The sequence below is a fragment of the Novosphingobium sp. BL-S-21 genome, from assembly GCF_055521655.1.
On the sequence record NZ_JBVFVP010000003.1, the window covers coordinates 173,014 to 403,699 of the forward strand.

A 230,686-nucleotide genomic window follows, 5' to 3' on the forward strand; every position below is an offset into this window, starting at 1 on the left:
CCGTCCGGACGGGACCGGCTTTGCGAAAGTTTCCGCGCGCAAGGAGTGGTGCCAGGGATCGCCCACCTGGTCGCCCGACGGCAAGCGCATCGCCTTCTACGAACTCTCCACCGAGGCGACTTGGGGCGCGCGCCGTCCCGAATGGATCGGCCGCGTGACCTCGCAGATCGTCTCGGTCGACGTCGAGACGGGCGAGAGGATCGAGCACACCGATTCACCGGGGCTGAAGGTCTCGCCGCACTGGATCGACGCCGACGAGATCGGCTATGTCGTGAAGGGCGGCCCGGACGAGGGCATCGCCTATACTTCCGGTCGGCTCGGCTTCAAGAGACAGGGCCTGCGGGCGCCGTTCTGGACGGCGGACGGCAAATCGGTGATCTACGAGGTGCAGGCGTTCCGCCCGGTGCGCAAGCTCGACAAGCCTCTGTTCAGCTGGGACCCGGACTACGACTACCGTTTCATGGACGTGTTCCCGATCCTCTCGCGCCAGGGCATGATGGCCTTCACCGAGAAGCAGACCGGCTCGTCTTCCATCATCACTTGCCGGCCGAACGGCACCGAGCGGCGCGTGGTGTTCGACAATACAAAATCCGGGCTCGATCCGGAGATGGTCAGGAAGGGGCTGGCCGGGGCGTTCCAGCCCTGCTGGTCGCCCGATGGCGAATGGCTCGCGTTCGGCGTCGGCACCTGGTTCGGTGAGCGGTCCCACTCGAAGGCCGTGGTGGTGCGGGTGCGCAAGGACGGCACGGGACTGGAAACTCTGACCGACGGGAGCGTTCATTCGGGCTTCCCCAGCTTCTCGGCAGATGGCAAGGAACTCGTCTTCCGGGTTTGGGGCCAGGACGGAGAGCGTGGCCTCCGTATCCTGAACCTGGAAACGCAGCAGGTCCGGGTCCTCACGCGCGAGCTGGACAACCTGCCGGGCTGGTCGCCCGATGGCGAACGCATTGTTTTCACACGCAAGGTCGACGGCACGACGTTCCAGGTCGCAACTATCCGGCCGGATGGCAGCGACTACAAGGAACTAACCACTGGCAAGCAGAGCGATGGCCACGCCGTCTGGGCGCCGGATGGCCGCGTCATGTGGTCGGGGTCCGAGCACGGGTTCCGCGACGAGGCGGCACTCTACGACAACACCTTCCAGCAATATGGTCAGATCTACGTGATGGATGCCGATGGCCGCAACAAGCGCCTGCTGACCGACAGCAAATGGGAGGATTCGATGCCGCTCTATATCGACAAATCCTTGCTCTGACCCGCTCTCTCCCCTGATGGGACAACCTTCGGGGAAGATGCCGCCTCGGCATCCTCCCCGTTTTTCGTCAAGCAAGGGTCTGGTTCAGCCAGCTTGTCGAAGCAGCGGCGGCGGCGCGCAGACGTGCGTGCGGATCACCTCGATGAAGGCGGATTGCACCGGTGTCGGCATCCACTCCGCGCGCGTCGTGATGCCGATGGCGGGAACCGGCTCAATCGGTCCGCAGTGCAGGGTTCGCAGGCCTTCCTCGAAGCTGATCTCGTAGGAGGTCATCAGCGTCAGGCGATCACTCCCTTTGAGCAGGTGGCGGATGACGGGCAGGGCGCAAGTGGCAACGTGAGTCTGCGGTCCTTTGGTACCCTCGAAAATCCGGTCGAAGCAGGCACGGCGGCTGGAGCCTGCAGTGCCGGTGATCCAGTCGTAGGCCATGAGCTCCTCCACCGTGACCTTGCCCGCGCGGGTGAGCGGATGGCCTTGCCTGGCGACGACGGCATAAGGCGTTTCGATCAGCGGCTCGCAAACAAGTTCGGGCGGGGTTTCCGCCGGCAGCAGGCCGACAACGAAGTCCACTTCGCCGCCGCGCAGGCACTTGGTCATCTCCACCGCGCTTTCGTTCATGATGCGGATGTCGGCGCTGGGGTGGCGTTCGAGAAAGCGATCGAGCACCGAGGCCAACAGCACGCTGCCACCAAAGGGCATGGCGCCGATCACCACCGGCGTCGCGGTGCCGTCCAGCGCGGAGTCGATCTCCCGCACGCCCCATTCGATCTCTTGTAGCGCCAGCTTGACCATCAGGCCCAGCTTCATGCCTTGCGGGCTGACCAGCATGCCTGCTGCCGTGCGGTAGAACAGAGAGACCCGCAAGTTGCCCTGCAAGTCGCGCGCGGCGCGCTGGAGCGATGCGGCGGAAATGTCGAAGCACTCGCTCGCCTGCTCGAAAGAGCCGTGCTCCATCACGCCCACCAAAGTGCGCAGTTGCGAGCGGGTGAGGCGGTTGACGATGGCGCGGGCGCCGTCGGCATTCACGGCGGCGCCGATCTCGATCACGGCGCGCTCGGTCTGTTCGAAGAAACGCTTCACGCGGGCATGAAACACCATGCCGAATTCGTTGAGGTAGCTGCCGCTGGCGCGCCGGTCGACCAGCGTGGCGCCAAGCTGCGCTTCCATCTTGGCAAGGGCTTGGGTGACGGCAGGCTGCGACAGGCTGCATGCTTCCGATGCGCGGCGCACGGACTTGAGATCGCCGATGGCCTCGAACAGGCGAAGCTGGCGAAAGCTCAGGCTCTGGGCGCGTTCGTGGCCCGAGGTCTTGTGACTCGTTTGCGTCATGTTTTGATCCTCTCTCCACTGCGGACCTAGCGCGAAATTTATCAGGGCTGCAATGGGTGCAGCTATCACCCCGGCCTTCGCGGTTGCGACAGAAGAGGAGGGGTGGCTCACGTCCGAACGCCGGATATACTGACAAGAAGTGTTGCAAAACAGCCTCTTGCGTTGCGGATCATTTGGATGATGGTGGAGTCCGCACCGCATCATCCTGCGACAGTCCTGTCAGCGAACCTATTACGCCCGGCGCTGGATTTATATGCCGGGCGGCGCAAATTCTATCACATGGCCCCGGTGCCAAGAGGTTAGCCTCTATAAATTGTGTGCTCGCGCCGACCGGTTCGGGATGGTGCCGCGTTGACTTGGAACCGGGCTGGGCGCTTTTCGGGGGGCAACCGGCATCGGACGTTGCAGCAAACGCCGATAGCCGTCTTTACTCATTCCCGAGGAGAGCGACCTTGAGCCAGAAAGTCCGCCTGAAGTTGGCGATTGCCGACCATCCGCACACTGCCGCGATCCGCGACGGCAGCATTGATATCGAGGGCGTGGACGCCGAATTCGTGACGGTGAAGCCGCAGATCGGCGCCTTCCGCCGCATGGTCCGCGATGTCGAATTCGACGTGTGCGAACTGGCACCCACCACCTACATCATTGCCCGCGCTTATGGCGCGCCCTTCGTCGGCCTGCCGATCTTCGTGGTGCGCCGCTTCCACCACGGCGGCATGCTCGTGAAGCCGGATTCGGGCATCCGCCACCCGAAGGATCTGGAAGGCAAGAAAGTCGGCGTGCGCGCCTATTCCGTGACCACCGGCGTGTGGATCCGCCAGGTCTTCATCGACGAATACGGCATGGATAACGACAAGGTCACCTGGATCGTCGATGACGAGGAGCACGTGACCCAGCTCCAGCTCCCCGCCAACGTGCAGCACACCCCCGAAGGCGTGTCGCTGGCGGACATGATGGCCAGCGACCAGATCCAGGCCGGCGTCGAGGCTGCCGCCGGCATCGGCCGCACCGGTGCGCCGACCGGCGGCTGGCAGGAAGTCGACACCAGCATGTATGTCGACCTGATCCCGGATGCGGCCGAGGCCGAGGCGGAATACTATGCCCGCACCGGCGTCTATCCGATGCACGGTACCATCGTCGTCAAGGACGAGATCCTTGCGGAGCACCCGTGGATCGCGCGTTCGCTGAACGACGCCTTCACCCGCGCCAAGGACGAATGGCTGGCCAAGCTTAACTCGGGCGAGGCGACCGGCAAGGGTGCGGACAAGTACCGCGCGCTTCAGGAGATCGTCGGCGCCGATCCGCTGCCCTATGGCATCGAGGAAAACCGCGCGACGATCGAAGCGCTTGAGCAGACCGCCTTCAAGCAGGGCCTGACGCCGCGCCGGATGACGATGGAAGAACTGTTCGTCGATCCCGCCAAGGCGCCGGTGCGCGTTTGAGTCCGACGCTGAAATAGCACCCTCGTCGTCCCTGCGCAGGCGGGGACCCCGCTTGTTCTTCCGGCGTTGCGCCGGGATACAAACAGGAAGCGGGAACCCGGCTTCGCGCGGGCGACCGGGTGAGGTTGGCGAGCGAACTTGCTTAATTTCGACTGACCCTGTCCGTCAGCCATAAAATTCCACGGAGAATCCCATGATTATCGACTGTCACGGTCACTTCACGACGGTCCCCAAGCATTTCCGCGAATGGCGCAGCGCGCAAGTCGCGGCGGCGGACGATGTGGCGAACGCGCCGCTCGTCGCCGATGCGCATGTCAGCGACGACCAGATCCGCGAAGGGATCGAGGGCGGCCAGCTCAAGCTCCAGCAGGAGCGCGGCAGCGACCTCACCCTGTTCTCGCCGATCGCCGGCCTAATGAGCCATCACCTCGGCAACGAGCGCACCAGCCTTGAGTGGGCGAGCGTCTCCAACGACCTCGTCTACCGCGTTACCGAGATGTATCCGGATAACTTCGTGCCGGTGGCCATGCTGCCGCAGAGCCCCGGTGCGCCGCCGAAGAACTCGATTCCCGAGCTTCGCCGCGTGGTGGAGGAACTGGGCTTCGTGGGCGTGAACGTGAACCCGGATACCACCGGCGGCTATTGGACCGGCAAGCCTTTCACCGACAAGGAATGGTATCCGCTGTTCGAGGCCATGTGCGATCTGGACGTGCCAGGCATGGTCCACGTGGCCGCGTCGTGTAATCCGAACTTCCACGGCACCGGCGCGCATTACCTGAACGCCGATACCTCGGTGTTCATGCAGATCCTGCAGAGCGATCTGTTCAAGGACTTTCCGACGCTGCGCCTGGTCATCCCGCATGGCGGCGGCGCGGTTCCCTACCACTGGGGCCGGTATCGCGGGATGTCGCTGGAGATGATGGACCGCCCGCTGGAAGGGTTGCTGGACAACATCTACTTCGACACTTGCGTCTATCACCATCTCGGCGTGGAGCTGCTGACCAAGGTGGTGCCGACGTCGAACGTGCTGTTCGGCTCGGAAATGATCGGCGCGGTGCGTGGCACCGATCCGAACACCGGGCATTACTTCGACGACACCAAGCGCTACGTCGTTGCTTGTGACGCGCTGTCGGATAATGACCGTTTCGCGATCTACGAAGGCAATGCCCGCAAGGTCTATCCGCGCCTCGACGCGCGGCTGAAGGCCAAGGGGCTTTAAGGGCTCCGACCCGGCCGCTGCCCTTGCTACCATAAATTCCGTCATCCCCGCGCACGTGGGGATCCCGCTTGTTCTTCGGGCCTCGCGCTGTGGGCAGACGAAAGCGGGGCCCCGCCTGCGCGGGAGGCGACGGAGTGGTTTAGGATAGGTCGGTCTTGCACTCTACGACAGCGGCGGAAGTTATGCCTCGCGGCTGACAATCAACTCCCGCCGCCGCCGCCCACCCCGCAAATTGACAGCAACCAGAACAGAGGCCCGGCAGCGAAGGACCGCTTCCGGCAGCGGAGACAGGTGCATGACGTCCAAGTTTGTCGATATCCATCCCCACGTCATTTCCGACGACGAAGGCGCTTATCCGCCCGCGCCGCTGTTCGGAAAGCGGTCCGACTGGTCGCAGGAGCGGCCGAGCACGGTGGAAACGCTGATCGCCTCCATGGATGAGGCGGGCGTGGCAAAGGCCGCCGTCGTCCATTCCTCCACCACGTATGGCTTCGACAACAGCTACGTGGTGGATGCCTGCAACCGCTATGCGGATCGCCTGATCGCGGTGGGTTCGGTGGACGTGCTGGCGCCCGATGCCGTCGATACGATCCGTTCGTGGGTGGACCGGGGCCTCAAGGGTCTGCGCGTGTTCACCGGCGGATCGACCAAGGAATTCGATCCCAGCGAACTCGACGATCCGCGCGCCTATGCGGCGTGGGAACTGCTGGGCGAGCTGGGCCTGACCATGTGCATCCAGACCGGCCCGGTCGGCCTTGCCGCCGTGACCGCGCTGGCCAAGCGTTTTCCGAATGTGCCGATCATCCTCGATCACCTCGGCCGTCCGGATGTGACCGACGGCGCGCCTTATGCGAATGCGCAGAGCCTGTTCGATCTCGCGCCGATCGAGAGCATCTATCTGAAGCTCACCCCGCGCATCATGGGCGATTCGAAGAAGGGCGAGGCCACGCCGGAGACGCTGTTCCCTAAGCTGGTCGACGTGTTCGGCGCTCATCGGATGGCCTGGGGCTCGAATTACCCGACTTCGCCCGGCACGCTGGCGGAGATCAAGGCGACAGCAGAGGCCCGCCTGGCTTGTCTGACCGACGCCGACCGCGAATGGATCTTCGCGAAGACGGCGCAGAAACTCTACCCCGCTCTGGACGACTAAGCGCCAGACGCGACAATAGGTGACATAAAGTGGAGAGAGACGAGATGGACAAGGCACTGGAACGGGGCGGGGCAAGCAGGGGGGCGAGTACCGCCGCACCCGCAAGCGCGGCCGCCTGGGCGGTGCTACTGCTGCTGGCGCTGGGCGTGATGATCGCCTTCGTCGACCGCACCAGCATCTCGTCGGCTCTCGCCGATGGGCCGTTCATCCAGCACTTCGGCATGACCGACATCGACCGGGGCTGGGTGAACGCAGCGTTCTTCTGGTCCTACGGCTTGATCCAGATTCCCGCCGGATGGATCGTCGATCGCTATGGCGTGAAGACGCCCTACACGGTGTGCTTCGTGCTCTGGTGTCTGGCGACGGCAGTGACCGGTCTAATCTCGACCATGTTCGCTCTGATCCTAATGCGCTTCATCGTCGGCGCGGCGGAAGCGGTGGTGATGCCGGCCAGCTATCGCTGGATCCGCAACAACTTCAAGGAAGGGCAGAGCGGCACCGCCGTCGGCCTGTTCGCGATGGGCAACAAGTTCGGGCCTGCCATCGGCGCACCGATCGCGGCCTGGCTGATCACCGCCTATGACTGGCGCGTAATGTTCATCGCCACCGGCGCGGTCGGGCTGGTCTGGCTGTTGCCGTGGATCTTCCTGGTGAAGAACGACCTGCCCCGCCGTGAAGACATGGCTGCAATCAGGCGCAAGGCGTCTTCCGTCACGTTCGCAAGCATCCTCTCCAGCCCGCTGGTCTGGGGCACCCTCGTGGTGAACTTCTGCTATGGCTACTTCACGTTCTTCTGCATGACCTGGATGCCCAGCTATCTAGTGGAAGAGCGCGGGCTGAGCCTCGAAAAGTCTGGCCTGTTCACGTTCTTCAGCTTTGCGGGCATTGCCATCGTCGCGCTGATTGCCGGGTGGACGGCCGACAAACTGATCGCACGCGGCGGCGATCCGGTGTTCGTGCGCAAGGCCTTCGTCATTGCTGGCTTCATCGGGGCCTGCACCGTGCTACTGGGCGCCAAGGCGGAATCCCTGAACGCGGCGCTGTTCTGGAACGTCTTCTCGCTATCGTTCCTGGGGCTTGCCACGGCTAACAACCTCGCGCTCTGCCGCCTGACCCTCATCCCGGCGCCCGCCGTGGGTCTGGTCACCGGCGTACAGCAGGTGGCGACCAGCCTTGCAGGCGGTGTCGCCGCGAGCCTTTCGGGCTGGCTGCTCCACATCTCCGGCAGTTACGACCTGCCGATGCTGGTGATCTTCGTCTTCCTGGTGATCGGTGCGCTGACGACGTGGCTGGTGCTGCGTCCCGAATGGGCACCGAAGATTTCCCTCGCAGCAGACGAGTGACGCTGCGCACCGGGCGGAAGCACCCCGTGGGGCGGGTTGCAATCGCCTGGAGCGTAGATTGGATTGGTCGGCCCGACGGGGGCGGCCTAGATCTGCGACACGCTCGCAACAGATGATTGAAAGAGGATGTAATGGCGCAGATCGTATTCGGCATGGCCGTTCCGCACAGCGGAATGCTGGGTCAAGCCCCTGAGGACTGGCTGACCAATGGCGATCGCGACCGCAAGAACCCGGAGCTCTGGTATCAGGGTCGCACCTGGACCTATCCGGAACTGGAAGCCGAGCGCGGCGCCGCTTTCGCTCCGTTCCTGACGCTGGAAGAACGTACCGAACGGGCCGGCCGCTGCCGGGCCGCGCTGGACGAGATGGCCGAGGCTTACAAGCGCGCCAAGGTCGATGTTGCCATCGTACTGGGAAAGGACCAGAAGGAAATCTGGCCCGGCCAGTCGCCCTCGATCACCATCTACACCGGTGAAGACGTCCACAATGGCCCGCCGCAGCGCCCGGTCTATGCGCCCGACCACCATGTGGTGCATCAGGCCTATCCGGACTTCGCGACGTATCTGATCAAGACCTTCCAGGACCACAACTTCGATCTGAACGACCTGCAAAAGTGGCCGCAAAACACCTGGATGGAATCGCGGCAGGGTTATGCGCCGGACTACCCTGTGGTCCCGCATGCCTACAGCTTCGTCTACCATCAGATCATGGGCGACGACGTGCCGCGCCACGTGCCGGTGCTGTTCAACCTGTTCTATCCGCCGACGCAGCCCTCCATGGCGCGCTGCATCGAATTCGGCCGCGTGCTGCGCGATGCAATCGAGGCCTGGCCGGAAGACGTGCGCGTAGCAGTGATCGCTTCGGGCGGTCTGTCGCACTTCGTCAATGACGAGGAGTTCGACCGCGACGTGATGGAAAAGCTGGCGAGCTACGATTACGAAGGCCTCGCCGCGATCCCTGACGGTTACTACCAGTCGGGCACGAGCGAGGTGAAGATCTACTCGATCGTGATGATGGCTCTCCAGCACACCGGCGCGAAGATGACCTTGGTGGACTACGTGCCTTGCTGGCGTACCGAAGCCGGAACCGGCGAGGGCATGGGCTTCATGTACTGGCAGCCTGAAGAGTGAGTTGCGAACCGGCCCGTCTTTCCTGAAGGCGGGCCGGTTTTCGATGGCGGCGGTCGCCGGATCAATCGGGTGCGACCGTCCGGGAAGAGGTACGGGCAGAGCAAGCCCGAAAGGAAAGATCCAAGCAATGACCCAGACGCGCCTCAACGGCATCATCCGTGCTCTCGAAGCCGGCAAGCCCGTTTTCACCTGCTTCTCGAAGGTCGACAAGCTGACCGCGCAGGAACTGACCGATGCCCCCTATGACGGCATCGTCTTCGAGATGGAGCACAACCCCTACGACGTCGCCGCGCTGGGCGATGCGCTCCAGTATATGCTCAATCGCAAGAAGATCGCCGAGAGCGGCTCGGTTGCGCCTGCGGTCACGCCAATCGCCCGCATCCCGGCGAACGGCGGCGAGATGAACCAGTTCCAAGCCAAGCAAGTGCTGGATCGCGGCGTCTACGGCGTGATCACTCCGCACGTTTCGACCGTGGAGCAGGCTTACAACATGGTCGCCTCCGCCCGCTATGCGAAGCCGACCGGCGCCGCGCTCTATGAGCCCAAGGGCATTCGCGGCGACGGTCCGGCCACTGCCGCGCGCTACTGGGGTCTCTCGCAGCCTGATTACTACGCCAAGGCCGACGTCTGGCCGCTGGCACCGCATGGCGAACTCCTGGTCGGCATGATGTGCGAGAGCCCCGAGGCGATCGAGAACCTGAACGACATTCTCGCCAATGTCCCCGGCATCGGCCTGGTGCTGATCGGCGAGGGCGATCTGTCGCAGGCCCTCGGCTACCCGCGCCAGTACGACCATCCCGAAGTGGTAAGCGCGATGAACAGGATCGTCGAGGTCTGCAAGAAGCACAACGTCGTCGTCGGGAACCCGCACACCAATGCCAAGAACGTCGAGCGCCTGATCGGTGAGGGCTATCGCTTCCTGATGTCCGCGCCGACGCGTAGCTACGGCGTCGTCGGGCAGGGCCGCGAACTGGCGGGGTACTGATCATGGCCAACGGTGCAGAAACCCTCGTCAACACGCTGGTCGACAACGGTGTGGAGGTTTGCTTCGCGAACCCCGGCACTTCGGAAATGCACTTCCTGGCGGCGCTCGACAATCCGCGCATGAAGTCGGTGCTGTGCCTTTACGAAGGCGTCTGCACCGGCGCGGCGGATGGCTGGTACCGGATGAAGGACGTGCCGGCATCCACGCTGCTGCACTTGGGCCCGGGTCTCGCCAACGGCCTGTCCAACATCCACAACGCCAAGCGCGCCTCGTCCGGCATGGTCAACGTCGTCGGCGAACATTCGGCGTCGCACCTGAAGTACGATCCGCCGCTGACGTCGGACATCGAAGGCCTTGCTCGCCCGCTCAGCCACTGGGTGCGCCGTGCCGAGTCCGCGACGACGATTGCTTGGGACACCGCCACCGCCTGCGCCAAGGCCAGCGAACATCCCGGCCAGATCGCCACGTTGATCCTGCCGGGTGACACTGCATGGAAGGACGCCGGAATGCCGGTCGTGCCGCAGGGCCTGACCCGCGCTCGCTCAGCACCGGATCAGGCGCGCGTGGATGAAGTGGCGCGCGTGCTGCGCTCGGGCGAACCGACGCTGCTGATCCTTGGCAACAAGGCCACGCGCGGCCGCGCGCTGGACCTCGCCGGCGCGGTTGCAGCCGGCACCGGCTGCCGCCTCGGCTCGCAGTTCTTCACCGCGCGGATCGAGCGCGGCGCGGGCCGCACGCCGCTGGAACGCATTCCCTACGCGGTGCCGCTGGGGCAGGCCTTTCTCAAGGACTTCAAGCACATCGTGACTTTGGAGACCAAGGAACCGGTGGCGTTCTTCGCCTATCCTGACAAGCCCAGCCTGCTGAAGGCGCCGGGCACCGTGGTCCACTCGCTAGTCGCGGATGACGAGGACAGTGCGCTCGGCCTGGAAATGCTGATCGACGCGCTGGGCCTGAAGGGCGCCGCGCCGCTGGTGCAGGAACGGATCGAGGCGGGCGTGCCCAGCGGCGCGCTCAACCCCGAAAGCATCGCCCAGGCCCTTTCGGCAGCGCTGCCGGAGAACGCGATCCTCGTCGACGAGTCGCTCACCACTGGCCGCCAGACCATGGGCCTGACAATGGGCGCGCGTCCGCACGACCTCATCAACAACATGGGCGGATCGATCGGCTACGGCACCCCCGTCGCCACCGGCGCGTCGATGGCCTGCCCGGACCGGCGGACCTTCTGCATGGTGGGTGATGGCAGCGCCATGTACACGATCCAGTCGCTCTGGACGCAGGCGCGCGAAGGGCTGCCGATCACCACGATCATCTTCGCGAACAATCAGTACGCGATCCTCAAGGCCGAATACACGAATATGGGGGCGGGCCAGCAGCCCGGCCCTCAGGCCATGGCGATGATCGATATCGACCGTCCGACCATCGACTGGGTGGCCATGGCAAAGTCCATGGGCGTGCCCGGTGTGCAGGTCGACAATGCCGAAGACTTCCACAAGGCGATGGCACGCTCCACCGAGATGGACGGCCCCTGCCTGATCGAAGTCAAACTTTACTGATCGGGAGAAGGATCACCATGACCACCACCGACGTCCTGACACTCAGGGCAAACGTACAGGATTATCCGCAGACCAAGGCGCTAAAGGACGGGCGGGTTTCGTCCGATATCGTCAGCCTCGATTTCTGCGGACCGGAAAAGGCGCACAACGGCTTCAAGGCCATGCTGCGCGAGAATGCCTTCGATTGCGGCGAACTGGCCATCGTCACCTGCCTGCAGGCGAAGATCTACGGCAAGCCTTTCGTGCTGCTGCCGGTGCCGATCTCGGGCCGTTTCCAGCACCACTGCGCGGGCTTCAACCGTGACCTCGGCCATCTCGACCCCAAGGATATCGAGGGCAAGCAGGTCGGCGTGCGGACCTATGCGCAGACCACCGGCCTGTGGGTGCGCGGCGTGCTCCAGCATGAATATGGCGTCGATCTCGACAAGGTGACGTGGATGACCGTGGGTGACGGTCACCTGCTGGAATACACCGATCCAGCCAACTGCGTGCGCCTGCCCAAGGGTTCGGACATCGGCCAGATGATGCTCGACGGCGAACTGGCGGCGACGCTGCAGGGCGTCGATCTGCCCAAGGACCCGCGCGTGGAACGGCTGATCCCCGATCCCTTCAACGCTGCCAAGGACTGGTTCGCGCGGGAAGGCGTGGTGCCGATCAACCACATGTTCGTGGTGCATCAGGACCTGACCAGGAGCCGCCCCGATGTTGTGCGGGAACTTTACCGTATGGTGGTGGAGAGCCGCGACCTGACCGAAGGCGGTCTGCCCGATCCGTTCCCGCCGGTGGGGCTGGAAGCCAATCGCAAGGGGATCGAACTGGCCATCGACTGGGCTTTCGAGCAGAAGATCATCCCCCGTAAGATCACTGTCGACGAGCTGTTCGATGATGTGACGGCAAGCCTGGGGGCCTGACGCCGAAGGACCTGACGAAAAGGGGGCCGGGCAGATTGCTCGGCCCCTTTTTGCGTTTAGCTGACGGGCGCGCGTGCCGGTTCGTGATCGAAGCTGTCGGCGTTGCGTAGGGCTGGGAACCACCGCGGCCAGAGCGCGACCACTGCCAGTGTGCCCACTCCGCCCAGCACTACCGCCGTGACTGGGCCGACCGCGGCGGCGAGGAAGCCGCTCTCCGCCTCTCCTAGTTCGTTCGAGGCCGAAACGAACAGCGAGGAGATAGCCCCGACCCTTCCGCGCATCTCGTCCGGCGTGGCGATCTGCATCAGCGACTGGCGCACAGAGACCGAGATCATGTCGGCCGCGCCGAGGATCGCCATGCAAACGAGCGAGAGCAGCAGTGATCGGGACAGGCCGAAGATGATCGTTGCGATGCCGAATATCGCGACTGAAGCAAGCATCTTGATGCCCACTTGTCCCTGAAGCGGCCGCCACGAAAGCCAGAGACCTGAGGCCAACGCTCCGATGGCAGGCGCCGCCCGCAAATTCCCGAGGCCCGCCGGGCCGACATGGAGAATGTCGCGCGCATAGACGGGGAGCAACGCGGTTGCGCCGCCCAGCAACACGGCAATGAGGTCGAGGCTTATCGCGCCGAGCACTAACTTGTGGCGGATGACGAACGTGAGCCCGTCCATCATCTGTCGCAGCGGATGACGATTGCGGTCGAACGGTTGTCGTTCCATCCCCCGAATGGCGAAGAGAGCGCAGGACGACAGCAGCAAGAGCGCTGCGCTCAGCGCGAAAGCCAGATAAGGAGCAACGGCATAGGCATAGCCGCCCAGTACCGGCCCGAGGATGGCGCCGATGCGTCCTGCTACTGCATTCGCGGCGACTGCGCGAGGCAGTAATGCGCGGGGCACCGTATTAGGCGCGAGCGCAGTGATGGCGGGGCGATAGACGGCGCGGGTAACCCCGGTAAGCGTGGCGATCAGGAAGTAGACTATCAGGGTTCCCCTGCCGTCATGGACCAGCCATGCCAGGAGAGCCGCTCCGGCGAGCTGCGCCACGCAGGACCAGCCGGCCATGAGCCTTCGGTCATAGCGGTCCGCCATCCAGCCGGTCAGCGGCGTGAGCACGAACATCGGCACGAACTGAACGAGCCCGATCAGCCCGAGCTGGAGAGCAGCTTCCCGCACGTCCATGGACCGCCGCGCGACATCGTAAACGAGCCAGCCCAGCGCGATCACCAGGCTGCTCTGCGATAGCATGGAGGCCATACGCGCGATCCAGAACAGGCGAAAGTTGCGATAGGAAAAGGCGCTGCGCCCGAGATGCATGTTGCTCATGAAATCATCCAGTCCGTCTTCGGCCGATCGTGTCCACCGTGATTTTTGGCCGCGACTGCGGTCCCTATGGCAAGCGATCTAGGTAGCCCTATCGAAGGCGTGGAGCGGGCGATAGGTTTACGATGCACGCGAGCAGTTGCGGCGATTGTGCTCATTGGCAGAAACAATCCGATTACCGAATTGAATTAAATAAATCTACGTTTAATTGCAGAAATCTGGCGTATTCATCCGGGTGGCGCCAGTCGGCTACGATATATTATGAATAAATTATCGGGAGGAAGTGTCGGACTGCAAATGCTCGCAGATGCCGGACAGATCGACGAACCTGTCATTCGATCGCAGCAGATGGCCTGCGAGCACGTGCCGTTCCACGTTGAAGCTGTAAAACAGCGCCTCCTGCGATATCGTCGACTTGCCCGACATCGACCTGTGTCCGTCCTGATAGAACAGTGAATCAAACACGCAGGCTACTTCAAGCCAGAGTTTTTCAATATTATCTCTCATTTGTGGCCGTTCATCGTGGCTGGCCTTTAGATGATCGAATGGCCGCTTCGCAGAAGCTCACAGGAGGTGTTGAATGACGGCTTTGTCGGCGAAGGCTGAGCTACGACAGGCGGCGGCCAGCAGGCCGCGACCTAATCCTCGCCGTTCCGAGTTGGCTTCCTGATTGTCCGCCTCGCGCCTTTCGGAGTGGATCCGTCGTGGACTGGCTTACGTTTTGCAGAATCAGTTCATTCCGGCGTATCTAATCGTTCCTGCTAGCCTCCCCGTTATGTGGATGTGCGATAAGCTCGGATATCAAACAGGAAGCGATTGGCAGTCGCTGAGGCTCGTTCGGCCTCTTCTGCCGGGATGTCGATCACGTGCGCGGCCTTGTTGAGACTGCTGACGATGCCGATGAAATCTTTCGTGGAGGGCAGATCGCGCACCCCTTCGTTTAGACGCACCATTTCGCTTAATACTAGTGGACGGTCGCTTTCGACGCCGTCGCCCTCGATCAGAGCGCGCAGTTCGCGCCCTATATCGATGCGGAGCTTGACGAGCGTCATCATTGGAAATTCTCGGGCCAGGTCTTCGGCGGTTGGCAGCGCAGCCTGAAGGGGGGCAGGGAGGGCCGCCGACAGCTTGTAATCCGCAACTCCCATCGGTTTAATGGAATCCCGCAACGCATATTCTACTACGGCGGCGTTCTTGCCTTGGCATAAAATGATACCAATTGTTGGTGCGTCGTCGGCATGCCGCAGAAGGTCATCTACTGCCGAGAGGTAGAAGTTCATTTTGCCTGCAAACTCAGGCTTGAACTCTTCAATTTTCAGCTCGACCACCACGAAGCATCGCAGCTGCAAATCGTAGAAGAGGAGATCAAGGTAATAATCCTGTTCTGCAACCTCGAGATGGTATTGGCTCCCTACGAATGCGAAGCCTTTGCCGAGTTCGAGAAAGAGCGACCGCAGGTGATCGAGCAGGCTGCGATCCAGTTCTTGCTCGGAGATGTTCGCGCCAAGACCTAGGAATTCAAAACTGTAGGGATCCTACATGAGCGCCTGTGCCAAATCCGACTGTGGAGCTGGTAGCGTTCTTGCAAAGTTAGTGATGGCCTTGCCCTGCCGAGCGAAAAGATCGCTGCGGATCTGGTGGGCGAGGACGTTTCGGCTCCAGCCGTTTTCCCGCGCTTGCTTGGCATACCAGATACGCTGATCGGATACCTTGATAGCCTCCATGAGCGTGATCGCATGGCCCCATGGCAATTGTGCAATGACCTGTTGCACGATTTCGGTATCGGGAACGCCTCGGCCAATGCGCGCATATATTTAAGGTTGTGAGGCGAGAAGCCGGTCATTTCCGGAAAGTCGCGCTTCAGGTCCACCGACAGACGATCGACGATCTTTGCGCCCCAACCGGAAACTCCCTGACGCTCGAATATATCGCGGCCGATCCCCCAATAGAGCAAGATCAGCTCCTCGTTGACAGCAACCGCTGCCCGCAGCCGTGCGGTGCGGATCCGAAGCTTCATTTGGGAAGGAGCCTCCAGGCGCAGCCGCTTGCCGCAATGCAAAGCAAGGCATTCACCACTTCGCGCATGTCCGTGGTGCGACGCCGACCTCCGCGCGTGGCTGGCGGGATAAACGGCGCGGCCAATTCCCACTCCCTGGCCGTCATATCGCTGGAATAGCGCAACCCTTTCCGGCTATGCTCCTGCTGGGCAATACCAGTCCATGCCATCGATCACTCCATCTCTCGCAGGACGGCGTGAATCACAACATGCTGGCATTGCTTAACAAATTTCGGGATGGCTCTTACAGTTAACAGAGACGCCCAGACGCGGCGAAACGTTCTTAATTCGGCTTAAGCGGACATTGAAGATGCCGGATGGCACACCATCTCACGACCGCGAAATAAAAGGCCAAGGACGCTGATAAGAAGTTGAGCTATTCGAAGGGCGTGTGCTGATACGCACAGAATCGGAACCGAAACGGCGGCGTGCGTTCATAGGCGAAGAAGCGGTGCACGAAACCGGAGAGATAAAGGTGCGGCGGGATAATGCTAGGTGGTGATGTGAAGCACGAAAGGGTTAAGCGTTCCAGTCGCTGGGATATGAAGCCTGCTATATTGATTGTCGACGACGCCCCGTTCGTAGCTCTCGATCTGGAAGACGCCGCAGTGGCTGCCGGTTTCAGGGTCATTGGGCCGTGCGGATCTGTTTCTGCAACGTTAGGGGAAGTCAATCGCTGGACGCCTGCTTGCGCCATTCTGGATGTGCAACTTGCCGACGGCCCGGTCTTCCCTGTCGCGGATTTTCTACAAGACGCGGGGGTTCCTCTCATATTTCACTCTGGCACTTCGGCCGGCGATGAGCTGTTGGACCGCTATCCCGGCGCGCGGTTTTGCGCCAAACCCAGTCAGCCCGCGGATTTGATGAATTTCGTGCGACAAGCTGTCGATTTATGACCGGGTGCAAGTCTCATAACGCTCGGAGCAACGGCGCGCTCGGTGGTTCGGCGCTCCGTCATGAGGAGCAGGCGACCGGTGGCTTGGCCGTTTGTTCTTGCTACAGGTATCTACCCCGATGTCGTGCGTGAGCCTCAGGCGGCATGCAGCTCGCCTGTGAATAAGCGCAGGCGTGGGCATGGTTCGCCCCTTAACGGCGGACGGCCCGGCGCGGTCATTATCTCTCGCTCGAAACAGCCTATCAAAGAGATCGGATACCGACGCGCCCCGAAATCCGGAGCGGAACGCTCGTGTAACCGTGGAAAGCGCAAATCTTGCGGGATCCTTGTCTCAGCCCGGCGGCGTATGCTGAACATACCTGTCCGCGATTAATGAGCTCTTTGCAGTGTTCCTGCAACGCCTTCATCGCCGAAATCAGTCTCTTGCGCGCCGGCCCCCAACGAGGAAGTGCAAGCGGTAGTTGTCCATCTAACCTCATTGAGTCGCGCCCTCAGGTAACAAACCAGTCACCGCTCGAGGCATTCGCTTTGAGTCAGGCTAGATCGTGTCCCAGGACGTGGTGTAGCTGAAGGCTGAGGTGGTCACCGTGATTTCGGGTAGGTTTGGGTTGCGAAGCTCCAACCTGACGAAAGGAATCACGATGATGTCGCCAGGCTATTTCATCAAGGCGTTTAGCAGCACAGTGGGCATAGCGCCTTATGCCTGGTTGATTGAGCAGAGGCTTGCCATGGCATGTTCCTTGATCGACAGTTCCGTTTTCCCACTGGCGCAAATCGCGCTCGATTGTGGGTTTTTCCGACCAAAGCCACTTAACGCGAACATTCGTGAAGCGACGGGGGATGACGCCGGCGCGTTGGCGACAATGGCGGCGAGAGGAGCAGTTAGCTCTTTCGGATCGGTGATCTTGCGCGCGCAAATTGAGGCGTACAACTAAATGGGCGCCCGTCGCATGCATCCATGTCATCGCCTTGGCGGAACACCCACTACCGCTGCCCCGAACACTCTGGCCGCCAGCGTATGTTGTAGGCTGGTGCAGGCATTTGAAGATACTCGGTTTATCCGCATTGGAGGCGCTGATGTGAGGTGTGGAGCGGCAGCTATGTCGGCTGAGCAGGGCAGGGGGTATCGGCAGGTCGCGACCCTTTGCGGACTCTCGCCACCTCGTTTCACCTCCCTGGGTGCGGACGGTCCGCTATCCCGGCAGGTGCCGACCAGGCCCGGTCGTTCTTCGCTCGCCGGAGGAACGGCGAGATTCACTGCTAGCGGTCATTCGCCCGCCGATGATTGATGGGGTCAGTCAACGTCCAGTTCCAGGCGAGTGATCTCCGCTCCGGAAAGGCCGACATGGGTGGATTGCGGACCTAGCCCTACAGGACTTTGCCCTGTCGGTAAGCAACCTTTGCGTTGCCTTGCGCCTTGGTTCCGCGTTCCGTGATCGACACAGCCGGTATATGGTCGAGGCGCGTCATGAGAATGCCGATGAAGCCGGAAACAGCTCGCTGGACGCCACTGGTTTCGACGTGAATTGCAAGAGCATTAGGATCGGTGCCGTAATTTCGCACGACAGCGTCCTCTCCGAAAATGCGTCGTGCGGCCTCGCGAATGAAGGAAGCCTGCTCTTGGGTAAGTTCACATGGCATCTGTGGCGGCATTGGTGGTTTAGCGGGAGGCATAACCACTTCTTAGTGCCCCGCAGCAATGTCCGCAAAGGGCGCTTGGCCGCCATTCCCACCGAGTGCACGTAGGGGCCATTCAGCGCCCGACCTTTGTCGGTCGTTCGGCCGGTGATTTCCGATTCCAAGTGCAGCCCGCCCGGTTTGCGGGTCTCGCTTGATAGAACTCAGGCGCTACGATTCGAAATTTTGACCTCATCTACGAGCGAGTAGCCAGCGCTGCGTCCACCGGCGGAATCCTTCTGCAGAATGCCTCTTCGAACCAGATCATTGATGTCGCGAAGAGCCGTGTCGGAGGATGTCTTGGTCATCGCTGCCCACTTGGCATTGGTCAGTTTGCCCTCGAAACCGTTTAGGACACGATTGAGAACCTTTTGCTGTCGGTCATTGAGAGACTGGCCCACCATTGAATCCCAAAACCTCGCCTTGCGCATGACGTTGGCCAAAATCGACTCAGCCCTATCGAAAGCACGATCGAGGCAGTCAATGAACCAGAGCAGCCACCCCGTAATGTCCAGCCCGCCTCTCTGCGTCGTTTCCAGCATGTCATAATACGTCTTCCGCTCAGCACGGATCTGAGCCGACATGCTATAGAAGCGTTGCGCCGTTCCTTCCGCACGCGCTAGCGCAAGATCAGCAATCGCGCGCGCGATGCGTCCGTTCCCATCATCAAACGGATGGATCGTTACGAACCACAAGTGCGCAACGCCGGCCTTCAAAACGGGATCGAGCCTGGCAGTCTCGAACCACGCAAGGAAGCGGGACATCTCCCGATCCATCAAATCCGATGATGGAGCTTGGTAGTGTATGCGCTCACGGCCAATCGGCCCGGAGACGACCTGCATCGCGCCACCTTCAATACCTCGCCAGGCACCTACCGTAATGCGGCTCATCCCGCTTCGTCCCGTAGGGAATAGGGCCGCATGCCAGTCGAAAAGGCGCTCAGCGGTCAGAGGTTGAGCATAATTCTGGGTCGCATCCAGCATCATTTCCACGACGCCGTCGACATCACGATCCACTTCGACCAGTCCGCCGATCTCCATTCCGAGCCGGCGGGCGATAGAGGAGCGCACTTGCTCCCTGTCAAGAATCTCTCCTTCAATCTCGCTGGATTTGAGGACATCCTCGGTAAGCGCATGAAGCACAGCTTCTTCACGCAGAGGAAAGCCCAATGCCTCCATATGCCCGATCAATCGCCCTTGCCGGTGACGCACGGCAGCAAGTGGTTGAAAGAGTTCTGGCTCGTTCCAGATTAGGTTCGGCCAGTCTGTCAGTTCATGGATATAGGGCACAAACACCGCTCCTTATGCGGTGAATATATTCATCATTCACTGCATAGCGCAACGATATTCGCCGCGAAATATGCGGCGAACATAGGATCAATCACCGCATCCGAGAGCGCAGATTGAATGGTTGCACATCGTTCACGAACGGCGAACTCACCGTCCTGCCGGCGGAAGCCGTCGAGGTGCCAGCAGTCCCGTCGTCACCCAACAGCGGCATTCTCAGCCTGACGCTTCCCGGAACGTCGGACGTACTGAGCGGGAAGGGAAGCTCGTCGATTGCTTTTGTCGGTATCACACCCGAAGGCTCGAACGAGCTTGCTAACGGTCACCTAAACTTTGAGGGCGACATCATCCAGGCCAGCAGCAACTTCAAAACTTTGGAATCGAACAAATCCCCATGTTTGTGGACTGGGCTGCTGCCAAGTCTTCCATTCGAGATAGGTCGTCCTATCCACTCACCGAGGTTTCGGAGCGGCACGCTCCCGTGCAAACAAGCCACTGACTGAGGTTCTGTACTCTCGATGGATTGGGCGGCACGGGCGGCTCCTCCCATAAGGTCGTGACTGATTGAGGCTATGCATGAAGTGCATGCATCGAAGTTTGCAGGTTCCAGTAGCGGCTCACGAATATGGCCGCTAATCCCACGTCCGGCTCAGGTCCATCAACAAATTGGTGAACCGACGGCAGCTATCAGGGAGCCGAGATGACGTGGTCTATGTCGGCTTCGTCGGCGGGACCTGAAAGTTCGCGTTTCTGGAGGAGTTATCGCCCGGCAATGACGCGAGCCCCTCCGCCGACCTAGGCAGCCGTTATGCGCTATGCGCGTTTGAGGTGGGATGGACCTGCGTGATTCTGATGACGAGAAACGAGCTGCAGCTCAGGCGGCGGTGGGCGAAGTCGCTGACGGGATGATGGTCGGGCTTGGCACGGGTAGCACCGTCGCCTTTGCGATCGCGGCGTTGGCGCGGCGCTGCCGGGAAGGGCTTTCGGTTCGGGTAGTCGCGACCTCGCTGCGCACCGAGCACGCTGCCAAGGCTTCAGGCATCGAGGTACTGGATTTCAGCACGGTGTCGCATGTCGACCTTGCCATAGACGGTGTGGATCAGATTGACCCACGCCTGTGTGCGATCAAGGGTGCGGGCGGTGCGATGCTGCGCGAGAAGATCGTGGCGCAAGCCGCCGCCCGCATGATTGCAATCTGCGATGCCAGCAAGCATGTGTCCCGCTTGCCGCCGGGGCCATTGCCTGTCGAGATTCTACCGTTCGCCCAGGCTTTCGTAACGAACCAGATCGAATGCTTGGGTGCCACAGCAAACCTGCGCGGGATCGAGGCAGGCAAACCCTACCGGACCGACCAGGATAATCTCGTGCTCGACTGCACTGCGCCCGCTGGCTTCGATCTCGAGGCCTTCGCGATCCACTTGCAGGCCATCCCCGGGATCATGGGGCACGGTTTCTTCGCAAACGAAATAGACGCCGTCTACCTGGCCGAGGGTGATCGCGTGCGACTTTTGGAAAGGCCGGCACCTGCATGGCCCGGGACATAAAAATCGCGCCCTCCGTGCTCGCCGCCGATTTCACGCGGCTGGGCGAGGAAGTACGGGCTGTCGACCGCGCGGGCGCGGACTGGATACACGTGGACATCATGGATGGCCTTTTCGTGCCGGAAATCTCGATCGAGCCGACAGTCGTCGAAGCGATCAGGTGCTCCACCCAAAAGCCGCTCAACGTGCACCTGATGGTGGTGGAGCCTGAGCGTACGATCGAGCGCTACGCCAAGGCCGGCGCTGACCATATTCTCATCCAGTCGGAGCCGGGCTCGACCGTTCACCTCCACCGGGTCTTGAGTCAGGTTCGCGAACTGGGCAGTCAGCCCGGCGTTGTCGTAGACCCGGCGACACCGATCGCCTGGATCGAGCAAGTACTGCACCTCGTCGGCGTGGTCCTGGTGATGACGGTTAACCCCGGATTCGGCGGCCAACGGTTCCTGCCCGAGATGCTTCCTAAGATCGCCGACCTGAGCCGCCTTTGCCGGGAACGCGGCCTTGATCCGCACATCGAGGTAGATGGCGGGCAGGACCCGCTGACCGTGCGCAAAACGATCGAGGCCGGCGCGGATGTCATCGTCGCCGTCACGGCGATCTTCGGTGCCGATGACTACGGGCAGGCCGTCGCTTCCCTCAGGCTCGCCGCCGCCGGTTAAGGCCCGGAATCCTTTTCTGAAGCGTTTTAGACATTCCAGAAACAATAGGCGCCCGCTGCCGTTATGGAGGTGCATCACGGAGTCCACGATGGCCACCGAACCCGGATCGGACGCAAGACCCGCCCTCCCGTCACGAGAGATGACTCGGCCACATAGGGCGAGCCCTTGAAAACCTTGTCATGGTTATCGCATCGCTGGCGGCCGGACATAAGTTCTGTTCCGCCCGCGGCGAGGGCTGCCCGGCGCAGCCACTGCCCATGTGCGGGAGCGCGCCGGACGGTGCTGCATTAGCGATACGTAATTGCTCTGAAATAGCTGACAGGAGAGCCTCATGGCCAGCCTAGACACGCGCACTCTCGCCTCGGATGCCGACGCCAGACGGCAGGCGATCGATACGATCCGCACTCTGGCGATGGACGCAGTCCAGAAAGCGAACTCCGGCCATCCGGGTACGCCCATGGCCATGGCGCCGGTCGGCTATACCCTATGGCGCGACTTTCTGCGGTATGATCCGGCCGCGCCCGATTGGCCCAACCGCGACCGTTTCGTGCTTTCGATCGGCCATGCCTCGATGCTGCTCTACGCCCTGCTCCACCTCGCTGGGGTTGAGGAGATCGACGCAGATGGGCGCAAGACCGGCCAGCTGGCGGTCAGCCTCGACGATATCCGGCAGTTCCGCCAGCTGGGCTCCAAGACGCCGGGCCATCCCGAATACCGCATGACCACCGGTATCGAGACGACGACAGGCCCGCTGGGCCAGGGCGTCGCCAACGCGGTAGGCATGGCGATCGCTGAGCGCGCGCTTGCCGCGCGCTTCAATCGGCCCGGCTTCACGCTGTTCGACCACGACGTCTACGCGATGTGCGGCGACGGTGACATGATGGAAGGTATCTCGGCCGAAGCGGCCTCGCTCGCCGGGCACTTGCGCCTGTCGAACCTATGCTGGATCTACGATGACAACAGCATCTCGATCGAGGGGTCGACCCAGATCGCCTTCACCGAAGACGTCGGCAAGCGCTTCGCCGCTTATGGCTGGGCCGTCCTCGAAGTGGCGGATGCTAACGACACCGCCGCCGTCGCCAGTGCGCTCGAGACCTTCCGCGCAACCGACGACCGCCCCACGCTTATCATCGTGCGGTCCGTGATCGGCTGGGGTTCGCCCCGGGCCGGCAGCGAGAAGGCGCACGGAGAGGCGCTCGGCGAAGAGAACGTACGCCTCACCAAGAAGGCCTATGGCTGGCCTGAGGATTCCTCGTTCCTGGTGCCCGACGGTGTCTCCGATACCTTCCGCGCCGCCCTTGACGCTAACGGGGGCAAGGCGCGACGGGAGTGGGACGCCCTGTTCGATCGCTATCGCGACCAGTTCCCTGAACTCGCGGGCGAACTCGACGACTTGCGTTCCGGCAAGGCGGCAGGGGGTTGGGACAAGGATATCCCCGTGTTCGAAACCGACGCCAAGGGCATCGCCTCGCGCGATAGTGGCGGCAAGGTGCTCAACGCCATCGCCCCGCACATCCCGCTGCTGATAGGGGGCGCCGCCGACCTCGCCCCTTCCACCAAGACCAACCTGACGTTCCAGGGCGCGGGCACTTTCGAGGCCGACACGCCGGGCGGACGCAATATGCACTTCGGGGTGCGCGAACACGCCATGGGCGCGATCGCGAACGGCATGGCCCTGTCCTACCTGCGCTCCTACACGGCGACGTTCCTCGTCTTCGCCGACTACATGCGCACGCCGATCCGGCTGGCGGCGATCATGGAATTGCCGACCATCTTCGTCTTCACCCACGACTCGATCGGCGTCGGAGAGGATGGCCCCACCCACCAGCCGATCGAGCATCTTGCCACCTTGCGGGCGATACCGGGCCTCAACACGATCCGCCCTGGCGACGCCAACGAAGTGGCCGAAGCGTGGAAGGTGGCAGTGGAATCCACGCACGAACCGACGGTGCTTGTCCTCTCCCGCCAGGCCTTGCCCACGCTCGACCGCTCGCGCCTCGCCGGTGCCGACGGACTGCGGCGCGGGGCCTATGTGTTGGCGGACGCGGCTGACGGCGATCCCGAGGTCATCCTCATCGCCACCGGCAGCGAAGTTTCGCTGGCACTGGACGCGCATGATCGGCTGGCGGCGGACGGGGTGCGCTCGCGAGTGGTCTCGATGCCGAGCTGGCATGCGTTCGAGAAGCAGGACGATGCCTACCGGGTCAGCGTATTCCCACGCTCGGTGCGGGCACGGCTCGCGATCGAACAGGCCGGCTCGCTGGGCTGGGACCGCTATGTCGGGTTCGACGGGGCGACCATCACCATGTCGACCTTCGGTGCTTCCGCGCCGCTCGCCAAACTTCAGGCCAAGTACGGGTTCACGGTCGACAACGCCGTGAAAATGGCTCGTGAACTCATCGGAAAGACCGCGTCATGACTAGTCGTCTCGCAGAACTGAACGCCGCCGGGCAAGCAGTCTGGCTCGATTTCATCGAACGAGACTTCATAGCCAGCGGTGGCCTTGCCAAGCTGATCGACGAGGACGCCCTGACCGGAGTCACCTCCAACCCTTCGATCTTCGAAAAGGCACTGGCCGGCCGCGCCGTCGACGATGGGGACTGTAGCACCAGCGCCATCTACGAAAGCGAGGCGATCCCCGACATCCGCAGCGCGGCGGATCTGCTCAGACCGGTCTATGATCGTCTCGACACGCGCGACGGCTTCGTGAGCCTCGAAGTCTCGCCTTACGCGGCGAACAACACGGAAGTCACGATTTCAGAGGCGCGGCGGCTCTGGGACGTGGTCGCCCGGCCGAACCTGATGGTCAAGGTTCCGGGCACGCCCGCCGGGGTTCCCGCGATCCGGCAGCTGATCGAGGACGGCATCAACGTCAACGTGACGCTGCTGTTCTCGATCGACGCTTACGAGCAGGTGGCCGAGGCCTATCTCACCGGCCTCGAAGCGCGCGTCGCCAAGGGTGAGCCGATAGATCGCATCGCCAGTGTCGCCAGCTTCTTCGTGAGCCGCATCGACACGCAGATCGACAAGGCCATCGACGAGCGGATCGGCAACAACGATGCCGAAAGCGATCGGCTCGAGGCGCTGCGCGGCAAAGTGGCGATCGCCAATGCCAAGCTGGCCTACCAGAGCTTTATCGCCACCTCTATCTCCCCGCGGTGGCAGGCGCTGGCGGCCAAGGGCGCGAAGCCGCAGCGGCTGCTCTGGGCCTCGACCGGGACCAAGGACGCGGCCTACCCAGACACGCTCTACATCGATAGCCTGATCGGGCCCGATACGGTCAACACCATGCCGCCCAAGACGATGGATGGCTTCCGCGACCACGGCACCACCGCGCAGACGCTCACCGCCGATGTCGATGCCGCAAAGCAAGTGCTGGCCGACGCCGACGCGCTCGGGCTGGACCTGCCGGGCGTCACCGAAATTCTGCTCACCGAAGGGTTGGCGTCATTCGCCGACTCGTTCGACAAAATACTCGGCAGCGTGGCGTCCGGGCGCACCAAATGGTTCGGCGACAAGCTGAACGCGATGACCGAGCGGCTGCCCGATACACTCGCCAGCGCCGTGGAGGCGCGTCTGGAGACGGCGCGCGAGGCAGGGTGGTCGCGCGGGCTATGGGCAGGCGATGCGTCGATCTGGACCGGGGGCGACGAGGGCAAATGGCTCGGCTGGCTGGCTGCGGGCGAAGGCAAGCAGGTGGACTTCGCGCAGCTGTCGGACCTTGCCGAGGCCGCGCGCGGCTTCAAGGACGCCGTACTGCTGGGCATGGGTGGATCGAGCCTGGGGCCAGAAGTGCTCTCGCGCGTGCTCGGCTCGGCGCCGGGATATCCCCGGCTCCACGTCCTCGACACCACCGACCCGGAGCAGATCGGCGCAGTCGCCGCGCAGATCGATCCGAAGGAGACGCTGTTCATCGTCTCGTCCAAGTCCGGCTCGACGATGGAGCCCGAACTGCTGCGCGCTTACTTCTTCGCCGCCTCGGGCGAGCAGGCCGATCACTTCGTCGCCGTCACCGATCCCGGTTCCAAGCTGGAGGCACTGGCGGGCGAAGCTGGGTTCCGCCAAGTGTTCCACGGCGATCCGGCGATCGGTGGGCGCTATTCGGTCCTCTCGGTGTTCGGCATGGCTCCGGCGGCCGCGACCGGTATCGACGTGAAAGCGCTGTTCGCCGCGACCCGGCCGATGGTCCTGGCCTGCGGCGAGGACGTGCCGCCCGCCGCCAATCCTGGGCTGCGTCTCGGCGCGATCCTGGGCGAAGCGGCGCTGGCGGGCAGGGACAAGCTGACCATCGTGCCCTCGGCCGGGCTGGAGCCGTTCGGCTCGTGGCTGGAGCAGTTGATTGCCGAATCCACCGGCAAGCAGGGCAGGGGCATCGTGCCCGTGGACCTGGAGCCGCTGGGCCCACCCGAAGTCTACGGCACCGACCGCATGTTCGCGCACCTGCACCTCGCGGGCGACCAGGATCCCGATCTCGAGGCCAGGCTCGATGCGCTTGCGGCGGCCGGGCACCCGGTCATCGCGATTACCGTGCCTGATCGCCTGCAGATGGCGCAGGAGTTCTTCCGCTGGGAGATCGCCACCGCCGTCGCCGGGGCAGTAATCGGCATCGATCCCTTCGACCAGCCGGATGTCGAGGACGCCAAGATCGCAACCCGCAAGCTGGTCGACGCCTACGAGCAATCGGGCGCGCTCGAACCCGAGACGCCCGTATGGGAGGACGACACCGTCGCTGTATTCGCACCTGCCGGTACCACCTTTGACGAGACAAGCCTTGCCGGTGTCCTTGCAGGCCATCTGGCGCAGCTCAAAGTCGGCAGCTACCTCGGCATCCTCGCCTATATCGAGCGGGACGCCGACAACGAGGCGGCGCTTGGCCGGATGCGCACGGCGGTGCGTGATGCCAGGAGGGTCGCCACGGTCAGCGGCTTCGGGCCGCGGTTCCTGCACTCGACCGGGCAAGCCTACAAGGGCGGCCCGGCCACCGGGACGTTCATCGAAGTCACCCGAATGCCCAGCCGCGACCTTGCCGTGCCGGGGCGGAAGGCCAGCTTCGGCACCGTGCAACTGGCGCAGGCGCGCGGTGATTTCGACGTGCTCGTTGAGCGCGGACAGCGGGCGCTGCGCGTTCATCTCAAGACCGGAGACGTGTCGGCGCTGGACGCCGCGCTGGTCTCGGCCGCGACTCTCTAGGAAGGATCACCAAGTATGCGTATCGCCATGATCGGCCTGGGCCGAATGGGAGCCAACATCGCCCGCCGCCTGATGCGCGGAGGCCACGAGATCGTCGCCTTCGACCGCAACGAACCCGCCGTCGCCGAACTGGCGGGAGAGGGGGCGATAGCCGCCAGCTCGGTGTCCGACATCATCGGCAAGTTCGACGGCGGCCCCCGCATCTTCTGGATCATGCTCCCCGCGGGCGCGCCGACCGAAGACACGATCACCCAGCTGATGGATCTTGCCTCGCCGGGTGACATCCTCATCGACGGCGGCAACAGCTTCTACAAGGACGACATCCGCCGCGCCAAGGCCTGCCGCGAGAAGGACCTGCACTACGTCGACGTTGGCACCTCGGGCGGCGTCTGGGGGCTCGAGCGCGGGTACTGCATGATGATCGGCGGCGACAAGGAGACGGTCGACCTGCTCGATCCGATCTTCGACACCATGGCGCCCGGCTACGGCACGATCCCATGCACCGACGGGCGTGATGCGACCGACGACCGCGCCGAGCGGGGCTATATCCATGCAGGGCCAGCGGGAGCGGGCCACTTCGTCAAAATGGTTCACAACGGCATCGAATACGGCCTCATGCAGGCCTATGCCGAGGGGTTTGACGTGCTCAAGGGCCGCGCTTCCAACAAACTGCCCGAGGATGAGCGGTTCGACATAAGCCTCCCCGACGTCGCGGAGGTCTGGCGGCGGGGCAGCGTCATCTCGTCCTGGCTGCTCGACCTCACCGCCATCGGTCTTGCCAAGGATCCCATGCTTGAGCAGTTCACCGGCCGCGTCGCGGATTCCGGCGAAGGCCATTGGACGATCGATGCCGCGATGGAGGAGGCGGTGCCAGTCTACGTGCTGTCTGCCGCGCTGTTCGCGCGCTACCGTAGCCGCGTCGACACGACCTTCGGCGACAAGCTGCTGTCAGCCATGCGCTTCGGCTTCGGCGGCCACGTCGAGATGCCGCAGTGACGGACGGCAAGGGGCCGGCGGTGGCACCGGCGGCCACGCTCGTCATCTTCGGCGCGATGGGCGACCTCGCCCGGCGCCTGCTCGTGCCCTCTATTTTCAACCTCGTGCGCGATGGCTTGATCCCCGAAGATTTCGCAGTCTTGGGCGTGAGCCACCACGATGCCGACGACGAGAAGCTGCGCGGCGAGCTGGAGTCCTTCATCCCGGAGGAGGAGCGCGGCGGTGATGCCTGGCAATCGCTCCGGCGCCGGATCGGCTACCTGCAGGGAGACTTCGAACAGGACACGACTTATGCCGAGTTGGCGAAGCGGGTGAGCGGCAACGCGGTGTTCTATCTCGCCACCGCGCCGCAGTTCTTCGGTCCCGCGGTGGAGAAACTGGCGGCAGCCAAGGTGCTGGACGAGGACGAAGGCTTCCGCAGGGTCCTGGTGGAAAAGCCGTTCGGCCGTGATCTTGCTTCTGCGCGGGATCTCAATGCCAGGTTGCTTGCCTGCATTCCCGAGGGCCAGATCTACCGGGTCGATCATTTCCTGGGCAAGGAGACGGTCCAGAACATCATGGTCGCGCGTTTCGGCAATCACCTGTTCGAAGCGATCTGGAACAACCGCTATATCGACCATGTCCAGATCACTGCGGCCGAGACCGTCTCGATCGACACGCGCGGCAAGTTCTACGACGCCACCGGCGCCCTGCGCGACATGGTGCCCAACCACCTGTTCCAGCTCCTTGCGATGGTGGCGATGGAGCCGCCCAACTCGTTTGATGCCGAAGCGGTGCGCAACGAAAAGGGGAAAGTCCTGGCGGCGGTGCGCGGTCCGCGCGCCGCCGAGGTGGAGACCTATGCCGTGCGGGGCCGGTACGTGGCGGGGCGCGCAGGCGACAAGGATGTGCCGGACTACCTGAACGAAGCCGATGTCGCCTCCGGCAGCTGCACCGAGACTTATGCGGCGGTGAAAGTGGAGATCGATTCCTGGCGCTGGGTCGGGGTGCCGTTCTACCTGCGCACCGGCAAGGCGATGACGGCGCGTGACACCGAGATCGTCCTGCAGTTCAAGCCGGTGGCGTTCGCCCTTTTCCGCGACACCGACGTCGGCCAGCTACCGCCCAATCGGCTGGTCCTGCAGATCCAGCCGCAGGAGGGCATGTCGCTCCGCTTCCTTGCCAAGAAGCCCGGACCGCTGGTCGATACCGCCGAAGTCAGCATGGACTTCGCCTATGCCGATGCCTTCTCCATGGGTCATCGCACCGGATACGAGACGCTGCTCTACGATGCCTTCATCGGCGACCAGACGCTGTTCCAACGGGCGGACATGATCGAGGCAGGCTGGGCTGCGATGGAGCCGGTGCTCGAAAGCTGGCAGACAGCCGGACAGCCCGAGGATTACGAAGCGGGCAGCGATGGGCCTGCCGGCGCCGAAACCTTGCTGGCGCGCGACGGCCGGCACTGGAACTCCCTGGGATGAGCATATGATCCGCCTCCTCGTTTCCGACATCGACGGCACACTCGTCCGCACCGACAAGTCACTGGCACCAGCCACCGTTGCTGCGGCGCGCAAGTTGGTTGCGGCGGGGGTGCCGATGAGTCTCATCAGCGCCCGTCCGCCGTCTGGCATCGGGTGGATCGCGGAGGAAATCGGCCTCCCGGGACCGTTCGGTGCATTCAACGGCGGCACCGTGTTCATGCGCGACGGTACGGTCGTCGAGCGCCATGGCCTGGAGCCCGAAGTCGCGCGCCGGGTCATCGAACTGGTGCGCAAAGCCGGGATCACCTGCTGGGTCTTTGCCGATGGATTGTGGTATTCGAACAGGGCGGACGACCCCTACAACCTGCGCGAGGTCAAGGCGGCCAACGTCCAGCCGGTCATCACGCAGGATTTCACCGCGCTGCTTGGCCGCGTCGACAAGATCGTCGGTGTCAGCCCCGACGATCATTGTCTGACGGCGCTGGCCGAAGCTGCCAGGGAGTTCGCAGGCGTCCGCGCCACCATCGCTCGCTCGCAGACCTATTACCTCGACGTAACCGCCCCGCAGGCGAACAAGGGCGACGGCGTCAGCCGCATCGCCGCGGCTTTTGGGGTGCCACCCGAAGATGTGGCGGTGCTCGGCGATCAGGCCAACGACCTGCCGATGTTCTCGCGCGCCGGTCTTTCCATCGCCATGGGGCAAGCCACCGACGAGGTGAAGGCCCATGCCGACCACGTGACGGCGAGCAGCGACGATGATGGCGTCGCCCAAGCGATCGAAGCGCTGCTGAATGGAGACTACGCCGCTCGCGGCGCAGCGTCACTGGAACGTCGCGCTCCAGGATAGCACGGGCCTATCCGAACTTTGTCGCCGCTGCCGCGTTCGTTTCGCGAGGCGCGGCATGTCGTTGCCATGGGAGACACGGGCATGGAAGCTGCGCAGGTATTCACCAAGCTCGACCTGGAACTCAGGCCCGATCCCTCCCGAACGGTGGTCCGGCCGTTCTCCTTTAATTATCCGCCAGCCTTCGCCGAAGGCCGCCCGCCCCGCCCGCACGTCGTCGTTCAACGCATCCTCTCATTGGATGACGGCGTGCGCGAGCGGATGTTCGACTTCATCGCGGGTCCCATGCGCGAACGCCACCGCAACGTCGAGGGCACGTTCCTGCGCCACTTGGAGGCCCTTGGTGACGAACTGGGCGACCTGAGCGGCGTCAGCGAACGCGATCGCCTGCTCATCGGCGCCTATTTCAGCCAGGAATACGCCTTCGAATCCGCCGCACTCTTCAACCCGAGCATCGTGCGTATGCCCGGAAAAAACGAGGTTGGAGGCAGCGGCATTCGGTTCCTGCTCTCGCTGCGGGGCATCGGCGAAGGGCATATATCCTCGGTTACGTTTCGTACCGGCACTTGGGAGGGCGGTGAGGCCCTGACCATCGATCCACCCAGCGAATACAGCGTCCCGCCCCGGATCGAGAGCGACCACGAAGGCTGGGTCCGCCTCTTGTGCGACGACAGCCAGGATATCTCGGAAACCGTCATCTTCCCCGTCCTGCCATCCCAACGCCAGGGCGTGGAGGACCTGCGGATGGTCAATTTCACCGACGATGACGGCAGCGAACTCGTGATCGGCACCTATACCGCCTATGACGGGCTCAACGCCTGGCAGGAAATGATGCGCGGCGTCGATCTTCGCACCTTCGAGATGCGCCCCCTGGCCGGCGCCATGACGGGCTATAAGGGCATGGCGCTGTTCCCGCGCCGGATCGACGGCCAGTTTGTGATGCTCGGCCGGCAGGACAGCGAAAACATCTGGCTCCTGCGCTCCGACGACCTGTACGTCTGGAAAGAGGGCTCCATCATCATGGCTCCGCAGTTCCCGTGGGAGTTCGTGCAGCTAGGGAACTGCGGATCGCCGATCGAGATCGAGGAAGGCTGGCTCGTCTTCACCCATGGGGTCGGCATGGTGCGCGGTTACTGCATAGGTGCGTGCCTGCTCGACAAGGCAGATCCCTCTCGTGTGCTGGCCCGCACCAGCGCGCCCCTCATTTTCCCTAGCGCCGAGCAGCACGGCGGCTACGTTCCCAACGTAACATACAGCTGCGGGGCACTGGTACACGAAAGACGAGTGCTTTTACCCTATGGCGTCGGCGATGAGTCCACATGTTTTGCCGTCGCAGATCTCGATGATTTGCTGGGCGCAATGGTCCAAATCTAACGTCGTATGCGCAGCTCGCGCGCAGTCGTAGATGCACGCGGCTGCTCCGGGAAGAGCCATGGGCGAAATTGACCGCGCTCAGTGTCTCGGCCTTCCACCGGCACTTCAAAGCCTTGGCAGCGCTCAGCGCGCTTTAATATACCAGAAGCAGTTACGCTTCGCGTTTGACCGCCGACAAGCGGCCAGTCCGAAAAGCCCCCTTTCTGCCATCATACGATGCCGGTCAGGCAAACGATGAATGGTCAGCCCGTGTCAAAAAGCTGCTGCGCTATCGCTCAAAACGGTAGAGATGTCGCATCTACAGGCGATGATCGGCCGGCCGAAATCGGAAACCTGATTTTAGCTTGGGAATGACCGTTATGAGGGCGCACATCGCGGGCTGGGGAGGGCGGTAGTGGCAGGTCGCGACCAGCTCAAGACATTCAGTGTGCGGGTGCGAACGGTCTAATTTGACAAAAGCCGCCTTTCGCTCCTCTGACAGCAGCCAGTCGGTGAGGGCCCTTATTGTCGTCATCCGGAACATGAGCAGGCCCCAATACTGGACGTCGCTGCCTGCCGCATGAGATAAACCTCAAAACCACGATGGCCACGATTTCTCGCGCGTCCGCGCAAACTGGGTGCTTGGGGCAATCCCAATTTAAAAATTAAGCGAACCATGGTCATCTCGCTAGAGGTGTACCACCGCAAAGCTCATGAATTATTCCACGAAGCCAGCGATGGGCGGCATCGTTCTCGAAACGAGGATGCCAGGCCTGACGCAATGTCACTGGGGGCAAGTCGAGCGGGATGGGAAATGCACGCATTCCTGTGGGTAGGTGCTGGTCGCCCAGCAGATAGAGATCGGGTAGTGGCAGCAGCAATTCGCTTCCTGGCAGCAGCAGCAGTGCCGTCGAGAAGGTCGGGGCGGTCAGCGCGATCCTGCGGCGCAGATTGAGAGCTGCGAGCGACGCATCGATCGGGCCGCTCAACCTGCCGCGACGCGAGACGACGATCTGATCGACCGCCGCGAAACGTTCCGCCGTTATTTCGTTGGCAAAGATCGCATGTCCTTCCCGCGCGATTGCGACGATTGCCGTCTTTAGCAGTGCCTGAACCCGCACTTCCGGATCGAGCGCATTGGTCGCACCGATGAACAGATCAATATGGCCTTCGCGCAAGGCATCATCGTCATCGCCGACCTCCGGCGCAAAACGAACAGTCACACCGGGTGCCGTTTCTCTCAGACGCAGGGCGAGTTGCGCACCGAAAGCGACGATGAAGCTATCGTTGGCGCGGATGGTAAAACAGCGGCGGAGAGTTGCTATCGCGCGTTCGCCCGCCGGCTGCATGAACCCAAGCGCCTGGTTCACCAGACTGTGGATCGGATCGCGTAGCTCCAGCGCGCGAGGGGTCGGCACCATTTTTCGCCCCGCGAGAACGAGGATCGGATCGCCGAGTACCACGCGTATGCGGGCTAGTGTGCGGCTCATTGCCGGCGCACTCAGGTTCATGCGCCGCGCTGCGCCGACGACACTCTCCTCCATAAGCAGGGCGTCGAGAGCAATCAGCAGGTTGAGATCGGGATATTCCACGTCAGGCCGTCCAGTCATGACGCCTGACGCAATGCCGAGCGCTATTGTTGAATGTTCCTGCCCGGAATTCGCGTAATCGACGAGAGGCAATTTCTGCTTCCTTCCAAAAATGCCAAGACGGACAAGTATCCGATTTTGCAGGGTTTCGCGCTCTCGACCAGTGCGTCTGGTGCATTCATGAAGTGCAGCGCAGTCGATTTCTGAGCAGCATTTGCAGCGGTATCGAACTCGCCACCGTTCGAAGACGTGCGAGACTTGCCATGCCAATTGACCGATTTCTCGTTTTGCGCAGCGTATCGTGACAACGATCGCCGCAGCTCCATTGACCCAGGTTCCCGTCTCTACGGCACCACCAGCGGCCGCTTTGCCAGTGTTCGGGCGGCGCCTCGCGACGGGACTGGTCGGCGTACTCCTCGTGTCCCTTACCGCTGGCCTGAACGAACAGGTCACCAAGGTTGCGCTGGTCGACGTGCGTGGAGTCTTGGGCATCGGCCATGACGAAGGGACCTGGCTCACCGCTCTCTATGGCGCAACCAACGTCGCCGCCATGGCCTTCGCGCCCTGGTTCTCGGTGACTCTCTCGCTGCGGCGCTTCACCATTGGCGCGGTTCTCGCGTTTGCGCTGCTGGGGCTGCTGTGTCCGTTTGCACCGAATGTCGGCGCTTTCTATGTATTGCGCGCCTTGCAGGGTCTGGCGGGCGGGTGCCTGCCGCCGATGCTGATGACTGTGGCGCTGCGGTACCTTCCTGCCAATATCAAGATCTACGGACTGGCCGGTTACGCGCTGACGGCGACTTTCGGCCCCGGCCTCGGTACCCCGCTGGCCGCGCTCTGGACCGATTTCGTCGGTTGGCAGATGGTGTTCTGGCAGGTCGTGCCGCTGTGCCTGCTGGGCGCGCTGGCCATAGCCTGGGGTATTCCGCAGGACCCGCTCCGACTGGAACGGTTCAAGACGTTCGACGGGATCGGCCTCGTCACCGGCTTTACCGCTATCGCCCTGCTCGTGATCGCGCTGGAGCAGGGCGACCGGCTCGGCTGGCTGCAATCGCCCCTGATCTGCGCCCTGTTCGGCGGCGGCGGACTGCTCCTGCTGCTTTTCCTCGTCAACGAGTGGAGTCACCCCCTGCCGTTCTTCAAGCTCCAAATGCTGGGACGGCGCAATTTCTCGCATGCGCTTATCACTCTGGCAGGCGTGCTGGTGATTTTCCTCGGCGTAATCGTAATACCCGGCGGTTATCTGGCCGAAACGCGCGGCTATCGCCCGCTGGAAACCACACCGCTGGCGCTGATCGTGGCGCTGCCGCAGCTCGTCGCCCTGCCGCTCACGGCGGCCATCCTCAACCTCCAGCGTGTCGACTGCCGCTGGGTTCTGGCCATCGGGCTCGGGATGGTCGCGAGTTCCTGCGCGCTCGGCAGTTTCGTCACCGCCGACTGGGTGCGGGAGAACTTCTACCTGCTACAGGCGCTCCAGATCATGGGCCAGCCGATGGCCGTCATCCCGCTGCTGATGCTGGCGACGACCGGCCTTCCTCCCGTCGAGGGGCCGTGGGCCTCGGCCATGTTCAACACGGTCAAGGGCTTCGCTGCTGCCCTTGGCACTGGCCTTGTCGAGGGGCTCGGCACGGTACGCGAACATTACCATTCGGAGATGCTGGTCGACCGGCTGGGCGGCCAGCTAGGCGGCATGACGGGCAGCTGCGACCCCGCCGCACTTTCCGAACTGGCCGAGCGCATCCGCACCCAGGCGGCAGTGCTGATGTCCGCCGACCTCTACATGGTGATGGCCGGTATCGCCTGCGGCCTGATCCTGCTCATCCCGATCATGCCAACCCGCATCTATCCGCCCCGCGCCGCCGCCCCGGCCAAGACCCAATGAAAGCGACGAACATGGCCTATCGCCCTTCCAGCAAGCATGTCCTCCTCACCACTTCCGTACTGGTCATCGCCGGTATGGCGCTGGGCGGCGCCCGGCTCGCCGCGCCCGCCGGGCAGCAATCGACCGACGACGCCTATGTCCGTGCGGACGCCACTATCGCGGCACCGCGCGTGCCCGGACAGATCGCCGAACTGCTGGTCGACGACAATCAGCAGGTGAAAGCCGGCCAGCTTCTGGCGAAGATCGACGATCGTGACTTCCGCGCAGCGCTGGCCAGCGCCGAGGCGGACGTTGCCGTCGCCCAGGCAGACATCGCCAATTTCGATGCCGAGATTGCCCGCCATCCCGCAATAGTCGCGCAGGCGGAAGCGACACTGCGCGCGGACCGGGCAGCCGCCTCTTTTGCGCAGGCCAATGCCGTACGCTATCGCCACCTTTCGGCAGGCGGCGCGGGCACGACGCAGGAAAAGCAGCAGGCCGACAGCACGCTCGCCGAGCGGTTGGCTACCAGCGACCATGACCGTTCGGCGCTCACCGCCGCGCAGCAGCAATTGGGCGTTCTGCAAGCAGGACGTTCCAAGGCGGTCGGCGCGCTCGGCCGCGCGCAGGCGGTGCTCGACCAGGCGCGGCTCAACCTTTCCTACACCGAGATCCGCGCGCCGATCGACGGCCTGGTTGGCCAACGCACCATCCGGGTCGGCGCGATCGTCGAGGCAGGCACGCCGCTGCTCGCCGTTGTCCCGCTGACAAAAGTCTATGTCCTGGCCAATTTCCGGGAAAACCAGCTCGCCAACATGCGGATCGGACAGCCCGCAACGATCAGCGTCGACAGCCTGCCTGGAGTCAGGCTCAAGGCGCATGTCGATAGTCTTGCGCCGGTTACCGGACTTGCGCTTGCCCCCATCGCGCCGGACAACGCCACCGGCAATTTCACCAAGGTGGTGCAACGCCTGCCGGTCAAGCTCACCCTCGATCCGGGGCAGGTCGATGCCGCGCGCCTGCATGTAGGGCTCTCGGTCGTGCCGACGGTGGACGTGACCGCCCCCGGCGATGCGCCCGTTTCGGGAGCGGCACAGCGGTGAACATCGCTTCTTCCTTGCGAGCGTTGATGGCGCTCGGCTTGACCAGTCCGCTTCTCACCGGATGCATGGTCGGCCCGAACTTTACGCGACCCGAAGTCGCCGTGCCTGTCGCTTATGGCCGGCTGAACAGCGCCGTGGCCCCGAGCCGCCCCGTAGAGGTGCCGGTCGTCGCCGAATGGTGGACCCTGTTCGACGATCCAACCCTCACCTCCCTCGAAGCCCGTCTGGCAGACGCCAATCTCGACGTGAAGGCCGCGGCCGCGCGGTTGCTCCAGAGCCGGGCGCAGCGCCGGGTTGCAGGCGCGCGGGAATACCCCAGCCTTGGCGCCGCCGGGTCCTATTATCGCGAGCGGGCCAGTCCGAACGGCATTCTTTCGCTGATGGGCTCCGGGGCGGCGGCAACGCAGCAGCAGTCGGCTGCAGGGGCTGCGCCGTTCGGGGTATCCAGCCTGCCCGGCTCGGACGGCTCACCACCCTATGACCTATGGCAGGCGGGCGTGGACACATCCTGGGAGCTGGACCTCTGGGGCAGCGTGCGCCGGAGCGTCGAAGCCGCCAATGCCGCCTTGCAGGAATCGCTGGAAGACCGGCGTGCCATCCTGCTGTCTGCACAGACCGAACTGGCCCGCGATTATATCGACCTGCGGACAAACCAGGCCTTGCTTGCCATCACACGGCATAATCTCGATGTGGCCCGTGACAGCGTCAGGCTTACCCGGTTGCGGTTCGATCAGGGGGTCGTCACCAACCTCGATGTGGCCGATGCGCAAGCCCAGGTCGCAACCATCGAGGCGCGTATTCCTGCGCTCGAAACACGCCGCGATGCCCTGATCAACGCGCTCTCGCTGCTATTGGCGCTGCAGCCCGGCGCATTGGCTGGGGAGTTGGCCGGGAAGCTGGCAAGCGAGCGCGAAATTCCCGTCCTGCCTGCCGCGGTGCCGGTCGGCCTGCCGTCCGAACTCGCGCGGCGGCGGCCGGATATCCGGCGCGCCGAAGCCGAGCTTCACCGCGCGACCGCTGCGATCGGTATCGCCAAGGCGGACTTCTATCCCAGCATTTCGCTCACCGGCAGCCTCGGCACGCAGGCGCTGGCGCTTTCCAATCTCGGAAGTTGGGCATCGCATCAGTTCGTTGCGGGTCCGTCGATCTCGCTGCCCTTCTTCCAGGGCGGCCGCCTCAAGGGCACGCTTGCGCTGCGCAAGGCGGAGCAGCAGGAAGCCGCGATCCGGTTCCAGCAGACCGTGCTCAAGGCCTGGCACGAGATCGACGATGCCCTCTCCGCTTACGATGCGCAGCAGCGGCGGCGCGATCGGCTGGCCGAGGCGGTGCGCCATAACAGGGCAGCGCTGGACGTCGCGCAGCGACGTTACCGCGAAGGCGCGATCGACTTTCTCAACGTGCTCTCGGTCCAGCGCGCGCTGCTCGATGCGGAAAGCGATCTTGCCGCAAGCAACGGACAGGCGGCGAGCGATCTCGTCGTTCTGTTCAAGACGCTCGGTGGGGGCTGGGAGACCGCCTTCCCCGAGGCCTCCCCATCTTCCGAGTCTATACCACTACCGCTCTCAACAAACGACAGCAAAGGAGCAGCGTCGTGACCGAATTTACCGGCGCGCGTCATTTCAGAATTCACGATATCTCGCAGTTTCCCGTCGTGCGGGCCCGCGCCAGCACCGTGCACCCGGGCTACGGGCCGGACTGGATACGCGAGATGGAAGACCTCCTTTCCGCCGCGACACCGTTCGTATTGCTCTACTGCGAAACCCTGCCCGAAGAGGACCACGAAGATTTCAAGCTCCGTGGCATCTGGATGAAGGTCAATAGGGAGCGGTTGGCGGCGCACTGCAAGGCGGTGATACGGGTCGAACCGGACGCGAAGAGACGGACAAAGGTCTTGCAGCAATCCACCGGGACACAACGGGCTTTCGGCGTTCCCACCGAAGTCGCGTCCACGATCGAGGAGGCCCTGATCCGGGCCGGTACGCTTTGCGCGGGACACTATGACCCAGGCGACATAGCCGGGGCGGATAGGACCGGCCATGTTTCATAGAATCCTGGTAGGGATCGATGGATCGCGCCGCACGGAAGTCATCGTCAACGCAGCCGCCAGCCTCGCGTTGGCGGCCGGCGCTTCTGTGCATATTCTCTGCGCGGTGGATCCGGCTTATTTTCTCGAGGAGGCGAATGGCATCCGCCCGAGCCGCACCGACGAATTAGATTATCCTGCAGCCGCGAGCGAGCGAGAGAGAGCCGACAATTTGGTCCGGCAAGTTGTCGCAGAGCTTGTGACTAAAGGCTTAGAGGCTTCTGGCATGGTAGTTGGCGGTGAGCCGGTCCAGGCGACCTTAACAACAGCATTCCAGCTCAAATGCGATGCCATTGTGCTCGGGCATCGTCATTTAACGTGGCTGGGACGGATGACGGATCGGTCAGTTTGCCACGATCTGCTCGAGCAGTCGTCGATACCGGTATTGGTAATTCCTACTAGCTAGGCAAGTTGCTTCCAGGATGACGATAAGGTGCCGCCACGGACAGTGGTGGCATCATCTCAGGCGCTACTGGGTCGTGGTAGCTTGCTGGCCATGGAAGTGCCTGTTCCAAGGCGATTACCGCGTAACCGCAAACGTCCGCTTCAACCCAAACATGCCGCTCCCAGTATGGTTGCGAATCTCGGGTTTGTCCCAGGCCCGGCCCATCACAGCGGACCCCTTGCTCCCGTTCAGCCGCCCATTTCTCTTTCCCAGTTTCGGCCAGTCCGGTTTTCTCTCAGCGACGGCCAAACGGCCAGACGGTTTGCCACCCTAGGCGACAAACCATCCGGCCCCTAGGGCTTGGTGATTAAATCTGCACCTGGCCGCCATCTACAAAGAGTTCGACACCGTTGACGAAGCTCGTATCGTCGGAGGCGAGGAACAGCACGGCCTTGGCGATTTCCTCGGGCTGACCGATCCGGCCCGCGGGGATCAGGCTGGCGAGATAGTCCTTGGTGTCCGCCGCCTGCTCGCTGCCGCCGAAAAGATGGTCGAGCCCGGCGGTCTCGGTTACGCCGGGGCTGACGGCGTTGACGCGGATGCGGCGATCCTTGAGGTCGAGGATCCAGTTGCGCGCGAAGTTGCGCACTGCCGCCTTGGTCGCCGAATAGACGCTGAAGGCAGGCGTGCCTGAGATGCTCGTTGTCGAACTCGTGAGGATTACTGAGGCTCCGTCCTTGAGCAGCGGTAGCGCCTTCTGGACGGTGAACAGCACGCCCTTCACGTTGGTGTCGAAAGTGCTCTGGTAGTGCTCCTCGGTGATCGCGCCGAGCGGCATCATCTCGCCGCCGCCGGCATTGGCGAAGACCACGTCGATCTGCGCATGCTGCTGCTGGACCGCGTCGTAGAGCCGGTCGATGTCGGTGAGCTTGGCCATGTTGCCCTGGACGCCGGTTACGCGCCCGCCGATTGCCTTCACCGCGGCATCGAGCGTTTCCTGCCGCCGCCCGGTGATGAACACCGATGCGCCCTCGTCCGCGAAGGCCTTGGCCGTCGCGAGACCGATCCCGCTGGTGCCACCGGTCACCACCACCACCTTGCCATTGAATTTATTCGTCATTGTCTTTCTCCTTCGTGTTTCGGCGAACCGCCGTTGCCCGAATGAGATGGCATCAGAACGATGATGCGTGTAGACAGCAGATATGGCACTTAGCGTTCCACTGGAGGAACGATGATGCGGATCGACCTGAACGACTATGCCTATTTTGCCGAAGTGGTGGCGCACGGCGGCTTTGCCGCAGCGGGGCGCGCGCTCCGGGAGCCCAAGTCCAAGTTGAGCCGCCGCATCGCCGGGCTGGAGGAGCGCCTCGGCCTACGCCTTATCGAACGATCCAGTCGGCGCTTCCGTGTGACCGACACCGGCCTTGCCTTCTACGAGCGGTGCCGAGCCATCCTCGCCGAGGCCGAGCAGGCCGAGGCGCTGGTACTCGAGGCACAGACCGAACCCCATGGCCGCATCCGCTTCAGCTGTCCCACCGGCATGGTCGAGCCCATCTCGGGGCTGATATCCGCGTTCCTCGCCCGCTATCCAAAGGTGCGCCTGCAGCTCGTCGCGACAGACCGCCCGGTGGACCTGATCGAGGAGCGGATCGATCTTGCCTTGCGCGTGCGCGCCGCGCTGACCAGCGATGCCGCGCTCACCATGCGCTCGCTAGGCAGATCGACGCGCATCCTCGTCGCCTGCCCCGAACTGGCAAGCCAGATCAAGCAGGTGGAGCAGCTCGCAAACCTGCCGACGCTCGCCACCGATGACGCCGCGGACGATCTCGAATGGCACCTTGAGACCGAGGATGGCCGCAAACATGCCATCCGCACCGCTCCGCGCATGGGCTGCACCGACATGGTCGCGGTACGCAACGCCGCCATCGACGGCCTCGGCATCGCGATACTGCCCGACCACGTTTGCCGCGAGGCGCTGATCGCCGGCAAGCTGGCCCACGTGCTGCCCGACTGGCGCGGGCTCCAAGGCATTGTACACCTTGTCTTCACCACCCGCCGGGGCCTGCCGCCATCCGTGCGAGCGTTGATCGATCATCTCGCGGTAGGGTTTCCCCGCGAGGTCGTAGAGCTGATACCCTGAGTTAGAGTTCAGGCAGACCGCAAGAGTATGGCCGACCCTTGCCGGCGCTCAGCGGCTGAATTTCGTTCTCGCGGTGCAGACCGTCCGGTCTCCCCGCAGGTGTCGACCAAATTAGCCCGTTCGTCAGATGAGGGCATGACTGCTAATCTCGAAAACCCGAGCGGAAGCTTTTTAGGCAGGCGCCAAGGACGTTTGCCGAACTCACATAATCTACGGGGCAAAATCGCCGGCACGTGCAGCGATTGGCCGGGCCTCGGTCACCAGCGTCGTCAGCAGTTTGCCCGGCTCCTCGCTGGTGATGTGATGGCCCGATCGCTCAAACCAGATCAAACGTTTCGACGGCGCGCGCACCCTCGCGAACCACTCGGCTGCCACCTCGCTCGACACATTCATGTCGTGCCGGCCAAGCAGGAGCACTAGCGGCACATCCAATCGCCGTATCGTCGAGAGGTCGGTTGCCAAAACCTTGGGAAGCAGCGCCTGGGTGACCGGTTCCTGACCCTTGAACGCGTTGCGGACATCCTCGTCGCTGTATTCCGGAGCCAGCTTGAACGCGGCTGCCTCGAAATCGCCGCCCGCCCGGCGCCAGGCCGCGCCGCCGTAATAGTTCAGCCACTTGCGCTGCGTCAGGATAGCGGCAACCGTGAGCTGACGGCCAGGGGCACCATAGGGGGCGATTGCTTCCATTTCGTGCACGGCCTGCGCGTTACCGTCGGCCCGCGCCTTAGAAATTGTCCATTGCCAACCGCGCCGCTCGCTCTCCAGTCCGTCCGTCAGCTGGCCCATCCCGATATAGGCATGGAGCCATTCAGGATGCGCTGCCGCAAGCTTCAGTCCTAACATGCTGCCCCAGCTGTGCCCGAGCACGAACACCTTGCGCTTGCCGAACCGCTTGCGTGCCCACTGCACCAACTCTTCGGCATCGGCCTGGAATTGCTCCGGCGTTAGCGTGGCAGGATCGCTCGCGCCGCTCAATGTATACGTCTTGCCAGCGTTGCGCTGGTCCCAATGGATGACAGTGAAATACTCGTCCCACCCGCGGTCCCACCACCAGTCGAGAGGCATCTCGACAAACCCGGGACCGCCATGGAAGTAGATCAGCACAGGGTTTTGCAAATCCTGGCTGCGGATTGATACGGCTTGGGAAATGCCGCCGATCGGCACCGTCTCAATCGCCTGCAAACCCTGCGGGCTGACGATTTCCCGCAGATCGGCAATGATTTTGACAGCTTCCGCCCTGTTGTGCGGCCCCACGGAACCTTGCTGGTGTGGTTGGGCGGCTGCAGGAAGAGCGGCGACAATCGCGGCTAGTGCAACGAGCTTTTTCATACACTGTCCAATCGGCTTGGTATCGGACTGTCAGCTTGCCAAATTTCGTGACCGCCCGTCCATCATCGATTGGGCCAACATGACCCACGAAATTCCGGCATCGGCCGATTAGGTCAGGTCGTTCCGCTAGTAATGATAAAGGATCGCGGTCAGCAAAACCCGGACCTTCCCATGCGCCAATTAGCGGCGATCGCACCTCAGAAGAAAAGGCGATCGAATATCACGGCGGCGGCGCCGAGTGCGGCGAAAATGGTGGCGCACGACGCATTTCTCTCCGTCCTCGCGATCGCTCTTGACGAAGAGCGTTTCGATCTGGCCGCGCGACAGCTCGACCGCTCCTGGCTCCTGAAACCATCAAACAATGGTCGACGTTCATCGACAACGGACTTCACAGCCTTTCGTGAGCACCTGAAGTCGCTCGAACATCGCAACCAACGGCTGGACCTGAGACGCATCAGTGTTCATGCAGATCTTATCAAAGACGCGCACAATCACGGTGCACTTCCAAATTTCGAAAGCATCATGCAAGCAGATCTCGTCTGCTACATCAGAGGCCAGAGCCTCGGCGAATACTACGGCTGGTATCCGGAAACGCTTGTCTACGCTTCGGATCGATGGACTCCCTTTGCGGTGTTTGCCCGTTCCGAATCGGCTGAATACCTCGGCCTCCTCCTACCGGTTCTCGGCGCGAGCGACCTTGCCGCATTTCAGAACCTGATCACGCGAACCGACAGCAGTCAGCGCAACTCAAGCCTGTTCAATCGCGAAGGCTTGCCCATGCGATACGTTGCAAATTTGGAGCATCTCGGGACGAAACCCTAGGGGTAGCCCCGGAGGCCTCGTTGCACCTGTGCAGCCGTTCGAGCAACCCGCGAACGTCCACTTTTTGGGCGGTAGCGCTCCAAACCGGACCGAGCGCAAAGTAACATTCCCGGCCGTTCATCGTGGCTGGTCTCTCCGTGAACGAATGACCGCTTCGGAGATGCTCTTAGGAGGCGCTGAATGGCGGCTCTGTCGGCGGCTTCAGATGGGGGGCAGGTTAGGGCTTTGGCGGCTAGCCCCGAAGACCGGCAGGACCTCGCCGATGAGGATGCCCTCGAGCATAGCGTAATCGTAAGGAAGCAGCCATGACATCGGGATCCGTGCAATGTCGTTCCTGGAAAGCTGGGTATCACGGAAAAGCTCGCTGAACGCTGTCCAGACCGGCAGCTTCTCGTCCACGAGACTGCGTTCACCCATAAATCCGAACATGCCTGACCTGCCCGGTGCACACCAGAGCAATGCCGGATCTGATTACCGGCATACAATCCCTTTGGTCCGTTGCCTAATCCTGGGACCAGTCCATAGTGGCCCTCTTCAGTGAAGGGACAGGGGCTGGGAGGTGCGACCCGACTCAGCAAAGGCGCCGGCGTTAGAGACCCTCGGCCTGTCGCCGCCCCTATCTTTGCAGCAGTATCGCTTCCGGCAGACGCATGGCGGAACCAGGTCTTTGGCCTACCTTGCCCTGCAGACGAATTGCGCCATGAGGCTCTGATGCACAATTCGGCGCGATCGGCCGCTTCACCTTCCAGATCGTGGAGACCCGGTATCAGATCCTAACATTTTGCCTGCTGGCCGCAGGCCTGGAATGGTCGATCTCAACGAGGAACCCCACCCCGGCCATCTGCTACAATCCTTGAGGCTCACATGGCTATCTCTGCGGCAGACTGGATAGCTTTCAATTTTAGCGAAGCGCTTATTGAAAGGAGCCGGTGTGTACATATTTTAATGGGCCTTTGCGCAGAAGCATGTGACATACTTCCCGGGATTGTGGCGGCAGTCGATGTTCAACACGACGGAACCAACCAGCCGTACACAATCCATGCAGCAGCGCCCGTCGTTCCTGCATCGTCGTGGCCGGTGAATTGGGACCTGTCCGGGTGGCTGAGGCGAATGTCCAGGTCAACACGACTAAAGGTCTCGGCCCATGGCTCAAGCCATTGGTAACTCCCTCACGCCCGGGCTTCTTCGTAGAAACGCCTTCTTGCTTTGTCGGCGTTCATCCGTAAGCTTTAGTTGCGCCGATATTCGGCGTGAAGGTGAGCCAACCGCCTTTTCAGGAAAAATCGCTCGGTGCTTGCATCCGGGCCGCTGGCGCGAATGTCCAGGCCTTCGGGCTAAAGGCGCCGGTAATCGATTCCAAGTGGTTGGCCCGCTCGGCTTTGGCTGGGCGGTCTCCGTCCGGAGAGCTGCCCGTGATCCTGGGCAAAATGAGCGCGCCTGGAGTGCGCGTAATTCGTCAGGCTGCAGGCGGGGTACCGCCATGCGCCTGAAGATTGATGCCGTTCGTTCGGCAGAACGTGGTCTTGACGAAGGTGATCCCTTGCCCCCGGACGACCGTGTCCGAAGCAGCAAGGGCGATTGGCTGGACCGCCTGTACAGATCGCAGCGCGACAAGCTGGTACGCTTTGCGATGCGGCACATTCAGCCGGAGCATGCCTCCGATGTCGTGCAGCAGCTGTTCGCTCGCCTTGCCGTCAGGGGCAGGGGCAATCCGCTGGAGGTCGAGGCTCCGGACGCTTATCTGCGGCAGGCGACGATCAACCTGATCCGTAGCGAGGCACGGTATGGCCGCCGCCGCTGCGCCAACCTTCATGTCTGCGCCGACGACGTTCCGATCGCGGGAGGCGATCTTGTCGCGGCGACCGAGGCGCGCGACATGCTTGCGAGGTTGGAGGAGATCATGGCAGAGCTTGCGCCGCGAACCCGCGAAATCTTTCTGGCTCATCGCTTCGATGGCTATACTTACACGGAGATTGCCGCGCGGACAGGCCTCAGTGTCAAGACGGTCGAAAAGCATATGACCCGCGCGATCGGCCATTTGACGCGGCGTCTGGAACAATGACGAGAGACAGGAAGGTCGTGAGCAGCGAATGAGCCTCGAGCAGGATGCCGACAATTGGTTCGTCCGGATGCGCGGACCTGACGCTGCCGCCGCGCAGGCGCAGTTCGACGCATGGTATGCCGTGCCTGCGCATGCCGAAGCCTATGCGCAAAGGGCCAGATCTTTCGACACCATCATGTTCCTGGCCCGCACCGCAACCGTCAGGAACAGGGACCTCGAGGCGGCACAACCCTGGCTGCTGCGGACCTCGTTCAGGAGATACGCCGCAGCGGCGATCGGCGTGATGCTGGCAGGGGCACTGGTGCTGCTCGTAATGCAGCGCAGCTGGGGATCGGCCCAGGTGCTTTCGCGAATGGAAGTGGCTTCCCTGGACGATGCGCCCCGACGCGTTGCCCTTCCCGACGGCTCTGCGGTGATCCTCGACCGTGGATCCCGTATGCAGATCTCGTTCGATAAACGTGGGCGCCGGCTGCGCCTGCTGGCGGGAAGAGCGCGTTTTGCGGTTGCCCATGAGAGTGCGCGACCTTTCGTTGTCGAGGCCGGTGCGGGAAGAGTGATCGCTCATGGTACGCTGTTCGATGTCGAACTGATGCAGAATTCGGTGAGCGTGGCCCTGTTGCAGGGCGCGGTGGAAGTACGCGACGTTGGTGCGGGGCACGGCCGCAAGAGGCTTGAGCTGTCGGCGGGCGAGGGGACTGCGATCGCGGGTGGATCGGTCGGAAAGCCTTTTCGGATCGATGCCGGCCAAAGCAAATGGCCCGACGACATGCTCGTTCTCGACGGGGCGGAAATCCATGACGCTGTCGCGATCTTCAATCGGACCGCACCGAGACTTGTTCTCGTCGAGCTGAAGTCGGCTCGGGCGATGAAAGTCACCGGCGTGTTCCGACGATCGGATCCCGAAGGCTTCGCACGGCAACTGGCAGCAACCTTCGGGCTCGGCCTGGAAGAGCACGACGATGGCAGCCTGGCACTTGTTGACGGTCCGTCCTCACACAGATGAACCCTACTGCCCGGGGCCGCCGCGTCGCCAGCATGAGGTCTCGCGCAATGAAGTGTTGTCCCTTGTTCGAACTTGTCTAGAATCAGAGGATTATGAAGTCCGATCTTGATCACCTTCCCGAAGAAAAGCGTGCCGACCTGAAGCGGGTGGTCGAGATTATTTTCGCAGAGTTCGAGGATGTCCTCGCGCTCTCGATGCAGGGTTGGAAGAAGCAGGGACGGATCATGAAAGTGATCCTTTACGGCTCGCATGCACGCGGCGACTGGGTCGCGGATCCGGTCGGCGGCTATTTCTCGGACTACGACATCCTCGTCGTGGTCAACGACGAACGTCTGGCTGACGAGGCGGAGTATTGGGGCAAGGCCAAGGACCATCTCAACCGCGCGTACGACATTACCCATGTTATCTCGGCGCCCGTCGGACTGACGGTGCATTCCATGGCAGACGCGAATTTTCAGCTGGCGCGAGGGCGACCGTTCTTTCTCGATGTCGTGCGCGAAGGCGTGGTGCTCTACGAACTTGAAGCCCAGCAGTTCGCGCTGCCAAGGCCGCTGGATACTGGGTTGGCTCATGTCGAGGCGGAGAAGCATTTCAAAAAGTGGTTTGCAACTGCCAGCCGTCATTTGGCCGGTGCGAAATTCTATATCTCCCAAGGCTGGAGCAACGAAGCGTCATTCTTGCTTCACCAGTCGACCGAGAATTTTTACCACACTGTGCTTCTGGTGTTGAAGCTCTACAGCCCCAAATCCCATAACCTGAAATTCCTGCGGGGGCGCGCGGAAGACATTTCGCGCGATCTGATCCCGATCTGGCCTCGCGACACCAAATTCGCAAACCGCTGCTGGGAGTTGCTGTATCAGGCCTACGTGAAGGGCCGCTACTCCCCGCACTATGTCATTCGAGATATCGAACTCGAATGGCTGGTCGAGCGGATCGAACTACTCGAGACGGAAGTGCAGGCAATTTGCGAAAGTCACCTGAGTAAGTCGGGCGGCAAGTAGCAGGCCCTCATAAGGCAGGTGCCCGAACGGACAGGCTCGCTGTCGCGACGGTGAATAACGCGGATTTGTGCCCTGTTTGGCAGTCAGGAAAAATATTTGCGCACAGCGTAGGGTGTTTTCCAATCGCCGTCGATCCGCCGCTGAAGGGTTCTGCTGAGAGCAGGCCTCGGGGATGGAGGTTCACAAGTGCGTTACCAACTACTGGCGTGCTGCAGCATGGCTGCGGCCGCGACGATGATCTGTGCGCCTGCTTCGGCCAAGGCCGATACGAGAATTGAAGTGCACCTGCCGGCCCAGCCGCTTTCCGCGTCGCTACGGGATATCGGGCGTATCTTCGGGCGCAATGTGGTCGCGGATGACGCGGTGGTCCGGGATCGGATGGCATCGCCTGTCGATGGCAAGCTGACGTTCGAGGAAGCAGTCGCCGCCTCGCTGTCCGGCACCGGATTGAAATTCAGCCCTTCCGGTGGTGGGGTCGTCGTCGGCAAGCTGGCGGAGGGTGATGGGGATGAGGGCGGCATCGTCGTGACCGGCTCGCGCATTCGAGGGGCACCGGTCGCCTCGACCCGGCTCACCTATGACCGCGAAGAGATGCGCAACGCGGGACAAGCGAGTGCGGCCGATGTCATCCGCGCAATCCCGCAGAACTTCTCTGGGGGACAGAATCCGGGCGTCGGGGCCAATGTCACAGGCGGCAAGAGCGTCGATATGGGAGGCGGCTCGTCGATCAACTTGCGCGGGCTGGGTAGCGACGCCACACTCACGCTGCTCGACGGCCGCCGCCTTAGTTTCGACGCGGCTATTCAGAGCGTCGACGTTTCCGCCATTCCCTTCGGTGCGATCGAGCGGATCGATGTCGTTCCCGACGGCTCCTCGGCCCTGTTCGGCTCCGATGCCGTAGCGGGCGTCGCCAATATCGTACTGCGCCGCAAATTTGACGGACTTGAGACGACGGAACGGATCGGCAGCTCGACCGACGGCGGGTATTTCCAGCAGCAGTACGGCGCGACAATTGGTAAGGTGTGGTCATCCGGCAGTGCTGTGGTTTCTGCCGAATATGGAAGCAATTCCGGTATCTGGTCGAGCCAGCGCTCCTATCTCGAGGAGCGCACGCCGGGCGTCGAGGTCTACCCCTCCATGCGCCATCACAACGCTGCGGTTACCTTACGGCAGGAGCTGGTGCCTGGCCTGACACTCGATCTCGATGGCATCTACAACAAGCGTCGGCGTGAACAGACACTGCCGCTCAATGCCGCCGGCGATCTTTCGGTAAGCCGGTACGATTCGTTCCAGCGAACCGAATCCTGGGCGGTCGCACCATCGCTAACCCTCGAGCTGCCCGCCGAGTGGCAGGTTTCTCTGGCCGGCAGCTATGGCTGGAACAAGGTCTATTACAGCGTTGACACCACGTACGGCACGGTTGCGACGAATGCCGGCTACGGCTTCTACCGCAACGAGACCGCAAACGTGGAACTGAGCGGCAACGGCAAGCTTATCGACCTGCCGGCCGGTGCGGCCAAGATCGCCGTCGGCGCCGGATTTCGCCGCGACATGTTCAATCGGCAGACCTACCGGGGCCTTACGGAATTTGTCGATCGGATGAGGGACAGCCTCTACGCCTTCGGCGAGCTCAGCGTGCCGGTGATCTCACCGGACCAGGGATCGCCGCTCGGCAAGAGCCTCGATCTGAGCATGGCTGCGCGGTACGAACACTATTCGAATGTGGGGTCGGTGACGACGCCCAAGCTCGGGCTCATCTACGCGCCGGTTTCCGATGTCACGCTCAAGGCAAGCTGGGGGAAGTCGTTCCGCGCGCCGACTTTCTACGAACAGTACATGCCGATGCCTGGCTATCTCTACAACGCGACTACGTTCGGCGGCACGACGGGTACTGTCATCTACGTCGTCGGCGGCAATCCGGAGTTGAAGCCTGAGCGATCGACCAACTGGTCAGCGACGATGGCATTCCATCCGGCGGCGCTCCCAGGCGCCGAACTCGAGATCAGCTATTTCAACATCCGCTACCGGGACCGCATCGTCACGCCGATGGCCTATCCTCGCCAAGCACTGACCAATTCGGCCTACGCGGACTACGTCACTCTCGATCCCGACGCAGCCACCCAGAATTCGGTCATCGATCGGATGGTGTCGTTCACCAATCTGACGACCACCGCCTACGATCCCGGCACCGTGGTCGCGATCATCGACAACTCGAACATCAACGCCGGGCGCCAGAACATCTACGGCATCGACGTGCTTGGCCGTTACAGCTTCGACCTTGCAAACGGACGTCTGAGCGCCGCGCTTAACGGCAGCTATCTCCACAGCGAGCAGCAACTGCAATCGGGGCAGGCATTCACGCAGCTTGCCGGTACACTGTTCAATCCGCCTCATTTCCGCGGTCGGGGAGAACTCGGCTGGGGCAAGGGCGGCGTGACCCTCACCGCCGCAATGAACTACATCGGTTCGATCGAGGACAAGCGCACGGCGGTCCCGGTGAAAGTCGGCAGCATGATGCCGGTCGATTTCACGGTGCGGTACCGTACCGGTGAGGAAGGCGGCCCGCTTGGCGGCATCGATGTGATTTTCTCGCTGCAGAACGCCTTCAACGACAAGCCGGATACGATCGCCACGACGGCGTTCACTGACACGGCCTACGACAGTACCAACTACACGCCGTTCGGCCGCGTCGTCAGCCTTTCGGTGACTAAGAAATGGTAAGGACGATAGCCAGCCTGCTCGCGATTGTGGCCGCAAGCATAGGAGCGGAAACTGCCCTCGCTGTCTGTGACGACGTGGTGCCAAAGCAGGGAATTGTGGCGGCGCAGGAGCGCCGCGATATATCGCCTGCGGATTTGGTGCGACTTCGGGATATCGGATTTCCAGAGGTCGTATCCAGCAAGGTCAGTCCTTCCGCGCTTTCACCGGACGGACGCAGCATTGCCTTCGTGGTCACACGCGCAGAGCCTACCGACAATACGATCTGTAGCGCGCTTGTAGTCGTGCCGCTGGATGGCGACATCGCCGGGGGAAACGCACGGCCGCGTGTCCTGGATATCGGCGGCGCTCTTCCCTTCTCGAGAGGCGTCTATCGCGGTCTTTTCATCAAATCCGGTGTTCCCGCGCTGATAACACCGGTCTGGTCGCCCGACGGCAAGAGCATCGCTTATCGCAAGACGGTCAGCGGCATAGTGCAGGTCACCCAAGTCAACGTGGACGGCAGCGGAGCTGCCGCCGTCACACGTTCCGAGACGGATATCGAAGATTTCTCCTGGTCGCCCGACGGGTCGCAATTCACTTACCTCGCTAGGCCAGGAGAGCTCGAGTCTAGGCGCAGGACGGAAGCGGCTGGTCGCTCCGGATGGCTCTATGACTCGAGCGTTCTCCCCAACGAGTCCCTGGACCCGCGTCCCTGGGCAAAGGACATTCCTCTCAACGCGTTCACCGTCGATCTGTCGACGGGAGCAGCGCGGGCGGCAACCGAGGATGAGCGCCTGCGCGTCATCCCGGCGCCTCCGACCGGGACGTCCTACGAAATGGAAGCGCGTGCTGGTAATGGAGCAACAGCGTGGACGCAGCGATTGGGGGGCGGCCCGGAAAGTGAGCAGAGGCTTTGGGCCACGCTGCCGGGCAGGGAGAAGCAGGCTTGCGCGCACGCCGAATGTTCGGGACGGATCGTTCAGACCTGGTGGGATAGTGCCGGCACCTCTGTCGTGTTCCTCCGCCGACAGGGATGGAACAGGGAGGTCTGGGCGCTCTACCGCTGGTCGCCGGGGACGAATGGGCTGGCTCTGATTACCAAGACCCGAGATGCGCTGACAGGGTGCTTGCCGGCGGACAAGGAGCTGATCTGCGGCCGGGAAAACGCCGTCATGCCGAGACGGGTAGTCGCAATCGATCTTCGCTCGGGCAAGAGCCGTATGGTGTTCGATCCCAATCCGGAATTCGCCCAATTTCGGTTGGGAAAGGTCCAGAGACTGCGCTGGATCAACGAACGCGGTCTTTCGGCCTGGGGAGACCTCGTGCTTCCGCCGGGATACGATGGAAAGTCGCGTCTGCCTCTGGTCATCACGCAGTACCATAGTAAGGGCTTCTTGCGGGGCGGGACGGGCGACGACTATCCGGTCTTTCCGCTCGCCGCCAAAGGCTTCGCTGTCCTGAGCTTCGAGCGTCCACCGACTGTTTCATCGATCACTCCGGGCGTGACCGATTGGGACGAAGCCCTCAGGGTGCAGTTCAAGGATTGGGCCGAACGGCGGAGCATTTTCTCTTCGCTCGATCGCGGTATCGACAAGGCCGTCGCGACGGGCTTCGTCGATCCTGGCCGCATTGGCATAACCGGGCTCAGCGACGGTGCCTCGACGATCGAGTTCGCGCTCGTCAATTCCCGGCGCTTTGCGGCGGCAGCCATGAGCACCTGCTGCGACGACATGCTCAGCTCCATGGTGCTCGGCGGCTTCGCGTGGGGCGAGCACAATATCAAGATCGGGCTGCCGCCTTCGGTCGATAACGATCGCGACTATTGGCGTCCGGTCTCGCTTTCGGTGAACGCGCGCAAGATCGACACCCCCATCCTCATGCAGCTCGCCGATCGCGAAACCCTCCTTGCTCTGCCTGCGTTCGGGGCGCTCCGGGAAGCTGGCAAGCCGGCCGAGATGTTCGTCTATCCCGACGAGTACCATGACAAGTGGCAGCCGGCGCATCGACTGGCGGTCTATCAGCGCGGCATCGACTGGTTTTTGTATTGGCTTCGGGGGACACGCGATCCTGATCCGGCGAAGCAGGACCAATATGCCCGGTGGGATGGGCTTCGCACGCTGCGAGACAAGGCGCGCGCTGTCAATTCTCCATGATTCCCCGTGCCCAGGTTTCTGCGTCCAGCAGATACAGAATCCTGCCGTAGGTCGTTCCCGTGAGGCGCTCTGTGTCCCTGAGCGCCCTGGCGAGCGCGGTCGTGTCGATCACGCCCGCGCTCGCCAGAATGCCGTCCAGGAGATAATCGGTGATGGCGGCTCTGTTTCGCTCGAGCAGTGAAAACAGGAAGCTTTCGGGATTACCCTTGCTCCGGCGCCAGGCGATTTCCGGCGGCAGGAGAGTTTCGAATGCCGTCCTTGCCGCGGCGCGATTGTTGCCGCGCCCAAACCAGTGCCAGCTGGGAATTGCTAGGCACAGCTCGATCAGGGGCTGGTTAACCAAGGGAGCGATACAGTTCTGCTTCGTGCCATGCGGACCATCCTCCACATAGCCTTGCGCCGCGATGAGGATCGCGATGTGCGCACCGCGTCCGGGCAGTGCGAACTCTGGGGGTGCCAACCATGGGTGAACCGCGCCTTTGTCGGCGAGGGTCTGCGCATCCCGCGCGAGAAGGCGGCTGTCACCTTGCAGCTTGTATGGTCGTACGCCTTGCCATGCGCGCCGCCGCGCTTTCCAGCTTACCCGCCATCTCGCCGCGCCGGCGAGCTGGGCGATGTCGTCGCGCACTTGCCGAAAATGATGGATGCCATCGGGATCGATGAGGCAGTCGGCAGCGAATGCGGCGGAGCGCAGCGAGCAGAACACATTGTCGCCGCCGCCGCCATCGACGACGCCATCGCAGCCCAATTCTCCTGCGACCTGAGATGCCATCTCGAAAACCAGCTGCTGGTAACCTCTGGCTACGGGCCGGGGCGTGCGAACGGCGCCGATGCGCGCAAAATCGTATTCCGCGACCGCCATCCTCCGCTCTTCGAGCGGACGCTTGACGTGCTGCGCGACCCGGCGTGCAAACTCCCTCTCGTCGCCTGCATGGTCCCGGGTCGCCAGATTGAGGCACGAGAAGGTGCGGTCATCGGCGGCCAGGCTTGCCGCAAGGATTGAGGAATCGAGCCCACCGGACAGCATCAGCAGTGGGTTAGAAAGGTCAGAGGTTCTGGCCGCGACCGAGGCTATGCATTGCTGGCGTAGCCGGCGAACCGCATCATCTGCATTGTCGATGGATTTCCCGGCCGCGACGGAAGACCAGGGCGACCACACGTTCTCAAGGCGCATCCCGGCCGGCTCGACGAGCAGCCGCGATCCGCCCCGGAGCTCCTCGATCCCGGAGAGCGAAGTCGTCACAAGGCGCATGTCGCCAAGGGCCAACTGTCGCGTGATCTCTTCGAAATCGAGGATAAACGGGGTGCCGCTCGCAGACCGGAGGAGGTCGATATCCGACGCGGCAATGGTCCCGGGACCCTTGCGCTGAAACAGGCAAGGCAGACGGCCAAAGGGGGCTCGTACCAGCGACGCGCCATTCGGGGTGCGCAGGATACCGACATAGGCGCCCCAGAATGCCTCGAATAACCGGGTTCCAGCGGATTTAAGGATCGCCCGGCGGGTGTCGTCGGATAGCGCTGTCAGGCGCTGATGGTTGCCGGACTGATAAACCGGTCCGATGACGAGGCCATCGTCATCTAAATGAAGGTTCGCGGCTGGATCGTTGCACGCGACGACCACCTCCGGCGTTTCGAATGCGGCCGTGAGCTCGTTCTGACGTGCTGCAGCAAGCAGCTGCGCGCGGTCGGCTTCGGGAAGGAGGATCCCGGCGATAAACCGATCATGTTTCATACGACGAGGATCGGCGTGAACACGTCCGTCCTTTCTTTATATTCGTTGATCAGGGTTCCGCCGACCTGCACCCAGGCATGGGCAGCGAACGGTGTGAGCCGTACTCCGAGGATCATCAGCGGGTCGATCCCCAGCGATAGCAGCCGATGCGCGATGGCAAGCGACCAAGGCAGGCATCGACCATGCGTATCGATGATCCTGGAGACCGCCGCAAACGACCCGGCGACGCGAATGAGGTCCCGCTCCGGAGCAGTGGGAACAGCCGGCATCGCGTGCAGCCTTCGGATAGACGCCTTTCGATCGACCAGATGCTGGATCGTTGCCGCAAGCCCGCGTAGTCTGAGCTCGGTCCGGCTTCTCAAAATCCAGCCGACAGCGGCGAGGCCATCCAGCGCAGCCAAGCTCCTTGGCTCGCCGCAGAGTTCGCCGGTGACCTCAGGCATGATGCACGGCGTAATGTCGTTCGCCCTTGCGTCGGCGATCAGCAGTTTGCCGGATTGCAGCCCGCTCGAAGCCGATCCGCCTGGTGATCGCCCCTCGATGAGGTCGCGGAAATCGGCCTCGATTTGCGGTGAAAGGCAGAAATACCGATCCGAAGGTAGGTCGAGAAACACGAGCCTGTCCCCGGCGACGCAGAAGGACAGGCCGCCGCGCAGTGCATAGGCCATGGCAATATTCCGACAAAGGAGGGCGACAAAAGGGATGCGCGACCCTATCGCGCATCCCCCCTTGCTCAGTCGTCGGAGAGGCCGGCGACATCCTGGCCGATGCCCACGTCGGGGTTCTGGCCGCCGAGGCCCTGGGTTTCGACGCTGGCAGTGCCCAGCTCGATCACGTCATCATTCCGTTCCATGACAGTTTCCTCGTTACTCGCCGCGACATTGCGGCAACGAGGATTTTATGACGTCGATGCGGTCATTTGAATTTTATATTGAACATATAGCGCGAATGTTATTTCGGTTATCTGCTGTTCTGAAAGATTTCGTTTATTAATTTAGGAACGATCGTCAATCTCGCCCTGTGATACTCTTGTACGAGCATTTTAGTCGATCTTGGGCTTTGCTCTAGCGAAACAGCAATAGTCCGAATCTCGTCGACGGCGTTCTCGATGAAAGCCGATTCGATTTGGCGGATGTAGGCAAGTCTGGCGTTGGCCGAAGCAACCTGCATGACGATCTCGGCGCTGCGGGAACGCGCGGCGATGAACGAGAAGAGGTCGGCGGCGTCCATCGGTTCGGTTTGGTTATCGGTGGGGATGTGTAGTCCCCGGCTTATGCGCAGGGCCGTACGCACGAGTTCGTCGTTCCAGCGGTAGAGATCGCGCAGACCGATCTCGTTGACGGCAGGCACATGAAACCCATCGCTTGAGCGCGTCTCGACAAGACGCTCTCCTGCGAGGCGATGCAGGGCGTCGCGGATCGGCGTTGCGCTGCTGGCATATTCCTGGGCCAGCCTCGCGGGCTCGAGCCGCGCGCCTGGCGTGAAAGTGCCGTTGGCGAGGGCCCGCTTCAGCCTGTCGTAGACTCGTACCGCAGTGGTGCCCGCGTTCATGGAAACAGGCTCCGGCTGACCGGGGTGGCGGTGCTCGCTAAACAGGGGATGTCCGCGATACCTAAGTCTGCGGCCTGCCAAGGATCGGGGCTTTTCAACGGCACTCCTGCGGAATGGGGCGTAAGGTTATGGTCGATTGCGGTGACTGCCTTTGCCGGGACCGCGCCGCGCACCGCGCAGTATCCGATTTCCCTTAGTTCCGCCGAAATCCGGCTCGCCTTGAGCAGGAAAGGCTTAGTGAACATGTGCGGCCTCCCCACGCGGTTCCCGCGCCGGGGCAGGCGCGCAGATGCCCCCGCGTTCGAGTAGGGTTGGCGTATCCTCGTCGATCTCGATGAGCATGGCGCCCAGAGTCTTTCCGTCCACCACTTTGGGCACGCCAAGCGGGCGGCATCTCCAGCCGAATGTCAGGATCTGGCGCAGCCACGATAGGTCGGCCACGCCTGTGTAACGCTCGATGCCGTTGGCGAGCGCGAAGGCGACGAGCGCATGGACGAGCTCGTTCCTAGACTCGCGTCTTTCGCCCGCCGACGATTTGCGCTCCAGGCAGAACCGGGTGATTTCCATAGTGGTCGGGCCGCACGGAACCGCCTCGTCGCATAGCGTGGGGAAGAGCGTGTCGAGGATATGCGGCTGCGTCGTCGGTAAGAGGCGCGCCGATGCGCGGTGGGCGCCGTCCTTGTCGGACAGCACGATGTACATGGCCGCCTCGTTGTCGAACTGGTCGAGCTCGAACCGGCCGGCGAGGGCCGGCAGGTCCCAGCGCAGAAGATCGATGAACACGCGCTTGCGCGCCTCGAACATGTTTCGAAGAACAGAATGCTCGGTTGCAGCGGGGGCGTTGGACAGGCAGTGGATCATTGCGAACCTCCTTTGAAAAGGTTCGCAAATTTCCCTCGGAAATAGCCCTCGGGCTATTCACGGTTCCGTGTATAGGAGCCTGCTGGCACTTCAGGGAAACTGATCACTCCGTTCCGACACGCGAGGAAAGCCAGCAATGGTCTGTTCAGCGCTCCCAGCTTTTTGCAAGCGTCGTTGACATGGCGCCGGACCGTCGCTTCGCTGATCCCGAGGATTTGCCCGGTGTCCCAATCGCTCTTGCCGGCCATCATCCAGATCAGGCATTCGCGCTGGCGTTTGGTGAGCAGCGCAGAATCGATACATTCCATGACTTCCGCAAGGCCGACCAGCCGGCGCGCTGCCGCAAAGACTTCCGGCGCGACGAGCCTGGCGAGAATGAGGCCGTCCTCGTCGAGCGGCCGGCCGGGTGCGGTAGCGAAAGTACACGATCCGAGGAATTCTCCAGGGACGTTCGAGGGTATCGTGAATCCGTCGTGCAGTCCGTGCTGCCTGGCCAGTTCGAGGAAGCGCTCGTCGTACGCACTGTATTCCACGAGTTCGTGTGCTTCCCGCCAAAGGAAAGGGTTCTGGGTTCTTCCGGATGCGCGGTGCACGAAATCGCGGCCGACAAAACCGTTTCGGTCGTAGAAGTCGATCCAGGGTTCCGGGTAGTTGAGCAGGCGGAACGCTTGCGGTTTGCCGGTACCCCGATCGATGTGGTGACCTATCGCATAGTAGTTGCAGCCGACCGCCTGAGTGATCTGGTTGAGGGCAAGATCAAGCTCGGCGAGATCTTTGGTTGCCCGAACAAGGTCCCTGAATTTTTGATATGCAGTTTTGACGCCCATACGCTGTCACGGCTCTTCGCGGCGTCTCAAGCCGCCAGGACGCGTCGAGCCGTCCTTTCCGCTTGCGGGCGAAATCGCTTCGGGCCCTCATTCCCTCGTCGATCCGCGTTTCTACATAGTCCGCATACTACCCAGGGATCGCAACACTGCGATGTGATCTCTGTCACGCAGCCGTCACACATCGTCCGGTCGCCGGATCTCGCATGACCGATGGAAAAACGGCGATAGACTGGCGCAATTCGGCCAATTACCGGGAACTTGCGCGCCTCGACCGCGCAGCCCTGATGTGGGAATGGCTCCGCCGCAGTGCCGGTTATGCAGAATGGTATGCTCAGGCGAGCGAAGCCACGCGAGGGGGATGGGACGGGGAGGCAGCCCTAAAATGGGGACTGCACTTTCGCCGAGAACCCCGCAGTCGGCGCCTGTGGGGCAAATCTCATCTGGAGCTCTGAGTTCGATCCCGGGGCGCTCGAAGTCGACGCATGTGCGGCAGGCCCTGGCGATCCGGACGCCATCGATCCGGCCCGGTTCGGCCCTTGGCTGAAACTTGTCGAAGGGCCAGGCAGGCATGAGTACGCCGTGCTTGCCGATGGGCGCCGGCGAATTCGCCTCGATGTTCTGGCCGGATCGCTGAGGAGAGGGCCGGTCGTGCTTCACTACCGTCTGGCAGGGACGCAATCCGCACAGCCCAGAATGCTGCCGCTTCGCCGGTTACTGGCGTTCTGCAGCCACAAGCGATTCATCGCTTCGCTGTTTCCGCCGGATCCGAGGATGGTACGCTGGGTCGAGGCGCTTAGAGTGCACGATGCGCTTATGGGCGGCGTCAGTATAACAACCATCACGGAGGAACTGTTCGGTGCCGAATTCCTCGATCTCGATACCAGACGCGGTTCGACTTCCCTGAAATCCAGGACCCGCCGCCTGATCCGCGAAGCCCGGTCGATGGCGGCGGGCGGATATCGTTCGCTTTTGCGCAAGGGACATTCCTGAGTCTGGCAATTCAAAGGCCGCGATTTCAGCCCGTTTTGATGCCCAGCTTGCGCTAGGTTTTCGTAGCAGTTGTGGAGCCTTCTTTTCTTCAGTCACGGCCGTCCCATTCCCGGCAGTGTCTGTTCCCTTGACTGACCTCTTCCGCCCGCCAGTGCTACCGAGCCCGAACTGGAAAGCCATTTCCGAGTGCTTTGCGGCATACTCGGGAAAGACCATCGGATACTCGATCGGCAGTTTCCAGCGTGCACGGTATTCCTCTGGCGAAAGATTGTGCTGGATCCGGGACGCACACACGCTGCCTATGCAATCCCAGCTCCTGCGCAGCTTCTTGCAGACCATAGCAACACGAGCCCACCTGCCGGATAGGGGACGTTTCCGTCTGTTACGGGCTCGGCTCGACCCCGAGCAGGCACTTCACCTATCTAGTAGTTGACATCAAACGCTTGGTACCGGCCCGAGAAACGGCAGAAAACGACCAATCTGGTGGTTTCACTCCGCAGCGAGGAACGTCGAGTCACGCTGAAAACGGCCGATAGTGCTGGTCGAAGTGGCGGGTTTGCAAGGCGCTAGCTCGGCGCCGGACGCACCAGTTTGATGCGGATGGTGCCGATCCGATCCGTGGGGATTACGCTGAGTCGTTCGTCGCCATTTATAACGCGCCTGGCCAGCCAACTTTTGGCATTGAAATGACCTTCTTCGACCCGGTCGACTTCCGCCAACTTCGACCCGATAGCAAAGTCTGCGGTGAACCCTTTCCCGACGATAAGGAACGTGTCGTTCCCTTCGTCGATGATCAGGCCGAAGGCTCGGCCGTCGCCAGGCGCCGGGCGGGCGGTCGGACCTTCAGTTTCGCTTGCAAGCGGCGGCGGCGCGGGCGGCGGCTGCAAGCCGACATCAAGAAGCATCTGCTTGAGCAGTGCCATCGTTTCCTGAACCGTGATCGTGTAATCGCCGAGCTTGATAACCGCAGGCTTGCCATCGTCGAGCAGAACGCCGGCGATACGCCCCTCCGCCTGCGCCTGTGCGATCATGCCATCCATTCCGGAGAGTGCAGAGAACGCCTGCGCGAGTTGTCCGTCGATCCTTCCGTCCTCGATCCCGAAGACGGAGTAGCCGATGGTACGGTGCTGGCCGAGCGCCCAAAAGATATCGCCGGTTCGGAACTGTGCTTCCGGTACGAACAGTGGGTTGCTGGCATGATCGTAATCCGCCAGCACCTCCTTGACGTTGGGCGCGTAGATATCGGGCGAGAGCATATCGAGCGACGGTGCCGCTGCGCGCCAAACATCAAGAACCCGCTTGGCCGGGCCACCGCTGGGGTACTGACCTGCCATGGGCTGGCCTTCCTGCGGTCCGAGCCAACCGTTGACGTACATGGGCAGCGCCAGTTCGTGCTTACCCGCTGCCGCGAGCGCTTCCATGTAGCGCGCGAAATGCCAGGCCATGAACACTTCCTCGGCCTGCCAGTCTGAGCCGAAGACCTCAGCCCAACTCCCTGAGGATCGGCGGCCCTTACGGCTCCAGGTTTCCTCCAGTTCCGGTTTCAAGGTTGAGCGATGTGTGGAGAGGTACTTCAGAAGCTGCGTCGGCACAGGTGCCTTCCATGCGGCTTCGGCCAAGGCGGAACGATCGCGGCTGTCCCGGAGCAGGCCGGTCTCGTTGTTCACCTGCACCATGATCACGCGGTGATTCGTATCGACTTCGGCCAAGTGCTTGATCATCGCCACGAAAGCCGCTCGGTCCGCCTTCAGCAGTTCGGGCGAGAACACCGAGAGAACCGGCTTCGGCATTGCGCCCTTGTAGGTAAAGGCCTCTGTCATCGCGCCTTGGACGACAGCTCGGGGAAAACGCCGGGTATCACCGCGCACCCAACTCGGCGCGTAAGTCGAGGCCGCGTTCTTGAAGGCACCGAACCAGATCAGAACGAGACGCATATCGCGCTTGCGGGCCTCCGCGATCTGCGCGTCAACCGCACGGAAATCGAACTGACCTTCCTTCGGCTCAAAATCCTCCCAGCTCACCGTCCCGATCACAGTCTGGACATGCATGGCTTGGAGCTTGTCCCAGATCGGCAACATGTAGTCGGGACTGGAGGCGCTCGAATTGTGCAACTCCCCGCCGAGGGCGAGGTAGGGCTTGCCGTCCACCAGGAGTTGGCGGTCTCGGATCACGGGAAGCTGCTGTGCCTCGGCGACGGGACTCATCGCCGCAAAGGCGGCCACAGACATAGCCAACCGGCACAGCACATCTTTCACAGCATTCTCCCTGGCGAACATTCTTCTGACGTCAGATTAGAATTATCATTCTTAATATGCAACCAGCAATGGGGGAGTGCTTTGAGGCAGCTAGATCGCGGGGCAGCAAACGACCAATCTCGCGCATTCGTGGAGACGATCATCAGTGCTTCAGGAATGGCATGTGTTGGATGGGGACCTGCCGTTCCCGGCGCTGGCAGCGAATGGCGGCTCTGTCCCACGAGCTTCCGGCAGTAGCCGACCAACTTACGTCGTTCCGAGGCGAATGCGGGAATGGCGGCTGTTGTCACGATCCGCCGCGTGGCTTACGTAAACATGCCTGGCCGCGATCGCGATATGCCATCCAGATATTTGGGTTAACGCAAGTCAGATGCTATTGGCCCTTGCATACTGTCCTAAGTACGAAGCGCTGGGCTTAGGAGTACGAACGAAGGTCTGACGATCTACTGAGACCAAACCGAAATGAGCTGTGTACGCTCGGTTCCATTCGAAGTTGTCGAGAAGCGACCAATGGATGTAACCGCGTACGTCCGTGCCGTCGTAGATGGCTCTCCCAAGCCCAGCCAGCGCGCGTTCGATATACGCCACGCGTCGCTTGTCGTCCGAAATAGCGACGCCGTTTTCGGTCACGATAATAGGCTTGCCTGTTGCTTTGGCGGTCCACTTAACGGTCGCTTCTAGCGCTTCGGGGTAAAACTCGATACCGCTCTCTGTCACCTCGCTGCCGGGCGGCGGAGGAAGATCAAGTTCAGGACCAACGACGGCGCGTCCGTAGGTTTGCACACCTACGAAATCATCCTTCGAGGCAACCTCGAACCAGGGCGTGTAGACCTCATCAATCTTGCGCTTGAGCGCGTTAGGTCCGGGCGCCGCCTGCTCATCTGAGATAGCGATGCTGAGCCCGAGAAGGAGATCGGGACGGGTCGCTTTGATGGCGTCGCGCGCTCGCTGATGCGCCACCAATTGATTTTGCCGCGCGCTTGGAATGTCAAAAGTGGGTGTCGACGAAAACCGGTCCGACCCGACCATCCTCGCCGCTGCCTTGTTAGCCATCGAGAAGAACCGCATGGTCTTGTTAAACTCTGGCTGCCACGAAAGCTGCGCGGCCAGGTTGGGTTCGTTGAAAGTGATGGCATGCGTGTAATTCGGACCAAGGGCCTTAGCAGCGGTTTCGCAAAAGCGGACAAAATGATCGACGTTGCTGGCCACCTCCCAGCCGCCAGCCCCCGCGAACCAGCGCGGAACGCTGAAATGCGAATAGGTGACGAAGGGCTTGATCCCCAGCTCGACGCAATAATCAATCATTCGACGGTAAAGGCTAAGGGCGGCCTGCGAGTACTGGCCTTGTTCTGGCTCGATTCGCGACCATTCGATGCCGAAACGATAAGTGTTCAGTCCGATCCGCTTGACCAAATCGATGTCTTCATTCCAGCGGTTAAGACTATCGCAGGCATCGCCTGACGGCTCTGCGAAGGAACTGGGCTTGAGATGCTCCATCACCCAAACGTCGGAATTGACGTTGTTGCCCTCGACCTGATGGCCCGCTGTGGCAGCGCCCCATAAGAAGTCTTGGCGCAGCTTACGGCGGGTCGCACCCAATAGCGGCGATGCAGCGGTGGCAGCAATGAGGCCCGCCCCGGCGGTTTGAAGAAAGTGTCGGCGGTTTAGCGGATCGAACACGCTGGTCTCCTTAGAACCGGAACTGCACGTTCGCACCGATGGTGCGCACCGAGTCGAAGCCGAATTGCTGCTGGTAGCTGGCAATGCCTTGCGTTGCGTCGCCGGCATCAAGGCCGATAAAGTTCGGATTGTATTCGTTTGTGCAGTTCTTGCAGAAGACGGAGATCCGGATCCCATTGTCGAGCTTGATGCCGGCACTGGCGCCGATCAGATCGACGATCGGAACGCGTGCCCCCGGCGCGCGATTTACGAGATAGTTGATGGAGGAACGGTGATACCAGTTCGCCTCGATGAACGGATGGACGCTTCCTCCAGTGTCGAACTCGTAGATAGCCTGGAAAGATGACGTGAAGGTCGGCGCGGTTGGTGTCTGGTTGCCGCGAGCGTTGAAGGATCCGGTTGTTGCGCAGCTCGGATCGGTTTGCCCTGGATAACACTGTGCGCCGGCGAAATCGCCGAACTTCGAGTCCAATACGGTGCCAGACGCATTGATCGAAAGGCCGCGCAGCGGATTTGCGTTCAGGGTAACTTCCACCCCTTTGCTTTTGACCGAAGCCGCATTCTGCACCACAAAAGCCTGAAGCGCGGTATCGAGAGACTGGGTTTGATAATTATCGAACTTGGTGTGGAAGGCGGATACGTTGAAGACCAACCTGCGATTGAACCAGCTCGTCTTGAAACCGATTTCTGCCGTGTTCGACTTCTCGCCGCGTACCAGAAGGTCAGAAGTCGCCGTTGCGGCTGTATCGTTGAAGCCCGGCCCCTTGTACCCGCGACCATAGGATCCATAGATCATGGCGTCCGGTGTCAGCTGGAACTGTCCGCCGGCACGCCAACTAAAATCGGTGTGACCATAGGATTGCGCAAACGTCCCCGGAACTGCCAGGGGTACGAAGTAAGAATCTTGATTCTGATCGAGATCGATCGAGATCTCGTCACGCGTTACGCGGCCGCCTGCGAAGATTTTGAACGCATCGCTCACCGAGAACGTCAGTTGTCCGAAAGCCGCATAACTGTCAGTCTTCATGCGGTAATCGTAGTCGCGTCCGAGGAAAAAGTTGTTGCTGACGGAACAGGTGCCCGGAGGTGCGCCCGGCGTGGCGGTGGCACCGACGCAAAACGGATATCCTGGCAGCAGGAATGACGGCAGGAAATTGTTGCCGGCGATCTGACCCTGTTGATCTATAGTCGAATGGAAATAATAGAGGCCAGCTTGGCCCGTCAGTCGATTTTCTGCGGGAAGAGCGACGCGGAACTCGTTCGAAAACTGATCGTATCGACCATCAGTGTAGTTTCGATTGGCGCCGTTGAGATTGGTGAAATCAACGTCGAGCTGCGAATTTATGCTGTAAAATTTCCACGCAGCGACGTTGCTTACGACAAGCCCGTTCGGGCTCGTCCATGAAAGCGATGCCTGGGCTCCGCCCAGCTTGAGATCGCGCCAATATCCACCGTCTCCGGCAAACGTGTAATTCTCGTCTCCCGGTGTGATAGCGGAAGACGCCAGCGCGGCCGCATTAGTGCTATTTGGTCCCAATGATCGATAGGTTCGGTCGCTTACCCCAGCGACGCCATGCGCCTCTGCGTACTCGCCGATGATGTACAGTTCGAGCGACGGTGTTATTTCCTGAAGGTATTTCGCCCTTACCCCGTATTGTTCGCGATCGAGATCGTTGCGCACGTTGTTGAGACCGACGAAATTAGTTCCCGGTTCCTCATACGAGTACGTACCGTTGATCCGCAGCGCCCCGCTTTCTCCCACGGGAATATTGATCGTCTCTCGTCCGATCATAGACCACGATTTAACCTTGCTGCCCGGCGTGGACCGATTTGAAAACTCCATATCGGTGACGCTCTCGAACGTGCCGAGCTTCGGCCGAGTAGACACGACGTTCAGTAGGCCCGCCGAAGCGTTCTTTCCGAAAAGCAACCCTTGAGGGCCGTTGAGCACTTCAACACGCTCGACGTCGTTGAACAGCCCCTGAGCCAGGAACGGCCGGCCTAGATTAACGTCATCCAAAGCGGTGGCTACGCTGGAGTCGATGGTGGTCGCGAAAGCTTGGGTACCGACCCCGCGCACGGCGAATGTGTTGTCGCTGCCCACCTGCAAACTAGGCGCTGCGAGCGCAACCTGAGTGAGGTCATTTACGTTTCGATTGCGCAGCGTGTCGGCCCCGAGGGCGGTCACGCTTACCGGAACATCTTGAAGCCGCTCCGCTCGGCGTTGCGCAGTAACGACGATTTCGCTCACGCCTTCACCCGTCGCTTCGACCTGCGCCCAAGCCGGGCTGGCCACTGCAGACAGACCCACCGTTGCAAGAAGAATTGCCCTATTCATCCCCTACCTCCCGAACCTGCGACCCGATTGACGGTCGCTTGGGGCATAGATAAAACTGAAACATACATGTGTGCAAGCATGAATGTTTATTATGGCAACCTATCGACGCGGTAGCTAGAACTAGGATCGGACGAAAGAATGAGTGCAGATGGAACCGGGACGCCGACGAAGGTCCGCAGGACTCAGGAGCAGCGCACAGCCCAAACGCGACGCGCGCTGATCGAAGGAGCCATCACGGTGATTTATGAGGTGGGCTACGGCGGAGCTACCATCGAACTTATCTCAGCGAAGGCAGGCGTCTCGCGAGGCCCTGTTCTCCATCACTTTGGAACGCGTGCGGCTTTGATGGCCGAGGTTGTTAAGCACGTCGCCGATGAAGACATGATTGGCTACGAGGAATCCCGCCGAACGACAGGCATCGGGAACAACCTGTATGACTGGCCTCACGTGCTTTGGGGAGTGCTTAACAAGCCGTCCGGCATCGCTGTTCTGGAAATCCTTCAAGCTACTCGCAGTGATCCCGATCTGGCCGCATATGTCTTACCGATGCAGGAAATCGTTGAGGAAAATGCTCTGAAAGCGATGCGCAGAGCATTCGGAGGTGATCGAGAACTGGCATTGACCGTGATGCGCCTCATGGTTTGGGCCGCGCGAGGCTTATCAATCGCCGATCGCCATCTTCCTCATGTAGACATGAACAAGTCTGCCATAGATTTGCTTTCCAACCTTTTGCGAATGGCAGCCCCAGACGGAATGTTGCGCCCCTTGGCCACTCTCCAGGCATCGGGAGATTTGGGAGGATAGATCAGCGGCTGGCGACTTATGGAACGCTCGCGCCAACATAAAGCAGGGGGGCTAAGTGCTTTCGCGATATCAGCTCTTCGCCCGGGAGCAGCCGTTGGTTGCTAGGCGGCGTGGACAAATTTGAGCCCATATCTGGCGACGACGAATTGCATAATGCCAAGGAATCTGCTGGCCAATTGCTCCTATTCGTCTGCCCCCAATGAGTAGGGGCGGGTCGCTCATACCCAAACTTCCGCTTCCCACCCCTTCCGGTCAGTCGGCTTGACGCCGGCGAGGTCAGGGGCGGGCGCCGCCGTCAGCTTCGAAACCGATCGATCGCGCGCTTCCATTCCCGCTCATCTGGCATTGGCAGGCGCACGGTCGGCTCTTCGCGGCAGGTCTCGAATTTCACCGGCGCCAGCTTCCGAAATTTTGTTCGCCAGCATTCGCTGCAGTAGAAACGGCCCTGCGCCTTTGTGAAGGTGGAATCCCAACCCTTGCGCTCAAAGAGATACCACAGCGCATGGGGATCGAAGACGGCCGACCGCCCGCACGCGCACGTCACCTTAATCTGGTAATGCCAGGCTGCGGCTTCGAACAGCCGGGTCGGGATCCTCAGTCCGTCAGAGTAGCGCACTTCATCAGCTGCGCGCCGACTGCTTCGCGAGAACAGCGGCGCAGGCGAGGGCGCCCGTCATGTAAGGCCCGTCGTCCTGTTCGCCTGATCTTATCTGTCGCAGGAACTCCCGATTATCGAGGCCGCGCGTCTCCAGCGCTGTCGCCACCGCGTGGCGGATTTCCTTTATATGTTCCATCTTTTGATCCTCCGGGGTGCTCTGCACACATCGACTCATGGTGAGAACATATAGAGAACATGCTAGAGTCGCGCTACCGATTCGACAGCGAGGATTGCCATGGAACAGCTGCCCACCACATCGACACTCGACGACTTGCGCCGCGAAGTCAGCAGAATAGCCGGAGGCGGTGGCTCGTTTCAGGATATCAGCAAAGGCCCCGATTTTCGGGCTTTCGTGCCCGCAGCCCCCGACCCGCGTCTTCGCCCCGCCGGGCGAACGGCTGCGCCTGCCGAGCGCGGAGCATTTGGCCGCTGGCTACTCACGCAGACCGGGCGCGGTGGTCTGGTCGGCGAACTGGCGAAGTGCGCCGTGGCGGATCGCGGCTTTCCGAAGGACGGCGATCCCGAGGCGGTACGGCAGCGGCTTCGCGTCGGCCAGGCAGAAGGCGACATGTTCGAGGCGGTCGATGAGGCCGAACTCGACTGGCTGAGCTATTGAGGCCGGGCCGTAATTTTAATCCGGCGCGGATCTCTCCCGCATTGCATCCGGCTTTTCCGTCTAGGATCATTCGTTGATGCTGAAGCAGGCCGAGATGATCATAGTAGCGTTGCTGATGGCGGTGGCGTTTTTGGCGCAGGTGGTGGGCTGGTCCGCTTGAACCATGGCTCGCTCGTGCGATCAACGATCAGCGGCGCGTCATAGACGCGGCAGAGCGCGAAGGCTTCGTCAGGATCGCCGTTGGTCCAGCGGTCCCAATGCTCCTGGACAAGGACCGTCGGCATGCGATCGTGGACGTCGGCCATCTGCTCGCACCCGTTTACCATGACCATCGAGTAACAGTCGCCCCACTCAGCCGTCGGCCGCCAGACACCTGCGACCGCGAACACGCCCTGATCGGGGAGGGAGTACCATGTGCGTGTCATGGCGCCCTTGGCGCCCTCGGCTTCCGCCCAGGCTGTGACGGGGATCAGGCACCGCCGTTTGCGGAAGCTGTCCACCCAGAAGCCGGTGTGCATCTTGTCCTCCCGCGTGTTGTTGACGGGCTTGGGCTTGAGCGGCGCGCCGGTCTTCTTGCTCTTGAGGACGAGGGGAAAGCCCCAGTTCATCGCGCGGACCGCGCCGTCTGCGACCACGAGGCCGGGATAGCCGGGGTAGATCTCGGCCGCGAAGTTTGGCGCGGCGTTCGATGTCGCTCGGAACAACCCTGCGACGGCGGCGGCGGGCGCTGTCATCCGATAGAGATTGCACATGCGCTGATCCTGCGCCTCGCCTGTCGCGCGGTCAATCCGATGGGAGAGGGGGCGTCTTGTCAATCGACTAACAATATTGCGTGACCGCGACACGACGCGGCACCCTTTCAGACCGCTCTTGATCCTCCGCCTTGCCCGCCCACTTTTCGTCTTGGTCTCGATGCACATCGGCGGCACCGGATATATGGCTGGCTTCCTAGGTTCGGTTGGGATGACGGACCGTATCGCCGGTTGGGCCCCCTGATTATGCCGTCATTAGTGATTTCCGCTTCGCAATTTCCGCACCTGTCGCTCATGTAGCCCCCTGATCTTTCGATTAAGGGTTATGTCGCGGGTGGCGGCGGCATGCAGAGAGGGCGCTCCTTGTTCTATATGTGATCCATTCTCTTTGGATAAAAGGGATCCACCTTCAGCACCTATCGCATGCCATCTTGAGGGCGCCTGCCTGGGCGCGTGTCGGCATGACCATGCGTGACGAGCGGATGCGACCAAAAGCCGCTGCAGAACTTGCGCTATAGATCATCGAGCGGCTTGCCGACTATTCGCCATTCCGGACCCGATCAGTGGACGCTCTTCCCCTGTGCGTCTCCGTTTTCGGTCCGGGCGGCGAATGGAAGATATTTGCGATACCCTTTGGGATTGGCGATCAGGCGGCGCGCGCGGAAACCGATGCCTGTACGTCCAGACCTTTGCGACGCGGCGTCCAAATTTTCTCCGGACCTATAGGGTCTCCAGCGCCCGATCGCATTGTCATCATCCGCGAAGAGTCAAGGGACGCCCGCTCAATCCAGTGCTCGTTCCTACCGTCTGAACGGCGATACCTGGGAGGTCCTTCTGGTGACGTCTCAGTGCAAGGGGAGATGGATCCTTCCAGAGTGCCAGATAGAGCCGGGCGAAACAGCCTCGCAGCGTGCCGCAACCGAGACCTTCGAGGAACCCGGCGTCCGTGGGACCGTGTCGAGCCAGCCGCTTGCGACTTCTGCCCTGATGTATCCCAGCCGCGCCAAGGTCTATGCCTTGATAGTGAAGGCGGAGTGGGACAGCTGGCCGGAAATGAACGTGCGCGAGCGGGCGTGGCTTTCCCTGTACAAAGCGCACACTTTCTTCGAGACAAAGGCCTCCAACGGGCTCTGAAGGCATTCGCGGGGCAGCGCAACTGGGCGAAGGTTCAGCAAGACAGGGGTTCGTTGCGCCTCCGGTGTAACGCTATTTTCCGACACAGACCGGGGCGGCAAACACTGCCGGGGCGCCTCACGCCGACTGCGTGACCGCGCTCTATGCCAACGCGCTGAAGGGCTGATCGCCCTCGTTTCCGCGCGCAGGGCACCGAGCCCCTCGCAAGCTTGAGGGTCTCGGCCTTCGGTTTCGATCGCTGGCGCAAGGGGAAGTGGCGGTCGGCGGGGCATACCCCGCCTCGATGTTGACGCGCGCAGGCTGCGCCCGCGCGCGGCATCAGTTGTGAGCCTCTCCCGATCAAAGTCGGGGTGCGGGCTCGACAACCGTCTGGGCCCGCCATCGGCCCCTGCAAGCCGCTCCTTCGTCGCGGCTCCTCCACATCCGTTCCGGCCTTTCAGGTGCAGGCGCCGCTTGATGCGGGCCCTGTCGGTCGTCCGGGCCGCCCACCCCCCGCCTTTTCGGGGGAGGCCCATGATGGGTTTTGCGGGCAGTGCAGGAGGTAAGACATGCGCAGCAATCCCAAGGTCCCGCAATGCGCGAGGCCCCAATCGGATCAGGACGGGAAGGCCAATGCATCAGGCAGGGCCTCGCTCTACGACGAGGTCACGGCCCGGATCATGGCCGAGCTTGAAGCGGGGCGGGTGCCATGGGTGCAGCCGTGGAGCAATGAAGTCGCCGGAGGAAGTCCTCCCGTCGCGGGACTTCCCGTCAATGCGCTGACCCGGCGTGCCTATTCCGGAATTAACGTGCTTATTCTTTGGGGATCGGTGATCGCGGGCGGCTGGGCCTCTCAAAGTTGGCTGACCTTCAAGCAGGCGCTGGCCGCTGGTGGCAATGTCCGCAAAGGCGAGCATGGGACGCAAGTGGTCTATGCCGACCGCTTCACGCCTGAGGCGGAAAAGGTACGGGCGAGGGAAAGCGGCACTGATGCCCGTTCAATTGCATTCCTCAAACGCTTCACGGTTTTCAATGTGGCCCAGTGCGAAGGCCTGCCGGACGATTTTCTTGGTTCGCCGATTGCCTTGCCCGAGCGCGAAATCGTGCCGGTGGCAGAAGCCGTCATTGCCGCAAGCGGAATCGAATTTCGCGTCGGCGGGACGAAAGCGTTCTATTCGCCCGGTCAGGACTTCATCCAAGTTCCGCCGCAGCAGGCGTTCCACGATCAGGTGAACTTCTATCGGACGGCGCTGCACGAACTGACCCACGGAGCCGGCCATAGTTCCCGTCTCAATCGTAATCTGACAGGTGCCTTCGGTTCAAAGGACTACGCCCGTGAGGAAATGGTCGCTGAGATGGGTTCGGCTTTCCTGTGCGCTTCGCTCGGGATCGTACCAACGGTTCGCCATGCAGACTATATCGGGGCATGGCTCGAGGTGCTGCGTGAGGACAACCGCGCCATCTTCCGCGCGGCCAGCATGGCGAGCAAAGCGGCGGAATGGCTCCTTACCCGCTACGAGGCATCGCTTCCCGATAGGGGGCGGATTCCCTTTGGCGAGGAAATGGACAGCGCCGACCTGCCTGCAAAAGAGGGGAGGGCCGAGGCATGACCACCCTCATCCGCGCCGCGACACGCGCCATGCTCAGTGCCAACTTCGAGCATTGCATGGCCAATCCGAAGTTCGATCCGCTCCCGCTGGTGCGCCTGTTCAATCCGATGGGCCGGGCGGTCTGGCTGATTACCGAACTCTATGCCGACAACGATACCCTTTATGGACTGGCCGACCTTGGCTTTGGCAGTCCGGAATTGGGCATCTGCTCGCTTCGCGAAATCGAGGCGATCCGCTTGCCCATGGGGCTCGCCATCGAGCGCGATACCGGCTTCTCCACCCGGCACCGCTTGTCGGTCTGGGCCGAGGCATCGCGCCTTGCGGGATCGATCCGGGATGCCGCTCTGTTGCTGGACCGACTCACGCGTGAGGACCCGGCTGCCATCAGGCTTTCGCCCCGCTGAGGGGGAAGACGCTGGCGGGCGTCTCCCGCCGATCTAAGCCGGTCCGCCCGACCATTCCACCTGAAGGACGGACCGGCACTCACATATGGAGTGCCACCATGAGACTCGAGTTTATTGCACTTGGCAACCTTGCCGTCAGCAAATCCAACATGCGCTACGCGCGCAAGGCCCCAGACGTGTCCGACATCCTGCCGACCGTGAGGGCGCGCGGCGTCCTGCAGCCCGTTCTCGTTCGGCCGGGCTGTGAAGCCGGCCATTACGAGATCGTCGCCGGATGCCGCCGGTTTCATGCCGCGCAGCTAGTCGCAGCCGAAAGGCTCGCGGCCTGCGCTGCGGCCGGGGAGCCGGAGCACGAGGCGAGGCTGCTGCCCTGTGCGATTTTGGACGATGCCGACGATGCGAGCGCGGTCGAGGCCTCGCTGATCGAGAACATCGCCCGGCTAGATCCCGATGAAGTCTCACGCTGGACCTGCTTCACGCGGTTGGTGAGGGAAGGGCGCAGCATTGCGGAGATCGGCCAGACCTTCGGCCTCCCCGATCTGGCGGTGAAGCGCATTCTCGCACTCGGCAATCTCCTCCCGCGTATTCGGGAGATGTACCGCGCCGAGGAAATCGACGCAGCGACCGTGCGTCACCTCACGTTGGCTTCGAAGGCGCAGCAGAAGACATGGCTTGCCATCGCCGACGATCCCGATGCCTATGCTCCTCGCGGCTTCCAGCTGAAAGCATTCCTCTTCGGGGACGATGCCTATTTCGTTGATACAGGAGCATTCTGGGACCTCCAGAACGCCGCCATCGAAGCGAAGCGGCTGGCCTACCTCGAGGCTGGCTGGGCAGATGCTGTGGTGCTTCCTCCCGAAAGCCACTTCCATTCGTGGGAGTATGAGAAGACCGCCAAGCGCAGGGGCGGGCGGGTCTATCTCGACGTGCGCGCCAATGGCGAAGTCGTGATTCATGAGGGGTATCTCTCGCGCAAGGAGGCCGTGCGGCTTGCCAAGGCCAGCTTGGAAAATGGAGGCGCCGGGAATGACGAAGGTGCGGCTGCCACGGCGGCGCGTCCCGAACTGACTTCGATCACCCAGACTTATATCGACCTGCACCGCCACGCCGCCGTGCGCGCCGAACTGCTGGGCCGTCCGGGCCTTGCCCTCCGCCTCATGGTCGCCCACGCCATCGCCGGATCGCCGCTTTGGCGGATCGTTTCTGAACCGCAGGCGGTGAAAAGCGACGCGGTCAGGGAAAGCGTTGAGACCTCGCGGGCAGAAGCGGTGTTCGATACCGCGCGCCGCAGCGTCCTCGCCTTGCTGAACCTGCCCGACGACGAGCCGACTGTAATTGGCGGGGGTGTGACCGGTGGAACCTGCTACGGCATGCGCGGATCGCCGCGGGATTTGTGCCGCCTGTTTGCACGGCTCATCGAGCTTCCCGACGAGATGGTCATGGAAATCCTGACCGTGGTCATGGGCGAAAGCCTTGCGGCGGGAAGTGCGGCGGTGGAAGTGGTCGGCATGGAGATGACTGTCCCGATGGCGGGGTGGTGGCAGGTGGATGCGGCCTTCCTCGATACGCTGCGCGACCGTGAAGTCCTGCTCGCGATGGTGGGAGAAGTTGCGGGCGAAGTTGTTGCGAGCGCGAACGGCAGGGAGAAGGGCAAGACCTTGAAAGGCATCATCCGCGACCACCTTGCAGGCACAGACGGACGCGTGACGCGCGAAGGCTGGGTGCCGCGCTGGATGGCGTTTCCGCCCTCTCAATACACCGAGCGGGGCGGCGTTGGCACGGTGGACGCGCATCGCCGGGCGTTCGAGGTGTCCGACCCAGATTTCGGCGAGGATGAATTTCATTCGGGCGAGCACGGCTCCGGCATTGCCGATAGCAATGAGCGTGACGGGGAGAGGGAGGGCGATGGCTCCCGGCTAGCTGCCTGACGAAATGGGCCAGAGGCGGACCGTTCCGCCTCCGGCCGATCTTGTTCCGGCCATGGAAAATTTCGGCGGCGAGGCCGCGCCCTGGCAGGCGCGGCCTCGCCGCTGATAGCAAAAGTTCATTGCCGTCGGGCCCCGCCGATGGCACCCATGGAAAGCAATGACCGAAGTTAAAACAAGCGCACTTCAAGCCATCGAAAAACTGGTTTCGCGTCTCGCTCCGGAGCCTGTCTGCAATGATTGTATCGCCCAGACGCTGGGTCTGTCGCCGCTCGATCATGTGGAACAGGTGGCCCGCGAACTGGTCGGAGCCAATCGCTTCGAGCGCAGTAAAGGCGCGTGCAGCCTCTGCGGCGAAACGCGCCTCGTCACCCGCCGGCACTGACGCAAGGCAACAGGCGCTCGGTCTGGGCAGCGATGCGAAAAGCGGATCGCCCCGTCAGGCCAACAGTTGATCGAAAGCCTGTTTTGCCGGAGCCGCAGCGTGGCTAGCGGCGCGGATGCGATCGGGGCCTCCTTTTTGCCCGGATCGCGACAAACCGTAAGGGGGACCGCCCCAATGCCCCCCGGGGCGGTCTTTCCTGTAATGGCAGCGCTCGCCGGTCTCGCGTATCAGGCCGTTTGAAAACGCATTGATGTCGGTTTCTCGCCCGGGTTCGATCCATGCTGGATGGTGCAAAGCCTGCGAGTTCCCTGCCACAGTTCGGCTGCACGCCCGGCCCTCACATCGCTCGCCTTCCGGTGGGCGGTTACCAGCGCTTCGGCGGCGTCTTCGGCATCGAAGTCGAGACGCAAGGCGCCCGCATTCCCGTCGCCCGGGAACTTCAAGGTATAGATGTCCACTTCAGGCTCCTCCAGCCGCTTGCGTCGTGTTTCCCGACCTGGTCGCGCCCGCGCCGAATAGCATTGTTCTGTGTCAACTTCGCTATACCCAATTCGGGTGAGGCTGGCGGGCTCTGCTTCGCGTCCTGCGTTGCTCCAACCTGGCGCCGTCTTGCCGTCGCTTGTCGCGCTCCACGCTGCGGCGTCATGAAGCCGCAGGCCGCGGGCGCCCCCTTCACCTCTCCCGAATGAACCGGCCCGGCATTGCGGATGGATGCCCGACCGAAACCGCAGGGACTGGCTATCAGTCGGCCGGATCCCGACCTGGCTGCTCCGCAGGCCCCGTCGTCCTCGCCCGGTTCGCGTGCCCTGAAGACGGGCTGCGCGCGGGGAGCGTAATTCGCGTCCGCCACGAGGCTGAGCGACAGGCAGCTGTGTCCTGGTGCTATCCCGTGGGCGCAATCACCCGCCGCCGACCTCGACGCTGCCCGAACGAATACGATAGGTCCGTGCCCCGCCAGGCCTTGCGCGGGTTGAAGATAATTGATCGCCGCAAAATCGCCGGCCGCAAGCCGGCCGAAGCTGACTGGCCGCGCGCAAGAGATTTATCCGATTGCCGGCATCCTTTGGTGCTCCCGAGCCCGGGCGCCCGCACCCATTCCCGGATCCGAAAGGCAATGACCTGGAAGCGGTCGCGGTCCCGTCGAAACCATCGCCCGGCAACTTATTTCCCCGACCGCGGTGCGGTCTCCTCGCGGCCGCTTCGCTCGCAAATAAGCCGCCGGCTCCGGTCCTTCGCTGCGCTTCGCCCCAAGGGTTCGCGGGCCCTGGCGAGCCGTTCCTCTCGGTCTGCCATCGTCCGGGAAATCGGTCCGGGACGACCCAGTCAGGAGACGAACAATGCCAGCAATCGGATATGTCACGCGCGACGGCCACAGCTTCAAGGGCCAGCTTCGCACCCTCTCGATCCGCGCCGAGATCGAGATCAGCCCCAACCCGCGCAAGACCAGCGACGCCCAGCCCGACTACCGGGTTTCCTCAGGCGGGGTCGAGGTCGGGGCCGGGTGGCTGCGCCGCAGCGAAAGCTCAGGCAACGACTACGTGTCGCTAAGCCTGGCGGCCCCGGAATTCGGTCCCCGACGGCTCTACGCCAATCTCGGGCGAGCCGCAGGCCGGGACGACGAGGACACCTTCGCGATCATCTGGAATCCGGCCGACTGATAGGCCAGTCCCCGCGCCGATCCGGCGCGGGGATTTCTTCCCTTCGGGCCCAACACAAGTGTTGTTCTCTCCCAGAACTCGTCTAGAATCAGGTGATTATGAAGACGGATCTAGGCCATCTCCCGGAAGCAAAGCGCGCAGACCTGAAGCGTGTGGTGGAGATCGTCTTCCATGAATTCGAGGACGTACTCGCACTGGCGACCCAAGGCTGGAAGAAGCAGGGTCGGATCACGAAAGTGATCCTCTACGGTTCGTACGCGCGAGGCGATTGGGTCGCAGATCCAGTCGGCCGGTATTATTCCGATTACGACATTCTCGTCGTGGTCAGCGACGAGCGCCTCGCCGATGAAGCCGAGTATTGGGGCAAGACCAAGGACCACCTCAATCGCGCATACGACATTACCAAAGTGATCTCCGCACCTGTCGGGCTCACCGTCCATTCGATGGCGGACGCTAACTTCCAGCTCGCGCGCGGACGGCCGTTCTTCGTCGACATCGTGCGCGAGGGCATCGTGCTGTACGAACTGGAAGCCCAGCAGTTCGAAATGCCCAAGCCCCTTGATACAGGTCTTGCCCATATCGAGGCGGAGAATCACTTCAAGAAGTGGTTCATAAGTGCGAGCGACTTTCTTACGACATCAAAGTTTTCGATTTCGAAAGGGATGAATAATCAGGCTGCATTTTTGCTCCACCAAGCAACAGAAAACTTCTACCATACCGTTCTGTTAGTCCTGAAACTCTACAGTCCTAAGTCGCATAACTTGAAGTTTCTGCGCGGCCGCGCCGAAGACATTGCCCGCGATCTCATCCCGGTCTGGCCGCGTGATACCAAGTTCGGTAACCGCTGCTGGGAACTGCTCTATCAAGCCTACGTGAAAGGCCGATACTCCGAGCACTACGTCATTCGCGACGTCGAACTCGAGTGGTTGGTCGAGCGCATCGATCTGCTCGAAGCCGAGGTCAGGTCGATCTGTGAGAAGCACCTGGGCAAAGCGCTGGACTGAAAGGAGTTGTCTCCTGCGTAGGGTATTCATCGGTGACTGGAGTCTCCCACCGAACGCTCTGACGCGAGGTGATTATGAAGACGGATCTTGGCCACTTACCCGGACAGAAGCGAAACGACCTCGACCGGATAGTCCAGATCATCTTCGCGGAATTCGAGGACATCATCGCCCGCGGGACACAGCCCTGGAAAAGGCGGGGCCGGATCCTGAGTGTCATTCTCTATGGTGCTTATGCGGGTGCCGACTGGGATTCCCGCCCAATGGCCGGGCATGCATGGGATTATGATATCCTGGTCATTGTCAATCACGAGCGGCTAGCCGACGAAGTCGATCATTGGAGCAAGGCGAAGGACGCACTCGCGCGTGAGTATTCGATTGCCAAGCGCCTATCGGCCCACCCAAACCTGATCGTTCACTCGCTGGAAGAATTCAACCGGCAACTCGGACACGGACGCCCGTTTTTTGTCGACGTATTGCGGAGGGGAATTGCTCTCTACCAATGCGGCTCGATGCAGTTCCCAACGCCCCGAAAGATCGGTCGCGATGAACTTCGCCTGCAAACCCAGCAGCTTTATCATCAGTGGTTCGACAGTGCCAGGATCTTCCTCGATATGGCGGATTTCGCCCTGTCGCGGAGAGCGAACAACCATGCGGCGTTCCAGCTTCATCAGGCTGCCGAGCAATCCTATCAGGCTATCCTGGCGCTCAAGACGCTTCATTGCCCGCTGTCGCACCATCTCAAATTCCTGCGCGGTCGTGCCGAGAACGTTGCGCGCGATCTGATCCCGATCTGGCCGCGCGAGGACAAGTTTGGCCGTCGCTGTTTCGAACTTCTGCACCTGGCCTACATCAAAGGCCGTTACTCGCCCCACTACGCGATCAACGATGCCGAACTGGATTGGACTTTCGATCGGGTGCAGGCGCTTCAAGCAGCAGTTCAAGCCATCGCGGAAAAGCGATTTTCTGAACTCTGATTTGGTTCCTAGCATCTTTTCTGCGATTGGCCGGTGTGCCGGATTGTTACACGACCCCGCGTCGCGCGCGCCACCGGGTTGACGCAAAAGACCATCTGGAAAACCATGCTCCCGTAATAGGGGGCATGCATGCCAAAAGGCAGGGTAGCGACATTCAATGCTCGAAACGGCTATGGTTTCATCACGCCTGACGATGGCGGCGCCGATTGCTTCGTCCATTTGTCAGCGGTCGAGACGTCGGGATTGACGAAACTGACGGCCGGCCAGCGCATTTTCTATGAAGTCCTTGTCGCGCGAAACGGAAAGGTGTCCGCGATCAATCTGGTGGAGGACTGAGCGCCGCTGAGCACTCGGGAGTCGAATTTGCCTATAGCCGTTTTCGACTCTGCCTGACCGGCGGATTGTCCTTCATTTGAGTGTCCCTGACGGGCGGCTCGGTGTCGCCCGATGCATGGAAGGGACACCATGAAAGATTCTGACGAGATCGATCGGGCGCAGCGCGCAAAGCGCGGCTCCCCGTTCCTCAACACGCCCCAAGCTGCCAACTATCTCGGAATATCCATCCGCCTTCTGCTCCGGCTCAGGCGGTGCGGCGGCGGCCCGATCTACCGCCGACATTGCCGGTTCATCCAGTACCACATCGACGATCTAGATGCCTGGAGCGAAGCCAACTCCGGCCGGGCATTCCGCCGGTGAGCGGGCTGGTGACCCCTCGCAGCGAGGCAGCGCTGAAGCCGCTGGGAACGCAGGAACGCGCCGAGAAGCGCCGCTTTCGGAGGCGCCTGATCTTAGCCGTGCTGGCCGGCTTCTGGGTAGGAGCTCTCGGCGGATCGGCGTCGTTGCCACCGGCACCGCTATTGGTCTGGAATGCCAGCCCAAGCGCCCCAATGGGGCTCTATTGGGTAAATCGCAAACGGGATGTCCAGCTTGGGGAGACGGTCATTGCGCGCATGCCTTATGCCTGGCGGGAATTTGCCGCAACCCGTCGCTATCTGCCCAGCAACGTTCCCTTGGTAAAGCGTGTCGCCGCTTCGGAGGGCCACGAAGTCTGCGCGGTGGGGCGCCTGATTTTCATCGATGGAGTGCCGACTGTCGAGCGCCGGCTGCGCGACGGACAGGGACGTCCGATGCCTTGGTGGGAAGGATGTTGGCGGCTGCGTCACGGTCAGTATTTCCTGCTGATGAAGGATAGTCCGGACTCCTTCGACGGTCGGTATTTCGGCATTACGGGCAGCGCGGACATCATCGGACCTGCGAGGCGCATATGGGCGCGCTAAAAGGCCTGATCGCCCTCGCAGCGATCGTTGCGGCAAGTGCCGCCTGCCCCGCGGGCGCCGCGGGCGCCGAGGAAATCGCGCGCTGGGCTCCCCACATCGCCGAGGCGTCCACGCGGTTCGGGGTGCCATCCAGCTGGATCGCGCAGGTCATGCGTGCCGAAAGCCGGGGGCGCACACAGCTGGGAGGCCGTCCGATCCGCAGCGTCAAAGGCGCTATGGGACTGATGCAGCTGATGCCCGGGACCTGGGCGGAGATGCGCGCCCGTCTCGGGCTCGGAAACGATCCCGACGACCCGCGCGACAATATTCTGGCAGGCACGTTCTACCTACGCCTGCTATACGATCGCTTCGGCTATCCCGGCCTGTTTGCAGCCTACAATGCCGGGCCGTCACGTTACGAAAAGTACCTCGCAGGCGTGCAGTCGCTTCCCGCAGAGACGGGCAGCTATCTTGCGCAAGTAGCGGCGGGCGTGAACGGCGCCGCGATCGATCCGGGCCGCCCTTTTGACGCTTCTGCCCAGCATACGATGTTCATCGCCATCGGCAAAGGTGGTTCGGACGGGAGGGTGGCACCGGACGAAACCAGGTCGGACGTCGATCCGATGTTTGCGGTCCGCGCAGTGCCCTGATCGCTACGTGATGGAAGGCCGCCGGTGTTTTCTGACAGAGCTTGTCTGCAATCGTGCGCGAGGCGGAGAGGTCAACACCTCTCTCGGACTTACCAGCGTGACGGTCTGTGCGACGGCTGTAAAGGCCGGCGGCCCCTCCAATTTTGCTGCAGAGAATGAGCGCGCTTCGCGCGCGAGTTTGTTTGTTTTCCTGCAACAAAATCGGTTCCTCCGCCGCCGCTTCGCGGCGCACCGGCAAGCCGGCGCGGCCCTGACAGCCGCCGCGCCAACCGTCGTCCGGGAAGGGTCCTCGAACGGCGGGGATGCTTAGGCGAAGGAGACTATCATGGTTGCTTACGTGAACATCTCGGCTGCGGCGGATCAGGTCATGGCGAAGCTGGTGGCAGGGCTCGAAATCGAGTTCGGGCGCGGTGCGGCAGGCGCATTAGCGGCGCGGTTTCTGGAAGCGGAGGAGAGCGATTTTGTATGGGATGCGCGGGTGTGCGAGCGTTGGTTAGGCGCTTGGGAATACGGCGAGGAGGAGGATGGCGAGCTCGATCGGGTGGCCGTGCTGGGGCGGCTCGATGGGCGCTGGTTCGCAGCGGTGAGCATTGTGGATGGCGGGGGGCGAGCGCAGGGGCTCGTTGCGCGGCGCAATTGCGCAAGCGAGGGTGAAGCGCACGCGGCCTACGCATCCTTGCGATGAGGGCAGCGCGAGAAGTTGCAGCCGGGACGTGGGTGATCCGGTACCAGCGTCCCGGCCATTGTCTGCGTTCAGGGCGGCGTTCCCTGTACCGGAGTCAGAAGGCGGCCCAAGTGGGGATATGGGCTTGATGGCGGGTAAGTGGCGGAGGTCGGCGGTACAACAAGATAGAAGGCGTGTCTCGCGGCACGCTTAACTCTCTGTCTGCACATCATTTTATCGCGAGACAGTCGGATCGTTGGCGAGACTGCCGCGAGACGGTAGCTGGAGGAGGCCTTTCATGGACTTCGACGATGATTCCGAGCCGCGCCTGGGTCGGCAAGGTAACGCCGGTAGCAAGAAGGCGGGAAAGCAGGCTATGCGGTATGCGAGCCGCGTGGCGATCGCCGCCGGACTGATCGGCGGTGCCAAGGGAGGCCGCGAGTTTGTTGGCAGCAGGATCGGGCGAGGGGCCGCTGTCGGCAGGGCCCTGTCAAGCCGGGACCGGCTTGCCGGGTATCGAGCCCGGCGCGTGGTCGTAAAGACAAGGCTGGTCAAAGTGCGCGGCGGTAGCGCGCGGGCGCTGAAGGCACACCTGCGCTATATTCAGCGTGATGGGGTCACGAACGAGGGTGCGCGCGGAGAGCTTTACGGCCCGGAAAACGATCGCGCCCACGGCAGCGAATTTCTGGAACGCTCGAAGGATGATCGCCACCAGTTCCGCTTCATCGTCTCGGCCGAGGACGGCGATCAGTACGGCGATCTCAAACCGTTCGTTCGCCGGCTGATGAACCAGGTCCAGGAAGACCTCGGAACGAAGCTCGAGTGGGTCGCAGTAGATCACCACAACACAGGCCATCCGCACACGCATATCGTGCTGCGCGGGATCGACGATCAGGGCAAAGACCTGGTGATTGCGCGGGATTACATTTCGCATGGGTTTCGCGAGCGCGCGGTCGAACTGATGTCGCTCGACCTCGGGCCGCGAACCACACATGAAATCGAGGCCCGCCTGCGCCAGGAAATGCAGCAGGAGCGCTTCACCGGGCTGGATCGGCGTCTTGTCGGCCGGATGGATCTCGATCGATGCGTATCGCCCCATGACCGCGACCCGCTTTTCCAGGCATTGGAAACCGGGCGTCTTCAGACGCTGAAGCGGATGGATCTGGCTGAGGACCTCGGCGATGGCCGCTGGCGACTGGCCGGCGAGATGGAGGATACGCTGCGCGCGATGGGAGAGCGCGGCGACATCATCCGCTTGATGCAACGTGAGGTTACGCGCGCGAAGCTCGAGCGCAGCGAGCAGCGCATCTATTCGCCCGATGCTGGGCCAATTGTGGGAAAGGTGATCTGCCGAGGGCTGGCGGATGAACACCGCGATCGCCACTATCTGCTTGTCGACGGTGTCGACGGACGCTCGCACTATGTCGATATCGGCACCGCGAATGCGGTCGAGCAGTTGCCGCGACAGGCGATCATTCGTGTGACTCCGCGACTGGCCGGCGTGCGTGATATCGATCGGACCGTGCTGGAGGTCTCGCGGGCAAATGACGGCCGATACTCGCCTGCCTTGCACCAACGCCAGGATCGCAGCGCAAGTCCTGCATTCGCAGAAACCCACGTACGCAGGCTTGAAGCGATGCGGCGGGCAGGGCTCGAGGTCCGCCGCGAACTGGATGGATCATGGCGCATTTCGCCCGACCATCTGGCGGTTGCCGAGCGCTTCGAAGGGCGGGATGTGAGGGGGCGGCCCGTCGCTATCGAAGTGCTGGGCGCTGGCGATATCGGGAGAATGGCGGGAACAGAAGGGGCGACCTGGCTCGACCGGGAACTTGCCGCGCCATCCGGTCTGCCGCTCAGGGACGCGGGGTTTGGGCGCGAGGTCCGCGCGGCGATGGATCAGCGCCGGCAATGGCTGGTCGAGCAGGATCTGGCCGACGTTTCGCCAACAAGTGTCCGGCTAAGGCAGAACACGCTTGCCCTGCTGCAGAGACGCGAATTGCTCCGTATTGCGGCGCGCCTGTCGGACGAACTTGGCAAGGAGTTTTCGGAAACGAGGTCGGGAGACCGGATCGCGGGGAAAGTGAGCCGGCGGATCGACGGCGTGTCCGGTCGCTTCGCCCTCATCGAGCGCAGTCACGAATTTACCCTGGTTCCGTGGCGGCCCGTGCTCGAGAAGCATCTCGGGCAGCAAGCGGGCGGGATCATGCGCGAAGCCGGCATCACCTGGCAGTTCGGCCGCGGCCGATCGGGACCGGAAATTTCGTGATCCGCGGGTAGCTGGAATCCGATGGTGGAAACGATTGGGGCGCCCATCCAGCAATGGATGGCCGCCCCTTCGATGTTTCAGGCCGGCAACCGAATGCCGGCATGGATTGGTCTTCGGGCCTCAAGTGTCTGCAGTGCTTGCCCCTGCCGACACAGCGGGTGCGGTCGTTGAGGGCGTAGCAGCCGCCTTCTCGACCTCAGGCACCTTGATCCCGAGCTTCGCGCGGCCTTTCTTCGGAGCCGCCGACTTCGCCTTGGCGGCCGCCGCAGCCGTCGGGCTTACCGAGGCGGGCTTTACCGAGGCGGGCTTTGCTGTCTTGGCGGCAGCCGGCGTGCTGGACGCCGGGGCGGTCACGGCGGGTTCGATTGCTGCGATAGTTGCAGTGGCTTCAGCGAGCGTGCTTGCGCCCTTCTTGTCGGCCTTCGCGCCGCGCGGCTTCGCGGGTGCCTTGGCAGAGGCTGCAGCCTTCGCCGGGCTGGCGTCCTTGCCGGCGGCCTTCGGCGCCGTGCCGGCAGGCGTGCGCGCCATACGGCGAGCAGGCTTATCGGTAGCCTTTACCGAGGTTGCCGCCTCGCTCTTCGCTTCGCCGGCCTTCTCAGCTCCCGCCTTTACGTACTGCGAGGCGGCAAGGTTAGCGGCGGCTTTGGGGGCCGGCTTGGCAGCGGGCTTCGCAGCAGTCTTCGGCTTCGAAGTCGGGGCTTTGGCAGGAGCCTTGACGGTCGGGGCCGCTACCGCAGGTGCAACTGCCGATGCTGCGGCCGCCTTGCCGGACGATTTGCCGGATGATTTGCTCGCGGGCTTCGCGGCAGTCTTGGCGACCGGTGCCGCCTTCGATGGTGCCGCCTTGTTGGCGGCGGGCTTTCCAGCTTTCGGAGCTGCCTGAGCAGGGGTTTCCGAGGCTTTGGCCGCAGCTGGAGCCTTGCTTGCAGCAGCACTGTTGCCACCCAGTCCAGATGCCTTGGCAAAGGCCCGGCGCTGTTCTGAATAGCTTGGCGAAACCATCGGATAGCTCGCCGGAAGGTTGTACCGCGCACGGTACTCTTCCGGAGTAAGGCCGTTGTTGGCCAGATGCCGCTTCAGTGCCCGGTAGGGCTTGCCGTCGATCAGGCTCAGAATGTGATCGCGCGAGGCAAGGCTTTCCTCGACCGAGACGGCCGGCTTGTATTCCGGCGTTTCAACCGGCGCGGTGCTCTTTCCGGCCAGCGCTGCGCGCGTGGTCTCGATCAGACCAGCCAGATCTTCGCTGGCAACAGCGTTTTTGGAGACAAAGGCGCTCAGCAGTTCGACTGTGAGGCGGGCGAGTTCGGACTGCTCGTTCTCGGGCATGGAAGGTCCCTCTTTTGGACTTTTCGGAAGGGTTGCCCTTGTCTTCCCAATTTTTAGCCAAGTAAAGCGGATTGTCGCAGGCCATTTGGTCCATTTTCGCCACCGTTACACTGAAGACGGCGGTTCGGCCTCGAGTAATCATACGATCGCGCGCTTCTTCAAGCTGTCCTTCATGGTCTCGATTTCGGAAGAGACGCTGGAACCGCGATAGGCAAGCGAGGTTTCGTGCCGGACGAAACTCCCTTCTCTGGCGGCGCTAAGCCAGTTGAACGAGCCGACGCAATAGACGTTGTTGTCGGCCATCACGATCTTGCTGTGCACGTCCTTCACTTCGATGACTGTCGCACCGGCGACTTCCAGGTACTGCTTGGCGTTGGCAAAGCTGGCCAGCGCACTCTTGTCTTGTTTGCCGCGCCACTCGTTCAGTGCGCGATCGGTGTAGACCGTGACCGCAATCCCTGAGTTCGCTGCCGCTTCGACGAGGGGCACGATCCGTGCGCCCTGCAGGCCGCGGTCGGTCAGCCAGGGCGTGACGATGTGAATGTCCTTGCGGCATTCTTCGAGCACGTCGCGCAGGAAGCCGTCGTGTGCGTCGAGATCGGTGAGATGTACGAGCCCGGCCTCGCCTGACAGATCGGGCCGGGCAGGCGCATCGAAAAACAGGCGGTTACCATCGTGGGCGAGGAGCCGGTGCCTCAGCAGGCCGCGCGGGCTTCCCGGCGCTGCCGACGAGAAGCAATCCATGTCGCCGAACACCAGGAAGCTGTTCTTGGCCCGGGATACCGCGACGTTCAGCATGCTGGCCTTGCCGTCGATGAAATTGCCGTCGGCATGCTTGGAATATGTCGGCGAAAACAGGATCACTGGTCGCTGGCCACCCTGGAAGGTATTGATCGTTCCGATCGTAAGGTTGACGCCGGTGAGGCCTTCCTGGCGCCCCAGCGCCGATGTGATTGCCCGAGCTTGTCCTGCAAACGGCGTTACGATGCCGACGATCTCGTCGAGGCGCTTGCCCGGGTAGGACGCGCGCAGTTCCGTTTGCCGCTCGGCCAGCCAGCGGGCGATCGTCTCCGCCTCAAGCACATTACGCCGGCTACCGCCGGGAATGGCATCGCAGCGTCCGTCGATATGCAGGTAACCCATCGCGGGCAGGCCGTCGTTTGCGCGCGCTTCTGATTTCAGCCCGCGCTTGGGCTGCAGTTTTCCGCGGTAGCAGACGTCGTTGCAGTAGCCGATGATCTCGTCGAAACATCGCCGGTGCTCGTAGAGCATCAACCCGCGTTCGAGGTCCTCATCCTGGTGATAGCGCGACGTGTGCTGGGCGATCCGCATCACGCTGCCGGAAGAGGCGGCGCGGCCGGTGTCGAGGAACTCCCCAACATCCGGTCCGTTGTCATCGGTGCCGATGAGCCCGACCTGGCGCAAGTTGCCGACGTCGATCCGGCTTGGCACGCTCCAGATCGGCTCGATCTGCGCAGTTTCGCCGATGATGAGGGCGCGCTTGGCCAGGGCCAACGACGCCCCGGCAATTTCGGGAGTGACCTGACCCGCTTCATCCACGATCAGCAGATCGATCTGACCGTAGAGGTAGTCGGGCAGAAAATCGCCGTCCTGGAAGCGGCTTGCGCAGAGCAGCCGCGGCAGCATGTAGAACGTCGAGACGGCGCAGGGCGTCAGCTTCATGCGGCGCGCCCACCGCGCGGTCATGGGGATCCTGCCGGTCTTCTTCTGCTTTGCCGGAATGTCCGGATCGGCGGCCATGTCGAGCAACCAGCGCCCTTCCCAATAGTGCGTCGTGGTCAGGAAGATCGGGAACCGGAGCAGGCGGTCCGCTGCCTCGTCGGCATCGGCGAGCGTCATGCTCGCTGCGGCATCTGCCGTGACGTCCAGCACGGCGAGGGCATCGGCCCAGAATCCCAGTGCTGAGGTTTCGTCTTCGATCAGCGCGTCCGCGTGGCTTAGCGATGTCACGATGTCGCTTACCGCAGACTGCGCTTCAGCGACTTGCTCCATCACCGATGCCGTGATCTCGCTCAGATTTTGCCATTCCGGCAGTAGGCCGGGCCAGGTTGGTCCCAGAGCCGCTCTGGCTCCGGCGAGCCTGCGTTTTGCGATTGCGGGAAGCCAGCCCAGCAGGGCATGGAGCATGGACTCGGATGCCTGATGCTGATCCCACAGGCTCGAGAGGGCTTCGACCCTGTGCAACTCGCTTTCCGCGCCTTCGAGAGCGATGGCGCGGTCGGCGCGCGTTTGCCGGGGGTCGGGTCCCAGTTCCGCATGCAGTGTGGCTCGCTTCTCGACGAGATCTTGCCAAGCCTGCTCGATCCTACTCAGCATGCCGGCCTGCTCGACCAGGCGCTGGTGCAGTGCCGCCACCGCGGCGCCGACAGTCATGTGTTCGAGGTGAGGGAATGCCTTCGCTGCCGCGTCGAGGTAGGAAAGGCGGCACTGCTCGACCTGATCGCCTTCCTCCAGGCGGTCGAAGAAGGCTGCGGTCTGATAGGTCCTAGCGGCCTCTGCCTCGCGCAGCTTGGAGGGGAAGTAACTTCCGAAGCTGCGGAGCCCCGGCAGCCACCGGCCGGCGAAGGGCCCTTTGCCCCTTGCATAGTCGGCGCCGAAAGCATCGAGGATGTTGGTCACAGCCTGATTGTTGGTCGAGGTTGCGACGATCAGCGGCGCATCGCCCTGTTCGAGCGCGGCTTTTGCCCAGAGCGTGGCGATGACCGAGAGCAACATCGTCGTCTTGCCGGTGCCGGGCGGGCCGTTGACGGCGAGAACTTCACCGTCCTGCGATACCGTCAGATGGGCGAGCGCGTCGCGCTGCGCCGGCGCCAATGCATAGGTATCGCTGGAGTGTCCGAGCCGGTCGGCAAAGCGCGCGTTTTCCGGAAGGCATGGCTCGGTCTGCTGGTACTTCTGCCCGGCAAAAGTGGCAAGAAGCGGCCCGTGCGCACCGTCGCGCTCGATCTGGTCATAGAGCGCCAGGACATTGGCCGATATGCTGCCGTGTCCGTTCGACTCCTGGACATATCCGTGCGGGAGCAGCTCAAAGCGCGGATCCTCCTCCAGCGCTGACGCCACGGTTTCCATCAGCGCTTCGCAATGCGCGGCATAGTCCTGCCATTCGCAATCGTCGGAGAGCGGGTTCGTCGTGATGAACGTGTCGAGCGCGTCGACCGTCCCGACCGTAAAGGCCATGCGATGCAGCGGTTCGAGAATGTCTCGCGGGACCACGCTGCTGACGGGGCGAATGAGCCGGCCGTCGCGGGTGACGGTCATGCGCGTTGCGATCGGCGTCACGACTTCGGGAAGGCTGCCGCGCTTCTGGCCCCGTTCCGTACGCGAGGCAAAGACGAATGGACGCAGGATAATGGCGCGCGTGTCGTCGGGGCCGCCATCGCGTGAAAACAGGGCTGCAGCGAGCTCATGAGGCAGGCGGCCGGTATTGAGGCTGTCGTGATCGACGGTTCGAAACTTGTTCAGATCATCCAGATGGAAGGTGCCGCGGCCCAGTTCTCCATCCGCCAGCGAGTTGCGCCAGTACTTCGTAACCTTCTCAGTATCGCTCGTCATGATGTGCCGCATGCCTTTGGAGGGCGGCATTGTCATGATTAAAATCGAGTAATCAATCGCTCGTCCAACGAATCGTCCGATGTGGTTTGAGTTTGGCCGTCTTCATCGCTCGTTTAGTCGGTAACAGGAGCGCGAAAGTCTTGCTCTCCAATTTGAAATGCACCCAATAGACATCTCGGTGCACCAGACAGGGTCTGTGAACCGGCGCCCTTTTTCGAGAGTCTTCGCCGAGCGCCCGAGGATGCGTCCCGGGGCGGGCGGAGACCTTCATGACACCGACCAAACTCCTCATCGGACAGATGGCGATCGTGTTTGCGATCGTCCTCGCCGGTGTCTGGCTGGCAACGCAGTGGGCGGCGGCCGAGCTTGCCTACCAGCCTGAACTGGGTGACCCGTGGTGCGAAGTCGCGGGCCTTCGCGTTTACGCGCCCTGGGCGATCTTCGTCTGGTGGTTCGAATTCGACGCCTATGCGCCGATCGTCTTCGACAAGGCCGGTGGTATCGCGGCGTCCAGCGGCCTCGTCGGCTGCGGCGCGGCAATCGCCGGTTCAGTCTGGCGCGCGCGTCAGCGCAGCAATGTTACCACATATGGCTCTGCCCGTTGGGCAACGCGTCAGGATGTTCGCAAAGCCGGCCTCCTGGCGGAGCAGGGCGTATTCCTCGGCCGGTTCGGAGACGACTACCTGCGCCATGACGGGCCCGAGCATATCATGGCATTCGCGCCGACACGTTCGGGCAAGGGCGTGGGTCTGGTCGTTCCGACGCTGCTGGGCTGGTCCGGCTCTGCGGTCATTCACGACATCAAGGGCGAGAACTGGCAACTGACGGCCGGTTGGCGCGCGCGCTTCTCGCATTGCCTGCTTTTCAACCCGAACGATGCGCGGTCGGCGCGCTACAATCCGCTCCTCGAAGTGCGGCGTGGCGTTCATGAAGTCCGCGACGTTCAGAATATCGCCGACATCCTTGTCGATCCCGAAGGCGCGCTTGAGCGGCGCAGCCATTGGGAAAAGACCAGCCATTCGCTGCTGGTCGGCGCGATCCTGCACATCCTCTATGCCGAAGAAGAAAAGACGCTCGCCCGGGTCGCGACGTTTCTGTCCGATCCGGCGCGCAGCTTTGCCAACACGCTCCATGCCATGATGTCGACGAACCACCTCGGCACGATGGAAGCACCGCTGGTTCATCCGGTCGTGGCTTCGGCAGCGCGCGAAGTCCTCAACAAGTCCGTCAACGAGCGATCGGGCGTACTCTCCACGGCCATGTCGTTCCTCGGCCTCTACCGGGACCCCACCGTCTCCGCCGTAACGTCTGCATCGGACTGGCGGATCGCTGATCTGGTTGACGGAAAACACCCGGCATCGCTTTACCTGGTCGTGCCGCCCTCAGACATCAACCGCACCAAGCCGCTGATCCGCCTGATCCTCAATCAGATCGGTCGGCGCCTCACCGAGGAACTGCGTTTCGAGGACGGCACCGGGCATGCGGGTGCAAGTCGCCACCGTTTGCTGATGATGCTCGACGAGTTTCCCGCGCTCGGCCGGCTCGACTTCTTCGAGACCAGCCTCGCATTCCTCGCCGGCTACGGTGTTCGTGCTTTCCTCATCGCCCAAAGCCTCAACCAGATCGAGAAGGCGTACGGCGAGCACAACTCGATCCTCGACAATTGCCACGTGCGTGTGGCGTTTGCTACCAACGACGAGCGGACCGCCAAGCGGCTCTCCGATGCTCTGGGCACGGCGACCGAGCAGCGCACCATGCGCAACTATGCAGGGCACCGCCTTGCGCCCTGGCTGTCGCACGTCATGGTCAGCCGGCAGGAAACAGCCCGCGCCTTGCTGACGCCGGGCGAAGTCATGCAGCTCAATCCCGGCGAAGAACTGGTGCTCGCATCCGGTGCACCGCCGATCAGGGCGACGAAGCTGCGCTATTTCGAAGAACCGGTCTTTGCCGAGCGAGCAATCGAGCCGCCAATGCTCAGCACCAAGGGCTATGCTGACGTGCCGCCCCAGCGGACCAGCGACTGGTCTGGTCAGGTTCGCGGGGTCGACGACAGACTGGCGCCTCCGGCCAGCGATCTTGAGGCCGAGGACGGCGAAACGGCGGGTAAGCCGGTCGCTACCGGCGGAATGGATCAGGCGCCCGCCGTCGAGGCCGGCGTCCAGGGCGAGGTCCCCGATCAGGAGCCGCAGGTCGCCACCGATCCGCTCGGACTGGTCGCCGATGTCGACGATCCGGCGGCGGACAAACGCGTCATCGACCAGGCCGCGCAGCAGCGGCTCGTGCGCGTCACATATGCCTTCGGTTCGGTGCAGCGCGCCGACCAGTTCGATCTGGAGCTCTGATCATGACGGACAAGGTTCGCTATCAGCTATTCCTGCCGCAATCGCTCAGCGCGCGCCTCCTTGAAGAGGCAAGCCGGCCCGGTGTCACCAAATCCGACATCCTCGTGCAGGCGCTGACGGTCTGGCTCGATAAACGCGGCAAAGGCGAACTCGAGGACCGTTTCGCGCGGCGCCTCGATCGGATCGCCGAACTGCTCGACCGGCTCCTGCGCGACAGCCATATCGAGCTTGAGACGCTGGCGCTTTTCATCCGCTACGAACTGGCGATCAATCCGCCGCTTGCCGATAATGATGCCGCCGGCCGGGCCGCTGCTGCGGCGCGCTTCGAAGCCTTCCTCTCTCAGGTCGCGCGTCAGCTGGCGCTCGGCAAGCGCACGCTCGACAAGGACAGCGTGCTGTGAGCGGCCATGCACACGGCGCAGAAGCCGCCGCCCGCAAGCATGCGATGCTGCGCACCGCACTGGGGCCGGCGATCGAGGCGGCACTCGGCGATCCCCGCGTCATCGAGATCATGGTCAATCCCGACGGCAAGCTCCGTGTCGATATCCTGGGCGGGGGTCGGGTCGACACTGAGATCCGCATGCCTGCCGATCAGGTCGAGCGGATTGTCCGGCTCGTGGCCAGTCACACCCGCGCCGAAGTCCATGGCGACCGGCCGATAGTCTCGGCTGAACTTCCTGCGCATGAAGGCGGCGGCGGCGAACGCTTTGAGGGTGTGCTTCCCCCGGTGGCGCATGCCCCATGCTTTGCGATCCGCAAGCCTGCTGCGCGCATTCATACGCTCGCCGACTATGTCGCCGACGGCATCATGGATGAGGGCGCCGCGAGGCTGCTGCGCGGCGCGGTCTTGGGCAGGCTCAACCTGCTGGTGGTCGGCGGAACTTCGTCCGGCAAGACCACGCTTGCCAATGCGCTCCTCGCCGAGATGGCCGAGCTCGACGAACGCGTGGTGTTGATCGAGGACACGCGTGAACTCCAGAGCCCGGTACCCGATACCGTCGCGCTGCGCACGCGGGCGGGGCACGTGACGATCGGCGATCTCGTGCGCTCGACGCTGCGTCTGCGGCCCGATCGGATCATCGTGGGCGAAGTCCGCGGGCCCGAAGCGCTCGATATGCTCAAAGCCTGGAATACCGGCCATCCCGGCGGGATCGCCACGATCCACGCCAATGGGGCGGCGGCAGCGCTGCACCGTCTCGAGAGCCTGATCCAGGAGGCGGTCGTTACCGTCCCACACCGGCTGATCGGCGAGTCGATCAATCTCATCGTCTTCATTTCCGGGCGCGGCCTTGCCCGCCGCATTGCCGAGATCGCCCGCGTCGAAGGCTTCGATGCCGCCTCGGGCGAATATCGGCTCACCCAGCTTCTTGCCCCCTCACTGCCAGAAGGAGAATGACGCCATGAAGTCGTTTCAGATCAGCCGATTTCCGAAGGATACGCCGCTCGTCGCCGCGGTGTTGGTCGCTGCCTCGCTCTCGGTCAACACATCGGCCTGGGCCTCGGGATCGGGCATGCCATGGGAGCAGCCGCTCGAGCAGGTGCTGGAGTCGGTGCAGGGGCCCGTCGCCAAGATCGTGGCGGTCATCATCATCATCGTCACCGGCCTCACCCTGGCATTTGGCGAGACCGCCGGCGGGTTCCGGCGGCTTATCCAGATCGTCTTCGGTCTTTCGATCGCCTTTGCCGCCTCGAGCTTCTTCCTCTCGTTCTTCAGCTTCGGCGGCGGAGCCCTGATCGCATGACCATATCGATGATGGGCGCCGGCCAGCCCATCGAGGGCTTCGAGGTCCCGATCCATGCCAGCCTCGGCGCGCCGATCCTGCTCGGCGGCGCGCCGCGCGGGATCGCCATCGTCAACGGCACGCTCGCCATGGCGGTCGGTCTCGGGCTCCAGCAATGGCTGGCCGGCCTTGTCATCTGGGCGGCGGGGCACAGCCTCGCCGTCCTTGCAGCCCGGCGCGATCCCGATTTCGCGCCCGTGCTCCTGCGCCATCTGCGCCAGCGGGGATACCTTTCATGCTGAACCTTTCCGAGTACCGCAGCCGGGCAGGGCGCCTGGCCGACCATCTGCCCTGGGCCGCGCTCGTCGCTCCTGGCATCATGCTCAACAAGGACGGCAGTTTCCTGCGGGTGCTGGCCTTCCGCGGACCCGATCTCGAATCCTCGACCGAAGCCGGGCTCGTTTCGATCGCAGCACGCGCGAACAATGTGCTGCGCCGCTTCGGATCGGGCTGGGCGCTGTTCTTCGAAGCAGAGCGCCGCGAGGCGCTGGCCTACCCCGACGATACATTTCCGGATCCCGCCTCCTGGCTAGTCGATCGCGAGCGCCGAGCCGCCTTCCTGGCCGAGGGGCTGCATTTCGAGAGCGCCTTTTACCTGACTCTCACCTGGATGCCGCCTGCTGACAGCCAGGACGCAGCAGGGCGGCGGCTGGTCGACCGCGCCGACGAGGCCAAGGGGCGCGACTGGCGCGAGGCCCTCGGCGGTTTCATCGCCGAGACCGACCGCGCACTCGACCTTTTTGCCGGCTTCATGCCTGAAGTCCGCGCTCTGGACTCCGGTGAGTTGCTGAGCTTCCTCCACGCCACGATCTCGGATCGCCGGCATCCGGTGCGCGTACCCGAAACGCCGATGTACCTCGACGGCCTAATCCTCGACACGCCGCTAACGGGTGGGCTCGAGCCAATGCTCGGCGACAGTCACTTGCGCACGATCTCGGTGCTGGGCTTTCCCCCGCTCAGCCGCCCGGGGCTGCTCGATGCCCTCAATCAGCAGAACTTTCCCTACCGCTGGGTCAGCCGCTTCATCGCCATGGACAAGGCTGAGGCGACCAAGGTCCTGACCTCGCTGCGCCGGCAATGGTTCAACAAGCGCAAGTCGCTGACGGCCATGCTGCGCGAGGTGCTTTACAACAGCCCGGCCCAGCTCCTCGACAGTGATGCCGACAATAAGGTCGTCGATGCCGATCTCGCGCTTCAGGCGCTGGGCGGCGATCATGTCGCCTTCGGCTACCTGACGACAACGATCACGGTCAGCGACGAGCGGCGCGATGTGGTCGAAAGCCGCATGCGGCAGATCGAACGCATTCTCGGCGGCCTCGGCTTCACCACCATCCGCGAGCGGGTCAATGCGGTCGAGGCCTGGCTCTCGTCGCTGCCGGGGCAGGTCTACGCCAATGTCCGTCAGCCGCTCGTCCATACGCTCAATCTCGCCCATCTGATGCCGCTCTCGTCGGTCTGGGCAGGACCGACGGAGAACGCCCATCTGCGTGGCAGCCCGCTGCTCCATGCACGGACATCGGGCTCCACCCCGTTCCGGCTGTCGACCCATGTCGGCGATGTCGGCCACATGTTCGTCGCCGGGCCGACCGGCGCCGGCAAATCGGTACTGCTGGCGCTGATGATCCTCCAGTTTCGGCGCTATGCCGGTTCGCAGGTCTACATCTTCGACAAGGGGCTGTCGGCCCGCGCGGCGGTGCTGGCCTGCGGCGGCGCGCACCATGCACTTGGGCTTGGTACCGACGCCGGGCAAGGCCTCGCTTTCCAGCCGCTGCGCGAGATCGACGACGTTGCGAAGCGCGCATGGGCGGCTGAATGGGTCGCCGCGCTGCTCGCACAGGAAAACGTGACCGTCACGCCTGACATCAAGGACCAGGTCTGGTCCGCACTCACCAGTCTTTCGACAGCGCCGGCCTGTGAGCGGACGATCACCGGCCTCGTCCTGCTGCTGCAATCCAATGCGCTGCGCACGGCACTTTCGCCCTATACGATCGAGGGGCCATACGGCCGCCTGCTCGATGCCTCGGAAAGCGCGCTCCATTTCGCCGACGTCCAGTGCTTCGAGACCGAGGCTTTGATGGGCCATTCCGGTGTCGTCGCTCCGGTGCTGACCTACCTGTTCCATCGGCTTGAGGAGCGTTTCGACGGCCGGCCGACACTTCTGGTGCTCGACGAGGCCTGGATCTTCCTCGACCATCCACTGTTCGCGGCGCGCATCCGGGAATGGCTCAAGGTCCTGCGCAAGCGCAACGTTTCGGTGCTTTTCGCAACTCAGAGCTTGTCCGACATCGCCAATTCCCCGATCGCGCCGGCCATCCTCGAAAGCAGCCCGCAGAGGATACTGCTGCCCAACGACCGTGCGATCGAGCCGCAAAGCCGAGAGATCTACGAGCGTTTCGGTCTCAATGCCCGGCAGGTCGAGCTGATCAGCCGCGCGACGCCCAAGCGCGATTACTACCTGCAATCCGCGCGTGGAAACCGGCTGTTTGAGCTTGGCCTGGGCCCGCTTGCCTTGGCTCTGTGCGGATCGTCCGATCCTACGGCCCAGAAGCGGATCGACGCGATCCTGGCCGAGCATGGACCGGACGATTTCCTCGCCCGCTTCCTGGCCGGCACGCCGGCCGGATGGGCGACCGATTTCATCAGCTCATTCCCGGGCGCTGAAGCACAGCTCGCCGTCTGAATATCCCTCTCAAACTGAGGAGAAGCACCATGAAGGAGAAGTTTCGTAAATCCATGCCCGGCCTGGCAGCGTTTGCCGTCCTGGCTGCTGGCGGGATCGCTGCAGACCTGACGCTCGGCAGCCAGCCGGCGCAGGCCCTCATCGTCTATGATCCCTCGAACTATGCGCAGAACGTGCTGACGGCGGCGAGGGCGCTCCAGCAGATCAACAACCAGATCCAGTCGCTGCAGAACCAGGCGACCAGCTTGGCTAACCAGGCGAAGAACCTCACGAAAGTGAGCTTTCCCGAGCTTCAGGCGCTGACCCAGACGCTCCAGAAGATCGACGTCCTGATGGGGCAGGCACAAGGCATCCAGTTCAAGGTCTCGAGCGCAAGCCAGCAGTACGCAGCGCTCTACCCCGACGCCTTCAGCCAGTCGCTCAAGCTCAACGAGCAGGTTACCGCTGCGCGCACGCGGCTCGATACCGAGGTTTCTTCCTACCAGCATACCGTGACGATGCAGGCGCAGATCGCCGAGAACGTAGAGGCGGACATGACGACGCTGAATGCGCTCGTCGAGCGCAGCCAGGGCGCCGAGGGATCGCTCCAGGCCCAGCAGGCAACCAACCAGCTCCTGGCGCTGACGGCCAAGCAACAGTTCCAGATCCAGCAGCTGATGGCCGCACAGTACCGCGCGCAGGCGATCACCGAGGCCAATCGTGCGCAGGCTGCCGCCGAAGCACAGGCGGCAACCGCCAAGTTCCTTGGCACCGGAACGGCCTACACGCCGAATTAGCTTCACTCGATCGCTTCCGCCTCGGGTTCTGTCTCTTCGAGGCGGCTTGCGGCGGCGGACTGGTCACCCGGCCGCCGCGCCGCGGGGCACGTGCTCCATCCCCGGCCGTGCCCCGCGGCACCCTGACGCGCGCCTGTTTTCGAGGAACCCGTACATGAGTGACCTCAACATCATCGATCAGTTCATGACTGCCTTCATCCGCTACATCGACAGCGGCTTTGGCCTGTTGGGCGGCGATGTGCGCTTCCTGACTGCAACGCTAATCGCGATCGATGTGACCCTGGCGGCGCTGTTCTGGACCTTGGCAGGCGAGGACAATGTGCTCGGCCGCTTCATCCGCAAGATCCTCTACGTCGGTGCCTTCACCTTCATCATCAACAGCTTCCAGACGCTCGCCGACATCATCTACCGATCGTTTGCGCAGGCTGGCCTTACCGCCGGGGGCGGGGTCCTCACGGCCGACGATCTCCTGAAGCCCGGACGTCTGGCCGGTACCGGTTTCTCGGCAGCCTGGCCGCTGCTCGAACAGGCGGGCAAGCTGCTTACGGTCACCAGCTTCTTCCAGAACGCCCTGCAGATCACGGTGCTGCTGATCGCCTGGCTGCTGGTGATTCTCGCGTTCTTCATCCTCGCCGTGCAGATGTTCGTCTGCATCATCGAGTTCAAGCTCGTCAGCCTTGCTGGTTTCATCCTCGTGCCCTTTGCGCTGTGGAACCGAACCAGTTTCCTTGCCGAGCGTGTGTTGGGCCATGTCGTGAGCTCAGGCATCAAGGTCATGGTGCTGGCAGTCATTGTCGGCATCGGATCGAATTTCTTCGACCAGTTCATCGCCGCGCTTCAGGGCCAGGAACCCGATGTCGGGCAGGCCATGAGCCTGGTGCTGGCCAGCCTCGCGCTGCTCGGGCTCGGCATCTTTGCGCCTTCGGTCGCCAGCGGCCTTGGGTCGGGCGCGCCGCAGCTCGGCGCCGGCGCGGCGGTGGGAACTGTAGTTGGCGCCGGCGGCGCCGCCATGCTTGTCGGCGGCGCTGCCGTCGGCGGTGCGCGGCTTGCCGGAACTGCGCTTGGCAGTGTGCGTGCCGGAAGCTCGATGGGTGGCGGAGCCTCGGCTGCCGAAGGTCTTGGCGGTCACGGTGGCCATCCATCTCCCGGAAGCGGCGGCAGCAGCAGCGGCGGGCAGGGCGGTTCAGGCGGAGCCGGTGCGGCTCCCCATACCGATCATGCCTCGCACCCATCCAGCGGGGGGACGAACCATGCGCGGGCTACTCACGAGGCCACCCCCGAAACACAATCGGCTCACGGCGGCGAAAGTAGCGACGGCGACGGACCACCGGCTTGGGCCAAAGCCCTACGCGCTGAGCAGACCGCCCGCCATCGCCAGCAACTTGCGATCCATGCCGTCCAGCAAGGCGACCGCGGTGGCAGCGGCGCTTCCCCCGACATTAGCGAAAGGAACGACTGACCCATGCGATTTAAACGCAGCGTCCAGGCTTACGGGCGCACACCCGAACCCGAAACCCCCTTCCAGCGGGCAGGGCAGCTCTGGGACGATCGGATCGGCTCCGCCCGTGTCCAGGCGCGCAACTGGCGGATCATGGCCTTCGGCTGCCTTGGCCTCGCCGGCGCGATGGCGAGCGGTCTCCTATGGCAATCGCTCCAGAGCCGTGTCGTCCCTTATGTCGTGGCGGTCGACAAGCTTGGCGAGCCGCGGGCGCTCAGCGAAGCGGAAACGAGCTATCGGCCAACAGATCCGCAGATTGCCTGGGCGCTCTCCAAATTCATCGGCCATGTCCGCGGGGTCTCGCTCGACCCCGTGGTGATGCGGGAAGGCTGGCTCGAGGCTTATGACTTCACGACGAAGCGCGGCTCGCGCTTCCTCAGCGAATATGCGCGGGCCTCGGGTGCTCTCAGCCAGATCGGCGAGCGTACCGTCTCGGTTCAAGTGACAAGCGTGGTGCGCGCTTCGGACACCAGCTTCCAGGTCAAATGGATCGAGAACGCCTTCGAGCGCGGCAGCGCGGTGGGCACCACGCAGTGGACCGCGATGGTGACGCTTGTCGAAAAGGCACCGCGGGACGCCGACACGCTGCGGAAAAACCCGCTCGGCATCTACGTCGACGCCATCGACTGGAGCCGAGAGCTTGAGCCTCAGGACCAGTCGTTAACTCGCCCGCCTTCAGCGGCGCAGCCTGGGCTGCGCGCAACCGCGCCGACGCCGGCCAGCGCGCCCGCTGTCGCGAGCGCTGCGAACGTACCGCTTTCCGATCCACTCGCATCCAAGGAGGTCTTGCCATGAACTCGCTGCTCCTGACTGCCGCGGCTTTTGCCGTCGGCGCCCATCCGATCCTGCCGGCGGTGCATGCCGTGCGGCCCGGCCCGAGCGCTTCGCCGGCCCAGCGCGGCTCGGTCGAGCCGTCGCCCTCAGCCTGGGTCAATGCCCGGCAGGTCTTCCTGTGGTCGGACGGGGCGATCTATCACGTCTACACGCAGCCCGGCATGATCACCGACATTGCCCTGCAGCCGGGCGAAGCGCTGATCGCCGTCGCGGCCGGCGACACCGCGCGGTGGGTGATCGGCGATACCACGAGCGGCAGCGGTGACGACAAGCGCACGCATGTGCTGGTGAAACCGTTCAGCGCCGGGCTTTCCACCAATATCGTGATCACCACCGACAAGCGGACGTATCATCTCCAGTTGTCTAGCGGACCGACTGGCGGAATGGCGGCGCTGGCCTGGAACTATCCGCTCGATGAGCTGGTCGCGGCAAAGCCCGTCGCTGCCGGTCTCGGCATCGAGCAGATGTACTTCGGCTATCAGATCAGTGGCGACGGGCCCACTTGGCGGCCGCTGCGGGCGTTCGACGACGGTCGCCAGACCTTCATCGAGTTTCCGGCGACGATCGGCGTCGACGAGGCGCCGCCGTTGTTCCTGATCGGTACCGACGGAGCGGCGGAACTGGTCAACTACCGTATGCGCGGGCGGTTCTACGTCGTCGATCGCATCTTCGATGTGGCCGAACTGCGGCTCGGCACCAAGAAACAGCAGGTCGTGCGCATCACACGTGGAAGCAGCAAGAGGAGGGGGCGCTCGTGAGCGAGGAGATCGAGCAAGTCGCGCGAGCCGAACCCCTGCGGCAGCGGAACCCGGATGAACAAGCGGCGAACCGGCCGACAGCGGAAGCTCCCGCGCGTCCTTCCGAGAAAGTCGACCCGGAAACGCTCGCCATTCGCGCCAGGCCTCCGCGCGCGACACGTTTCAGAAAAGAGGTAATTATCGGCGGCACGGCCGTCGCTACCTTCGCCCTTCTTGGCATCGCGTGGTTTGCGCTGTCCCCGCGGCTGACGGGGCAAACGGTGCGCCCAAGCGATCTAGCCCAGCCTGGCAAACAGGCCGCCAACGATGCGCTGAACGCTTTGCCGAAGGGATACGGCGATGTGCCCAAGCTCGGGCCTCCACTGCCCGGCGATCTCGGGCGCCCGATCCTGCGGGCACAGGAGCGGGATCTGGGAACAAATCTGGCGGTCGAAAGTCAGCATTCGACCGCAATCGATCAGGAACGACAGAAGCGTGCCGACGACCTCAAAAATGCGCGCCAGTCGGCATTGCTTGCCCAAGGGGTTCGGCCTGGCTCGGCGGCATCGACTGCGGGCGAAGTCTCTCAAGCGGCGCTAGGCGCAGCCGGCAGCGGCAGTACGACCACACCGGACCCGTCGGCGACGGATCGCAAGATCCAGTTTGCTGAAAAGCTGGACGGGAAGGGGGACATCAATCCCCACAGCGTGAGCCGGTCGCCCTCGCCGAATGTCCTGATGGCCGGGAGCGTCATTGCCGCCAGCCTGATCACCGGGCTCAATTCCGACGTTCCCGGTATGGTCGTTGCTCAGGTCACGCAGAGCGTGTTTGACAGCGCGACGGGACAGGTGCTGCTGATACCACAGGGCGCGCGCCTGATCGGGAACTACGATAGCGTCGTTGCCTATGGACGGAGCCGGGCGCTGGTTGTGTGGCAGCGACTGGTAATGCCCGACGGTTCGTCGCTGCGTCTCGATAACATGCCGGCGGCTGACCCGTCGGGCTATGCGGGTCTTGTCGACAAGGTCGATTATCACACCGGCCGACTGCTGAGAGGCGTTGCGATCGCGACATTGTTGGGCGTGGGCACGGAGCTGTCCATCAACGGTGAGAGCGATCTGGTGCAGGCAATCCGGGATTCCGCGCAGACGAACGTGTCTCGGGCCGGGGATCAGGTCACGCAGCGCAATCTCGACATCCAGCCGACGATCACGGTGCGCCCCGGCGCACCGGTCAGGCTGCTGGTCCGGCAGGATCTGGTTTTGGAACCCTGGAAAGGAGGTAATCCGCGATGACCACTATCAAGCTGGCAAAACTGCCCGACAGGACCCCGATCAAGCTCACGGTCACGGTGACCCCGGATCTTCATCAGAGCCTGCAGGACTATGCCCGGCTGTACGCAGCCTCGTATGGCACGCAAGTGTCCGCCGCAGAGCTGGTGCCCGCAATCCTGGCTGCCTTTCTCGACGGGGATCGCGGATTTCAGCAGCAACGGAAGGGTAAGTCATGATCGAGCAAGAGTATGACGCGCGAGGGCCGTCTGCGGGGATGGAGCAGATTAGCGTTCGCATGTCCGACGCGGTGCGGCTGACCGGGCTCAGCCGCACTAAAATCTATCAACTCATTGCTCATGGTGATCTGGAGGTCGCAAAGATAGGTCGATCGACGGTCGTGCTCGCATCCAGCTTGCGGGAACTTGTCGGTTCAATACGGACGCGTCGCTGATAGGCACAATGATGGGTGGGGCAACTTCGAGGACTTGCGCCCTACAGGACGTCGCACATCGATTTGGCTGATATGTCGGACAGTCCGGAAGGGCAGCTTTAAAGACGCGAAAACCGGATAGCGGACATTCCAACGCTTCTGTCTGGGCTTCCGGCGCCGACCCTTTGTGATCGTTCAGCAGCTTGTCTTGCGCCCCCAGGGTGTGAATGGTCCGGTATTCCATCCACCGCGCTATTCATATAATCCCGACCTATGAATCTGAACTCGGTGGCGGCCATCGTCGCAGGCAGGTTTCTGAGCCCAGTGACACCTTCTTCGTAGGCGTTCGGTGAAGACCCTTCAGGTTTAGCCCAAGCCTCGCTGATGGCGGGACAGGCTACTTGGGCATCGGTGTAAAGGTTGGTTTGACGCGCTTCCCAGTTCCACGGCAGGAGTTTGTGCAAGCGGGTCTGCGGATGACCAAGGCGCCGCCGGCCATCGCCCTGGAGTCGGACGCAACACCTCGCGCCCGACTCCAACCTACTAATATGTATCAGATCACTTCAGCAGACTCGCGAGCGCCGTTACGCCCTTGCTCCGAGTATCGTTGGGCATCCGGTTGCCAAGAATGTCTCCGATCGTGCCGCGAAGCGCGTCGATATTGCCCGTCTGCACGGCAGTTCGCCCTTGCACGACAAGCTGGTCGTGCCTGGACTTATCCAGCGCCAGATGGCGCTCGTTCTCCAGGTCGGAGAACATAGCTGCGAGGAAGCTCGGCTGCTGGGCGAGTTCTCGATAGAACACGTTGGCAGCCTGGTCCAAGGCCTGGCGCGCGCTCGCCCAGTTGCTGATGCCCATCTGCTCCCGGGCGGTATGCAGCAGTCCGCTCACCCGCTCCACGATCTGAGGGTCAAGGGCATCGACATGATCGGCCACTGCCTCACTGAGACTTTCGATTTCATGCGACAAGGCTGCGTGGCGATGACCGTCGCTGTTTTCGAGGCGGCTCAGTTCCTGGCGGATCAGCAAGGCTTCCTCGGTGACGGCACGACGCACTTCCGAATCCTGCGAGTGGGAAAGGAGGTCCCGCTGGCGAGCAATCCGCCTTTCCAGCTGATCGAGGTCGAAAGCTGCCGCTCCATCCAAGGCAGAACGGGCGTCGTCAACAGCGGAGGCTGCATCGGAAAGCTTGTCGAGAGCAAGGCGCTGGCCCTCCTCCCCGGTGAAGGCGGCATGTCCGATCGTCGAGGCGTAGAAGTTATGGTGATTCCAGCTCAAGCCCAGGTCGGGAACCGCAATTGCGCACTTGAAAAGACCGTTGTCATCCATGTTCCAGTGAAGCTCGACGGTCGATCCGGCGGGCAGGCGCTGGCCCGGGTTGAGGTCAGTACCGTGAATGCGGATGGCGCCGATGAACAGGTTTAGCAGGGGGGCGTCTACCCCCTCGGCCTGGTTGAACAGCTCTGCCTCGAAAAACGCCGGATCGCCGCTGACGAGCCCCTCGCGCAGACTGAACGTGTCCATTCCCGATGCGGGCAGCGGCGTGCCCTTCTTCACCAGGACGGAGAGCGTATTGGTTCGCTCGGATGCCCGGCCCCTGGCCACTTTGACAGAGACGGTCTGCGTGGCAGGAATAGCCGCGGCAGACGCCGCAGTACGAACTATCGTGATCTCCTGAGCCGGACAGACCTGCGCACCATTGTCATCGCATACATCGATCCAGAAGCGGTGCTGGCCAGGCTCCGCGAGAGACACTTCGAACGTATCGGTCCCGGTAAACTCCGCGAAGCCATCGGAGCCGCCCTGCGCATCGCGCACGCGGCGGCGAAGCCGGCGTTCGGGGGCGTCGGTGATCAGGCGGATCGTCGCCGTCTCCTCGGAGGAGCGGGCCGTGAAGCGCAGCGACACCTCGACCTGGCCGGAAGCGGAAGCACGGCCGACTTCGCTCTTGCGCTGTCCCGCGGCGTCATCCCACACGCGGCTTTCGGCAAAGATCGCAGCGCCCCTCGCTACAGCCGTCATGGGATCGGTTCGGTGGTCCGCGGCAATGCCGAGTTCGCGGCTGACCATTTCGCGAACCAGCGGCATCTTCGATGGGCCACCGATGAAGACGACGCGATCGATATCCTCATGATTCAAGCTGTTATCGTTCAGAACCTTGCGACATAGGGATACCGAATCCGAAATCTTATCCCGTATGAGCTGTCCCAGCTTCGCCCGTTCAAGCCGCACATCAACATAGATCGGCTCGCCGGCCTGATCGTCGGTTCTCGCTTCTTCCTCGGCGAGGACGATATGCGTTTCCTCCCTGGTCGAAAGTTCGACTTTCGCCGTTTCCGCCTTCATCCGCGCCAGCGTGAAGAGACGGCGATATTCCGGGCGCACAGTGGCATCTGCCGGCAGGCTGAAGGTCGCATGCAGCCAGGGCCGGATGACGGAATCGACGATCATGCGATCGAAATCCCGGCCCCCCAGCATGTTGATACCCTCATGGGCGATCACATTGACCGCGCCTCCGCTCGCTTCCACCAAGGCTACGTCCAGAGTGCCGCCGCCAAGGTCGTAGACGAGAAAGCGGCCATCGCGCTGCGTGGCGCCTTCCAGAGACGCCATTGCCGCAGCGATGGGTTCCTGCAGGAGCCCGACCCGCTCGAGGCCGGCGGCATGGGCGGCCCGGATGGTCGCTTCGGACTGCATCTGGTTGAACGCAGCAGGAATGGTGACAACGGCGCCGGTGACCGCCGTCGCTCCAATTTCCAGTTCGACCTGACGAAGCAACTGGCGGATGATCTCCGCGCTGGCATCTTCCGGCAACAGCGTCAGCCCGGCGCCCTTCAGCTCGATCGTGCTGGACGTGCCCATAAGGCGCTTGAACCCCTGAGCCGCATTCTCGGGCGTGAGTTCCGCCTGCGCCTGCGCCTTGACGCCCACGGCCATGCGGCCGCGTCGATCGTAATGGAGGACGCTGGGCAGCACGTCGCGGCCGTCTTCGGTCTTGAAAAGGCGAAGGCCTTCGTCCGAATGGCCGACTACGGCTGAATTCGAAGTTCCCAGATCAATTCCCAGATACATGTTCAGCCCCCTTGGCAATGACCCGTGCCATTTGCACAACCACACCTTCAGCAATGATCGCCGGTTCGAGCGTCGTTTCGACTTCCAGCGCGTCGTATTCCGAGAGCTCCTCGGCATTGACGACGACGATCGGCAAATCGGTGCCGACCGCCATGCCGTCGAAGGAGACAAGTTTCATGCCCATCGTTTCGAGGTGCCTCGTCAACCGGTCGGAAGCGTATCGCGTCTGCGCTTCCGCGCGCGCCGTCCGCTCCGGCGGTAGCGCCGCCGCCAGTGCTTCGTAAGAGCGCAGGAGTTTCCAGAAGTCGGTGCTCATAGCCGCCACCGCGGCCGGATCGCAGGTCGTCATCAATAGCCATTTCCTTGATAGCCGGTATCGGCGTAGTCATCGTTTTCTGACGTGGCGCTCGACGAGCCATAGCTATCGGCACCTCCGTAAGCGTCAGCCCCCGGTAATGTCGTGATGGGAGGGGCCACGGGCGCGCCTTGCCGGATCAGAGCCCGGCCTTCTTCCCGCAGCCGATAGTCCTGCGCCATAACTTCGAGGTTCACCGCGCTCATGTCGCGTTGGTCATAGCGAAACTGTCCGCAAAGTCCGTTGTAGTCGTTGATCAGACCATTGAAGGCGGATTGCTGCGCATATCCCGAAACCGCTTCGCGCGCGCCGTCGAGCCGTTTGCCCTGCATCATGCAATAACGAAGCTCCTGCCGGGAAAGGCTTCGCTCACCCCCACCTGCGGTGGGCATGGCCTCACCGCTGTCATCGACCACTTCCTCCGGCAGGGTCTCGACAGCATCGTATGCGGGTTCGACTTGCTCGGCGGCGTAAGGCGCTTCGCTCGCTGTCTCGGCGGTGGCGTAGTCAGAAACCGTCGAGCCGGAATGGGATGAATTCGCCATCGCGAGCAGAATCGGAACGCCGATTATCGCACCCCAAATTGCAGCCTTTGTGCGCCGGCAGTTCGTTTGCCGCCTTTCAGCAATGGAACGCTGGAGGTTGGCGAGATTCCGGTACTCTTCTCCGCTTGCCTTGACGATCAAAGCATCGCTCAGCTTTTCGGCATCTGTCCAACGGCGGGCTTGCAGCGCCTCGCCCAGAAGCTTCCAGTTGCGTGCCCTCCAGAAAGTTTCCAGATCGGTCCGGATCGTCTCCTGCGCCTCTGCTGTCGCCGAGGCAGCAATACCTTCGAGGAACTTGGTGACGACGAGTGCGGCATCCGGGTTGTTGAGGTCGTTATAAAGGTCGATGGCAAGATTGCGGGCTTCCGTGACAGCCTGTGCAACGACGTCAGGACCGGGATTGCCCTCGGCCACGGCCGTCAGCGCTGCGAATAGCGCGGTGAACGCATTCGCAGGGGCATAGCCATTGCGATGCTTTGTCATTCTGGCGCGGGATTGAGCGATCGCGACGCGCAGTTGGGCGAGACGTGGGGCGATGCTCCGGCGCTCGACTATTTCCTGAAGGGCAGCGTTGTCCGTTCTGAGCAGTTCCGAAAACTGCGGCATCCTTTCGCAGACACCGAGCGCTGCTGTGCTGATCTCAAGTGCCTCATCGTCACGATTGGCCCTGTTGAGTTCTAGCGTGGTCTTTCGGATCTGTTGGAGCAGCTTCAGCGAACTGGGATCGTCGAGGCCATCCTGCGCGTCCCGTTCCTGCAAAGGCCGCACGAACGAAAACCACTGGTTCAAAAGAGCTCGAAGGGCGGTCACGCGCGAAGTGGCGGTCTGGCCCGCGCGCACATCGTCGAGAATAGTCTCCACCTGCGCGGCCAGACCTTCGATCTTGTCTGCAATTTCAAGGGCGTAGGCATGGAACAGGTCGCTCAGCAGCCGGCGCCTTTCAACCGAGCCATCACCGGCTTCCCACGCAAGCAGTTCGAGAGATGAGGCGGTCGTTTCGATGGGCCCGGCTAAGAGGAGGCTTACGTGCTTCGCCCGGAGCCTGGCCAAACCGTTGTCGAGATCGGTGTCGGATACTGCCCCGAACCCGGAGCTTTGGCGCGCGGCATCCACAGCCCGGCGGAGCTTCGAAACGTCCAGATCGCCGTAAGCCCGGATCAGGTCCGTCGCTGGTTCCGGCCAGATCGACCGGCCGGATTGCGCGGAGATCACAGCTTCGCAGCAGTGAGCGGCGAGATTAATGGCCGCGAGGCCGCTGATCGTCGCCGGAACGGCCGCATGTCTCCCGCCAAGTTCCGCAAGAATGGCCTTGGCATCGTGATCGGGCAGTTCGAGAAGGTAGGCCAGTTCCGCGTCGAGACGCTCGCGGGGGCTGGACATGGCTTGTCGGGCCAGCTCCAGGCTGCGTTCCTGGTCCGGCGTGTCCATGTCGAGCTGCCGGCCACGAAACGCGCGATTGATTTCGTCGCGCGACGAGCGAGGAGAAACGCCGAGTTCCGCGAAGGGACTGCGCCGCAGATCGAAACTCAAGTGAACCCCCTTATCCAGCTGGCGTCCTTGGACAAGACGCGAGCACTTTGATATTAAACACAATTGGATGATTGGTTAACAAGAAAGGAACTCTATCGCCTCGGCATCGCGGTCGTCGTTCTTTCGCGTCTTACGTAAGGGCAGACATGCTCCGACGACATCAACCGCAGCCCATGACCCCGCTGTTCGAATGCACGGCCCATGTGATGAGCGCCACAGCAAGCCTCCATCGGTGCGGCGCAGATGGGCAGAAGAGTGCCCAAGTTACTTCACCGCCGCCCGGGGATGAGGCGGAGTGAACGGATTCTGTTCTAAAGGGGCCGATCCCGTTGGAATCGGCCCGCTTTCTTCATTTACGGATCAGAGTGAAACTGCGACCGGCTTCGTGGTCTCAGCCTCAGGCAGCGGCTTGATCTTGAGGCTGGTCATCAGCTTGGGCAGCGATGTGCCGATAGTGCCGAGACCCTTGCCCTGCATGCCAAGAAGACCTGCGGCAGACTTGAACTCGCCCACGCGGCCCATCAGTTGGGGGCTTCCAGAAACCGACTGGACCATCCCCGGTGCAGCGCCGGCGAGCTTCACGTTACGGTAGACGCCCAGGGCCAGATTAGCGAGCGCGGTGCCGATTACCTGCTTCTGCTTGGCATTACCGGCCTGGTAGACTGCGGTCATCTTGTCCGTCATAGCGCCCTGCTCGTTCAGGATCGCAAAGTTCTGCTGCATCTGTTCCTTGTGAGAATTCAGCTCCCCGAAGCTCTGCGATTTGCTGATGGACGCGATTTCCGCGCTCCTCGTGGCGAGGCCATCGCGGTCCTTGAGAGCCTGCGCCAGCAGAGCGGCAGAGATCATGACGTTCTTCGTCGACAGCATCGCTCCGTCGAGAAAGCCGTCGGCGTCGGCACTGCTTATGCCGCTGTCGGAACCGCCGCCCAGCGCCTTCTTGCCAAGGCCGCCCAGGCCGCCAAGCCCGGCAGATGCACTCATGGGTGCGGCGAGAACGGCGGTAGCGAGAAGCATTGCGATCGGCTTACGGATATTCATGAAGTTGCACTCCTTGATAAATTTGATGTTTTCAGGATGCCGGCTTGAGTGCGGCGGCAGCTTTGGCGGCCACCGGGAGCACCTGCGCGACGAGGTCGGATTCGAGCATGGCGGCCTGTGCCGCCGCTTCAGAGCCCGCGGGCATGCGGGTGGGCGTAAGCGTCATGGCAAGCCCGCTGGTGCCGATCTTGGCGTCCGAGGCGGAGGTGCCGCGATGCAGTGTGTAGCCCACGGTCACGTTGTAGCCCGTCGCCGCCGGAACAACGGCAAGAACCGGAACGAAGCAGCTTTCCGCCGTGGCTTCCCTGGCCGCCTCGAAACGGTTCCAATCGGCGAAGCTCGGTGCATAGTCCCGCAGCAGCGCAGGCAGGCTGGTCAGTCGGACCGGCGCCGCCATGTTACCGGCCAACAGGCCAGGGGCAGCCAGGGCATAAGCTGGCATCGGCACCTGCCCGCGATCATCCAGTGCTGGCAACCCGCCCGAGCCACGACACTGCCCGACACTCTGGCGGGTCGTTGCGGGGACGCCCGAGGCTTCCAGCGCCACCACTTCACCGCCGCGAAGCGCAAGCGGAACGACGCCGGCATCGGCGACGGCGAGACCACCGGAGACCACCTCGCGTGTGGTGACTTCGCCGACCGCGACCATGACCTTGCCTGCCACGCCGGCAAAGTTCCCGGACGACGGGCGCAACACCGGCAGGGTCTGGCCGAGGCCTGCCATCCCTCCGGTGTCTGCCATGACCAGCGCGCCGCCCTTGCCCTTTAGCGGCACGAAGCGCGGCTGCGGACGGAAGCCTGCCATCGCCTTGGCTGCATCCTCCAAGGCGTTGCGCAGTACGGCGTCATGCCGCTGCGCAGCGGAAAGGCGGATGCCAAGGCTCACCTTATCCTCGATCACGTTGTGGCCCTGCCAGGTCCCGATCGCCCGGCCCGAGGCGTCAACAAGCGTGACGAAGGCGAATGCTTCGTGACGATCAACGACGACGCCCGGGATTTCGCTCGGTCGGGTGAACGAATCGAGCAGAACCGTGCGCACGCTCGCCACATAGTCCGGCAGGCTTCGCGCGTCGGGATCGAGATTGGCGCCCGCGCCGCCCAGCGCCATCGTGCGCAGGCCGGAAAACGCCGCGTTGACCGGCACCGGCGCGAGCGCGCTGCCGCTCCCCAGCGCATCCTCGAGGATCTGCCCCAGCCATTGCGACGAATAGCCCTGCGGTGCGCCGTCCACGACCGTCAGGACACTGGGACGTGCCAGCGTCTCGACCGGTGCGGTCGCCATGCGCGAGAGCACCTGTCCGTTGCGGTACTCGCTCAGCTGCGCTTCGACGACAGCGTAATCGGGCCCGGCATAGATGACCTTGCCGTCACCATTGATGCCATCGCCCGCGCGCAAACCGGCGTTGCGGCCTTTGTCCACGACATAGCCGGTTTCGCCTTTCGCAAGCGTCACCGATCCCACGACCTTGGCCGTCTGCGCATAAGGGCGGAAGGCTGCGGCGGACTCCGCCACCAGCTTCTGCATCGCGTTCGAGAGGTGCGCCTGGAACTGGCGCGCCACGTCCGTTTCGACGGTGCCGGCAGCCTGCACGCCTTCGGCCACATCGCTGCGGGTGCGGGTGAAGACAACTTCGCCGTTCGCCGGGTTGGTAATATCCAATGTCAGCGTGATCGGAGCATAGGCATCGACCGCGCCGCCGGGCTTAGCCACGGTATGCAACGCTGCGCGGGTCAGGCGCAGCGATACGGCAAGCGTACCGCGCAGCCTGGCCACTGGTGTCGCGCCGGCGGGGAGATGTGCACCGAAGCTCGGCTCCACATTGCGGAAAGCCTGTCCTACCGCCTGAGCGAATGCGGCTCCAAAGGCAGCACGCAGATCGATGCCAAGCTGCGGGCAGAACAGCGGGTCGACCATCGCCGATCCGCTGGTCGCCGCATCCGTCACCCCGGTATTGTCCCGGCAGACTCCGCCTTCGAAACCATAGAGCGCAGGTGCCGCCCAGAGCCACGGGGCTGCGGCGTCGGTCGCTTCAGTGCCCTGCGCCAGAGCCCCCGGCGCGTAGGCGGACGCAAGGGCCGCAGCCGCCGCAGTTGTTCGGAACACGATCTTCATCGGCTCATGCCCCACCGCAGACCGCGAGACACAGGGTGATCGCGCGGCCATCCACTGTCGACTGTAAGGCAGAGAATGCGGGCTTTGCGCGCAGTTGCTGGAACAATGCGAACTGCAGCGGCATGGCACCCGCGTAGCGCACCGTCAGCCGCAGTTCGGTCGCGCCAGAAGAGACGAAGGCCTGCATCTGTGCCCCAGGCGTGGCGGAGATCGCGTCCAGCAGATCGGCCTGCAAGCCCATGTCAAGCTTTGCCGCGCGCAAAACCAGGGTGTAGTCCGCCTCCTGCCGACTGTCCTGGCCAACGCTCGCGCGGGCCTGTTGGCGCCAGTGCTTCTGGATCTGCGGACCGATCTGGGCTGCCGCGATCTGCGCCATCTTGCCGGTGAGCACGGCCGCGCAGTTCTCGGGGCTTGACCCAAGCGTCACGTTCGCCGCCTGGATCGCGGCGAGCGTCGATCCGTCGCTGCTCGCGAAGGCGCTCCCGTTGAAGCTGCCCGAACAGCGGGATTGCCCGCTGGCGGGGTCTCGCCCTTCCTGCGAGACCGCGAACGTCCCGCCCAGGAAGAACGGCGTGTTGCTCGCTTTCAGGCTGCTCAGGAAGCCGTTGTAGCTGGGATCCGCTTTGAGATCGCCATAACGCGGCACACCGCCAGGATAGTAGGAGGACAGCGCTGGCCACGCTTCCGCGACCTTCACGTCGTACTTGATAAGCTCGCCGCTCAGCCCGTTGCGGATTGAATCCCCGTCCACGCTCTTGGGCGGGGTCTGGTAGACGACGTGGGCGCGATAGCGCACGTCGTCATGCACTTCGGCCTGGACGTTGGTACGATCGGCGAAGGATGACGATGCGGCATAGGCGCTCGAAGCCTTCGTTGCCGATGCGCTGGCCGAACGATTAGAATATCCGCTGGCCGAAGATCCTGAATAGGCACCCGCGCTCGATCCCCGCGCAGAACCGGCTACCGATCCGCTCCGGTCGGACGCACCGTAGCTTGCCGCACTGCGGTTCTTGTAGGCCCCCGATGCCGTGGAACGCTGTGCGCCCGATGCCGCACTGCTCGATGCCGAAGCGCTGCGGTAGCTGGACCCGCCGGCTTCCTTGGACGAGGCGGTGACACTGGATGTGTCGGAGAACGAGGCGCCGGTTCTGCGATCATATTCGACATTCACTTCGGCGGGTGCGGAAAGATCTGTGGCCGTGCCATCGTCGCGATCGAGGTAGACGAGGATCAGTTGGCGGTTGCCGTCGGCACGCTGCGACGCGCTGTCCAGGCCGAAATCGGACAACATCGTGCGGAACCAAGTCTGGTCGATGTCTGCGGTGAGGTGAACGAGGAAGTCCTTGCCCACGCGCTCCGAGGTCTGCGCAGAAATCATATCGTCGCGCACCTGACCGGCCATGCGATCGACGATATCGGGCGTGGCCTCCCGTACGCGGTCGTTGCCCAACGTGGTGATCAGCATCGAGCGCACGATGTCGCGCTTCGCCTCGAGCACCGCCATGTTACGCACGGACTCGGTGTCCTTGGTGATCGTGGCCCGGCCATTGCCCTGAACGGTATCGGCGAGGGCAGGGGCGGCCGCGACCAGCGGGGCAACGAAGAAGGTGGACGCGCACAACCACGCGCGCAGGGAAGCACGTTCGCTCATCGCGGAAACAATCCTGTCAGTGAAAAGAAGAAAGAAGCGTCAGAAGTCGGTGTCGAGAACGACGTCGCCGGCCTGGATATGCGTGCCGCCGCCCGGCTTTTCGTCGAGAACCACGCCGTCATTCGGGTTGTCCCGCCGCCTGCCCGCTGTGATGGTGGTGCCGCCACTGTCCGCCGTGGACGGACTGGCGCGGTCCACGAGGCGGGCGAACCGTTCGGAACTGCTGATCTGCTCGAAAGCGGGGTCATCGAGCGCTCGTGCCGCATCGGGAAGCCCCAGGGTGATCGCCCGGTCCAGGAACTCCAGGGCTCGGCCCTCGTTGCCGGCCAGCGCCTCGGCCCGGGCCTGCTCGAAGAAGCTCGATGGATCGTTCGGATGCGCCTTCACTTCGGCGGCGGCAAGCTCCACCGCCTCACCGAAATTCCGTGCGACGATGGCGGCGCGTACGCCGGCCAGCCCCGTAGGTGCATTCTGCTGCACCTCGTTTCCAGCGGGCGCGATCTTGTCACAACCTCCGAGCGGTAGCGCGACACCCAGACACAGCGCGAGCACCGCTAGACGAGCGGATTCCATCTTTAATGACCCCCTTATAATGCAGAACCCGCAAATACGGGCTGCCCGCTTGCGAAAAAATTGTTCATCCCAGATGCTCGGTTCAAGCTCGATCCGTATTTTCTACGGTCTGCGATAAGACATAATCAGTAGTCACATGTTAAAACCGGACCGTCTTCGGACGCCCAGCGGGCCTTGTCTCTGGTCGAGCGCACGTAAATGCCCAAGTTCGTGACGCTCATACCGGCCCGGCCCCGACCTTCGATCCAAACCGTCAGGCTCAGATTGTCTCTATAGAATCTGTGCCGGCACAGATTCTTCGTTTGAAGAAGAGCATCCGGCAATGAGCATCGCGACGCGCAAAAGCGCTTAAAAATTTCATGAAACCCCCCGTTTCAACGGGGACGGATAAGGGGCAAGTATTAAACAAACAACAATTAAATATGTTGTTAGGAGAGGTGGTCTCGAGTTCGCATATGAACCTGAGCGGAAAAACATCGCTTGGCGCAACTCGATTGCCTTCGCGGCGGCACAGCCTTGATCACGTGCCCCTACAATCGTCTGCTATCCTCGGATCGCATTGAGAGTGCCCTGTCGCAAATGTCACAACCCAACGTGTCTCGTGCTCAGTATAGCGACCCCATCTTTGCCGTTTAACCCTATTTCGAGGTCCCTAGCCGCGGACGTCCGGTTGCGGCAGGTCGTGATCGCGTCCGATCGTTCAGATCAGCTTCGATGAACGTCCTATCTTATCGGAAGCTACCGATCGATTCCGCGGAGCGGCCTGTGAGCAATGCTCTTTATTCTGGATTATGGCCGTTGGGTGAACGAGCGCTAATCCCCAAAAAAACAGTTATTCGTTCCCGGCGCGCTAACAGTCGTGTTTTACCGGAAACCGGCATGGGCGGACTTATGGAATTGACCTGTAGTCTGCACAGCTCGATTCAGCCTGCTCCTATAGACTGCTGTTTTATCTTTTTTTTGTGATCGCGCTTGGTTAGCCTGCTCTCTGGACGGGGGGCTTTATGCACGATTCTGAAGATCAAGATTTCACTGTAGCTAATCCCACCGCGAGTGTGAACGACCCGACAATCGCCGCCGACATTGCAGGTAGCTTCACCTATGCTTCATAACAGAACGCGGTACCCGTCATCCGATCCATCCAGATAGACAATGCCGATGGACGACATCTCGAGAAGATCCGTGTCGACCTCATTTCAAACCCCGCGTTTCTGCGTGCCAAAACCTGGACAATCGATCGGCTTGTGCCGGGCGATAGCCTTCCGCTCGCCGATCGCAAGGTTGACCTAGACGCTGCCTATCTTGCTGGACTGAACGAAGCCGAGCGCGGAGAGATCACTCTGCGGCTGTCGGCCGGCGATGCGGTGCTAGAAGAGCAACGCTTTGCGGTCCGCCTGCTTGCCCGTGACGAATGGGGCGGCGTCTCAGATATGGCGCAACTGCTGCCTGCCTTTGTGATGCCGAATGACCCCGCCGTCGCCCGGATCCTTCGCAGCGCAGCCGATCGGCTGGCCGAGCATGGGCATCCCGGCGGGCTGGACGGCTATCAGTCGGGCGATCCCCAGCGCAGTTACATGCTCGCGGCAGCGATCTATTCCGCCGTTGCCGCGATGGCGATCCATTATGCCGAACCGCCGGCCAGCTTCGAGGATCGCGGGCAGAAGGTGCGACGGCCCGCCACGATCGCGGAGGAACGGCTCGGTACCTGTTTGGATACGACCCTACTGATCGCCGCGGCACTGGAGGCGGCTGGCCTTCATCCCGTGATCCTGATGTTTCACGGCCATGCGGCGGTGGGTGTCTGGCTGACGAAGCGGACCTTCGGCAACACGATCGAGACCGACCAGATGGAGGTTCGCAAGGCCTTGACCTCGCGCGAACTGATCGTGTTCGAAACGACCGGCGTCACCCATCGCCCGGCTATGGCGCTAGACGTGGCGCAGCGTGCTCTGGACCATCGCATGAGCGAGGAAGAGTCACATGGTTTCGTCGCGGCCATCGATGTGCGACGCGCGCGCAGTGGCGGCATTACTCCGCTCGCCTCCCATGACGCATCGCGGCATGATGCGGCGGACCATGAGAAAGTCGCGTCGGTCGCGGCATTGTCGTTGCCCACGGCTCCTTCGTTCAACGAAATGCCGGACATGCAGGTGGAACAGAAGCCGAAGACCGCCGCTGGCCGCATCGATCGTTGGCAGAAGAAGCTGCTCGACCTGACGCTCCGCAACAGGCTGCTGAACTTCCCGGAATCGAAGAAGACGATCCCGTTCCTATGCACCGATGTCGCTTATCTTGAGGACAGGCTGGCGGACGGTGCCGCCATCCAGATCGTGTCCTTGCCCCAGCAGAACCCTTTGGGTGAGCGCGACGTGGCCCTGTTTCGGAAGGTGCATGGCCGTGATCTGCAACGCGGCTTTGCTGCCGAAGCCCTGCGAAGAGACGAGTTGCCGTCGCCGCTGGATGCGCCCCAGCTTGAAGCGCGCCTGATCGACCTCCATCGGCAGGTTCGGAACGATTTCGCCGAGGGCGGCGCCAACACCCTCTTCCTGGCGGTAGGCTTCTTGCGCTGGAAGAAAAAGCCAGAGGACGAGCGCAGCTATCGCGCGCCCCTGCTGCTGGTCCCCGTCAAGTTGGAACGGCGCAGCGCGAGCGCCCCATTCCGCCTGCGCTTCCATGAAGATGAGCCACGCTTCAATGCGACGCTCCTTCAGTTTCTGGAACGCGATTTCGACCTCAAGCTGCCCCAATTCGGTGGCGATCTGCCGCTCGATGAAAGCGGTGTCGATGTGCCGCGCGTGCTGGCGATGATGCGGCAGGCAGTGCGTGACGTCCCCGGCATGGAAGTTGTCGACGACACAGCTCTGTCGACGTTCAGCTTCGCCAAGTTCCTGATGTGGAAAGATCTGGTCGAGCGCACCGAGGCATTGCGTGAGAACCGGGTCGTCCGCCATCTGATCGATACGCCGGACAAGCCGTTCGGCGCGGATGACAGCCAGCCGGTGATCCGTGACGAGCGTGACCTCGATCGCGTCTACGCGCCGGCGGACATCATCAGCCTGCTGCCATCCGATTCCTCGCAGACCGCGGCCAGCCTGGCGGCGGCGGCGGGACGCGATTTCGTGATCGTGGGACCGCCGGGCACAGGCAAGAGCCAGACCATCGCGAACATGATCGCCAATTGCCTAGGCGTCGGGAAGACGGTGCTGTTCGTGGCGGAAAAGACGGCCGCGCTTGACGTCGTCTATCGCCGCTTGCGCGAACATGGGCTTGGCGATCAGTGTATCGAACTCCACTCCAGCAAGGCCGACCGGCGCCATTTCCTGGCGCAGCTCAAGGCGGCGTGGGAACATGGCGGACATGTCGATCCTGCGGAATGGATCGCGGTCAACGAGCGGCTAAAGCTGCGCCGTGATACCCTCAACGCTTATGTGGAGGCGTTGCACAAGCAGTTTCCCAGCGGCTGGACGCCCTATCTCGCGCTGGGCGTCGCGCTGCGCGAGGCGGATGCCCCGGCTCCGGAGTTTGCCTGGCCGCATGGGCAGGTGCACGACACGCAGGCATTGGCGGCTCTTGAAGAACTGGCGGGCGAACTGGGTCTGGTCTTCGCATCGGTCGAACGCCGGCCCGCGCTGGATCTGGTCGATGTCGAAGAGCCAGGCACGGCACGGCAGGACGAGTTGATCGCCGCCGCCCAGTCGCTGCGCAATGCCGCGGATCTGCTCAATGGCGCTCTCGACGCTTTGCGCGGTGCGATCGGACTTGGTGCCGGCGATCAGCCGGTGAGCGCCGAGATTACGACGTTCGCCGGCCTGGCCGAGGCGATGGAGGCAGGGCGCGATCGCGACATCTCGATCGCGTTTGATCCCGACTTCGCGCGATCGGCCGGCGATCTGGCCGCATTGACCGCCGCGATCGGCACGTATCGGGATGCAGAAAGCCAACTCGCCGCGCCATTCTCGCCGGATAGTGTGCGGGCTATCGAAACCGATACACTCGATCGCCAATGGCGCGAGGCGAACGCATCCATCTGGCCGCTTTCGGCAGTCGGTAAGCGCAAGGTGTCGCGTCTGCTGCAGACCTATGCCAGCGAGGGCACGGCGGACCCGGAAAGTGATCTGCCCCAGCTTCGCAGGATGAAGGAGCATCTGGCGGCGATCGACCAGAACCCATTGGCCGGTCGGCCGCTTCCGTTCGCCGGCCTCGACACCAATCTGCCCGCCATCGCCGACATTCTCGCGCATGCTAAAAGACTGCGCGCGGCGCTACGTTTTGAGGGGCGCGATGCAGGCGCAGTGGAGACTGCCACCCGACGGATCGCCGAGGCAGTGCACGAACCTGACCACAGCGATCGCCTACGGCAAGCCGGAACCAAGCTGCTGGCGGCACGACAGGGCTTCGACGACGCGCGGAGTCGCTTCGCGAAAGCGGCAGGACGCAATGTCACGCTCGAAAACGCACCGGACGCGCTGGGCACCCTTTCGGCAGCGCTGACGGCGCTTCTGGAAGCGCGCCACCTGTTGCGCGACTGGTCGGCATGGTGCCGTGTCCGCAACCGGGCGATCGCCTCAGGGCTCGGCGCGCTGGTCGAGCAGATCGAGGCTGGGATCGTGCCCGCCGATGGTGCGCGCAAGGCGTTCCGACTGGGTTATGCCCGCTGGTGGCTGCCTATGGTGCTGGACAGCGATCCGGTGCTGCGCGATTTCCGGCGCTTCCAGCACGAGAATGCGATCGCCGAATTCCGCGAGATCGACGATCTGGTCCGCACCCATGCCACTGGTCGCGTGATCGGCGCGCTGGCGCACAACCTGCCTCCGGTGCAGAGCGTGCCGCGCAATTCCGAACTTGGTCTGCTGCGCTACCAAATGGAACTGCAGCGCCCGAGCCAGTCGATCCGCGACATGATCGGCAAGATGCCAGAGACGTTCACCAAGCTCGCGCCCTGTATGCTGATGTCACCGCTGTCGATCGCACAGTATCTGCCGCCCAACCAGGCCCTGTTCGATGTCGTGATCTTCGACGAGGCCTCGCAGATCACGACCTGGGATGCGGTGGGTGCGATTGCGCGCGGGCGCCAGACGATCATCGTCGGCGATCCCAAGCAGTTGCCGCCGACCAACTTCTTCGGCAGCAACGACGATGACGAGGATGTCGCCGACCATGAGCTGGATATGGAGAGCATCCTCGACGAGGCGAAGGCGTCGGGCATCCCGGTCCGCGACCTGCGCTGGCATTATCGCAGCCGCAGCGAGTCGCTGATCGCCTTCTCCAACAATCACTATTATCAGAACCGGCTCGTCACTTTCCCGTCACCGCAAGTGGATGATCGGGCGGTGCGCCTGCGCAAGGTGCCGAACGGCATCTATGATCGCGGCAAGAGCCGGACCAACCGGATCGAGGCACAGGGCGTCGCGGACGAGGCGGTAGCGCGCATGCGCGAGTGGCTGGAGCTTCCCGAAAAGAGCCGGCCGACGCTGGGCATCATCACCTTCAATGCACAGCAGCAGTCGCTTATCCTCGATCTGCTGGACGTCGCACGGCGTGACGAACCTGCGCTCGAATGGTTCTTTGCCGATGAGCGGGTCGAGGCAACTATCGTCAAGAATCTGGAGAATGTGCAGGGTGACGAGCGTGACGTGATCCTGTTCTCGATCACTTTCTGGAAGGATGCGGCGGGCAAGCTGACGATGGACTTCGGCGCGCTCAATCGCGACGGCGGCGAGCGGCGGCTGAATGTCGCCGTCACCCGCGCGCGACAGGAACTGATCGTCTTCTCGGGCTTCACCTCCGACCAGATCGATCCGACGCGGACCAAGGCACTGGCGGTGCACCACCTAAAGACCTTTCTCGACTATGCGGAGCGTGGCGCGATCGCGTTACCCGCCCAGACCATCGGCTCGGTCAGCGGCTTTGAGTCTCCTTTCGAGGAGGCGGTGGCTGCGCAGCTCGAACAACGGGGATGGCAGATCGTGCCGCAGGTCGGCATCTCGGGCTTCCGCATCGACCTGGGTGTTCGGCATCCGGATCTGCCGGGAGCCTATCTCGCCGGCGTCGAATGCGATGGCGCGTCCTATCACAGCGCGGCGACCGCGCGTGATCGCGACAAAGTGCGCGAGCAGGTGCTGACGGGTCTCGGGTGGAACATGCTTCGCGTCTGGTCGACCGACTGGTGGTACGATTCTGCCGGTTGCGCGGATCGTCTGCACCTGGCGCTGGAAACGCTTCTGGAGACAAGCCGCGCGGCGGAACCGGACAGCAGCGTCACCGCGCACTGGGACATGGGACATGAGGTAGAGGGCATCGAGGAAATTCGCGACGACGAGGCGGCAGCACATACCGAGGAAGTGGCCCCCGCGCCGGCGCCGATCGAGATCGAGCTGGTATCCGCGGAGATCTCCGCCCCGGTCGTACCGGTGAGGATCACCGATCCAGCGCAAGTTCCAGCCCCATCCTCGCAGGTGTCGGACGATCTGGTTGGCCGTTATCGCGTCACCGATCTGACAGGCTTTGCAACTGACCCGGAACAGTTTCACCATTTCGCGTATCGGGATTCGCTGCGCGCCATGATCGCCGCCGTGATCGAAGCCGAGAGCCCGCTGCGTACAGACATATTATGCCAGCGCGTCGCCCGCGCACATGGCTGGCTGCGCACCGGAGGCAAGATTCGCGATCGGATCGACATGCACCTGCGCGACTATGACCGGACGGAGGAATCGAGCGGCGAATTCATCTGGAAGACCGGCGCCATCATCGACTTCCATCCCTATCGCCCGCCCCACGGCGATGAAGCGCGCCGGGCGATCCCGGATATTCCCCTTGCGGAGCTTTCGGCTGTCGTCCGTGACAATCCGGACCTGCTCGAAGAGCCGGATCCTGCGCGCGAACTGGCGCGCATGCTTGGGGTCGAGCGGCTGGCTGCCGGATCGCGCGCGCGCCTCGACGAAGCGATCGCACGCGGGCGTGGAGAGGGCATGGCTGCGCCGATCGATCCTGCCGTGCGTGAGGTGGAGTGAATATGGTGCGTTTCATCCATTCAAGCGACTTGCATCTCGGCAAGCGTTTCGGGAACTTCTCCGGCGACCTGCCCGGTCGCCTGCGCGAGGCTCGCCACGCGGTGCTCGGCAAGCTGGCAGAACAGGCGCGGCTGAACGGCGCGGACACAATCCTGCTAGCGGGCGACACATTCGACACCGAAACGCCCGCTGCCGATGTTCGGCGACAGGCGCTAACGGAGATGGCGCATCACGCGTCGATCCGCTGGGTAATCCTGCCGGGCAATCACGATTCCCTGCAGGCGACCGAATTGTGGACGCTGTTGGCCCGCGAGGCGCCGCACAATGTCGTGCTGGCGACACGGGCGGAGCCGATGGAGTTGACGGGCGGCGCTCTCCTCCTGCCGGCTCCCTGCACGACGAGACGGCCGGGCCGCGATCTCAGCGAATGGATGGACGGTGCCGCCACCGCCGAAGGCGCGATCCGCATCGGCATCGCCCATGGCGCGATCCAGAGCTTTTCCGAAGATGCCGTCAGCGCCGAGGTGATCGCCCCGGATCGGGCTCGCCGCGCCGGGCTGGACTATCTCGCGCTGGGTGACTGGCACGGTGCGATCAAGGTCGATCCCCGTACCCACTATAGTGGCTCGCCCGAGCAGGATCGCTTCAAGCACGATCGATTTGGCACGGCGCTGCTGGTCGATATTGCCGAAGTCCGCGCGGTGCCAGTAGTGACGCCGGTTCCCACCGGGAGCTTCGCCTGGCGCACGCTCGACCTTCATCTGCTGGCAGACGACGATCCCGGTGGGGCGCTGGATGCGCTGCTGCCCGATCTGCGGGATCGCCGGCAGACGCTGGCCCGGGTGGTTGCCAGCGGCCGCACCGGTCTTGCCGCGCGCACTGTGCTGGCAGCTGCGATCGAGCGCGCCGCCCCCGATTTCGCCTGGCTCGATCTGGACGAGACCGGACTGGCAACCGAATGCGACGTCGGTGATCTCGACCGGATCGATCGCGCCGGGGCTCTGCGAGATGCGGCCGACACTCTGCTGGCCGAGAGCGAGGATGCCGGCCGGTCTTCTGCTGACAGGGCGATCGCCATCGCTGCGCTGGCGCGGCTCTATGGCTATGCCGAACAGGTGTCGCAATGAAGGTCGCAGCGCTCCGTTTCCACAACGTCAAGCGGTTCGCCGGGCGCGGTGTCGCGATCGAAGGGATCGGCGATGGCGTCAACGTGCTGTGCGCCGCAAACGAATTCGGCAAATCGACCAGCTTCGAGGCATTGCACGGGCTGTTCTTCCAGCCGCACTCCAGCACGGCTGGCGGCGTACGCGCCTTGCGGCCCTATAGCGGCGGCAATCCGCTGATCGAGGCGGACATCAGCGTGGGCGATGCCCGCTACCGGATCACCAAGCAGTATTACGCTGGAAGGTTCGCCAAGGTCGTCGATCTCGTGACCGGCCGCCTAATCGCGCAGACCGACGAGGCGGAGAATTTCATCGCGAAGCTGATCCATGGTGGCGTCGGTGGGCCGGCGGGGCTGCTGTGGGTCCGCCAGGGTCTCACCGGTATCGAGCCGCGCAGTCGGACTGAGGAAGAGAGCGACCGCCAGGTCCGCACCAGCCTGCTCGAATCGGTGCAGGGCGAAGTGGAAGCGATGACCGGTGGCCGGCGCATGGCCGAGATCATGGCCGCTGCCGGGGAGGCTGCCGGGCAACTCGTCACTGCCACTGGTCGGCCAAAGGCTGGTGGCCGTTATGCCGCCGCGATTGATGCTCGCGACCGGCTGGTCTTGGAAGAACAGCGGTTGGCGGGTGAGGTGGCTACCTTGCGCGACGAACTCGATCGGCGAGGCGCGGTCCAGCGTCGGCTTGCCGAGCTGGAGAGCCCCGATGCTCGTGACGCCCGCAAGCAGGCGGTGGACGCTGCCGAGATCGCCTTCGATGCCGCTCGCGCCCAGACCGAGCGGCTGAAGGCGGCGCAGGCGGAGCTCGGTCTGGCGCGCGAACAGCACGATACCGCCTTGCGCAACCACCAGCAGTTCGACGAAGCGCTGGCCGAAGCGCAGCAGGTGGCGGAGGACAGCCGTGAAGCCCATCGCCGCCGCGACGAGGCGGTCGAGCGCCGGCGCTCGGCGGGTGAGGCGATCTCCCAGGCGCAGGCCGAGATCGAAACGGCCGAGGCGGACGAGAATGCGGCACGCGAATTGCTGGTCCTGCTGGATGCGGCGCTGAAAGCGCGTGAGGCGGCTGAGCGACGTGCAGAGTGGGAGGAGCAGTTGAAGAGTGCCGAAGTGATACGCGGCACGATCGAAACATGCGATGCGCAACTCGCCGGGGTCCGGCTGCCCGACGGTGCCGTGGATGAGCTTGCCGATCTGGATGTAGAGATCGCCCGCATCCGCGCAGTGCAAGATGCCGCACGCCCAACCGTGACGGTCGCCTATGATGGCTCCGCCGCGGGACGGGTAACGATGGGCGGCGCGGCGCTCGGCGACGGTGAGGAGCGCGGTTATAACGATCATGCTCAACTGGTCGCGCCGGGCATCGGTACGATCACGCTGCGCTCTAATACCGCCGCCGATGATGACGGCCGCCTTGCCGCCGCCGAGACACAACGCGGGACCTTGCTCGCTTCGATGGGGGTCGCCGACCTCGCGGCTGCGCGCGCCCAGCAGGTTCTCGCCCGCTCGATTGCGGCTCAGGCCAATGAAGCCAAGGCGCAGCTCAAGGTCATCGCGCCCGACGGGCTGGATGCGTTGCGCGAGACGGTGGCCGCGCTGGCCGGCGTGGATACTTCTCCCATCGAGCTCAAGGCCGATCCTGACGAGACCCGCGCCGCACGTGACGCAGCAGAGCAGCGTCGGCGCGATGCCGCGCAGGCGGTGCGCGGGGCCGAACCCGCCCGAGCCCAAGCCGAAGAAGCCTTCATCAAGGCGGAGACCGAACTCGCGCGGCTGCAGACACGCGAAGAGCAGGTCGTCGCGATCCTCGGCCCTATCGACGAGCGGGAGGCGAAAGGGCAGGGTCTGGCACAGCGTCTCGCCCAACGCGACACAGCGCTGGCGAATGCCCAGCGGGATTTCGATGCGCGCAGCGCCGAAGCGCTCGATCTGGATGCGGCGGATGCGACGTTGCGCCGGGTCCGCTCCGTCGAGCTGGCGGCTGGAACCGAGATCCAGCAGCTGCGTGAAACCATCGCCGGGCTTAACGCTCGCATCACTGCACGATCCGACGATGCTGTGGAGGAGGCATGGCATGAGACCGCCGATGCCTTGTCGGCGGCCGAGGCGCGTGTTTTGGCGTTCGAGCGGGAAGTCGCCGTGCTGACCCGATTGACACAGGCGTTGGAGGCAGCGCGTTCTGGTGCGCGTGACCTCTATCTCAAGCCAGTGATGAACGAGTTGCGGCCACTACTCGGCCTGCTCTTCGACGATGTCACGGTCACCTTCGATGACAAGACGCTGCTGCCGCAGACGATCGTACGCGCGGGGCTGCAGGAAGATGTCGACCGCCTCAGCGGCGGCATGCGCGAGCAATTGTCGGTCCTTACACGCCTCGCCTTCGCGCGCCTGCTCTCGCGGGACGGGCGGCCCGCACCGGTAATCCTCGACGACGCACTCGTCTATTCGGACGATGATCGGATCGAGCGCATGTTCGACGCGTTGCACCGGCAAGCGCGGGATCAGCAAATCATCGTCTTCTCCTGCCGCCAGCGCGCGTTTCAGAGTCTCGGCGGCAACGTGCTACAGATGACGGACTGGCAACCGTGATCTGCCAAGGGCATATGAAGCGATATATCACTCTGGTAGGCTTGCTATCCAACACTTAATACTAAACGCAATTGCCCAGAATTGCTTGTTCCGAGGACTTCTACACTGTTCGTGAAGGCGTCCTTTCTCTTGAAACCCGTCTTGCCGGACCGGTCTGGGAACGAATGCCCTGTCAGACAACACGCCGTTTAGCGCGCGGCAAAACGACCCTTTGTCGCCGTTCAGTCGCCGATTTTTGGGTCCAAAGTGCTGCCCGTCAGCTTTTTCGGTCGGGATGCTTGGGCGATCCTATAGGGAACAATGATTGGTGCGCCACGCAGATGTTCATGTGGCATCTGCATAGGGGTCCTGCTGAGCACTGAGTCGGGCGTGGACGCCGCCATACTGGAGCATAGTGATAAACGCATTAAGTGCGGCCTTCCCACAGATCGATATCGTGTCGATGTCACCTGTGACCTTATCTGGAGCATCCGAGCGGGCTACGGCAACGTATAAAGCGATTGCAAGCTCATCGAGGCGGAGGACCACTGCCTCTCCTCCCAACTCATAGTCGATCGTGTAAGCTATCCGCGCTTCTAACAGTGCATGCTCCAGCTTGATCAGCAGAGGTGCATACTGCGTAGGCCTTCGCTCTAGCGCTTTTGGGTGTGCAGCCATCACTGCCGCAGCCGTGCGCGGGCTGATGGCTTTCACTCCACGTTCCATTAACCCGATCATTTCTCGAGTTAATCCGATTCGTTCTGCCAAGCCCTGTTGCGTCAGACCAAGTGCGCGCCTGTGCTCGCGAAGTTCGACATTGCCCATCTTCATCACAATGAGAACCTAGTTATCTTTCCAAAGAGTTTCACAGCAGGGCCTGTGGATAAATGTACATCCGGCCTGTGGATAAGCGGCATTGAGCCTTGATGCGCGCCTCGGCAGGCGCAATGTTCGAAAGTGACAGGACGGGGTCGGCTAACACCACATCAGCCTACCCCGTCCGCACCAGCCCTAGTCGGACGTGGTGGATCTGCCTTCTACGGCGCGGGAAGTATCTTCCTGCGTGAGCAGTTCGTCAAGCGTCCGACGCCAGAACGTACGGAGCATTTATGAAGACTGCAGCCTATCACTCGGCCAAGCCGGGGACGCGAGTGCACCACAACGAAACCAAGTGCACTGAAGGTAACAACATCGAAAACTACAACCGGCGGCCTGGAACGGGCGGCTTACCGCTCTGCTCTCACTGCCAGCGCATTTAATAATCCGCGCGGGGGCAGAATGCTCGTGTGGCATGCCCCCGTGCCTATTCAGTTTGACTGCCGATGTCAGGATTTTTGATGTTGGCGCTCAGCGTCACAGACTGACCGGCCTTAGATCGAATTTGAATCTCCGCAGTAACCACGAGATGCTTTTAAATTGCATATCGACCTTATCCTCACCGCTTGTGATGGCTTTTCGTCGTCGCGGTAGTGGACATATTTTCCGGTTCGCACCTCCATCGCCCAATTCCAGGAAGGGCCGAAAAGCCGGGAACGACACGTTGCATGCTGAGGTTTCGACAAGCCGCCGTTCGTTTAGGCTGTGCACTCCGTGCCGCTTAGAGGTCTGCCGCAGCGGAATGTCTTACGTTGATCAGTTCAAGCAGGATTCTTATGGTCACCGCGAGAAACTGAGATGGACGTTTCCTTATCGTTTTTTCATCGCCTCTTATGTCGGCAGGGGAAGCTTGGCATTTGGAATGCGGTTCGGGCAGATTTTGGTTGAACGTTTTAAATGCTCCCTTGATAGGGGCTAACGTTACCGAGACGGGGCAGAGTGGGTGAGATGCTCAAAGTAGAGACAACGGCAACAATAGGGCACAGTGAGGAGCTCCTCATGAAGCTTTTTCGCGACCCTGTATCTGCGCGTGAAGTGCTCCTCCCTAACAATCTCCGTTACCTGCATTGCGGAGGTGGCGCCGCCCTTGCGCAGTTCCTGGTTACCTGGTCTCGTACCGTTGATCGCGGGCGTCTGGTCACCCATGCTCAAAGCAATCAAGACGGGCAAACGATCGAGAACTTGGTGAACACTTTGCCTGGACTTGTTGGCGTGCTAATGGCCAGCGACGTGCTGACGAGACATACGTCCGAAACTCTTCGCCCCCAAGCGTATGAATATGCCCGCAGGCGAATCGAGGTGATGGACGAAGGAGACTTGCAAGGCTCAGCGACGGGTCCCGTGGTTACTCTACTTTGCGCTGACCATACGACCAAGCGCGCTCTTAAGCCGTTCTACAATCTGTCTCCTAACGGCGGGGGTCGCATCCGGGGCGAGGCGGATTTCATTGTTCTTGCCAACGCCATCCTTGATTTGACCCTTGGCCAGGCGCGTCGCGCCGACCTAACAGATACTGACGGTGAAGCTCTCGGGGTGATACTCCGAGAGCTTTTTTCCAACACGCACGATCACGCTCGCGTTGACGCACAAGGTCGGCCTTATCGCCGTTCGGTTCGCGCCGTTCATTGTGCTCGTCACAGTCTCGATGATCAGAGCTTGGAGGAGATATCAGGAAATTTCGCGCCGTTAGGAGCTTATCTGAAGACCATGCAGGATGCACGCCGGCAGGCGGTGCACAAGCAGTTCGTCGAAATCTCCATCTTTGACTCCGGTCCCGGATACGGGGCACGACTGCGGGCCCAATTTGGGTCGTCAGGCGGAATTCCAGCTGAGCTCGAGCGTAAGGCCGTTATGGAGTGTTTCCTACAGAACGTCTCGACCCGCGAGCGGCCCGGTGGCGGGCTCGGGCTAGCCAGAATCCTGCAGCGATTGAAGGCGCATCAAGGTTTTCTGCGCCTGAGGACCGGCAGGTTATCGCTGTTCAAGGATTTTAGCGATAGTACTACGACGAAGCTAACCAAGGCCGACTTCCTTTTGGATAATGCTCTGTTCGAGAGCGATGAGCGTCATGCGCCGGTGAGCGGTGCGCTTTTGACACTCCTTGTGCCCATCGGCTACTGATCATGGGGCGCCTTTTCTCATTCCGCACCGATCGCGCGAGCAGTCACCAGCCAGCTCATTGGTTAGCCGTTTCCTGCAGTCATGAAGAATTTCCGGCAACTGACTTCTGGGACGATTTGACGAACTACGTGGGCGAAAACCTACGGCCTGACGCTATCATCCTAATTGTTCGCGAAAACGCGGCGACGACGATCGAGAAGCAAATCAGGAGACTGCTAGAGAACGAGACCGAGTGGCGGATTTCGATTTCCGACACGACCCTTTATCTTGCATGCTTCGATGCCGAAGGCGGGTTCAGCTCCCAGAGTAAAATTTTGTCTGGGCCGGATATCCGCTTTAACGGCCAAAATTTCGACGACGTGCTTCGCATTGGTCTCACGGAAGTTTTTCTACGTCGAAACGGTTTAATCAGGCCTCATGGGTCAGCTCATTTCGTCCATCCTTCAGGCAAACATTCGCAAGCTTTCATTCGCGTTGCAAATCTCATGGCCTATGGTCCGGAGGTTTCCTTCGTTGCCATCGGGTTACTGCGTCATCTGAAGGATCACTTTTCTTACATCTGCGTCGACACTTCCTCCATTTCGCCGATTGCCTACGCGCTCGTGCAGCTCAAGCGGGCGTTCGACGATTCTTACCCAGCGCCTACGATAGACAGCTTTCTCTCCTGGGCGGGTATGAAAGGCGAATATTCCTTCGCTTTGCCATCCAAGACCCTCGCACTGGTGTCCGCCTCGACGAGCGGCAATCTTGCCACGGAGCTCATCCGGACGGCTCGCATTCCTGAAAGTCAAGTCGTGACCCTCTACTCGCTGGCGAGGGACCAAAAGGGATTGCAGATACTTAGTGATCTCAGCATCGAGCCAGCAATATTGAATGGCGAGACGTTGGATGAACACCGAGAAAAGGATTGCCCGCTGTGCCGACGCGGTTCCCAGGCAGTTCATTTTGTCGGTGACCAATTCCTTGCGGACGATATTCGTCACCAACCTGTCCAGATCGTCGCAAAAGATGCGCCGGACGGATTAGCCGATTTCATGGAGACCTATTATGGCCATCAAGCTTTGGGAATGCAGATCACGGCAGGCGGCCAAGCTGTTAATGCCTATCACGTAAACGTAGAGCGCTTGCAGGCATCAGCCTTCATGCAAAAGTTTATAGAGGCATGTCGCCGGCACATGCCGGCATCGACGGCGCTGGTTGTGCACGAGGTGGACCTCGCCAGCAAACTCCTTGCAGATGCCGCAGTGAGCGCATTGCCGAATCTCGCTGGGACAGAGATGTGCGATCGCAAGGCAGTCGCTCAGCTTGAGGAGGGTTCTGTCGAAGGGGCGGTGGTGATCACGACGGGCTGCATCTCGTCGGGAAGCCTTCTTCAATCAATCAGCCGAGATCTGCGCGATCCGGCGGGTGATCTGCCACGAATTTACTTGATCGGTTTTTCCAAGCACAGCCATCTGCCTGCGGCTAAAACGCTGAAGAGCGACCTCATCCACAGTAGTACCAACCATAAACATCATTACGAAGTCATCGAACCGCTGGTGCTCCCACTTGCCAGCCCAATGTCGGCCTGGGAGGCGGAACGCCATTATCTAGAAGCCCTGATCGATCCGTTGAACGCGGAAGCGGAGGTTTGTCAGAACATCGTAGAAGCCGTTGAGGAACGCCTTTCACAGATCGACGCGCTTGCCAGCGGCGAAGTCGAAGGATTCTATTGGAATAGTCCAACCGGAAATTCGCTTCGACTTCGTAGAACATTTGCATTCTGGAAAAAAGATTATGAGCCAGACAGAGCCAGCCAGGGCGATGTGTTGGTGACAATCGCAAGCGTTTTAGAAAATATGAGGAATGGCCCGAAGGCGAAGCTAGTCAACAACGCGTTTCATCATTCCGTGGTCGCGCCGGGCATGTTTGGGCGCTATAATGACGGTGTCATTCAATCTTCGCTGCTGCGAGCGGCCCGGCCTCATGAACTCGATTATTCGGCAGATGCGAGTTCTAGCAACACTATGGCGCGCCTCCTAAAAACCATCGTGGAAGAATGGCATGCGCCTCGTGGCGAAGCGGCAATGGAATTTCTGATTGCTCTTGCAACCGAGCGGATCAGGATGAAGCCACTTGATGTCCTTCGCGCGCTGCCCGAAGGCGATACGTCTGGAATGCCTCCAATTCTCAGGCATTTAGTCAGGCATTGCAGGAAAATTGCAGAAGGTTGAGGTTCCCTTATTACGGAGGCGTTAGAACGAAGATATGGGCCTGATATTGTAGTCGCTCCAACGACGTTGATGTGCCGTGGTTGAGTGCAACAATCTATTGTTGAACGCGGTCATTCCGATGGCTTCCCGCTTCCAATTGTCCAGTCCCGTGCGCCGCGCGTGTCGTAAAAGGCGTCTAGCCCCGGATAAGGCCTATCTTGCTCGGCTTCCTCGTGGCTGTAGCGCGCAACGAATTCGGTGAAGAGGAAGTTCATGTCGGGCCCGCGTTGAACGATCAGATGCCCTTCATTGAGGCGATACGCATGCGAGAGGTCGCGGCGGACAAGGTCGCAGACAAGATTCGATGCTCGCGTCAATTCCAACATAAGGTCATTGACGAGATCGACATGAAATTCATACTCGCGGCTGAGCTTGGCATAGCGCGGCGGGTCCCAATCCTCGATCTGATAGAATTTCTTGGTGAACAGCATATCGCTCCGGCCAGTGCGGTCGAGATGTTCGCGCAGCGTTTCGTGAAAATCCTGAAGCACATGTTGGAAGTTTTGGAAGGCATTCTCTAAGCCGGGGTAACGGCCAGGCCAGATGCGTCCGAGCAGCCATTGCCTTAAGCTTTCGAGGTCTCCGTCCACCTCTGCCCGAATCCGAGGCTGGCCACTGCCCAGAATGAAGCTGCTCCAGGCGGTCCAGATTTCGAGATGCGCCAGTCGCGCCCATTGATCGACATAGTCGGCATAGATCGTGTCGTCGTGTAACTTTATCCGGTCTAATCCGAGGGATACCTTGACCCAATCCTCGTGATCCTGCTTGAGGCGCCTCAGCCGCTCGATGGTCCAAGTATTCACCTGATCGTCGATGATCTTGTGGTGAACGTTGCATAGCAAGATCAAATTTCCATACCGATTTCGATCGTCGACGGGCATTGCCGAGTCACCGCGAGGACCATCATCCTTCTCAGCAAAGATATGACAGTTCTCGCCGACGAGGGTGGAGTCATCAGTCTCTGTGGCATCTTCTACTAACGCGCGTCGGCATTCAGGAAATGCGCAGCGCGCCGCTGCACGGCCCCATAGCATTTTTTGAGTCTTCAGGCTGACTGACACGGCGCGGGGACCTCTCAAGGTATCGGTTATGGGCAAGTGCCTATTATCCTAAGGCGAATGTTGCACGATTTGTCACCACCTTGTCGATTAGGGAAGGTGAGCCGGCGCAATAGGCGGTGGCGCGATCCCATCAACCCTTCCAAGGACCATTGCAAAATGCCCTCGAACGTGTTCGTGAGAGGCGGCTTACCTAGATGTCCCGTCTCGAAGCCGAAAGTCGCGAATGTCCCACGCCAAGCCATTCAGGTTCATCCACAACTCGGTGAACGGAGGGCAGCTATCAATGAACTGTGATGACGTGGTCTACGACCGCTATGTCGGCGATTTCTGGGGCAGGGCAGGGCGATACTGGCAGGTCGCGACCAAGTTCAGTCATTCCCGGACCAATCCGGCGACGTCGGCTAAATCCCGAACCTGCCGCTCGCGGTAGTTAAGGCAATCTTCCAATCAATCCGACCACGAACCGGCGGTGCACCACCATTGCGGGCATAGCGAACTCAAGACTCGTATGCGTGACGCAGCGTCGCTTCTGCAGCTGACCCATTCCAGACGCTCGGGGTTAAAACTCTTCTTCCCAGTAGCCAACTGGCCGCTTTCCTATTGGCGGTGCGCGACAGTGACTGGAAGCAGGTACTTCAGCCCGTGGGTGAAGCCCCGCGGCGCGACGCTGACGTGATCTTCGTCATTGAGAACTTCCGTCTTCAAATGCAGGGAGGGATACTTGCGGGATCGAAGAATCTGATCCATTTCCTTGGTATCGGTCACCATATTCACGGATTTGGAAAAGCGCGCATCGCCTGGGCGCGTCTCTTCGTATTCGCCGATGTACATGTAGACTCGTGCGGGCAAGTCGCCATGGCTGGCCGTATAGGCACGTGCCTGATTCATCATATAATGTTGGTCATACCAGAACGAGGGACTTCCTAGAACGTAGCCATCAAACAGGCCAGGTTCGCTCAGCAGGATCTGCATGCCGAGCAGTGAGCCATATGAATGCCCCAGGAAAATCCGCCGCTTCTCGTCCGTCCGGTAGCGCTGAGCTACGAAAGGCAGGACTTGGTCTCGGACATAGGTTTGATAGGCCTTCGCTAGACCGTGTACCGTCCCCTTCGGCGATCCCGCAGGGCCGTTTTCCGTCGGCGTGTAATCGCGGCGGCGGCTCTCCATTCCGCCTTCTCCCTTTGCATAGGAGAGCCCGACGAGGATGAACTCTTCGACGGTCGGCCCCTCGACATTGAGACGGCGCCCGATCTGCTTGAGCAGTGGAAACGCATAATCGGCGTCCGTCGCATAGATTACCGGATATCGACGCTCAGACTGCGTGTGATAGGACGGCGGCAGGGCCACGAAGACCTGATAGCTCCGTTGCGATGCAGGATCGGGTACGTCCCACACCTCGCTCTCGGTAACCTCGTAGGGCAGCCCGCCCCCTCGTTGTACCGCAACGCCGGGCGTCTCTTTTGCCTGCGCCTGTCCCGTAGACGCATCGGTGCAGGCGGTGAGCACGGTGGCGCAAAGGCCGATGAAAAGGAATTGCTTCAACAATGCTGCCCCCCGGCTAAACGATTTCGAACTTAGATCCCGCCAGCTCTTAGCTGTCAGAATATATAGCCGTGGCAGAGCATTAGCAGTCGATCAGATCACTGTCTCGGTCATGCCAACCCTGAGGAAAGGCGTTTCGCCGCATCGCTTTTGGCTCTTCCCAATCCGGATTGGCATTTTTGTCGCCATCAAGAGTGTTCAGCGGAATTAGAATGATTGGGTTAAGAAGGGTGCCGAGCGCGCTCAGCAACGACCTTTTCGCGGCATTGAAGTTTGAATATCTATATCCGCGGGGGTGACCGTCAGCTTTTGTTTTTAATCCGCTGATTTCGTACAGATTGTCAATGAATCGTCGACCATGCTGGCAACTCTTCGGCTCTGTGATCGCCGAACTTTGTGACGCACGCCGCTACGTTCGCGAATGTTTTAGACGTGTTCTTTCGAACGCCAGATTCTTTGCTGATACTGGCGCGGCGTGAGGCCAGTGGCGCGGCGAAAGGCGTGGGCAAGGCTGGAGGTTGAGGCGAAGCCAACTGCATCGGCCACTTGCTTGATGCTTTCCTGCGTGGCGAGCAGACGCTTCACCATTTCCAGCCGGTGGTGATGGACATATTGGCCCACGGTGCAGCCTCGGCTGCCCAGAAATCCGCGTGTAAGCTGGCGGACCGAGACACTGCATAGCGCGGCGAGTTCCTCCAGCGAAGGCGGCGTGGCATCGCGCTCGAGCCGCTCGTCGATCACGCGAAGGCGCCAGGGGGCAAGGCCGCCCTGCGCGGTTTCTTCGGCGATCTCTTCGAAATAACGGCATAGCTCGATGGTCAGTTGGGTGGCGATTGAGCCGACCAGCAGTTTGGAATCCCGACGCGGCGCGCGCGCTTCTTCGGCAAGGCGGCGCAGGAGGAGGCGCACGGTATGACTGGCGATGTCCAGCGCGGCGGTTAGGCGGGGGCCGGTCCATTCCATGCGCTCCCCGAAACGGTTTTGTGCCAGCCGTCCACGGAGTTCGCAGCGGATCGAATGCTGCGATTCCGCCCCGTCCCATCGCAACCGCAGCGGATGACCGGGCGGCACGAAGACGATATCGCCCAACCTTTCGAAACGGTGCCTCTCAAATCCGTCCGGCGCGAATGCCCCCCGCGCATTGGTGGGGCGCGGGGTAATGCAGAGGTCGAGCAGCGCATGATCGCTTGCCAGCGTTGCCGCGCCACCGCTCGACAGGCTTCCGCGGACAATGGTGACTTCGGCCGAGGAAAAGCTGAGGTCGGCCCCCGCCCTTGATCGTCCTTTTTTCTCGGCCGCTTGGTCCATGCTCTCAAATTCCGCCTAATACCGCGTCGCAATTTGGCTAAATATCCGCCTCCCGTCCAGATCGGGATGCATGACCCGATTGCGGAGGGGCATCGTGATCCCCAGAGTGGCGGCAAGACAGAACACTGGAGGGTGCCATGCCGCAGCAGATAGCCGAAACGCTCGACGACTTTGGCGGCCAGATCAATTGGCCACGCTTCAACGAATGGATGGCGACGCAGGATGTGCCGGGAACCGGCCCCGTAACGGCCGTCCGCAAGTTAGCGGGCGGCCTTCAAAATAGCGTCTTCCTGATAACGCGGGGCGGCGAAGATCTGATCCTGCGTCGCCCCGGCAAGCATCTGAAGCCGAAGAGCAATGAGACCATGCTGCGTGAGGCCCGCGTGCTGACGGTGCTGGAAGGCAGCACCGTACCGCATCCGCGCGTGCTGGCGACGTGCGCCGATCCGGAGGTGATCGGGGCATGCTTCTTCCTGATGGAACCGCTGGAAGGATTTGCGCAGTCGGGCCAGCTGCCGGGCCAATATGCCACCGATGCCGGCTGGCGGCGTGCCATGGGGGAGGAACTGGTCGAGGCGGCGGCGGCACTGGGGGCGGTCGACCACGTCAGGGCGGGCCTTGCCGATCTAGGCAGGCCCGACCAGTGGCATGAACGGCAGGTCGAGCGTTGGCGATCCCAGCTTGAAGGCTATGCCGTAACGCCAGACTACGATCCGGGCGAACTGCCGCACGTCGCCGACGTGAGCCGCTGGCTGGCCGACAACCTGCCGACCGATCGCCGGATCGGCCTGGTCCATGGCGACATGCAGTTTCCCAACGTCATGTTTTCGCTGAAGGTGCCGAAGATTTCCGGTGTGCTCGACTGGGAACTGGTTTCGCTGGGGGATCCGCTGCTGGATCTGGGCTGGATCCTGTCCAGTTGGTCGGAAGCGGGCGATCCCGAAGGCAAGGCGCCGATGGTGCGGCCTTGGGACGGTTTCCTGTCGCGGCGGGAAATGGTGGAACTCTACGGCGCTTTAAGCGGACGGAACATGAGCGAGATGCCGTGGTTCTTCGCGCTTGCCTGCTACAAGCTCGCCTGCCTGCTGGAAGGTACATACGCCGCTTCCAAGGCCGGAAAGGTACCCGCCAATGTGGGGGAATCAGTCCACGGCTATGCCACCTGGCTAATGACCAAGGCGCGCCAAATCATCGCGGCTTGAAACCCGCGCGACAGAATCACGACATTTGAGGATGAGGATCACACATGGACTTCTCTACCGATCCTGAATTTCAGGAAAAGCTCGACTGGATGAACCACTTCGTGCGCGAGGAAGTGGAGGCGATGGACCTTCTGTTCTCGCGAGGCAGCGAGCAGTTCAACATCCGCAATCGCAAGGCACGCGCCATGGCGAAGAAGCTTCAGGCGCAAGTGAAGGCGCAGGGGCTCTGGGCCTGCCACCTGACGCCGGAACTGGGCGGCAAGGGCTATGGGCAGGTGAAGCTGGCGCTGATGAACGAGATCCTTGGTCGCACGTCATGGGGCCCGGTGATATTCGGCTGCGCGGCGCCCGATACCGGCAATGCCGAAATCCTCGCCATGTTCGGTACGCCCGAGCAGAAGGCGCGCTACCTCCAGCCGCTGCTCGATGGCGAAATCTTCTCGACTTACGCGATGACGGAGCCTCAAGCGGGCGCCGATCCCAAGGAGTTTACCTGCCACGCCTGGCGGGAGGGCGACGAATGGGTGATCGAGGGGGAGAAGTGGTACGCCTCCAACTTCAAGGTTTCCTCCTTCGTGATCGCGATGGTCGTCACCAATCCCGAAAACGCGCCGCATGAGCGCATGTCGATGTTCCTGATCCCCTCGGATACACCGGGGCTGGTCGATATCCGGGACGTGGCGGGGATGAACGATCCGGTCGATCACGGCCATCACGCCTATCTTCGGTTCGATCAGGTTCGGGTATCGTTGGACGCCATGCTGGGCGGACCCGGGCAAGGCTTCAAGCTGGCGCAGGCGCGACTGGGCGGCGGGCGTATCCACCATGCCATGCGCGTGGTCGGCCAGTGTCAGCGCGCGCTGGAGATGATGCAGGAACGCGCCGTCTCCCGCCGCACGCAAGGCCGCCAGCTTGGCGATCACCAACTGGTGAAGGCGATGATCGCGGACAGCGCACTGGAGTTGGAGATGTACCGCCTGCTAGTGTTGAAGGCGGCGTGGATCATCGATACTCAGCCGCACGGCGCCGCGCGGACGCATATCGCTATGGCCAAAGTGGCGATGGCGCGCGTCTATCACGACATCGTGCGGCGGGCCGTTCACCTTCACGGCGCGCTTGGCACCACGCATGAGACGCCGCTGGCGCGCATGTGGATGGGCGTGCCGATGCTTTCCGTAGCCGATGGGCCGACCGAAGTGCATCAGGTGCAGATCGCCAATGCGCTGCTGAAGCAGACCACGCCGGCGCAGGGTCTGTTCCCCAGCGAGCACATTCCCACCCGCACGGCCGAGGCGGAGGCCCGCTATGCCGCCGAACTGGCCGAGATCGAGCGCGAACTGGCGGCTTGAGCCCGATGTCTCTGTTCGATCTTACCGGCAAGGTGGTGCTGGCTACCGGCGGCATGAGCGGGATCGGCCTTGCCTTCCTGCAAGGCTGCGCACGGCAGGGCGCGTCGGCGGCGGTGCTGGACCGCGATGCCGCGAAGGCGGATGCCGTCTCTTCACATCTGCGTTCGCTGGGCGCGGGCCGGGTCCATGTGGAGACGGTGGACGTGACCGATGAGGCGGCGGTGGAAGCCGCTTTCACAGGCACCGTCGCCGCGCTGGGCCGGATCGACTGCGTTTTCGCCAATGCCGGGATTAGCCACCGCGCACCGGGGTTCGACGATCTGGACAGTGCGGATTATCACCGCCTGCTGGACGTGAACCTCCACGGTGCCTTCTACACCCTGCGCGCGGCGGTTCGGCACATGAAGGCCAGGGCGCGGCAGGGTGATCGGGGTGGTTCCATTGTCGCCTGCGGCAGCCTGTCGATCTATCACGGATTGCCGGGCATGGAGCACTACGCCGCCGCCAAGGCCGCTCTGCAGGCGATGATCAAGGGGCTAGCCGTGGAGATGGGGCCGTTCGGCGTGCGGGCCAACATGCTGGTGCCGGGCTTCATTCTCACCGGCCTGACCGACGACAAACCGGAGACGAAGCAGATCATAGAGCGCTTCTCCGCGATCACGCCGCTGGGCCGCCCGGGCGAACTATCCGATATCGAGGGGCCGGCGGCCTATCTCGCCTCCGACGCGTCCCGATTCCAGAGTGGCGATACGCTGGTGATCGATGGCGGCCGGCTCGTGCGCAACGTCTGACGGGGGGAATTATGCCGATTACCATGGATCTTACTGGCCGCGTGGCCGTCATTTCCGGCGGCAGCCGGGGGCTGGGCCGGGCGATCGCCCTCGGGCTGGTGGAGGCCGGCGCGGCGGTTGCGGTGGCCAGCCGGAAACTTGAAAGCTGCGCGGCGCTGGTCGCGGAGATAGAGGCGCTGGGCGGTCGCGCCTCGGCCCATGCTTTCGATGCGGCATCCTGGGAAGACTGCGACCGCCTTTTCGCCGAAGTGACCGAGCGCTGGGGCGGCGCGGATATTCTGGTGAACAATGCCGGAAAGTCGCCGGTGGAGCCGTCCTCGCTGGAAACTTCTCAGGCCGCGTTCGATGTCATCCTTGCGATCAACTTGCGTTCGCCGTTTCGGCTTTCGGCGCTGTTCGGCGCGCAGATGGTGGCGCGCGGTGGCGGGGCGATCGTCAACGTAAGTTCCAGCGGATCACGCAAGGCGGAGCCATACTTTGCGCCTTATGCTGCCGCCAAGGCCGGGCTCAACACGCTGACCGAGAGCTTCGCCAAGGAATATGGCCCCACGGTGCGCGTCAACACGGTGATGCCGGGGCCTTTTCATACCGACGGGACTAAGACTTGGTCTCGCTCCAAAGGCTTTGCCGACCACGCCCGTAAGAACCAGCCGCTGGGGCGGGGCGGGGAACCGGCGGAGATCGTTGGCGCCGTGGTCTATCTGGTCAGCGATCTTGCGTCCTATGTTACCGGGGCCTGTCTTGCAGTGGACGGCGGGCATTTGATCGCACGCGGATAACCTGAGATAGCGTGGATGAGGGGCGTCTGACAGGTCGGCCCGGCCCCCTTCTGCCATCTCTCATCGGCGTTCGACCGCGCGTCGAGGCAATCGGAGCTTGATCGGCCGATCTCGGTCCACCGTCTTGCCCAGAAATAGCGCGTACCGCGACCGCGTTTTTACCAGCCCCAACCCATTATGGACGTTCAACCGCCGATTTTAGATCCTCAGGTGCAGACGGTCAGCTTTCTCGATCCGAGACGCCCGCTACCGATGCGCCCAATCCAATGCCTTGTTGCAGTCAGTGCGCTATGCCCGCCGTGCGGCCGGGTATCGCCACTGACCTATTTCAATCAGTCGAACCGCTACTGCACGTTCCAGAACAATTCGGTCTGGTCCCACCCGGCGGTCGTTCCGATCCAGGACCCGGCTTTAAAATTATTTCCTTATGGGACCTGGGGCGGACGCCTCAAGGTCGCGCCGACCAAGGGGTTCTACGCCCAGGCCGGTATCTTGAAGGCCAACCCGTCCCTCAACGTAACCAACGGATTCGACTGGTCGACCCCCAACGCAACTGGCTATCAGACGGCATTCGAACTGGGCTTCCACTCGTCTGACCCCAAGGCGCGAAACTCAATTGCGGATAGGCGGCTATCACAACACCTCCGACGCCGGCGATCCCTATCGTAACCCCGAGGGTCGGCCGCGCATTACGGCGGGTGGGAGCGCTCTGGTCCATGATGGTAAGGAAGGGCGGTATGTAATAGGCGATGCCGTCGCCGCGCACATGGGCGGCAATGCCAAGCGCCCGGTGACCGTTTTCGGCGGCGTCATCGCGTCTACGAACGGCTACCTACCCTTCAAGGAGGAGGCGATCGCGGGCGTCATCGTCACCGGTCCTTTTGCCTCTTGGCCCAAGGACACCTTGGGTCTCGTCGGCAGCTACATTCGTCTCGGGTTGCGGCAGGTCGACTTTCTTCAGGCCTCGCGTTTGCGGGCGGGCGGAACCGATAGGGTACTTGACGGAGAAGGTGTGTTCGAGATGAACTACGATTTCGCAGCAGCGCCGGGGATGAGGATCAATCCGAACGTCCAGTACGTAAGGAATCCCGACAATCTTCCTCGGCACGCCGCCGTGCACCGCTCAGAGGATATAGTGGTGTTCGGCGTGCGCTTGACGCTCGATATCGCAGGAATTTTGGGCTCGCCGGCCGCAAAATGAGTTTAAGGGCTTCGACCTTGCTAGTCCGTATATTCCTCAGTCTCCGCCTATGGGGTCGGACCCCACACTTCGAAACGGCATCTGGCCTGCGGAGCGGCTTAGATGACCCCTGAGTACTGCAGCCGACCCTTATAAAACGCTCAGCTAGCGAGTTTCAGTCCCCAGCTGCAGTCGATCGGCTTATCAAGAAAGTCGAAGCACTGGTCCAGTGCCGTTGATTGTGGCCAGCTTCATGCTGGGCGCCACGCAATCTCAGTGATAACTGCCATGCCGGGAGGCCCTACGCCATAGATTATTCTGGCGTTTCCGAATGAGGAGAGATGGGTCTACGGTCAGTGGACTTCCAAGGAGTGTACTGATGCTTTACCGAAACTTCGAACACGACCTAAAGCTGCTTCCAGAAGATCGATAAGCGATGACGAGGTGCATGTCCCTGAGATGATCTGGGTTATGGAACGATTCTTCCAACAAGAGATGCTGCGAGCACCAGCATGACGACGCCAACGATGGCATCGAGAACCTTCCAAGCCACAGGTCGTGAAAAGATCGGCGTCAGGATGCGGGCGCCATATCCGAGAGCCGCGAACCAGCTGATGCTGGCGGTCGCTGCACCCACCACAAAGACTGGCCGCAGTTCGGGCTGCTGCGCGGAGCCAGCAGCGCCCATCAGCAGGACTGTGTCTAGGTAGACGTGCGGATTGAGGAATGTGAATGCTGCCGTCGCGCCCAGCGCGCTCCCGAGGGTGATCCGCCCTGGCGCAGTTACAGACAAGGCTTCTGGAGCCATCATTCGCTGAAACGCCTTGATGCCGTAGCAGGCCAGGAACGCGGCGCCGCCAATGGTCAAAGCCATGGTCAGTTTTGGCACGGCACCTAGCAGCGCCCCAACGCCGCCAACGCCCACGGCGATCAACAGAGCATCAGCGCAACCGCAGAGCAAAACGATGGGGCCAACATGCTCGCGCTTCAGGCCTTGGCGCAGAACAAAAAGGTTCTGCGCGCCAATGGCCATAATCAAAGCTGCCGATATGGCGAAGCCGGTAAGGAATGTTGCCAGGATGCTGTGCATTGGAGACACATACCGATTTCATGTGTTTAAGGGAAACTTGTTCTTCTTAATTGGATGAAGCATAGCTAATCCATGCTTGATTATCCCGCTCTTGCCGCTGTTTCCGCCGTCGTACGCGAAGGAACCTTCGAGCGGGCGGCTGAAAGGCTCGGTGTTACGCCGTCTGCAGTGTCCCAGCGGATCCGCGCACTTGAGGAACGTTTGGGCATTATCCTTATCGTGCGAGGGCATCCTTGCCTGCCTACCGATCTTGGCCGCAAGCTCTGCGCCCATGTGGATCAGGTGCAGCTTCTGGAAGCGGATTTAGCCCCCGTTTTATCGATCGCAGGCGATCAATTAGCCCCCCCCGTCACGCTGAAAGTAGCGGTCAACTCGGACAGCATCGCAACATGGTTTCCCGAGGCGGCTGCCAAGTTCGCCCGCGATACAGGCTATCTTTTGGAGTTCCTCATCGAAGACGAGGCCCACACGGCGGACCGGCTTCGTTCCGGTGAGGTTATTGCCGCTGTTTCGTCAGATCCAGGCACTGTCCAGGGATGCAAGACGATCGAATTGGGCAGCCTCCAATATCTGGCTTGCTGCAGTCCTGAATTTGCGCAGCTGCACTTTCCCGATGGCGTCTCCGAAGACAGCCTTCGCCGCGCACCGTGCCTGCGTTTCGATCGCAGGGATGGCTTACAGGCGCGTTGGGCTAGCGAAACGCACAGGATCGAACTCGATGGGCCAATGCATTGGGTGCCATCGACCTTCGGCTTCCTGAACTTCGGACTTGCAGGCATGGCGTGGGGCTTGCACCCGGAAATTTTAGCAAAACCTCAAATAGCCGCGGGTCTGCTTGTCGAACTGACACCTGGTACGCCGCTAAACGTGAAGCTATACTGGACCGTCACGCGGTTACACGCTTCCGCGCTTCAGACATTTACAGACACCGTTCGCGGAACGGCGAAAGAGCGGCTGTTTCAAACCTAATGACATTGACACGCTGAATTTTCTCATTGAGAAATCGGGCGGAGTATCCCTACGTTCCATCTCGGGCGCGGCGGGCAGGAGGTACAGTGCTAACTTCTTCAGCGACCGAACTCCATGACTCGCCTCCGCTTGCTTATGGGAGAACGTAGACGACCGGATTTGTCGAACGCCGTCGTTTAGGAGCTGCTTCCGTATCAACTGCTTTGTCTTACTTCCCCGCGTTCGAGGGTAAGGCAGATCGAACCAATTTCATCCATTCCGGCACCATAGCAGGTACCTCAGTTTACTTTAAAACTGTTTATTGTGTAGGAACTCGAAAAAGCGGGGCCAAGGAACAACGTCCGCGTTAAAGCCAGCGCATCCGCGCTGATTGGTAGCACCCGATCTCGGGGATCATCTCTATTAGCCGGGCCCGCGGAACCCGACGCCCGCCTTCACGCTGCTACTCGAGGCGTTGCGCCTGCAAACCTGCGAGGATTGCGGGGCGTCAGCCGCCCTCGCTCCAGTTCGCGCGCTCGCCGAGGATCTGCGCGACCGCGTCCATATTGTCGCTGCCCCAATTGCAGAGCGGCTCCAGGGCCTTGGCCAGACTGTGCCCGAGCGGCGTCAGTGTATAATCGACGCGTGGGGGCAACTCCTGATAGTCCTTTCGCGTGACAATGCCGTCCGCTTCCAGCTCCTTGAGCTGCTGGATCAGCATCTTGTCGCTGACCCCCCGCACCGCGCGTTTGAGTTCGCCATAGCGGTTAGGCCCCTGGATCAGAAAGTAGATGATCAGCGGCTTCCACTTGCCCGCGATCACTTTAAGCGTCGCGTCGAGGCCGCAGGAGAACCCGGGGACGCTATCGAGTATCGTTGCCATAATTGATACTTACCAAAAGGTGCATACTTGTCGATAGGTAGGTGAGCTGCCAGCTACGATCAACTTCATAACGAAGAGGATACGAGCATGAACAGATTGGATGGCAAGGTTGCTGTGGTGACGGGCGGAGGTACGGGTATTGGGTTCGGAACCGCGCAGCGTTTCATCGAGGAAGGCGCCTTCGTCTACATCACCGGCCGCCGGCAGGAGAAGTTGGACAAGGCGGCCGCCAAGCTCGGGCCCAAGGCCCGCGGAGTGCAAGGATCGGTGACCGAGCAGTCCGATCTTGATCGGCTGTTCGGGACGGTGAAGGCTGAGCATGGCCGCCTCGACATCCTTGTCGCAAATGCCGGGTTCGGTGAGTTGGTGCCGCTGGGGCAAATCACCCGCGCGCAATATGATGCTGCCTTCGACGTCAATGTGAAGGGCGTCCTCTTCACCGTCCAGGCCGGCCTGCCGCTGATGGGACCGGGTGGCTCTATCATCTTGACCGGATCGACCACGGGGGTCATGGGAACGCCAGCTTTCAGCGTCTATTCTGCGAGCAAAGCGGCGGTGCGCAATCTCGCGCGAAGCTGGGCGCAGGATCTGCGCGGGACCGGCATCCGGGTGAACGTGCTCTCGCCCGGACCGACGTTGACCGAGCTTGCGAGCGAGGCAGTCGGCAAGGAAGCGATGATCGAGATGGGAGCCGGTACGCCGATTGGCCATGTCGGTGATCCGTCCGAGATCGGCGCGGTTGCGGCCTTTCTCGCGTCGTCGGACAGCAGCTTTATGACCGGCAGCGAAGTGTTCGCCGATGGTGGGCTTGCGCAGATTTGAGCAGCGTTTCGCTTTTCCTCTTTAATCGTCCGGCCATCCGATAGGTGTCGGACGTCGACAATTGGGAGCTACGGCCTAGAGACGAGCGACGGGTTTTGGGCCGATAGGGGAATGTCGGGTTCCGAGCGCAGAAATCGGGATAGCTGCCGATCTACGCCGGCAGCAGGCGACCAGCTCCGGCTGCTCTTTGCTCACCGGAGGAACGACGAGATTCACCGCTAGCGGTCCTTTGCCTGCCACCGATCGAGGTGGTCGGTCAATTTCCGGTTCCAAACGAGTGATCCTCAATCGAAAAAGGCTGACATGGGTGGAGAGCCGACCTATGCGTGCCAGCTTTCCAACCAGTTGATCTTTCAAATCAAAAAGTATCAATCGTTATCACGTTCCATTTTAGTGATTGCGCCCGAGCGAGGATCAACATGGAAATCGTAGTTGACGTTGGCCTTCGTAGCTTCGCCTTCCCAATGCCCATCATCTGCTTCCAGCTTCGTGACTCTATAGCCCCGCTCCAACAGCATGCTTTTTACTTTTTCACTACTGATCCATCCTTTTCCGGGCATATCAGCTAATGCTGGGCTCGAAAAACAGACGGCGGTTACAGCGATAAGCAGCAACTTTTTGATCATAGCTTTCTCCTTTGATCTGGAGAAATCGCTTAGCCATCCGACACGTTCCACTATCTTCCCATATGTTCACCACGAGGAAGCTTTTGGCTCAGACGTGCGCTATGGGGCGTACCCCTCAGGCCGCTATGGAGCGCGGCCCGAGGGTTGCTGAATAGCCGACAACGGCGCAAAGCGGCATTCGAGCGGAGTATTTGGCAACGCTAGATATCCACTTTAAGCGAACGTGACAGGCCGCATGGCAACTGCGCGCCAATAGAATGGATAGAACGAGGCGGGCCAGAGACGGGCTCCCAGACCTCCGGCCCGTCCATCGTCAGTTGCTGCTAGCAGCCGGGTTGTCGAGCTTGGCCATCGCCGCCTCCAGCGCCTTGTGCATGCTCAGCGTATCCGCCGCCTGGCGCGGGGGATAGGCCTTCAGGCTGGCGAGGTGCTCGGCGATGAAGGGGGTACCGGCGGTCGGCGCCCAGAGCTTGTTGGCGAAGAACTTGCGGCCGATGTAGCCCCATTCGTGGCTTTCCGGGTCCATCTTCTCCATCGGGTCCATGCGCAGGTGGAACAGGTACGGCACGGAAGGATAGGTCTTGTCGTTGAACCAGCTGCCCTCCTTCTTGACGCCGATGTGCATCTTCCAGTTGTTCACCCGGATCGCGGTCAGCTCGGTTTCGTCGTAATAGAAGTAGGCCCTGCGCGCCGATACCTTGCTGGCGCCCTTCCACATGTCGAGCTGGTTGAAGCCGTCGAGATGGACCTTGTAGGTCAGCTCACCCGCCAGCTTGGTGCCTTCGAGCAGCTTTTCCTTTATGTCTGGCAGTCCGGCCGCCGCCGCGAGTGTCACATAGACGTCCTCGTGGTTCTGCACGCCATTGCACCAGCTTCCCGCCGGGATGTTGCCCGGCCAGCGCGCCAGCATCGGCACGCGGACGCCGCCTTCCCAAGTCGTGCCCTTCTCGCCGCGGAACGGGGCATAGCCGCCGTCGGGCCAGAGCATCATCTCGTTGCCGTTGTCGGTCGAATAGATGACGATGGTGTCGTCGGCGAGGTCGTTATCGTCGAGCCACTTGAGCAGCACGCCGACCTGTTCGTCATGCTCGATCATCTTAGCGCGCACCACGTCTTCCTCGGCGCGGCCTTCGTCGACGGCCATCTGCACGTACTTCTTCTGAGGGTGCGAATGGATGTGGATCGCGGTGGTGTTGAACCAGCAGAAGAACGGGCCTTCCTTGTTGCGTTCCAGCCAGTCGATCGTCTTGTCGACTACCTCGCCGTCGAACGTCTCCATCCGCTTGCGGGTGAGAGGGCCCGTGTTCTCGATCTTCTGCTTGCCGCGCTTGCCAAAAACACCGTCGTCGGTCTCGTCGAACTCGTCGGTCGCCCAGGCGTGGAGTACGCCGCGTGGCCCGTACTTCTTGAGGTATTCGGGGTTCTTCTGGCCGGGGTAGTCCAGCTCCTCCGGCTCTTCCTCGGCGTTGAGGTGGTAGAGGTTTCCGAACCATTCGTCGAAGCCGTGGACGGTGGGCAGGAAGTCGTTGCGGTCGCCGAGGTGGTTCTTGCCGAACTGGCCGGTCTTGTAGCCGGCGACCTTCAGCACTTCGGCAAGGGTCGGGTCTTCCTTCTGGATGCCGCGCGGAGAACCCGGGATGCCGATCGTGGTCATGCCGGTGCGGACCGGCAGCTGGCCCATGATGAAGGCCGCGCGTCCGGCAGTGCAACTGGGCTGGCCGTAATGGTCGGTGAAGATCATGCCTTCGCGAGCAAGGCGGTCGATGTTGGGCGTCTCGCCCATCATTCCGTGAGCATAGGCCCCGACATTCCACATGCCGATATCGTCACCCCAGATGACGAGGATGTTGGGCTTTCCGTTAGGCATCGTTGATACTCCGCTGAGCGAGGGGCTTGAGCAGAGGCAAGCTAGTGGTCTGCGGCGCAGGTTCTATGGGGGATAACACCCAGATTGGAGGAAATCAGGACTCACTTGAATTTGCGGCGTTACAGCGCCGGTTCTGAAAGCAGGCATGTCCGCCATTCGCGATCGTAAGATGATACCGACCTATCTGGTCACTGCCATTAGCGCACCTGTCTGCTCCGCTTACGAACTCTGTTGGCAAGGAAGCGGACGTTCGGCTCCTAGGGATCTGGTATCAAACGTGGGACGACCGACAAGGGCGCCAGAGCAGCCGCCACGCTGTTGGGCGTCACGGCAAGGAACCAACCATTTTCAGAATCAGTGCCCTCTGCAACGTCAGGGAGGCCTCCACGTCCACCTCAAGGTATCTGACCGTGCTTTCAATCCTGGTGTGCCCAAGCAGAATTTGGCCCGCACGAAGGTTCCCAGTTGCCTTGTAGATGATCGGCGCCTTGGTTCGCCGAAGAGAATGGGTCCCATAGCTTCGCCGGATAGGCCCGATCCGGGTCACCCATTCATCGGCAGGGTGAGCATACGGCCTGGTGCTAAGTGGGCTGGGTGATCGGTGCGGCTAGGGAAAGCAAAGTCCTCCAAGGATCCACCTCGGAGTTCGAGCCATTTGAGAAGGCTGGCGCGAGCATCGGTCATCACCTCGAACTGAACCGGCCAGCCGTTCTTCTGCTGTACGACCTGTTGCCCGTGTTCGAATTTCCGATCGCAAACGATACACTTATTCTGATCTGCATCAGATCGTATCCGCGAAGCTTTCTGTCGAGGGCGAGGTCAAAAAGAGCAGGTCGCGGACCCGCCCATGCTGGTCGAGAAAGAAGCGAATTGCCAATATCTGACGGGGTTTGAGCGCACGGGTTGCTCCAACCTTGAGGCTGGCGTTCCAAGGTGTCTGCTCGCGAGCGGCGGGATCAAACTTTGATTATCCCATGACACATCTACCTGTGGCCCTGACGGCCACAGGTAGAGCGCTTCAGCGCAGGCCGCCCTTTCTAGATGCCGAGCACCAGATTTTCGATCTTAACGCTCTGGCGGTCTGCTTTTTCGGCAAATGTAAATCAGCCTAAGCTATCGCCTTGCCCCCGGTCATCGAGCTGGGCTCGGGTAAAAACACGTCATTTAATCGCTGATCGCCAGCTGGAAGAACTGCTTCCCGCAAGACAAGAATTCCTGTGGTGAGTTGAAATTTTCCTGCGATATCTGTGGCGCTTGTCGAGACGACAGCGTCAGACATTCCTCCCTTCAGCTTAACTGGACAGCAGGCTCCAAGCCGGAGTCCTGGTGCGTGCAAAAGGAAAGCCATGTCTTTTTCCGTCGTCGCGGCTCGCCGCGCCGGGCGCTGGTCAGCGCCCGTCACATACAGGCAATCGCCCGCGCGCTCCAGCTTGGGCACTATGCACAGCGATTTCGCCGTGAAATCGATCCGGCAATCGCGGTTGCTGATCGGAGCGGCCGTCTCGGCGCTGCTATTCTTGCCCCCAGTCGAGGCAAATGCCGACGCCATCGACGAGCGGACTTGGACTCCTGAGGGAACCGCGGAAACGCTACCCCCCACGGACGATGCGCCGGGGCAGGACATCGTTGTCACCGGCATTCGCGGCGGAATCGAACAGGCCGTTCGCATCAAGCGCAATGCCGACAGTATCGTCGACGTCATCAGCTCGGAAGACATCGGTCGCTACCCGGACGTGAACGTCGCGGAATCGGTCCAGCGTATCAGCGGCGTGCAGATCAACCGCACGCGCGGCGAAGGGCGCAGCGTGAACATCCGCGGCCTGCCGGACACATTTACACTGGTCACGCTCAACGGCCGCAGCGTGCCGAATGCGCTCAACGATCTGTTCGCGGGCTTCTCGCGGTCCTTCGACTTCTCGGCCCTGCCACCCGAATTCGTGCGCACACTGGAAGTCTACAAGTCTCCGACTGCCGATCTGGAGGACGGCGGCCTTTCCGGCACCGTCAATGTCCGCACGCCGCGCGCGCTGGATGTCGGTCGCCGCGTGCTCACGCTCTCGGCGCAGGCGGAGCACGAGAGCAACTCCGGTAAGGCATCTCCGCGCGTTTCGGGACTGTTCGCTGACAGCTTCCTGGACGGCAGGCTCGGGATCACGCTCGGCGGGTCCTATACCGAGCGGCGACCCCAGACCCATCAGGTCGAGACCGGCTGGAACACCGTGACCGAAGCGCAGGGCGTGCCGCTCGGCGGGGGCGCGGACGATCTGAACGGTGACGGCCGGATCGATCCAGGCCTACTCGTGCGCATTCCCGGCCTCATTATCCACGATATGTTCACCGAGCGGAACCGACGCCTGAGCGGCATCGCCTCGGTACAGTTCCGGCCTACCGACCAGCTCGAACTCTATGCTGACGCTTTCTACACCCGGGTCAAGGTCGAGGCGGTGCGGCAGGAAAACTGGCAGAACTTCGCGGGATCGGGCGGGGTCATCGCCTCGAAAACGCAGGTTCTGGACGGCGTGGAAACGGCAACCGACTTCACGGTCAGCAATATCGATCTGCGCGATGGTGGACGTTACCAGGATCGCAATGGCTATATCCGCTCCCTCGTCTTCGGCGGCAAGTTTGAGAGCGAGGGCTGGACCGTGATCCTCGACGGCTCCGAACAGCGCTCCCGCCAGGTTCGCAACACCCTCAACATTGCCGACAGCATCACCGGCACCGTGCGCGTCGTTGCCAATCCCGGAGATTCGATCCCAAGCATCACCTATCTCGACGGCTTCGATACGCGTAAACTCGACGCAAACAACTTCCGACTGCTCAGCCTGAACGGTGAACTCGATCGCGTTACAAGCGACCGGCTTCGGGATGTGAAACTTGATGTACGCCGCGATCTTGGTGACCGCGGCGTGACGTCGCTACGAGCGGGCGTGAAATACAGCGACCGCGCCGTCTATGCCGACAACAAGACTCTGACGATCACCGCTGCCGGCGTGTCCCAGCTCTATGGCGGCCTTCCGGCAGGACCGCTGGCAGGCTCCTTCAGCGCAGCTCCCTTTATGATCCCGATCCGTGCAGGTTCGGGCTCGTTCCTGGGAAGCTACAACGGCGACGCTTCGTTTCCGCAATACTGGCTGGGCTCCGATGCCAGAAGCTTTGTGAAGAATTTCAGCAAGGAACAGCTGATCGCAGCTGGCAACTACACAAACGACGCTACCGGGATCCTCGACGTCAAGGAAAAGACGCTTGCTCTTTACGGGCGGGCAGATTTGGCTTTCGGCAAGTTGAGCGGCAACATCGGCCTGCGCGCGGTCCGGACCAGCCAGACCACGTCCGGGGTCAGCCCCGATCTCAACGGCATCACCGTTGAGGTGGAAACAGGCATGACCACGCGTGTTCCCGCCGCGGCACCGCTGATCGTCAAGCGTTCCTATTGGGATTTCCTGCCCAGCCTGAACCTGAAGTACGAGGTGACGGACAAACTGCAACTGCGTTTCTCCGCCTCCCGCACGATCACACGCCCCAACCTTGCCGACATTTCTCCCACCACGACGGCTAATGGCAACGGCCTGACCGTTACCCGCAACAATCCCTATCTTGATCCTTTCAGGGCGAACAATGTCGATGCCACGGTGGAATACTACTTCGGGCAGGATGCGCTGGTCGGTGCTTCCATCTTCTACAAGAACCTCGAAAGCCTGATTCGACGCGAAATCAGCATTCAGTCGCTCCCTGTCTCCTACATTCGCACGACGGGTACGACGACGATCCAGACGGATTTCACCGTGAGCCAGCTTGTCAACGGATCGGGCGTCGACCTGAAGGGCGTCGAACTCTACTTCCAGCAGGCCTTCACCTGGTTGCCCGGTCCCCTGGACGGCCTGGGGGTGATCGCCAACTACACTTTCATCGACAACAGCGATCCCACGCAGCTTACGGCCGCATCGAAGCACAACTACAATCTGATCGGCTACTACGAGAAAGGGCCCGTGGCAGCGCGCCTTTCCTATTCCTGGCGCAGCAAGTATCTCGCCTTGGCCGCCGTAGCGCCGGCCATGGGACGGATCAACCGGGCGTTCGGCACCCTCGATGCGAGCGTCAGTTTCCGAGTGACCCCGCAGGCGTCGATCGTGTTCGAAGCGGTGAACCTGCTCGATCGCGACGAGATCGTGGAATACACCACGGGACTGCCAGCGAACTACCTCGATTCCGGACGGCGCCTTTTTGGCGGCGTCCGCATGACTTTCTAAGGGAGACACGACATGGCTGACAGCTTCGATCGCCGCGGCATATTACTGGGAGGGACCGGGGGGGCGTTCGGGCTTTACTCCTGGGCAGCAGGTGCCAAGACGGCGAGCCTGCCCGTCGCTGCGCAAGATTTTCGTCTGCAACGCCGTCCCGGGGTGAAGCCGAAGAACATCCTGTTCGTCCTGACCGACGATCATCGTTACGATGCGATGGGCTTCATGAAGGCTCAGGATTTTGGCGAAACGCCGACGCTCGACCGCTTGGCGCGCGAAGGTAGCCATTTCCGCAACGCCTTCGTGACGACAGCGCTGTGTTCGCCTTCGCGCGCCTCGATCCTGACCGGACTCTATGCCCACCAGCACAAGGTCGTTGACAACAACCACCCGATCCCGCCGGACCTGATCTTCTACCCGCAGTTCCTGCAGAAGGCCGGCTACGATACGGCCTTCATCGGCAAGTGGCACATGGGCACAGAAGGTGACGCCCCCCAGCCGGGTTTCGATCACTGGGTGAGCTTCAAGGGGCAGGGGACCTACCTGCCCAGCGAGAACGGCCTGAATGTAGATGGCCGCAAGGTGCCGCAAAAGGGCTACATCACCGACGAGTTGACCGACTACGCGATCGACTGGATCGACAAGCGCGATCCATCCAAGCCCTGGATGATGCACCTCGCGCATAAGGCGGTCCACGCGGAGTTCCTGCCCGCCGAACGGCACAAGGGGCGTTATGACAAGGAAGTGTTCCGCTATCCCGAGAACATGAAGGCGGGTGTGCCGGGACGACCCATGTGGGTCGAAAACCAGCGCAACAGCTGGCACGGGGTGGACTATGCCTATCATGGCAACCTCGACATCGCCGACTACTACAAGCGCTACATGGAAACGCTGCTGGCCGTTGATGAAGGCTTGGCGCGCATCATGGACTTGCTCGAGGAGCGCGGCGAACTGGACGATACACTGATCATCTACATGGGCGACAACGGCTTCATGTTCGGCGAGCATGGTTTGATCGACAAGCGCACCGCCTACGAAGAATCAATGCGGGTTCCCTTGCTCGCGCGATGCCCTTCCCTGTTTGACGCGGGAACCACGGTCGAGAACGTCGTGGCGAATATCGATATCGCACCGACCATCCTGGCAGCAGCGGGCCTGGAGGCGCCGAGCTACATGGCGGGATCCAACATGCTGCCGCTAGCGCGTGACAAGCAAGCGCCCTGGCGCCAGGAATTGCTCTACGAATACTATTGGGAGCGGAATTTCCCGCAGACGCCGACGGTGCATGCCATTCGCGAGGACCGCTACAAATACCTCCACTTCCACGGCATCTGGGATCTGGACGAACTCTACGACCTGTCCAATGATCCCGCCGAGAACAACAACCTCCTCGCCCAACCGGGACATGAAGCGCTGGTCGAACGGTTGAGCGGCAAGCTCTTTGCGCTCCTGGAGGAAACCGACGGAATGCAGATACCGCTCAGCGTCGATGCTGGAGGGCGTAACGAACTGCGTAGTCCTTCGGGCGCCGGACAGGCACCATTCCCGCCCTCGTTCTTTGTGCCGCAGAAGAAGCGTGGAGCTTGAAGAAAGTCTGAAGCAATAGACTACCTGCCATCTCTGCGCCGAGATCCTCAGCTATTGCTGCCAGGATCCGACCGTCCGCCAGTTGATGGCAGGTTTCCTTTCGTGATTCCTGATTTTCGAACGCACGCAAGCACTAACGCGGACACTGCCGTGCGCAGGCGTAACGCGGCGGTCGGTTTGGGACCGCCAGTACCCGCATGCGGGAGATCCTTCGTCGGTATTGGCTTAAGGCCCTACGTCGGATCCCGAAGTGCGCAGGCGGTAGGCGTGGCCGGACGAAAAGCCCAGCGCCGTCGCTACGGGGTCGTTCCAACTATACGGGTCCGCGCGGATGACGGGCTCGCCGTCCTCGCCGAGCACCACCGTCTGGTAAAGCAGCCTGACCGGAATCTCGTGCGGTAGCTTGACGAACGTCTCTTTGCCGGTCGCACGTGCTCGGTGCCATTCACCGAGAATGCCCTCGTCCTTCGCAAGCATCTCGGCAAATCCCAACGCATCTTCTACCCGTACGCAGCCGTGACTGCGCTGACGCTGGATTTCCTGGAACAGCTGCTTGGCGGGCGTGTCGTGCAGGTAGATCTGGTGCTCGTTCTTCATGTCGAACTTTACAAGTCCCAACGAGTTCTTGGGGCCGGGCTGCTGGACAACCCACCCGTCCTTCCAAGCCATGTTGTTGCGGCGAAGGTAAGCGTTGCCCTTACCTGCGATCTCCTTGGTCTGGATCGAGCGCGGCACTGTCCACGTCGGGTTCGCGACGAGGCGATAAATCGGCGATCCCAACTGCGGTGTCTCGTTGTCAGGCTCGCCGACGACCACCTTGCGACTGTCGGCGACCTTGCCGTCGCGCCAGTAGAGCAGCCTTCCAGCGGCGACGTTGACATCGATGCGCGTAGGGGCGGGATTGCGGTCGAGCCAGCGAAGCCGTTCCATCGCCACGGCCATCGTCCGCGCCCGGTCCGCATTCGACAGGTTGAGAATTTCGAGAGCGTCGGCGCCGATGACGCCATCCGGCTTGATCCCGTAGTCGGCCTGCATGCGCTGCACCGCGCGGACCATTGCTGGGCTGTAGCTGCCACCCTGCTCAGCAGATCGATCGAGGTAGTCGGAGGCGACCAACTGGCGCGCGATCGCGGGAACCCGGGTGTCGGCAGCGCCAGGCTTCAGCGGCTCGCCCTTGTCGGGGATCGCGGAAGCGGGCGCATTGCCCTGTTTACGCAGCGCGAGATAGGACTTCGACAGCGCGCGGTAGCCGTCGTCCTGCGGAGCCAGCCCATCTAGCCATTTATCTAGGTTCCCGTCTTTGAGAGCTGCGCCCAGACCATTCAGCAGGTTCGGATTGGGGCGGGCGATGGTATAGACCTCATAGAGCTTGGCCGGATCCGACACCCCTCGGGCCAGAGCCGAGGCGTAAAGCAACGCACTTTGGGTCAGGGCGCGGTCGCCTTCGGCATTGCCCGGCTGACCATCCACAGCGAACTGCACCCGGTCCAGGCCATGCGCAGCGCGGCGGCCGATTGCGTCGCGCAACTGGCGGACCGCCCCGTCGCTCCAGTGCACCTGGTCCATGTTGATCGGCGGCGCTTCGTTGGTCTGGGATGTATTGTCGGGCTTCGAATGGCACCCGGGCAGCGCGACCGTCAGGGCCAGCAACGAGCAAGCGATCACACTTCTATGCACACGGATCTCCTGGTAAGACCCGTATGATAACTAATGGAAATCTCGTAGGTTTCATGCTGCCCTAGGCGCGGGCAGCAAAGACCATCCGCCCTTCGCCGAGGAAACTGAACACATCGCTGAGCTTATTTTCGCCCACCGCGAAGCACCCCTGACTGCGTCCCAGCTTGCCATGGACGGGGATCATCTCGTCGTTCGCATACCAAGCGCTATGGATTACGATGGCGCGGCTGAGCGCATTGTTGTTGGTCGGGTCGAGCCCCACCAGACGCTGCGACCGACCGTGCTTGCCGGTATAGTAATCGCCCGTCAGAAAGGCGCCCTCACTCGAGGCATTGGAGCCCAAGGCGTTGGAGAACCGCTCGAGGAACCCGGTATGACCTGGGTCAGAGCCAGAGCCGTGCGCGACCAGTAGGCGCGAAGCCTTGCCGCTCACTACATCTAGGAAGTGCAGCCGGGGATCGGAAGATGGCGCGGTGAAATCGACGATGGCCATCCGGTCGCGCGCCTTGACTGAAACGGAGTGATGGTCGAGCGCGGCGAGAGCCCGGCGCAGAAGCTCCGGCTCCACAGAAAAGCGCGCTGCATCCAGCGCCGTCTGCGGCATGCCCGCGGCATTGCGGGCGGTAGCGGGAACTGCGGTCGGGCGGCCCGGGTGTGAAGATCTTAAAAACGGCCTGACGGCCGGCCCGGAAAGCGCGGCGAGAGCGATTCCCGCACTTGAAATCATTACGGCGCGCCGGTCGGGTCGGAAATTGAGCTTAGGCATGCCTTTTATAATGGGCATATGAATCTGTATTTAAATAGTTTTTGCGCGTTCTTGTTGGAGCACTTCTGCACTTAAGCGGTGAACTGCTCTAAAGTTGCGGCCGGATGTTCAAAATGCTGCGCTGGGAGTGGAACAAATCTGCTGACGGTCAACAACGAATACGCTTTGCGTAGGTCCACTATCCCCGCGTCACAAGATCCCAAAGATCTCTCGCGGTGCGAACCGTGACAGAGCTTTGATAGAAGGTAAACCTTTGACAGCAAGAGGGCGATTTTCACCCTGCGGCAATGTTAGAGCCTGAAACTAGGGGTGCGAAGCCTTGCCGGCGGTATTCTGTTCCGCCACGTCTTGCTGAGCGCCCTCCGCCGCACCCTCTTTCGCTGCGTCGGCAACCGAATTTTCGAACATCCGTTTGAGGACCCAGCCTACCGCGAAGGTAACTGACGCTGTCACCACCGCGCGAACTGCAGTTTCTTTCAGTGATCGAACGAACTGCTTACGCTGCTGCCGACCCGATTGGCCGGCGACTAGGTCTGCTAGTTTCTCGCGGTTTCGCATGGAAAATCCCCTAAATTATTAGATGATCACCGCATAACGCCCGACTTCAGCTCTGGATGCATCGGCGTTTGAAGCCGTAGCTGGGCGTGAGCAAGCTGGTTCTGACCGGGATTGCGACTGACATCTGCGTTCTGGTTATCGCCGCAGACGCTCAAATGCGCGACTACGACCCGTGGGTGCCGAACGATGCTCTCGCTGCGGAAAAGCGATAAACGGGACAATGGGCTCTTGAAATTATGGCGCAGAGCAGGGGGGCAGATACGGCCGCATCATGACAGCAATGCTCCGACCAATGGCTCGCCGGCCTGATCTGGTAGACGAGGGGTTGCCGAACACAATTGTTTCTCGGGCGTTTCAATTCAAGGCGAAATCCGGTGAGAGGCGTTTGATGCGACTGCTGAAAGACAATGGACTTACGATCGCCCTCATGGCGCTTTTCGCCTTTTGCATTCTCGGCCAGTGGATCTCGGGCTGGTATGTGGAACTGGAGGATGCCCGGCGCCATGCCCAACCCGAGCTGACACTCTTTGCCTATGCCGTCAGCCCTCAATTCCAGTCCTCGGTGTTCGAGAATTGGGAAAGCGAGTTCCTGCAGATGGCGGCCTACGTCCTGCTCACAGCCTTCCTGGTCCAGCGTGGATCGGCAGAATCCAAGGATCCGGATGCTCCGCCCCGAGACAATGATTTGGACCAGCAGGCCCATGAAGACGGCGCGCCGTCTATCTTGCGCAAAGGTTCGCCATGGCGCGCACTTTACGCTCGCTCGCTTGGCCTGACCTTGATCCTCCTGTTCGTCGCCTCATTCGCAATGCATTGGATCAATAGCGCGCACGCCTCGGCGCAGGAGGCCTTGGAACATGGCGAAACGCCTAAGACCGTGCTTGCGTACCTGGGTGATGCGCAGCTGTGGTTTGAATCGTTCCAGAACTGGCAGAGCGAGTTTCTTTCGACGGCAGTGCTGGTGGTTCTCTCGATATTTCTGCGTCAGCGAGGATCCCCTGAATCAAAGCCGGTAGCAGCGCCAAACTCGCAGACTGGAGATTAAATAATCGAACGAGCGGGGAGTTGAATGAACAGCATCTGACGCCCTTCGGATGCAAGCAGTAAATCGGGCATGTGGGCACGTCGTGATATGCTATCACCTGTCCGGTCTCGATAAGCTGCGCCATATGCCGCCGGCCAGCGTGGGAGTTCGCGGACCGGATCCATTACAGCGTTGCGCGCTTGGCAAGAGCTCCCCCATTCCCTGGGGTTCCCAGCCCCGTCGGGCGAGAGCCTGGCAAGCGTCTCGCGCAATCGTGGATGGGCCATGCCCGATCCAAGAAAAGTCAACGCGATGCCTGCACTCGCCGGAAGCGAGGCGCAATAGGCGGTTTGAGCTAGCACTCCGAGTAGGCACGGAGAGCTGATTTCAAGCTCGGCATCGGGCGGTAGCACATCGCCGTATGAGAACGTTCGGTCCATACGATTGCCTTCCGGTAATGGGCCGCGCCTGCGGTCAGGCCAGTGCGATCGGGCCCACGGCCGTGCTGATGGCGAAGCTGGACGTCAGCGCTGCGAGCACCGCGAGGGCGAAGCAATGTGCGAATGCATGGAGAGACTTGTTCATGAGTATGTGCCTTTCACTCTAATCCCGCCGCCCTTGATTGGGCCGGTGGGATCCTTGTGGGCCCCCTGCATGGGAACCAGCGTGGAAGGCGGCGTGGAAATTGGCGTTTGAAGGCGCATCTGGTAATTTACCATGGCAAGGTAGCGCCGGTGGGGCGATCGGAAGCGCGAGCGATGGAGGGTGGATGAAGGCTCGGATTGCCCTTGATCTTGTCGGCCCCCTGGCGCTCAGGCGCGAGGGGCAATTGGTATCGCTTCCTTCTTCACGCAAGACGCGGGCTTTGCTGGCGTATCTGGCCATCGCCAAAAGGCCGGTGCGCCGCGAACACTTGTGTTCGCTGCTGTGGGAGGTTCCCGACGATCCTCGAGGTGCGCTGCGTTGGAGCCTCTCCAAGCTGCGTCCGCTGGTAGACGATGTCCATCGTGTCCGGCTGATCGCGGAAGGGGAGAACGTGTCGCTGGACGGCTCCGATATTGAAGGGGATTGGTTCCGCCTGCGCGATTTGGCCGGCGCAAATGTCTGCACGATTAAGGCCGAGTTGCTGGAGGCCTGTGTCCTGCAAGAAGGAGAATTTCTTGAAGGCGCCGAGATCCGCGCCAGTGAGGCGTTCCAGGCGTGGCTTGTGGCGATGCGCGAGGATACCCGGCGCTGGCAGGTGACGATCCTGCGCGAACTGGTCGGCCGGTTTGCGGAGCAGGACGAGAAGCGTGCGCAGGCCCTCGCGCTCGCGCGGCGCTGGTGCGAGCTTGATCCTTACGACGCGATTGCCCGTACAGCCGTGATCGACCTGCTGCGTTCAAGCGGGCGCGTGCAAGAGGCTGAGCAGCAACGCGGGGCGGCGGTGAGAGCGCTCGAAGCGGCCGAGATCGCCATTCCCAACGGGCTTCGCGGCCCGATCGGACCGGCGGCCAGCACGGCTGCCGTCGCGCGCAGCGAAGAGCTGTATCAGCAGGTGCGTTTTTGCACGGCGAGGGATGGCACCGGCCTTGCCTATTCAAGCGTCGGCAGCGGCCCCCCTCTTGTGAAGACGGCCAACTGGCTCAACCATCTCGAGCACGATTTCGACAGTCCGGTGTGGAGCCACTGGATACGGAATCTAGCACAATATCGCACCTTGTTCCGCTACGACGAACGGGGCAACGGACTGTCCGACTGGAATGTCCGCGATATCGGCTTTGAGGCATTCGTCGACGATCTTTCCAGCGTGGTGGATGCGGCCGAGTTGGAGCGCTTCGATCTGTTCGGGGTCTCGCAAGGGTGCAGCGTGGCGATCGCCTATGCGGTCCGCAACCCGGAGCGGGTTCGCAAGCTGGTACTCTACGGAGGCTATTCGCTGGGATGGGAATTGCGCGACACGCCGGAAGAGGTAGCGATGCGCCGGGCCATGATCACCTTGACCGGAACGGGTTGGGGCCGGAACAATGCCGCGTTTCGACAAATGTTCACTTCGCTATTCTTTCCCGACATGCCGCCGCCGGCTGCAGATTGGTTCAACGAACTGCAGAGGATTTCCGCCTCGCCCGAGAATGCCGTGCGGCTTCAAGAGGCATTCGGCAAGATCGATGTTCGAGATCTGGTGCCCAAAGTCTGAAGACCCACGCTGGTGCTCCATGCGGACAAAGATGCGGTCATTCCGTTTTCCTCGGGAAGAGGATTAGCCGCGGCGATTCCCAATTCCCAATTTGTGCAACTCGATACTCGAAACCACTTGGTTCTGGAGGAAGAACACGCTTGGCCGCGCGCGGCTGCTGCGATCAGGGCCTTCTTGGAAGCTGATGCCTAGACAGATAAGGCACTACCGACCCTTCCCAGACGCTCATCGCCAATTTTCTCTTCGCCAGGTGCGGCCTGTTTGCTTTCTCGCTAGCTGCTGCTGTATCATTCAGGCTTGGTCGCACAAATGCTCCAGCTTCATGTCGCCTCCGTCAGGAACCGTTGAAACGCCGCGGCGGTTTCAACGACATTAGCAGTCGTCACACATCGGGCATCGTCTCCGGAAACGTGATGAAAGCGATGGGTACCGAAGACCCCTGCAACGGTTCCATAACCTGCCGCAATAACTTCGCTCAATTCTCCTGCCGACAGGACATCGCTGGCATAAGGGGCTTCTAGCCCGACAAGGCCGGCGAAGGTAGTGCGGGCGAGTGGAAGCAAAGAACGGCTCACGGAAAGATACCGCTGGGGGTCGACGCTGGGGAGGGGTTGGCCGGTCCCCTCGTGCCAGTCCTGCGCCGCGACGTTCGCGCCAAGGTGCAGCCAGAGCTTCGTCACCTCGGGTTTGGGGGCAAGGGCTTTTAGCGATTCCAGCGCGCCAAGATTTTCGTACTCGTGTCCGCTGTTGCAGACAAAGGCCAGGTTGTAGTCCTTGATCGCCGCACTCGCCCAGCGGGCCAGCCAAAGCCAGGCCGCAACGCCGGGCCCCCGTTCGCCTGCGCAGCCGTACCAGCCAGAGCGGGGTGTGGAAACGGCAAGCCACTGTGGCTTGCCGCGATCGATACGCCCGATGAAATTAAACGTAGGGCGCTGTCCGCCGGTCCCGGTCATGAATAGCGTTGCGTTTGCACCTGTGTGTGCAGCGTCAAGGAAACCGCGCGCGTCTTCCGGAGCGATCAGGGCGACGGGTCCGGCGAACATGGGCTTGCGACCATCGGCATTGAGGGCGATCACTTTGCCGGTAGGGCCGCTGGTGATGGCGACCACAGCCACAGCCCCGGCGGCGAAGGCGGCCCTGACGGGGGTGATCACCGGCTTGGCGAGCGCCGTGGACCAGCGGCCGAAAGGCAGTTCGACAAGAGCGATCGCCCCTTCAAGGGCGGCGAACGCTCGCCCTTCGGAATCCACCCGCACCAGCCTGCCGGTAATCCCTTCAGCCCCCGTCTGCGTGACGATCGGCTGTGGCCATACCGCGGCCCTCGCCTCGCCGCAGACGAGTTCGCTGCGCTGTGCTTCGAAATAGGGCACCGACAGGCTCTGCCGTTCGATGGCGAAGCCGAGCGCTGCGAGTTCGGACAGCAGCCATTTACCACAAGCAATGTCGCCGCGGCCGCCTGCCTGTTTGCTGCCGAAGCCGATGTATCGCTCAAGATCCGCTGCGACCCTGCTTTCCTGCGACGGGGCCGGCGCAGCGAGGGCCGGTGACGTGGAGGCGGCAAGGGAAAGTGCAGCGCTTGCCGAAAGAAAGCTGCGCCTGTCGGTCTTGTGCATCATGTCTCTCCTCGGATTACCAGCGATAGCTGACGCTGCCGCCGAAAGTGCGCGGCTTGTTGTAACGAACCGACAGCGGATAACCGGCCTGCTGGAACTTCAGGACCTCCACCTGCTGGTCGGTCAGGTTGCGCACGAAGAATGCGACCTGGACATTGCCCAAATCCAGGCCAGTACGCGCGCTGAAATTGTCGAAGTCGGACATCGGGATGTAAGGCGTCGCGATCGTCACCGTGTCCTGACCGCCACCGCGCTGCCCCGAATAGCTCAGATTGACGAAGCCCTTGACCTCATCGGTGATCGGCTGCCTGAAATCGGCGCTGGCGGACATCGTCCAGTCAGGGATCTGCGCCACCGTCGAACCTTGCACTGGCAGGCCCGAAAGGCCGGTGGGAACGTCGCTGAAGCGGGCGCGCTGATTGGCCGCGTTGAGACCGATCGAGAGCCGCCCGGACCCAATGTCGAAGCGCCCGTCCAGAGCGACCTCGAAACCGCGCGCATGGATCGTCCCGCCGTTCACGTTGAAGATCTGCTGCGCCGTGCCGCAGGCATTGGTGACGGTGCATCCATCGTTGATACTGGTGATGGCATCCGTGGTTCGCGACAAGTAGGCAGACGCCCGCACGAACACGGTATCGAGGATGCTGGACTTCACCCCGGTCTCGTAGCTCACCGTGTTTTCGTTGTCGTAGGTATCAACGAACGGATTGGGCGCGGCCGCGTTGTACGTGCCGTTGTTGACGGCGCCCGCGCGGTAGCCGGTTCCCACTTTGGCGTAGAGCAGCGTGCGTGAGGCGTCGGGCATCTTGTAGCTGGCCGTGAAGGTCCAGGTGGGCTGGTCGGCCTTGAACGAGAATTCCGTTGGCGTGCCGACAATCCGGTCCGTGTAAAGCGAATAGACCGTCAGCGCAGAGCGCTTGTAGTCATGCGTGAAGCGCCCTTCGCCGGAAAGCGTGACGGGCCCCAGCGAATATTGAAGCGACGCATAGGCCGCGAAAGAGTTCACGCGCTGACGCGTATTGTTGTCGGTGCCGAAGGCGTTCGGAAAGGGTGTGGGGCAGTTGGTCGATGTCGGCAGCGGCTTGATGCATACCGGCTCGGTCGGGGTGCCGGTGCACAGGCTACTGCCGAGGCGAAACACGCAGGGCGACGTTGCTGCCGTACGGCGATACGTGTCGCGCTGGACCAGCCCTTCCGCGCCGACCAGCCATGTTAGCCGCCCTCCGTCCGCCTCGCCCGCCAGATGCAGATCCTGGTAGAAGGTGCGGTCCTTCACGTCGGTGGTGGTCTGGCCGAAGGGATAGATCCCGAGCTGGCCGGACTGCTGCAACGCGATCTCGGTTGCCAGATCGACGGCAGCGGCGAATTGCTGGCTTGAACGCCAGCGCGTTCCCATCGTCGTCGAGGACAGCTTTGCCCATCCCAGATCGTATTCGGCCAGCAGCATCACGCGCTGGACTTTTTGCTGCAGCCCATCCTGGCCGCTGTGCGCAATCGTGAAGCGGGACTGCGTGAAGCCTTGCGGCAACTGGGCGTTGACGCCGCCGCCGGGAACGACAAGGCTGTTCACGAAACTCGGCAAATCGAGGTCCTGCGCGTCGATTAGCAATGTGGCGTCCAGCGGCCCGGCCCGATAGCGAATCTGGCCGCGCGCCGTCCAGCCGCTGGTACGGTCGTAATATTTGCGATTGGTGGGATCGTAGTAGAAGCCCTTCGACTGGCCGTACGTCTCCGCGCCGATGCGTACCGCGATATCGTCGCTCAGGCGCTGGTTGACCACGGCAGCCAGACGGTTCTGGTTCGATTCCGCCGTGAACGTGTCGCGGACATAACCGGAGTTTTCGAACCGCGGTTTGGCCAGCACGATATTGACGACGCCGAACTCCGAGTTGCGTCCGTAAAGGCCGCCCTGCGGACCTTGAAGCACCTCCACTCTTTCAAGGTCGAAGTAATCGAGCGTCTTGAAATTGCGGCCGCCTAGCGTGCTGCTGCCGACATAGGCGCCGTTGACGAACAGCCCAACGCCTGAATCGGCACTGGTCGCACGCTGTGTGCCCGATCCACGGATCGAGAGTTCGGCAAGGTTTTCCGCGGCCACATCGTTGAACCGGACCCCGGGCGTCGTGTTCAGCAGATCCGCGGTTCCGACAATCGGGCCTTTGGCATCGAGCTGCTCAGCCGTGACCGCCGCGATGGTCCCGGGAACGTCCTTGATGCTTTCCTCTCTCCTTCGCGCCGTGACGGTGATGTCATTTTCGCCGTGTTGCGCCTGTGCCGTATCGGGAGCGCTCGCGGCGGTTTCCGCGAAGGCGGGCGTCGCTGCCAGCAGCGCCAATCCTGTGGTCGTGACGAGCAAATTCCCCATTAAATCCTGTCCACCCTGCATTCTCTACCAAATCAGTTGACTAAAGGCGTCATCCGCATATCGAGGGACAATGTCAAATATATTGTACGACAATTTTTGGTTGTGGTCTGGACAATCAAACTTGCGGCGCTTTACGAGCGGCCATAAACTCGCGCTTCATTCGGCGATCGCTGAGGCATGTCGCAGGAAGGGAAACGCTTGGAATTAGATGCCGCCAAACCGGATTCCGGGCTTACCGCCGGCGATGTGACGCAGGCGCTGCGGCTGCGCATTCAACGTAGCGAGATTACGCCGGGAGAATGGATTCGAGAGGCGAAGCTTTGCGCCGAATTCGGCATCGGTCGTTCGGTGGCGCGCCGGGCTCTGCGCACGCTCGCAGATGACGGATTGATCGAACTGGAGGAAAATCGGGGGGCTCGGGTAGCGGAAACCACCGTCGAGGAAGTCTTCGATCTCTATGAAGTGAGGGCCGCGCTTTATGGGCTTGCCGCGCGTTTCGCCTGCCTGCGAGCCTCGGATACAGCGATCGCGCAGATGCTGGCCAAGATCGATAGGCTTCTCATGGCCGCCGATCAGGGCGCGGCAGCGGAAGAGATCATGGACATCAGCGAAGCGATCTTCACTGACATGACGGCCAACGCCAGCGCGGATGCACAGCGCATGATCGAATCCATTCGCCGCAAGACGCGGTGGCATTTTTCCTACGTGGCATTGGCCATCAACGCGAATGGAAGCGGTCCGTACAGTTTTTGGCATGACATTCGTGCCGCGCTTTTGACCCGTGATGCCGAGAAAGCGGCTCAAGGCGCGCGTGGGCTCATCAATTTCATGCAGGACGCGGTGTCCCGTATCCTGCTTGCTCGCGGGTTCGGCCGAACTGCGGTATCCACCACGAGAAAGTGACGATGTTTAAGTGCAAGATGACGATAGGCCTGTTTTTCGTCGGTCTGCTCTGTGCGGGCGGCCTCGTGCATGCCCGGGCCCCGCAACCGGCCACTCAGGACAAAACGGAGCACGGCATGTCAGGCCCGATGCGTGAACTCATTAACTATCTGGAGAGTCAGCACACGACCGGGTTCCTTCTGATCCAGGACGGACATGTTCTCGTCGAGCAAAACTGGCCCGCGCCGGAAAGGGATAAGGTTTTTGCATCCTTCGTCTACGAACGAACGAAAGAGGGAAGTCTTCTGGAAGACGTTGCCTCGGCGCAGAAGAGCTTCGTGTCGGTGCTGGTCGCGATCGCCGTCGACAAGGGCCTGATCGATGTCGAAAAGCCGGTCTCGGCTTATCTGGGGACGGGGTGGTCCAGAGCCGCCCCCGATCAGGAAGCGCGCATCCGCGTGCTGGACGTTCTCACCATGAGTTCGGGGTTGGACGAAGGGTTCGCCTATGTCGCGCCTGCGGGGAGGCAGTTCTTCTACAATACCCCTGTCTACGCCGTCACGAAGCGGATATTGACGTCAGCCTCCGGGCAGCCCCTCGACGCCATTACGAAAGATTGGCTGACGGTGCCGACCGGGATGGAGGATACCGAATGGCGCCAACGTCCAGGTGCGCTTGCGGGTGTCGGGAATGCCACGGGCCTCGTCACATCGCCGCGCGACCTCGCGGCACTCGGGACCATGATCCTCAAGGGCGGCATTGGCGCCGATGGCCGGCGCGTCGTGTCGCAGGCCGGGCTCAACGCGATGTTCATGCCGTCTGGCGCCAATCCGGCCTATGGACGGCTGTGGTGGCTCAACGGCAGCGCATTCACAGTCCGAGCTTCTGGCCGGAAAGATGGGCCTTTGATAGGCGCTGCACCGGCGGACATGGTCGCTGCATTCGGGGCGTTGGACCGCCGACTTTATATCATTCCCAGCAAAAAGCTGATAGTCGTGCGTACGGGCGCAGCGGCCAGCGACACAAATTTTGACGATGAGGTTTGGCGGCGCGTCGCAGCTCTGCTTGGCTCATGAGATTTCGCAGACGACCCTTATCGGCCGCTCAGTCGTTATTTTTCGATCTCTCGGTGGGACGGTCCGCAATCGTGGCAAGTGTCGACCAGATCCTGTCGCACACACAACAGCGCCGACGACCATCGGGTCCTTACTGAAATCACCATTTCTCGATCGGGGTAACGGTGAGATCGACTAATAAACGAATAGACTGTGGTGGCAGGATGACTGGAATGAAAAAGCGAGACTGAGCACTACCGGGCACCATGGTCCGGGCCTTAAATGGTACCGGTTCCGTGGGCCGTCATGGGCGCGACGACTAGCCTGTCCAGCATGTCCGCTACCACCGCTATCGGGGTCGCGGGTTGTTCAAGTAACCACCAGTCGCACAGTTCAATCGTGGCGGCCACAGCGACGCGCAGGGCGAGGTGCTGGGGGAGCCAGTCAGGCGAAATGTCAGGCAGTGCGGCCAAGCGGTCCACGATGCTGCTTGCCAGTTCAACGCGCATGGCCTCGCCCGCACCGGCCATCAGGGCGGTTACCTCGGCGCGACGGCGGTCTATCTCCTGGATCAGCGCCAGCGCTGCCGGCCCTGCCTGGCCATCGAGCAGGGCGGGCAGCATCTTTTGCGCCAAGTCGTTAGCCAGTTCTCCTACCGCATCCACCAAAAGGGCGCGAACGTCGGCATAGTGTCGGAAGAAGGTAGAATAGCCAATTCCCGCTGTTTCGCTGACCATCGCCCCGGTGACCTCGGCAAGCGGTAAATCGCGCAGCAATTTGATGAGAGCGCCTTGCATGGCCGCGCGCGACCGCACTGCGCGGGCGTCTTGTCGCTTAGGGCTGGTTGCAACCTGCATGATCGATCCTACGTTATGACGAGTTACTTGTCATATATGGAGACGAAAGATGCCAAGTGCTTTCTGTCCGGTCCATAATAATTTGCAAGCCGACGCGGATCGGCGCCGCTCAATTCCTGGAGGTAGCGCGCTTGCCGTAACCGCGGCAAATCAGGTGACCGGGTTCAATGCCGTTCGACAGGTCCTGCGGGAGCAAGGGATGCGGCAGGCCGGTTTCAAGGCGGAGTTGATCAAGCGATCCGGCAGCCTTACTCGTCCGCCAATCCTGTTCCTGTCGGGCGAGGCGCACCGTCGCCAGCGCGCCGCCACCGCCCGCTTCTTCGCGCCGCGCGTGGTTGAAGAGCAGCACCGCCCCCTGATCGAAAACCAGGCAGACCGGTTGATAGACCGGCTGAAGCAGGATGGCTCCGCGAAGCTCGATGCGATGGCGCTGCATCTGGCGGTGGCCGTCGCTGCCGAAATCGTGGGGCTGACGCAGAGCGACAGGCCTGCCATGGCACGCAGGCTCGATGCTTTCTTTTCGGTCGGCGCGGCCACGCGCGAGGGGTGGCTGGCCCGCTTGTCCGCCTTCCTGCAAGGCCAGTGGCACATGCTGCACTTCCACTTCGCCGATGTGCGCCCTGCAATTGCCGCCCGTCGCATGGCCCCGCGCCAGGACGTGATCTCCCACCTCATCGCGGAAGGTTATTGCGACCGCGACATTTTGGTCGAGTGCTTTACTTACGGGGCAGCGGGCATGGTCACCACCCGGGAGTTCATCACCATGGCCGGCTGGCATCTGCTGGACGATGCCGCATTGCGTGCGCGCTTTCTGGCAGTTGATCGCCAGGAACGCCTGGGCATTCTGGAGGAAATCCTGCGCTTAGAGCCGGTGGTAGGCTACCTTTATCGCAGCCCGGTGGAGGATGGCCCTCCGTTGGAGCTCGACATACGTTCTGCCAATGCCGATCCCGGAGCAGTCGGGGCCTGCCCGTTCAACCTCGACCCTGACCGCCAGCGCGCCGATCGCGTCGGCGGTGCGGGAATGTCCTTTGGCGACGGCGAGCATCGCTGCCCCGGCGCTGGCGTGGCGCTGGCCGAGGCGGAAATCTTTCTGAGGCGGCTGCTGTCCGTTCCTGGCATCAAACTGGTGCAGGCGCCCACAGTGGGCTGGAACCCGCTGGTTACCGGCTATGAACTGCGCGACTGCCGCATGGCGATCGACAAGGGGGCAGTGTGATGGCACCGCTTGCCGACCTGCTTCGCCCGCCGCCGGGCATGGATTTCGATTTCACCCGCCCGGCCGGGGAACCCGCGCTGGCACCAAAGGACGGCGTCGCCTGGAAAGTCTTCGCCAACCCGGTTTCGCTGTTCATCGGCGGCGTGGCGGCGGTTCTGCTCGAACTGGCAGAGCCTTCAGTGCGGGCGGGCGTGTGGGACCACTCCAGCTTTCGGCGCGATCCTGCCATGCGCCTGCGCCGGACCGGGTTCGCCGCGATGATGACGATTTACGGCCCGCAGTCCCAAGCCCGAGAGATGATCGCGCAGGTGGTCGCCATGCATGAGCGGGTAAGCGGCACGAATGTGCATGGTGACGCCTACCGCGCCAACAACCCCGAATTGCTGGACTGGGTGCAGGCCACCGCGACTTTCGGCTTCACTGCCGCTTACGATCGCTACGTCCGTCTGCTTTCCGCACGGGAGTGGGACGCCGCGTTTGCCGAGGGCGCTCCGGCAGCGAAGCTTTACGGCGCCCGCGATGCGCCCGTGTCGGCGGCGGGGTGGGAAGCGCTCCTTAGCCGCACCGCCTGGCGTCTCGAACCATCCGATGTGCTGAGCGAATTTCTCGCGATCATGAACGATGCCGCGATCCTTTCCGCTCCACTGCGCCCGCTCCAGAGACTGCTGCTGCGCGCTGCCGTCTCTATCGTGCCCGAACCCGTGCGCAGGTTCGCGCAGCTTCGGGGTCGGGGGCTTCGCCCCGGTGAGGCACTGGCGGTTCGCGCCATGGCCGGCGCTTCGGGCCTCATCCCGCTACCGACGATGCCTGCGGCGCAGGCCCGGCGCCGTCTGACCGCTTGAGGAACCTTCCAAGGAGCATTTTGATGCATCAGCGCAACCACCATCCGCAGCTGTGGCAGGACGTCGATCGCCAAGCCAAGCTTGTGCCCGAAATCTACGGTGGGCTGGACCTGACCTCGATGCCGGAACGTTTCGCATTCGGCGATTCCGGCGATACCATTCCCGGGTTTTCCGCAATGGATGGCCAAGTACGAGCGGACGAACCGCTGGTGGCGATGATGGCAGCTTACACGCTGACCGGCGATCCCGTGGCCGATGCCTATGCCGCGCGCATGGACGAACATGGCTTTCGGCAGCTCGTGCAATGGCTGTGCACCGCCTGCGCGCAAGGGATCGATTCAGTGCCTGAGGCGCCCCCCGAACTGGCCGCGTTCCTTGCAGCGATGGAGGAGCGCCCCGACTGGATCGACATGGATCTGGTGAACGAAGGGGCCCGGATTGAGCGCAATCACTACGCGCATCTGGTACCCTTTGCGATTCGGGGGGCATTTCTGGCGACGTTCATGAACCGCTATTCGGCGCTGCCGATGGCGCTGACTGGCAATCTCTCGGACGCGCTGGCCGCCAAGCGGGTGAACGAGACAGCCACTTTCTTCACGCTGACGGTGATGCCCAGCGCGCTTGAGCGCCATGGCGCGGCCTTCCACGCCGCGGCAATGGTGCGCCTGATGCATTCCATGGTGCGCGTGAACGTGACGCGCCGCCCGGACAAGTGGAATCCTGCAATCTACGGCGTGCCGATCCCGCAGGTGGATCAAATGCCGGCCGGCCAGATCGGGTCGCTTCTCATCGCTGCCCAGGCGTTGCGTGAAGAGCGCCCTTTCACCAGGCAGGAGCGAGCGCGTATCGAGATTGCGCGCTATCGCTGCTTCCTGCTCGGCCTACCGCGCACGCTGCTGGGCGAGACGCCGGAGGAGATCGTGCGACTGATGGTGGCGCGTCAGGCCACATTACGCCCCGCCTTCGACGACGAAACGTGCGGCGCACTAGTAAGAGGTACGCTGGCCGCTCGGCTCCCGCACGAACCGACGCCGCGCGGTCTTGTCGATAGCCGGCTGGAGCGCAGCTTCGCCAAGGCCTTTTTCATTCGCCATTTCCTCAAGGGAGACGTCGGCCGCGCTGCCGCGTTGGGAATCCGCTATACCGTGCTGGACCGCAAGCTGGCTTTGGCTGCTGCGGTGCGCATCACCACGCAGCTAAGGCTGTTCGATGTCCTGGCCGAAGTGCCGGTGATCCGCGAGGTGGCCGATCGGCATCTGGTTCGTCGGCTGTCCGGTTTGTTGAAGCGCTATGGACATGCCGAGTTCGTAAGCGACGGGAAAACGCTGAGCCACGGATAAGCCTGCCTCTTGACGGCAGGGGCTTGGAAACGCGTGGTTTCATTTTAAGTCAATATGCAGCACGGCGGTGTTACCAAGGGTTGTTCCGGAGGTTGGTCTCGACTCTTGTCCCTTGTTCAGCAGCCAATTTTTCGTTTCTTGGTGCGTCCCGTTCGCTAACCGGCAGTAGGCGACGAGCACCTGTCGCTCTCAGCTCGCTTGTTAAATGACCGGACTATCCCATGCTAAGACAGCCACCACCCCTGTCGCAAACACGACAGCAACGAATATGAACACCCGAGCCAGCGCCGCTGCAGCCGAGGCGAGCGATCGTCAGCGCCGCTCATGTGAATGCCCGGCGCGAGTTCACGGCGATCGGGGTCGAAACGGTCCACGCCCCCAGACCACGCCCGATGCGCCGTAAGCCGACAGGGACCAGCACGATCGCCGCGATCCAACGCGTCTGGTGATCGAAACCAAGCGCGCACAAGGCGCCGCCTGCGGCCAGTGCTGCGCCGCCTGCGACACTTGAGCACACTGCCCCGCCGCCACTGAATAGCCAGCGCTGCGATCGTCCAGTCAAGTATCCGCTCTGCGATCCTGAGGTCCAGCCTGCCCGAAAGAACAAACATACCCAAAAACAGCAGCGGTGCGATTGTCACGAAGAGGAGGATGGCGATCGTCATGCAAAGCCCGTCAACCATGAGGTAGCCGGATCCTGCCACGATCGAATGCCGCAGCCCCGATACATCGGGAACAGAAGACAGTTGTTGAAAACAGTAACGCCCTGAGAGATCATCACGCTATGTGGCTATCCGATCAGTCAAAAGCCCGGCTTGCTCTTGGTGTCATCCTCCTCGGTGCAACGCTGTTCCCCGCGGCGCTTTCAGCAGCGGAGGCTATGGACTCTACCGAACGCCAGCTTCAGCGCTGCCTCGACGATGCTGAGAATGCATCGACCGCCGGTCAGACTGGCTGCCAAGACAATGCGGCAAACGCCTATGATCGCCGAATGAATGCGGCCTATGCGACGCTGATGCGGGATCTTCCCGCCAACGCCGCCGCCCATCTGCGCGATGCCCAGCGCGCATGGCTCCTGTTTCGGGATACCAATGCCAAGGCGACTTCGGCCCTGTTCGAAACCCGAAAGGGAACGATGTACGTGCCGATGCAGGCGGCCAGTCAAACCGCCACAGTGCGCGACCGCGCGATTGAACTTGAGCATCTACAGCAAATTCTGCGCATCGAAGGGTAGAGCGACATGATCGTAACAGCATTCCTTCTCGCCGCCACGCCCCTCCCGCACGACGTGGTGAAGGCCGATCGGATCCCGGGAATGCTGCCGGCCGGCATCCGGGACGATGAGGTCACGATTCCCGGGATCACCGATGCCGACGTTCAGGCATGCATCCGCTTTTTCGAGCGCGAGCTGGCCCCTCAGGCGGGGATGAGGATCGACCGCAGCGCGATGACGTCCAGCCCGAGCCTGGGGCAGATTTGGCGGGCCGATGCGGTCAGCGTAAAAGCGCCGCTGCGCGCATCGCGCTTCACTTGTACGAAAGATAGCAAATCGATTGAGCCATTAGGTGCCCCGAATGCATAATAGGCTTAGGCGCATGACAACGAGGAGAGAGCATCTGGTGAGCAGGACGATCGGTACACTCCTATGCGGTCTGCTTGGCGCTGCGCCGACGGCGGTACAGGCGGGATCCTCGCAATGGTGGTTCGTCGCACAGGACTCCGACCGGGTACTGTTCGTCGATGTAGGGTCTATCCAGCGCGATGGCGATGTCGTTCGCTATCAAGCGAGCCAGGTGATCCGCGACCCGGCCAATCCGGCGGCGCTCATTCGTGTCTACATGAAGGCGGACTGCAAGAAGCGCACCGAGACGTGGGATCTGGCCATGCGCTATGATACTGATGACAAGCGGCTCGACGAGGCCGCGGTTTCGTATGCGCCGGAGGCAGTCGTGCCCGGCACGGTCGGGGAGGCGCAATGGCAGTTCGTTTGCGCCGACGACCGCACGGCAGCCGATGGATTTCCGCTGCAGATCGACGAGGTAGCGTTTGCCGAAGCGCTGATCGCTGATACCCAGGCTTCGGAGAGTCCGGCGGCGCTCCATGAACGGATGCGCCTCGACCCTAAAGTGCCGGTCATCCGCTCCAAGGCGCCGGGCGTCGACACCTTCGGCACGGCGCAGACCGCGCTAGCAGGCAATGCGATCGTCCCGCCACGCGATTATGCGAAGGGCGTTCAGATTCCGGCGACCAGCGATTACGACACGGATGTAGTGGGCGAGATCTACGACATCGCCTATCTCGGCGTGAAGGAGGGCGAGCTGGTGTTCGAGAAGCGCGGCTACAGCATCGACGACCTTGTCCACGCCGGCTCCGGCCAACCGATGCGCTTTCCGCAGACGCAAAAGACGGTCACAATCGGCGACTTCATGATCGACGTGCTGCAGGCTACACCGCAATCGCTGCGCTTTCAGGCGCGGCTCGTCCGCGACGGAGCTAATGGGGAAGGCGGTTGAGGTGGGCCATAGCGCCCATGATCGTTCTGACGCTGGCTGTCGTATCCACGGCGCATCCTGTGCGGTCGCAGGAGGCCGCCGCAGCGACGCAGGAAGCCGATCCCGATTTGCCACTCGATGAAGCCCCGGCTTCCGCGTCGAACCTCGCCACCCGCTGCGAAGAGAATGATGCCGGCAGCTGTTTCGAACTAAGCAGCCGCTACCGTGAAGGTCGAGATGTCGCGCGTGACTTGGTTCGGGCAACAGACCTGACCATAAAGGCATGCAAGCTCGGCAATATGGCAAGCTGCTCCATGGCCGGGTTCGCCTATGGGCAAGGACAGGGTGTTGCGCTGTCGATGGACCGGGCGGCTGCTTATTATGCCCAAGCTTGCGACGGCGGCAATGCCAACGGCTGCTCAAACCTCGGCCTAGCCTATATTCACGGGGACGGGGTCGCGAAGGATGAGCACCGTGCTGCCGCCCTCTTCAGGCAAGCCTGCGACAACGGGTCGCCGGATGGATGCATGAACCTGGGCGCCGCCCTCTCGCTGGGCAAGGGTCTGCCTCGTGACCAGAAAGAGGCCGCCCGATTGTTCATGCAGGGCTGCGACGGCGACGATGAAAAATCATGCTACAATCTTGGCGTCCTCTATCGCGACGGCCAGGGTGTCTCTCGCGATTATGGGCAGGCGGCTGCGCTGTTCGACAGATCATGCAGCTCTGGCGACGCCAGCGCCTGCGGGAACCTGGCCATGATGATCCATCAGCGCCATGGAGTGACCAAAGACCGGGGCTATGCCCTCGACCTGTTCGACAAGGCATGCAGCCTCGGCGATCCGGAGAGCTGCCTCATGCTGGGCAAGGCCTATCAAAAGGGGAGTGGTCGCGATCGCGACTATGTCCGCGCGATCGCCTTGTTTGAACGATCACTGAAGCTCGACCCGCAGGCATCCTTTGCCGGCAAGGCGAAGAAGGCACTCGCCAATGCGTACGCTGCGGCGACCGCCTCAAAAGCAATAGACAGCTCCAGGCAGCCTGGTCTCTGACGTTCATCGTCGAATCCGTCGTTACAGCAGTCTACACGCACGACCGGTTTCGGGGTTTCCAGACTTTCCTGTAGTGGCGGCTAGCTGTAGCAACGTCCCGGGCCTTGCCCACCACAGCCAACCCTTATCGGTCATTTAATCCCCGATTTTTCACCTCTAGGGGAGACCGGCTACTTTGGATCCAGCAGCGGCAACTGTCCAGGCCTCCGAACGGTGAGAGCAGGGTGCTACGGCCATGGCTGTTTAACTGACCTGCTGCCACTGGGCCTCCGGATGCCTAAACAGGACAATCTGCAATTGACGGTCGAGCGTCGTCCATTTATATCCGTCCGGTCAGATATAAATGGACGACGCCAATGGGCCGCAAGAAGAGTATCGATCAGAACCGCATTCTCGATGCGGCCGAAGTCGTCGTTTCAAGGGTAGGTGCGGCGCGCCTGACGCTGGACGGCGTCGCTCAGGAGGCTGGGATCAGCAAGGGTAGCGTGGTGTACGACTACGGCACCAAGCAGACCCTGATAGAGGCCATGGTCGAACGCGCGGTCGTGCGCGACAATGCCTTCAACCAGGCAGCGGCAGAACCCTTCGAGGGCAGTGACAATGCGACGATGAAGGGGCGGATATCCGCAGCAAGCCAGCCATTTCCCGACGAGTTTCGCGCGGTCGCGCTAAACATCTGCGCGGCGCTGGCTCAGGACCGCTCGCTGCGCGCTGCCATCCAGAAGAACCAGACCGCCGTGATCGACCGCATTTGCGAGGAGGCGGGGCCGTCCAGAGGCCCGATGCTCGCCTATCTCGCGCTCGAGGGCCTCAAGTTGCTCGAAACCTTAGATTACCACCAATGGTCCATCGAAGAGCGCGAAGCGCTGCTCGAGGATATCCGCTGGCTTGCATCCGGCCCTCCGGGCTGATCGTGCCGGGCCTTTGCCCGTAACCTACAAGGCAGAAAATTCCATGAAAGACTTTCAAGCCATCGGAGGTGATCGCGCCTCCGATCCAGAACTGCTGTCCCCGCTCTTTGTGACCGGGGGCAACGGCTATCTCGGGCGGAACCTGACCCGCCATTTCGTCGCCAAGGGCTTCAAGGTTGTCGCCCTCGTTCGCTCGCAGCAGTCCGCCGATGTGGTCCGCGCGCTCGGCGCAAGGCCCATTGTCGCCCAGCTTTCCAGCCCGGCCGTGACCGAGGCGATGAAAGGATGCCGCTCGCTGGTCCACGCTGCGGCCCATACGAGCCACGGTCCAGAGACGCCCGAGCATGTCCAGGTCAATGTTGAGGGAACCCGGGCCATATTTGCCATGGCCCGGCAGGCAGGTGTGCGGCGGGCAGTGCATGTCAGCACGGAATCGGTACTTCTGGGCGGCCGGGCGCTGATCAACGTCGATGAGAACCTGGCGGTGCCTTCGCGCTTTCCCGGGGCCTACTCGCGTACCAAGGCCGAAGCGGAGCGGATCGTACGGGCGCAGAGCGGTAATGGCTTCGAGGCTGTCATCGTGCGGCCGCGCTTCGTCTGGGGGCGCGACGACACGACCGCCTTGCCGATCCTGACACAAGCCGCTCGTTCGGGGCAGATGGCCTGGATCAACGGCGGCGAATACCTGACGTCAGCCACGCATGTCGCCAATGCCTGCCATGGCATCGAACTGGCGCTGCTGAAGGGCCGGGCGGGCGAGGCTTACTTCATCACCGATGGAGAACCCACGACATTCCGCAGCTTTGTCTCCCGCTTGCTGGAAACGCAGGGGATCGATCCCCCCGAAAAGGTAGTGCCGTCCTGGCTGGTCGGCACCGTAGCCCGTGTGGGCGAGTTCGCGGCACGGCTTTCCGGGGGCCGTATCAAGCCGCCTGTGACACGGCAGGATCTGGCGACGATGGCCGTCGAGGTGACGCTCGACATCACCAAGGCCAAGCGCGATCTCGGATATACCCCTGTGGTTTCGGTCGACGAAGGCATGGCGGAACTCAAGCGCCTCGCTTCCGCCGGCGGGGATCAGCAAAGGTAGGTGTTGGGCTGGGGGGCTGTGCCGGGCTGGCCTGCTTCCACCCATGCCAGTTTGCCCTTGAGGAACGCCAATGCGGCATCGAGTTCGCGCTGGCGTTCCTCAAGCCTGACGATCTGCTTGCGCAGGACTTCCCCGGTCCGCTCCGGCGAGCCGGCGCCCCGGCGGTATTCCTCTGCCAGCGCGCCGATCTCTGCGAGTGAGTATCCCAGCGACTGTTGCAGCCGGATCATCTGTGCAGCGGTAACGTCGTCCGCGCTGAACACCTGATAGGGATTGGCGCCGCCCTTCTTCGCACTACGCTCGGGCTTCAGGAGACCTTTGGCGATGTAGAACCGCACCGTGTCGACCGATAGTCCGGCCGTCCTGGCGAACTGCGAAATCAGCATGAAGGTGTCTTGACCATTGACCATACTCCACACTTATAGGTCCTGCCTGTCGATATCTGGAGTTCTTCAATGACTGGCATAAATCGTCTTCCGCAGATCCCGCTCGGTTGCGGCGGTCCCGCCATCGGCATCCAGGGCCTGGGCTGCATGGGCATGAGCGAATTCTACGGCGATACCGATGAAACCGAGTCCCTTGCCACACTGGAGCTGGCGCTCGAACTGGGCGTCACGATGTTCGACACCGCAGACGTCTACGGTATGGGTGAGAACGAGCGCTTCCTGGCGTCCTTCATTCAGGCAAACCGGGGGCGGGCGGTGATCGCGACTAAGTTCGGCTATGCCCGGACGCCTGAGAGGCCGGATAACTGGAGCCTCGACAATCGCCCGGAATTCATCCGCCAAGCAGCCGAGAACTCGCTCCAACGCCTCGGCATCGAGGTCATCGATCTCTACTACATGCATCGCCGCAGCACCGATGTGCCGCTCGCGGAATCGATCGGAGCAATGGCGGACCTCGTTGCGGAGGGCAAAGTGCGTGCCTTGGGTCTTTCCGCAGTCGGCGCGCAAGAGCTGCGCGAGGCGCACGCCGTTCACCCAATCGCCGCGCTTCAGTCGGAATGGTCGATCTTCACCCGCGATATCGAGGCAGAAATCGTGCCTGCGGCTGTAAATCTTGGGATCACGCTCGTACCCTATTCGCCGCTCGGACGAGGAATGCTCACCGGCCAGACCCTTGCCGAAAACCTGAGCGCAGGAGATGCACGCTCCTACTTCCCGCGCTTCTCTGCCGAGAATCGGGAGGCGAACATGCGCCTTGTCGCCAAGATCGAAGGGATCGCCGCAGGGCAGGGCGTCACTTCGGCGCAGCTCGCGATCGCCTGGCTTTATGCCAAGGCCGGTGAACTTGGGGCCGCTGTCTCGCCGATACCCGGAACGCGGAGCCCCAGGCGCCTGCAGGAGAACGTGGCGGCCGCGTCTCTGACGCTCGATCAGACCGCCATGGCGGAATTGGAACCGCTCGCATGCGAAGTCGCGGGAATTGCCATCTGATCAAAATTATCGCCAAACGCCCGATCTGGGCGCTTGGCCGCTGACAGTGCCCGACCAACTCCGGACGTGGCAATCCGGGCGATGGCCTCAGCTTTTGGCGCGAAAACCTGCAATTATGTAGATGCGACTGGCCCCAAAGCTTCAATGATCCGGCATTCAGCGACAGTGCCGCCATCGCAGGAATCGATCACTGCCTTCAGCTCGCGCCGCAGGGCACGGAGGTCCGCAATCTTGCGATCCACCTCCAGCAGGTGCTGGCTGGCAATCCGGTCGATTCCAGCGCAGTTGCAGCTTTTTTCGTCGGAAAGGCCAAGGAGCGCGCGCACTTTATCCAGTGAAAAGCCGAGGTCACGGGATCGTCGTATGAAAGACAGGCGGCCAAGTTCAGCCTGCCCATAGTCCCGGTAGTTGCTCGACGTGCGGGCGGGCTTAGGTAGCAGGCCGATCTTCTCATAATAGCGGATCGTCTCGATCTTCGTGTTGGTCGCCTTGCCCATTTCCCCGATCGTCAACGCCATGCTCTTGACCCTGTAGTTGCTACAGGCCTCATATAGCCTGTCATCGAGAAGAAAAGGAGATGGCACATGGCTGGCGGCTGCTGCAGCGGAACATCAGAAAATGGCGGACAGACAGACGATCGCGTCTGGCGACGCGCCCTGTGGATCGCGCTGATCATCAACGCTGGCATGTTTGGCGTCGAAATCGTCGCTGGCGTCACGGCTGGGTCAGCATCGCTCAAGGCTGACGCGCTCGATTTTTTGGGCGATGCGGCCAACTATGCCATCAGCCTCGGTGTCGCCGGACTTGCGCTGCGCTGGCGCGCCCGCGCAGCGCTCGCCAAAGGCTTGTCGTTACTGTTTCTGGGCATCTGGATCATCGCCAGCACGGCGTGGATGGCAGCACACGGAACGCTGCCTACGGCCGAGACCATGGGCATCATCGGCGTTGTCGCGCTCGTCGCCAACCTGATCTGCGCCGTCATGCTGTGGCGGCACCGGGAAGGCGACGCCAACCGCAGATCGGTCTGGATATGCTCGCGCAACGACGCGATCGGCAACATTGCAGTGGTTGCGGCTGCACTGGGCGTCTTCGGCACCGGAACGGCTTGGCCCGACATCGCCGTCGCGGCAGTGCTGGCCGGTCTTGGCGTCTCGGGCGGTTGGCAGATCATTCGCCAGGCATGGCTGGAGTTAAAAAGCCTTGACCACAGTCATGCTACTCCCCGCCAAACCGGAACCGTACGCCCCCATTGAGAACGAAGCCGTCAATCGGCGCCCGAGCAGCGACCATCCACGCACCTGTCGGCGCGCGACTGCGGAGAAGTAGAGGATGGTGATGGGTCTGCCGGACATTGAGCAGGTTCTCCGCGTTCACGAACAAGCTGACCTTGCCAAGGACGAGTTCGCCCATGGCACCAAGCTGGACATAAGCTCGGCTGCGGATAAGATAGGGATTGTCGTCCAGCGACTGGCGACCGGTATAATAGGCTTCGATACCCATGCGGCCGCGCCCATGCATGGAAAGAGCGGCCGTCAATATAGCCGGTAAGGTCGCAGCAGGAAAATTCTGGGACAGCGCACCTTTTTCACATATGCCGGCCGCCGCCACCCAGAAATGGACCAATGCATGCCGGCCAGCCAGAGAGCGGCGGCGCACCATAGGGGAACGCGCGATGCCGGTCGCGCGACACCAATGAGAATTGCGATCGCTACAAGCAGGAAAATCGAACCCATGTCACGGATGAAACGCAGGTTGAACGGGCAGGTGGTGGTCACGCCGGGCACAGCAAAATACCAGTTCGCTGGTGAGATCAGCATGAAAGGCCTTTCACAGCGGACGCGAGACCCAGCACTGCGGCCAGCGCGAGCGGAAGATTCCGGCTCGTGCTGTGCCCTCTTACGACTGAGCGGCAAGCCACTTATCGAAGCGCGTGGGCGCAATTTGTCGATTGTCGCCTAGGACCAGCGTCCGGTCGTCGGCGGGCGCGCCGAAATAGTCGCGTTCGGCGGTAACGCTGATCCGGCGCGGATCGCCGCGTGCCCCGAGCCAGCTGGCGGTCAACTCGGCCAACTGTCCGCGCTTCGGTCCTGCCACTTCGATGATGCCACCGGCCGGGGCAGCCGGTGTTTATCTGGGCAAGCAGCGCCGAGACATCGGCTGCGGCGACCGGCTGGAGCGAGATGCCCGGCAGGTATGCAGTATCGCCCCGCGTATAGCCCTCCGCGATGGTGAACAGGAATTCAAAGAAGTGCGTGGCGCGCACGATCGCGTAGGGTATGCCGCCGGCGGCGATAAATTGCTCCAGTGTCAGCTTGGCGCGAGAATAACCCGAGGCTTGAAGGCGATCGGTCCCCACCACCGAAAGTGCGACGACGTGGTGCACGCCTGCGTCGCGTGCTGCTTCCAGCAAGTTGGTTGTCGTGCCGCGCAAGAAAGCGATAGCGGCCGCGTCCGCGAACGAGGGGGCATTGCTGACATCGACCACGACCGCGGCATCCGTCAGCGCTTGTGCCAGCCAGGCGCCGGTTAGCGCATCGATTCCGGTGCTCGGTGAAGCGGTGACGACCTCATGGCCCTTCGGAAACGACGGCTGTAGCATGCAGGCTTGGCATAAATGCCGTTCAGGTTTGCCCTGACCTGCCTCATCACTCGACGAAAGCGTGCGCTTAGCGATGTCCACCGCATAGTTACCAGAACGCATTCTGACGTGTTGGAGCAGCCTTTGCGGATCGGCGCTTTATTGCATCACAGCTAAATCAGTCAACCTTCAGTACGGACGGCACCGACCAGCTATCGTCCAGTATCGCGACACTGGGCCAATAGGCGCGGAGGAAAAGTTCAAATGGGCCTTCGGGAGCCGGAAGCCAGTTAGATACTTTGTCCTCTATTGGGCGCACATGCTGAACATGAATAGTCAACGACCCATCGTCGTTGTGCTTCAAATCTTTGTTCTTAGTGCCGAGCGAGTAGCGATTGATCGCGTTCGGGGCGAAGAAGTGTGCTTCGTCATAAAGGGTAAGTGACCAGAAACCGTCCACTGGCGGCAGTTGCCCCTTCGGGAAGGTAAGGGTGTAGGCGGAGCCACCGTCGAAGCGATTGCCCTCGTTGTCGTGTTCTTGAGAGAAATAGGCCGATTCACGCCGTGGATTTACGAATATGTTCGCTTTGGCCGCCGCCGCCCGGCTGAAGTAATCGGTGCCGAATTCGGCTCCGTTCATCGGTGCAACCCAGCCATTGCCGACGGGAACGCCGGCGTAATCGTAGCTGTGGATCACCTTCATGATCTCCGCATCGCTGTCTACGGCGACTTGCCGGATCACGGTGGCAATGGCGGCATCCGCCTTGGCAGCAGCGAGCAGCGAGCCGAACCAGGCATAAAGTGCCTCTTCCCCCGGTTGCGGGGGCACCTCCTCCAGTATGGCTGGCAGTTCTTCGAAGAAGCTTTCGGCTCGCACCCATTGCGTTTCGCCACCGCTGCCCTGGCTGCCGCCGGCAGGGTCTGCGAGGACCGGGATTGCAGTCCAGTCCTTGGTCTTGAATCGCCCGTCGTATTCACTGAGCGGGTAGGCCATCACCTGACTTACGATCGGCCGAATAGCAGCACGATCGGCATCGGTATCGTCAAGGAAGCAGCGCGGGATGATGTAAGCAATATTGGTCGGCGACCGATAGATCCCGGCGATCCCTTGCGGCACGTCACCCGCCCAGTCGGGTCCGGCAACGAGATAGAAGCCGGGCCGGGTGCCGTACATCTTGCCGGCGCCGCCCAGTGTATCCGTCCTCTGGTCACCGAGCTGATAGACCCAGAAACGGTCACCGAAATCGGGCACCTGGAAGACGACCGCATCCTGCTCCAGCGAAAATATGCCGAAGCCATAGGCGACATCCTGGTTGGGCGTGGCGACGGCCCGCTCCTCCGGCTTGATGTAGTCGGTAAGCATGGTTAGCCGATTGAGCGGCGCAACCGGGAGCACACCGTCACCAAGGCCGCATTCCGGCACTTTGGAGAAGACGAGATGCCGGTTGTGGATGTTGACCATGGGCCAGGCCCAGATGAACGCCAGCTTCGCCAACGCCTCAACATAGGGCTTGGGAAGCTTGGTGCCGACGATGGGGCCTGCAGGCGGGGTAAGGCTAAGCGCGGGAAGTCTGATCGGCATGATGAGCCCCTTGAAGGAAGATGCTCTGTGGCAAGGTGATGTGGCTTTTCGCGAACGCGACGGCGGCCTAAGCTCCGGGTTTCACTTCGATCTCGACCTGCTGCACCCTTCCAGTGAACCGGAACGGCATTTTATAGGTGAAGTCGATGGGCGAGCCGGTATCCATGCCGATGTCCAGCCCTTCGCCCAGCGAGAACTGGATAGGTACCGTCTTTTCAAGACGTCCTTCGGCAACTTTCGCGCCATTTGCAGAAAGGGTAACAGTGCCTCCCTTGCCCATGCCGCCGCCGTCGTACTTGAAATCGACCACGAGGGTCGCTCTGCCCTTTGGCAGTGCTGCTTCCGCCGTAAAAGTTGAACGGTCCACCGAGAGGAAATTGTAGACAAAGACGGGCTTTCCCCCTCGCAGATAGAGGCCATAGCCGCCCTCTAGTCCGCCGTGGGTCACGATCATGCCCTCCGCCTTGTCGTCGGGCAGTTCTATCTCCGCCGTGATCGTCCAACTCTTGTTGAGCATGTGCAGGCACGCCGCATCGGGCAGCGCTACTTGTCCTTCGTAGTAGATCGCCTTGGTCCGATCGCCCACCATGTTGGGTCGGCCCATCAGTTCGGAATTCATGCGGATCGTGCCGCGCCAGTCTAGCGGCAGCACGTTGTACTTGGCCGCTTCCACCCACCAGAGGTCCTGCAACTCGCGCAGTTTGTCGGGGTGCCGGTCGGCCAAGTCCTTCGCCTGAGAAAAATCCTCATCCAGCTTGTAGAGTTCCCAGACCTGATTGTCCGGGCTCCAGTCCTCGTCACGGTTGGGTTCCCAAGGGATGAACGACGGAGCGGAAGCCATCCACCCTTCGTGATAGAGCCCGCGGTTGACGCCCAGTTCGAAGTACTGTGTCTTGCGCTTGCTTTCGGCGGTGCCGTCATCGAACGTCGCCGCGAAGCTCACGCCCTCGATCGGCTTCTGCTGGACGCCGTTCAGCTCGCGAGGCGCGGTTACGCCGCAGATCTCGTAGAGCGTCGGCACGATGTCGATCGTGTGGATGAACTGATCGCGTAAGCCGCCCCTGTCCTTGATGCGGTCCGGCCACGAGATGATCATCGGGTTGCGCGTGCCGCCGAAATGGCTTGCCACCTGCTTCGTCCACTGGAACGGCGTATTCATCGCGTGCGCCCAGGACGAAGGGAAGTGGTTGAAATGCTTTGGCCCACCGAGTTCGTCGATGGCTTTGATATTGTCCTCCCACTTCTCCGGGAAGCCGTTGAAGAACATATTCTCGCATAGAGAGCCTTCCAGGCCGCCTTCGGCGCTCGATCCGTTGTCGCCGGCGATGTAGATGATGATCGTGTTGTCGGCATCTGGCATCGCCTTCACCGCATCGATCACCCGGCCCATTGCCGAGTCCACTTGCGCACCGTACCCGGCGAAGACTTCCATCATTCGCGCATAAAGCCGCTTCTGGTCGTCGTTCAAACTATCCCAGGCCGGCAGCCCCTTGGAACGCACGGTCAGTTCGGTATCGGCGGGTATGACGCCCAGCTTCTTCTGCCGTTCCAGCGTTTGTTCGCGATAGACATCCCAGCCCATGTCGAACTTGCCCTTGAACTGGTCGATCCACTCTTTCGGCGCCTGATGAGGCGCATGGGTGGCGCCCGGCGCGACATAGAGAAAATAGGGCTTGTCCGGTGCAATGCTCTTCACCTGCCGCACCCAGGTGATCGCGCGATCCGCCAGATCCTCGGTCAAGTGATAGTTCGGATCGTCCGATGCAGGGACAAGGTTCTTGTTCTCGTAAAGTATGGGGTTCCAGTGGTTCATGTCGCCGGCGTTGAAGCCGTAGAAGTAATCGAACCCCAGCCCATTAGCCCAGCGATCAAACGGCCCGGCCGCACTGGTTTCCCAGGTAGGTGTGTTATGGTTCTTGCCGACCCACGCGGTCATGTAGCCGCTCTGGCGAAGCACTTCGCCCACAGTGCCGCAGTTGCGGGGCAGGATGCAGCAATAGCCGTCATAGCCCGTCGCCAATTCTGTGATGCCCGCGAAGGAGGCGGAATGGTGATTGCGCCCGGTAATCAGCGCCGCCCGCGTAGGGCTGCACAGTGCGGTGGTGTGGAAATAGTTGTAGCGCAGGCCTTCTTCCGCCAGGCGGTCCATCGTGGGCGAAGGCACGCCGCCGCCGAATGTGGCGAACTGGCCGAAACCCACATCGTCCAGCAGGATCAGTACGATGTTCGGCGCACCCTTCGGCGGTTCCACCGGCTGGGGGAAGGTAGCGGGATCCGAATCCTTGAACGTTCGCCCAACCTCCCCTGCGAAATGGAAATCAGGTCGAGGGAGAATATCCGGGGTTGTTTCGTTGGGCACGGGTGACCTCCTTCACGTTCAGCACAACGCTAGAAGGGCCGCAAACCCAGGCAAACTAGGGTAACACCTGAGAATCAGTCAGATTCTCCCCGATAAAAACTTAACCCAAAATTGCGCAGCGCGGTCCGAACCGGCACGAGCCAAGAATATCTCAGCCGGCTTGGCGGCACCCTGCCGGCGACAACGACCCGTCGTTCCGGCGTAGAGAAGAATGTCGGCTCACGCTCAAACCAAACGAATGCCTATTGCAGAGCCACAAGCATCCTCTAGCCTCACGTAATCTGCCACGGCGCCATGCCATCGGCAGCTATGGAAGAGCTATCCCGGGATGCTCAAGCATGCTGACCTCACTGCGAATGCTCATGCGTAATATGGCGGTCAACGCGGCGCGATAGCCAGCATGTCCCATGCGCGCATCGCATTCGAGATTGCGCCATTGAGTACGTCCCCTGTTATTCCATCGCGTGCGAGCAGGGAAATACCGAGCAGGAGCCCGTCGAACATCGCGGCAAGGCCGACTGTGTCCACATCGGCCGGCAATGTCCCGTTCTCGATCGCGCTGGTCACGCAAAGAACGATCGCTTCGCGATTGCCCTGGCGCTCCGCCGCCGTCAGTCCTTTCAGAGCGGTCGTCTGATCCGAACCGATGGTTGCCGACAACGTGACCATGCAGCCGGTGGGATGACCCGGTGTCGTCTGCATCATGGCCGAGCGGCGCAAGGCATGCTCAATCCGCTCGCGCGGCGGCAGCGTCTGGTCGCGCAACGCGTCCGTTACCCGGCCGTAGGTGGCCAGATAAACCGACAGGGCCTCACGATAGAGCGCCTCCTTCGAACCGAACGCGGCGTAGAAGCTCGCTGAGGAGATGCCGCCCATCGCGGTGCGTAACTGGTCCAACGACACGCCTTCATAACCGTGTTGCCAGAACAGATGCGTGGCGATTGTGACGGCGGCATCACGATCGAAGCTGCGGGGCCGTCCCGTGCGGGCCATGTTTCTCCTCCAATCTGAGATCTGAACTACTCGATCCAGAAGTCGTTGACAAGCGCCGCGCTTTCGATGATTTCTGGATCGAATCATCCATAATTCGAGTTGGGCCATGGCTTCTAGCATTGATAACCCGCCTGTTTCACCGAGCCGCGCTGACGAAAGGCTTCCCGTCGGCGCGCTGTCGGCTCTGGCGATGACAGGCTTCATCTGCATCGCGACGGAGACTTTACCCGCCGGCCTCCTGCCGCAGATTTCCGCAAGCCTGGCACTTTCGTCCGCACTGGCGGGTCAACTCGTGACGGCTTACGCGCTTGGTTCGGTGCTGGCAGTGATCCCTTTGACGATCCTGACCAGCGCCTGGCCCCGTCGCCATGTGCTGCTGCTGACCGTCTTCGGCTTCCTGTTGTTCAACGGGATCACCGCGTGGTCCTCGGACTATCGCGTAACGCTGGCGGCCCGTTTCCTTGCGGGTTGCGCGGCGGGACTTGGCTGGGGTCTTCTCGCGGCCTTCGCCCGGCAGATGGTTGAGCCAAGCCAGCAGGGGAAGGCGATGGCGATCGCGATGGTCGGCACGCCGATCGCTCTCTCGCTGGGCGTCCCGCTCGGCACCTGGCTTGGCGGCGCTGTCGGTTGGCGCGCGGCATTCGGCATCATGTCGCTGCTGGCACTCCTGCTCGTCGGATGGGTCTTGCTCAAGGTGCCGAACTACCCCGGGCGGAAGGCATCCTCGCGCCTTTCGATCGGCAAGGTATTTACAGCGCCCGGCATCCGACCCGTCCTTGGCGTAGTGATGACGTGGATGCTGGCTCACAACATCCTCTATACCTATGTCGCGCCGTTCGTGGCACCGGCGGGCTTGGCGGAACGAGTCGATCTCGTGCTGCTGGTCTTCGGCATCGCCGCCCTTGCAGGAATTTGGATGACGGGTCGTCTGGTCGATCGTCATCTGCGCACCACCGTGCTTGCCAGCCTGGCCGGTTTTGCCATCATTGCGCTGCTTTTTGGTCTGGTGACGCCGCAGCCAGTCATCATTGTCGCTGGGGTTGCGATCTGGGGACTGACTTTTGGCGGCGCCGCGACCCTGCTCCAGACCGCGCTGGCCGACACCGCGGGCGATCAGGCCGATGTCGCGCTGTCTATGAACGTCGTGACATGGAACCTGGCGATCGCCGGCGGCGGCGTGCTGGGCGGATTGCTGCTTGATCACTTGGGCGCTGCAAGTTTCCCCTGGGCGATGCTTACGCTGTTGATCGGCGGGCTGGTGATTGCCTGGTCGGCACGTGGTTACGGGTTCCCCGCAGGGCCGCGCCGTCATTCCGGCGCAGCCTCGGGACACTGACCGGTCGGCGCCGGCTCCCATCGATCTATTGTCGCCGTTACGGCCCGCCGTGCTGAGTGTCAGGTCCCGTCGATTGCGGCCAGGTAGGAGGCTGCGGAAGCCACGTGGGGCTGTGCGTCGCCATTAAGCTGCCAACACATTACAACAGTCGACAGGCGGCGCACCGCAAGCGTCCCTTGGGCCGAATTATACGTTTGCCTTGCCGACCAACCAGGGCTTCAGCGCCCGGTAGTATCGATGTAAGGATTATCATTGCCGGGCATCAGGGGTTTCCTTGATGTTTTTAGCCGAGGTAGGCGGGCACCTTTCCATTGAGCGCCACAACTCGAATGGAATTTGCGAGATGCCCAAGGGAAAGCCCAATATCCTCGTTATCTGGGGTGACGACATCGGGATCAGCAATCTCAGCTGTTATAGCGACGGCGTCATGGGCTACCGCACGCCCAACATCGACCGCATTGCCAACGAGGGCATTCGTTTTACCGACAGCTACGGCGAGCAGAGCTGCACAGCCGGCCGCGCCTCGTTCATCACCGGCCAGTGCGGCTATCGCACTGGCCTGACCAAGGTCGGCATCCCGGGTGCCAAGGCAGGCATGAAGGCTGAAATCCCCACCATTGCAGAACTGCTCAAGAACCATGGCTATCGCACCGGCCAGTTCGGGAAGAATCATCTCGGCGACCGCAACGAATACCTGCCGACAGTCCACGGCTTCGACGAGTTCTACGGCAACCTCTATCACCTCAACGCCGAGGAGGAGCCGGAGATGTACGATTATCCGGATCCCAAGCAGTTCCCAAACTTCGCCAAGAAGTACGGCCCGCGCGGTGTCCTGCATTCCTTCGCCACCGAGATCGATGATCCCACAGAGGACGAGCGGTTCGGCCGGGTCGGCAAGCAGAAGATCGAGGATACCGGCCCGCTGAACATCAAGCGCATGGAAACCTGCGACGACGACTTCGTCGACAAGGCTTCCGCGTTCATCCGCGCCGCCAAGGAGGCCGACGAGCCATTCTTCGTCTGGCTTAACACCACCCACATGCATCTCTACACGCACACTAAGCCGGAGAGCCTGGGCCAGGCGGGATTGTGGCAGTCGCCCTATCACGACACCATGATCGACCATGACAAGAACGTTGGGCAGATGCTCGACCTCCTCGATGAACTCGGTCTCGCTGACGATACGCTGCTCATGTATTCGACCGACAACGGTCCCCATCGCAACTCTTGGCCGGACGGCGGCATGACGCCCTTTCGGTCGGAAAAGGATACCAACTGGGAAGGCGCCTTTCGAATTCCCAAACTGATCCGCTGGCCCGGCAAGATCGCCGCCGGCACGATTTCCAACGAGATCGTTGGCCACAACGACTGGCTGCCCACCTTCCTGGCTGCTGCAGGCGATCCTGATATCAAGGAAAAGCTCAAGGAAGGCGGCGTTGAGGCCAACGGAAAAACGTTCAAGGCACATCTCGACGGTTATAATCTCCTGCCCTACCTTACCGGCGAAGAGGAAAAGTCGCCACGCCAGCACTTCGTCTACTTCGACGACGACGGCCACATCGTTGCCATGCGTGCGCACAATTGGAAGGCCGTGTTCCTCGAGCAGCGGTGCAAGGGTACGATGCAGCTTTGGGCAGAGCCATTCACCGAGCTGCGCGTACCGAAGCTCTACAATTTGCGCACGGACCCGTTTGAATTTGCGGATGTGACATCCAACACCTACTACGAATGGTTCATTCGTCACGTCTATTTCATGTACTATATCAAAGACGTTGCGGCGAAATTCGCGATGACCTTCGCGGAGTTCCCTCCCGCCCAACACCCTGACAGCTTCACTATCGACGACGCCTTGGCAAAACTCTCGGCCGGCGCCGGCGCCGCGGGGGGGGAAGCTGCACAAGGCTAGCCCCAGCCGCTGTTAGCACTTTAGCCGGGGCTGGAGAAAACCAATGACAACTCCTCTTTCCACTTGGGCTGACGGAGCGGCGAAGACTGCAATCCTTCAGTTCATTGCATGCGTGACCAACCCGGATGGAAGCGAATTTGTCCCGCCGGAAGATCGGATCGCGACGTTCGACAATGATGGCACTCTGTGGTGCGAACAGCCCCTTCAAACCCAATTCTTTTTTGGGCGGGATCAGCTTCAAAAGATGGCGGACGAAGATCCAGACCTGAAAGCGCGCCAGCCATACAAAGCGTTCCTCGAACACGATATTGACACAATCAAGGAGCTTGGAAAGCAAGGCTTTTTTGAAGTCGCGTCAATCGCACACGCGGGCATGACCGAAGACGATTTCCATTCGCATGCGCGCGATTGGCTGGTTCACGCCCGCAATCCGGCAAACGGGCAACGCTTCGTCGATCTGGTGTATCGCCCGCAGCTCGAGCTCATGGAATATCTACGGCAGAATGGCTTCCGCGTTTTTATCGTGTCAGGTGGGGGGATCGACCTCATTCGTGCTTTCTCTGAAGAGGTCTACGGGATCGCTCGCTCGCAGGTTGTTGGCTCCAGCGTCAGGACCCGAATGGAAGTCTCCGACGGGAAAGTGAGTTTGCTGAAACTCGCTGAACTGCAAAGCTTTGATGACCGGGAAGCTAAAGTGCAGAACATCGCTCTTCATATAGGACGCCGGCCGATCTTCGCATTTGGGAACTCCGACGGTGATCTCGCGATGCTTAGATACACCTTATCGGGAAGCGGCCTGCGACTGGCTCTCCTGCTTCACCACGACGATGGGGAGCGGGAGTTTGCTTACGATCGGGAATTTGCCGTCAGCCCTTTAGCAGAGGCTCTCGATCGCGCGGAAGAGTTCGGGATTACGGTGGTCAGTCTCAAAAATGACTGGAACGAAGTTTACGCTGAACAATGTTCTTTTCGGGAAAAATGAATTCGAGAGTCCCATGTTCGGCATGCTGCGTTAAGTTGCTATTCCGCTCTCGGCAATGAACCTCGTTTAAGTCCCACGACGCCGCACCGACCATTCGCACCGCGCGGTCATGGAACTCAGGCGGGATCTGTTTCCCATCTTGCTCATACCGGATGCTCCTTCTCACAGTTCGGAGCCTCCGGAAAACCCGGGACGCTTCAATCCTCAGCGATGGGCTTTCGCCCAGACGGTTTGGGCGTTCGTGAACTCGCGCAGGCCGAATTGCGACAGTTCGCGTCCGTATCCGCTTTTCTTGACACCGCCGACCGGGATCCGGGCATTTGAAGCGCTGAAGCCGTTGATGAACACGCCGCCGGTTTCGAGCCGACGGGCGATCCGCTGCGCCTTGGCGACATCGGCGGTCCACAGATTGCCACCCAGGCCATAGTCGCTGCTGTTGGCGAGCAGGATGGCATGCTCAAGATCATCGGCGATCGTCAGCGCCGCGACCGGGCCGAACGTCTCCTCGTCGAACGCTGCCATTCCGGGGGCTACATCGGCGAGGACGGTCGGGGCGTAGAAGTTCCCCGTTCCCTCGACTTCGTACCCGCCCAGCAGAAGCGTCGCGCCTTGTGCAAGGGTGCGCTGGACCTGGCCGTGAAGTTCCGCGCGAAGATCCTTACGCGCCATGGGGCCGATCTTCGTGGCGGGATCGCGCGGATCGCCCATCTTCAGGTCCCGCGCGGCTGCCACGAACTTCGCCGTGAAGGCTTCGGCGATGGGTCGTTCCAGGATGAAGCGCTTGGCCGCGAGGCAGACCTGACCCGTGTTCTGGAACCGGGCTTGGATCGCCGCCTCCACCGCCAGATCGATGTTCGCGTCTGCCAGCACGATGAAGGCGTCGCTGCCGCCCAGTTCGAGCAGGCTTTTCTTGAGCGCTTTCGCGGCGGTGGCGGCCACGGCTGCGCCCGCCCGCATGCTGCCGGTCAGCGTGACGGCTGCGATGCGCGGATCCTCGATCACGCGAGCCACCGTCTCGTTATCGGTGCTGAGATGGGCGAACAGCCCCTTCGGAAAGCCGGCCGCCTCATAGGCCTGCTCCAAGGCAAAGGCGGATCCCATCACGTTGGGCGCGTGTTTGAGCAGGAAGCCGTTGCCCGAGAGCATGATCGGCCCGGACGCCCGGATTACCTGCCATAGCGGGAAATTCCAGGGCATGACGGCCAGGATCGTGCCGATCGGCAGGTAGGAAATGTGGACCAGATCGCCTCCTTCGATTGACACGGGCTCATCGGCCAGGATGGCGGGGCCGTTGTCTGCGATCCATTCGATCGTCGCAGCGCACTTCTCGACTTCCGCGCGGGCCGCTTCGATCGGCTTGCCCATTTCGGACATGATGAGAGCGGCCAGCGTCTCCGAGCGCTGGCGCAGCGTCGCAGCAAGCCGGTGATAGGTGACAACGCGCTCCTTCATCGGGGTATCCCGCCACAGCCGATAAGCGGCGGCACCGGCCTGGAGGACGGCCTCGACCTCATCAGGGTTCTGATAGGGGTAGCGCGCGATCAGCGCGTCTGTGGCGGGGTCGCGGGATACGGCTTCGGATGCGAAGATCTGGGCGGCGTTGGTCAGTGTGTCGGACATCGTGGGCTCCTGAGGACGGGGGCAGGGCTGCGAGGGCTGTCAGAAATTCTGGCGAGTGGGGCGGATGACGATAGCGTTGATGCCAACATCGGCGGGCTGCTCGATCGCATAAGCAATGGCGCGCGCGACCGAACTGGCTGGGATCGCCTGCCGGTAAAAGTCCATCACCGTATCGGTCGCGGTGCCCGAGGTGCCGAGTTTGAGGTCGCTTTCCACTGCGCCGGGCTCGATGGCGGTGACGCGTACCGTTTCGCCCACTTCCTGCCTAAGCCCTTCCGTGATCGCGCTTACCGCGAACTTGGTTCCGGAATAGACCGTGCCGCCCGGCGCGAAGACCTTGATGCCTGCGACCGAGCTCAGGTTGATGATGTGGCCACTGTTCTGGGCAAGGAAGCGCGGAAGCGCCGCCGCGATACCGTAGAGCGTGCCCTTGAGGTTGACGTCGATCATCGCGTCCCACTCGTCGGTATTGGCCTCGGCCATGGGGCGGATCGGCATCAGCCCGGCGTTGTTGATGAGGACGTCCAGCCGGCCGAAATCGGCCACGATATCTGCCACGACCGTTGCCACTTGCGCCTTGTCGGTAACGTCGAGGGCGTAGGCGCGAGCGTCGCCGCCTTCCGCCGCGATCTCGGCGACCACCGCGTCGAGCTTGTCCTTGCGGCGGGCGGCAATCGCTACCCTGGCGCCGCGGCTTGCGAGCAGGCGCGCGGTCTCGGCGCCGATCCCGGTGCTGCCACCGGTGATGAGAATGACCTTGTTTGCGATACCCTCACTCATGTCGTTTTCCTCTTTGCATGGGGGTTGAGGACGGCTTGCCGCCGCCCGTTCTTCGATCAGCGGCTCGCGCGGGCCGCCTGTTCGATCACGTCGGCCACAGCGCGTGGCTGCGAGATGAAGACGGCGTGACTGCCCTTGATCTCGGTCACGCTGACGCCGGCGTGGCGGTACATCGCGCGCTCGAGGTCGGGATTGATCATGCGGTCCTGCTGCGCGACGATCCCGTAGGCCGGCTTCGACTTCCACGCCGGAGCGGAGATGGGCGTGGACAGGATCGCCTTGTTCCACGGCACTTGCGAGATTGCCATGAAACGGGACTGGGCAGGCGGCAGGTCGGCGGCAAAATCGGCGGCAAAGCGGACCGGGTCGACGAGCAGATAGCCGTCAGAGGTCGGCTCGATGCTCGTCGCGGCGGGCGGGTTCTTCTGGATCTGCGAGAGGATCGTATCGCCCTCGTCAGGCACGAAGCCGGCGACATAGACCAGGCTCGCTACGTGCGGGTTGTTTCCCGCCTCGGTGATGATCGCGCCGCCATAGCTGTGACCAACCAGCACGGCGCGGCCCTGAACACGGTCCAGGATACGGTTGGTCGCGGTGACATCATCGGCCAAGGAGGTTTCGGGCTCCTGGACGATGCTGACGGTGTAGCCGTCCTTCTCCAGGATCTCGGCGACTGGCTGCCAGCCTGATCCGTCCGCGAAGGCGCCATGGACGAGGACCACGTTGTGCACGGCGGAGGTTGCAGGTGCGGCGGCGGCGAGGCCCGGGAATGCGATCAACGCAGCGGCGCCCAGCAAGGCATGGATATTCTTCATCGTACATCTCCGGTGCACCCGATCTTGCGAGTGGCTGACTGTGGTAAGGATCAGGCGGCGACCGAACGGACGCCGCTCGGAACGTAGGCAGGATAATCGGTGAGTCCTTCCGCCCCGCCGCCGTAGAGCGTCTCGGGACGTAGCGGATTGAGCGGCCAGTCATGGGCGATCCGCGCTGGCAAGTCGGGATTGGCGATGAACGGGCGGCCGAAGGCGACGAGATCGGCGAGACCGCTAGCGATCAGATCCTCGGCACGCTGCGCGGTGTAGCGGCCCGCATAGAGGATGCGCCCGCTGAAGGCCGCGCGAACCGCCTCTCGGAAGGAGAACGGGAGGTCCGGCGCGTTGTCCCAATCCGCTTCCGCAATCGAGAGATAGGCGACGCCGAACTCTTCCAGCAGCTTGATCGCGGCAATATAGGTCTGATGCGGATCGGGCTCGACCAACCCGATGTAGACGCGATCGACATCGGTGCTTTCGAACAGCGGGGTGAAGCGCACGCCCAGCCTATCCGCACCGATCGCGTCGGAAACCGCAGCGACGATCTCGCGCAGGAAGCGCAAGCGGTTCTCGATCGAGCCGCCATAAGCATCCTCGCGTCGGTTGGCGTGCGCCGAGATGAACTGGTTGACCAGATAGCCGTTGGCGGCGTGGATCTCGACGCCGTCGAAGCCGGCCGCGATCGCGTTGCGGGCGCCTTGAACGTAGAGCGACACCAATTCGCGGATTTCGGCAACCTCGAGCGCGCGGGGCAGAGATGGCGCGACCAGTTCGCCGGTGCCGGGCGCTGTTTCGATGAAGGCCTTGACCTTCTCGGCCGGGATGGCCGACGGGGCGACCGGCGCTCCGCCGTGCAACTGGGCGTGCGAAACACGTCCGACATGCCAGAGTTGGGCGAAGATTACGCTACCTTCGGCATGGACGGCCTTGGTCACTTCGTGCCACCCTGCGATCTGGGCTTCGCTGTAGATGCCAGGGGTCCAGGCATAGCCTTGGCCGCGCGGTTCGATCTGCGCGCCTTCGCTGACCATAAAGCCCGCGCCGGCGCGCTGGGCATAATAGCGCGCCATCAGGGCGGTCGGCACGTCTCCGGGCTGGGCGGCGCGTTGGCGAGTCAGAGGCGGCAGCACGACGCGGTTGCGCAAGGTGTGCCGGCCGAGCGGGACAGGGGTGAACAGAGCGGGGTGGCGGGTCATCATGATCTCCTGGAATACGTGGATCAACCGGTGCCTTTCGCAGGCGCGCGGCATTGCTCCTTCCAGTCCGGCGGCGCGGGACGGAGGCGATAGTTTGTTGCGGTCTCGCTGGATGGTGGCGCGGTTAACGCCGTGATCGCAGGCGTTGCGGTAACCCGAGGCGCCATGTCTGCGCCAGAAATCCAATCAACTGGATTTCCTGTGCGTAGAAGGGCTGCGCGAGCAGCGCGGCGCCGATCCAGTGCTTCAGGTTGCGCATCGCGGCCTTCTCAGGCCGAAACGGGATCGAGGACGAAGGCAGTCCGCTCGGCAAGATCGCCGATCGCGGCGAGATAAGCCTGGAAGTGCGGGGTCGCGCGGTGCGCGGCAACCGCCTCAGAGCTGGTGTAGAGCTCGTCCAGCACGAAACGCGTGGGCTCGCTCTGATCCTGCCAGAGATCATAGCGCAAGTTGCCGGCTTCCGCCCGGCTCGGGACGAGCATGCCGTCGAGCAGGGTACGGAGCTGATCGGCAGCGCCGGGACGGGCGGTCAGGACGGCGACGATCTTCACAGGGTTGGTCATAGGGATAAACCTTGATGAATGGGTGGACTTGGTGGCGCGCATCCGCAGCGCGCCACCTGTCATGCGCGTGCTCATGCCGCCGTCTGCGGGCCGCCGAGCGCCGCGATCATGGCCTTTGCGACCGCGTGATCGGAGGCCGGGTTCTGGCCCGTGATCAGTTCGCGATCAACGACCACGTTGGCGGCAAAATCTTCAGAAGCGGCCGAAACCTCGCCGCCTGCCAGCCTCAGGGCCTTGGGCATGTCGAAGTACAATTCGCCCTTCAGCAGGTGCTCTTCGGCGATCTTCTCTTCGCTCGCCGAGAAGACCGTCATGCGGTAGCCCGCATAGATCCAGTCCTTCGCAAGGTCGGCCGCCTTGGCGTCGTCGCCCTCGATCAGGGCCGCCCGGTACTTTGCCGGGTCGGGCAGGGCGGCAACGACCGCGACAGGGCCATGGCAGAGCAGACCGGTCGGCTTGGCCGCCGCATGGAAGTGGCGCAGGATGGCGCCCGCCTCGCCGCTCTGCATTACGTCGACCGCCGGAGCATGGCCGCCGGGGACGAACACGCCTGCAAACTTGTCCAGCCCCTGTTCGATGACCGAGGCAAAGGTGCGAACCTCGTTCATGGCCGGGTGCTCGGCAAAGAAGTGTCGGCCGCGCTCATAGGCGGCTTGGTCGCCTCCGAAATGCTGCACCGTATCCGATGCTTCGTCGATGTGCGGCTTGGTGCCGTCGGGTGTGGCGAGCACGACATCGTAACCGGCCTCGATCAGCGCCATTGCGGGCACCACCGTCTCGTTGAGGTACTGGCCGATCGTGGCCGAGCCCCCGCCGCGCAGTTCAATCTGCGTGGCGTTGGATCCGAGGAAGAGCACTTTCGTCTTGGTCATCTGAGCCTCCATTGTCTCACCGCATTCGCTGCGGACGAGTGGAAAGTGGCCCATTCCGACATATTCCAGAAGTTTATTGTCTTGATTTCAGATATACGCTCTAGAGCATGTCTGTATGCGATACGACCTCAACCTGCTCCCGATCTTCGTCGCCCTGATGGAGGAGCGCAGCGTGACGCGCGCAGCCGAACGCGTCGGGATGACGCAACCGGCGCTATCCAACGCGCTCTCGCGGCTGCGCCTAATGCTCCAGGATCAACTGTTCATCCGCGAGCGGTACGGGATTCAGCCCACTGCCGTCGCACTGGAACTCGCACCCGCGATCGCCGATGCGCTGGCGAAGCTCGATGATACGGTGCTGGGCCAGCAGGGCTTCGATCCCGCCAAGGCGCAGCGGGTCTTCACGATAGCGCCCAACGGCTACGTCGAGTTCGTCCTCGTGCCCGCTATTGTCGCCCGGCTTCAGCAGGTCGCACCCGGTATCAAGCTTCGTCTGACGCCCTATGGCAACGATCTGGTTGAGACCGGCATCGTGTCAGGCACCACCGCGCTGGTACTCGGCCGCATTGTCGATCCCCCCGACAATCTCGTCGTCCAGCACCTTATGGACGAGAGCCTCGCCTGTGCGGTGCGGGCGGATCATCCCACTGTAGGCGATGCGATGACCCGCGTGCAGTTCGAGACGCTCAAGCACGTCAACATCATACCGCCAGGCCGGATGCGGGCGGGGCTATTCCAGGCGCTCGCACAGCAGGAACTCAAGCGTGAGGTCGCGATCTCAGTGACCAACTTCTTCGCGGTCGCCGAGATGGTGGCCGTCACAGACTACTGTGCAACGCTCCCGTCTCTGATCTGCAGGCGGCTGCAACAGGATCATCGCCTCAAGATCCTTCCCGCACCGGTAGATCTGGGCACGTTCCCGGTCGAGATGGCCTGGCATGTCCGGTACCGACAGGACGCGGCCCATCGCTGGTTGAGAGGGCTAATCGCCGAGATCGTGCGAGAGTTGTCGGCCTAGGTTGCCCCCTTACAGCGCTCCTCTCCAGTCTGATCAATGTGACGGGTATTCGTGTGCGTGTCCCGCCTTGGTCGTAAGCCGACATCCGCAAATCATGGTGGGAACGACGGAGCTGTCCCAACCTAGGTCGTTCAGGTTCATTCGCAATTTGGTGAACCGAAAACAGCGCTTGGAAAGCTAGGATGACGTAGTCGCGAACGCTTTGATTGCGAAGCATTTATCGAACCAACGTGCAAGTCGCGCCACGACTAGGACCTTCCGTTCACACGCGAAATCACCACAGTAGCGGTGCGGCTCCGATAAAGCCCGCCGCCTTCGTCCATTCTCTTCAGGGCCAGATCTCCATGGCAGATGTTCGGGGCAGGCTATGCATTTGACCCGAAGGCCATCAAGACTGCGCCGAGCAGACAGTTGCCAAGAGCCGCGTGGCTTGGCTAAACCTTCGGGATGAATAATCGTCCGCTTGCCGCCCGCTGACCATGCTCCGTCCTTGGCAAATAAGCCTCAGTCAACGCATCGACGCCGGACGTAACGAACCGATCTACATGCAGATCATCCAAGCGGTGATCAGGGATATCGAAAGCGGTCGGCTGACGTCGGGCAGCTACTTGCCCAGCAGCCGCGAGTTGGCCGTCAGCTTAGGCATCAACCGCAAGACGGTGGTTTTGGCTTACGAGGATCTTATCGCTCAGGGCTGGCTCTCGTCGGCGGGAACGCGTGGTACGATGGTGTCAACCGCGCTGCCTGATCTGGGTCATTCCCTTGCTCCCCAGGGCCGCGGCGAGACCGCCCGCGCCGAGTACCGCTTCATCGGCGGTCCAGAGCACCCTCTGGCACTGCCTGATGGTCCGGGTCTGAAGCTGGACGAGGGCGCGCCAGATGGACGGTTGTTCCCGGTGGAGCTCCTCTCCCGCGCATATCGCGCGGCCGCCCAGCGGCTAGTACGCACGAACGGCCTGCAGTACCGCGACCCACGCGGCGCCCCGGTGCTGCGCCAAAGCGTGGCCGAAATGCTCAAAAGCCAGCGGGGTCTGCCGGTAACGGCCGAAAACATCTGCATCACGCGCGGCAGCCAGAACAGCATATTCCTCGCCGCCAGCCTGCTCATCCGTCCCGGAGATGCGGTGATCGTAGAGGAACTGACTTACGAGCCTGCCGTCGCGGCCTTCGCCGCTCGCGGCGCGAAGATCGTGCCGGTGGGCCTTGATCGAGACGGCATATGCCTTGAAGACGTGGTACTGGCTTGCCGTCGCAATCGGGTGGCTGCGGTGTTCGTGACGCCGCATCACCAATTCCCGACTACCGTGGCCCTGCGACCGGAACGGCGGCTGCGCCTGCTGGACTTGGCCCGACAGTTCGGTTTTGCGGTGATAGAGGATGATTACGATCACGAGTTTCATTTTGCCTCGCAGCCGCTGTTGCCGATGGCGGCCTATGCGCCGGGGCGTGTGATCTATGCGGGATCGTTGTCCAAGCTGCTTTTGCCGGCGCTGCGCATCGGTTACATCGCCGCGCCCGTCGAGGTGATCGAGGCGTTGGCCCATGTGGTTTCATTAGTAGACGGCATGGGCAATACCCTGACCGAAACCGCCGCTGCCGAACTGATCGTCAGCGGTGAACTCAGTCGACATGCACGCAAAGTGCGCCAAATCTACGCCCAAAGGCGCACCACGTTCGCCGCAACGCTTGACGCCACGCTAGGCGAACGGGTGAGCTACGACATGCCGCCTGGCGGTCTTGCCTTCTGGTTGCGCTTCGCCTCAGAAGCGATGCTGGACCGGATCGAGGCTGGCGCAGCAGCAGCGGGCCTTCGGTTTGCCTCATCCCGCTCGTTCAAGACCCGTGAGGGCGCGCCGCGCGGCCTGCGGATCGGATTCGCCAGCCTGGACCAGCATGAAGCACGCCGGGCGCTGGATGTAATGCGCTCGGTGGTGGACTAAGGAAGCTCGTCGTCGGTTAGCATGTAGAAGGCGGCTCGTTCGCCTCCCGCATCGCCGCCGTCAGTCCCGCATCGGGATGTGCGGCGATAATTTGGGCAAGACTTTCCGGACGTTCGTCCTGGCCGAGCTTGAACGTCGCATCGCAGGATAGCACAGTGGCCCGGAATGCGACGATATGGCGGCTCATCGGTTCATAGCGCTCACCCATTCTCGCCACCGTCCAGCGGCCGGGGTGATCGTTTTCCATGTGCGCGATCAGGCGATCGAGAGCCTCGCCGTTCCTTTCGGACGCGAAGCATACATCTACCTCGAAGCGCGCCACAGCGTAGTTCCAGGTCGGAGCCCATTGCGGCTGCGTCACCAATTCAGGCGAGATATACCCCTGGGCTCCTTGGAACAGGACAAGCGCGCGTGGCTGATCTCGCAGCGCCGCGACCTGAGGATTGGCCAGGGCAAAGTGGCCAACAAGTGCAGCGATGCTTCCGTCGCTCGCCAGATCCGCGACCAGCGGCAACGGCGTCGCGTGGAACGAGGGCGCTGCGGAGACCATCCATGCAAGAGGGTGACGCGCAACCAGCGCTGCTATCTCGCCGGCATTGCGCGGGGACCAACGGCTCATGCACCGGCTCCTGCGTAGCGTTCCTGGCCGCCGACAATCGTGCGCAATACTTCCACGTCCGGCAACCTTTTCGGATCGATGATGGTTGGATCGCTGTCGAGCACCGTGATGTCAGCCAGGAAACCTGGCGCGATCCGCCCGAGCCGGTCCTCCTGAAAGCCGGCGTAGGCATTTGCAGAAGTGTAGGCGGTAAGAGACTGTTCTACCGTAACTTTCTGGACAGGCAGCCAGCCATCCGGGTTGGCGCCATCGATGGTTTGCCGCATGACGGCGGCATGGATGCCTGCCAGGGGGCTGAGAGGGGCGACCGGCCAGTCGGAACCGAATGTCACCGTCGCTCCACTCGTGATCAGTGAGCCGAAGGCATAAGTGCCGTTCAGACGTTTCTCGCCGATACGCTTCACAGCCCAGCGCCCATCGTCAATGGCGTGATAGGGCTGGACAGAAGCAATCACCTTCTGCTTCGCGAAGCGCGGAATAGTGGTGGGTGCCACATGCTGAGCATGCTCGACGCGGAAGCGGCGGTCGCGCGCGCCGTTCAGCGCCTCCACTTCGGCGTAGACGTCAAGGATATCGTCGTTCGCCTCGTCACCGATGGCGTGAACCGTGACATGGAGGCCCGCGCGATCGGCGGCGAGCACCGCTTCGCGAAGTTCGGCAAGCGGCATCACCCTAACACCGCGTGTTCGCGGATCATCAGTATAGGGATCGTGGAACAGCGCGGTGCGTGCACCGAGCGAGCCGTCAACCAGTGCTTTCACCCCGCCCCAGCGCAGCCAGTCGTCGCCGCGACCTTCGGCCTTTACCAGCTCGGCCATTTTTTCCCAGTCATGTAGCGGTACGAAGTTGTAGAAGCGCATGTCTGTCTCGCCTTTGGCGCGCAGGCGGCGCAGAGCGTCGAAACAGTGCCAGTCGAACGGATCAGGAACATGGACCTGCGCGACCCCGTGCGCCAGGCCATGGGCAATCCCGCCGCGCAGCGAGGCTTCGAGTTGGGCGGGTGTCAGCGGCGGAACCACGCGGTCGACGAGCGCCTTGGCGTTGTCCTTCAGGACGCCGGTCGGCTGGCCCATTGCATCCCGTACGATGACCCCGCCTGCCGGATCCGGCGTTTCACGCGTTACACCCGCCAGGCGCAAGGCCAGCGAGTTGCAAAGATAGCTGTGCAGGTCAGTGCGCGGTACGGCAATCGGGGTGTTGGGGCTGACCGCGTCAATCCATTCGCGTGTGGGCAGGTCGCCTCCGATCCGCTGTTCGTCCCACGATCCGCCAAGCAGCCATTGGCCGGGATGGGCCTTCACCGCCGCACCGATGCGGGCCACGAACTCGGCGCGGTCTTTCACATTGAGCAAGTCCGGGCGTGACAGCGTGTTGGAACCGATCAGGAAGTGCGTGTGGTTGTCGGTAAAAGCTGGCAAGGCGAAGGCGCCTTGCAGGCCGACAATCCGGGTGGAAGCGCCAGTGCGCGCCTTCACCGCTCCCGCCCCTACCGCGACGATGCGGTCGCCGATGATGCCGATGGCGTCCGAGCGGGCGCCGGTTCCTGTCCAGACCGTGCCGCCGACCAGCGCGCAGTCCAACGGCGCATCTGCAGCGAAGGCTTGCCGCGCGAACGGCGTGGCCATCGCCGCGAGAGCAGCGCCGGATCCAATAAACCGACGACGATCGAACATGGTGTTCCCCTTGCCATTTCCATGTGAGCATTCTCATCCCTTCTCGGCTCGCTACCGCCAACATCCAACATCGGACAGGACCAAGGGTCCAACGGGACTGACGGGCCCGGAGCATTGGACCCATCGACTTCACGAAAGTGGATGTTCCGCAGGGGCCGCGCTTGCGCTTCATCCTTTGTCGTGCCGCGAGGCAACGTCAGATCGCTCCCGAGGGCGACCGCATGATCAGGGATCTCAAATAATGGAACAGCTTCTCCGCGCACGCCGCCGGTCGATTCTGGCTGGTACGGCTCTCATCGCACTCAGTGCATCTGCCACGCCGGTATTCGCGCAGGCCAAAACGCAGGCTGGCTCCGGCGAAAGTGCCGCTTCCGGACAAGGCGACATCGTCGTCACCGGATCGCGCATCGACCGCCCGGGCTATGAATCGCCTACGCCGCTGCTCCATGTTACTCAGGAAGACTTGCAGATCGTCAGCCGGCCCAACATTGGTGCAGCTCTGGCTGACCTCCCCCAGTTCAAGGCCTCGCAGTCACCGCAGACCTCTGGGACCAACGCGCAGGCGGGCCGCTTTCCCATCAACATCCGCGGTCTGGGCGAGACTCGCTCGCTTGTTCTCGTGGACGGTCGCAGGCTTGTCAGCGACAACGATCTTAACACCGTCCCTTCGATCATGGTCAAAAGCGTGGACATCGTGACTGGGGGTGCTTCCGCGGCTTGGGGATCGGACGCGGTTGCGGGCGTGGTCAACATGATTGTCGATGGGGATTACGAAGGTATCCGCCTCGGCGCGGAAGGCGGAATTTCGTCGCGCGGCGATGCCGGGCAGGTGAGGTACGAAGGCAAGTACGGCACAAGTTTCGCAGGCGGTCGCGGCCACCTTGTGATCGGGGGCGAGTTCGTCGACAACAAGGGCGTCCTCAAGAAGACCGACCGCAAGAACACCGGGCGCTTTGCTACCGTGCGCAATGCGCTGACCCCCGACGTTGGCCATGCCACGCGCCTCATCGGCGGCTACATCACCTCGGGCGCACTACGAGGGTACGGCTTCAACCCCGATGGCACTTTGCGCGTGCCGGATATCGGCACTGTGGTCGGTACTAACATGATTGGCGGTGAGGGCCCCTCGGACGATGAGCGCAGCCCGCTCATCACCCCGCAGAAGCGTTACGCCGCACTTGCCAAGGTTTCCTATGAGCTGGCCGACACGCTCAAGCTCAGCGCGGACTTCCGCTACTCGCGCTATTACAACAATTACACTTGGTTTGGTGACCACACGAACAGCGTCACCATCCGTTCGGACAACGCGTTCTTGAACGAATCCATCCGGCAGGCAATGGCCGCCGCCGGGCAGACCAGCTTCACCATGGCGCGCTATAATGCGGACCTGGCCTACAGCACCATCGATCTCGATCGCCGCAGCGTGCAGGGCACACTCGCCCTTGACGGCAGCTTCGGTGGCGGGCGCTGGCGCTACTCGGCCTATTACAGCCATGGGCAGTACCGCAACAAGATCAACACTCCCGGTTTCCTGCTGACACAGAACTTCGCGAACGCAGTCGACGCAGTGGTTGACCCTTTGACGGGAAATGCCGTTTGCCGCTCAGGCGCGGCAGGCTGCGTGCCACTGAACCTGTTCGGAGAAGGCGCGCCGTCGCAAGCAGCGATCGACTACGTCACAGGCACGCCGCGTTCGAACAGTCTCAACAAGTTGGATACATACGGGGTCTCGCTGCGCGGGGAGCCCTTCGACCTCCCCGCCGGGCCCGTCTCGATCGCGATCGGCGCAGAAGGACGCAGCCTTTCGACGAATACCAAGGTCGGGGAACTTGACGCCGCGCGCGCGTTCTCGACGTTCTATTTTACATCACTTCGCGGCAAGTACGACGTGAAAGAAGCGTTCGGCGAAATCATCGTGCCTTTGATCAAGGACGTTCCGGTGCTTCAAAAGCTGGAGCTGAACGGAGCCGTGCGCGTGTCGGACTACAGCACCAGCGGCACGGTATGGTCGTGGAAGCTGGGCGCCACCAACGAGTTCCTTCCCGGCGTGATCGGCCGCGTCACCCGTTCGCGGGACATCCGCGCGCCCAACATTAGCGAACTCTACTCGAACCGAACGGTCAGCTACGTCAACGTCGTCGATCCGCAATTCGCGGATGAAGGCAGCCGCAGCGTGCTCGTCTACGGCGGCGGCAACGCCGCTCTCCAGCCCGAAAAGTCGGACACCTGGACCGCCGGCGTGACCACTGCTCCCCTGCGCGGCCTGACTGCTTCAGTCGACTACTTCAATATCAAGATCAAGGACGTCATCACCAGCATCGGCGCGCAAGTCCTTGTCGACCGCTGCCAGGGTGGTAACACCAGCCTCTGCGACTACATCACACGCGACGCGACCGGCCGGATAGCCAGCGTCGCGTCTTCGCAGGTCAACCTGTCGCAGTTCAGGACCGACGGGGTCGACGCTGAAATTGCCTATACCCTGCCGGTCGAGAACGAGGCGAGCGGCCGAGTGATCTTCCGCCTCGTCGGCACCTGGGTGAATCATTTCACGACCGACGACGGGACGACCAAGATCGAGTACGTGAAATCGCAAGGCTATGCCTTCGTCAACGGCGTGCCGCGCATTCGTACCAATGCCTCGATCGGCTATTCCAGCGATGGATTCAGCGGGCTGGTGCGTGCGCGTTACATCTCGTCGGGCTATTGGAACCGCACCAGCGCCACGCCGATCACCAACAACCGCATTCCTGCTTATACATATATCGACCTTCAACTGAGCCAGAAAGTGCCGTTCGGCAATGGGGGCAAATCCTTCGAGGTCTACGGCAACGTGGCCAACCTGTTTGACAAGGATCCTCCGCTTAGTTCCGCTTTCTCGCCTTACTACGACGTGATTGGACGCTACATGACGATCGGCGCGCGCCTGGAATTCTGAGGCCGCACGCTTTTCGCTTTCGCCGCCGCAAATGGGGAGGGGGCCGCCTGCAAAATGTGGGATCGGGGCACGCGGGAGATCGCGTGCCCCGTCATGGACGGGCTTTGAAGCAGGCCAAGCGCGCCCAGCATCGCCATACAATACGCGGCTATTCGCCTGCGCAGCTCCGCCGTTTAAACATGGATCCCCTCATATCAGGAGGGGAGCGGCCTCAGTATTCGAAGGACGCCGCGTTGCCCTGCTTTTCATCGAAGTCGGCAGCGGTGCGAACCGCGAGAGCGACATCGTGCTGGCTCATCTCCTCGAACCACTGCGCCTCGCGCTTGCGGGAACGCGGCCATACCTCGTCAAGCGTCGCGGCATCGTAGAGGCGGCCGTTCTGCATCACCAGCGACAGGGATCGGGTGTTGCGAATGTCAGTGGTGGGGTCATCGTCCAGCACCAGAAGGTCCGCCAGCTTGCCCGGCTCAATAGAGCCCAGGTCCAGTGCCCGCCCGATTACCTCGGCCGAACCAATGGTTCCGGCGTGCAGGATTTGTAAGGGGCTTGCGCCGCCGGAGGCCATCGCTTCCAGCTCCCAATGAAAGGACAGCCCCTGCACGACGCCGTGCGCGCCGACACCGAGCAACCCGCCGGCTTTGCCGATATCGCTGGCCTGCCTGGCAAAAAGTGCGAAGCCTTGCCCGTCCGCCCGGTTCCACGTAACGGAATCGCGCTTCGCAGCGAAAGCGAATTCGGGGACGAACCGCCCCAGCTTGCCGTCGAAATCCTGCTGATGCCCTGCCGCCATCGCGCCCATGGCGCTCGGTGCGCCGTAGAGCACAAGCATCGTCGGCACCGTTGACAACCGGGAGCGCACCAGCATCTGAACCATGTCGTCATGGAGCGGTGCAATCGGTAGGCTATGTTCGTTGCCGGCATAGCCGTCCAGCATCTGCGTGACGTCGAGCCGGTAATCGCTGGCGCCCTCGGTGGTGGGCATGAGGCCGAGCGCCTGTGCGCCTTCGATCAAGTGGCGGCGCTGTGCCCGGTCGCCGACCATGTACTGCTTGATGTTGGGCGTCTTGTAGTAATCAGAATAGCGTCGCAGCGTAGCAATGGCATCCTCTCGGCTGTCCATCGGGCTGTTGCGAAACACGCCTTCGCCGGTGGAGAAGGCACGCAGACCCGGCATCAGCCCCGCGTCGATCATGTCGGCATAGCCGAACACGTCAGGGTCAAAGGTCTGCACGTCCAGTCCTGCCGTCACGCCGTAGGCGAGGTTCGCAGCAAAATCCCAATGGCCGATGTCCAGGATGCGGCGGCGCGTTTCGAACCAGTGGGCATGTGCATCAATGAAGCCCGGAATGATGAATTTGCCGGTCACGTCGCGCACTTGCGTGCCCGCCGGTATTTTGAGGGTCCCGCACGGACCGAGCGCGGCAATTCGGTTGTTCTCGATTAGCAGATCGGCATTGTCGATGACCTCTTCGGCCTTCATCGTGACGATCCGCGCCCCGCGCAGCAGCAACCTGCCCCTGGGCACATCGCGCGGCAACACCACATCCAGGACATGGCCGCCGGCGCGCTGCTCGATGACGGCGGGGCCGCCACTTCGGGCAGCATCCACAGGTAGTTGCCGCACCGTGGCGCCGACGGACCATAGCAGCGAGCGCATGTCAGGAGCCCAGTCCATGTAGTCCGCGCCGATAGCAGTGATCCGCCGCGCCTTCGACGCCGGGTCGCTGACGTTTACAGTCGGCGCCGCGCCGTTCTGCGCCGGCGGTACGGGTACCAGATATAGCTGCGAGGCGAGGCGTACTAGCGCCGTGCGGCCGTCGGCGCTCAATTGCGCGTTCTTTAGGGGAGCAGGCGCATCAAAATATTGGCTGTCGGGACGGGCCACCAGCTTCGCCAAATGCCTTGCCCCGCCTTGCCCGACGACTGGACGGGATGATATCCAGCCGTCCGAGTAATAGCGCACGCGCTCCGGATCGGGGTCGCGCCGCAGGTCCATCGCGGCGCCGACTTCGCCCAGCGTGGTTGCTTCGCCGCCGTCAACCGGTACCCGCACCAGCGTCGAGGGCAAGGGACCGAGGCTTTCGGCGGTGCGGTAAAGGCGGTCGCGCTGGCTGGCCGAAAATGCGACCACGTCCCTGCCGCCAGCCAGGAACAGGGGTTCGGAATAGAATGCCGTCTGCGTCGTGATCCGGCGGGGCAGGGTCTTGCCATCCGCCGCCGCGATCCAGACATGCCCGCCTTCCTTCGCGGTCCAGGTGACGTACGTGATGAAGCGCCCGTCGTCCGACCAGCTTGGCTGCCACGCGGAGCCCGGCACGTTGAGACGGCGCGGCTTTGCACCTTTTCGGTTGGCGGCGACATATATGCGGCCCACGGCTCCGAAGACCACTTGTCGGCCGTCTGGCGAAAGGCGGGGCGTCTGGATCACCCGGACGTGGACGGGCCCTGTGTTCACCCGATACTGGCGGCGCAGCGGCAGCGGCATCTCATGCCGCACATGAGCCTCGAACGGAATGTCTGCGATAGCGCCCGAGGTGACGTCGAGCCGCTTCAGGCCGCCGTCAAGACCGACGTAGATGGCCTTGTCGTCAGGAGCAAAAGCCATGCGCGGCATCAGGTCGACGTAGTAACCGCCGGACTGCCCATCGGGATCGAGCGGGCCATGCAGTTTCCGATCGGTTCCTGTCTTCAGATCGTGCAGACGCAGCACGGTACGCTCGTGCTCGCGAGTGACGTAAGCGAGCAGGCGGCCATCGTGGGAGAGGACTGGACGCATCCCCCCGCCGGGGATCGTCAAGTCAGCGTGCTGCGTACGGGTGGCAAGGTCGAAGCGCGCAATGGTCCAATGGGGCAGGGCGCCGCTGCTCCACGTCGTTCCCGCCTTGGTGGCGTAGTAGAGGCTTTTGCCGTCCGGCGAAGCGACAACGCCCATCGCATTACGCCGCTGCGGATGGGGGTCGTCACCGTTAGGCTGCGCTTTCACCAGCACTTCGTGCTGGCCGCTCGCGACATCGAAGGACCACAGCTCGAACGCCAGCACGCCCCAGATCATGCGCGACACGTAGAGCCTCCTGCCGTCCGGCGACCACGCAGGCGAGCCGTAGTGCGGCGCGCCGTATTCTTCCTGGGAGATCCGCCGGGCATTCGTGCCGTCGGCATCGGCAATCCAGAGATTTTCGCGGCCGTCCCGATCGCTGACGAAAGCGATTTGGCGGCCATCGGGAGAGAATACAGGCTGCGTCTCGAAGGCATCGCCTGTAAAAACCGCGCGCGCCTTCCCGCCTTCCGAGGCAAGCGCGTAGATGTCGCCCAGCAGATCGAACAGAATGGTGCGCCCATCGGGTGATACGTCAAGCGCGGGCCAGGTGACTTGTCGGGTATCGTACTCGATCACCCGGCCGGTCAGCGGCGGCAATGTGTCCGCCGCCGCGGTTCCTGCCGCAAAGATGCTGGCAGACAGTGCCATACTTGCTAGAAGCGCCGTATCCGCCAGCCATGTTTTCACTGCATTACCTTTCGCGCCTTATGCTCTGGCTTTCTTTCGCGTTGCCGCGCCTTTTGCGAAACATCCAGTTGGCGAAAGCGTGACGGGTCCAGTCGCCGCGCCAGTGTCAGACCGTGCTTAGCAAGAGGCTGGTCTCGCTGTTCAGCACCCCCTCGATCATGCGCACCTGCCGTAGCACCCGGTCGAACTCGGACAAGCTGGAGGTGCGGATATCCGCCACCAGATCCCAGTTGCCGTTAGTGGTGTGCAGCGTCTGGATCTCGACAATACCGCGCAGCTTCTGAATGACTTGGGTGGTCGACTTGCCGGTGATCTCGATCATCATCACCGCGCGCACGGACAGATCCTCATAGTCGTCGCGCACGCGCACCGTGAAGCCAAGCAGCGTTCCCGTGTCGGTCAGGCGGTCGAGCCGGTTTTGCACCGTACCGCGCGCCACGCCCAAGGCGTCTGCCAGCTTGGACACCGACGCGCGGCCATCCGCGCGCAAATGAGCGATGATCCGCCGATCAAGGTCGTCGGGAATAAACTTGGCGGGGGAGGACAAGGCGAGAGGGTTCCGTCTACGCAGGTTGCGCAAAGATACGATAAAAATTGCTCAAAAACTTGCAGTCTGCAAGCCATCCTTGCGATTTTTACCAGCATAACCCCGGTCTAGGCTGGCCTCGCTTATTCCAGCAAAGGACAGATTATGGCCCCGCCCCCTTCACCGCTTGCCTACATTCCCTTCGTGAGCGTCCAGAACATGATGCGGCTCATCCATCATTTCGGAATCGAGCATGTATTGCGTGACCTCTCCGCGGCGATCGAAGCCGACTATTTGCGCTGGTCGCTGTTTGAAAAGACGCCCCGGCTGGCCTCTCACTCGCAGGAAGGGGTGATCGAGCTGATGCCGACTTCCGACGGCGACGCCTATGCCTTCAAGTACGTCAACGGCCACCCCAGAAACATCGCCAGAGGCCTGCAGACCGTAGCGGCCTTCGGCCTGCTCGCGCGTGTGGACACCGGCTATCCGCTGCTGCTGACCGAAATGACGCTGCTGACGGCGCTGCGTACCGCCGCTACATCGGCAATGGTGGCACGCCACCTCGCTCCCGCCGATTCGCGCGTTATGGCGATAATCGGAAATGGCGCGCAGGCCGAATTTCAGGCGCTGGCCATGAAGGCAATCGTCGGCATCGGCGAAGTGCGTCTTTACGATATCGACCCCGAGGCTACCAGCAAGACCGTGCGTAACCTCGCCGGGGCGGGATTGAAGATTGTCGCCTGCGCATCTTCCCAGGAGGCAATCGAAGGCGCGCAGATCATCACTACCTGTACGGCAGACAAGGCCTATGCCACGATTCTGTCGGACAACATGGTCGGCGCCGGAATCCACATCAACGCGATCGGTGGAGACTGCCCCGGCAAGACCGAGTTGCACCAGGACATCCTAGGGCGCGCGGCCACGTTCGTGGAGTTCGAGCCGCAGACCCGCATCGAGGGCGAAATCCAGCAGATGGATGCCTCCTACGCGGTAACCGAGTTCTGGAAGGTTCTGTCCGGCCAAGCGCAGGGCCGGACCGACGCCCGCCAGATCACCCTGTTCGACAGCGTCGGCTTCGCGATCGAAGACTTCTCCGCCTTGCGCTACCTCCTAAGCAAGCTGGACGGCACGGATTTCTTCCAGCAACTGGACATCATCGCCGATCCCGACGACCCGCGCGACTTGTTCGGCATGTTGCAGCGCGCGGCCTGACCTGACCACGGGCTTGGCCGGCAAAGAATGGAATGCGCGGGCATGGTCCCGCGCCGCCACACGAACTTGGACCTTTACGGTGCATCTGTCGCAGTGAAGAAGCGGCTGACCTGAGATTGGAGACGACTACGATGGGCGAAACGATCCTTGACTGCGTGACGGTAAGCCGCCGCAAGGTTCTGGCCTCGGCGCCCGTTGCGCTGACGACTGCCGCCGCGCCCGCTTTCGCGAAAGCCGCTTCCGCGGCCGTCAGCAACGAAATCGTCATGATGACCGCGACCGACTTATCCGACGCGATCCACCGCAAGGACCTGTCAAGCCGCGAGGTTATGATGGCCCATCTGGCGCAAATCGAAAGGCTAAACCCGCGCTTCAACGCCATCGTCTCGCGCGTGGACAGCAATTCCCTGCTGCGACAGGCAGCTGCAATGGACGAGGATGCCGCCGCCGGTCGCTTCCATGGGCCGCTTCATGGCTTTCCCCATGCTGTGAAGGATACTGCACCGGTAAAAGGCATCGCCAGCACGCAGGGATCGCCGATCCTGCGCAACAATATTCCGGCTGCCGACAGCCTAGTCGTGTCGCGGATGCGCAAGGCGGGCGCGCTCTTCGTCGGCAAGACCAATGTTCCTGAATTCGCGCTCGGCTCACATAGCTACAATCCGCTCTTCGGCACGACCCACAATGCCTATGCTCACGGCAAGGCAGCAGGCGGCAGCACCGGTGGCGGCGCAGTGGCACTGGCGCTTCGGATGCTTCCAGTGACCGATGGCAGCGATTTCGGCGGATCGCTGCGCAACCCGCCGGGCTGGAACAATGTCTTCGGCCTGCGCCCTTCGTTCGGCCGCGTTCCATCCGTTCCCAACAGCGACCTGTTCTGGCAGAATTTCGCCACTTCCGGTCCGCTGGGCCGCACTGTGGCCGACCTTGCCATGCTGCTGTCCGTGCAAGCCGGGGGCGATGTCCGAGCGCCGTTTTCGCTTGGAGACGATCCAGCCCTGTTCGCGGGATCTCTCGATCGGGACTGGAAGGGCGGCAGGATCGGATGGCTCGGGGATCTCGGCGGCGAGCTGCCGATGGAAGCAGGCATCATGGAAACCTGCACGAAGGCGCTCAAGGCGTTCGAAGCGATCGGCATGCAAGTGGAAGCCGCGAGGCTGGCCGAGCCTGCCGCAGACATGTGGCAAACCGCGAAGACTTTGCGCCTGTGGTCGGTCGGAGCAGACCTCCAGGCATTCTACGACGATCCCACTAAGCGTGCGCAGATGAAGCCGGAAGCGATCTGGGAAGTTGAGGGCGGCATGAAGTTGACCGGCCCGCAGCTGGCCGCTGCCTCCGAAGGCCGCACCCGCATCTACAACGCATTCGATGCCGCGTTCGAGCACTTCGACTTTCTGGTGCTGCCCACCGCACAAGTCTTTCCCTTTGACGTGAGCGAGCACTGGCCGACACAGATCGCGGGTAAGGCCATGGACAGCTATCACCGGTGGATGGAAGTAACTCTGCCAGCGACGATGGCCGGGCTTCCTGCGCTGGCGGTGCCGGCGGGCTTCGGCGGCGCGCTAAAGCTGCCTATCGGCCTTCAGATCATCGGCAGGCGACATGCCGATCTGGCTGTTCTGCAAGTGGGCAATGCTTACGAGAAGGCGTCGCCGTGGATCGCGCAAAGCTTGCCCTCGGTGCTAAACGGTTCGAGGTAATTCCAAATCAAGATCAAACTTGATCGCCGGAGGATCGAGATGTCGAGGCTGTTGGAGCCAGTTCACGTAAGCGCTGCGATCCGCTCTAGAACGGTTCTCAAAGAGACTAATCCTATACATTGCGCTTTAGGCGGAGGCGGATAAGCAGGCTGCAACTAATATATTTGTAACACGCGGCTTCGCTTCGTGGGAAAGAACTGTTCGGTGCTTAGCAGGTATGCGGCTGCTTCGTTCAGCGGCTTCCACGATTTGTCGAATCGAACGCGTCGAGTAGGTGAGCAATGACCTGGGTGTCGGGATGGGCTTTCGCCGTGGCGCCCCGGAGATTGGCCTCTGTGGCAAACGACCGGCGCTCGAACGCTTTACCGGTCAGCTTCCCGGCCACATCGGCGGCGGCGTTAAACGACATCAGATCGCCATAGAAGGCGAACTTGCGAGTGGGTATCGCTGCGATCAAGCGCGGCGTGCGCCAGTCGAGCCCCGCGTTGAAGGACGACACCGCAGGCCTGAGGCGTACAGCTTTTGCCGATGCCATGGCCGGGCCGAGTTGGCTCAAGCAGCGTTTGTATTTCCACTACCCGAGCCCCGATCTTGACCTTCAGGGCGGCGATCGAGGGCAAGCCGTCAGGATAACAGAGCGTAAGCACCTTGGCGTAAAAAGCGGCGCTAGAGGACCGGAAGGGGCCGGTGATCACTTCTCTACTATACCTACTAGAGCTCGAAGCTTCTCCGCGTCGGCCTGGGTTGCCGGATTGTAGACGATCATTCCGAGCTCCGGCCTGCCCTCGACGGCAAAAGACGAAAACTCTAGTTTCACAAGCCCTGCCACCGGATGGCGGATCCGCTTCACGCCCTCGCTGTGGGCGACGACGTCGTTATCCTGCCAAAGCATCTGGAATTCCGAACTGAGCCGACTTAACTCCTCGACCAACCTGGCGGCATCCACGCTGTCTTGCGCCCCGGCCCTTGCCACGTCAGCCCGGAAGGCGCCGACGACGAAACGCGCAACGCTGTCCCAATCCTCGTTGCGGGTCCGGCCTTTGCCATTCGTGAACATCAGACGCAGGATGTTGCGCTGGTCCGATGGCAACAGCGAATAGTCCGTGAGCAGCGCCGCTGCAGCTCGGTTCCAACCCAACACATCCCAGATTGCGTTTTTGATGATCGCCGGACTTAGCGCCATTCCATCGAGCACTCGCTGCAATCGCGGGGAAATCCCGTCGACCGCCTGATAGCGCGCCTCAGGCGGACGCCCGAGACCCAGCATGTACAGATGTTCGCGCTCAGGCTCCGTCAACATGAGACTTCTGGCGATCCGGTCCAGCACGTCGGCAGAGGGGGCTCCGCCCCGACCTTGCTCCAGCCAGGTGTACCAAGTCGGGCTAATGTTTGCCCGGCTTGCAACTTCTTCACGGCGCAGTCCAGGCGTACGCCTTCGCCCGCCGCCCAAGCCAAAGGCCGCTGGATCGAGACGCGCGCGGCGATCCCGAAGATAGATGCCTAGTCGGTTCGACCTGTCGCCGGCCATGAACGATCCTGTTGCCGTTTATACCATGATAAAGTCACTACTTTAACAGGTTCAATCTAACCTCCACAGACTGTCTCGGCAATCAGGAGACTTATCATGCGTGTATTTCTGACCGGTGCGACGGGGTTCATTGGCTCCCACATAATTCCTGAACTTCTCGGCGCCGGGCATGAGGTGCTTGGTCTCACCCGTACGGACGCTGGCGCCGGCCAGCTTGAGGCGGCCGGCGCAGCGGTTCATCGTGGTGATCTGGAGCAGCCCGAGACGCTTGCCAAGGGCGCGGCATCGGCCGATGCAGTGATCCACTGCGCGTTCGATCATAATTTCGAAACCTTTGCGGAGAATGCCAAAAAGGACGCGCGCAATATAGCTGCGATCGGCACGGCGCTGGAGGGGACGTACAAGCCTATCCTGATCACGTCGGGAATTGGCATTGGTACCCCGCTGAACGGCGGCCCAGCGACCGAAGACATACTAAATCCGCGCCACGCCAATCCTCGCATTGCAACGGAGCTGGCCGGTGCGGCGCTGACCGCGCAGCGAATCGACGTGCGCACGATCAGGCTGCCGCAGGTGCATAATACCCTCAAGGCCGGCTTGGTCACGCCGCTGGCGGCCGAAGCGCGCAGGGCGGGAGCGGCAGCGTATCTTGGAGATGGTCAAACCCGGTGGGCTGCAGCGCACGTCAGCGATGTCGCGAGGCTCTATGTTCTCGCGTTGGAAAAGGGCGAACCGGGCGCGCGATATAATGCGTCAGTGGAAGAGGGTGTCACTGCGCGGGCGATTGCCGAGGCGATCGGACTGCGCGTCGGTTTGCCGGTCCGCTCGATTGGGCCCGAGGAAGTCAATCGATACTTTGGCTGGATGGCACCTTTCGCAGGATTGGACATGATAGGGACGAATGCCTGGACCCGGGAGCGTCTTGGATGGAATCCCAACGGCGTAGACCTGTTGTCCGACCTAGCTGTCATGGATTATGCCTTGCCTGTTGAAAGGATTGCCCCGATCGCTGGAATGTGAAAGGCACTCCTTCGCGGCTCCTATGGAAGCTGGCAGCTTAATCGCCCAGCGGTCTGTCGCCATCGAGACAGCCCGCGGTGAGCCGACTCAGGGAGGCGTCCTGGCATCACTGAACAGAAGGCGATCGAGCATGGACCTAAAAAACCTCAAAGCAGCCCCGCCGCCGAAGTGGTGCTGCGCCTCGGCTAGCGCGGCGAGGACACTGCCCAGGACCAGCGCACTGGTTCCGAGCAGGACGGTCACTCTGCTGGCGTGTTCGATGTCACTGGTCCTGGGTAATCTTGGACGTCTGGATCGACATCGTCTTGGCGGGGGGCGTGAACTTGAAGTCGGAAATCTACAGCGCCAGCGCGGTGTTCCATGTCAGCTCCGCCGAATATGAAGGATGCATGCTGTCAATGCGGTCGGTGATGACGATCTCAAGCGGCAGCGGGATCTTGCCGCGCGCGATCCAGAGCTGCCAGTCGAGGTCGGGACCCTGGAATGCGAACTGCTGCGCGAAGTCACCGTGACCCTACGGGCCTGCATGAAGTCTCTCCTCTATGTCTATCCCAACGGACCCCTTGGTACGAAATCCGGGGAACCCCTTGGTCCGTGAGTAAAGGCCGTGAAAGGGCGGGGCGCGAAGGGGGCGCCGCTACAAGGACATGGTCGGAAGGATCGCCATGCGTAGCAGCCCGTATACGCAGGCGGCGGCGCCCAGCAGCGTCAGTGCGCCGGCCAGATGTTTGCGGTCGAAAGTCTGCGCGATGCCGCCGATAAACAGGCTCAGCGCGAAGATCACCGTCGCGGCGACATAGGCGTCGCTGATGTCGTTGAAGCGCTGGCCCCGCTCGAACTGTTCGTCGGCGCGCTTGTCAAGCGCCGCGGCCTCGACCGCGAGGCGAGGGGCGTATTCGCGCATCACGAACGGTGAGTGCGGCGCCTTGGGATTATGCATCGGCTCCAGCGCGATCCAGGCGTCGAACGCCTGCCGGAATTCAGGGCGGAAGCGTTCGTAGTAGAAGCGCTGCAACAGCTGGTCCTTGCTGGCATAGGCGTTGAGCCACTGCGTGAAGAGAAACAGGTCCGCGCCTTGAAATTGCCCGTTTTCCGTCGCGAGAAGACCGGCACGGGTGCGGGTAGCTCCTGCTTGCGTATAGGCGGACGCCTGCTCCCCGTCCCATAGCGCGGCCTGGAAGGTCGCCCACGAAGTGAGGAGGGCAGAGATTGACAGCACGATCGCGGCCAGTGTGTCATAGGCCGCGCCCGAGCGCCACCAGGGTTCTTTTTCGGTCATGGCGCCGATTGTGGCGGACGCTTCCGCCGTGGCTATCGGGGGCAACCCGAGCCCCAATCATGAAAATGACTGAGCTGCGGGAATGACTCAGCTGCGGAACGGCCCGCGCGCCATCGAGGGCGTCCGTGCGCCGCCCTAGGGACAACGCTGACAGACCGGCGTGATCCTGTAGAGCCGGGCGCAGCGCAACTTCGGTTCGGCGCTGATCCTATTGGGCGTGCTGCTGCTGGTCGGTGGCATCGTGCGGCTCCTGCAGCATGTCTACGAACTGCGCGGGGTGCGGCATCTTATGGCGCAAGACGGCTGGTCCATGCCAAGACCCGGTTAGTGATTCCGGCCAACCTAATGATGGCGGTGCTTCTGGTCGCGCTCTGCGTTGCGGCGTTCATAAGCATCGTGTTCGACTTCGCGCTGTCTCAATGACCATGGCCACGTGCCCGCAGCATGCCGGGACGGGGCCATGGAATGGATCCCGGGCGGCCACTTCGCGATGTGTTCCAACCATCACTATCCCAAGGAGAAGACCGAGCGCATCGTGGAGGTGCCCGGTTTCTGGATCGACCGTGCTCCCGTGAACAAAGCCCAGTTCGCGGCCGAGACCGGCCATCGCACCTCGGCCGAGATCGCGCCGGACCCGCGCAACTATCCCGGGGCGCTGCCGGAGATACTAGTACCGGCTTCGCTGGTCCTCCAAGGACTCATCCGCCCCGTCGATGCCAAAGGGCCCGCTAGCCCGTGGTGGGACTATCGCGCCGGTGCTGACTGACCTCGTCCCGCCGGTCCGCCAGCCGCATCGACGCCCTCCCAGACCACCCGGTCCGCCATGTCGCACTCGCCCGTCGAGGCATACGCCGCATGGACGGGCCTGTCGCTCTCCTCCGAGGCGGAGTGGGTGTTCGCGGCTCGCGCCGGCGGCAAGGGGACCGAACTTGCCTGCGGCGACGACCTCGTCCCCGACGTCCATCACGCGAACGTGTGGCAGGGGCAATCCCCTTACGCCAATACATGGGACGGCGGCTGGCTGCGAACCTCCGCCGTGGGGAGCTATCCGGCCAACGGCTACAGCCTTGTTGATATGATCGGCAACGTATGGGAATGGACCGTCGACTGGTGGTCGCAGCCCCGGCGGCGGGAAAGCCTACGGTGGGAGTTGCTGCGGTGGCCAGAGGCCCGGCGACGGCGGCGAGGCGATCAGCGTCGATCCTGCCGATCCCCCCGCCATCTCCCGCCACGTTCTGAAGGGCGGGTCAAACCTGTGCGCTCCCAGCTCTCGGCGGCGTTCCCGCCCGTCGGTCCGCCTCGCACATCCAGTCGATACGTCCACGTCGCATATCCGCTTTCGGTGCGAGGCAAGGCCGGCCGCCTAATCCTGAGAGGCGGGTGCCGGGCGGTGCGTCTTCATTGCCAACTGGTAGACGATCAGCACCACCATCCCCACCAGCGTGAACAGGAGGACGGCCGCCGTCACCGGCTTGGCCGCGTGATTGGCGCCCGCCAGCGCCAAAGCGATGCCGGGGTGGCGCAGCGAGGCGGCGACGGCGAGCGTCGGCCGGTCTTCGTCCGCTGGCCCTCCCAGGAAGTGTCCTCCTGCCAGCGCTATGACGACGACGATGGCCATTGCAACCATCGTGCCGTCACCGATCAGCTTGCCCATCTCGGGGGCCACGCCAATCAGCAGGGGCACGAATGCAACCACCAGCAGGACGTTGGCGACAAGGAGGACAGTGCGCGGCAGGGCGGGCGAGGCCTTCGGAAACAGCCAGCGACCGATGGCGAGGCCAATCGCGAGCGGTACCACCAGCCCGACGAAGATGTTGCGCGCCACGATGCCGATGGGGAACTGTGCGTGGACATCGTAGAGCCGGGCGCCCAGCGCGCCGAGCGCCGGCACCGTTAGAAGCGCCATCAACGCGGCGGCGCCCTGCAGTCCGTAAATGTAGCCTGCGTTGCCGCCCAACTTCATCGCCTTTCCGGGCATCAGCGGCGGAACCGGGGAGATCGCCATCAGGAAGATGCCGGCCTTGGCGGCATTGGAGATCGGAAAGGCCGACACGGTCGCGATCGCAGTAATTACCGGGATGACGACAATGGCCACGAAAGCGCGGGCCAGCAGGGAGGGGTGGGCCACGACGGAAGCGAAGTCCCCGCGCGAGGACGCGATTCCCGCCGCGACGACGAGTAGGGCCAGGCTCACAGTCAGTAGGATGGGCAGCAGGTGCTTGAGAATCTCCATGGGCGGCTCCTCTTCGAGAAGGCGCCATCATCCGGGTTCCGCCGCCGGGTTTTCATCGGGGAAACCCCGCAGCATGGCCGCGAAATGCCTGCAGATCGGATAATCCTTTATTCCCCATCAGGAACATCCCCAGTGGCGGGGTTCGGCTATTCGGTGCACGCTTCCTGACCGGTTTACACAAATGCCCGGACAAGGAGGCAGTCATGAAAAAAATAGCGGTCAGCGTAGCCCTAGGGGTCTCGCTCGTGGCCATAAGCGGTAGTTCACCAGGCTCGAGTGCGTGGGGGCAAACTAACGACCATGCACCAGCAGAGCTAAAATCGGCCGAGGAATTGAAACACGACAAGAAGGAGTCGTGGACCTACATCAAGCCCGACCTAAGCCTTGGAAAGTACGATGCCATCCAAATCGTGCCCACAGAAGTTTATCAGGGGCCCGATGCGCAGTTCGACAACATCCCGATGGCGGAGCGCGAGAAGTTCGCTGGCATCCTGACCGAGGCGCTGAAGGAGAAGATGGTGAAGTCGTTCAAGGTCGTGGGTGCACCCGCGGCCGACGCAATGCGTCTTAAGTTCACCATTGTCGGGGCAACAAAGACGACCACGGGGGTGGGCACCGTGTCCTCGGTCATGCCGATCGGTGCGCTGACCAATGCCTACAAGAGCATCACCGGGCAGAAAGGCAGCTTCTCCGGCTCGGTCTTACTGGCCTTTGAGCTGTTCGATTCCAAGACTGGAGAGTTGCTGGCCGCCGCCGTACGGCGCGAAGCACCCGACGCTCTCGATATCACCGCCACGCTTTCCACCACTGACACCGTAAAGGCGGTCGCCTCGGCAGTGGCTGACAAGCTGCGCGCGCGACTGGCTGCGGCGAAGTCCGCCGCCCCTGGAGGTCGCTAACCCTTCCTAAAGAAGGAAATGAGCGAAGAAAATTCTTGGTATGCGCTCGAGGGATATTTGCCCCGTTGGGCCGAAAAATAAATGGCCACCGTTCCATGCCTTTGCGGCGGCCAAGATCGCGGACACGCGAAGCGAGCAGGTGAGAATGAGCCTCGTTCCGTGGCGGATGCGCGAGGACCGAAGGCGATGCTGGATCGCTGGCGAGGCAGCGGCTGTGCACTGCGCTGCAGTGCCTCGGCCTAGGATCCGCCTCCTCAATGTTGAGTTTCAAGGATCAATGGTTCACTAGAACGGGGCACGCGACGATCATCGGCCTGGGACATATGGGAAACGTCTCGGGAAACTGAATGTGAAGCACGGCCACCAGCGAACGGTGCGATTGAGCTGCATGGGCGGCATAGGTATGACCTTGCGCTCGCACCCCGCGCCATCAATGGAATGACGAACGCAAAATTGGACCAAACCGGCTTCAGAAGACCTCGCCAATGCCGAAATAGATTGCCTGCGAGTCTTTGCCTATCGCCAAGTCCAGCCTCAGATTGATGCCAGTTTCCTTTGACGCCTTATAGCGCACGCCCATGCCGGTACTGGGTAGCATGGTGGTATCCGCCAGATCACCGAGGCTTTTGGCGATGCCGCCGACACCGGCAAACCATACCGCCCCGAACTTCTCGTTGAGCTTCTGGCGCCATTCAAGCTGCGCTGCCCAGGAGGCGCGGTCGCGGTAGCGTCCCATCTCGTAGCCCCGCAGTTCACCAGCCTGACCGTACATGCACAAGTCGTAGAATGGTCCGCCCTTCGATACCGCACATACCGTGCCATTGACCGCCAAGGTCCCCGTCGAGGTCACCGGGAAGTAGCCGTTCGCCGCGAACTGCCACTTGTTGTACGTGAAATCGCTGCCAAGGTCCTTGAAGTTAAATGTGCCGACCAGCGTGATGTCAGTTCCGGTGCGGGGGGCGAACTGATTGTCCCGGCTGTCGTAAGTGATCGAGGGGCCGATTCCGGAAATCATGCTCTTGAACTCGGGGAGTGGCAGGTCGGCATCGGGAAACAGTGGGTTCTCGCGCCGTATCTCGTTGTCGAGGTCCATCACCTGGTACCGCCCGCCGACATAAAGGTAAGGCGCGACGCGGTACTGGCCTTGCGCCAGTCCCATGATACCTTTGTCGACCAGTTTAATCGACACGTCACGGTCACCGGCCGATCCACCGATGCCGTAGAAATTGATGTTGATGTTGGCATAGCCCCCAAACAGCAGGACCTTGAACCGGTCATCCGCGAGTGACATGCTGTGGAAGGCAGCGCCGCCCCAGCTCTTGTTGCTGGTGTAGAGACCTCCCGCACCCGTGACCCAGGGCGAGTCGCTTCCGTTCGGATTGTAGAACATGACGGCCGCTCCCATCAGACCAGCGCCCAAGGTTGGATTTGTTAGCGGGATCGGCACAACCAGCAGCTCGGGCTTCATCGTCTTTAGCTTTTCCGGGTCTTCTTCCGCGGCGGCTCGCGCGGTAGAAGCGGTGACGGAGCCAGTAGCCATCTCCGCGACCTGGTTCTGCGCCAGAGCTGACGTCGGCAGGCCCATCGCGAGGATGGGTAGAAGTACACCCAATCGGGCCGAACTCGTGTGCGCGACCTTGGACATTCGTTTTCTCCTTACAGTGCGCGTGCGCTCCAGCCGTTATCGCTCCGGCCCTTTGTCATTCGGCCGCGTGCGGAGGCATGATCATCTTCAGCGGCAGCGAAAGGCTGACCATTACCGCGCTCCCTTCGAGCCGGCGCTTGGCGTCGAATTCCTTGAAGGCCCGGACACGGAACGTGGCGGGGCTGCGGCCCATGACGGTATTGTAGGCGGCAGTGACACCAACGCCTGTCACCTCGCCTTCGTTGGGGCCGAGCACTGCGCCGGGGCCGCTGTCGGCACTGATCTGGTTATAGTAGTAGCCCTGCACGCCGGCAGAAAATTTAGGCGAGAAGGTCTTTTCGATCGCCGCTTCCACATGGAATTCGTTGCCGCTGTCGTAGTCGGTGTACCTGTTAGTGCCGTTGAAGGTCACGCCCGCCTTGGCGCTGACGTCCCAGCCCGACTTTGTGTCGTGCCAGCTCGCCGCCAGCGAGACGTCGGCAGCCCAGCGATGGAACGAGAGGTTGGCGAGCTGATCCTCGCGGTAATGGCCGACGGGCACGTTGACGAGGGTGCTGGCGGTGACGTGCAGGTTGTCCCATTTCCAGCCAAGTTCAGCTGTGGCGAGCGGGTCGCCTACTGTCAGTGTGCTGTCGTGCCGGGACACTTCCAAAACTTGCCCGCGCGGGCCGCTCAGGACGGCAGAGGCATCGACCATGGGAGCGCCGATGGGCAGGGCCAAGCCCAATGCTACCGTCCCGCCAAGAAAGTTTGTCGAAGGAACCCACAAGGCGGTGGTGAACTGCGCCACGATCGTCGCATCGAGGCCCAGAACGACTTTGCCGCCCACCACCAAGCTGCGATCCGCCCCGATGTCGCCGTCGTAGTAGTAATAGGTATTGTCGAGGAACAATCCCTCCACCGGAGGCAGCAGGGCCGCCTCCGGCCCTCCCGATCCCAGCAGGTAGACGGAGCTGCCACCCTCGGCGGCATTCGCTGGTTGGCTAAGGAACGCCAGGCCGCTCAAGGCGGCCACGGCCATGACGTTCAGCATGCCACGCTTCGATATCCTTTTGTTCATGGGGGCTCTCGGTCCGCTGCTGGAGCGGACAGATTGCGACAGGGGGGGACGGGGCTGAACTGGTGATTTCCCGCGGATTCGCTTCGGGCTATCCGCATGGCCGGTCGGACCTGCGGGTTATTCCGGAACAAGCTGGGGACCGCCGAATGGTCTCACGCCCGTCAGGCAGCCTAGCGGCGCCCGAAGTATCGCCTCAGAATTCGGCTAGGCCATCCTGCACTGACGTCACGAGGCGTGCCAAGGGCGTGCGCATGGGGCCGCTTTGATTACCTTTGCCGAGAGACGCCGGCGCCTTGCCCACTGCGCTCTGCCGTTCACTGGTTCTTCCAGCCCCGTCTCGCCGACTGTTGTGCCATACCCTCCTCACATGAGGAGTTCAGGGTCAAGGGGGTCATTTGTCGCCACCGCTTTCTCCTTTGCTGCGATCCATGGTCTAAACCCACTGACAAATACCGGCCCGGTGCTGAGCCTGGACCACCTCCCATTCGCTCGCCGCTCTAGGCGGCTGCACCCCTACACTCATCCTGGGCCGGGCCGAGGAGACCACTCTTCGACTCGGGTGTTTCGGCCATCAAGGGTACCGGCCTCGCTTGCCAAGAAGAGGCAATTTCCTCTCGATACAGCCAAATAAAATACTTTATCAATTGCAGGTGTGTTAAGATAAAATATTGATAAATCCATAAACCGGAGAAATATCAAGAGACATCTTACTCCTATTTGGAAATTAAACCATGGACCTCAACGAGTTACTCTACCAGCATCAGCTGGCGCTTATAAACGCGAGGGCTTCACATCCCGGTGAGAATCGGGAAGCCTATTCTAGGATCGCAGCCCATTACGCAGCAAGACTGCACGCTTATCGCAGTCGTCGCCATATCCAGCAGTATTCTGAAACTATGGTCGCGGATGAGCTGAGATCGCCTTTAGCTCACGCCGCCGTCAAAGCCGACGAGGCAGCGCTTTCACTCGAGGAAGTTGAAATGATCAGTCTTGCCGCTGCCAGACATGGCGGAACCACGGAAGAGCGGAAGGTCCTGGCGTTGGAAATGATCGCCGATCAACTGCTTCTTATCCATGCCGACCTATTGGCTATCGATGCCCATTCTCAGCAAGATATCACGGAGCAAAACGGTTCGCCGGATTTAAGCAACACACAAGACGTGGACGGCTGGGAAAATGAGGGAGGGCATTTGGACGCCCCTGCGACTGGACTGCCGCATGGCGTTACGAAGAGAACCACGAACGTATATTCCGTCGGACCCTACGTGTATTCCGATCTCTCCTCTGCCTTGGCGGAGGCTGCTAGGCAGAGGCACCACTGATGCGCCGCCTATTATCCGAAGGTTGTTTTGCGCTGCGGTGCGCCAACTCAGTATTAGGGCATCGAACGACGTAATCGTCCGCTTGTCATTCGGCCGTAGACGAATTAAAATTCAACTTTCTCTACCTGCCATGGTTGTGTGACTAGCGCAGCTCGAGGGCGACGAGCAGGCGCCATTTTTGTCTCCGCTACGCCATAAGGTGCGTCAGCGGGTCTGTCCGGGCTATATCGCAGGATTGATCAGGCCCGCGGATCGCAAGAGCGTGCAACCGATGGCGGCTCGCGATGGCGAGTTTGGCTTTGATCAAATTCATCATTTCGTTACAGAAGGGCTTTGGAGCAGCCCTTCACTACAGGCCGTTCGTCTGCAGGAAGTTGATCGTTTGGCGGCAGACAACGCGACCTATCTGGTGATTGACGATGCCGCATTATCGAAGAAGGGCGATTACGCGGTTGGCGTCGCGGCGCAATATGTCTTTGAATTCTGAAAGACCTCGAACTGTCAGTCTCTCCTTTCGGTGATCCTGGCGTCGAGAGAGGTTCCCGTGATGAGACTTACGTCTCTTTTTTCCCAAATGCTGGACGGTCGATGTCGGACGCATGGAACGGGCCCGGGTGGATTTTGCGGGAGATAGATCAGCGCGAGAAACCTTCGCCAATCACGAAAAAAGGCCGTGTCAAGATCGGCCTGATAGTTTGGAGAAGATGCCTGAAAGGCTCGCGCATGCTGCAAGTGCGAAGATGTTTCTGCAAGTGCTAAAACCACCGCATCGGATCGAAGATCGATAGCAGCGACGCCCTTTACGAAAACTCGCCGAGGCCCGGGCGAGGCCAGTGGGCCTCATCGCTAAGACTGCGACGGAAATGGCGTTTGAAGTTGCGGCTGAACGGCGCTGGCCTGGCATAGCAACCTGCATTGAGACTGCCGTGGTGGACGTTTCACTACGTGCGATCCTCGTGCAAGGGCACGGCTTTGATGTACTGCATGGCCGAACCTTCGGTAAGGGCTTAGAATTCAATATTGTATGAAGCCACGCTCGTCCCCGCTGCCTGAACGAGGGCGCGCGCGGTAAGTCCTTCGTGGTTGCGTTCGCGGATCATGGACAAACTCTTCACGATCCGACCTGCCGTTCCCGCGCGCTATAAGGCAGCCACAAATGGCCTGGATTGCGGCCATAACATCGCGGGGAACGGCAGTTCGCGAAGGAGGCCTCGGCCTAGGACAGTGCATTCCTGCGGCGCCTAAAGCTTCTCCAGCAATCGTCGAAAAACATCGCGGACGGATGGGTCCATCGGACTCGACACCAGACTAAGTGCGGATTCCGATGATCCCGGTCGCCTGTTCCAATCTGATCCCGGCCATCATTCCGATTTGATCCCGGCCGGGTAGAAGCCAGATCGTTTCGCTTGATGGCATTAGGGATTGACGGTGGTCAAGCGGCGGTTTGGGTCGCAGGCCGGCGCATGGATTCACCCTCGAGTTCGAGGCGGTGTGCATTGTGAACGAGGCGGTCCAGGATGGCGTCGGCGTATGTCGGATCGTTTATGGTCTGATGCCAGCGGGCCACGGGAAGTTGGCTGGTGACGAGGGTGGAGCGCTGACCGTAGCGGTCTTCGAGGATTTCCAGGAGATGATGGCGGGCGTTGCCGTCGAGCGGCTGAAGGCCCCAATCGTCCAGGATCAGTAGCTCCACCCGGGCGAGGCTTTTCAGGCGGGCGGCGATACGGCCGTCACCTTTGGCCAGCGTGAGCTCGTCGATCAGCCGCGGCAACCTCGTGTAGAGAACCGAACGATTATCACGGCAGGCCTTGTGGCCGATCGCACAGGCCAACCAACTTTTGCCGATGCCGGTCGGGCCGATGATGGCCAAGTTCTCGTGCCTGGATATCCAGTCACCGGCGAGCAGCGTTTCGAAGAGCCGGCGATCAAGGCTGCGGCGTGTTCGATAATCAACATCCTCAGGCACGGCGCGGTGCCGCAGTTTGGCGTGACGCAGGCGCAAAGCGAGGCGTCTGTCATTTCGGTAGGTGGCCTCGTGGTCGAGCAGCAGCGCCAGCCATTCGGCATGGCTGAGGCCATCTGCATCGTCGTTGCCTTCCATCTCGGCGAAGGCCTTGGCCATGCCGGCCAGGCCAAGCTGGCCCAGAAGGTCCAGAGTGGGATGCTTCAGCATTCTTGCTCCTTCAGTTGTAGTAGCTCGAGCCGCGGATGTTGGAGTGGATGATCGGCTCTTGCTCGGGGGATTGGGGAACAGGCACCTGATCGAGCCCCTTCTCGAGGATCGATTTGACCGACGGATAATTGCGCGCCTGGATTTCCAGCGCGCGCAGCGCCGCGGCTTCGAGCCGCTGGGCACCGAAGCGTTTCTCGAGCCCGATGATGCCCAAGCATGACCGGTAGCCCTGTTCGGGATGGGGCTTCGCCTCGATGACCTTCTCCACCAATAGGGACAACATCGGCCCGATCCGGCTTGCCTCTTCGCGGATCTTTGCCGGCGTCCATTCGCCGTAGCGCCGATGGCTGGAGGGCATGTGCTCGGGGACCGTAGTGTGCCGGCCATTCCCGCTGCCGCGCATGTGCACGGCGATGCGCTCGCCTCCCAGGAAGATCTCTACCGTGCTGGCAGTGAACCGAGCTTCGACCTCGCGGCGGGCGAAGCGATGCGGGACGGAGTAATGATGCCGATCGATCGCGATATGATAATCGAGCCCGACGCGGCAGCGGCGCCATTCGGCATGAACCCACGGCTCTGCCGGCAGCGGCTTGAGGTTTGGAACATCGACTTCGTTGAACAGCTGGCGGCGTGTCTTGCCGAACTGGCGCAGCACCCGCCGATCATTGAGATCGGCAAGGCATTCGGCGATCGCTGCGTTCACCTCGGCGAGGCTGTAGAAGATCCGGTTACGTAAGCGGCCTAATAGCCAGCGCTCGACGATACCGACGCAGGCCTCGACCTTGGCCTTGTCCCGCGGCCTGCGCGGCCGGGTCGGCAGGATCGCCGTGCCGTAATGCCGGGCCATGTCCGTGTAACTGCGGTTCACCTGAGGATCGAAGTGACAGGCCTTGATCACCGCCACCTTGGCATTGTCGGGCACCAGCAACTGGGGCACGCCGCGGAAGAAGGCGAAGGCAGCATTGTTACCCGCGATCCAGTCAGGAAACTGCTCGGTCCACGTCGCCAGCGCAAACGACAGGCTCGATCCGCCCATCACGGCGACGAAGATGTGGGCACCGCGGACTTCCCCGGTCCGCCGGTCCACCACGACCGGCACCGTATCGCCAGCGTAATCAAGGAACAGCTTCTCGCCCCCGGCATGGCTCTGGCGCATGACCAGCGGCAAGCGGCCTTCCCAGCGGCGGAACAGATCGCAGAATCTCGAGTAGCGATACCCGTCCGGATGCTCGGCCCGATACTCCTCCCAGAGCACCTGCAGCGTCACGTGTTTGCGCTTCAGTTCGCGCGCTACCACCGGCCAGTCCGGCTCCGGAAGCTTGCGTCGTCCCGGCTTTACGCCGGAGGCGCCATACAAGCGTCCCTCCAGATCTATGTCGCCGATCTCCGACGGAACCGGCCACGCCAATCCCGAGCGATCGAAGCGCACGATCATGTCGCGCACTGTTGATCGAGCAAGGCCAGTCAGTCGGGCGATCTCGCGCATCGGGACACAAGCCTCCCGATGCATTCTCATTACTTCGCGCACATGGCGCATCTTCGGCCTCCTCGTCGGCATCTCCATCCTCCGGCTGCTGCGCCGATAAGATGGACCCAACGATCGGGCTTCTCACTCCCTCCCGGGTGGCCGGGAATTGCTCGGAATGGTGGCCGGCATCATCTCGGAATCCCGGCCGGGATCAAATCGGAATGGTGGCCGGGATGACCCCGGAATCCGCAGACTAAGCGCTTGCTCACGGCGATGCGGCATGTCCGGCATGTTGATTGCGTCGGCTATCTCGGCACCGAGAGGAGATCGAAGTTGAAATAGATAGCCAGCAACGGCCGACCGGGATCCGCGTGCGAGGACATGCGGAATGGGGCGCGGAGCCCCGTGCGCGCGCTATCCCGAAAGTCTGAAGGTAGGCAAGCTGTGGATCACGTCCTTCGGACAATCGCCAATGATACTCAGTTTTTCCCGATCCTAACCGGGTTAAGCGCGGCCTAGCGTCCTCCTCACTAGCACCTCTATGCAGTGCGCATTCATGTTGGGGAATCGTGTGTTTCGTGAAAAGACGGTACCATCGTGGACATATCGAGCCTGGAGCCTGCTTGGATGCTTAGCCGCCGTCGCGGTCCCGCTTTCAGCATCAGCACAGGCTACGGCGTCTCAAGCTGCAGACGAACACGAAGAAAACAGCGGACAAGACCCCACCAGGCCGGTCACCAGGTTCGACGTTCGTCTGAAATACCAGAACCAGCCCAATGGCCTTGATGCGGAGACACTGACCCTTCGCGCGGACAAACCGTTCATGCTTGGCGGAGGCTGGAAGCTCAGCACGCGCGGCGACATACCCATCGTCCGTAACGAAGCACTGACGCTGGCCGATCCTGACGGCAATCACAAGGTCGGCCTGGGTGATGTCCTGACACAAGCCCTTTTCATCGCGCCCCCGCGCGGACCTGCGACCATGGCCCTTGGGACGCAGCTAATCATCCCGACTGGGACTGACGACCGGTTCACCACTGGCAAGTGGCAGCTCGTTCCGACAGCCGCCATCATTTACCAACTCCCCGACATCAGCCGCGGTACCTTTGTCGGCCTGATTGTACGGGATACCTTCAGCTTTGCGGGGAAGGACGACCGGGCCGACATCAACGTGGTCAGCGTGCAACCGATCTTCAACTGGCAGTTGCCGGAGAAGTGGTTCGTCACGTTCAGTCCCGAGGCGAAATTGAACACCAAGGACGACTGGCGGCTTTTCCTCCCGCTCGACGCCACCATCGGCAAGAAGATCAATCCGACGACGGTGATGTCGCTGCAAGGCGATGTGGCGCTGGTGAACGACTACAAACAGTACGACTGGCAACTAGAGTTGCGCATCGGCTTCTTTTTCTGACCATAAGATGTTCGCCAGCGGCGAAAATCTTGAGCCTGTCGAGATTAAAATGGTCTCAAGTGGCTGCAACGTCCTCGCTCTGCTGGCAGCCGGAGGCTTGGCGGGCCTGATGATGGGGGCACCGATGCCCGTCCCCACATGACCTCGCGCTTCGCGCCCCAACATCCTCTTCATCCTCGCCGACAACCTCGGCTACGGTGACCGTGGTGTTTATGGGGCGGGGTTGCTTGACGAGCGCATTATTCTCAAGCAGCGGTGTATGCCAGTGGCTCGACGCCCATTATCGCCGTGCGGCCGCCCAACTCAAATATTTGGAATTGGTCGTTCCTTCAAGACCCCCAAACCTAGCGAGAGAAAAGCTGCTGGTGGGCACGGATTCGCTCCGGAACCGTCCGAATATCGCGATCCAAGGGTGAATGCGGGCGATAACGGGTTTTCAGCCGATGATACGTTTGATTGCAAAGGCCCCGCCTATTAGAAGGTCACCGTCTTCAAGGATGGTGGTGATGCCGCCGAAAGCATTCCACATGGCGCTGTCGTCCGGGAACACCCAGCGTGCCTTGACCTCGCCTGTCACCCAGTCGAGACCGGCATATTCGTAGGTTAGGCCGCGTTTGTTGGCGGCATACAGCAGGCCTGTCGCTGCCGATACGACTGGCACCATGATATCACTGTTGTCGATCTCGGCGTTAAGCCAGTCTTGTTCGAACCGGCGCGTCGCAGGATTCCAGTTGAACTTCTAGATGCCCTTTGGGGCCGGGCGGGTGACCCCCGCCATAAAGCCGTTATGGAAGCCTGGCTCGGGGAACGGCTCGGGATAAGTGCTGTTGACGACGGCCACGCCGTAGCCGAGAACGTTGGGCGACGGTTCGATGGTAGCCTTCGAAATCTCGATCCTGGCCTGATCCGCGATGCGGCGCGACTTAGTGCCCGGCTTCTGCTCAAAATCCTCGGGAATGTCGTCGCGCCAGAAGGCGACGAGGTTGGTGCCGCCCTCTGCTCCGTCCGCGATAACAACGAGCTTATCCGGGTCGTCGCCGAATCCCATCAGAGTGGGCGTCGTCCCAGATCCTCGCGAGATCGATCCCAGCGCGAAGGCTTTTTCGTCAGGCATCCATTCGTAGCCGGATTCCCAGGCGCCATCCTCCTCTTCGGAAGAGAGGTTCTTGCCGTTCCAGACGACCTTGAGCATCCTGCGCGAGGTTACGACGTAGATGCCGCCGTACTCGTCGACAGGGACGGCATTGTCGACGGCTTCGCCCGAGAAGGCCACGTACGACTTCACGGCAAGATCGCGATCGAGAATGATCACCGCGCCGGGAGCGGCGGCGACCAGGAAGCCGTCATAAGTCATGCTCAGCGCGATGATGCGGCTGACCGACTGTGCGACGTCTGGGGGCACGGCCGCTGCCACGTCGGCCACCTTCACGATGCGGGCGGGCGAGCGGACCTCGTTGTCATCAGTGCATTTTAGCACTCGCGTGCCGCCGAATACGCAATAGTGGAAGCCGTCCCGGTCGAACAGGTTGTAGACGCCGTTAATACCGATGGCGTGAGTGAAGCCGATGTCGTCGACGCCGCGGATGGCCTCCATCAATTTCGCATCGTCGCCCTCTCGGCGCGCCTTGTCCCATTCCGCGAGTAGACCTTCGACCGTTGCCTCGTCGGCACCTTCAAACACCTCTTCGAAGCCGGGATAGGCCATGTAGGAAATCGATTCGATCGCCTTGCCAGTGAGGAATAGCTTTCGCAGGCCGAACATGCCGCTGGCGAACGCAACCGTATCGCTCCCGATCTTCTTCAAAGTGGGGTTCGAAGCCATGAAGTTGCGAACGAATTTTGCATCGTCGCCCTTTACGAGGGTCTTTCCCTGTATCGGGCCTGCAATGGCCACGGAATCCGTCGCGCCTGGGTTGAAGTGGGATGTAGGATAGACGCTCGGCGTCAGCCACGGGTTGGGTGCGGGCATATTCGCTGCAAGCTTTTCATGAGTGTCTGACATAGGGCGCCTCCATTTGAGGATGACGATTGACGAGATTCTCTCTGACCACCATCGGGTATTTACGGTAAAAGCCGAGGGGGCTTCCCCATGTGGAGGAAAGCGCGGGGCATTGAACGATCGCAATCGCTCGATCAGATTTTCGGGAAGGGCGGCTGATCGCCGTTAATCGCTCCGAACCTGACAGTCGCCAGTCGGCCACCTTCCCTGCCGATTGGGGCGACGATGCCGAACTCCGCTATGTGCGCCCGCAAGGCGGTCGATAACTGGGTTCGCTGACGGTTAAGTATTAGGCGAACACAATGCGGCATCACCGCACTTTGTTGCTCTGGTGACCTAATTCCAACGAACCGCATGGTCGGCCGCGTTGCTTCGCAGATCGCCTCAGCGTTCGCTGCATCTTTCTTTCCGCGTTTGACGAACGGTCACATTACTGCGCGGGCATCAACTCTTCATCATGACCAAGGGCGATGAGTTGTACGCGCTCAGAAGTCTGTTGATGCGCACGCCTTGATTCCGATCAAGCAAAGCGGCAGTTTCGCGAAGAATGTCAGGACGCGACTGCGCGTCAATTGCTGGCGCAGTACCGCTGCACCATCAGCATCCACACCGTGCAATGGCACACGTTCTTCGCCAGATCCAAACCTATCGTCATGGCTGTTCCCATCCCGGCTCTCTTCCGCCTCATCCGCTGGTCATCCTGCGGGAGGGTTCGAGAGCCGTCACGTTATCATTCACAGACGATCAGCCACCAATATTCCGGTCGCAGCTGTTGCCCGTCCGCCTTTCCCTTCCACACACAAAAGATGGCCGATTGACGAATGTCCGCTTCAGAATGGAAATGCGAGCATGTCCGACGTTCCTGCGGCGTCGAATTCCAACTAGCTCACGGCATTTATCATTTAGGCGAGCGGCCTGTTCTAGAGGAACCTACCGATCACCAGAATGAAATTGAAATTACCTTTGTAACCTCGGAAGGATAATCGATGTTCGAGGACGGAGAATTATGGTGACAGGTAGATCAGGCCTTCGATGACGTATTTTCGACTAGGTCGGCAATACCCGCTTCTGCGGTGATCACCATTCCCGCGACTGATGCCGCATCCTGAATGGCGCAGCGGGCAACCTTGGTGGGGTCGATGACGCCGGATTGAAACAGGTTTTCATAGCGCTCCGTCTGGGCATTGAAGCCAATGTTTTCATCGCCACCCTCAAACAGCCGCCCGGCAACGAGGCTGCCGTCGTGTCCGGCGTTTTCCGCGATCTGGCGGACCGGAGCCTGCAAGGCGCGGCGTACGATCTCGATGCCGCGGGTCTGGTCGTCGTTCGCGCCCTTCATCCCGGCCAGCACCTTGGAGGCGTAGAGCAGTGCGGTGCCGCCGCCCGGCACGACCCCCTCCTCGACGGCGGCACGCGTCGCGAAGAGGGCGTCGTCGACCCGGTCCTTGCGCTCCCTCACTTCGACTTCGCTTGAGCCGCCGACCCTGATGATCGCGACGCCGCCAGTGAGTTTGGCCAGGCGCTCCTGAAGCTTCTCCTGGTCGTACTCGCTGGCGGTGTTTTCTATCTGCCCTCGGATCGCCGTGATGCGTCCCTTGATCGCATCGGCGGTGCCGGCGCCATCGACGATGGTGGTGGTATCCTTGTCGATCGTCACCTTTTTGGCCGTGCCCAGCATGGCGAGCGTGATGTTTTCAAGCGTGATCCCGAGATCTTCTGAGACGACTTCGCTGCCCGTCAGGACCGCGATATCCTCCAGCATGGCCTTGCGGCGATCACCGAAGCCTGGTGCCTTTACCGCGGCAACATTCAGGCTACCGCGCAGCTTGTTGACGACTAGCGTTGCCAAAGTCTCGCCCTCGACGTCCTCGGCGATGATGAGCAGCGGCCGTCCGGACTGGACGACGGCTTCGAGCAAGGGAAGGATCGGGGCAAGCGCTCCCAACTTCTTCTCAAACAGCAAAATATGCGGATCGGCCAGTTCAACCGTCAGTTTCGCGGGGTTGGTCACGAAATAGGGCGAAAGGTAGCCGCGGTCGAACTGCATGCCCTCGACGACATCGAGCTCGAATTCGACGCCGGAGCCTTCCTCGACCGCAATGATGCCTTCCTTGCCGACCTTTTCCATAGCTTCGGCGATCTTGCGGCCAATGATTTCATCTCCGTTGGCCGAAATGGTACCGACCTGCCCGACCTCGTCCGTTCCCGCCACGGGCTTGGACCGGGCCTTGAGTTCGGCGACCACTGCCTTGACCGCAATGTCGATGCCGCGCTTCAGGTCGATCGGATTGGACTGTGCAGCGACCGATTTCATGCCCGCGCGGACGATCGCCTGCGCGAGCACGGTGGCGGTGGTCGTCCCATCGCCCGCGTGATCGTTGGTCCGCGATGCTACAGTGCGCATCAGCTGCGCGCCCATGTTTTCGAACTTGTCGACGAGGTCGATTTCCTTGGCGACGGTGACGCCGTCCTTGGTGATACGGGGCGCGCCGTAGCTTTTGTCCAGCAGCACGTTGCGGCCCTTGGGGCCAAGCGTCACTTTCACAGCATTGGCGAGAGTATCAACGCCTCGGCTGAGAGATTCGCGGATATCGCGCGAAAATCGTACATCTTTGGCGGTCATGGTCGTTATCCTTCTAGGTGGAGATGTCGACTTCGCCGGGAAGCGCCGGCCCGCTGACAACTCAGCCAAGAATGCCGAGCGCGTCGCTTTCCTTCATGATAACGGGGTCTTCGCCGCCCACCTTGAACTCAGTGGGGGACCATTTGCCGAGCAAGATGCGGCAACCGCCTCGACGTCAGGCGCAATAATCGTCCCGTCTTCCCCTCTGGTGCCCGAGCCAACGGACACGATCTCGCCTCCCTGCGGCTTTTCACGGGCATTGTCAGGAACGATGATGCCGACGGCGGCCCTCTTGGGTGCTTTTAGCCGGCGTCCGAGAACGCGGTCGTCCAAGGGGCGCAATGTCATGATGGAGCGATCCTGTCGCTGGGCCGCGACTAGGCGTCGCTTTCACAAGAGAGGCCAGCGCCGCGCGTTGCGATCTGGCAGTCACGATGAAAGAGTGCCAGTTGTTTGTATATGGGCAGGGCGGATTTCAAATCAAGTATGGCATTCGCTCTGCCGAAGCTCAGAGCGACCATTCTGGCGGATGAGATCAGAAATTTCGGACGATTAGGCGCATTTTCCCTGAACCATCCCATAGCTTTTCACCAATCTCGCCCGCATGAGCCGGACCTGTTTCATCTTTCAGGGCCCCAATAAAGCTATAGGTTGCCTCTAAGGCTTCCGATTGCGGAATATTCGCAACAAAGCTTTCAGAGTGAAGCTTGCATGAATTTAATCGTCACTGCGGCTCCTCACTCCCCCCGTGTGGCCGGGACAACCCCGGAATCCGCGCGCTTCCTCCGAAACATCATTGCGATGGCCAGCAGGGCTACAGAAGATATTCCATGCTATTATCAGAGATCAGTCGCTAGCAACCTCTGCAATGCTCAAGGCCGAGGCGCCGCTTTGGGGGATGACGATAGCCAAATTCCGAAGCGCTGTCGCCATCCCCAAAACGAGAGCCTTTGGAAGGCCGGTCAAAACCGAAAAAAAACACGATGCTCGAATTAGGCTCTGGCATTGGTGGAAGTAACCTTTACCAATGAAAGACGGTATCGGTACATCGACGTTGTTGGGGGGGAAGAACATGCGGCCGACGAGACGGACGATCCTGGGTGTAGGCCTTGCCGGAACGGCTGCATCGCTGTTTACCGGAATTTCAAATGCGGCATCGACGGTGCGGTCGGTGAAGGTGCCGCCCCCGCAAAAATTCGTAGGGGACTGGGCTTCGTTAACGGCAGGATATAGCGCACCCGACTGGTTCCGTGACGCGAAATTCGGTATCTGGGCGCATTGGGGTGCTGCATCCGTGCCGGCCGCAGGCGACGACTGGTATGCCCGGGACATGTACCTTCAGGGGCATCCATCATATCAACACCATCTGAAGAATTACGGACATCCTGCAGATAGCGGGTTCATGGAAATCCAGAACCGTTGGCGAGCAGAGCGTTGGAATCCAGCGGAACTTCTTGATCTCTACAAGCGAGCCGGCGCTCGATATTTTATGGCAATCGCCAATCATCACGACAATCTCGATTGCTTCGCCTCCTCTCACCATGAATGGAATTCGGTTCGAATAGGACCGCGCAAGGATGTCATTGGTACGTGGGAAAAGCTTGCGCGTGAGCGTGGGCTGCGTTTTGCCGTATCAAACCATTCCGGCCATGCCTGGCACTGGAACCAGGCGGCTTACGGCTATGATGCCGAGGGATCGCGGCAGGGACAGCGTTACGATGCCGCCAGACTGACAAAGGCCTCCGGGCGCGGTACTTGGTGGGAGGGACTGGATCCGCAGCAACTCTACACGCGGGCGAGCATGGCGATGCCAGATGGCATCACTTCAATTGCTGAGGCGGACGCGTGGCATGCCGCGACAGATGGATTGTGGAATGAGGGCGTGCCGCCCGATCCTGAGTTTGTGCGGCGGTGGGTGCTGCGATGCCAAGAGCTGATCGACAAGTATCGGCCCGATATGCTTTACTTCGACAACCATGACCTGCCGTTGCAACAGGCTGGGCTCGACATGGCCGCGTATTTTTACAACCGGAACATGGAGTGGAACGGCGGGCACCTCGAGGGTGTGGTCACAGCCAAGGAAACGCCTCCGCAGCGGCGGATGGGTCTCGTCGATGTCGTCGAGCGGGGCCAGAAGAGCTATATCGACCAGTTTCCCTGGCAAACGGAAACATGCCTCGGAAACTGGTTCTACGGCGAGGAATATTATCGCAAAAACCTATACAAGACCCCAGCCAAGGTCATTCATACCTTGTGTGATGTAGTTTCAAAGAACGGTAACTTGATGCTGAGCGTGCCAATCCGGGGGGATGGTACTATCGATGAAAAGGAGCGGCAGATCGTCGAAGAGATCGCGACGTGGATGGGCCGGTATGGAGAGGCAATCTACGGCACCCGCCCGTGGCGTTTGCATGGAGAGGGATCAGCGGTGAACGGCGGCGGAGCTTTCTCGGAGGGTGGTCAGACCTCCATCTATACGGCAAAAGACGTGCGATATGTGACGCGCAATGGTGCGGTTCACGCACTGATCCTGGGTTGGCCTGAGGAAGGCAGAGTGCGCCTAACGCTGCTTGGAAGCAGTAATCCCGTTGGTAGAGGCGAAGTATCTCGCGTGACGCTGCCTGGCAGCGAGCTACCTCTTCCATTCACGCGATCGGCCGACGCGCTCGAAGTTCGTGTGCCCGATACCTGCCGCAACTCTATCGGACTCGCTCTTGTCATCAACGGCACCGGACTGGCAACGTAATTGAGAGCTGCGAATGGCGCTCGAAGCATCCGGTTTCCCTATGCCTTTGACCGAAGTCTTCCACGAACTTCCGCTTCCCGGATTGGAGGGCAGAAAGTCGCGCGCCTGAATCGGCCACGGAACACGATTCAAGGTTTCGTGAGATGTAGCGGAGACTTCGCGGAGCGGGGGCCATAAATCCACGGGGAACGCTACCAAGATGCATGGGTTTCTTGGAATGAACCTTAGGACCGGATCATGGCCGAAGCGACCTTATGCCACAGCACCTACTGATCACCGGCGCGAGCATCGCTGGTAACGCAGCCGCCCTCGCATTGATGAGGCGTGGGTTCGATATAACCGTTGTGGAGCGCGCACCCGAGTTTCGTGATGGAGGCCAGAACATTGATATTCGCGGGGTCGGGCGCGAGGTACTTCAGCGGATGGGTCTCGAGGCCGAGGCGCTAAAGAAAGGTACAGGTGAGGAAGGGACAGCATGGGTCAATGCTGACGGGAGCGAGGCTGCACGCTTCCTTGTCAGCGAGATCGAAGGAGACGGCCCAACGGCTGAAATTGAAATCCTGCGGGGCGACCTGGCTCGCTTGCTTTACGATGCAGCCAGACATGACGCGCGCTTCCGCTTCGGCGATCATATTGTCAGGGTTGACGAGATTGATCAGGCCATTTCAGTTACATTCGCAAGTGGCGCAACCGGCGATTTTGATGCGCTGATTATCGCGGAGGGCGTTGGGTCAGGCACGCGAGAACTGGTCTTTCCTGGTGAGAACGAGCCGCGCTGGATGGACCTGACTATCGCCTATTTCACTATTCCCCGGACGCCGGACGATGATCGAATGTGGCGGTGGTACAATGCGCCTGGCAAACGCAGCGTATCACTGCGCCCAGACCGCCACGGCACGGCACGCGCGATGTTGTCGATCTTTAAAGAAGCCGATGGCGCGCAGGATTGGAATACAAAGCGTCAGAAAGCCTTCCTGCGCGATTGCTTTGCGGATGCCGGGTGGGAAACACCGCGCATTCTCGAAGCCATGGACCACACCGAAGACTTCTACTTCGATGCGCTGCGCCAAGTGAAGATGCCGCGCTGGTCTTCAGGACGTGCGGTGTTGACGGGCGATGCGGCTTGGTGTGCAACCCCACTGGCAGGGATAGGAGCTACACTTGCCGTGACCGGCGCTTATGTTCTTGCCGGAGAACTTGCGCGCGCAGATGCCGTGGCAGAAGCTTTCGCTGCCTATGAAACGCAGATGCGGCCGATGGTGGAGGATGGACAGGGCGTCCCCAAGATCGGACCGCGTTTGATGCATCCTCAAACCCGCCTGGGTATTCGGTTGCTGCATGGCATGCTCGGTCTCGCTAGTCTTGACCCGGTCCGCAATCTCTCCGCCAAGATGTTCAGCGGCCCAGGCAAGGAAGTCGACCTATCTCGCTACCCCGAAGTGTGATCGGCAAGTTCCAACGCGGCGTCGCTCGAAAAGCGGCCGGGCATGTCAGCGTCTTCTGCTCGTTGCTCTGGTGCCAAGTTGCTCGAGAGCATCGGGATTGCTGCGGCCCCATGCGTAGAGCAATTCAACCGGCTCAACGAAACGCACGCCCAGTTCTGTAAGGCGGTATTCCACCGCTGGCGGCATATCGCTTTGGACATGGCGGCTAATCAAGCCGATCTCTTCCATATCTCGTAGGGTCTGCGTCAGCATCTTCTTCGAGATGCCTGGAAGGCTTCGCTGCAGTACGCCAGTGCGGCAAGTGCCACCATGACGAGCGTGCAAGGTGTGCAGCACCATGCTGGTCCATTTGGTTGCGAACAACGAGAGCACCCGGCGCGGGGCGCAGTCTTCGCGCCACTCTTCTTCAGCCGTACCTGGGAACATAGCTGGTAACCTTTTGGTGCCTAGTGACCTATTTGGTGCCGTCTAGAAGCAAACGCGCTTCGTGCCTAGTTGATTTGCCCATGCACGAGACGAAGGAAATGAAGATGGTGAAAACGGCCTTGGTAGTGGGGGCAAGCGGGATCGTTGGAAACGCAACGGCGACATTATTAGTCGAGCAAGGTTGGAAGTTATATGGGCTGGCCAGGCGGCCGATCGAACAGGACGGCGTGATCCCCATTGCCGCCGACCTGCAGGACGAGCAAGCGACCGGTGCCGCGCTTGCGGATATTGATCCTGACGCAATCTTCATCACTACCTGGCTACGCCAAGACAGCGAGGCGGAAAACATACGGGTGAATGCGAACATGGTTCGTAACCTGCTCGCCAGTTTACCGAGGGCGTCCGGCTCCCGTCACGTAGCGCTGGTTACTGGCCTCAAACACTACCTTGGCCCATTCGAGGCCTACGGAAAAGGCATCCTGCCCCAGACGCCTTTCCGCGAGGAGCAAGGCCGGCTCGATGTCGAAAACTTCTACTATGCTCAGGAAGATGAGCTTTTCGCCGCGGCTCGGCGCGATGGTTTTACCTGGAGCATTCATCGTCCCCATACCGTCATAGGTAAGGCGGTCGGCAACGCCATGAACATGGGAACGACCCTGGCGGTTTACGCGGCTTTGTGCCGGGAGTTGGGACGCCCATTCACCTTCCCGGGCTCCGCGGCCCAGTGGAGCGGCTTGACCGACATGACTGATGCTCGGCAGCTGGCGCGCCATCTCCTTTGGGCGAGCGAGACCAAACCTGCGCACAACGAAGACTTCAACGTGGTCGATGGCGATGTATTCCGCTGGCAGTGGATGTGGGGCCGCATTGCAGATTGGTTCGGCATCGAGCCTGTACCTTTCGATGGGATTGTGCGGCCTTTGGAAATGCAGATGGCGGATGATGCCAAGGTCTGGCGCAAGATTGCCGATCGGGAAGGCTTGGCCGAGCCTGATTTGTCCCGTCTCGCATCTCCTTGGCACACCGACGCAGATCTTGGCCGACCGATCGAGGTGGTGACAGACATGTCGAAAAGCCGGCGACTTGGCTTTACGTCCTATCAACCCACCGATGACGCCTTTTTCGCGTTATTCGAACGGCTTCGTTTGGATCGTCTCATTCCCTAGGGCATCGCCCGAAAGAGAGACATTCAAGTCTTGAATTGGGGAAGCGCGGGTATTCCAAGGCTAAACGCCAATTGGTCGGATCAAAGCCATTCCCAACGCCGGCCGCTGCTGGCAGCTTCCACGGGAACTGCCATCAGCCTTAAGCTACATGAACGAAGATATTATCCTGGCCCAACTTGTTCGGCTCTGAGAAGTGCCCGGGTTTGTCTCAACAGCCTTGACGCCTGATAGGCTGATCGTCTGCGGGTTGGTTGTTCACGCTGCGTCATGGAGGGCGAGCGTAGCTGGCCGGAGCGACGCCCCGCAAGTCGCGGCCAATTCACGCTGCCACGGCCTGCGGCAGATTGTCAAAGTAGGTTTGCTCGGGCGTACGCCCGCCGACGCTTGCGCCGGCCACACAGCGTGCTGGCAAGCGGGATCGGTATTGTTTTGTTTATCACGCTCGCCAGCTGGGCTATCGCGCCGCAGCGGGCGCAATGGGCAACGGGCAACGGGTAATGGGCGAATACACCGGAAAGGCGGTGTCCCAAACGAAACGCCTCTTGCATCGACCTTCTGGCGTTTCCCCCGCGCGATCAGTTTTAACCCCCACGCTGTGATGCTCACTCGGTCGGCGCCTGAGCTGCAATACTGCGAAGTGCCTGCTCGAACGCCTCAGGCGGCTGCCCTCCACTGATCAGATAACGATCGTCGACCACGATTGCCGGAACGCTGTTTATCCCGCGCGACTGCCAGAGAGCTTCCTCCTCCCGAACCGCTTCCACATAATGCTCACTCTTGAGAACCTCGCGCGCGCGCTCGCTGTCCAAGCCCGCCGCCTGGACCGCCCTCATTAGCACATGATGATCCGAAACATTGGCACCCTGCGTGAAATAGGCCTCGAACAATGCAAGTTTCAGTGCGGTTTGATCTCCAAGCTCGCCTGCCCAGTGCAGAAGCCGGTGGGCATCGAAAGTGTTGAAGATACGGCTGTCATTCGTCATCTTGATCGCGAAGCCGACGCTTTGCGCGCGGTCGCGGATCGCAGCACGATTGGCGGCCGATTGCTCGGGTGTCGATCCATATTTCTCTGCAATATGTTCTCCCAGATCCTGACCTTCGGGGCCCATCGTCGGATTGAGTTCGAAGGGCCTAAACTGGATGTCTGCCAAAACTTCGCCTTTGAGGCGGTCAAGCGCGATCTGAAGCCCCTTCAAGCCGATAATGCACCAAGGACAGGCAATGTCGGAAACGAAGTCGATTTTGATACGCTGCGTCATCGACAAATCCTTCTTGTGCTTTTGGCCGGCTCAACCATTCGATCTGGGTATAAATAGGAGAGGTGTCGCTGCGCGGGGAGGGGGCGCGGCCGACATTGGGCTAAAAAGGGGCGGCGCACATTCCTTCTGCAAGAAGAACTTCGTGTCATATTTCAAAAACTAAACAGACACATCCCACGCTTTCGTGCCATTTCCGTCATCAACGAAGACCAGGCGGTGATGCTGCATCCTTCCGCGCTGATACCACCAGCTGCGGGAGACAGCACAACAAGGTTCAGGACATACCGCGAGAAGAACGTCCCGTCTTCACGCGCGAGGAGAATATGATGACGTTGAAAACTGCTCTGTTACTTGCTGCCGTTTCCGGCGGTGCACTGGTCACGAGCGGGACCGCGTTTGCACAGCAAGCTGCCGCCGATACGGAAGCGGTCGATAACAGCAGCAGCGATGATATTGTCGTGACCGGTACACGTGCCGCGGGACGCTCCAAGCTTGATAGTGCCTCGCCAGTGGACGTGGTGACGGCCCAAGAGCTTAAACAGCAAGGCACGACAGAACTGGCAACGGCACTTGCGAGCTCGGTTCCCTCGATTTCCTTCCCGCGCCCTGCCGCAAACGACGGCACCGACGCGATCCGCCCAGCGATCTTGCGCGGGATGAGCCCTGACCAGACGCTTGTGCTTATAAACGGAGTGCGGGCTCATACTTCGGCCTCTCTCAACGTCA

Annotated in this window: 190 protein-coding genes and 8 pseudogenes (2 of these 198 running past the window's edge); 113 read left to right on the forward strand and 85 right to left on the reverse strand. The window is 61.8% G+C overall.

Going from position 1 to position 230,686, the window contains the following annotated elements:
* A protein-coding gene (locus ACZ1J6_RS23200) for a hypothetical protein (protein WP_465128663.1) crosses the window boundary here: on the forward strand, positions 1-1,255 show its 3' portion. Its footprint begins 617 nt before the window's first position; only the last 1,255 of its 1,872 coding nucleotides appear in the window; its start codon lies beyond the left edge, outside the window; the stop codon is at positions 1,253-1,255.
* An 84-nt stretch (positions 1,256-1,339) separates the two neighbouring features.
* On the opposite strand, the gene ACZ1J6_RS23205 is transcribed toward ACZ1J6_RS23200, so the two are convergent.
* Complete coding sequence (locus tag ACZ1J6_RS23205) at positions 1,340-2,584, reverse strand: LysR family transcriptional regulator (protein WP_165921533.1); 1,245 nt, start codon at positions 2,582-2,584, stop codon at positions 1,340-1,342.
* 452 nt (positions 2,585-3,036) lie between these two features.
* On the opposite strand from ACZ1J6_RS23205, the gene ACZ1J6_RS23210 reads away from it, so the two are divergent.
* The 8 genes from ACZ1J6_RS23210 (at position 3,037) to ACZ1J6_RS23245 (ending at position 12,320) form a co-directional block, all read left to right on the forward strand.
* Positions 3,037-4,026, forward strand: a complete 990-nt coding sequence (locus ACZ1J6_RS23210) for an ABC transporter substrate-binding protein (protein ID WP_465128664.1) — start codon at positions 3,037-3,039, stop codon at positions 4,024-4,026.
* A gap of 193 nt (positions 4,027-4,219) precedes the next feature.
* Complete coding sequence (locus ACZ1J6_RS23215; RefSeq protein ID WP_465128665.1) at positions 4,220-5,245, forward strand: amidohydrolase family protein; 1,026 nt, start codon at positions 4,220-4,222, stop codon at positions 5,243-5,245.
* A gap of 295 nt (positions 5,246-5,540) precedes the next feature.
* The gene (locus ACZ1J6_RS23220; protein WP_465128666.1) at positions 5,541-6,395 is read left to right on the forward strand and encodes an amidohydrolase family protein; all 855 of its coding nucleotides are present in this window, start codon (positions 5,541-5,543) and stop codon (positions 6,393-6,395) included.
* 44 nt (positions 6,396-6,439) lie between these two features.
* Positions 6,440-7,738, forward strand: coding sequence for an MFS transporter (locus ACZ1J6_RS23225; protein WP_465128667.1), 1,299 nt, complete (start codon positions 6,440-6,442; stop codon positions 7,736-7,738).
* Between the two features lie 131 nt (positions 7,739-7,869).
* Complete coding sequence (locus tag ACZ1J6_RS23230; protein WP_465128668.1) at positions 7,870-8,868, forward strand: DODA-type extradiol aromatic ring-opening family dioxygenase; 999 nt, start codon at positions 7,870-7,872, stop codon at positions 8,866-8,868.
* A gap of 127 nt (positions 8,869-8,995) precedes the next feature.
* A complete protein-coding gene (locus tag ACZ1J6_RS23235; protein ID WP_465128669.1) occupies positions 8,996-9,853 on the forward strand; it encodes an HpcH/HpaI aldolase family protein in 858 nt (285 codons plus the stop codon).
* A 2-nt stretch (positions 9,854-9,855) separates the two neighbouring features.
* Positions 9,856-11,409: an acetolactate synthase large subunit gene (locus tag ACZ1J6_RS23240; RefSeq protein ID WP_465128670.1), complete on the forward strand. Its 1,554-nt coding sequence runs from the start codon at positions 9,856-9,858 to the stop codon at positions 11,407-11,409.
* Positions 11,410-11,426: 17 nt separating this feature from the next.
* Positions 11,427-12,320, forward strand: coding sequence for a substrate-binding domain-containing protein (locus tag ACZ1J6_RS23245; RefSeq protein WP_465128671.1), 894 nt, complete (start codon positions 11,427-11,429; stop codon positions 12,318-12,320).
* A gap of 56 nt (positions 12,321-12,376) precedes the next feature.
* Here ACZ1J6_RS23245 and ACZ1J6_RS23250 read toward each other — a convergent pair whose 3' ends face one another.
* The 5 genes and pseudogenes from ACZ1J6_RS23250 to ACZ1J6_RS23270 all read right to left on the reverse strand — a co-directional run.
* Positions 12,377-13,645, reverse strand: coding sequence for an MFS transporter (locus tag ACZ1J6_RS23250; RefSeq protein ID WP_465128672.1), 1,269 nt, complete (start codon positions 13,643-13,645; stop codon positions 12,377-12,379).
* 267 nt (positions 13,646-13,912) lie between these two features.
* Positions 13,913-14,149: a hypothetical protein gene (locus ACZ1J6_RS23255; protein ID WP_465128871.1), complete on the reverse strand. Its 237-nt coding sequence runs from the start codon at positions 14,147-14,149 to the stop codon at positions 13,913-13,915.
* Positions 14,150-14,415: 266 nt separating this feature from the next.
* Entirely contained in the window at positions 14,416-15,138 is a 723-nt protein-coding gene (locus ACZ1J6_RS23260) for a PDDEXK nuclease domain-containing protein (RefSeq protein WP_465128837.1), read from the reverse strand.
* A 39-nt stretch (positions 15,139-15,177) separates the two neighbouring features.
* Positions 15,178-15,659 (reverse strand): annotated as a pseudogene (locus tag ACZ1J6_RS23265) (DUF1016 N-terminal domain-containing protein).
* Positions 15,659-15,868: pseudogene (locus tag ACZ1J6_RS23270) on the reverse strand (transposase); the annotation flags it as partial. The pseudogenes ACZ1J6_RS23265 and ACZ1J6_RS23270, both read right to left, overlap by 1 nt.
* Positions 15,869-16,186: 318 nt before the next feature.
* Here ACZ1J6_RS23270 and ACZ1J6_RS23275 point away from each other — a divergent pair.
* Together ACZ1J6_RS23275 and ACZ1J6_RS23280 are read left to right on the forward strand one after the other, a co-directional pair.
* Complete coding sequence (locus tag ACZ1J6_RS23275) at positions 16,187-16,594, forward strand: response regulator (protein WP_465128673.1); 408 nt, start codon at positions 16,187-16,189, stop codon at positions 16,592-16,594.
* 643 nt (positions 16,595-17,237) lie between these two features.
* On the forward strand, positions 17,238-17,528 hold the full coding sequence (locus ACZ1J6_RS23280; RefSeq protein WP_465128674.1) for a helix-turn-helix domain-containing protein: 291 nt from the start codon (positions 17,238-17,240) through the stop codon (positions 17,526-17,528).
* A 433-nt stretch (positions 17,529-17,961) separates the two neighbouring features.
* Here ACZ1J6_RS23280 and ACZ1J6_RS23285 read toward each other — a convergent pair whose 3' ends face one another.
* Together ACZ1J6_RS23285 and ACZ1J6_RS23290 are read right to left on the reverse strand one after the other, a co-directional pair.
* Entirely contained in the window at positions 17,962-18,246 is a 285-nt protein-coding gene (locus ACZ1J6_RS23285; protein WP_465128675.1) for a hypothetical protein, read from the reverse strand.
* A 188-nt stretch (positions 18,247-18,434) separates the two neighbouring features.
* The gene (locus tag ACZ1J6_RS23290; protein WP_465128676.1) at positions 18,435-19,559 is read right to left on the reverse strand and encodes a Fic family protein; all 1,125 of its coding nucleotides are present in this window, start codon (positions 19,557-19,559) and stop codon (positions 18,435-18,437) included.
* An 830-nt stretch (positions 19,560-20,389) separates the two neighbouring features.
* On the opposite strand from ACZ1J6_RS23290, the gene rpiA reads away from it, so the two are divergent.
* The 8 genes from rpiA to ACZ1J6_RS23330 all read left to right on the forward strand — a co-directional run bounded on the left by rpiA (position 20,390) and on the right by ACZ1J6_RS23330 (position 31,623).
* Positions 20,390-21,100, forward strand: coding sequence for a ribose-5-phosphate isomerase RpiA (gene rpiA, locus ACZ1J6_RS23295; RefSeq protein WP_465128677.1), 711 nt, complete (start codon positions 20,390-20,392; stop codon positions 21,098-21,100).
* Positions 21,085-21,756 (forward strand): ribulose-phosphate 3-epimerase, encoded by a 672-nt coding sequence (rpe, locus tag ACZ1J6_RS23300; protein ID WP_465128678.1) that lies wholly within the window; start codon positions 21,085-21,087, stop codon positions 21,754-21,756. The genes rpiA and rpe overlap by 16 nt, the downstream gene beginning before the upstream one ends.
* A 331-nt stretch (positions 21,757-22,087) precedes the next feature.
* Entirely contained in the window at positions 22,088-24,175 is a 2,088-nt protein-coding gene (gene tkt, locus ACZ1J6_RS23305; protein ID WP_465128679.1) for a transketolase, read from the forward strand.
* Positions 24,172-26,946 (forward strand): bifunctional transaldolase/phosoglucose isomerase, encoded by a 2,775-nt coding sequence (locus ACZ1J6_RS23310; protein WP_465128680.1) that lies wholly within the window; start codon positions 24,172-24,174, stop codon positions 26,944-26,946. The genes tkt and ACZ1J6_RS23310 overlap by 4 nt, the downstream gene beginning before the upstream one ends.
* Before the next feature lie 15 nt (positions 26,947-26,961).
* On the forward strand, positions 26,962-27,942 hold the full coding sequence (gnd, locus tag ACZ1J6_RS23315) for a phosphogluconate dehydrogenase (NAD(+)-dependent, decarboxylating) (RefSeq protein ID WP_465128681.1): 981 nt from the start codon (positions 26,962-26,964) through the stop codon (positions 27,940-27,942).
* On the forward strand, positions 27,939-29,405 hold the full coding sequence (gene zwf / locus ACZ1J6_RS23320; RefSeq protein ID WP_465128682.1) for a glucose-6-phosphate dehydrogenase: 1,467 nt from the start codon (positions 27,939-27,941) through the stop codon (positions 29,403-29,405). The genes gnd and zwf overlap by 4 nt, the downstream gene beginning before the upstream one ends.
* 4 nt (positions 29,406-29,409) lie before the next feature.
* Complete coding sequence (locus tag ACZ1J6_RS23325) at positions 29,410-30,252, forward strand: Cof-type HAD-IIB family hydrolase (RefSeq protein ID WP_465128683.1); 843 nt, start codon at positions 29,410-29,412, stop codon at positions 30,250-30,252.
* Positions 30,253-30,333: 81 nt separating this feature from the next.
* Positions 30,334-31,623, forward strand: coding sequence for a glycoside hydrolase family 130 protein (locus ACZ1J6_RS23330; protein ID WP_465128684.1), 1,290 nt, complete (start codon positions 30,334-30,336; stop codon positions 31,621-31,623).
* 659 nt (positions 31,624-32,282) lie between these two features.
* Here ACZ1J6_RS23330 and ACZ1J6_RS23335 read toward each other — a convergent pair.
* Positions 32,283-33,194 carry a LysR family transcriptional regulator gene (locus ACZ1J6_RS23335; protein ID WP_465128838.1) on the reverse strand — a complete coding sequence of 304 codons (912 nt, stop codon included), beginning with the start codon at positions 33,192-33,194 and terminating at the stop codon, positions 32,283-32,285.
* A gap of 298 nt (positions 33,195-33,492) precedes the next feature.
* Here ACZ1J6_RS23335 and ACZ1J6_RS23340 point away from each other — a divergent pair, with 298 nt between their 5' ends.
* From ACZ1J6_RS23340 to ACZ1J6_RS23360, 5 genes are read left to right on the forward strand one after another with little or no spacing between them, the layout of a single operon-like run.
* Positions 33,493-35,070, forward strand: a complete 1,578-nt coding sequence (locus ACZ1J6_RS23340; RefSeq protein WP_465128685.1) for an MFS transporter — start codon at positions 33,493-33,495, stop codon at positions 35,068-35,070.
* Positions 35,067-36,152: an HlyD family secretion protein gene (locus tag ACZ1J6_RS23345; protein ID WP_465128686.1), complete on the forward strand. Its 1,086-nt coding sequence runs from the start codon at positions 35,067-35,069 to the stop codon at positions 36,150-36,152. The genes ACZ1J6_RS23340 and ACZ1J6_RS23345 overlap by 4 nt, the downstream gene beginning before the upstream one ends.
* Positions 36,153-36,178: 26 nt before the next feature.
* A complete protein-coding gene (locus tag ACZ1J6_RS23350) occupies positions 36,179-37,747 on the forward strand; it encodes an efflux transporter outer membrane subunit (RefSeq protein WP_465128839.1) in 1,569 nt (522 codons plus the stop codon).
* The gene (locus tag ACZ1J6_RS23355) at positions 37,744-38,199 is read left to right on the forward strand and encodes a hypothetical protein (RefSeq protein ID WP_465128687.1); all 456 of its coding nucleotides are present in this window, start codon (positions 37,744-37,746) and stop codon (positions 38,197-38,199) included. The genes ACZ1J6_RS23350 and ACZ1J6_RS23355 overlap by 4 nt, the downstream gene beginning before the upstream one ends.
* Positions 38,189-38,641: a universal stress protein gene (locus ACZ1J6_RS23360; RefSeq protein WP_465128688.1), complete on the forward strand. Its 453-nt coding sequence runs from the start codon at positions 38,189-38,191 to the stop codon at positions 38,639-38,641. The genes ACZ1J6_RS23355 and ACZ1J6_RS23360 overlap by 11 nt, the downstream gene beginning before the upstream one ends.
* 346 nt (positions 38,642-38,987) lie before the next feature.
* Here ACZ1J6_RS23360 and ACZ1J6_RS23365 read toward each other — a convergent pair whose 3' ends face one another.
* Positions 38,988-39,740, reverse strand: coding sequence for an SDR family NAD(P)-dependent oxidoreductase (locus tag ACZ1J6_RS23365; protein WP_465128689.1), 753 nt, complete (start codon positions 39,738-39,740; stop codon positions 38,988-38,990).
* 114 nt (positions 39,741-39,854) lie between these two features.
* On the opposite strand from ACZ1J6_RS23365, the gene ACZ1J6_RS23370 reads away from it, so the two are divergent.
* Positions 39,855-40,760: a LysR family transcriptional regulator gene (locus ACZ1J6_RS23370; RefSeq protein WP_465128690.1), complete on the forward strand. Its 906-nt coding sequence runs from the start codon at positions 39,855-39,857 to the stop codon at positions 40,758-40,760.
* 210 nt (positions 40,761-40,970) lie between these two features.
* Here ACZ1J6_RS23370 and ACZ1J6_RS23375 read toward each other — a convergent pair whose 3' ends face one another.
* The gene (locus ACZ1J6_RS23375; RefSeq protein WP_465128691.1) at positions 40,971-42,089 is read right to left on the reverse strand and encodes an alpha/beta fold hydrolase; all 1,119 of its coding nucleotides are present in this window, start codon (positions 42,087-42,089) and stop codon (positions 40,971-40,973) included.
* 132 nt (positions 42,090-42,221) lie between these two features.
* Between ACZ1J6_RS23375 and ACZ1J6_RS23380 the strand changes: the two genes are divergently transcribed.
* Positions 42,222-42,911 carry a hypothetical protein gene (locus tag ACZ1J6_RS23380; RefSeq protein ID WP_465128692.1) on the forward strand — a complete coding sequence of 230 codons (690 nt, stop codon included), beginning with the start codon at positions 42,222-42,224 and terminating at the stop codon, positions 42,909-42,911.
* Between the two features lie 201 nt (positions 42,912-43,112).
* Here the strand turns inward: ACZ1J6_RS23380 and ACZ1J6_RS23385 are convergent, their stop codons facing one another.
* Complete coding sequence (locus ACZ1J6_RS23385; protein WP_465128693.1) at positions 43,113-43,340, reverse strand: DUF7079 family protein; 228 nt, start codon at positions 43,338-43,340, stop codon at positions 43,113-43,115.
* Positions 43,341-44,391: 1,051 nt separating this feature from the next.
* Here ACZ1J6_RS23385 and ACZ1J6_RS23390 point away from each other — a divergent pair.
* The 5 genes from ACZ1J6_RS23390 (at position 44,392) to ACZ1J6_RS23410 (ending at position 51,830) form a co-directional block, all read left to right on the forward strand.
* Positions 44,392-44,973 (forward strand): RNA polymerase sigma factor, encoded by a 582-nt coding sequence (locus ACZ1J6_RS23390; protein WP_465128694.1) that lies wholly within the window; start codon positions 44,392-44,394, stop codon positions 44,971-44,973.
* A 28-nt stretch (positions 44,974-45,001) separates the two neighbouring features.
* On the forward strand, positions 45,002-45,976 hold the full coding sequence (locus ACZ1J6_RS23395) for a FecR family protein (RefSeq protein WP_465128695.1): 975 nt from the start codon (positions 45,002-45,004) through the stop codon (positions 45,974-45,976).
* A gap of 92 nt (positions 45,977-46,068) precedes the next feature.
* Positions 46,069-46,977 carry a HEPN domain-containing protein gene (locus ACZ1J6_RS23400; RefSeq protein ID WP_465128696.1) on the forward strand — a complete coding sequence of 303 codons (909 nt, stop codon included), beginning with the start codon at positions 46,069-46,071 and terminating at the stop codon, positions 46,975-46,977.
* A 216-nt stretch (positions 46,978-47,193) separates the two neighbouring features.
* Complete coding sequence (locus ACZ1J6_RS23405; RefSeq protein WP_465128697.1) at positions 47,194-49,698, forward strand: TonB-dependent receptor domain-containing protein; 2,505 nt, start codon at positions 47,194-47,196, stop codon at positions 49,696-49,698.
* On the forward strand, positions 49,692-51,830 hold the full coding sequence (locus tag ACZ1J6_RS23410) for an Atxe2 family lasso peptide isopeptidase (RefSeq protein WP_465128698.1): 2,139 nt from the start codon (positions 49,692-49,694) through the stop codon (positions 51,828-51,830). The genes ACZ1J6_RS23405 and ACZ1J6_RS23410 overlap by 7 nt, the downstream gene beginning before the upstream one ends.
* Here ACZ1J6_RS23410 and ACZ1J6_RS23415 read toward each other — a convergent pair.
* The 7 genes from ACZ1J6_RS23415 to ACZ1J6_RS23445 all read right to left on the reverse strand — a co-directional run bounded on the left by ACZ1J6_RS23415 (position 51,817) and on the right by ACZ1J6_RS23445 (position 56,801).
* Positions 51,817-53,562 carry an asparagine synthase-related protein gene (locus ACZ1J6_RS23415; RefSeq protein ID WP_465128699.1) on the reverse strand — a complete coding sequence of 582 codons (1,746 nt, stop codon included), beginning with the start codon at positions 53,560-53,562 and terminating at the stop codon, positions 51,817-51,819. The two genes, ACZ1J6_RS23410 and ACZ1J6_RS23415, sit on opposite strands and share 14 nt — an antisense overlap.
* Complete coding sequence (locus ACZ1J6_RS23420; protein ID WP_465128700.1) at positions 53,559-54,230, reverse strand: lasso peptide biosynthesis B2 protein; 672 nt, start codon at positions 54,228-54,230, stop codon at positions 53,559-53,561. The genes ACZ1J6_RS23415 and ACZ1J6_RS23420 overlap by 4 nt, the downstream gene beginning before the upstream one ends.
* Positions 54,231-54,295: 65 nt before the next feature.
* Complete coding sequence (locus tag ACZ1J6_RS23425) at positions 54,296-54,415, reverse strand: benenodin family lasso peptide (protein ID WP_465128701.1); 120 nt, start codon at positions 54,413-54,415, stop codon at positions 54,296-54,298.
* Positions 54,416-54,522: 107 nt separating this feature from the next.
* Complete coding sequence (locus ACZ1J6_RS23430) at positions 54,523-55,113, reverse strand: GntR family transcriptional regulator (RefSeq protein ID WP_465128702.1); 591 nt, start codon at positions 55,111-55,113, stop codon at positions 54,523-54,525.
* Entirely contained in the window at positions 55,110-55,358 is a 249-nt protein-coding gene (locus ACZ1J6_RS23435; RefSeq protein ID WP_465128703.1) for a hypothetical protein, read from the reverse strand. The genes ACZ1J6_RS23430 and ACZ1J6_RS23435 overlap by 4 nt, the downstream gene beginning before the upstream one ends.
* Positions 55,348-55,974: an acyl-homoserine-lactone synthase gene (locus tag ACZ1J6_RS23440; protein ID WP_465128704.1), complete on the reverse strand. Its 627-nt coding sequence runs from the start codon at positions 55,972-55,974 to the stop codon at positions 55,348-55,350. Before ACZ1J6_RS23440 ends, ACZ1J6_RS23435 begins: the two co-directional genes overlap by 11 nt.
* Positions 55,975-56,027: 53 nt before the next feature.
* Positions 56,028-56,801: an autoinducer binding domain-containing protein gene (locus ACZ1J6_RS23445; protein ID WP_465128705.1), complete on the reverse strand. Its 774-nt coding sequence runs from the start codon at positions 56,799-56,801 to the stop codon at positions 56,028-56,030.
* A 203-nt stretch (positions 56,802-57,004) separates the two neighbouring features.
* On the opposite strand from ACZ1J6_RS23445, the gene ACZ1J6_RS23450 reads away from it, so the two are divergent.
* Positions 57,005-57,253 carry a transcriptional regulator domain-containing protein gene (locus tag ACZ1J6_RS23450; RefSeq protein ID WP_465128706.1) on the forward strand — a complete coding sequence of 83 codons (249 nt, stop codon included), beginning with the start codon at positions 57,005-57,007 and terminating at the stop codon, positions 57,251-57,253.
* A gap of 196 nt (positions 57,254-57,449) precedes the next feature.
* Complete coding sequence (locus ACZ1J6_RS23455; protein WP_465128707.1) at positions 57,450-57,791, forward strand: DNA -binding domain-containing protein; 342 nt, start codon at positions 57,450-57,452, stop codon at positions 57,789-57,791.
* Positions 57,792-58,004: 213 nt separating this feature from the next.
* On the opposite strand, the pseudogene ACZ1J6_RS23460 reads toward ACZ1J6_RS23455, so the two are convergent.
* From ACZ1J6_RS23460 to ACZ1J6_RS23475, 4 genes and pseudogenes are all read right to left on the reverse strand, one after another.
* Positions 58,005-58,130 (reverse strand): annotated as a pseudogene (locus ACZ1J6_RS23460) (hypothetical protein); the annotation flags it as partial.
* Between the two features lie 227 nt (positions 58,131-58,357).
* The gene (locus tag ACZ1J6_RS23465; RefSeq protein WP_465128708.1) at positions 58,358-60,067 is read right to left on the reverse strand and encodes a GH35 family beta-galactosidase; all 1,710 of its coding nucleotides are present in this window, start codon (positions 60,065-60,067) and stop codon (positions 58,358-58,360) included.
* Between the two features lie 345 nt (positions 60,068-60,412).
* A complete protein-coding gene (locus ACZ1J6_RS23470; protein WP_465128709.1) occupies positions 60,413-61,726 on the reverse strand; it encodes a glycoside hydrolase family 1 protein in 1,314 nt (437 codons plus the stop codon).
* Positions 61,727-61,736: 10 nt separating this feature from the next.
* Positions 61,737-64,064 (reverse strand): TonB-dependent receptor, encoded by a 2,328-nt coding sequence (locus tag ACZ1J6_RS23475; protein ID WP_465128710.1) that lies wholly within the window; start codon positions 64,062-64,064, stop codon positions 61,737-61,739.
* 138 nt (positions 64,065-64,202) lie between these two features.
* Between ACZ1J6_RS23475 and ACZ1J6_RS23480 the strand changes: the two genes are divergently transcribed.
* Positions 64,203-64,868 carry a TetR/AcrR family transcriptional regulator gene (locus tag ACZ1J6_RS23480; protein ID WP_465128711.1) on the forward strand — a complete coding sequence of 222 codons (666 nt, stop codon included), beginning with the start codon at positions 64,203-64,205 and terminating at the stop codon, positions 64,866-64,868.
* Between the two features lie 295 nt (positions 64,869-65,163).
* On the opposite strand, the gene ACZ1J6_RS23485 is transcribed toward ACZ1J6_RS23480, so the two are convergent.
* Together ACZ1J6_RS23485 and ACZ1J6_RS23490 are read right to left on the reverse strand one after the other, a co-directional pair.
* Positions 65,164-65,484, reverse strand: coding sequence for a hypothetical protein (locus tag ACZ1J6_RS23485; RefSeq protein ID WP_465128712.1), 321 nt, complete (start codon positions 65,482-65,484; stop codon positions 65,164-65,166).
* 4 nt (positions 65,485-65,488) lie between these two features.
* Complete coding sequence (locus ACZ1J6_RS23490; RefSeq protein ID WP_465128713.1) at positions 65,489-65,662, reverse strand: hypothetical protein; 174 nt, start codon at positions 65,660-65,662, stop codon at positions 65,489-65,491.
* Between the two features lie 99 nt (positions 65,663-65,761).
* On the opposite strand from ACZ1J6_RS23490, the gene ACZ1J6_RS23495 reads away from it, so the two are divergent.
* The gene (locus tag ACZ1J6_RS23495; RefSeq protein ID WP_465128714.1) at positions 65,762-66,142 is read left to right on the forward strand and encodes a hypothetical protein; all 381 of its coding nucleotides are present in this window, start codon (positions 65,762-65,764) and stop codon (positions 66,140-66,142) included.
* A 98-nt stretch (positions 66,143-66,240) separates the two neighbouring features.
* On the opposite strand, the gene ACZ1J6_RS23500 is transcribed toward ACZ1J6_RS23495, so the two are convergent.
* On the reverse strand, positions 66,241-66,894 hold the full coding sequence (locus tag ACZ1J6_RS23500; RefSeq protein ID WP_465128715.1) for an SOS response-associated peptidase: 654 nt from the start codon (positions 66,892-66,894) through the stop codon (positions 66,241-66,243).
* A 374-nt stretch (positions 66,895-67,268) separates the two neighbouring features.
* On the opposite strand from ACZ1J6_RS23500, the gene ACZ1J6_RS23505 reads away from it, so the two are divergent.
* The 6 genes from ACZ1J6_RS23505 (at position 67,269) to ACZ1J6_RS23530 (ending at position 72,331) form a co-directional block, all read left to right on the forward strand.
* Positions 67,269-67,412 (forward strand): DUF6771 family protein, encoded by a 144-nt coding sequence (locus tag ACZ1J6_RS23505; protein WP_465128716.1) that lies wholly within the window; start codon positions 67,269-67,271, stop codon positions 67,410-67,412.
* Between the two features lie 469 nt (positions 67,413-67,881).
* A complete protein-coding gene (locus ACZ1J6_RS23510) occupies positions 67,882-68,028 on the forward strand; it encodes a hypothetical protein (protein WP_465128717.1) in 147 nt (48 codons plus the stop codon).
* Positions 68,029-68,576: 548 nt separating this feature from the next.
* Positions 68,577-69,617: an ArdC family protein gene (locus ACZ1J6_RS23515; RefSeq protein ID WP_465127138.1), complete on the forward strand. Its 1,041-nt coding sequence runs from the start codon at positions 68,577-68,579 to the stop codon at positions 69,615-69,617.
* Positions 69,614-70,021 carry a DUF2958 domain-containing protein gene (locus ACZ1J6_RS23520; RefSeq protein ID WP_465127137.1) on the forward strand — a complete coding sequence of 136 codons (408 nt, stop codon included), beginning with the start codon at positions 69,614-69,616 and terminating at the stop codon, positions 70,019-70,021. The genes ACZ1J6_RS23515 and ACZ1J6_RS23520 overlap by 4 nt, the downstream gene beginning before the upstream one ends.
* A 98-nt stretch (positions 70,022-70,119) precedes the next feature.
* Positions 70,120-71,949: a ParB/RepB/Spo0J family partition protein gene (locus tag ACZ1J6_RS23525; RefSeq protein ID WP_465128718.1), complete on the forward strand. Its 1,830-nt coding sequence runs from the start codon at positions 70,120-70,122 to the stop codon at positions 71,947-71,949.
* Between the two features lie 157 nt (positions 71,950-72,106).
* On the forward strand, positions 72,107-72,331 hold the full coding sequence (locus ACZ1J6_RS23530; protein WP_465128719.1) for a hypothetical protein: 225 nt from the start codon (positions 72,107-72,109) through the stop codon (positions 72,329-72,331).
* Positions 72,332-72,558: 227 nt separating this feature from the next.
* Here ACZ1J6_RS23530 and ACZ1J6_RS23535 read toward each other — a convergent pair whose 3' ends face one another.
* Positions 72,559-72,789, reverse strand: coding sequence for a hypothetical protein (locus ACZ1J6_RS23535; RefSeq protein ID WP_465128720.1), 231 nt, complete (start codon positions 72,787-72,789; stop codon positions 72,559-72,561).
* Positions 72,790-73,668: 879 nt separating this feature from the next.
* Here ACZ1J6_RS23535 and ACZ1J6_RS23540 point away from each other — a divergent pair.
* The 9 genes from ACZ1J6_RS23540 (at position 73,669) to rlxS (ending at position 80,803) form a co-directional block, all read left to right on the forward strand.
* Positions 73,669-73,989 carry a DUF736 domain-containing protein gene (locus tag ACZ1J6_RS23540; protein ID WP_465128721.1) on the forward strand — a complete coding sequence of 107 codons (321 nt, stop codon included), beginning with the start codon at positions 73,669-73,671 and terminating at the stop codon, positions 73,987-73,989.
* Positions 73,990-74,087: 98 nt separating this feature from the next.
* A complete protein-coding gene (locus tag ACZ1J6_RS23545) occupies positions 74,088-74,993 on the forward strand; it encodes a HEPN domain-containing protein (RefSeq protein WP_465128722.1) in 906 nt (301 codons plus the stop codon).
* A gap of 74 nt (positions 74,994-75,067) precedes the next feature.
* Positions 75,068-75,967, forward strand: a complete 900-nt coding sequence (locus ACZ1J6_RS23550; RefSeq protein WP_465128723.1) for a HEPN domain-containing protein — start codon at positions 75,068-75,070, stop codon at positions 75,965-75,967.
* A 129-nt stretch (positions 75,968-76,096) separates the two neighbouring features.
* Positions 76,097-76,303: a cold-shock protein gene (locus tag ACZ1J6_RS23555; RefSeq protein ID WP_465128724.1), complete on the forward strand. Its 207-nt coding sequence runs from the start codon at positions 76,097-76,099 to the stop codon at positions 76,301-76,303.
* Positions 76,304-76,432: 129 nt separating this feature from the next.
* Positions 76,433-76,663, forward strand: a complete 231-nt coding sequence (locus tag ACZ1J6_RS23560) for a DNA-binding protein (protein ID WP_465128725.1) — start codon at positions 76,433-76,435, stop codon at positions 76,661-76,663.
* Positions 76,660-77,244, forward strand: a complete 585-nt coding sequence (locus tag ACZ1J6_RS23565; RefSeq protein ID WP_465128726.1) for a S26 family signal peptidase — start codon at positions 76,660-76,662, stop codon at positions 77,242-77,244. Before ACZ1J6_RS23560 ends, ACZ1J6_RS23565 begins: the two co-directional genes overlap by 4 nt.
* Positions 77,232-77,873: a lytic transglycosylase domain-containing protein gene (locus ACZ1J6_RS23570; RefSeq protein WP_465128727.1), complete on the forward strand. Its 642-nt coding sequence runs from the start codon at positions 77,232-77,234 to the stop codon at positions 77,871-77,873. The genes ACZ1J6_RS23565 and ACZ1J6_RS23570 overlap by 13 nt, the downstream gene beginning before the upstream one ends.
* Before the next feature lie 325 nt (positions 77,874-78,198).
* Positions 78,199-78,558, forward strand: coding sequence for a hypothetical protein (locus ACZ1J6_RS23575; protein ID WP_465128728.1), 360 nt, complete (start codon positions 78,199-78,201; stop codon positions 78,556-78,558).
* Positions 78,559-78,835: 277 nt separating this feature from the next.
* Positions 78,836-80,803 (forward strand): relaxase/mobilization nuclease RlxS, encoded by a 1,968-nt coding sequence (rlxS, locus tag ACZ1J6_RS23580; protein WP_465128729.1) that lies wholly within the window; start codon positions 78,836-78,838, stop codon positions 80,801-80,803.
* Between the two features lie 120 nt (positions 80,804-80,923).
* Here the strand turns inward: rlxS and ACZ1J6_RS23585 are convergent, their stop codons facing one another.
* On the reverse strand, positions 80,924-82,129 hold the full coding sequence (locus tag ACZ1J6_RS23585; RefSeq protein ID WP_465128730.1) for a Ros/MucR family transcriptional regulator: 1,206 nt from the start codon (positions 82,127-82,129) through the stop codon (positions 80,924-80,926).
* Between the two features lie 138 nt (positions 82,130-82,267).
* Positions 82,268-85,714, reverse strand: coding sequence for an AAA domain-containing protein (locus tag ACZ1J6_RS23590; RefSeq protein ID WP_465128731.1), 3,447 nt, complete (start codon positions 85,712-85,714; stop codon positions 82,268-82,270).
* Between the two features lie 257 nt (positions 85,715-85,971).
* On the opposite strand from ACZ1J6_RS23590, the gene ACZ1J6_RS23595 reads away from it, so the two are divergent.
* The 13 genes from ACZ1J6_RS23595 to ACZ1J6_RS23655 all read left to right on the forward strand — a co-directional run bounded on the left by ACZ1J6_RS23595 (position 85,972) and on the right by ACZ1J6_RS23655 (position 98,075).
* The gene (locus ACZ1J6_RS23595; RefSeq protein ID WP_465128732.1) at positions 85,972-88,044 is read left to right on the forward strand and encodes a conjugal transfer protein TraG; all 2,073 of its coding nucleotides are present in this window, start codon (positions 85,972-85,974) and stop codon (positions 88,042-88,044) included.
* 2 nt (positions 88,045-88,046) lie between these two features.
* Positions 88,047-88,445, forward strand: a complete 399-nt coding sequence (locus tag ACZ1J6_RS23600; RefSeq protein WP_465128733.1) for a CopG family transcriptional regulator — start codon at positions 88,047-88,049, stop codon at positions 88,443-88,445.
* A 44-nt stretch (positions 88,446-88,489) separates the two neighbouring features.
* Complete coding sequence (gene trbB, locus ACZ1J6_RS23605; RefSeq protein ID WP_465128840.1) at positions 88,490-89,440, forward strand: P-type conjugative transfer ATPase TrbB; 951 nt, start codon at positions 88,490-88,492, stop codon at positions 89,438-89,440.
* 4 nt (positions 89,441-89,444) lie between these two features.
* Complete coding sequence (locus ACZ1J6_RS23610) at positions 89,445-89,786, forward strand: TrbC/VirB2 family type IV secretion system protein (protein WP_465128734.1); 342 nt, start codon at positions 89,445-89,447, stop codon at positions 89,784-89,786.
* An 8-nt stretch (positions 89,787-89,794) separates the two neighbouring features.
* Positions 89,795-90,067, forward strand: a complete 273-nt coding sequence (locus ACZ1J6_RS23615; RefSeq protein ID WP_465128841.1) for a VirB3 family type IV secretion system protein — start codon at positions 89,795-89,797, stop codon at positions 90,065-90,067.
* The gene (trbE, locus tag ACZ1J6_RS23620; RefSeq protein WP_465128735.1) at positions 90,061-92,505 is read left to right on the forward strand and encodes a conjugal transfer protein TrbE; all 2,445 of its coding nucleotides are present in this window, start codon (positions 90,061-90,063) and stop codon (positions 92,503-92,505) included. Before ACZ1J6_RS23615 ends, trbE begins: the two co-directional genes overlap by 7 nt.
* A gap of 29 nt (positions 92,506-92,534) precedes the next feature.
* Positions 92,535-93,281, forward strand: coding sequence for a P-type conjugative transfer protein TrbJ (trbJ, locus tag ACZ1J6_RS23625; RefSeq protein WP_465128736.1), 747 nt, complete (start codon positions 92,535-92,537; stop codon positions 93,279-93,281).
* A gap of 154 nt (positions 93,282-93,435) precedes the next feature.
* The gene (gene trbL / locus ACZ1J6_RS23630; RefSeq protein ID WP_465128737.1) at positions 93,436-94,740 is read left to right on the forward strand and encodes a P-type conjugative transfer protein TrbL; all 1,305 of its coding nucleotides are present in this window, start codon (positions 93,436-93,438) and stop codon (positions 94,738-94,740) included.
* A gap of 3 nt (positions 94,741-94,743) precedes the next feature.
* Positions 94,744-95,574: a conjugal transfer protein TrbF gene (gene trbF, locus ACZ1J6_RS23635; RefSeq protein ID WP_465128738.1), complete on the forward strand. Its 831-nt coding sequence runs from the start codon at positions 94,744-94,746 to the stop codon at positions 95,572-95,574.
* Complete coding sequence (gene trbG / locus ACZ1J6_RS23640) at positions 95,571-96,371, forward strand: P-type conjugative transfer protein TrbG (RefSeq protein ID WP_465128739.1); 801 nt, start codon at positions 95,571-95,573, stop codon at positions 96,369-96,371. The genes trbF and trbG overlap by 4 nt, the downstream gene beginning before the upstream one ends.
* Positions 96,368-97,645 (forward strand): TraB/TrbI/VirB10 family type IV secretion system protein, encoded by a 1,278-nt coding sequence (locus ACZ1J6_RS23645; protein WP_465128740.1) that lies wholly within the window; start codon positions 96,368-96,370, stop codon positions 97,643-97,645. Before trbG ends, ACZ1J6_RS23645 begins: the two co-directional genes overlap by 4 nt.
* Entirely contained in the window at positions 97,642-97,860 is a 219-nt protein-coding gene (locus ACZ1J6_RS23650; protein ID WP_465128741.1) for a DUF2274 domain-containing protein, read from the forward strand. The genes ACZ1J6_RS23645 and ACZ1J6_RS23650 overlap by 4 nt, the downstream gene beginning before the upstream one ends.
* On the forward strand, positions 97,857-98,075 hold the full coding sequence (locus ACZ1J6_RS23655) for a helix-turn-helix domain-containing protein (protein WP_465128742.1): 219 nt from the start codon (positions 97,857-97,859) through the stop codon (positions 98,073-98,075). The genes ACZ1J6_RS23650 and ACZ1J6_RS23655 overlap by 4 nt, the downstream gene beginning before the upstream one ends.
* Before the next feature lie 537 nt (positions 98,076-98,612).
* On the opposite strand, the gene ACZ1J6_RS23660 is transcribed toward ACZ1J6_RS23655, so the two are convergent.
* From ACZ1J6_RS23660 to ACZ1J6_RS23695, 8 genes and pseudogenes are all read right to left on the reverse strand, one after another.
* Positions 98,613-101,126 (reverse strand): Hsp70 family protein, encoded by a 2,514-nt coding sequence (locus ACZ1J6_RS23660; protein ID WP_465128842.1) that lies wholly within the window; start codon positions 101,124-101,126, stop codon positions 98,613-98,615.
* Positions 101,110-101,475, reverse strand: a complete 366-nt coding sequence (locus ACZ1J6_RS23665) for a hypothetical protein (RefSeq protein WP_465128743.1) — start codon at positions 101,473-101,475, stop codon at positions 101,110-101,112. Before ACZ1J6_RS23665 ends, ACZ1J6_RS23660 begins: the two co-directional genes overlap by 17 nt.
* Positions 101,475-103,556, reverse strand: coding sequence for a hypothetical protein (locus ACZ1J6_RS23670; protein ID WP_465128744.1), 2,082 nt, complete (start codon positions 103,554-103,556; stop codon positions 101,475-101,477). Before ACZ1J6_RS23670 ends, ACZ1J6_RS23665 begins: the two co-directional genes overlap by 1 nt.
* Before the next feature lie 93 nt (positions 103,557-103,649).
* Positions 103,650-103,807, reverse strand: a pseudogene (locus tag ACZ1J6_RS23675) (IS110 family transposase); the annotation flags it as partial.
* A 109-nt stretch (positions 103,808-103,916) separates the two neighbouring features.
* Positions 103,917-104,597: a hypothetical protein gene (locus ACZ1J6_RS23680; RefSeq protein WP_465128745.1), complete on the reverse strand. Its 681-nt coding sequence runs from the start codon at positions 104,595-104,597 to the stop codon at positions 103,917-103,919.
* A gap of 31 nt (positions 104,598-104,628) precedes the next feature.
* The gene (locus tag ACZ1J6_RS23685) at positions 104,629-106,710 is read right to left on the reverse strand and encodes a hypothetical protein (protein ID WP_465128746.1); all 2,082 of its coding nucleotides are present in this window, start codon (positions 106,708-106,710) and stop codon (positions 104,629-104,631) included.
* Between the two features lie 4 nt (positions 106,711-106,714).
* Positions 106,715-108,361 carry a hypothetical protein gene (locus ACZ1J6_RS23690; protein ID WP_465128747.1) on the reverse strand — a complete coding sequence of 549 codons (1,647 nt, stop codon included), beginning with the start codon at positions 108,359-108,361 and terminating at the stop codon, positions 106,715-106,717.
* Between the two features lie 39 nt (positions 108,362-108,400).
* Complete coding sequence (locus ACZ1J6_RS23695; protein WP_465128748.1) at positions 108,401-108,934, reverse strand: TPR end-of-group domain-containing protein; 534 nt, start codon at positions 108,932-108,934, stop codon at positions 108,401-108,403.
* Between the two features lie 1,004 nt (positions 108,935-109,938).
* Here ACZ1J6_RS23695 and ACZ1J6_RS23700 point away from each other — a divergent pair.
* From ACZ1J6_RS23700 to ACZ1J6_RS23710, 3 genes and pseudogenes are all read left to right on the forward strand, one after another.
* A pseudogene (locus ACZ1J6_RS23700) lies at positions 109,939-115,944 on the forward strand (DUF3320 domain-containing protein).
* Between the two features lie 2 nt (positions 115,945-115,946).
* A complete protein-coding gene (locus ACZ1J6_RS23705) occupies positions 115,947-117,071 on the forward strand; it encodes a metallophosphoesterase family protein (RefSeq protein ID WP_465128749.1) in 1,125 nt (374 codons plus the stop codon).
* Entirely contained in the window at positions 117,068-119,692 is a 2,625-nt protein-coding gene (locus ACZ1J6_RS23710) for an AAA family ATPase (protein ID WP_465128750.1), read from the forward strand. The genes ACZ1J6_RS23705 and ACZ1J6_RS23710 overlap by 4 nt, the downstream gene beginning before the upstream one ends.
* A 324-nt stretch (positions 119,693-120,016) precedes the next feature.
* On the opposite strand, the gene ACZ1J6_RS23715 is transcribed toward ACZ1J6_RS23710, so the two are convergent.
* Positions 120,017-120,496 (reverse strand): helix-turn-helix transcriptional regulator, encoded by a 480-nt coding sequence (locus ACZ1J6_RS23715; protein WP_465128751.1) that lies wholly within the window; start codon positions 120,494-120,496, stop codon positions 120,017-120,019.
* A gap of 1,050 nt (positions 120,497-121,546) precedes the next feature.
* Here ACZ1J6_RS23715 and ACZ1J6_RS23720 point away from each other — a divergent pair.
* Positions 121,547-122,668, forward strand: coding sequence for an ATP-binding protein (locus ACZ1J6_RS23720; RefSeq protein WP_465128752.1), 1,122 nt, complete (start codon positions 121,547-121,549; stop codon positions 122,666-122,668).
* A 2-nt stretch (positions 122,669-122,670) separates the two neighbouring features.
* Positions 122,671-124,881 carry a hypothetical protein gene (locus tag ACZ1J6_RS23725; protein ID WP_465128753.1) on the forward strand — a complete coding sequence of 737 codons (2,211 nt, stop codon included), beginning with the start codon at positions 122,671-122,673 and terminating at the stop codon, positions 124,879-124,881.
* A gap of 110 nt (positions 124,882-124,991) precedes the next feature.
* Here ACZ1J6_RS23725 and ACZ1J6_RS23730 read toward each other — a convergent pair whose 3' ends face one another.
* From ACZ1J6_RS23730 to ACZ1J6_RS23740, 3 genes are all read right to left on the reverse strand, one after another.
* The gene (locus tag ACZ1J6_RS23730; protein ID WP_465128754.1) at positions 124,992-125,981 is read right to left on the reverse strand and encodes a hypothetical protein; all 990 of its coding nucleotides are present in this window, start codon (positions 125,979-125,981) and stop codon (positions 124,992-124,994) included.
* 597 nt (positions 125,982-126,578) lie between these two features.
* Complete coding sequence (locus tag ACZ1J6_RS23735) at positions 126,579-127,526, reverse strand: alpha/beta hydrolase (RefSeq protein ID WP_465128755.1); 948 nt, start codon at positions 127,524-127,526, stop codon at positions 126,579-126,581.
* A gap of 423 nt (positions 127,527-127,949) precedes the next feature.
* Positions 127,950-128,831, reverse strand: coding sequence for a helix-turn-helix domain-containing protein (locus ACZ1J6_RS23740; protein ID WP_465128756.1), 882 nt, complete (start codon positions 128,829-128,831; stop codon positions 127,950-127,952).
* A gap of 137 nt (positions 128,832-128,968) precedes the next feature.
* Here ACZ1J6_RS23740 and ACZ1J6_RS23745 point away from each other — a divergent pair, with 137 nt between their 5' ends.
* The 6 genes from ACZ1J6_RS23745 to ACZ1J6_RS23770 all read left to right on the forward strand — a co-directional run bounded on the left by ACZ1J6_RS23745 (position 128,969) and on the right by ACZ1J6_RS23770 (position 134,153).
* Entirely contained in the window at positions 128,969-130,033 is a 1,065-nt protein-coding gene (locus ACZ1J6_RS23745; protein ID WP_465128757.1) for a phosphotransferase family protein, read from the forward strand.
* 44 nt (positions 130,034-130,077) lie between these two features.
* Positions 130,078-131,382 carry an acyl-CoA dehydrogenase family protein gene (locus ACZ1J6_RS23750; RefSeq protein ID WP_132269670.1) on the forward strand — a complete coding sequence of 435 codons (1,305 nt, stop codon included), beginning with the start codon at positions 130,078-130,080 and terminating at the stop codon, positions 131,380-131,382.
* Positions 131,383-131,387: 5 nt separating this feature from the next.
* Positions 131,388-132,173 (forward strand): SDR family NAD(P)-dependent oxidoreductase, encoded by a 786-nt coding sequence (locus ACZ1J6_RS23755; protein WP_132269672.1) that lies wholly within the window; start codon positions 131,388-131,390, stop codon positions 132,171-132,173.
* Positions 132,174-132,196: 23 nt separating this feature from the next.
* Positions 132,197-132,952, forward strand: coding sequence for an SDR family NAD(P)-dependent oxidoreductase (locus ACZ1J6_RS23760; RefSeq protein ID WP_465128758.1), 756 nt, complete (start codon positions 132,197-132,199; stop codon positions 132,950-132,952).
* 252 nt (positions 132,953-133,204) lie between these two features.
* On the forward strand, positions 133,205-133,621 hold the full coding sequence (locus ACZ1J6_RS23765) for a carbohydrate porin (protein WP_465128843.1): 417 nt from the start codon (positions 133,205-133,207) through the stop codon (positions 133,619-133,621).
* Positions 133,545-134,153, forward strand: a complete 609-nt coding sequence (locus tag ACZ1J6_RS23770) for a carbohydrate porin (RefSeq protein ID WP_465128844.1) — start codon at positions 133,545-133,547, stop codon at positions 134,151-134,153. Before ACZ1J6_RS23765 ends, ACZ1J6_RS23770 begins: the two co-directional genes overlap by 77 nt.
* 448 nt (positions 134,154-134,601) lie before the next feature.
* Here ACZ1J6_RS23770 and ACZ1J6_RS23775 read toward each other — a convergent pair whose 3' ends face one another.
* Positions 134,602-135,222, reverse strand: a complete 621-nt coding sequence (locus ACZ1J6_RS23775; protein WP_465128759.1) for a LysE/ArgO family amino acid transporter — start codon at positions 135,220-135,222, stop codon at positions 134,602-134,604.
* Between the two features lie 72 nt (positions 135,223-135,294).
* Here ACZ1J6_RS23775 and ACZ1J6_RS23780 point away from each other — a divergent pair, with 72 nt between their 5' ends.
* Positions 135,295-136,191, forward strand: a complete 897-nt coding sequence (locus ACZ1J6_RS23780) for a LysR family transcriptional regulator ArgP (protein WP_465128760.1) — start codon at positions 135,295-135,297, stop codon at positions 136,189-136,191.
* A 487-nt stretch (positions 136,192-136,678) separates the two neighbouring features.
* Here ACZ1J6_RS23780 and ACZ1J6_RS23785 read toward each other — a convergent pair whose 3' ends face one another.
* Complete coding sequence (locus ACZ1J6_RS23785) at positions 136,679-137,053, reverse strand: winged helix-turn-helix transcriptional regulator (RefSeq protein WP_132269530.1); 375 nt, start codon at positions 137,051-137,053, stop codon at positions 136,679-136,681.
* 87 nt (positions 137,054-137,140) lie between these two features.
* Here ACZ1J6_RS23785 and ACZ1J6_RS23790 point away from each other — a divergent pair, with 87 nt between their 5' ends.
* A complete protein-coding gene (locus ACZ1J6_RS23790; RefSeq protein ID WP_465128761.1) occupies positions 137,141-137,875 on the forward strand; it encodes an SDR family NAD(P)-dependent oxidoreductase in 735 nt (244 codons plus the stop codon).
* A gap of 368 nt (positions 137,876-138,243) precedes the next feature.
* On the opposite strand, the gene ACZ1J6_RS23795 is transcribed toward ACZ1J6_RS23790, so the two are convergent.
* The 3 genes and pseudogenes from ACZ1J6_RS23795 to ACZ1J6_RS23805 form a co-directional block, all read right to left on the reverse strand.
* Positions 138,244-138,501: a PepSY domain-containing protein gene (locus tag ACZ1J6_RS23795; RefSeq protein WP_132269527.1), complete on the reverse strand. Its 258-nt coding sequence runs from the start codon at positions 138,499-138,501 to the stop codon at positions 138,244-138,246.
* Positions 138,502-138,814: 313 nt separating this feature from the next.
* Positions 138,815-140,368, reverse strand: a complete 1,554-nt coding sequence (locus ACZ1J6_RS23800; protein WP_132269525.1) for an arylsulfatase — start codon at positions 140,366-140,368, stop codon at positions 138,815-138,817.
* Between the two features lie 325 nt (positions 140,369-140,693).
* Positions 140,694-141,335: pseudogene (locus tag ACZ1J6_RS23805) on the reverse strand (tyrosine-type recombinase/integrase); the annotation flags it as partial.
* 280 nt (positions 141,336-141,615) lie between these two features.
* Between ACZ1J6_RS23805 and ACZ1J6_RS23810 the strand changes: the two are divergent.
* Positions 141,616-144,618, forward strand: a complete 3,003-nt coding sequence (locus tag ACZ1J6_RS23810) for a TonB-dependent receptor (RefSeq protein ID WP_465128762.1) — start codon at positions 141,616-141,618, stop codon at positions 144,616-144,618.
* 12 nt (positions 144,619-144,630) lie between these two features.
* Positions 144,631-146,196, forward strand: a complete 1,566-nt coding sequence (locus ACZ1J6_RS23815) for a sulfatase family protein (protein ID WP_465128763.1) — start codon at positions 144,631-144,633, stop codon at positions 146,194-146,196.
* Positions 146,197-146,421: 225 nt separating this feature from the next.
* On the opposite strand, the gene ACZ1J6_RS23820 is transcribed toward ACZ1J6_RS23815, so the two are convergent.
* Positions 146,422-147,873 carry a L,D-transpeptidase family protein gene (locus ACZ1J6_RS23820; protein ID WP_465128764.1) on the reverse strand — a complete coding sequence of 484 codons (1,452 nt, stop codon included), beginning with the start codon at positions 147,871-147,873 and terminating at the stop codon, positions 146,422-146,424.
* A gap of 61 nt (positions 147,874-147,934) precedes the next feature.
* Positions 147,935-148,639, reverse strand: a complete 705-nt coding sequence (locus ACZ1J6_RS23825) for a murein L,D-transpeptidase catalytic domain family protein (protein WP_465128765.1) — start codon at positions 148,637-148,639, stop codon at positions 147,935-147,937.
* Between the two features lie 644 nt (positions 148,640-149,283).
* Between ACZ1J6_RS23825 and ACZ1J6_RS23830 the strand changes: the two genes are divergently transcribed.
* From ACZ1J6_RS23830 to ACZ1J6_RS23840, 3 genes are all read left to right on the forward strand, one after another.
* Positions 149,284-149,409, forward strand: coding sequence for an isochorismatase family protein (locus ACZ1J6_RS23830; protein ID WP_465128766.1), 126 nt, complete (start codon positions 149,284-149,286; stop codon positions 149,407-149,409).
* Positions 149,410-149,585: 176 nt separating this feature from the next.
* A complete protein-coding gene (locus tag ACZ1J6_RS23835) occupies positions 149,586-150,242 on the forward strand; it encodes a DUF6766 family protein (protein ID WP_465128845.1) in 657 nt (218 codons plus the stop codon).
* Between the two features lie 748 nt (positions 150,243-150,990).
* Positions 150,991-152,397, forward strand: coding sequence for a bifunctional AfsR/SARP family transcriptional regulator/alpha/beta hydrolase (locus tag ACZ1J6_RS23840; RefSeq protein WP_465128767.1), 1,407 nt, complete (start codon positions 150,991-150,993; stop codon positions 152,395-152,397).
* A gap of 320 nt (positions 152,398-152,717) precedes the next feature.
* On the opposite strand, the gene ACZ1J6_RS23845 is transcribed toward ACZ1J6_RS23840, so the two are convergent.
* Together ACZ1J6_RS23845 and ACZ1J6_RS23850 are read right to left on the reverse strand one after the other, a co-directional pair.
* Complete coding sequence (locus tag ACZ1J6_RS23845) at positions 152,718-154,010, reverse strand: hypothetical protein (RefSeq protein ID WP_465128768.1); 1,293 nt, start codon at positions 154,008-154,010, stop codon at positions 152,718-152,720.
* Between the two features lie 16 nt (positions 154,011-154,026).
* Positions 154,027-156,396, reverse strand: a complete 2,370-nt coding sequence (locus ACZ1J6_RS23850) for a TonB-dependent receptor (protein WP_465128769.1) — start codon at positions 156,394-156,396, stop codon at positions 154,027-154,029.
* Between the two features lie 156 nt (positions 156,397-156,552).
* Between ACZ1J6_RS23850 and ACZ1J6_RS23855 the strand changes: the two genes are divergently transcribed.
* Both ACZ1J6_RS23855 and ACZ1J6_RS23860 read left to right on the forward strand, forming a co-directional pair.
* Entirely contained in the window at positions 156,553-157,278 is a 726-nt protein-coding gene (locus ACZ1J6_RS23855; RefSeq protein ID WP_465128770.1) for a GntR family transcriptional regulator, read from the forward strand.
* A gap of 17 nt (positions 157,279-157,295) precedes the next feature.
* Positions 157,296-158,333, forward strand: coding sequence for a serine hydrolase domain-containing protein (locus tag ACZ1J6_RS23860; protein ID WP_465128771.1), 1,038 nt, complete (start codon positions 157,296-157,298; stop codon positions 158,331-158,333).
* A gap of 257 nt (positions 158,334-158,590) precedes the next feature.
* Here the strand turns inward: ACZ1J6_RS23860 and ACZ1J6_RS23865 are convergent, their stop codons facing one another.
* A complete protein-coding gene (locus tag ACZ1J6_RS23865; protein WP_465128772.1) occupies positions 158,591-159,169 on the reverse strand; it encodes a hypothetical protein in 579 nt (192 codons plus the stop codon).
* A 154-nt stretch (positions 159,170-159,323) separates the two neighbouring features.
* Between ACZ1J6_RS23865 and ACZ1J6_RS23870 the strand changes: the two genes are divergently transcribed.
* The 9 genes from ACZ1J6_RS23870 to ACZ1J6_RS23910 all read left to right on the forward strand — a co-directional run bounded on the left by ACZ1J6_RS23870 (position 159,324) and on the right by ACZ1J6_RS23910 (position 168,112).
* Positions 159,324-160,388 (forward strand): cytochrome P450, encoded by a 1,065-nt coding sequence (locus tag ACZ1J6_RS23870; RefSeq protein WP_465128773.1) that lies wholly within the window; start codon positions 159,324-159,326, stop codon positions 160,386-160,388.
* Entirely contained in the window at positions 160,388-161,230 is an 843-nt protein-coding gene (locus ACZ1J6_RS23875) for an oxygenase MpaB family protein (protein WP_465128774.1), read from the forward strand. The genes ACZ1J6_RS23870 and ACZ1J6_RS23875 overlap by 1 nt, the downstream gene beginning before the upstream one ends.
* 23 nt (positions 161,231-161,253) lie before the next feature.
* Positions 161,254-162,570, forward strand: coding sequence for an oxygenase MpaB family protein (locus ACZ1J6_RS23880; protein WP_465128775.1), 1,317 nt, complete (start codon positions 161,254-161,256; stop codon positions 162,568-162,570).
* Between the two features lie 784 nt (positions 162,571-163,354).
* The gene (locus ACZ1J6_RS23885) at positions 163,355-163,804 is read left to right on the forward strand and encodes a lysozyme inhibitor LprI family protein (protein WP_465128776.1); all 450 of its coding nucleotides are present in this window, start codon (positions 163,355-163,357) and stop codon (positions 163,802-163,804) included.
* A gap of 6 nt (positions 163,805-163,810) precedes the next feature.
* Positions 163,811-164,152: a hypothetical protein gene (locus ACZ1J6_RS23890; RefSeq protein ID WP_465128777.1), complete on the forward strand. Its 342-nt coding sequence runs from the start codon at positions 163,811-163,813 to the stop codon at positions 164,150-164,152.
* Between the two features lie 37 nt (positions 164,153-164,189).
* The gene (locus tag ACZ1J6_RS23895; protein ID WP_465128778.1) at positions 164,190-165,083 is read left to right on the forward strand and encodes a surface-adhesin E family protein; all 894 of its coding nucleotides are present in this window, start codon (positions 164,190-164,192) and stop codon (positions 165,081-165,083) included.
* 17 nt (positions 165,084-165,100) lie between these two features.
* Positions 165,101-166,111 carry a tetratricopeptide repeat protein gene (locus ACZ1J6_RS23900; RefSeq protein WP_465128779.1) on the forward strand — a complete coding sequence of 337 codons (1,011 nt, stop codon included), beginning with the start codon at positions 165,101-165,103 and terminating at the stop codon, positions 166,109-166,111.
* Between the two features lie 356 nt (positions 166,112-166,467).
* A complete protein-coding gene (locus ACZ1J6_RS23905; protein ID WP_132269493.1) occupies positions 166,468-167,022 on the forward strand; it encodes a TetR/AcrR family transcriptional regulator in 555 nt (184 codons plus the stop codon).
* A 43-nt stretch (positions 167,023-167,065) separates the two neighbouring features.
* On the forward strand, positions 167,066-168,112 hold the full coding sequence (locus tag ACZ1J6_RS23910; protein WP_465128780.1) for an NAD-dependent epimerase/dehydratase family protein: 1,047 nt from the start codon (positions 167,066-167,068) through the stop codon (positions 168,110-168,112).
* Here ACZ1J6_RS23910 and ACZ1J6_RS23915 read toward each other — a convergent pair.
* Positions 168,100-168,498, reverse strand: coding sequence for a MerR family transcriptional regulator (locus ACZ1J6_RS23915; protein ID WP_465128781.1), 399 nt, complete (start codon positions 168,496-168,498; stop codon positions 168,100-168,102). The genes ACZ1J6_RS23910 and ACZ1J6_RS23915 overlap by 13 nt on opposite strands.
* A 69-nt stretch (positions 168,499-168,567) precedes the next feature.
* On the opposite strand from ACZ1J6_RS23915, the gene ACZ1J6_RS23920 reads away from it, so the two are divergent.
* Positions 168,568-169,548 carry an aldo/keto reductase gene (locus tag ACZ1J6_RS23920; protein WP_465128782.1) on the forward strand — a complete coding sequence of 327 codons (981 nt, stop codon included), beginning with the start codon at positions 168,568-168,570 and terminating at the stop codon, positions 169,546-169,548.
* A gap of 113 nt (positions 169,549-169,661) precedes the next feature.
* Here the strand turns inward: ACZ1J6_RS23920 and ACZ1J6_RS23925 are convergent, their stop codons facing one another.
* A complete protein-coding gene (locus tag ACZ1J6_RS23925) occupies positions 169,662-170,066 on the reverse strand; it encodes a MerR family transcriptional regulator (RefSeq protein ID WP_465128783.1) in 405 nt (134 codons plus the stop codon).
* Positions 170,067-170,132: 66 nt separating this feature from the next.
* Between ACZ1J6_RS23925 and ACZ1J6_RS23930 the strand changes: the two genes are divergently transcribed.
* Entirely contained in the window at positions 170,133-170,801 is a 669-nt protein-coding gene (locus tag ACZ1J6_RS23930; protein ID WP_465128784.1) for a cation efflux transmembrane domain-containing protein, read from the forward strand.
* Here the strand turns inward: ACZ1J6_RS23930 and ACZ1J6_RS23935 are convergent.
* The 6 genes from ACZ1J6_RS23935 to ACZ1J6_RS23960 form a co-directional block, all read right to left on the reverse strand.
* Positions 170,764-171,048, reverse strand: a complete 285-nt coding sequence (locus ACZ1J6_RS23935; protein ID WP_465128785.1) for a hypothetical protein — start codon at positions 171,046-171,048, stop codon at positions 170,764-170,766. The two genes, ACZ1J6_RS23930 and ACZ1J6_RS23935, sit on opposite strands and share 38 nt — an antisense overlap.
* Positions 171,049-171,080: 32 nt before the next feature.
* Positions 171,081-171,365 (reverse strand): hypothetical protein, encoded by a 285-nt coding sequence (locus ACZ1J6_RS23940; RefSeq protein ID WP_465128786.1) that lies wholly within the window; start codon positions 171,363-171,365, stop codon positions 171,081-171,083.
* A 101-nt stretch (positions 171,366-171,466) separates the two neighbouring features.
* Positions 171,467-172,249: an SDR family oxidoreductase gene (locus ACZ1J6_RS23945; protein WP_465128787.1), complete on the reverse strand. Its 783-nt coding sequence runs from the start codon at positions 172,247-172,249 to the stop codon at positions 171,467-171,469.
* A gap of 55 nt (positions 172,250-172,304) precedes the next feature.
* Positions 172,305-173,708, reverse strand: coding sequence for a DUF1254 domain-containing protein (locus ACZ1J6_RS23950; protein WP_465128788.1), 1,404 nt, complete (start codon positions 173,706-173,708; stop codon positions 172,305-172,307).
* Positions 173,709-173,775: 67 nt separating this feature from the next.
* A complete protein-coding gene (locus ACZ1J6_RS23955) occupies positions 173,776-175,959 on the reverse strand; it encodes an arylsulfatase (RefSeq protein ID WP_465128789.1) in 2,184 nt (727 codons plus the stop codon).
* A 486-nt stretch (positions 175,960-176,445) separates the two neighbouring features.
* Entirely contained in the window at positions 176,446-177,060 is a 615-nt protein-coding gene (locus tag ACZ1J6_RS23960) for a TetR/AcrR family transcriptional regulator (RefSeq protein WP_465128790.1), read from the reverse strand.
* Positions 177,061-177,166: 106 nt separating this feature from the next.
* Here ACZ1J6_RS23960 and ACZ1J6_RS23965 point away from each other — a divergent pair, with 106 nt between their 5' ends.
* From ACZ1J6_RS23965 to ACZ1J6_RS23975, 3 genes are all read left to right on the forward strand, one after another.
* On the forward strand, positions 177,167-178,396 hold the full coding sequence (locus ACZ1J6_RS23965) for an MFS transporter (RefSeq protein WP_465128791.1): 1,230 nt from the start codon (positions 177,167-177,169) through the stop codon (positions 178,394-178,396).
* 343 nt (positions 178,397-178,739) lie between these two features.
* Positions 178,740-180,302 (forward strand): arylsulfatase, encoded by a 1,563-nt coding sequence (locus tag ACZ1J6_RS23970; protein WP_465128792.1) that lies wholly within the window; start codon positions 178,740-178,742, stop codon positions 180,300-180,302.
* Between the two features lie 43 nt (positions 180,303-180,345).
* Positions 180,346-181,284: an HAD family hydrolase gene (locus tag ACZ1J6_RS23975; protein ID WP_465128793.1), complete on the forward strand. Its 939-nt coding sequence runs from the start codon at positions 180,346-180,348 to the stop codon at positions 181,282-181,284.
* Between the two features lie 204 nt (positions 181,285-181,488).
* Here the strand turns inward: ACZ1J6_RS23975 and ACZ1J6_RS23980 are convergent, their stop codons facing one another.
* The 7 genes from ACZ1J6_RS23980 to ACZ1J6_RS24010 form a co-directional block, all read right to left on the reverse strand.
* Positions 181,489-182,904, reverse strand: a complete 1,416-nt coding sequence (locus ACZ1J6_RS23980; protein ID WP_465128794.1) for an NAD-dependent succinate-semialdehyde dehydrogenase — start codon at positions 182,902-182,904, stop codon at positions 181,489-181,491.
* A 39-nt stretch (positions 182,905-182,943) separates the two neighbouring features.
* Entirely contained in the window at positions 182,944-183,684 is a 741-nt protein-coding gene (locus ACZ1J6_RS23985) for an SDR family oxidoreductase (protein WP_465128795.1), read from the reverse strand.
* Positions 183,685-183,740: 56 nt separating this feature from the next.
* Positions 183,741-184,499, reverse strand: a complete 759-nt coding sequence (locus ACZ1J6_RS23990) for an alpha/beta fold hydrolase (protein WP_465128796.1) — start codon at positions 184,497-184,499, stop codon at positions 183,741-183,743.
* Positions 184,500-184,549: 50 nt separating this feature from the next.
* Positions 184,550-185,695: an alkene reductase gene (locus tag ACZ1J6_RS23995; protein ID WP_465128797.1), complete on the reverse strand. Its 1,146-nt coding sequence runs from the start codon at positions 185,693-185,695 to the stop codon at positions 184,550-184,552.
* A gap of 124 nt (positions 185,696-185,819) precedes the next feature.
* Positions 185,820-185,954 (reverse strand): hypothetical protein, encoded by a 135-nt coding sequence (locus tag ACZ1J6_RS24000; RefSeq protein ID WP_279388337.1) that lies wholly within the window; start codon positions 185,952-185,954, stop codon positions 185,820-185,822.
* A gap of 10 nt (positions 185,955-185,964) precedes the next feature.
* Positions 185,965-186,258 carry a putative quinol monooxygenase gene (locus tag ACZ1J6_RS24005; protein WP_465128798.1) on the reverse strand — a complete coding sequence of 98 codons (294 nt, stop codon included), beginning with the start codon at positions 186,256-186,258 and terminating at the stop codon, positions 185,965-185,967.
* A gap of 71 nt (positions 186,259-186,329) precedes the next feature.
* Positions 186,330-187,130, reverse strand: a complete 801-nt coding sequence (locus tag ACZ1J6_RS24010) for a type 1 glutamine amidotransferase domain-containing protein (protein WP_132269464.1) — start codon at positions 187,128-187,130, stop codon at positions 186,330-186,332.
* A 115-nt stretch (positions 187,131-187,245) separates the two neighbouring features.
* Between ACZ1J6_RS24010 and ACZ1J6_RS24015 the strand changes: the two genes are divergently transcribed.
* Together ACZ1J6_RS24015 and pdxR are read left to right on the forward strand one after the other, a co-directional pair.
* Entirely contained in the window at positions 187,246-188,148 is a 903-nt protein-coding gene (locus tag ACZ1J6_RS24015; RefSeq protein WP_132269462.1) for a LysR family transcriptional regulator, read from the forward strand.
* A 479-nt stretch (positions 188,149-188,627) separates the two neighbouring features.
* Positions 188,628-190,088, forward strand: a complete 1,461-nt coding sequence (gene pdxR, locus ACZ1J6_RS24020) for a MocR-like pyridoxine biosynthesis transcription factor PdxR (RefSeq protein ID WP_465128799.1) — start codon at positions 188,628-188,630, stop codon at positions 190,086-190,088.
* A gap of 16 nt (positions 190,089-190,104) precedes the next feature.
* Here the strand turns inward: pdxR and ACZ1J6_RS24025 are convergent, their stop codons facing one another.
* The gene (locus ACZ1J6_RS24025) at positions 190,105-190,707 is read right to left on the reverse strand and encodes an FMN-binding negative transcriptional regulator (protein ID WP_465128800.1); all 603 of its coding nucleotides are present in this window, start codon (positions 190,705-190,707) and stop codon (positions 190,105-190,107) included.
* A complete protein-coding gene (locus tag ACZ1J6_RS24030) occupies positions 190,704-192,380 on the reverse strand; it encodes an amidohydrolase (RefSeq protein WP_465128801.1) in 1,677 nt (558 codons plus the stop codon). The genes ACZ1J6_RS24025 and ACZ1J6_RS24030 overlap by 4 nt, the downstream gene beginning before the upstream one ends.
* A gap of 175 nt (positions 192,381-192,555) precedes the next feature.
* Here ACZ1J6_RS24030 and ACZ1J6_RS24035 point away from each other — a divergent pair, with 175 nt between their 5' ends.
* Entirely contained in the window at positions 192,556-195,315 is a 2,760-nt protein-coding gene (locus ACZ1J6_RS24035) for a TonB-dependent receptor domain-containing protein (RefSeq protein ID WP_465128802.1), read from the forward strand.
* A 211-nt stretch (positions 195,316-195,526) separates the two neighbouring features.
* Here the strand turns inward: ACZ1J6_RS24035 and ACZ1J6_RS24040 are convergent, their stop codons facing one another.
* Complete coding sequence (locus tag ACZ1J6_RS24040) at positions 195,527-198,781, reverse strand: amidohydrolase family protein (RefSeq protein WP_465128803.1); 3,255 nt, start codon at positions 198,779-198,781, stop codon at positions 195,527-195,529.
* A gap of 145 nt (positions 198,782-198,926) precedes the next feature.
* Entirely contained in the window at positions 198,927-199,367 is a 441-nt protein-coding gene (locus ACZ1J6_RS24045; RefSeq protein ID WP_465128804.1) for an Lrp/AsnC family transcriptional regulator, read from the reverse strand.
* Between the two features lie 141 nt (positions 199,368-199,508).
* Here ACZ1J6_RS24045 and ACZ1J6_RS24050 point away from each other — a divergent pair, with 141 nt between their 5' ends.
* Both ACZ1J6_RS24050 and ACZ1J6_RS24055 read left to right on the forward strand, forming a co-directional pair.
* The gene (locus ACZ1J6_RS24050; RefSeq protein WP_465128846.1) at positions 199,509-200,558 is read left to right on the forward strand and encodes an ornithine cyclodeaminase; all 1,050 of its coding nucleotides are present in this window, start codon (positions 199,509-199,511) and stop codon (positions 200,556-200,558) included.
* A gap of 131 nt (positions 200,559-200,689) precedes the next feature.
* Positions 200,690-202,258 carry an amidase gene (locus ACZ1J6_RS24055; protein ID WP_132269451.1) on the forward strand — a complete coding sequence of 523 codons (1,569 nt, stop codon included), beginning with the start codon at positions 200,690-200,692 and terminating at the stop codon, positions 202,256-202,258.
* 232 nt (positions 202,259-202,490) lie between these two features.
* Here ACZ1J6_RS24055 and ACZ1J6_RS24060 read toward each other — a convergent pair whose 3' ends face one another.
* On the reverse strand, positions 202,491-202,814 hold the full coding sequence (locus tag ACZ1J6_RS24060) for a hypothetical protein (protein ID WP_465128805.1): 324 nt from the start codon (positions 202,812-202,814) through the stop codon (positions 202,491-202,493).
* Between the two features lie 135 nt (positions 202,815-202,949).
* On the reverse strand, positions 202,950-203,786 hold the full coding sequence (locus tag ACZ1J6_RS24065; protein ID WP_465128806.1) for a helix-turn-helix transcriptional regulator: 837 nt from the start codon (positions 203,784-203,786) through the stop codon (positions 202,950-202,952).
* Between the two features lie 96 nt (positions 203,787-203,882).
* Here ACZ1J6_RS24065 and ACZ1J6_RS24070 point away from each other — a divergent pair, with 96 nt between their 5' ends.
* Positions 203,883-204,806, forward strand: a complete 924-nt coding sequence (locus ACZ1J6_RS24070) for an SDR family oxidoreductase (protein ID WP_132269446.1) — start codon at positions 203,883-203,885, stop codon at positions 204,804-204,806.
* Positions 204,807-205,143: 337 nt separating this feature from the next.
* On the opposite strand, the gene ACZ1J6_RS24075 is transcribed toward ACZ1J6_RS24070, so the two are convergent.
* Together ACZ1J6_RS24075 and ACZ1J6_RS24080 are read right to left on the reverse strand one after the other, a co-directional pair.
* On the reverse strand, positions 205,144-205,257 hold the full coding sequence (locus ACZ1J6_RS24075; protein WP_465128847.1) for a hypothetical protein: 114 nt from the start codon (positions 205,255-205,257) through the stop codon (positions 205,144-205,146).
* A 186-nt stretch (positions 205,258-205,443) separates the two neighbouring features.
* Positions 205,444-206,085 carry a hypothetical protein gene (locus ACZ1J6_RS24080; protein WP_132269444.1) on the reverse strand — a complete coding sequence of 214 codons (642 nt, stop codon included), beginning with the start codon at positions 206,083-206,085 and terminating at the stop codon, positions 205,444-205,446.
* Between the two features lie 460 nt (positions 206,086-206,545).
* Between ACZ1J6_RS24080 and ACZ1J6_RS24085 the strand changes: the two genes are divergently transcribed.
* Together ACZ1J6_RS24085 and ACZ1J6_RS24090 are read left to right on the forward strand one after the other, a co-directional pair.
* Positions 206,546-206,851, forward strand: a complete 306-nt coding sequence (locus ACZ1J6_RS24085; RefSeq protein WP_465128807.1) for an SUMF1/EgtB/PvdO family nonheme iron enzyme — start codon at positions 206,546-206,548, stop codon at positions 206,849-206,851.
* A gap of 57 nt (positions 206,852-206,908) precedes the next feature.
* Positions 206,909-207,160 (forward strand): annotated as a pseudogene (locus tag ACZ1J6_RS24090) (SUMF1/EgtB/PvdO family nonheme iron enzyme); the annotation flags it as partial.
* Positions 207,161-207,448: 288 nt separating this feature from the next.
* Here the strand turns inward: ACZ1J6_RS24090 and ACZ1J6_RS24095 are convergent.
* The gene (locus ACZ1J6_RS24095) at positions 207,449-208,318 is read right to left on the reverse strand and encodes a Na+-dependent transporter (RefSeq protein ID WP_465128808.1); all 870 of its coding nucleotides are present in this window, start codon (positions 208,316-208,318) and stop codon (positions 207,449-207,451) included.
* 203 nt (positions 208,319-208,521) lie between these two features.
* On the opposite strand from ACZ1J6_RS24095, the gene ACZ1J6_RS24100 reads away from it, so the two are divergent.
* Complete coding sequence (locus ACZ1J6_RS24100) at positions 208,522-209,217, forward strand: DUF3313 domain-containing protein (protein ID WP_465128809.1); 696 nt, start codon at positions 208,522-208,524, stop codon at positions 209,215-209,217.
* 469 nt (positions 209,218-209,686) lie between these two features.
* Here the strand turns inward: ACZ1J6_RS24100 and ACZ1J6_RS24105 are convergent, their stop codons facing one another.
* Together ACZ1J6_RS24105 and ACZ1J6_RS24110 are read right to left on the reverse strand one after the other, a co-directional pair.
* On the reverse strand, positions 209,687-210,862 hold the full coding sequence (locus ACZ1J6_RS24105; RefSeq protein ID WP_465128810.1) for a BamA/TamA family outer membrane protein: 1,176 nt from the start codon (positions 210,860-210,862) through the stop codon (positions 209,687-209,689).
* A gap of 55 nt (positions 210,863-210,917) precedes the next feature.
* Positions 210,918-211,922: a SphA family protein gene (locus tag ACZ1J6_RS24110; protein ID WP_465128811.1), complete on the reverse strand. Its 1,005-nt coding sequence runs from the start codon at positions 211,920-211,922 to the stop codon at positions 210,918-210,920.
* A 731-nt stretch (positions 211,923-212,653) separates the two neighbouring features.
* Between ACZ1J6_RS24110 and ACZ1J6_RS24115 the strand changes: the two genes are divergently transcribed.
* Positions 212,654-213,244 carry a hypothetical protein gene (locus ACZ1J6_RS24115; RefSeq protein WP_465128812.1) on the forward strand — a complete coding sequence of 197 codons (591 nt, stop codon included), beginning with the start codon at positions 212,654-212,656 and terminating at the stop codon, positions 213,242-213,244.
* Positions 213,245-213,443: 199 nt separating this feature from the next.
* On the forward strand, positions 213,444-213,731 hold the full coding sequence (locus ACZ1J6_RS24120) for a transposase (RefSeq protein WP_465128813.1): 288 nt from the start codon (positions 213,444-213,446) through the stop codon (positions 213,729-213,731).
* A gap of 945 nt (positions 213,732-214,676) precedes the next feature.
* On the opposite strand, the gene istB is transcribed toward ACZ1J6_RS24120, so the two are convergent.
* Entirely contained in the window at positions 214,677-215,417 is a 741-nt protein-coding gene (gene istB / locus ACZ1J6_RS24125) for an IS21-like element helper ATPase IstB (protein ID WP_021235376.1), read from the reverse strand.
* A 10-nt stretch (positions 215,418-215,427) separates the two neighbouring features.
* A complete protein-coding gene (gene istA, locus ACZ1J6_RS24130; protein WP_465127791.1) occupies positions 215,428-216,954 on the reverse strand; it encodes an IS21 family transposase in 1,527 nt (508 codons plus the stop codon).
* Positions 216,955-217,441: 487 nt separating this feature from the next.
* Between istA and ACZ1J6_RS24135 the strand changes: the two genes are divergently transcribed.
* Positions 217,442-218,296 carry a transporter gene (locus ACZ1J6_RS24135; protein ID WP_465128814.1) on the forward strand — a complete coding sequence of 285 codons (855 nt, stop codon included), beginning with the start codon at positions 217,442-217,444 and terminating at the stop codon, positions 218,294-218,296.
* A 436-nt stretch (positions 218,297-218,732) separates the two neighbouring features.
* On the opposite strand, the gene ACZ1J6_RS24140 is transcribed toward ACZ1J6_RS24135, so the two are convergent.
* From ACZ1J6_RS24140 to ACZ1J6_RS24155, 4 genes and pseudogenes are all read right to left on the reverse strand, one after another.
* Positions 218,733-218,960, reverse strand: coding sequence for a hypothetical protein (locus ACZ1J6_RS24140; RefSeq protein ID WP_465128815.1), 228 nt, complete (start codon positions 218,958-218,960; stop codon positions 218,733-218,735).
* 75 nt (positions 218,961-219,035) lie between these two features.
* Entirely contained in the window at positions 219,036-220,190 is a 1,155-nt protein-coding gene (locus ACZ1J6_RS24145; protein ID WP_465128816.1) for a hypothetical protein, read from the reverse strand.
* 1,126 nt (positions 220,191-221,316) lie between these two features.
* On the reverse strand, positions 221,317-222,918 hold the full coding sequence (gene groL / locus ACZ1J6_RS24150; RefSeq protein ID WP_465128817.1) for a chaperonin GroEL: 1,602 nt from the start codon (positions 222,916-222,918) through the stop codon (positions 221,317-221,319).
* A 61-nt stretch (positions 222,919-222,979) separates the two neighbouring features.
* A pseudogene (locus ACZ1J6_RS24155) lies at positions 222,980-223,266 on the reverse strand (co-chaperone GroES).
* A gap of 679 nt (positions 223,267-223,945) precedes the next feature.
* Between ACZ1J6_RS24155 and ACZ1J6_RS24160 the strand changes: the two are divergent.
* Both ACZ1J6_RS24160 and ACZ1J6_RS24165 read left to right on the forward strand, forming a co-directional pair.
* Positions 223,946-225,664, forward strand: a complete 1,719-nt coding sequence (locus tag ACZ1J6_RS24160) for an alpha-L-fucosidase (RefSeq protein WP_465128818.1) — start codon at positions 223,946-223,948, stop codon at positions 225,662-225,664.
* Positions 225,665-225,918: 254 nt separating this feature from the next.
* Entirely contained in the window at positions 225,919-227,109 is a 1,191-nt protein-coding gene (locus ACZ1J6_RS24165; RefSeq protein ID WP_465128819.1) for an FAD-dependent monooxygenase, read from the forward strand.
* A 45-nt stretch (positions 227,110-227,154) separates the two neighbouring features.
* Here ACZ1J6_RS24165 and ACZ1J6_RS24170 read toward each other — a convergent pair whose 3' ends face one another.
* Positions 227,155-227,535 carry a winged helix-turn-helix transcriptional regulator gene (locus ACZ1J6_RS24170; protein ID WP_132269424.1) on the reverse strand — a complete coding sequence of 127 codons (381 nt, stop codon included), beginning with the start codon at positions 227,533-227,535 and terminating at the stop codon, positions 227,155-227,157.
* A gap of 104 nt (positions 227,536-227,639) precedes the next feature.
* On the opposite strand from ACZ1J6_RS24170, the gene ACZ1J6_RS24175 reads away from it, so the two are divergent.
* On the forward strand, positions 227,640-228,701 hold the full coding sequence (locus tag ACZ1J6_RS24175) for an SDR family oxidoreductase (protein ID WP_465128848.1): 1,062 nt from the start codon (positions 227,640-227,642) through the stop codon (positions 228,699-228,701).
* Between the two features lie 602 nt (positions 228,702-229,303).
* On the opposite strand, the gene ACZ1J6_RS24180 is transcribed toward ACZ1J6_RS24175, so the two are convergent.
* Positions 229,304-229,960: a DsbA family oxidoreductase gene (locus ACZ1J6_RS24180; protein ID WP_465128820.1), complete on the reverse strand. Its 657-nt coding sequence runs from the start codon at positions 229,958-229,960 to the stop codon at positions 229,304-229,306.
* 323 nt (positions 229,961-230,283) lie between these two features.
* On the opposite strand from ACZ1J6_RS24180, the gene ACZ1J6_RS24185 reads away from it, so the two are divergent.
* Positions 230,284-230,686, forward strand: partial view of a TonB-dependent receptor plug domain-containing protein gene (locus ACZ1J6_RS24185; protein WP_465128821.1) — the 5' end (the start) only. Its footprint extends 1,958 nt past the window's final position; the window shows 403 of its 2,361 coding nt (coding positions 1-403); its start codon is at positions 230,284-230,286; its stop codon lies beyond the right edge, outside the window.

What these genes read in the sequence shown, in the direction of transcription:
- ACZ1J6_RS23205 (WP_165921533.1), bottom strand. Translation starts at nt 2,584, where the DNA reads ATGACGCAAACGAGTCACAAGACCTCGGGCCACGAACGCGCCCAGAGC.
- ACZ1J6_RS23215 (WP_465128665.1), top strand. Translation starts at nt 4,220, where the DNA reads ATGATTATCGACTGTCACGGTCACTTCACGACGGTCCCCAAGCATTTC.
- ACZ1J6_RS23220 (WP_465128666.1), top strand. Translation starts at nt 5,541, where the DNA reads ATGACGTCCAAGTTTGTCGATATCCATCCCCACGTCATTTCCGACGAC.
- ACZ1J6_RS23225 (WP_465128667.1), top strand. Translation starts at nt 6,440, where the DNA reads ATGGACAAGGCACTGGAACGGGGCGGGGCAAGCAGGGGGGCGAGTACC.
- ACZ1J6_RS23230 (WP_465128668.1), top strand. Translation starts at nt 7,870, where the DNA reads ATGGCGCAGATCGTATTCGGCATGGCCGTTCCGCACAGCGGAATGCTG.
- ACZ1J6_RS23235 (WP_465128669.1), top strand. Translation starts at nt 8,996, where the DNA reads ATGACCCAGACGCGCCTCAACGGCATCATCCGTGCTCTCGAAGCCGGC.
- ACZ1J6_RS23240 (WP_465128670.1), top strand. Translation starts at nt 9,856, where the DNA reads ATGGCCAACGGTGCAGAAACCCTCGTCAACACGCTGGTCGACAACGGT.
- ACZ1J6_RS23245 (WP_465128671.1), top strand. Translation starts at nt 11,427, where the DNA reads ATGACCACCACCGACGTCCTGACACTCAGGGCAAACGTACAGGATTAT.
- ACZ1J6_RS23250 (WP_465128672.1), bottom strand. Translation starts at nt 13,645, where the DNA reads ATGAGCAACATGCATCTCGGGCGCAGCGCCTTTTCCTATCGCAACTTT.
- ACZ1J6_RS23255 (WP_465128871.1), bottom strand. Translation starts at nt 14,149, where the DNA reads ATGAGAGATAATATTGAAAAACTCTGGCTTGAAGTAGCCTGCGTGTTT.
- ACZ1J6_RS23275 (WP_465128673.1), top strand. Translation starts at nt 16,187, where the DNA reads ATGCTAGGTGGTGATGTGAAGCACGAAAGGGTTAAGCGTTCCAGTCGC.
- ACZ1J6_RS23280 (WP_465128674.1), top strand. Translation starts at nt 17,238, where the DNA reads ATGTCGCCAGGCTATTTCATCAAGGCGTTTAGCAGCACAGTGGGCATA.
- ACZ1J6_RS23285 (WP_465128675.1), bottom strand. Translation starts at nt 18,246, where the DNA reads ATGCCGCCACAGATGCCATGTGAACTTACCCAAGAGCAGGCTTCCTTC.
- rpiA (WP_465128677.1), top strand. Translation starts at nt 20,390, where the DNA reads ATGGACCTGCGTGATTCTGATGACGAGAAACGAGCTGCAGCTCAGGCG.
- rpe (WP_465128678.1), top strand. Translation starts at nt 21,085, where the DNA reads ATGGCCCGGGACATAAAAATCGCGCCCTCCGTGCTCGCCGCCGATTTC.
- tkt (WP_465128679.1), top strand. Translation starts at nt 22,088, where the DNA reads ATGGCCAGCCTAGACACGCGCACTCTCGCCTCGGATGCCGACGCCAGA.
- ACZ1J6_RS23310 (WP_465128680.1), top strand. Translation starts at nt 24,172, where the DNA reads ATGACTAGTCGTCTCGCAGAACTGAACGCCGCCGGGCAAGCAGTCTGG.
- gnd (WP_465128681.1), top strand. Translation starts at nt 26,962, where the DNA reads ATGCGTATCGCCATGATCGGCCTGGGCCGAATGGGAGCCAACATCGCC.
- ACZ1J6_RS23325 (WP_465128683.1), top strand. Translation starts at nt 29,410, where the DNA reads ATGATCCGCCTCCTCGTTTCCGACATCGACGGCACACTCGTCCGCACC.
- ACZ1J6_RS23330 (WP_465128684.1), top strand. Translation starts at nt 30,334, where the DNA reads ATGGAAGCTGCGCAGGTATTCACCAAGCTCGACCTGGAACTCAGGCCC.
- ACZ1J6_RS23345 (WP_465128686.1), top strand. Translation starts at nt 35,067, where the DNA reads ATGAAAGCGACGAACATGGCCTATCGCCCTTCCAGCAAGCATGTCCTC.
- ACZ1J6_RS23350 (WP_465128839.1), top strand. Translation starts at nt 36,179, where the DNA reads ATGGCGCTCGGCTTGACCAGTCCGCTTCTCACCGGATGCATGGTCGGC.
- ACZ1J6_RS23360 (WP_465128688.1), top strand. Translation starts at nt 38,189, where the DNA reads ATGTTTCATAGAATCCTGGTAGGGATCGATGGATCGCGCCGCACGGAA.
- ACZ1J6_RS23365 (WP_465128689.1), bottom strand. Translation starts at nt 39,740, where the DNA reads ATGACGAATAAATTCAATGGCAAGGTGGTGGTGGTGACCGGTGGCACC.
- ACZ1J6_RS23370 (WP_465128690.1), top strand. Translation starts at nt 39,855, where the DNA reads ATGCGGATCGACCTGAACGACTATGCCTATTTTGCCGAAGTGGTGGCG.
- ACZ1J6_RS23375 (WP_465128691.1), bottom strand. Translation starts at nt 42,089, where the DNA reads ATGAAAAAGCTCGTTGCACTAGCCGCGATTGTCGCCGCTCTTCCTGCA.
- ACZ1J6_RS23380 (WP_465128692.1), top strand. Translation starts at nt 42,222, where the DNA reads ATGATAAAGGATCGCGGTCAGCAAAACCCGGACCTTCCCATGCGCCAA.
- ACZ1J6_RS23385 (WP_465128693.1), bottom strand. Translation starts at nt 43,340, where the DNA reads ATGTTCGGATTTATGGGTGAACGCAGTCTCGTGGACGAGAAGCTGCCG.
- ACZ1J6_RS23390 (WP_465128694.1), top strand. Translation starts at nt 44,392, where the DNA reads ATGCGCCTGAAGATTGATGCCGTTCGTTCGGCAGAACGTGGTCTTGAC.
- ACZ1J6_RS23395 (WP_465128695.1), top strand. Translation starts at nt 45,002, where the DNA reads ATGAGCCTCGAGCAGGATGCCGACAATTGGTTCGTCCGGATGCGCGGA.
- ACZ1J6_RS23400 (WP_465128696.1), top strand. Translation starts at nt 46,069, where the DNA reads ATGAAGTCCGATCTTGATCACCTTCCCGAAGAAAAGCGTGCCGACCTG.
- ACZ1J6_RS23405 (WP_465128697.1), top strand. Translation starts at nt 47,194, where the DNA reads ATGGCTGCGGCCGCGACGATGATCTGTGCGCCTGCTTCGGCCAAGGCC.
- ACZ1J6_RS23410 (WP_465128698.1), top strand. Translation starts at nt 49,692, where the DNA reads ATGGTAAGGACGATAGCCAGCCTGCTCGCGATTGTGGCCGCAAGCATA.
- ACZ1J6_RS23415 (WP_465128699.1), bottom strand. Translation starts at nt 53,562, where the DNA reads ATGAAACATGATCGGTTTATCGCCGGGATCCTCCTTCCCGAAGCCGAC.
- ACZ1J6_RS23420 (WP_465128700.1), bottom strand. Translation starts at nt 54,230, where the DNA reads ATGGCCTATGCACTGCGCGGCGGCCTGTCCTTCTGCGTCGCCGGGGAC.
- ACZ1J6_RS23425 (WP_465128701.1), bottom strand. Translation starts at nt 54,415, where the DNA reads ATGGAACGGAATGATGACGTGATCGAGCTGGGCACTGCCAGCGTCGAA.
- ACZ1J6_RS23430 (WP_465128702.1), bottom strand. Translation starts at nt 55,113, where the DNA reads ATGAACGCGGGCACCACTGCGGTACGAGTCTACGACAGGCTGAAGCGG.
- ACZ1J6_RS23435 (WP_465128703.1), bottom strand. Translation starts at nt 55,358, where the DNA reads ATGTTCACTAAGCCTTTCCTGCTCAAGGCGAGCCGGATTTCGGCGGAA.
- ACZ1J6_RS23440 (WP_465128704.1), bottom strand. Translation starts at nt 55,974, where the DNA reads ATGATCCACTGCCTGTCCAACGCCCCCGCTGCAACCGAGCATTCTGTT.
- ACZ1J6_RS23445 (WP_465128705.1), bottom strand. Translation starts at nt 56,801, where the DNA reads ATGGGCGTCAAAACTGCATATCAAAAATTCAGGGACCTTGTTCGGGCA.
- ACZ1J6_RS23450 (WP_465128706.1), top strand. Translation starts at nt 57,005, where the DNA reads ATGACCGATGGAAAAACGGCGATAGACTGGCGCAATTCGGCCAATTAC.
- ACZ1J6_RS23465 (WP_465128708.1), bottom strand. Translation starts at nt 60,067, where the DNA reads ATGTTCGCCAGGGAGAATGCTGTGAAAGATGTGCTGTGCCGGTTGGCT.
- ACZ1J6_RS23475 (WP_465128710.1), bottom strand. Translation starts at nt 64,064, where the DNA reads ATGAATAGGGCAATTCTTCTTGCAACGGTGGGTCTGTCTGCAGTGGCC.
- ACZ1J6_RS23480 (WP_465128711.1), top strand. Translation starts at nt 64,203, where the DNA reads ATGAGTGCAGATGGAACCGGGACGCCGACGAAGGTCCGCAGGACTCAG.
- ACZ1J6_RS23490 (WP_465128713.1), bottom strand. Translation starts at nt 65,662, where the DNA reads ATGGAACATATAAAGGAAATCCGCCACGCGGTGGCGACAGCGCTGGAG.
- ACZ1J6_RS23495 (WP_465128714.1), top strand. Translation starts at nt 65,762, where the DNA reads ATGGAACAGCTGCCCACCACATCGACACTCGACGACTTGCGCCGCGAA.
- ACZ1J6_RS23500 (WP_465128715.1), bottom strand. Translation starts at nt 66,894, where the DNA reads ATGTGCAATCTCTATCGGATGACAGCGCCCGCCGCCGCCGTCGCAGGG.
- ACZ1J6_RS23510 (WP_465128717.1), top strand. Translation starts at nt 67,882, where the DNA reads ATGTATCCCAGCCGCGCCAAGGTCTATGCCTTGATAGTGAAGGCGGAG.
- ACZ1J6_RS23515 (WP_465127138.1), top strand. Translation starts at nt 68,577, where the DNA reads ATGCGCAGCAATCCCAAGGTCCCGCAATGCGCGAGGCCCCAATCGGAT.
- ACZ1J6_RS23520 (WP_465127137.1), top strand. Translation starts at nt 69,614, where the DNA reads ATGACCACCCTCATCCGCGCCGCGACACGCGCCATGCTCAGTGCCAAC.
- ACZ1J6_RS23525 (WP_465128718.1), top strand. Translation starts at nt 70,120, where the DNA reads ATGAGACTCGAGTTTATTGCACTTGGCAACCTTGCCGTCAGCAAATCC.
- ACZ1J6_RS23530 (WP_465128719.1), top strand. Translation starts at nt 72,107, where the DNA reads ATGACCGAAGTTAAAACAAGCGCACTTCAAGCCATCGAAAAACTGGTT.
- ACZ1J6_RS23540 (WP_465128721.1), top strand. Translation starts at nt 73,669, where the DNA reads ATGCCAGCAATCGGATATGTCACGCGCGACGGCCACAGCTTCAAGGGC.
- ACZ1J6_RS23545 (WP_465128722.1), top strand. Translation starts at nt 74,088, where the DNA reads ATGAAGACGGATCTAGGCCATCTCCCGGAAGCAAAGCGCGCAGACCTG.
- ACZ1J6_RS23550 (WP_465128723.1), top strand. Translation starts at nt 75,068, where the DNA reads ATGAAGACGGATCTTGGCCACTTACCCGGACAGAAGCGAAACGACCTC.
- ACZ1J6_RS23555 (WP_465128724.1), top strand. Translation starts at nt 76,097, where the DNA reads ATGCCAAAAGGCAGGGTAGCGACATTCAATGCTCGAAACGGCTATGGT.
- ACZ1J6_RS23560 (WP_465128725.1), top strand. Translation starts at nt 76,433, where the DNA reads ATGAAAGATTCTGACGAGATCGATCGGGCGCAGCGCGCAAAGCGCGGC.
- ACZ1J6_RS23570 (WP_465128727.1), top strand. Translation starts at nt 77,232, where the DNA reads ATGGGCGCGCTAAAAGGCCTGATCGCCCTCGCAGCGATCGTTGCGGCA.
- ACZ1J6_RS23575 (WP_465128728.1), top strand. Translation starts at nt 78,199, where the DNA reads ATGGTTGCTTACGTGAACATCTCGGCTGCGGCGGATCAGGTCATGGCG.
- rlxS (WP_465128729.1), top strand. Translation starts at nt 78,836, where the DNA reads ATGGACTTCGACGATGATTCCGAGCCGCGCCTGGGTCGGCAAGGTAAC.
- ACZ1J6_RS23585 (WP_465128730.1), bottom strand. Translation starts at nt 82,129, where the DNA reads ATGCCCGAGAACGAGCAGTCCGAACTCGCCCGCCTCACAGTCGAACTG.
- ACZ1J6_RS23590 (WP_465128731.1), bottom strand. Translation starts at nt 85,714, where the DNA reads ATGCGGCACATCATGACGAGCGATACTGAGAAGGTTACGAAGTACTGG.
- ACZ1J6_RS23595 (WP_465128732.1), top strand. Translation starts at nt 85,972, where the DNA reads ATGACACCGACCAAACTCCTCATCGGACAGATGGCGATCGTGTTTGCG.
- ACZ1J6_RS23600 (WP_465128733.1), top strand. Translation starts at nt 88,047, where the DNA reads ATGACGGACAAGGTTCGCTATCAGCTATTCCTGCCGCAATCGCTCAGC.
- trbB (WP_465128840.1), top strand. Translation starts at nt 88,490, where the DNA reads ATGCTGCGCACCGCACTGGGGCCGGCGATCGAGGCGGCACTCGGCGAT.
- ACZ1J6_RS23610 (WP_465128734.1), top strand. Translation starts at nt 89,445, where the DNA reads ATGAAGTCGTTTCAGATCAGCCGATTTCCGAAGGATACGCCGCTCGTC.
- ACZ1J6_RS23615 (WP_465128841.1), top strand. Translation starts at nt 89,795, where the DNA reads ATGATGGGCGCCGGCCAGCCCATCGAGGGCTTCGAGGTCCCGATCCAT.
- trbE (WP_465128735.1), top strand. Translation starts at nt 90,061, where the DNA reads ATGCTGAACCTTTCCGAGTACCGCAGCCGGGCAGGGCGCCTGGCCGAC.
- trbJ (WP_465128736.1), top strand. Translation starts at nt 92,535, where the DNA reads ATGAAGGAGAAGTTTCGTAAATCCATGCCCGGCCTGGCAGCGTTTGCC.
- trbL (WP_465128737.1), top strand. Translation starts at nt 93,436, where the DNA reads ATGAGTGACCTCAACATCATCGATCAGTTCATGACTGCCTTCATCCGC.
- trbF (WP_465128738.1), top strand. Translation starts at nt 94,744, where the DNA reads ATGCGATTTAAACGCAGCGTCCAGGCTTACGGGCGCACACCCGAACCC.
- trbG (WP_465128739.1), top strand. Translation starts at nt 95,571, where the DNA reads ATGAACTCGCTGCTCCTGACTGCCGCGGCTTTTGCCGTCGGCGCCCAT.
- ACZ1J6_RS23650 (WP_465128741.1), top strand. Translation starts at nt 97,642, where the DNA reads ATGACCACTATCAAGCTGGCAAAACTGCCCGACAGGACCCCGATCAAG.
- ACZ1J6_RS23655 (WP_465128742.1), top strand. Translation starts at nt 97,857, where the DNA reads ATGATCGAGCAAGAGTATGACGCGCGAGGGCCGTCTGCGGGGATGGAG.
- ACZ1J6_RS23660 (WP_465128842.1), bottom strand. Translation starts at nt 101,126, where the DNA reads ATGTATCTGGGAATTGATCTGGGAACTTCGAATTCAGCCGTAGTCGGC.
- ACZ1J6_RS23665 (WP_465128743.1), bottom strand. Translation starts at nt 101,475, where the DNA reads ATGACGACCTGCGATCCGGCCGCGGTGGCGGCTATGAGCACCGACTTC.
- ACZ1J6_RS23680 (WP_465128745.1), bottom strand. Translation starts at nt 104,597, where the DNA reads ATGAATATCCGTAAGCCGATCGCAATGCTTCTCGCTACCGCCGTTCTC.
- ACZ1J6_RS23685 (WP_465128746.1), bottom strand. Translation starts at nt 106,710, where the DNA reads ATGAAGATCGTGTTCCGAACAACTGCGGCGGCTGCGGCCCTTGCGTCC.
- ACZ1J6_RS23690 (WP_465128747.1), bottom strand. Translation starts at nt 108,361, where the DNA reads ATGAGCGAACGTGCTTCCCTGCGCGCGTGGTTGTGCGCGTCCACCTTC.
- ACZ1J6_RS23695 (WP_465128748.1), bottom strand. Translation starts at nt 108,934, where the DNA reads ATGGAATCCGCTCGTCTAGCGGTGCTCGCGCTGTGTCTGGGTGTCGCG.
- ACZ1J6_RS23705 (WP_465128749.1), top strand. Translation starts at nt 115,947, where the DNA reads ATGGTGCGTTTCATCCATTCAAGCGACTTGCATCTCGGCAAGCGTTTC.
- ACZ1J6_RS23710 (WP_465128750.1), top strand. Translation starts at nt 117,068, where the DNA reads ATGAAGGTCGCAGCGCTCCGTTTCCACAACGTCAAGCGGTTCGCCGGG.
- ACZ1J6_RS23715 (WP_465128751.1), bottom strand. Translation starts at nt 120,496, where the DNA reads ATGGGCAATGTCGAACTTCGCGAGCACAGGCGCGCACTTGGTCTGACG.
- ACZ1J6_RS23720 (WP_465128752.1), top strand. Translation starts at nt 121,547, where the DNA reads ATGAAGCTTTTTCGCGACCCTGTATCTGCGCGTGAAGTGCTCCTCCCT.
- ACZ1J6_RS23725 (WP_465128753.1), top strand. Translation starts at nt 122,671, where the DNA reads ATGGGGCGCCTTTTCTCATTCCGCACCGATCGCGCGAGCAGTCACCAG.
- ACZ1J6_RS23740 (WP_465128756.1), bottom strand. Translation starts at nt 128,831, where the DNA reads ATGGACCAAGCGGCCGAGAAAAAAGGACGATCAAGGGCGGGGGCCGAC.
- ACZ1J6_RS23745 (WP_465128757.1), top strand. Translation starts at nt 128,969, where the DNA reads ATGCCGCAGCAGATAGCCGAAACGCTCGACGACTTTGGCGGCCAGATC.
- ACZ1J6_RS23750 (WP_132269670.1), top strand. Translation starts at nt 130,078, where the DNA reads ATGGACTTCTCTACCGATCCTGAATTTCAGGAAAAGCTCGACTGGATG.
- ACZ1J6_RS23755 (WP_132269672.1), top strand. Translation starts at nt 131,388, where the DNA reads ATGTCTCTGTTCGATCTTACCGGCAAGGTGGTGCTGGCTACCGGCGGC.
- ACZ1J6_RS23760 (WP_465128758.1), top strand. Translation starts at nt 132,197, where the DNA reads ATGGATCTTACTGGCCGCGTGGCCGTCATTTCCGGCGGCAGCCGGGGG.
- ACZ1J6_RS23765 (WP_465128843.1), top strand. Translation starts at nt 133,205, where the DNA reads ATGCGCCCAATCCAATGCCTTGTTGCAGTCAGTGCGCTATGCCCGCCG.
- ACZ1J6_RS23775 (WP_465128759.1), bottom strand. Translation starts at nt 135,222, where the DNA reads ATGCACAGCATCCTGGCAACATTCCTTACCGGCTTCGCCATATCGGCA.
- ACZ1J6_RS23780 (WP_465128760.1), top strand. Translation starts at nt 135,295, where the DNA reads ATGCTTGATTATCCCGCTCTTGCCGCTGTTTCCGCCGTCGTACGCGAA.
- ACZ1J6_RS23785 (WP_132269530.1), bottom strand. Translation starts at nt 137,053, where the DNA reads ATGGCAACGATACTCGATAGCGTCCCCGGGTTCTCCTGCGGCCTCGAC.
- ACZ1J6_RS23790 (WP_465128761.1), top strand. Translation starts at nt 137,141, where the DNA reads ATGAACAGATTGGATGGCAAGGTTGCTGTGGTGACGGGCGGAGGTACG.
- ACZ1J6_RS23795 (WP_132269527.1), bottom strand. Translation starts at nt 138,501, where the DNA reads ATGATCAAAAAGTTGCTGCTTATCGCTGTAACCGCCGTCTGTTTTTCG.
- ACZ1J6_RS23800 (WP_132269525.1), bottom strand. Translation starts at nt 140,368, where the DNA reads ATGCCTAACGGAAAGCCCAACATCCTCGTCATCTGGGGTGACGATATC.
- ACZ1J6_RS23815 (WP_465128763.1), top strand. Translation starts at nt 144,631, where the DNA reads ATGGCTGACAGCTTCGATCGCCGCGGCATATTACTGGGAGGGACCGGG.
- ACZ1J6_RS23825 (WP_465128765.1), bottom strand. Translation starts at nt 148,639, where the DNA reads ATGCCTAAGCTCAATTTCCGACCCGACCGGCGCGCCGTAATGATTTCA.
- ACZ1J6_RS23835 (WP_465128845.1), top strand. Translation starts at nt 149,586, where the DNA reads ATGCGACTGCTGAAAGACAATGGACTTACGATCGCCCTCATGGCGCTT.
- ACZ1J6_RS23840 (WP_465128767.1), top strand. Translation starts at nt 150,991, where the DNA reads ATGAAGGCTCGGATTGCCCTTGATCTTGTCGGCCCCCTGGCGCTCAGG.
- ACZ1J6_RS23845 (WP_465128768.1), bottom strand. Translation starts at nt 154,010, where the DNA reads ATGCACAAGACCGACAGGCGCAGCTTTCTTTCGGCAAGCGCTGCACTT.
- ACZ1J6_RS23850 (WP_465128769.1), bottom strand. Translation starts at nt 156,396, where the DNA reads ATGCAGGGTGGACAGGATTTAATGGGGAATTTGCTCGTCACGACCACA.
- ACZ1J6_RS23855 (WP_465128770.1), top strand. Translation starts at nt 156,553, where the DNA reads ATGTCGCAGGAAGGGAAACGCTTGGAATTAGATGCCGCCAAACCGGAT.
- ACZ1J6_RS23860 (WP_465128771.1), top strand. Translation starts at nt 157,296, where the DNA reads ATGACGATAGGCCTGTTTTTCGTCGGTCTGCTCTGTGCGGGCGGCCTC.
- ACZ1J6_RS23865 (WP_465128772.1), bottom strand. Translation starts at nt 159,169, where the DNA reads ATGCAGGTTGCAACCAGCCCTAAGCGACAAGACGCCCGCGCAGTGCGG.
- ACZ1J6_RS23875 (WP_465128774.1), top strand. Translation starts at nt 160,388, where the DNA reads ATGGCACCGCTTGCCGACCTGCTTCGCCCGCCGCCGGGCATGGATTTC.
- ACZ1J6_RS23880 (WP_465128775.1), top strand. Translation starts at nt 161,254, where the DNA reads ATGCATCAGCGCAACCACCATCCGCAGCTGTGGCAGGACGTCGATCGC.
- ACZ1J6_RS23885 (WP_465128776.1), top strand. Translation starts at nt 163,355, where the DNA reads ATGTGGCTATCCGATCAGTCAAAAGCCCGGCTTGCTCTTGGTGTCATC.
- ACZ1J6_RS23890 (WP_465128777.1), top strand. Translation starts at nt 163,811, where the DNA reads ATGATCGTAACAGCATTCCTTCTCGCCGCCACGCCCCTCCCGCACGAC.
- ACZ1J6_RS23900 (WP_465128779.1), top strand. Translation starts at nt 165,101, where the DNA reads ATGATCGTTCTGACGCTGGCTGTCGTATCCACGGCGCATCCTGTGCGG.
- ACZ1J6_RS23905 (WP_132269493.1), top strand. Translation starts at nt 166,468, where the DNA reads ATGGGCCGCAAGAAGAGTATCGATCAGAACCGCATTCTCGATGCGGCC.
- ACZ1J6_RS23910 (WP_465128780.1), top strand. Translation starts at nt 167,066, where the DNA reads ATGAAAGACTTTCAAGCCATCGGAGGTGATCGCGCCTCCGATCCAGAA.
- ACZ1J6_RS23915 (WP_465128781.1), bottom strand. Translation starts at nt 168,498, where the DNA reads ATGCTGATTTCGCAGTTCGCCAGGACGGCCGGACTATCGGTCGACACG.
- ACZ1J6_RS23920 (WP_465128782.1), top strand. Translation starts at nt 168,568, where the DNA reads ATGACTGGCATAAATCGTCTTCCGCAGATCCCGCTCGGTTGCGGCGGT.
- ACZ1J6_RS23925 (WP_465128783.1), bottom strand. Translation starts at nt 170,066, where the DNA reads ATGGCGTTGACGATCGGGGAAATGGGCAAGGCGACCAACACGAAGATC.
- ACZ1J6_RS23930 (WP_465128784.1), top strand. Translation starts at nt 170,133, where the DNA reads ATGGCTGGCGGCTGCTGCAGCGGAACATCAGAAAATGGCGGACAGACA.
- ACZ1J6_RS23935 (WP_465128785.1), bottom strand. Translation starts at nt 171,048, where the DNA reads ATGGGTATCGAAGCCTATTATACCGGTCGCCAGTCGCTGGACGACAAT.
- ACZ1J6_RS23940 (WP_465128786.1), bottom strand. Translation starts at nt 171,365, where the DNA reads ATGCTGATCTCACCAGCGAACTGGTATTTTGCTGTGCCCGGCGTGACC.
- ACZ1J6_RS23945 (WP_465128787.1), bottom strand. Translation starts at nt 172,249, where the DNA reads ATGCGTTCTGGTAACTATGCGGTGGACATCGCTAAGCGCACGCTTTCG.
- ACZ1J6_RS23950 (WP_465128788.1), bottom strand. Translation starts at nt 173,708, where the DNA reads ATGCCGATCAGACTTCCCGCGCTTAGCCTTACCCCGCCTGCAGGCCCC.
- ACZ1J6_RS23960 (WP_465128790.1), bottom strand. Translation starts at nt 177,060, where the DNA reads ATGGCCCGCACGGGACGGCCCCGCAGCTTCGATCGTGATGCCGCCGTC.
- ACZ1J6_RS23965 (WP_465128791.1), top strand. Translation starts at nt 177,167, where the DNA reads ATGGCTTCTAGCATTGATAACCCGCCTGTTTCACCGAGCCGCGCTGAC.
- ACZ1J6_RS23970 (WP_465128792.1), top strand. Translation starts at nt 178,740, where the DNA reads ATGCCCAAGGGAAAGCCCAATATCCTCGTTATCTGGGGTGACGACATC.
- ACZ1J6_RS23975 (WP_465128793.1), top strand. Translation starts at nt 180,346, where the DNA reads ATGACAACTCCTCTTTCCACTTGGGCTGACGGAGCGGCGAAGACTGCA.
- ACZ1J6_RS23980 (WP_465128794.1), bottom strand. Translation starts at nt 182,904, where the DNA reads ATGTCCGACACACTGACCAACGCCGCCCAGATCTTCGCATCCGAAGCC.
- ACZ1J6_RS23985 (WP_465128795.1), bottom strand. Translation starts at nt 183,684, where the DNA reads ATGAGTGAGGGTATCGCAAACAAGGTCATTCTCATCACCGGTGGCAGC.
- ACZ1J6_RS23990 (WP_465128796.1), bottom strand. Translation starts at nt 184,499, where the DNA reads ATGAAGAATATCCATGCCTTGCTGGGCGCCGCTGCGTTGATCGCATTC.
- ACZ1J6_RS23995 (WP_465128797.1), bottom strand. Translation starts at nt 185,695, where the DNA reads ATGACCCGCCACCCCGCTCTGTTCACCCCTGTCCCGCTCGGCCGGCAC.
- ACZ1J6_RS24000 (WP_279388337.1), bottom strand. Translation starts at nt 185,954, where the DNA reads ATGCGCAACCTGAAGCACTGGATCGGCGCCGCGCTGCTCGCGCAGCCC.
- ACZ1J6_RS24005 (WP_465128798.1), bottom strand. Translation starts at nt 186,258, where the DNA reads ATGACCAACCCTGTGAAGATCGTCGCCGTCCTGACCGCCCGTCCCGGC.
- ACZ1J6_RS24010 (WP_132269464.1), bottom strand. Translation starts at nt 187,130, where the DNA reads ATGACCAAGACGAAAGTGCTCTTCCTCGGATCCAACGCCACGCAGATT.
- ACZ1J6_RS24015 (WP_132269462.1), top strand. Translation starts at nt 187,246, where the DNA reads ATGCGATACGACCTCAACCTGCTCCCGATCTTCGTCGCCCTGATGGAG.
- pdxR (WP_465128799.1), top strand. Translation starts at nt 188,628, where the DNA reads ATGCTCCGTCCTTGGCAAATAAGCCTCAGTCAACGCATCGACGCCGGA.
- ACZ1J6_RS24025 (WP_465128800.1), bottom strand. Translation starts at nt 190,707, where the DNA reads ATGAGCCGTTGGTCCCCGCGCAATGCCGGCGAGATAGCAGCGCTGGTT.
- ACZ1J6_RS24030 (WP_465128801.1), bottom strand. Translation starts at nt 192,380, where the DNA reads ATGTTCGATCGTCGTCGGTTTATTGGATCCGGCGCTGCTCTCGCGGCG.
- ACZ1J6_RS24040 (WP_465128803.1), bottom strand. Translation starts at nt 198,781, where the DNA reads ATGGCACTGTCTGCCAGCATCTTTGCGGCAGGAACCGCGGCGGCGGAC.
- ACZ1J6_RS24055 (WP_132269451.1), top strand. Translation starts at nt 200,690, where the DNA reads ATGGGCGAAACGATCCTTGACTGCGTGACGGTAAGCCGCCGCAAGGTT.
- ACZ1J6_RS24065 (WP_465128806.1), bottom strand. Translation starts at nt 203,786, where the DNA reads ATGGCCGGCGACAGGTCGAACCGACTAGGCATCTATCTTCGGGATCGC.
- ACZ1J6_RS24070 (WP_132269446.1), top strand. Translation starts at nt 203,883, where the DNA reads ATGCGTGTATTTCTGACCGGTGCGACGGGGTTCATTGGCTCCCACATA.
- ACZ1J6_RS24080 (WP_132269444.1), bottom strand. Translation starts at nt 206,085, where the DNA reads ATGACCGAAAAAGAACCCTGGTGGCGCTCGGGCGCGGCCTATGACACA.
- ACZ1J6_RS24085 (WP_465128807.1), top strand. Translation starts at nt 206,546, where the DNA reads ATGGAATGGATCCCGGGCGGCCACTTCGCGATGTGTTCCAACCATCAC.
- ACZ1J6_RS24095 (WP_465128808.1), bottom strand. Translation starts at nt 208,318, where the DNA reads ATGGAGATTCTCAAGCACCTGCTGCCCATCCTACTGACTGTGAGCCTG.
- ACZ1J6_RS24100 (WP_465128809.1), top strand. Translation starts at nt 208,522, where the DNA reads ATGAAAAAAATAGCGGTCAGCGTAGCCCTAGGGGTCTCGCTCGTGGCC.
- ACZ1J6_RS24105 (WP_465128810.1), bottom strand. Translation starts at nt 210,862, where the DNA reads ATGTCCAAGGTCGCGCACACGAGTTCGGCCCGATTGGGTGTACTTCTA.
- ACZ1J6_RS24110 (WP_465128811.1), bottom strand. Translation starts at nt 211,922, where the DNA reads ATGAACAAAAGGATATCGAAGCGTGGCATGCTGAACGTCATGGCCGTG.
- ACZ1J6_RS24115 (WP_465128812.1), top strand. Translation starts at nt 212,654, where the DNA reads ATGGACCTCAACGAGTTACTCTACCAGCATCAGCTGGCGCTTATAAAC.
- istB (WP_021235376.1), bottom strand. Translation starts at nt 215,417, where the DNA reads ATGCTGAAGCATCCCACTCTGGACCTTCTGGGCCAGCTTGGCCTGGCC.
- istA (WP_465127791.1), bottom strand. Translation starts at nt 216,954, where the DNA reads ATGCGCCATGTGCGCGAAGTAATGAGAATGCATCGGGAGGCTTGTGTC.
- ACZ1J6_RS24135 (WP_465128814.1), top strand. Translation starts at nt 217,442, where the DNA reads ATGTTGGGGAATCGTGTGTTTCGTGAAAAGACGGTACCATCGTGGACA.
- ACZ1J6_RS24140 (WP_465128815.1), bottom strand. Translation starts at nt 218,960, where the DNA reads ATGGTGCCAGTCGTATCGGCAGCGACAGGCCTGCTGTATGCCGCCAAC.
- groL (WP_465128817.1), bottom strand. Translation starts at nt 222,918, where the DNA reads ATGACCGCCAAAGATGTACGATTTTCGCGCGATATCCGCGAATCTCTC.
- ACZ1J6_RS24160 (WP_465128818.1), top strand. Translation starts at nt 223,946, where the DNA reads ATGAAAGACGGTATCGGTACATCGACGTTGTTGGGGGGGAAGAACATG.
- ACZ1J6_RS24165 (WP_465128819.1), top strand. Translation starts at nt 225,919, where the DNA reads ATGCCACAGCACCTACTGATCACCGGCGCGAGCATCGCTGGTAACGCA.
- ACZ1J6_RS24170 (WP_132269424.1), bottom strand. Translation starts at nt 227,535, where the DNA reads ATGTTCCCAGGTACGGCTGAAGAAGAGTGGCGCGAAGACTGCGCCCCG.
- ACZ1J6_RS24175 (WP_465128848.1), top strand. Translation starts at nt 227,640, where the DNA reads ATGGTGAAAACGGCCTTGGTAGTGGGGGCAAGCGGGATCGTTGGAAAC.
- ACZ1J6_RS24180 (WP_465128820.1), bottom strand. Translation starts at nt 229,960, where the DNA reads ATGACGCAGCGTATCAAAATCGACTTCGTTTCCGACATTGCCTGTCCT.